Source organism: Azospirillum agricola (assembly GCF_017876095.1).
Classification (GTDB): Bacteria; Pseudomonadota; Alphaproteobacteria; order Azospirillales; family Azospirillaceae; genus Azospirillum; species Azospirillum agricola.
The window spans coordinates 1-224,759 of the sequence record NZ_JAGINM010000004.1; the positions used below are offsets into that span (position 1 = coordinate 1).

Sequence of the window (224,759 nt, forward strand, 5' to 3'; positions counted from 1 at the left end):
CGTCCAGCATGAGTGCCTCCGGCCAAGATCGTTTTCTCAGATGTACAACAGGTTTCAGTTCACTCCATCACCCAGAAACTGCCAAAGTAGTACTAGGGACGCGTGTCCTCGTTCAGCGCCATGATGCCGATGCCCATGGCGACGCTGCCGAAGGTCAGCATCAGGCTGCCATAGAGCATCACGATGGCCACGAGGCCATACTCGCTGTTGCCGATCAGCGTCGCCAGACGGGCGACGTCGAACCACAGAAGACCCGTGCCGAGCACCACGGCGCCGGCGATGCCGGACAGCAGATGCTTCAGCAGGAACAGGATGGCCGCTTTTTCAAAAGGTTTCATGGCGGGATTCTTCACGTCGAATGCCCTTGTACCCTGACGGATATGGAGCGGGGGCCGGCCCGGGCAATTGATCGGAACGGCCTAGCCTTTCGTACCAACCGTCACGTTGGGCGTCCCGCCGAGCCGCCGGACGATGCCGGCCAGTTCGTCGGCGGTCGCGGCCACCTCGGCCTCGTCGGTGCCGCGAAGGACCAGGCTCACGCCGAAGAAACCGTTGCGGAAATAGGGATAGCTGCCGATCTCCAGCTCCGGATGGCGGTCCTGCAACGCGCCGAGCTCGGCGGCGATCACCCCTTCCGCCAGCTCGCAGGCGACGGTGCGGGCGTGCAGCTCCGGCCCGCCGGCCAGACGCGGCAGCAGCCCGTCCAGCATCGCCTGCATGATGTTCGGCACCCCCGCCAGCACGAACACGTTGCCGAGCTGGAAGCCGGGCGCCTGGCTGATCGGGTTGTCGATCAGGATGCCGCCGGCCGGGATGTTGGCCATGCGCAGCCGTGCCTCGTTGAGGTGCTGGGCCGAACCGTAATGCCGCTCCAGCCGGGCGACCGCCTCCGGATTGCGCTCCAGGGCCACGCCGAACGCCTTGGCGACGCAAGCCGACGTGATGTCGTCGTGGGTCGGCCCGATGCCGCCGGTGGTGAAGACGTAGGTGTAGCGGGCGCGCAGCGCGTTGACCGCCGCGACGATCTCCTCCTCGACGTCGGCGACGACGCGGGCCTCGCGCAGCCGCACGCCGATGCCCGACAGCGCCTCGGCGATGTGGCCGAGGTTGGCGTCCTTGGTGCGGCCCGACAGGATCTCGTTGCCGATGACGAGCACGGCGGCGGTGGGGTTCATCGCGGGGAAACTCCGGGCTGGCGCGGCGGCCGGTGGCGGGGTAGCGTCGCGCCCAACATGCGCTTTCCCACCCCCCTTCTTCAAGGCCGGCTGATCCGCCGCTACAAGCGCTTCCTGGCCGACGTCGAACTCGGCGGGGAGCCCGGTGGCGAAGTCGTGACCGTCCATGTCCCCAACTCCGGCAGCATGATCGGGCTGGACGCGCCGGGCTCGCCGGTGTGGCTGTCGCGCTCCGGCAACCCGAAGCGCAAGCTCGCCCACACGCTGGAGCTGGTCGAGCCCGCCGCCGCCTGGGGCGAGGGGCTGGTCGGCGTCAACACCGGCCACCCCAACGCGCTGGTCGCCGCCGCCATCGCCGCCGGCACCATCCCCGAGCTGGCCGGCTACGCCCGGCTGCGGCGCGAGGTGAAATACGGCAGGAACTCCCGCATCGACGTGCTGCTGGAGGATGATTTCCGTCCGCCGGCCTATGTCGAGGTCAAGAACGTTCATCTGCGCCGCCCGTCGCGCGGCGACGGGCTGGCCGCCGAATTCCCCGACTGCGTCACCGCGCGCGGCGCCAAGCATCTGGAGGAGATGGCCGCGATGGTGGCCCAGGGCTGCCGCGCGGTGATGCTGTATCTTGTCCAGCGCACCGACTGCACCCATTTCCGGACGGCGGCCGATCTCGATCCGGCCTATGACTCCGGGCTGCGCCGCGCGCTCGAATCGGGCGTCGAGGCGCTCTGCTGGTCTTGCGCGATCACGCCCGAATCGATTGAATTGGATCGTCCGCTGCCTCTGCGCCTGTGAGGCGCCGCGTCCGCGTTCGTCACCGCCTGTCCCGCACCGCCTGTTCTGCTTTTGGGGGCTTACCGTCTTGGAACACAACCACGTCGAATCCAACCGTGTGCGGCTGCATGGTCCGGAGGGATTCGAAGGCATGCGCAAGGCCGGCCGCCTCGCCGCCATGACGCTCGACTTCATCGGCCCCTATGTGCAGCCGGGCGTCACCACCGGCGAGCTCGACCGCCTGCTCGAACAGTTCATCCGCGACCACGGCGCGGTGCCGGCGCCGCTCGGCTACCGGGGCTTCCCGCGCGCCAACTGCATCTCGGTCAACCACGTCGTCTGCCACGGCATCCCCGGCGACAAGCGGCTGGTCGACGGCGACATCCTGAACATCGACGTCACCCCGATCGTCGACGGCTGGTACGGCGACTCCAGCCGCATGTATCTGTGCGGCAACGTCGGCGTGAAGGCGCGCAAGCTGATCGACGTCACCTACGAGGCGCTGATGCTCGGCATCTCGGTGGTGAAGCCGGGCGCCACGCTGGGCGACATCGGCCACGCCATCCAGACCTTCGCCGAGGGCCAGCGCTATTCGGTGGTGCGCGACTTCTGCGGACACGGGCTGGGCCGGACCTTTCACGAGCCGCCGTCGGTCCTGCATTTCGGCAAGCCCGGCGAGGGCATGGTCCTGCGCGAGGGCATGATCTTCACCATCGAGCCGATGCTGAACGCCGGCCGCGCCGACGTGAAGATCCTGGGCGACGGCTGGACCGCCGTGACCAAGGACAAGTCGCTGTCCGCCCAGTTCGAGCATTCGCTCGGCGTCACCGCCGACGGGGCGGAGATCTTCACCCTCTCGCCCGAGGGGCACACCAGGCCGCCCTACCCCGAGGCGTCCGCCTGACCCTTTCCGCTCGCGCCGCGGGCAAGTCCGCTGTGCCCACGCGCGGGAAGGCGGTATAGTCGTCGCCATACGAATGGATGGCGACGCAACGATGGCTGCGGGAAAGACCGGGAAGAGCAAGGGCGGCAGGCCAGGAGCCGGCGGCGGGCTGGACGATTTCAGCACCCCGTCCGCCGACCTGCTGGCGGCGGTGGAGCCGGCCGGCGCCATATTGACGCCCACGGCGACACCCACGGCGGCGCCCGCCGCCGATGCGGCGGACGACGATCCCCACTACACCAACCACCGCGACCGGCTGCGCCGCCGCTTCCTCGACAAGGGCGGCGACGCGCTGGAGGATTACGAGCTGCTGGAGATGGTGCTGTTCGCCGTCAACCCGCGGCGCGACGTGAAGCCGCTGGCCAAGGCGCTGATCCGGGCCTTCGGGGACCTGTGGGGGGTGGTCAACGCGCCGGCCGAACGGCTGCGCGGCTTCAAGGCGGACGGCGTGTCGCTCGGCACCGACAACGCCGTCGCCAGCGTGCGGGTGGTGGGGGCGGCGGCGCTGCGGGCGATGCAGAAGCGGGTGATCGACCGGCCGGTGCTGGCCTCCTGGCAGGCACTGCTGGATTACTGCGCGGCGGCGATGGCGCACGAGCCGACCGAGCAGTTCCGGCTGCTGTTCCTCGACCGCAAGAACATCCTGATCGCCGACGAGGTGCAGCAGCGCGGCACCGTCGACCACACCCCGGTCTACCCGCGCGAGGTCGCCAAGCGCGCGCTGGAGCTGGCGGCCAGCGCGGTGATCCTGGTCCACAACCACCCCTCCGGCGACCCGACGCCGAGCCGCGCCGACATCGAGATGACCAAGGAGATCGTCCGCGCCGCCAACGCCGTGGGTCTGGCGGTGCACGACCACCTGATCATCGGCAAGGGCGGCAAGCACACCAGCTTCAAGGCGCAGCGGCTGCTGTAAGCGGAATTGCGTGGCCGGTTGCCCAATCCCGCTGAGAACCCCGTCCATCCCACCTCAGGACGGCATTGGATCCACCGCCGGGGCCGCGCCGACATGCTGCACAGCCGATCCGCCGATCTCGTCCCATTCGGCTTTCGAGCCGACGAAGTTGTGCCGCACGACGCGCGACGTGGTCGGTTCATCCAGCAGCCCTGCCGGAACCCAGACGGACTCGCCCGTCCGCGTCGGGTTCGGCACATTGCTGCCGCAGACCGAGCAGAAATCGACGCGGTAGCCTGAATCCCGGACGAAGGTCCGGACGATGTCCTCTCCCGACCTCCAGGCGAAGTCCGACGCCGGGACGACGAAGGCCGCGTTGGCCGCGGCCCCGGTGACCTTCCGGCACAGGGAACAGTGGCACTGGTAGAGATCCGGGATCTCCCCCCGGATCTCGAACGACACGCCGCCGCAAAAACAGGATCCCTTCACCTTGCCTCCTCCGGCCGGCTTCCGGCCCCGTCGCCCCGCCCCGTCAGTTCACCGTTTCCGGCATCCGCGCCTGCTGCTGCACGAAGGCGACGAACTCGTCGAAGGGCATCGGGCGACCCAGCAGATAGCCCTGGATCTGGTCGCAGCCGAGCCCGGCCAGGCAGTGGAACTGCTCCTCCGTCTCCACCCCCTCGGCCAGGGTCTGCATCCGCAAGCTGCGCGCCATGCCGATGATCGCCTCGGCGATGGCGCCGCTGTCGGGGTCGTCGAAACGCAGCTCGCTGACGAAGGAGCGGTCGATCTTCAACTTGTCCACCCGGAAGCGCTTGAGATAGCTCAGGCTGGAATAGCCGGTGCCGAAATCGTCGATCGCCAGCGGCACCCCCATGGCGCGCAGCCGGGCGAAGGTGTCGGCCACCACGTCGGAATCGTCCATCAGGACGCTCTCCGTCACCTCCAGCTCCAGCGATTCCGCCGGCACGCCGTAGGTCGACAGCCAGCCGGCCACCCGCTCCGCCAGCCCGGGGCGGCGCACCTGCACCGCCGACAGGTTGATGGCGATCAGCAGCTCCCGGTGCTTGCGCAGCTGAGCCGCCCGCCGGCAGGCCTCGCCGAGCACCCAGTCGCCGAGCGGCAGGATCAGGCCGGTGTCCTCGGCCACCGGGATGAACTGGCCGGGCATGATCAGCGAGCCGTCCGGCTGGCGCCAGCGCACCAGCGCCTCGGCCCCGACCAGACGGCGGCCGGCGGCCGCGAACTGCGGCTGGAAGAACAGCTCCAGCTCGTTGTTGGCCAGCGCCCGGCGCAGGTTGTTCTCCGTCCACATCCGGTCCGACGCCCGGCGGTTCAGCTCCGGCGTGAAGACATGGTAGGTGGCGCGCCCGGCCTCCTTGGCGGCGTACATCGCCATGTCGGCGTTCTTCATCAGCGCGTCGATGGTCGTGCCGTCGTCGGGATAGACGGCGACGCCGATGGAGGGCGTGACCAGCAGCTCGTGCCCGTCGATGTGGAAGGGCTCCGACAGCGCCCGCAGCACCTTGCGCGCCACCGTGCCGGCGTCGTCGGGCGTGTCCACGTCGTTGATGAGGATGATGAACTCGTCGCCGCCCTGGCGGCTGACGGTGTCGCTGGCCCGCACCGTGCCGAGCAGCCGGGCGCCGACCCCGCGCAGCAGCGTGTCGCCCACCGGGTGGCCCAGGCTGTCGTTGATCGTCTTGAAGCGGTCGAGGTCGATGAACAGCAGCCCGACCTTGGTGCCGTGGCGGCTGGCCGCCAGCATCGCGCGCTCCAGCCGGTCGCGCAGCAGGAAGCGGTTCGGCAGGTCGGTCAGGAAATCGTACTGCGCCAGATGGCGGATGCGCTCCTCCTGGGCGCGGGTCTCGGTGATGTCGGTGAAGGCGGCGATGTGGTTGACCACGGCGCCGGCCTCGCTGTGCACCACCTTGATGCTCAGCCATTCCGGAAAGACCTCGCCGCTCTTGCGGGTGTTCCAGACCTCGCCGGCCCAATGGCCGTTCTCGCGGAGCTGCGCCCACAGATCGTCGAAGAAGCGCGAGTCGTGGCGGTCGGACTTCAGGAATTTCGGGTCGCGGCCGATCGCCTCCTCCCGGCCGTAGCCGGTGATGCGGGTGAAGGCGTCGTTGACGGCGACGATCAGGTTGCGCTCGTTGGTGACGAACATGCCCTCGGCGGCGTTGTCGAACACCTTGGCCGACAGGCGCAGCTCCCATTCGGCCCGCTTGCGCTCGGAGATGTCGCGGGCGATGGCGGAATAGTAGGTCTCGCCCTCGTAGGCGATGCGGCTGGCGGTGACCTCCAGCTCCAGGGCGCGGCCGTCGGCGGTGTAGTAGACCGTCTCGTAATGGCCGGCGGCGCCCTCCCCCTCGGCGGCGAAGCGCTGCAACAGGTCGGCCTGCCCCTTGACCAGATCCTCCAGCCGGCCGCCGAGCGCCCGGCAGCCGAAGGGGTTGACGTAGGCGATGCGCAGCTGCGCGTCGGCCAGCACGACGATCTCCGACACATGGTCGACGAAGAAGTTGGCGAGGTAGAGCTGCCTCGCCCGCTCGCGCAGCATGCTGTCGCTGCGCCGCATGCGCAGCTGGTAGGCGCCGACGATGCGCCGGATCCAGCCGGTCACCAGCCAGGACACGCCGACCGAGGCGAGCAGCGCCAGCCCGAGGATGCCGACCGTCGTCCACACGCGCTGGTCGACGCCCCGCCGCATCTCGGCCCGCCGCTCCGCCATCGCCGCGTCGAGATCGTCGATGTAGAAGCCGGCGACCAGCACCCAGCCCCAGATCCCCGGCGCCGACACATAGGCCATCTTCGGCGTCGGCCGCCCGGTGACCGGATGCACCCAGTCGTAGCGCAGCTCGCCGCCGCCCTGCCGGCCGATCTCCAGCAGACGGCTCACCAGATCGCGCTCGGTCGCCCAGGGCAGGTCGCGCGCGTTCATGCCCTCCGACGCCGGGGCGGTGGGCGACAGCAGCACCTGCCCATCCTCGCGCAGCACGCCGACGTAGCCGGTCTCGCCGAAGCGGGAGGAGCGCAGCCGCTCCAGCGATTCCCGTTGCAGCCGCGCCTCGACCGCCCCGACGGAATCGGCGGCGCCGATCAGCCAGTCGTAGGGCTCGAAGCGGCGGACATAGGCCAGCTTCTCCACCGCCCGGTCGGGATCGTCGGGCATGCGCCAGCGGTAGCGGGCGAAGCCGCGCGCGGTCGGATCCTGGGCGGCGCGCAACAGCTCGCGCGTCACGGCGGCGACGGCCGGATCGGGATCGGCGAAGGGCGAGCGCCCCTCGCGCGCCGGCTCCGTCGGCTGCAACACCGTGCCGCCGGCGAGGTCGGTGATGAAGTAATAGCCGCGCCCGTTGGCGAAGCGGAGGGGACGCAGGGTCTCCTTGATCGATTCACGGACCGATTCGGCCGGCAGGATGTCCTTCTCCCGCTCGTAAACGGAACGGGCGATGGCGTAGGCCTCGTCCACCTGCCCGCGGATCTGCTCCTTCAGCGCCGGTTCCGTGCGCGAGCGCATGTAGGCGAGGTAGGAGCGGGCGTTCTCCACCTCCTGCTCCAGCGCCTGGCGCTGCTCGCGCAGATAGCGCGCCTCCGACTGCCGCAGGTCGTTCTCGAAATCCAGCCAGTGCTGCCAGACGAAGTAGAAGCCGAGCCCAAGGACGAGGGCGGTCACCAGCGTCAGCGAGGCGAGGAATTGCAGACGGTACAGGCGGGCCTCGTCGGACGGGCGAGACGGCTCGCGCACCAACTCGGCGACGGGATCGGACAACGGGGAACCCTCCTCAGGCGCGGATCGGGGCTTCCTCCAGCGCGCGCCGCAATTCTTGCTTAATGCTCGCAAGACTGCAACTGCCAGCGCGCAAGCACGACCGACACGCGATTTTCCGACCGAATTCCTCGCATCGTTCCGCGCCGGACCGAAAACCTCGCGGCACGATGGCGTCATCCCGGTTTCCGCTTCGCCTGTCGATAGGCGCTTATTCCCTTCGATCAGAAAGGAGCCGTTCGGGAAATTTAACCAAATTCGCGCAAAATCGTCCGAACCCCGGCATCGACCTGGCGGGGCTTTGCAACGGGGCGCTCCACGGTTATGGTCCGCGCGCGCGTGACCCTGCGTCCGTCCCCCCAAGCCTGTCGTTCCCGAACCTGTCGCGTCAGGTCCGCATCCTTCGGAGAGTGCCGATGATCCCCCGCTACACCCGCCCCGAAATGGCCCGCATCTGGGAGCCCGAGAACCGCTTCCGCATCTGGTTCGAGATCGAGGCGCACGCCTGCGACGCGCAGGCCGAGCTGGGCGTCATCCCCAAGGAGGCGGCGGCCGCCGTCTGGGAACGCGGCAAGTGGGAGATCGACCGCATCGACGAGATCGAGCGCGAGACCCGGCACGACGTCATCGCCTTCCTGACCAACCTCGCGGAGCATGTCGGGCCGGAGGCGCGCTTCGTCCACCAGGGCATGACCTCGTCGGACGTGCTGGACACCTGCCTCGCGGTGCAGATGACGCAGGCCGCCGACCTGCTGCTCGAGGACATGGACAAGCTGCTGGCCGCGCTGAAGCGCCGCGCCTTTGAACACAAGAACACCGTCACCATCGGCCGCAGCCACGGCATCCACGCCGAGCCGACGACCTTCGGCCTGAAGCTGGCCGGCCATTACGCCGCCTTCGCGCGCGGCCGCGAGCGTCTGGTCCAGGCGCGCAAGGACATCGCCACCTGCGCCATCTCGGGCGCGGTCGGCACCTTCGCCAACATCGACCCGCGCGTCGAGGAGCATGTCGCCGCCAAGCTGGGCCTGGCGGTGGAGCCGGTCTCCACCCAGGTGATCCCGCGCGACCGCCACGCCTTCTACTTCTCGGTGCTGGGCGTCATCGCGTCGAGCGTCGAGAATCTGGCGACCGAGATCCGCCACCTGCAACGCACCGAGGTGCGCGAGGCCGAGGAGTATTTCCACCCCGGCCAGAAGGGCTCGTCGGCGATGCCGCACAAGCGCAACCCGGTGCTGTCGGAGAACCTGACCGGGCTCGCCCGCATCGTCCGCGCCGCCGTCGTCCCGGCGCTGGAGAACGTCGCGCTGTGGCACGAGCGTGACATCTCGCACAGCTCGGTCGAGCGCATGATCGGCCCCGACGCGACGGTGACGCTGGACTTCGCCCTGATGCGCCTGACCGGCATGATGGAGAAGCTGGTGGTCTATCCGGAGCGCATGCAGAAGAACCTGGACGACCTGGGCGGGCTGGTCTTCTCGCAGCGCGTCCTGCTGGCCCTGACCCAGGCCGGGATGAGCCGCGAGGACAGCTACAAGGCGGTGCAGCGCAACGCCATGCAGGTGTGGGAGCATGGCGGCAACTTCCTGGAGCTGCTGTCGAACGACGCCGACGTCGCCAAGCACATCGGCCGCGAGACGCTGGCCCCGATGTTCGACATGACCTATCACACCAAGCACGTCGACACGGTGTTCAAGCGCGTCTTCGGGGAGTAAGGGGCTGACCGGCGGCTGCTCGTCGCCGTTCGATCGTCATGGCCGGGCTTGACCCGGCCATCCACGCTGTGGCGGTTTGCCAAGCTTGCGGCCGTGGATGCCCGGATCAAGTCCGGGCATGACGCTCCGTAATTCAGAGCGGATTCTTTCGAACCGGTCTCAAGCAAGTCCATCGTACAAATCCGCCCATTCCGGATTGTTTTCCAGAATCAACTGGACTTTCCAGGCACGCGGCCAGTGCTTCATGTTCTTCTCACGCTGGATCGCAGTCTGGATCTCCGGATAAGGCTCGACATGCACCAAGCGCTTGAGGCCGTGCCTCTTGGTGAAGCCATCGATGGCTCCCTCCCGGTGCCCCCAGATGCGGCGGGCGAGGTTGCCGGTGACGCCGACGTACAAGGTCCCGTTCGGACGGTTGGTCAGAATATAGACCCGGCCCCCACGCATGCCATGCCCCACCACTTCGACAACGCATCCTATGCGTGTTTTGGCATGCGGAAAATCCCTCATCGTCATGCCCGGCCTTGTGCCGGGCATCCACGGCCGCAAATTCCAACAAGAAGGCCCGGTGCGTCCTCCGCACCGGGCCTTTCACGTTCAGGCGCGTCAGACAGACGGCGGCCGCCTCACTCGGCGTTGACCTGCTGGCGGGCGAGCTCCAGCAGATGCCCCATCTCGCGCTCGACCCGGTGGTCGGAGATGTCGACGCCCCTGGCGTGCAGGTCGGCGGCCAGCCGGTCGCGGATGTCGTGCGGGCCCGGCGTGCCGATGTCCACCTCGACGATCTGCCGGGCGTAGGCCTCGGCCTCGGCCCCGCCCAGCCCCATCAGGCCGGCGGCCCACAGGCCGGCCAGCTTGTCGCGCCGCATGCGGATGCGAAAGAGCAGGTCCTCGTCGTGCTGGAACTTGTTCTCGAAAGCCTTTTCACGATCGTCGAAGGTCGTCATGGGGACCCGGGCTCCTTGGATTGGTTTTCGCTCCCGTATAAGGATTATATAGCCGGGATGGCCCCGCCGTCACCGTTCCGCCGCACCCCTGCTGCGGAGATTCCGTCGAGCGGCGCCATACCCTTGGGGAAAACGCCCTCGGGAACCATGAAGGACAAGGTGCGACATGTGCAGCGTCATCCTCCTGCGGCGGCCCGGCGCAACCTGGCCGCTGGTCGTCGGCGCCAACCGCGACGAGATGGCCGGCCGGCCCTGGAAGGCCCCGGCGCGCCACTGGCCGGACCGCCCGAATCTCGTCGCCGGGCTGGACGAGCTGGCCGGAGGCTCCTGGCTCGGGCTGAACGACGAGGGGCTGGTCGCCGGCATCCTCAACCGTCACGGCACGCTGGGGCCGGAGACCGGCAAGCGGTCGCGCGGCGAGCTGGTGCTCGACGCGCTCGACCACGCCGACGCCCTTGATGCGGCCCGCTCGCTGGCCGACCTCGACACCCGCGCCTACCGGCCCTTCAACCTCGTGCTGGCCGACAACCGCGACGCCTATCTGCTGAGCCACCGCGGCCCCTCGGCGCGCAACCGGCCGGAGGTGATCGCGATCCCGGAGGGCGTCCACATGATCACCGCCTTCGACCTCGACGACGAGGCGGAGGATTCGCGCATCGCCCTCTACCGCCCCCTGTTCGCGCACGCCGAACCGCCGACGACCGGCGCCGAGGACGCGGCGGCCTTCGGCTGGGGCGGCTGGCCGGAACTGCTGGGCAGCCGCATCTGGGAGGGCGAGCGCGGCGAGCGCGGCGCCATGGATTTCCGCCTGCCCATGGGCTTCGGCACGGTGTCGAGCGCGCTGATCGCCCTGCCCTCGGCCGAGCGGCCCGAGCTGGATCCGATCTGGCATTTCGCCGCCGGCCGGCCGCACGAGACCCCCTTCGTTCCCGTCGCGCTGGACTGACCCGTACCGGGCGGGGAACCGGTGTCGTTGTGTTCCCCCGGCCGGCTTGCTATATCACAAGGGCACATTCCTGGACCGGCAAGCTCACTTGTCCGGTCCGCTCGTATTTGGACGATGACACGATGACACGACGCCGGCGCATCTACGAAGGCAAGGCGAAGGTCCTGTTCGAGGGACCGGAACCCGGCACCTTGGTGCAGTACTTCAAGGACGACGCGAGCGCCTTCAACAACCAGAAGAAGGGCGTCATCACCGGCAAGGGGGTGCTGAACAACCGCATCTCCGAATATCTGATGAGCCGCCTGTCGGAAATCGGCGTGCCGACGCATTTCGTGCGCCGCCTGAACATGCGCGAGCAGCTCGTCCGCGAGGTCGAGATCATCCCCATCGAGCTGGTCGTGCGCAACGTCGCCGCCGGCTCGCTGTCGCAGCGCTTCGGGATCCCGGAAGGCACGCCGCTGCCGCGCTCGATCATCGAGTACTACTACAAGTCGGACGAACTCCACGATCCGATGGTCTCGGAGGAGCACATCACCGCCTTCGGCTGGGCGGCTCCCCAGGATCTCGACGACATGGTGGCGCTGTCGCTCCGCGTGAACGACTATCTCTCGGGCCTCTTCCTCGGCATCGGGCTGAAGCTGGTGGACTTCAAGCTGGAGTTCGGCCGGCTGTGGGAGAACGAGGAGATGCGCATCGTCCTGGCCGACGAGATCAGCCCGGACAATTGCCGCCTGTGGGACGTCAAGACCAACGAGAAGCTCGACAAGGACCGGTTCCGCCAGGATCTCGGCCGCGTCGAGGAAGCCTACCAGGAGGTCGCGCGGCGCCTCGGCATCCTGCCGGAAGGCGGTCCGAGCGACGTCAAGGGCCCCAAGACCCTCCAGTAGCCACTCTTCAGCAACCCTTCTTTGTTTCACCAAGCGAGCGGACAATCCGATGAAGGCGAAGGTTCACGTCACCCTCAAGCGCGGCGTTCTGGATCCCCAGGGCAAGGCCATCGCGCACGCGCTGCACACGCTGGGCTTCGACGGCGTCGAGGACGTCCGCGCCGGCAAGGTGATCGAGCTCACCCTCAGCAGCACCGACGAGGCGGCCGCCCGCAAGGAGGTCGAAGCCATGTGCGGCAAGCTGCTCGCCAACACCGTGATCGAGGATTACGCCATCGAGCTGGTGGCCTGATCCGGGCCTGCCCGCCTTGGTGATCCGTCACCACGACGACGCGAAGGCACGAAGGGGGTCGTGAGGACGGCCGACGGGCGGCATGCCCGGCGGGTCCGCCCTTCACGGTCCTCTCCGTGCCTTTCCTGTTTTCGCATGGGTCCGTTCCTTATGTCCGTCGCCCATCTCGCCGCCCTCGATCCGATCTTCGCCGAATGCCTGCGTGTCGGCGGGCCGACCGTGCGCGACTTCTCGCGCCCCGGCGGCTTTCCCGGCCTGCTGCGCATGGTGATGGAGCAGCAGCTCTCCACACGGGTCGCCGCCGTGCTGTGGGCGAAGCTGGAAACGAGACTCGGGGGTCTCGTCACCCCGGACGCCATCCTGGCGCTGGACGACGACACGCTGCGGGCTTGCGGCTTCTCGCGCCAGAAGATCGGCTACGCCCGTGGGCTGGCCGAGGCGGTCACGGGCGGGCGGCTGGATTTCGACACCGTCCACGCCCTGCCGGACGAGGAGGCGATCGCGGCGCTGGTCGCCCTGAAGGGGATCGGCCGCTGGACCGCCGAGGTCTATCTGATGGCGGCGCAGGACCGGCCGGACATCTGGCCGATCGGCGATCTGGCGATCCAGCTCGGCGTGCAGCGGCTGAAGGGCTGGCCCGACAAGCCGACGGCCAAGCAGTTGCTGGCGGTCGCCGAGCCCTGGCGCCCCCACCGGACCATCGCCGCCCGGCTGGTCTGGCACCATTACGTCGCCTTGCAGGAGCAGGCGCGGGAACAAGCGCGGAAGCCACGATGATCGACCTGACCATTTCGACCGTCCTGCTCGGCAAGGCCGTGCCCTTCGGGCCGCCCGGCCGCACCAGCGCCATCGGCAAGACGCCGGTCGACGGCCCGCGCGCCGTCGGCGTCAACGGCTTCCTCGACGACGAGCAGGCCGACCGCCGGGTCCATGGCGGGCCGGACAAGGCGATCCACCATTACCCGCTCGACCACCACGCCGCGTGGCGGGACGATCTCGGCGAGGATCTGCCGCTGCTCGGCACGCCCGGCGCCTTCGGCGAGAACCTCTCGACGCGGGGCGTCACCGAAGCCGATATCTGCCTGGGCGACCGGCTGCGCGCCGGCACCGCCCTGCTGGAGGTGGCGCAGGCCCGCCAGCCCTGCTGGAAGCTCAACCACCGCTTCGGCGTGCCCGACATGGCAAAGCGCGTGCAGACCACAGCGCGCACCGGCTGGTACTATCGCGTCATCGATGAGGGCGCCATCGGCCCCGGCGACCGGCTGACCCTGGTCGAGCGCCCTTGCCCCGGCTGGCCGCTCGCCCGGCTGCTGCGGGTGCTGTACGTCGACACGATGGACCGCGCGGCGCTGGCCGAGATGGCCGCCCTGCCGGCCCTGGCGCGGAGTTGGAAGACGCTCGCCGAACGCCGGCTGGAGCGGAGCGCGGTCGAGGATTGGGCCGGCCGGCTGAACGGCGACTGAGCGGCCTTCCCACTCCTCCCAGAACGAAAAAGCCCTTCTCCCGCAAGGGGAGAGGGGCTTCTTGGTGTCTACGCCCCCTTCCCCCGCCCACGCCTTCACCACTTGGCATTCTTCTTGCGCAAGGAACGGACAGCCCCACACGGGTTTGCCCGCGCTTTGCGCTGCCTTTCCGCAGCCTGCCCAGCCCGGAGGCAATTCCGCGCTTGCACCTATTCGCCTAATCTGTTAGCAGATTGCCTGAAATTTAGGCAAAATGCTGAAAGTTTGCGCATATGGACACGGCAAGAACCGGGGGCGACGTTCTGTTCGTCCTGATCGGCGCGGTGATGGTGTTGGCGATGCATTGCGGCTTCGCCCTGCTGGAGGTCGGCACGGTCCGCCGCAAGAATCAGGTCAACGCGCTGGTGAAGATCCTCTCCGATTTCGCCATGTCCACGCTCGCCTATTTCCTGATCGGCTACACCGTCGCCTACGGCGTGGATTTCTTCGCCGACGCCAAGACGCTGGTCGGCAAGGGCGGCGCCGGCTTCGCCGCCTACGGCTACGATCTGGTGAAGTTCTTCTTCCTGGCGACCTTCGCCGCCGCCGTGCCGGCCATCGTGTCGGGCGGCATCGCCGAGCGCGCCCGTTTCTGGCCGCAGATGGGCGCGACCGTCGCGCTGATCGCGCTGTTCTACCCGCTGCTCGAGGGTACCGTCTGGGGCAGCCGCTTCGGCCTGCAAGCCTGGATGACCGAAGCGTTCGGCCAGCCCTTCCACGATTTCGCCGGCTCGGTGGTGGTCCACGCCTTCGGCGGCTGGGTGGCGCTGGGCGCCGTGCTGCATCTCGGCAACCGGCGCGGCCGCTACCGGGCCAACGGCTCGCTGATCGCCATCCCGCCGTCGAACATCCCCTTCCTGGCGCTCGGCGCCTGGGTGCTGTGCGTCGGCTGGTTCGGCTTCAACGTGATGAGCGCCCAGGCGCTCGACGGCGTGTCGGGTCTGGTCGCGCTCAACTCGCTGATGGCGATGGTCGGCGGCATCGTCACCTCGCTGGTCATCAGCCGCACCGATCCGGGCTTCGTCCACAACGGGGCGCTCGCCGGGCTGGTCGCGGTCTGCGCCGGGTCGGACGTCATGCACCCGCTGGGCGCGCTGATCACCGGCGGGATCGCCGGGCTGCTGTTCGTCTGGGCCTTCAACAAGTGCCAGATCGACTGGAAGATCGACGACGTGCTGGGCGTCTGGCCGCTGCACGGGCTTTGCGGCCTGACCGGCGGCCTGCTGGCCGGCGTGTTCGGGCAGGAGGCGTTGGGCGGGCTCGGCGGCGTGTCGCTCGCCTCGCAGGCCGTCGGCACGCTGGGCGGCGCCGGCTTCGGCTTCGCCGCCGGCCTCGCGGTCTATGGCTTGCTGAAGGCGGTCGTCGGCATCCGCCTGGACCAGGAGCAGGAGTATCGCGGCGCCGACCTGTCGTTGCACCACATCACCGCCTACCCGGAAGAGGACGCGCCGACCCAGTGACGCGGCCGGATCAAGGCTGACCGGAGGCGTCCGGGGGACCGCCGCCCTTGCTTTGCCGGGGCGGCGGCCTTAGTGTCCGGCCCGAACATCTCCCCCCACGACGCCGGATTTTGACCGCCCCATGAAGGCCGCGATCGTCGTTTTCCCCGGCTCCAACCGCGAACGCGACGCCGTCGCCGCGCTGGAGGCCGCCAGCGGAACCAAGCCGCATCTGGTCTGGCACCGCGACACCGAACTGCCCAAGGTCGACCTGATCGTCGTGCCCGGCGGCTTCTCCTATGGCGATTACCTGCGCTCCGGCGCCATGGCGGCGCATTCGCCGATCATGCGCGAGGTGAAGGCGCGGGCCGATCAGGGCGTGCGGGTGCTCGGCGTCTGCAACGGCTTCCAGATCATCACCGAGGCCGGGCTGCTGCCGGGTGCCTTGATGCGCAACGGCGGGCTGAAGTTCGTCTGCCGCGTCCAGCATCTGCGGGTGGAGAACACCGACAGCCCCTTCACGGCGAAATACGCCAAGGGCCAGATCGTGCGCTACCCGGTCGCCCACGGCGACGGCAACTACTGGGCCGACGCCGAGACGGTCAGGCGGCTGGACGGCGAGGGCCAGGTCGCCTTCCGCTACGTCGCCGATGATTCTCGCGCCGACCCGCGCGGCAACCCGAACCATTCGGTGTCCGACATCGCCGGCATCTTCAACGCCAAGCGCACCGTGCTCGGCCTGATGCCGCACCCGGAAGACGCGGTGGAGGGCCTGCACGGCAACACCGACGGCAAGCCGATGTTCGATGGTCTGGTGGAGGCCCTGTCGTGAGCGCGGAAGCTACCCGGGCGCAGGAGCGCCCCGTCACTCTCGAACTGGCCCGCGAGTTCGGCCTGTCCGAGGCGGAATACAACAACGCGCTGGAGATCCTCGGCCGCGTCCCGACCTTCACCGAGATGGGCATCATCTCGGTCATGTGGTCGGAGCACTGCTCGTACAAATCCTCCAAGCTGTGGCTGAAGACGCTGCCGACCACCGGCCCGCAGGTGATCTGCGGCCCCGGCGAGAACGCCGGCGTGGTCGACATCGGTGACGGCGACACCGTCATCTTCAAGATGGAGAGCCACAACCACCCGTCCTACATCGAGCCCTACCAGGGTGCCGCGACCGGCGTCGGCGGCATCCTGCGCGATGTGTTCACCATGGGCGCCCGGCCCATCGCCAACATGAACGCGCTGCGCTTCGGCGATCCCTCCCACCCGAAGACCCGCCATCTGGTGGCCGGCGTCGTGTCGGGCATCGGCGGCTACGGCAACTGCGTCGGCGTCCCCACCGTCGGCGGCGAGACCAACTTCCACCCGGCCTACAACGGCAACATCCTGGTCAACGCGATGACCGTGGGCGTCGCCAAAGCCGACCGGATCTTCTATTCGGCCGCCGCCGGCATCGGCAACCCGGTCGTCTATGTCGGCTCCAAGACCGGCCGCGACGGCATCCACGGCGCCACCATGGCGTCGGCCGAGTTCACCGAGGATTCGGAGGAGAAGCGCCCGACCGTGCAGGTCGGCGACCCCTTCACCGAGAAGCTGCTGATCGAGGCCTGCCTGGAGCTGATGGAGACCGACGCCATCGTCGCCATCCAGGACATGGGCGCCGCCGGCCTGACCTCCTCCTCGGTCGAGATGGCCGGCAAGGGCGGTCTCGGCATCGAGCTGGCGCTCGACAGCCTGCCGATGCGCGAAGAGGCGATGACGCCCTACGAGATCATGCTCTCCGAAAGCCAGGAGCGCATGCTGATCATCCTGAAGCCCGGCCGCGAGGAGGTGGCGAAGGCCATCTTCGACAAGTGGGAGCTGGACTTCGCCGTCATCGGCCACCTGACCGACACCGGCAACCTCGTCATCAAGATGTACGGCGAGACCTGGTGCGACATGCCGATCGCCCCGGTCTCCAACGCCGCCCCCGAATACGACCGCCCGTGGGAGCCGACCCCGGCCGCCGCGGAAGTGCCGGACAGCGTGTTCGACGGCTACGACGCCCCGCTCGGCGACACGTTGGCGAAACTGTTCGCCTGCCCCGATCTGGCCTCCAAGCGCTGGATCTGGGAGCAGTATGACAGCCTCGTCGGCGGCGACACCCGCTTCATGTCGGGCCAGGCCGACGCGGCGGTCGTCCGCGTGCCGGGCCAGACCAAGGCGGTGGCGATCACCACCGACTGCACGCCCCGCTACTGCCTCGCCGACCCGGTCGAGGGCGGCAAGCAGGCGGTCGCCGAGGCGTGGCGCAACCTGTCGGCCGTGGGCGCGCTGCCGCTCGCCATCACCGACAACATGAACTTCGGCAACCCCGAGAAGCCGCGGATCATGGGCCAGTTCGTCGGCGCCGTTCAGGGCATCGGCGCGGCCTGCAAGGCGCTCGACTTCCCGGTCGTCTCGGGCAACGTCTCGCTCTACAACGAGACGAACGGCGAGGCGATCCTCCCCACCCCGGCCATCGGCGGCGTCGGCACCCTGCCCGACGCGATGATCGCGGTCGGCATCGCCTTCCAGAACGAGGGCGACGTCATCCTCGGCGTCGGCGCGGCGACCAACGCCCAGGGCGGCCACATCGGCCAGTCGCTGTTCCTGCGCGAAATCCTCGGCCGCGAGGAGGGTCCGCCCCCGCCGGTCGACCTCGCCGTCGAGCGCCGCAACGGCGATTTCGTGCGCGGCCTGATCCGCGAGGGTCTGGTGGTGTCGAGCCACGACGTCGCCGACGGCGGCCTGATCGTCACCATCGCCGAGATGGCGCTGGCCGGCGGCATCGGCGCCCACCTGACCGGCCTGGACGGCGCGCACCCGCGCGCCCTGTTCGGCGAGGACCAGGGCCGCTACGTGCTGGCGGTCCGCCCGGACGTCGCGGCCAAGGTCCAGGAGAAGGCCAAGGCGGCCGGCGTGCCGGTGGCGGTGCTGGGCGAGACGCGCGGCGCCTCGCTGTCGGACCGCAACGGCGACATCGTCCCGCTGACGCGCCTGAAAACCGTCAACGAGAGCTGGCTGCCCGACTACATGTCGGCCGAGCTGTAAGCCGACCGGGGGATCTAACCCCACTTTCAGGCCGCCATGCCCGCGTCGAACCGGGCATGGCGGCCTTTTGCGTAACGCAAGCCTGCCGAGCCGTGGAAAACCGACGCGGACAGGTGACAAACACGGCCCCCCACCCTACTCTCTTTGCCCAGAACGGCCCGGGCGGGGCGCATCCCGAACAGAGCGAGGACACACCATGGCGATGGAAGCCGCCACGATCGAACAGCTCATCAAGGAAGGCATCCCCGACGCGGCGGTCGAGATCGCCGACCTGCGCGGCGACGGCGACCACTACGCCGCCCTCGTCACCTCGGCGGCCTTCAAGGGCAAGAGCCGGGTGCAGCAGCACCAGATGGTCTACGCCGCCCTCCAGGGGAAGATGGGCGGCGAGCTGCACGCGCTCGCCCTGACCACCGCCGTTCCGGACAACGCGTGAGACATCACACGACAAGCGCCCACGACCTGTTGCATCGTCGTCGGCATCATTCAGAGAGGGTTTGAAGTCATGGTCGATCAGAACGTCGTCGAGCGCATCAAGCAGGATCTCGGCAGCAGCGATGTCGTGCTCTACATGAAGGGCACCCCGGTGTTCCCGCAATGCGGCTTCTCCGCCGCCGTCGTCCAGGTGCTGAGCCATGTGGGCGTGAAGTTCAAGGGCATCAACATCCTGGAGGATCCGGGCCTGCGCCAGGGCCTGAAGGAATACTCGAACTGGCCGACCTTCCCGCAGCTCTACGTCAAGGGCGAGCTGGTCGGCGGCTGCGACATCGTGCGCGAGATGTACGAGAGCGGCGAGCTGCAAAGCCTGCTGAGCGAGAAGGGCATCGCGACCGGCGTCGCCGCCTGATCGCCACCCTCCGCTCGCGAAAAACGGAAAGCCCCGCTTCGGCGGGGCTTTCTGCTGGGCGGGCATCGCGTCGAACGGCGCGCGCAGACCGGCCGCCGGTTCCCGTTCCGCGAGCGACATGCCCACCACGCAGCCCGGCCATGTTCGGCGCCGCGCTGCCGGCCTGCCCAAATTGTGTGCTACACGGACGGCATGGCCACATCCTCCAGCGCTCCCGCGACCGAAACCTCGACGGCGTCCGCCTTCGTGGCGGTGATCGTCTCCTTCCTGGTCTGGGGGCTGGCCAACCCGGTCTATTTCAAGCTGCTGGGCGGCATCGGCCCGGTGGAGATCGTCGCCCACCGCGTCGTCTGGACCGTCGTGCTGGTCGGCCTCGGCGTGCTCGCCCTCAAGGGGCCGGCGGCCATCGCCGCCGCGGTGGGGAACTGGCGGCGGCTCGGCATCTTCCTGGTCAGCACGCTGCTGGTCACCACCAACTGGACCACCTTCATCTGGGCGATCGGCCAGAACCGGCTGGTCGAGGCCAGCCTCGGCTACTACATCAACCCGCTGGTCAACGTGCTGCTCGGCGTGGTCTTCCTGGGCGAGCGGCTGAACCGGCGCCAGCTCGCCGCCGTCGCCATCGCCGGGCTGGCCGTCGCCATCCTGGTGGCCGCCCATGGCGCGGTGCCCTGGGTGGCGCTGGCCCTGGCGCTGTCCTTCGGCTTCTACGCGCTGGTCCGCAAGAAGGCGGCGATCGACCCGGTGATCGGGCTGCTGGTGGAAACCCTGCTGCTGCTGCCGGCCGCGCTGGCCTATCTGCTGTGGCTGGGCGGCGGCGGGTCCTTCGGCCACACGGCCGGCGGCAGCCTGCTGCTGGTGCTGGCCGGCCCGGTCACCGCCGTGCCGCTGGTGCTGTTCATGATCGGCGCCGCGAGGCTGAAGCTGTCCACCGTCGGGGTGCTGCAATATCTCAGCCCGACCTGCCAGCTTCTGCTGGGCGTGCTGGTCTATGGCGAGCCCTTCACCACCACCCACGCGCTGGCCTTCGGCTGCATCTGGCTGGCGCTGCTGGTCTTCTCGGCCGACGCCCTCAGCACCCACCGGGCCGCCGCCCGCGCCGCCGCCGAATAGAGCGCCCGCCCCGCCTCAATCGCGGGGCGTCAGCCCGTGCGCGATGGTGTGGGCCAGCGTGCGGACGATGGCGCAGACCCGGTCGCCGTCGCGCCCGAACACCACCTGATCGAGAAAGCCCAGCCCGAAGCTGAGCGTCGCGATGCCGGCGGCCACGTTGGCGAGGTCGGCGTCGGCGGCGATGGCGCCACGGTCGCGCAGGGTTTCGAGCCGCTTGAGCAGGCAGGGGATGCGGCTTTCCGACAGGGTGCGCGCCATCTCGTCGGCGATGGCCGGATCGACCAGCGCGCGCGCCAGCACCACCCGCGTGAAATCGCGGCACTGCCAGCTGTGCTTCAACTGCGCGTGCAGGAAGCCGGCGAGGTCGGTCTCGATGTCGTCGGCCGGCGGCGGCAGGTCGCAGCCGCCCGCCTCTTCCCGCCAGTAATGCTCGACCACCGCCAGCAGCAGGCCGCTCTTGCCGGAGAAATAGCGCTGGATGAGCTGTTCGTTGACGCCCGCCCGCCCGGCGATCTCGCGGGTCGTCGCCGCGTCGAACCCGCGCTCGGCGAACACCATCTTGGCGGCGTCGAGCAGCGCGCCCTTCGTCGCCTCGCGGTCGCGCTTGCGCGAGCCGCTCTCGCCGCAACAGGGATCGGCCGTCGAATCAGTCCCGTCCAAAACACCCATCCTCCAACCCCTTTGGGGCCGTCCTTCAAGAAGCCGGCCCGGAGGGCCAGCCGGGGGACCGGAAGCCTCCCCGCTGTCTTGATAATAAGTACGCAGGCGCATACTTGACAAGGGCGAGCGGATCAGGCATGTATGTACCCACATACATACAAGAGCGAGCACGCCGCCATGTCCCAGTCCGTGACCGACACCCCCGACCTGTTCACGCCCCTGCGCCTGGGCGCCATCGAACTGCCGAACCGGGTCATCATGGCCCCGATGACCCGCAGCCGCGCCGGCGCCGGCAACTGCCCGAACGCGCTGACCGCCGAATACTACGCGCAGCGCGCCTCGGCCGGCCTGATCATCACCGAGGCCACCCAGGTCTGCGACACCGCCCAGGGCTACCCCAACACCCCCGGCATCCACACCGACGCCCAGACCCTGGCGTGGCGCGCGGTGTCGGAGGCGGTGCACGCCGCCGGCGGCCGCATCGTGACCCAGCTCTGGCATGTCGGGCGCATCTCGCACCCGCTGTTCCAGCCGAACGGCGCCGCCCCGCTGGCGCCCTCGGCGGTCGCCGCGAAGGGCGAGCTCTACACCGGCCAGGGCATGCAGCCCTTCCCGGTGCCGCGCGCCCTGGAGACCGACGAGATCCCGGTGCTGGTCCGCCATTTCGCCGACGCCGCCAAGCGCGCGGTGTTCGACGCCGGGCTGGACGGCATCGAGATCCACGCCGCCAACGGCTATCTGATCGACCAGTTCCTGCGCGACCGCACCAACCGGCGGACCGACCGCTACGGCGGCAGCGTCGAGAACCGCGCCCGCTTCCTGCTGGAGATCCTGGAAGCCACGGCGCACGCCGTCGGCGCCGACCGCATCGGCGTGCGCCTGTCGCCGACCGGCGTCTTCAACGACATGGGCGACAGCGACCCGGCGGCGCATTTCCTCAGCGTCGCCAAGGCGCTCAACCCGTTCGGCCTCGCCTATCTGCACGTCATCGAAGGCCGGCCCGGCCACCACATGGCCCCGCCCGACGGCGCCCCGCACGTCGCGGCGGCCCTGCGCGCGGCCTACAAGGGTCCCTTCATCCTGAACGGCGGCTACAGCCGCGCCGACGCCGACGCGGCGCTGGCGGCGGGCGCCGCGGACGCCATCAGCTTCGGCGAGGCGTTCATCTCCAACCCGGACCTTCCGGTCCGCTTCCAGCGCGACGCGGCGCTGAACGAGCCGGACCGCGGCAGCTACTACGGCGGCGACGCCAAGGGCTACACGGACTATCCGGCGCTGGAGTCGGTGGCCGCGTAAGGGCTGAGGGCAGAGCGGTTGCCCCGGCGGGGAATCACGCCCCCGATTCCCCGCAACATGGCCGGACGCCTCACCCCGGGCGTCCGGCCTTTTTTACGCCCCCAGCCGGCGCTGGGCCATGCCGTTGACCAGATCGCTGCGCACGGTGAAGTGGGCCATGCTGCGGCCGTCGCCGATCTCCTCGCTGGAGATGCGCTCGACGCGGACCTCCACATCCCAGCCGGCCTTCTCCCAGGCGGAGCGGATGCGCCGCGCGATCTCCCGCGCGCCCCGTTCGGTGAAGCTGTCCAGACGGCCGCGCATGGGGCCGGGAAAGAAGCGCGGGTGGGGTTGGGCCATGTCGGTGTCTCCTTGGCTCTCGTTGTGTGCGACGCCCAAGGATTAGTCCAAAATGGACTTTTAAATCCATAACAACCCTATACCGAAACGGTGTCCGGTCAGGGCTCCTGGAGGCCGACGACCGTGTGGATGGTGTCCAGCTCGGTGTCGGCGACGGTGAATTCGCGGTCGTCCGGCTGGTATTCGCGCAGAACGATGCCGTCGGGCAGGCGGCGCACGAACTCCTTCACCAGCACCGCCTTGCTGCGCTTGACCACCACCACCCCGGACCCGGCCGCTGGCGGCTTGTGGGGGTTGACGTGCAGAAGCTGGGCCGGCCGGAAGCGCGGCATCATCGACTCGCCGACCACATACATCGCGTAGGGATCGCGCGCGTTCTTCAGATAGTCCGGCTTGGCGACCCAGTCGATCGGACCGTCCTCCAGGAACATCTCCTGGTCCACCCCGCCGCGCGCCGCCGCGCGCACCGGCATCGGCTCGGCGACGGCCGCCGGAGGCGACGGCATGGGCCGGAGCAGCGGCGGCGGGGCCGTGCGCGGACGCGCGGGTGCGGCGGCCGGCGGCGCCGGGTCGAGCCCGAGCAGCACGGTCGGCTCGACGCCCAGCGGCTGGGCGAGCTTGACCGCCCAGTCGACGGTCATCTTGCGCTGGCCGGTCTCCAGCTTGTTGATCTGCGGCTGCGAGGTTCCCGCCAGCTCGGCCAGCTTTTCCTGGCTCAGCCCGGCGGCCTGCCGCAATTCGCGCATCGTGGACATGGCTCCTTCATACCGGATCGGTTTGAAAAAGTCCAACCCGCCATGCCAATCCGCTTGCGTGCAAAAACCGGCATGGGTTAAACCGTTGCGGCATGACGCTCGACGACTGGCTCACCCGCACCGCCACCAAGGAAGAGGCCTTCGCCGCCCTGATCGGCACCAGCCAGGCGGCGGTCAACCGCTACCGCCACGGCCAGCGCGTGCCGCGCCCCCGCGTGATGGCCCGCATCGCCGAGGCGACCGGCGGGGCGGTGACGGCCAACGATTTCCACGACCTGCCCAACGGCCCGGCCGGGTAAGGGCGCAGGGCGCAGGGCGCAGGATACGCCGCCGCGCGGGCGGTTTCCCCCGTCCACCGCCCGCCCTATGATGAGGCGACCCGCCCCGCCCCCTCCCCGATGCCGGTGAACGATGACGCCTCCGCTGCTGCCCCAGGAAATCGCCCCGGTGACGGCGCGGCAGGTGGCGTTGACCGACCGCTTCCTGAGTTTCCGCACCGACCGGCTGATGCGTTACTTCCTGACCCTGCGGGCGGAGACCGACGCGGCGCTGGCCCCCCGCCTGCCGAAGGCGGCCGGCCAACCCTACCCCTACGGCCGCTGCGAGGAGATCAACAACCACTTGTTCGCGCGGCTGGCGGAGCGGGTGGCGCGGCCGGCCAACGCCATGGACCGCGCCATCCGCGATTTCGTCGCGGCCGGCGGGATGGTCCGCACCGTCTGGGGCGTGCTGCGCGGGCGCTACTTCCAGAACGCGCTCCAGTTCGGCGGCCTCTACGTCGACGTCTCCAACGACACGGTCGTCGTGACCAAGCCCAAGGTCGAGATCCTGCCGATCGCCGGGTCCGGCCTGGTCCCGGTGCGCGACCTCGCCCATTTCCGCGAGACCGCCGCGCTCTATTGGGGCGCCACGGTCTACGCCAACCATCTGGCGCCGTCGCTGGCGCCGCTGCTGCCGATGGTGTCGGCCAGTCCCGGCCGGCTGCTGCCCGCCTTCCAGTCGGCCTGTGACTACATGATCGCGCTGATGGGCCGCGACGGCTTCCAGGAGGCCGAGGCGTGGCTGCGCGACGGGCCGGCGCCGCCGGCCGAGGTGGCGGACGCCCTGCTGGCCAGCCTGCCCGACGATCTGCGCCCGCAAGCCGACGGCCGCGCCGAGGCGGTCGCCGCCTGCCGGCTGGCACGGGCGGAAGGACGGGCGATGGACAACGCGTGGCGGGACGCGCGCGTGCGGGACTATCTGCGGGCGATGCGGGCGCGCGCCGCGGCCTGACGGAACAGCCGCCCGACACGGGCCTCCGGCCCGCGTCCGGAATCACGGCCCGGAAACGACGAAGGGCTTCTGGATTTCTCCAGAAGCCCTTGTCCTTGCTGGTCGGAGTGAGAGGATTCGAACCTCCGGCCCCTGCCTCCCGAAAGCAGTGCTCTACCAGGCTGAGCTACACTCCGTTCAGGTCACCGGCGGGCTTGGTGTCGTCCGCCGGTGGCCGGGTTTATAGGCGGTCCCGCCGAGGGGCGCAACGCAAAAAAGCGTCACGCGGCGAAAAAAATACGCGTGCCTCAGAAATCCCGATCGATCACGAAATCAATGACTTCCAGCAGGGCGCGCTTGATCGGGCTGTCGGCGAACAGACCGAGGCTGTCGCGGGCGATCGATCCGTAGTGGCGCGCGCGCTCCACGGTGTCCTTCAGCGCGTTGTGGCGGGCCATCAGCTCCTGCGCGCGCTCCAGGTCGCCGTCCTTCTGGTCCAGCTCCTCCATGGTGCGGCGCCAGAAGGCCCGCTCCTCGTCGTTGCCGCGCCGGAAGGCGAGCACGACCGGCAGGGTGATCTTGCCCTCGCGGAAATCGTCGCCGACTGTCTTGCCCAGCTTGGCCTGGAGCGCCGAATAGTCCAGCACGTCGTCGACGAGCTGGAAGGCGATGCCCAGATTCATTCCGTAATCGTAGAGCGCCAGTTCCTCGGCCTGGGGACGCTCGGCGACGACGGCGCCGACACGGCAGGCGGCGGCGAACAGCTCGGCCGTCTTGCCCTTGATGACCTCCAGATAGGCCTGCTCGCTGGTCTCGGTGTCGTTGGTGGTGCGCAGTTGCAGCACCTCGCCCTCGGCGATGATGGCCGAGGCGCCCGACAGGATGCGCAGCACGTCGAGCGACTTCACCTCCACCATCATCTCGAAGGCGCGGGAGAAGAGGAAGTCGCCGACCAGCACGCTGGCCTTGTTGCCGAACACCGCGTTGGCCGAGGCCAGCCCGCGCCGCAGGTCGCTCTCGTCGACCACGTCGTCGTGCAGCAGGGTGGCGCTGTGGATGAATTCCACCACCGCCGCCAGCAGCCGGTGATGCTCGCCGCCGTAGCCGCACAGGTTGGCCGCCGCCAGCGTCAGCACGGGGCGCAGCCGCTTGCCGCCCGCCGCGATCAGGTAGCCGGCGAGCTGCGGGATCAGCTCGACCTGCGACTGCATGCGCTGGAGGATGATGTCGTTGACGGCGCTGAGGTCCTCGGCCACCAGAGCGGTCAGGTCGTCGAGCGGGGTAGACTTGCGCCGTTTCGGCTCGAAGTTGGTCACGACCGCCAAGGTCGACTCCACAGGTGATTGACGCCAGGAATTGCGGTAGGGAGCATAACGGCCTAGCCTCTTCGGTCAAGCCCGCAAGCCCCCGCTTTTTGTCACGTCGATGAGAGAAATCCTGCGCACAACCGATCCCGTGCGGCTGTCCTGGCTGACGGCGCTGCTCGCCGACGCCGGAATCGCGGCGGTGGTGCTCGACACCCACACCAGCGTGCTGGAGGGCTCGATCGGCGCCATCCCCCGCCGCCTGATGGTCGCCGAGGAGGATCTGGTCCAGGCGCTGCGCGTCCTGCGCGAGGCGGGCGAGTCGTGAGTCATGCCCTGAACGATCCGGCGAACGACCCGGCGGACGATCCGGCCGACTTCCTGCTGGGCGGGCGCGTCCGGCTGCTCCAGCCCGAGGGCGGCTACCGCGCCGCCATCGATCCGGTGTTCCTGGCCGCCGTCACCGCCGCGCGGCCCGGCGAGCGGGTGCTGGACGCCGGCACCGGCACCGGGGCCGCCGCCCTGTGCCTCGCGGCGCGCGTGCCGGAAACGGCGGTGGTCGGGCTGGAACAGCGCGCCGACGCCGCCGGCTTCGCCCGCCGCAACGCCGCGCTGAACGGGCTGGAGGGCCGCGTCGCCATCGTCGAGGGCGACCTGCTGGCCCCGCCGGAGATTTTGGGCCCCGGTTCCTTCGACCGGGTGATGATGAATCCTCCCTATCTGCGCGCCGACGCCGCCAGCCGCCCGCCCGACGCCTGGAAAGCCGCCGCCAACGTCGAGGGAAACGCCCGGCTGCCCGACTGGCTGCGCTTCGCCGACGCCATGCTGAAGCCGCGCGGCGCCGTCACGCTGGTCCACCGCGCCGACCGGCTCGACGACATCCTGGAGGCGCTGCGCCCGCGCTTCGGCGCGCTGGTCGTCGTGCCGCTGTGGCCGAAGGCCGGGCAGGAGGCCAGGCGGGTGCTGGTCGCCGCCCGCAAGGGCCTGCGGTCGCCGGCCCGGCTGACCGCGGGGGTCGTCATCCACGAGGCCGACGGGCGCTACACCGCCGCCGCCGAGCGGATTCTGCGCGACGCCGCCGCGCTGGAGCTTTGACAGAGCGGCGGCGCCACACCATCTGTCGCGGCATGAGCCTGAAACCGCTTCTCGCGAAACTCCCCTTCGGCCCCTGGCGCAACGCCGGGCCGCTGGTGTCCGTCGTCCGCCTGTCCGGCGTCATCGGCCAGGGCGGCGCCCTCCGCCCCGGCCTGACGCTGGCCGGAATCGCCCCGATCCTGGAACGGGCCTTCGCGCCCAAGGGGCAGGCGGCGGTGGCGCTGATCGTCAACTCGCCGGGCGGGTCGCCGGTGCAGTCGGCGCTGATCGCCAAGCGCATCCGCGACCTCGCCGAGGAGAAGACGCTGCCGGTGCTGGCTTTCTGCGAGGACGCGGCGGCCTCCGGCGGCTATTGGCTGGCCTGCGCCGCCGACGAGATCTGGGCGGACGAAAGCTCGGTCGTCGGCTCGATCGGCGTCGTCTCCGCCGGCTTCGGCCTGCACGAGCTGCTCGGGCGGCACGGCATCGAGCGTCGGCTCTACACCGCCGGCGACAAGAAGGCGCTGCTCGACCCCTTCTCGCCGGAGCAGGAGGATGGGGTCGCCCATCTGAAATCGATCCAGGCCGACATCCACGAGGCCTTCAAGGCGATGGTGCGCAGCCGGCGCGGCGCCCGCCTGACCGGGCCGGAGGAGGTGCTGTTCTCCGGCTCCTTCTGGGCGGGGCGTCGGGCGAAGGAATTGGGACTGATCGACGGGCTGGGCGACCTGCGCGCCGTGCTGCGCGGCCGTTTCGGGGAGAAGGTCCGGCTGCGCGTGGTGCAGGAGGAGCGCGGCTGGATGCGCAAGCTGGGCTTCCGCGCCGGCTTCGATGGGCGGGCGATGGCCGAGGCGCTGCCGGCCGCCGCCGTCGCGGCGGTGGAGGACCGGGCGCTGTGGGCGCGGCTGGGGCTGTAGCCAGGGCAATTCCGCCATGGATGGCGCTCCCGGCATTTTCCGCTAAGCTGCCGCTCCCGACGCGGTGAGGGCGGCTGTGATGACCGGTGCGTTGATCTTCCTGGCCGGCGGCGCGCTGGGCGGCCTCATGCTGGGCGCGCTCGGGGTGGGCACGGCGCTGATCGCGGTGCCGCTGCTGACGCTGGTGCTGCCCTGGCTGGGGGTGCCGGCCGATGCCGCGCCGCTGACCGCGCTGGCCACCTCGATGGCGGTGGTCGCCGTCACCTCGGTGTCGTCGGTGCTGTCGCACCACCGGCTCGGCAACGTCGACTGGAGGGTCTTCCGCACCACCATCCTCGCCAGCCTGGCCGGCGTCGCGCTGGGCAGCGTGGTCGCCACCCATCTGCCGGCGGCGGCCCTGCGGCTGGCGGTCGGCGGCTTCCTGCTCTACACGGCCTGGCGGATGATCGCCGGGGGTGCGGCGAAAGGCAGCACTCCGGCGGACGGCTCGCCGACCGGCTACCGGCTGGGCGGCGCGTTGATCGGCGTGGCGGGCAGCTTCATCGGGGCCGGCGGCGGCGTGCTGATGGTCCCCTTCCTCAGCGGACGCGGCCACGCGATGGCCCGCGCGGTCGCCACCTCGACCGCCATCGGCCTGCCGGTGACGCTGTTCGGCGCCATCCTCTACACCGGACTCGGCCTGCGCGAGGGCCTGCATCTGCCCGGGCAGTTCGGCTATCTGCACCTGCCGGCCCTGCTGGAGATCGGCGCCGCCAGCGCCCTGACCGCCCCGCTCGGCGCGCGCCTCGCCGCGCGGCTGCCGGCGCCGCTGCTGAAGCGGGCCTTCGCCATCCTGCTGGTGCCGCTGGCGCTGAAGATCGCGGCCGGATGATCCTGCCCATGGCCCGGCCCATGGCCCGGCCCTGGATTCGGCCCTGGAATCGGGATGGGGTTCCGCTGCAACCGTGGGCCGTTTTCCGAAGGGGCCAGTCTCCGGCAAAGTTGACCAAATCTTCATCGTCCTGGTAGTAGAAACACAACAGAAGATCGCCCACGGACGCCGCCCCCCGGCGCCACCCGGACAGGCGATGCGAAGAACACGCGGAAACACGCGTGCGACGTTCTGATTGCGGCCCGACACCGGCTCCATTCCGGACCGGCCGCCGGGAGGAAGAGCGTGAACGGATCGCTTTTGGAACATGCCCCCCCGCCGCCCGCCGCGCCCTTCGCACCGGCCGCCGCGGCGTTGCGCCGGCTCGCCGCCTTCCACGCCATGGATCCGACCGTGGAGTTCCTGACCGGGCTGCGCGCGGCGCCGCTGCATGGCGGCTTCGGCATCGCGTTCGACCGCGACGACGCGCTCCAGGCCATGGCGCTGATCGACGAGGTGGTCAGCGACCTGCCCGATCCGATCGACCCCGACTCCGTCGCCCCGCTGCTCGCCGATTTCACGGCGATCCACCGCACCCTCGCCTACCGGGCCAGCCCGCTCGAAAGCGATTGGGCCGCCGAGGCGGGCCAGCCCGACCCCGGCCTCGCGGCCGCGCTGCGCCGCTGGCGGCAGCAGGCCGGGCTGGTCGCCGATGCGGGATTTCCGCCCGACCACCTCGTGTCCGAGCTGACGCTGCTGGCGGCGCTGCTGGAGCGCGGGCAGGCGTCCGACGCCACCCGCTTCCTCGACCAGCACCCGCTGCGCTGGATCCCAGCCCTGTGCAGCCGGGTGGCGACGCGCTGCCGCGAACCCTTCTACGCCGGCGTCGCCATCCTGACCGCCGCCCACCTCGACCATCTGCGCGACCTGCTGGCCGGGGCCTGCGGCCTGCCCCGCCCGCCCGACGACGACAGCGCCGACATCCGCCGCCGCCGCTGGGCCGAGGGCCGGCTGCCGCGCACCTGCGGGTGCGATGGCTGACACCTGTACCTTTGCCATGGCGGCAATCCCCGGAAAGTTGGAATTGCCTCCCTCCACAGGCGTCGTTCAAGGTGGCGCGGGAATCGACGGCCTGAGGCGTCGATTCCCTTCGCTCCGCCCCGCCCCCCCGATCGATGGACGGTGATGCCTTTCCCCATGCTCGACAGCCTGGCCGGCCGCACCGGGTCGCTGCGCCTTCTCCGCCTGCTGCTCGCGGTGTCGGTGTCGCTGCCGCTGGTGCTGTTCGCCGGCATCGGCTGGCGCGAGGAGCGTGAAACCTGGGCGGAGGCCGAGCGCAACAGCCGCAAGACCGCGCTGATCCTGCACGAGCATGTGCTGAAGGTGTTCGACACCATCGAGCAGGTGCTCGACCGGGTGAACGAGCGCATCGACGGCATGGCCTGGACCGAGATCGCCGGTTCCCAGCCGCTGCACCGCTATCTGAAAATCCTGGACGACGATCTGGAGCAGGTCGGCGTCATCGCCGTCACCGACCCCGACGGCGTGATCCGCGCCGCCAGCAACCGCTTTCCCACGCGCAACGCCTACATCGGCGGCCGCGCCTATTTCCGCACCCAGAAGGAACGGGACGCCGGTCTGCTGGTCGGCGAATCGATGATCAGCCAGGCCACCGGCCGCCGCAGCTTCGGGCTCAGCCGGCGGCGCGGCGCCCTGGGCGCGACCGATGGCGCCTTCGACGGGCTGGTCCACGCCACCGTCAATCCGGATTACTTCACCCACTTCTACCATCGGGTCCTGGCCGACCGGGGCGAGACGGTCAGCCTGGTGCGCGCCGACGGCCAGGTGCTGCTGCGCTACCCGGCCTACGACGACAACCGGACGGTGATCCTGCCGCCGAACCGCGGCCTGCTGAAGGCGGTGCTGAGCCAGCCCGACGAGGGGAGCTTCGCCGGCATCAGCTATTCCAAGGGGATCGAGCGCTTCTACGCCTACAAGAAGGTCGGCGACTTCCCGGTCTACGTCGTCTACGCGATCGATTCCGCGATGGTGGGCGCCATCTGGTGGCGCAACATGGCGCTCGACGCCGCCTTCGCCGCTCCGGCGACGCTGGCGCTGGCGCTGCTCGCCTGGCTTGCCTACTCCCGCGCCCGCTCCGAGTCGCAGGCCGTGCGGCGCTGGGCCGAGGAGGTGCGCAACCGCCAGCGCCTGGAGGAGACGCTCCGCCAGTCGCAGAAGATGGAGGCGCTGGGCCAGCTGACCGGCGGCGTCGCCCACGACTTCAACAACCTGCTGACCGCCGCGCTCGCCAACCTGCATCTGCTGGCCCGCCACCTGCCGGACGAGGCGCGGCGCTTCCTGAACGGCGCCAACACCGCGCTGGAGCGGGCGGAGAAGCTGACCCGGCAACTGCTGTCCTTCTCCCGCCAGGAGGCGGTCAACCCGGCCGTGGTCGATTTCGCCGACAGCCTGCGCCAGATGGGCGATCTGCTGGAGCGCTCGATCCGCGCCGACATCGCGCTGGACTGGGACCTGACGCCCACCCCGCTGCCCATCGCCGTCGATCCGGTGCAGTTGGAGCTGGCGGTCCTCAACCTCGTCCTGAACGCGCGCGACGCCATGCCCCAGGGCGGCCGCGTCCGCCTGTCGCTGCGCCCCGGCCCGGCGCCGCTCACCGCCCGGCTGGAGATCGCCGACACCGGGGCGGGCATGACCCCGGAGGTGCAGGCCCGCGCCTTCGACCCCTTCTTCACCACCAAGGAGACGGGCAAGGGCACCGGGCTCGGCCTGTCGATGGTGTATGGTTTCGCCCGGCAGTCCGGCGGCAGCGTCGCCATCGACAGCCGGCCCGGCGAGGGCACCCGCGTCCGCATCGACCTGCCCCTGTCGCCGCCGCCCGCTCCGCCGCCGCCGCTTCCGGCGGAAACCGCCGACCGGCCCGACCGGCCGCCGCGGGTGCTGGTGGTCGAGGACAACGCCCTGGTGCTGCTGGCGACGGTCGAGGGGCTGGCTCAGGAGGGCTTCACCGTGGAGACCGCCGACCATGGCGTCGCCGCGCTGGAGATCCTGGAGACCGATCAGGCCTTCGACATCGTGGTGTCCGACGTCGTCATGCCGCACGGGGTGTCGGGAATCGATCTGGCCCGGCGCATCCGCGAGCGCTGGCCGCATCTGCGCGTGCTGCTGGCCTCGGGCTACAGCCCGGAATCGCTCGCCACCATGGGCGCCGACACCGCCGCCGTGCTCGCCAAGCCCTTCACGCCCGACCAGCTCGCCGCGCGGATCCGCGCGATCCTGGCAACCCCGGCACCCCCAGGAGCCGGGGCGGCCCCGGTCACGACAGAGCGCTGAGGAACATCGGCGTCCACAGCGCCATGCACCACAGCAGGCCCAGGCACAGCCCCTTGGTCAGGTCGTCGAAGGTCGGCGCCTGGAGCCGGTGCAGGCTCCACATGGTGTTCAGGTCGCGGGGGGTTGGCTGGTTCCTGTCGGAATCCTGCGGGTCGGACATGGCGGGCCTCTCGCTGACGATGCGGTGGAGCGATGCGGTGGACACCGGAGTCGTGCCCATCAAGCTTGTGCCTCGCCCGCCATTCCGCCAGCCTGCCTTCCGTAAATCCCGCAATACGAAAAAAGGCCGCCGTCCTATGGGGACGGCGGCCTTTTTCCGCTGTTCGGCGAAGCGCGCCCGGCGTTACTTGCCGGGACGGATCACCGGGGTGAGCTGGTCGCCCCAGTTGCCGGCCTCGTTGTGGTAACGGGCGGTGCGCATCAGCTCGACCGTGATGCCGGCCTCGACCGCCTTGACGACGGCGTCGTTCAGGCGGTGCAGGTTGTTGGCGACGATGCGGATGGCGCTTTCCTGTTCCGGAGTCAGCTCCGAACGGTCATCCGGCGGCGCGTCCTGAAATCCCGACTTGTTCGGCATACGGTGGTTCCTTCCCCTGGTTCCGACCGGCGTCTTCGACCGGTTCCCATGATTTAGCACATCGCGCGTCCGGGACAAACATCCCGACACGCCAACCGCTTGCGACCTTTGGCGCAGTCCGGATTTGATCCAGGAGCGCCGCCGCCCTACCCTGTCGGCGAAAGAATCAAACACCTCACCACCGAGACGAGCCGAAGCATCATGTCCGATTCCGCCACCGCACCGCGCAACGTCGCCTTCCTCGGCCTGGGCACCATGGGCTTCCCCATGGCCGGCCATCTCGCCAGGGCCGGCCACGCCGTCACCGTCTACAACCGCACCGCCGCCAAGGCCGAGGCCTGGGTCGCCGCCCATGGCGGCCGCAGCGCCCCCACGGTGGAGGAGGCGGTCGCCGGGGCCGACACCGTGTTCCTGTGCGTCGGCGGCGACGACGACGTTCGCGAGGTGACCGCCAAGGCGCTGGGCGCGCTGGCCCCCGGCGCCGTCATCGCCGACCACTCCACCGTCTCCGCCGCCGTGTCGCGCGAGATGGACGCGCTGGCCTCCGCCCGTCGGGTCTCCTTCCTCGACGCGCCCGTGTCGGGTGGTCAGGCCGGGGCCGAGAAGGGCATCCTGACCGTCATGGTCGGCGGCGACGCCGACGCCTTCGCCCGCGCGCAGCCGCTGATGGCCGCCTTCGGCCGCTCGGTCGTCCATATGGGGCCGTCGGGGGCGGGACAGCTCACCAAGATGGTCAACCAGATCTGCATCGCCGGGCTGGTCCAGGCGCTGGCCGAGGGGTTGAGCTTCGCGCAGCGCGCCGGGCTCGACGGGCACAAGGTCGTCGACGTGATCTCCAAGGGCGCCGCCCAGTCCTGGCAGATGGAAAATCGCGGCCACACCATGCTCGACGGCAAGTTCGACTTCGGCTTCGCGGTGGACTGGATGCGCAAGGATCTGGGCATCGTGCTGGACGAGGCGCGGCGCAACGGGGCCACACTGCCGGTGACGGCCGTGGTCGACCAGTTCTACGCCGACGTCCAGGCCATGGGCGGCAACCGGCTGGACACGTCGAGCCTGATGAAGCGGCTGACCGCCAAGGGGTAAGGAGACGGAAGGGCGTTGCGGAGGCTCACGCCTCCGCCCGGTCGAATTGCAGGGCGGCGAGGCGGGCGTAGAGCCCGCCCTGGGCCACCAGCTGCGCGTGGGTGCCGGTCTCGACGACGCGGCCCTGGTCCATGACGACGATGCGGTCGGCGTTCAGCACGGTCGCCAGACGGTGCGCCACGATCAGCGTGGTGCGCCCGGTCATCAGCCGGTCGAGCGCGTCCTGCACCATGCGCTCGCTCTCGGCGTCGAGCGCGCTGGTCGCCTCGTCGAGCAGCAGCACCGGCGGGTCGCGCAGGATCGCCCGCGCGATGGCCAGCCGCTGGCGCTGGCCGCCCGACAGCCGCACGCCCTTCTCGCCGAGGAAGGTGTCGAACCCCTCGGGCAGCGCGTCGAGGAACTCCAGCGCGTGCGCCGCCTGCGCCGCCGCGCGCACCTCGGCGTCGCTCGCGTCGGGGCGGCCGTAGCGGATGTTCTCCCAGGCGTTGGCCGAGAAGATCACCGGATCCTGCGCCACGAGGCCCAGGCGCCGCCGCACCTCCACCGGATCGGCGGCGCGGACGTCCACCCCGTCGAGCCGGACCGCCCCGGCCTGCGGGTCGTAGAAGCGCAGCAGAAGCTGGAACACCGTGGATTTGCCGGCGCCGGACGGGCCGACCAGCGCCACCCGCTCGCCCGGACGGACGTCCAGCGAGAACTCCTCCAGCGCCGCCCAGTCGGGGCGCGACGGGTAGTGGAAGCGCACCGACTCGAAGGACAGCGCGCCCCTGGCCGGGGACGGCAGGGCCAGCGGGGCGGCGGGCGGACGGATCTCCGACTCGACGGCGAGCAGGCCGAACAGCCGCTCGGTGGCCCCGGCGGCGCGCTGGAGGTCGCCGATCACCTCGCTGATGGCGCCGACCGAGCCGGCGACGACCACCGAGTAGATGACGAAGGCGGACAGTTCGCCGGGCGTCAGCCGTCCCGACACCACGTCGTGCCCGCCGATCCACAGAATGATGCCGACCGCGCCGAACACCAGCACGATGACGATCACCGTCATCAGCGCCCGCACCCGCACGCGGTGGATGGCGACGTCGAACGCCTCCTCGACCCGCCGGCCGAACAGGCCGCGGTCGATCGCCTCGTGGGTGTAGGCCTGGACGGTGCGGATCGCCGCCAGCGTCTCCTCGACGAAGGAACCGACGTCGGCGATGCGGTCCTGGCTGTCGCGCGACAGCTTGCGGACCCGGCGCCCGAACAGCACGATCGGCGCCACCACCAGCGGCACCACCAGCGCCACCAGCCCGGTCAGCTTGGGCGAGGTGATCAGCAGCATGCCGGTGCCGCCCAGGAACATCAGCAGGTTGCGCAGCGCGATCGAGGCCGAGGAGCCCACCACCACCTGCAACAGCGTGGTGTCGGTGGTCAGGCGCGACAGGATCTCGCCGGTCTTGGTCGTCTCGAAGAAGCCGGGCGACAGCGTCAGCACATGGTCGTAGACCGCGCGCCGGATGTCGGCGACCACCCGCTCGCCGATCCAGCTCACCAGATAGAAGCGGCTGTAGGTGGCCGCCGCCATCAGCGCGATGACGCCCAGCAGCACCAGCAGCGCGCGGTCGAGCAGCGTCGTGTCGCCGGCCGCGAAGCCCTGGTCGACCAGCACCCGCATGCCCTGCCCCATGCCCAGCACGGTGCCGGCGGCGACCGTCAGCGCCAGCAGCGCCCCGGCGATCCGCCATTTGTAGGGCAGCAGGAAGGGGATCAGCCGGCGCAAAGGACCGAGATCGCGCCGGCGGCCATCGGCCGGGGCGTCTTGCGTGTCGCCGTTCGCGGCGGAGGAGGATCGACGAGACACCGGATTTCCCGTAGGGCGATGGGAGGAAGCGACGCGCGGCATGGACGCGGACCGCTGGCATATAGCAAGGGGTGTATCCCCCAACAAGCCAAGGCGCGCCGAAACGCCCGGCCGCGCGCGCGAAACCGCGGCGGATCGGGGTTGCATCGGCAGGGCCGTTTTGCTATAGACCGCGCTCGTTTAGCAGGAAACCCGGCCATGAAGACTGACATTCACCCCGATTACCACGAGATCAACGTCGTCATGACCGACGGCACCTCGTTCAAGACCCGTTCGACCATGGGCAAGCCGGGCGACACGCTGCGCCTCGACATCGACCCGAAGTCGCACCCGGCCTGGACCGGCGTCCAGAAGCTGCTGGACACCGGCGGGCAGATCGCCAAGTTCAACAAGCGCTTCGCCGGTTTCGGCCTCAAGAAGTAAGCTTGTTCGACGCACACGAAAAGGGCGCCCGAATCCGTCGGGCGCCCTTTTCGTGTTCGAGCCGCCTGTCCAAGCCGGAGGCGGTTCAGCCGACCGCGGCCTCCGCCTCGGCGGCCCGCTGCACGTCGGCGCGCAGCATGCTGTCCAGGCGGTCGATCCGCATGTAGAGATTGTGGCTGCGTTCCAGCAGGCTGCGCAGCCCGGCCGGCAGCTCCTCGTTCTCCGGGCCGGACGGGTCGGAGCAGATCTCGCCGCCGGTCAGCGAGAAATCGCCGCCCGCCGCCTGCTCCCGCGTGATTTCCCCGGCGTGCACGGCCTTCTGCGCCAGCAGCCACGCCATCACCTGGGTCAGCCGGCTGGTCACCCGCATCGACTCGTAGGAAATCTGCAACCGCACCTGGGGCGACAGCTTCCGATGCTCCGACACATCGTAATAGGCGATGTAGTTCCGGGCCTCGATCAGAAGCGCCATGGTCTCGTCGTACGGACCATTGAAGAAGAAGGTGTGCGAAACCATCACAGCCGTACCCCTCCTGCGGACGCCCGGCTCACGCGCGAGCCTCGCCGCGACTGTTTAAGAATGGGTGGGCAACCGACGCCTCACAACCCCGCCCACATCCCCGGACGGACCGTTCGGCATTTTTCGCCCCCCTCTTGAACCCCAAAAGCGGGATCCTATCTCTCGCTCATCGGCGGGCGCCCATACGGGGTCCACCGTATTTCGCAACGGGACCCGACCATTTTGGTGGTTCCCACACGCTGTATCGCTCTTTCGGAGGATATGTCATGCGCAGCTACGACCTTTCGCCGCTGTTCCGTTCCACCGTCGGTTTCGACCGCCTGTCGCGTCTTCTGGAGACCGCGACCACCGGCGACGAGGCCGCCGCGTCCTACCCGCCCTACAACATCGAGAAGATGGGCGAGGATTCGTACCGGATCACGATGGCCGTCGCCGGTTTCGGCCTGGACGACCTCACCATCACCGCCCACCAGAACTCGTTGACCGTTACTGGGAAAGCTAAGAAGGAGGAGGCGGCCGGCCAATTCCTCTACCGGGGTATCGCCGGGCGCGCGTTCGAGCGCCGCTTCCAGCTCGCCGACTTCATCAAAGTGTCGAGCGCGTCGCTTCTGAACGGCCTCCTGCACATCGAGCTGGCGCGCGAGGTACCCGAAACGATGAAGCCGCGCACCATCCGCATCGACACGGCCCAGGCCGCGCCGGCCCGGATCGAGGCGAACGAGGCGGCTCCGGCGCTGACCCAGCAGGCGGCGTAACGCACGCTCACACGGTTTGCCGACACAGCAACGGCGCCCCGGATCACCGGGGCGCCGCTTTTTGCATTCGCAAGAACCAGCCGAACCGCGCTCACCCCCCGGCCAGCAGTTCCTCCAGCGTCATGATCCGCGAGGCCGGCAGACGGATGGTCGCGGTGCAGCCCTCGCCCGGACGGCTTTCGAGCGTCAGCGTGCCGCCATGCGCCTCGATCAGGCGCTGGCTCAGCGGCAACCCCAGCCCCAGCCCCTCGTAGCGCCGGGTCATCGACTGGTCGAGCTGGACGAAGGCCGCCAACGCCTTGGGAATATCGCCGGGCTCCAGCCCGATGCCATGGTCGCGCACCACCAGCTCCACCCCGCCATCCGCCGCGAGGCCGGCCGCCACCGTCACGACCCCGTCGGGATGGCTGAACTTGATGGCGTTGGACAGCAGGTTGCACAAGGCTTGGCGCAGGCGCCGCTCGTCGCCGCGGATCGGCGGCAGGTCGCCGTCGCAGCGCTGCTCCACCGCGACGGACACCCGCGCCGCCTGGAACTCCATCTGCGCCACCGTTTGGGCCACCAGGGCCGAAAGGTCGACCGGCCCCGCCGCCAGCACCAGCCCGCCGGCCTCGACCCGCGCCATGTCCAGGATGTCGTCGATGATCGCCAGCAGCTGTTCGCCCGACTGGCGGATCGAGCTGGTGTATTCGATGCAGCGGTCGAGCGAGGCCGGATCGCGCAGCCGCATCTCCATCAGCTGCGCGAAGCCGATCACCGCGTTCAGCGGGGTGCGCAGCTCGTGGCTCATCGTCGCGACGAAGACCGACTTGGCACGGTCGGCCGCCTCCGCCGTCTCCTTGGCGGCGATGATCTCGGCCTCGATCCGGCGGCGCTCGGTCACGTCGCGGATGATGCCGGTGTAGAGGCGGCGGCCGTCGATCTCGCTGGCGCTGACCGACAGCTCGACCGGGAAGGGGGTGCCGTCGGCGCGCTGGACCGTGACGCAGCGCGCCCGCGCGATCACCGCCGTGGTCTGGCCGGGCGCGAAGGCGGCGCGCTGCCCATCCTCCTCCAGCAGATGCACCGCCGGCATCAGCGCGTCGAGCGGCCGCCACAGCATGTCGGCCGCCGGCACGCCGAACATCTCCTCCGCCGCCCGGTTGAAGCTGCGGACGATGCCGTTCTCGTCCATGGTCAGGATGGCGTCGGCGGCGGCGTCGAGGATGGCCTTGGTCCGCGCCTCCGATACCAGCAGGGCGTTGGCGGTGCGGACATACTCGCTGACGTCGGTGACGGTGCCGATGAAGCCGCTGCCGTCCCCCAGCCGGACCCGCTGGCAGAGGACCGGCATGTCGACCGCCGCGCGGGGGTCGTGGAAGCGGAAATCCAGAAGAAGCGTCGCAAGCGCCCCGCCCCCTTCCCCCCCCTCGGCCCCCTGCCCGGTCAGGCCGCGCCGCCAGTCGGCCTCGACCAGCGCCCGGTCGTCGGAATGGACGGCGGACAGCCAGCCGTCGCCCAGCACGCCGTTTGGCGTCAGGCCGGTGATGGAGACGAAGCGGGCGTTGGCGAAGACGATGCCGCCGGCCGCGTCGGTCTGGAAGATGCCGACCGGGGCCGACTCCGCCAAGGTCTGGTAGCGGGCCTCGCTGGCGCGCAGCCGGTCTGCGGTCTCGAGCTGCTCGGTGACGTCGCGGACGTTGAGCACCAGACCACGGATCGCCGGCTCGTCGAGCTGGTTGTAGCCGACGGCCTCGACCCACAGCCAGCGGCCGTCGGCGTGGCGGAAACGGAAGACGGCGCTGCCGGAGCTGCCGGCCGGCCCTTCCAGCCGCGCCGTCATCCGGCGCAGCACCTCGGCCCGGTCGTCGGGATGGGCGTGATCGATCAGGGAGGTGCCGACCAGCCGGTCCGCCGGATAGCCGAGCACCCGCATCGCCGCATCGCTGGCGTAGAGCACGACCCCGGCGGGCGACACCACGGCCGCCACGTCACGGGCGTTGCGCATCAGGGCGCGAACCGATTGCTCGTTGACTTGCACGACACGCACTCCGGGTTGGCAACGTCTGGAAGCCCCGCCCTGCCCGGCGCCGCACCGCCGTCCCGATGGTCCGGAACGGCCCCGGGAGAGCCATGTCCAGACTAACCCGGCAAAGATTAACGGTTTATGTCACCGCTGACATTCCCGCTCACGGAAAAAACGGTCACCCCCGCCGCAACCCGAGGAAAGGTGTCAGCGCGTCGATCGTCGCATCGGGTGCTTCGGTCATCACCATGTGACCTACGGCCGGAATGGTGACGACTTGTGACGACTTGACGCGGGAAGCCAGTGACCGGCCGGCCTTGGCCGGCGTCATGCGGTCGAGGGCGCCCAACAGGAACAGAGACGGGCAGGACAGCCGCTCCGCCGCCTCCGAACCCTGCACGTAAGCATTGCAGGCGGCGAGATCGACGCCGAGCACGCCGGGGGTCACGCTCCCCATCAGGCGGCGGCTTCCGGGGATCAGCGCCAGACCCGGCGTCGGGTTGCCGCCGGTGTGGCCGCGCGGGCCATGGCCCCAGCCGATCACCAGCTCGACCGCCGACGGCTCCCCGGCGGAGGCCGCCGCCAGCAGGTCGGGATGGACCGGCATGCGCTCGGCGACGCCGAGCAGGGCGACCGACTCGACCCGGTCGGCGTGGCGGGCGGCGGCGTCGAGCGCCACCAGGGCGCCCATCGAATGGCCGACCAGCGCCGCCTTCGACACCCCGGCGGCGTCGAGCAGGGCCGGCAGCCAGTCGGCCAGTTCGGCGATGCCGCCCAGCGCCTCGCCGCCGGACCGGCCATGGCCCGGCAGATCGACCGCCAGCACCGAGCGCCCGTGATGGGCGAGGAAGCGGCTTTGCAGGCTCCACACCGTGTGGTCCATGCCGGCGCCGTGGATCAGCACCACCGCCGGGCGCGCCGGATCGAAGGAACGCCCGCCGGTGTGGGCGAAGACGGAATGTCCGTTGACGGTCAGCTCCATGGTCCGGCTCAGCCCTTGGTGGCGGCGCGCAGCGCCTGTTTCAGGTCGTCGATCAGGTCGTCGCAATCCTCCAGCCCGATGGACATGCGGATCATGTCCTCGCCGACGCCCGACGCCGCGAGCGCCGCCGCGTCGAGCTGGGCGTGGGTGGTGCTGGCCGGGTGGATGACCAGCGACTTGGCGTCGCCGACATTGGCGAGGTGGGAGAAGAGCGTCAGCGCCTCGATGAAGCGCCGCCCGGCCTCGCGCCCGCCCCCGGAGCCATGGCCGCGGATGCCGAAGGCGATCATCGAGCCGGCCCCCTTGGGCAGCAGCCGTGCCGCGAGCGCGTGGTCGGGGTGATCGACCAGCTCCGGGTAGGACACCCAGGCGACGGAGCCCTTCTCCGAAGCCAGCTCCGTCTCCAGGAAGCCGACCACCTTGCGGGCGTTGTGGATGTGGCCCTTCATGCGCAGCGGCAGCGTCTCGACGCCCTGGAGGATCTGGAAGGCGTTCATCGGGCTGAGGCAGGCGCCGAAATCGCGCAAGCCTTCGGCGCGGGCCCGCATGACGAAGGCGGACGGGCCGTATTCCTCGGCGAAGTCGATGCCGTGATAGCCGGCGTAGGGCTCGGTCAGGGTCGGGAACTTGCCCGACGCCTCCCAGTCGAAGGTGCCGCCGTCGACGATCACGCCGCCGATGGCGACGCCATGGCCGCCCAGCCACTTGGTGCAGGAATGCATGACCAGATCGGCGCCATGCTTCAGGGGCTGGCAGAGATAGGGGGTGGTGAAGGTCGAATCGATCAGCAGCGGCACCCCGGCATCGTGCGCGATGGCGGCGACGGCCGGGACGTCCAGCACCTCCAGCCCCGGGTTGCCCAGCACCTCGCCGAAGACCAGCCGGGTCTCCGGGCGGATCGCCGCGCGGATGCCGTCGAGATCGCGCGGACTGACGAAGGTGGTGGTGATGCCGAAGCGCGGCAGCGTGTAGGCCAGCAGGTTGCGGCTGCCGCCGTAGATCGAGGAGGAGGCGACGATGTGCCCGCCCGCGTCCATCAGCGTCATGATGGCGAGCGTGAGCGCCGCCTGGCCGCTCGCCGTGCAGACGGCGCCGACCCCGCCCTCCAGCGTCGCCAGCCGCTCCTCCAGCACCGCGACGGTGGGGTTGGAGATGCGCGAGTAGATGTGGCCGGGCCGCTCCAGGTTGAACAGGGCGGCGGCGTGATCGACGTCCTGGAAGACGTAGGAGGTGGTCAGATGGATCGGCACCGCCCGTGCCCCGGTGGCGGGATCGGGCCGTTGTCCGGCGTGCAGGCTCTGCGTGTCGAATTTCAGGAACTTGGCGTCGGCCATGCTCGCTCCCCTCCCCTTCGTCGATTGGGCCAAACAAATGAGGGCCGCTTGCGATGAGCGGCCCTCTTCTTGTTTGCCTGCCCTGTTCAACCCGCTTTGGACGGTGTTGACGGTGCGGGAGCGTATGGAGACATGACGCGCGCGTCAAGCGAAGCGAGCGGCGCGGCGGCCGGAGACGCGTCAGGAGGGCTGCCCCACCCCCGCGTCGATCCCGACCATCGTCTCCTCGACCAGCCAGTCGACGACGCTCTGCAAGGCCTCGGCCTCGGTGGCGCCGGCCTCCAGGGCGGCGCGGTAGGTGGCGATCTGCCGATGGGCGCTGGTGCCGCGCGCCAGGATGTCCCGCGCCCGCCCGACCTCGGCGACGCAGCCGAAATGCTCGGCATCCTCGCGGGTCAGGTCGATGATCTCCTCCAGCAGGTCGGGGTACGGCACGATGCGTCCCTGGCCGAAATCGACCAGCCCGCTGTCGAGCCCGTAGCGCTGCGCCCGCCAGCGGTTCTCCTCGATCAGCATGTTCTTGTAGGGCCGCCACGTCGCGTTGCGCAGCTTCAGCCGCCACAGCATGCGCAGCAGGCAGCGGTAGAGCGCCGCCACCGTCACCGCGTCGTCCAGCCGGGTGCAGATGTCGGTGATCCGCATCTCCAGCGTCGGAAAGCGCGACGAGGGCCGGATGTCCCACCACAGCTTGCTGGCGTCCTCGATGACCCCGGCGTTCACCAGCGCCGCGACGTGGCTCTGGTACTCGCCGTAGCTCTGGAAGCCGGCCGGCATGCCGGTGCGCGGCAGTTCGTGCCACACCGACAGCCGGTAGGAGCGCCGCTCCATGTCGCGCCCGCGCCAGAAGGGGGAGGAGGTCGACAGCGCCAGCAGATGCGGCAGGAAGTAGCGGACCTGGTTCATCAGGTCGACGCGCAGGTCGTCGTCCTCGATGCCGATGTGGACGTGCATGCCGCAGATCATCAGCCGCCGCGCCGGGGCGCCGAGGTCGCGCGCCAGCATGTTGTAGCGGTCGCGGTTGGTGTGCTTCTGCGGCTCCCAGGCGGCGAAGGGGTGGGTCGAGGCGGCGATCGGCGCCAGACCATGCCGGCCGGCCACCCCGGCCACCGTGGCGCGCAGCGCCGCCAGTTCGGACCGTGCCTCCGCCAGGGTGGCGCAGACCGGGGTGCCGACCTCGATCTGGCAGCGCAGGAATTCGGGATGGATGCGGCCGGGGGCCTGCTCCTGGCAGGCTTCCAGCATCTCGTCCGGCGGGCTGGGCACGATGTCGCGCGTGCGCCGGTCGACCAGCAGATACTCTTCTTCCAGCCCCAGGGTGAAGGACGGTTCCATCTGGTCAGGCCCGCGGGTAATGACGGATCGAGGCGAGGGACGGCAGCGACAGCAGCGGCTCCAGCGCGTCGCCGAGGATCCGCGCCCACAGATCGACGCCCTCCGGGGTGGCGATCAGATCCTGCCGCACCTCCAGCAGCGCGTTGGGGTAGCCGGCCGGGGTCGCGTGCGTCTCCACCGTTCCGCCCAGCGTGCCGCGGCCGGAATAGGGCTCGTTGTCGCCGACCACCCAGCGCCCGTCGGCGCGCAGGGCCTCGAGCAGCGGCAGCGGCAGGCGCGGGTCGCGGTCCCACAGCACGCCGATGTGCCAGGGCCGGGCGACGCCGCGCATCGCCGGCGTGAAGCTGTGGACCGACAGCAGCACCGGCACCTGCCCGCGCTCCCGGATCGTCGACACGGCGGCGGCCACGGCGTCGTGGTAGGGCCGGAAGATGGCGTCGATCCGCCGGGCCTGCGCCGCGGCGTCGAGCGCGCGGTTGCCGGGGATCACCACGTCGTCGCTGACCACCGGAATCGCGGTGGCGTCCTCCAGATGCCGGTTGGGATCAACGACCAGCCGCGAATAGCCCGACAGCACCGCCATCGCCGCAAAGCGCTCCGCCAGCCGCCGGGTCAGTTCCGCCGCGCCGATGTCGTAGGCGATGTGGCGGCAGAGCTGTTCCTCCGGCAGCCCGAGATCGCCGAGCGCCCGCGGAATGGCGCGCGAGGCGTGGTCGCAGACCAGCAGGAGCGGCCCGCGCGCGTCGGCGTTGAGCACGGTCGCCGGCGGCGGATCGCCGGGACCGAGCAGCGGCGGCGGCGGCGCGGCGCGCGGCGGGGTCGGCGCCGTCACCGGATGGGCGTGGGCGGCGGGGCCAGGGGTGGTGCCGGGGCTGGCGGGATCCTGCCCGGCCTCGGCCCCGTGAGGGAAGGAGGAAGCCATGCCCCAGCCTAGCGCAACCCGCAACGGGAGCGGAAGCGCGGGCAAAGGTGGTAGGCCGGACGGCGAGCTGCTACTGTCGTCCCACACCTTCGGGAGTCCTCCCTCGATGCGCCGCCTGCTGCTTCTGTGCCTTGGTCTTCTGGCGCTGCTCACCGCCTGCGGCCCCATCTACGACACCCAGTACAGCCTGATCCCGCCGACCTCGATCGAGGGGCGGAACTGCGTCAGCCAGTGCCAGCAGAACCGCAGCATCTGCCGCCAGACCTGCACCATCGGCCAGCAGTCCTGCCTGAACGAGGCCCGTTCCCGCGCCCTCTACGAATACCAAGCTTATGTGGAGCGGCAGACGGCGGAAAAGAAACCGATCAAGCGGAGCATCAGCAGCTTCGAGAACACCTACGCCTGCGGCGCCAACAGTTGCGAGCAGCGGTGCGACGCCGACTACCGCGATTGCTTCGGCAGCGTCTGCGGCGGTCAGGTGATCGCCCAAAAGGTCTGCACCGCCTTCTGCGACCAGCCGCCGGCCGCCACCGCCCCGGCGCTCGCCGCCGCGCCGCCCGCCGCCATGACCGGCGGCCCGATGTCGGTGCCGGCCGCCCCGGACGACCGGTCGCTCTGCCGCCGCGGCATGCGGGTCGAGGTGCAGTGGAAGGGAGACTGGTACCCGGCGACGGTCAAGGGCCCCCTCCGCGGCGACGGCCGATGCCCCATCCATTACGACGAGTACGGCAGCGAGGACGACGAGGCCGTGTCGCTCCAGCGCATCCGGCCGCGCTGACGCCGCGGCCGTCGAACCCGCTGGAGACCTCCCTCCGGCCGATGCCCGAACGATCCACCGGGCATGCCGACGGCCCGTACGGCGGCCCTCGGATCCCGGCGAATCGGCGACCGAGGTCTTCCGGTTCAACGGTTGACCCCGCCCCTGCGGACCGCTACGGGTACCGTCTCCGGCTTATGAAGTAGAGGGATGATTCCGTGCCCGGCACCGACGACAGCGCTCACGTCCCCTCCTCCTCGCAGCGCATTTCGGAATGGGTGGCGCAGCAGCTTCTCGACCGCATCGCGCGCGGCGAGCTGGTGCCGGGCGAGCGCCTGCCCGGCGAGCGCCAACTGGCCGAGCAGCTCCATGTCAGCCGCGTCTCGGTGCGCGCGGCACTGCAAAAGCTGAAGACGCAGGGCTTCCTGACCGCCGTCCAGGGCGGCGGCACGCGGGTGGTCTCGTCGGCCGGTGTGATGGACGGTGCGCTGACCACCATGGTGCGCAGCAAGCACGACAATCTCTGCGACCTCGTCGAGATGCGGATGGCGCTGGAAAGCTGGGCCGCGCGCCGCGCCGCCGAGCGCGCGACGCCGGAGCAGATCGCCAACATCGGCCGCATCCTGGCGGCGATGGGCGAGACCGGCGGCGACGGCGGCCGCGCCGCCGACGACATGGACTTCCACCTCGCGGTCGCCCAGGCATCGGGCAGCCCGGTCTATCTGCACCTGCTCTCCACCATCCGCGACATCCTCGGCAACATGGTCGAGCTGAACCACACCGAGCCCTACATGGAGAACCACGAGGCGCTGATGATCGACCATCACCGCGCCATCCACGACGCCATCGCCCGCCGCGACGCCGAGGCCGCGGCGGCGGCCGTCACCGCCCATCTCGGCTGGGTGCTCGCCCGCTACCACGCGATGACCGGCGGCCCGGGGGCCGACAATCTCCCGGCACCCGGCGCCGGCTGATCCGCCGGCATCCGGGCCGGCCGGCGCGGCGTTCCCGCAAACGAAAAGGCCGCAGCCCCGGCAGGGGACTGCGGCCTTTCCTATGACCAGACGGGCGATCGACCGGACCGGCCATCCGCCCCGTCAGGGGGCGAGGATCGCCTCGATCTGTCGCGTCACCTCGTCGATGTCGGCCATGCCGTCCACCGTCTTCAGCACGCCCCGCTCCTGGTAATAGGGCAGGATGGGCGCGGTCTGCTGGTGATACTGCCCGAGCCGGGTCGTCACCGTCTCGGCGTTGTCGTCGGCACGGCGCTTGAACTCGGTGCCGCCGCAGCTGTCGCAGACGCCCGCCACCTTCGGCTTCTCGAAGACGTCGTGATAGCCCTTGCCGCACTTGGCGCAGGTGTAGCGGCCGGTGACGCGCTCGACCAGGACCGCGTCGACGACGCGCATCTCGATCACATGGTCGAGCTTCAGCCCCTTCTCCGCCAGCATGGCGTCGAGCGCCTCGGCCTGGGCCACGGTGCGCGGGAAACCGTCGAGGATGAAACCGTTGGTGACGTCCGGCTTGGAAATCCGCTCGCCGATCATGCTGACCATCAGGTCGTCCGGCATCAGCTTGCCGGCCGACATGATCTCCTTGGCCTGCTGGCCGAGCGGCCCACCCTCCGCGACCATCGCGCGGAGCATGTCGCCGGTCGACAACTGGATCAGTCCGCGGCTGTCCTCCAGACGGCGCGCCTGGGTCCCCTTCCCGGCGCCCGGCGGACCGAGCAGTATCAGGTTCATTACTTTCTCCCCCGAAGCTTCGATTTCTTGATCAGACCCTCATACTGGTGCGCCAGCAGGTGGGAATGAATCTGCGCAACCGTGTCCATCGTGACCGTGACCACGATCAGCAGGCTGGTGCCGCCAAAATAGAACGGAACGGAGTGCTGGGAAATCAAGATTTCGGGCAGGAGACAAACCGCCACAAGGTAGGCCGAACCGATCACCGTCAGGCGCGTCAGCACGTAGTCGATGTGGTCGGCGGTGTTCTTGCCAGGGCGGATGCCGGGGATGAAGCCGCCATACTTGCGCAGGTTGTCGGCCGTCTCGCCTGGATTGAACACGATGGCCGTGTAGAAGAAGCAGAAAAACACGATCATCGCGGCGTAGAGCGCCATGTAGAGCGGCGTGCCATGCGCCAGATAGCGCGACACCGCCTGGAGCCATTCCGGCCCCTCGCCACCGGCGAAGCCGACCGCGGTCAGCGGCAGCAGCAGCAGCGACGACGCGAAGATCGGCGGGATGACGCCGGCCGTGTTCAGCTTCAGCGGCAGATGCGAAGCCTCGCCACCGAACACCCGGTTGCCGACCTGACGCTTGGGGTATTGCACCAGCAGACGGCGCTGGGCCCGCTCCATGAAGACGATGAAGAACACCACGCCCACCGCCATCAGCAGCATGATGATGATGAAGATCGTCGACAGCGCGCCCTGGCGGCCGAGCTCAAGCGTGTTCACCAGCGCGCGCGGCAGTTCCGCGACGATGCCGGCGAAGATGATCAGCGAGATGCCGTTGCCGATGCCGCGCGCGGTGATCTGCTCGCCCAGCCACATCAGGAACATGGTGCCGCCGACCAGCGTGATGACGGTGGCGATGCGGAAGAACAGGCCGGGATCGAGGACCGCCGCGCCGGAGGAGCCGCGCATCGCCTCGATGCCGACCGCCAGCCCGTAAGCCTGCACCGTGGCGAGCGCCACCGTGCCGAAGCGGGTGTACTGGTTCAGCTTCTTGCGCCCGGACTCACCTTCCTTCTTCATCGCCTCGAGCTGCGGCGACACGGCGGTCAGCAGCTGCACGATGATGGAGGCCGAGATGTAGGGCATGATGTTGAGCGCGAAGATGGTCATGCGGCTCAGCGCGCCACCCGCCAGCATGTCGAACATGCCGAGGATGCCGCCGCCCTGCTGCTTGAACACATCCTGCAAAACCTGCGGGTCGATGCCCGGAATCGGGATGTAGGTGCCCAGCCGGTAGACGATCAGGGCCGCCAAGGTGAACCAAATCCGCTTTTTCAGCTCGGTCGCCTTGGAGAACGCCCCGAAATTGATGTTGGCGGCAAGCTGCTCGGCCGCTGATGCCATGGTGCGATCCCTGTCCCGTGTGTGCGAGCCCATACGTGCAAAGAGGCGGCACTGCATGACGCAGGCCGCCCCTCGCGACTTCGCTTCTTTTAGTGCCGCCCGGGCCGCCGCGCAAGAGCGGTAGCCCGGCCGGGCACCTTACTCGGCGGCTTCGTCGGCGGCGGGCGCGGGCAGCGTGACGCTGCCACCCGCCTTCTCGACCGCTTCGATGGCCGACTTGGACGCGCCGGCGACGACGAAGGCAACCTTCGTGGTCAGCGCGCCCTTGCCGAGCAGACGGACACCGTCCTTCTTCACCCGGCCGGTGACACCGGCGGCCTGGAGGGCCGCGGCGTCAACGGTCTCGCCGGCGTTCAGCTTGCCGGCGTCGATGGCCTTCTGGACCAGGCCCAGATTCACCACCGAATATTCCTTGGCGAAGATGTTCCGGAAGCCGCGCTTCGGCAGGCGGCGGTGCAGAGGCATCTGCCCGCCTTCGAAGCCGTTGATCGCGACGCCGGTGCGCGAGGTCTGACCCTTCACGCCGCGGCCCGCGGTCTTGCCCTTGCCGGAGCCGATGCCGCGACCGACGCGCATGCGCGCCTTGCGGGCACCGGCGTTGTCACGCAGATCGTTGAGCTTGGTCATGGCATCAGCCCTCGTTCTCGACGCGGACCAGGTGCGCGACCTTGGCGATCATGCCCCGCACGGCCGGAGTGTCCTCCAGCTCGCGGGTCCGGTGCAGCTTGTTGAGACCCAGGCCGACCAGCGTCTCGCGCTGGTCGTGCTTGCGCCCGATCGGGCTGCCGGTCTGGGTGACGACGACGGTCTTCTTCTCGGTCATGATCAGGCCTCCTGACCGGCGCCCGCCTCGCGACGGCCGAGGATGTCGCTCACACGACGACCACGGCGCGCCGCGACGGAACGCGGGCTGGTGACCTGGGTCAGGGCGTCGAAGGTCGCCTTGATCATGTTGTGCGGGTTCGACGTGCCGATCGACTTGGTCACGACGTCCTGGACGCCGAGAGCCTCGAAGATCGCGCGCATCGGACCGCCGGCGATGATGCCGGTACCCGCCGGGGCGGCGCGCAGCACGACCTTGCCGGCACCGAAGTGGCCGTTGGAGTCGTGGTGCAGGGTGCGGCCTTCGCGCAGCGGAACGCGGATCATGCCGCGCTTCGCCTGGTCGGTCGCCTTGCGGATCGCTTCCGGCACTTCACGGGCCTTGCCCGATCCGACGCCGACGCGGCCCTTGCCGTCACCAACCACGACCAGAGCGGCGAAGCCGAAGCGACGGCCACCCTTCACCACCTTGGCGACGCGGTTGATCCCGACGAGCTTTTCGATCAGCTCGCTTTCTTCCCGCTCGCGCGGCTGACGGTCACGGTTGTCCCGACCGCCTTGTTCACGTGCCATATCCGGGGCTCCTTAGAACGACAGCCCGCCCTCGCGGGCGGCGTCGGCCAGGGCCTTGACCCGGCCATGGTAGATGTAGCCGCCGCGGTCGAAGACGACCTCGGAGACGCCCGCCGCCTTCGCGCGCTCGGCGATCAGGCCGCCGATGCGCTTGGCCGCCTCGACGTTGCCGCCGTGCTTGAGCTGCTCGCGCAGTTCCTTCTCGGCCGACGAGGCCGACGCCAGCGTGCGACCGCTGGCATCGTCGATGAGCTGGGCGTAGATGTGCAGATTCGACCGGAAGACCGAGAGGCGAACGCGCCCGCCGGCCTTCTTGGCAATCTGCGTGCGAACGCGCTGCTTGCGACGCTCGTTGAGTTGCTTTGGCTTCAGCATGGCGGTTACTTCTTCTTGCCTTCCTTGCGCAGGACGGTCTCGGTCTCGTACTTGATGCCCTTGCCCTTGTAGGGCTCGGGCTTCTTCCAACCACGGATCTCCGCGGCGACCTGACCGACCTTGTGCTTGTCGTAGCCCGACACCGAGATCGCGGTCGGCTTGTCGCACTTGATGGCGATGCCTTCCGGGATCGGGTACTTCACGTCGTGTGAGAAGCCGAGCTGCATGACCAGCTCCTTGCCCTGCACGGACGCGCGGTAACCGACGCCGTTGATCTCGAGGTTGATCGTGTAGCCCTGGCTGACACCGGTGACCATGTTGTTGATCAGGGTGCGCGAGGTGGCCCACATGGTGCGGGCCCGCTTGCTGTCGTTTGCCGGCTTCACCACGACCTTGCCGTCTTCCAGCGAGGCCGAGATGTCGTCGATCAGGGTCAGGCTGAGCGAACCCAGCTTGCCCTTGGCCGTCACCAGCTGGCCGTTGACGCTCACGTCAACGCCGGCCGGGACCGCCACAGGATGCTTGCCAATGCGCGACATCGCGAATCCCCCTTAGAACACGCGGCAGAGGACTTCGCCGCCGACGTTGGCGGCGCGGGCCTCGTTGTCCGACATCACGCCGCGCGGAGTCGACAGGATCGACAGACCGAGCCCGTTGAACACGCGGGGCAGGTCGGCGATCTTCGAATAGACGCGGCGGCCGGGCTTCGACACGCGGGCGATCTGCTTAATGACAGGCTCGCCTTCGTGATACTTCAGCTCGATCTTCAGGTTCTTCACGCCGGGGCGCAGCTCTTCCTCGGAATAACCGCGGATGAACCCCTCGCGCTTCAGCACTTCGAGAACATTGGTGCGCAGCTTGGACGCCGGGGACACCACAACGGACATGCGGGCGTGCTGACCGTTGCGGATGCGGGTCAGCATATCGCCGAGCGGATCGCTCAAAGACATTCCTCGACCCTCCTTACCAGCTAGACTTGGTCATGCCCGGGATCTGGCCGGTCGAGGCCAGTTCGCGGAGCATGACGCGGCACAGCTTGAACTTCCGGTAGAACGCGCGCGGGCGGCCGGTGAGTTCGCAGCGGTTGCGCAGACGCGTCTTCGACGAGTTGCGCGGCAGTTCGGCCAGCTTGAGGCGGGCGGCGAACTGCTCTTCCGGCGGGAGGGTCTTGTCGCTGGCGATGGCCTTCAGCTTGGCACGCTTGTTGGCGTACTGCTTGGCCAGCTGGGCGCGACGCTTGTTCTTTTCGATGGAACTGGTCTTAGCCATGGTCGTGCTCCAGCCTCAGCTCACGAACGGCATGTCGAAGGCCTTGAGGAGAGCCTTGGCCTCCTTGTCGGTCTTCGCCGAGGTGACGATGATGATGTCCATTCCGCGGATCTGATCGATCTTGTCGTAATCGATTTCCGGGAAAATGATCTGCTCCTTGACGCCCATGGCGTAGTTGCCACGGCCATCGAAGCTGTTGCCGGGAATGCCGCGGAAGTCGCGGACACGCGGCAGAGCGATCGTCACCAGACGGTCCAGGAACTCGTACATGCGGTCGCGGCGGAGCGTGACCTTGCAGCCGATCGCCATGCCCTCGCGCAGCTTGAACTGGGCGATGGACTTGCGGGACTTGGTCACCACCGGCTTCTGGCCGGCGATGGCGGTCATCTCGGCGACGGCCAGCTGGATCTTCTTGGAGTCGGCGACAGCCTCGCCGACACCCATGTTGATCACGATCTTCTCGATCCGCGGGATCTCCATGTCGTTCTTGTAGCCGAATTCCGACTTCAGAGCGGCGCGGATCTTGGAATCGTAAACTTCTTTGAGACGTGCGGTCATGCCCGGGTCCTCACAGGTCGATGACTTCGCCGGACCGCTTGGCGACACGCACCTTGCGGCCATCCTCAAGGACCTTGAAGCCGACGCGGGTCGGCTTCCCATCCTTGGGATCGGCATGGGCCAGGTTCGAGGCGTGGATCGGCGCCTCGAACTCGACGATACCGCCCTGCGAGCGGGCGCTGGGACGCTGGTGCTTCTTGACCAGGTTCACGCCCTGCACGACGACGCGGTCCTCCTTGGGGAGGACCTTGATCACTTCGCCGGTCTTGCCCTTGTCGCGGCCGGCCAGGACGACGACCTTGTCCTTGGTCTTGATCTTGGCAGCCATCACAGCACCTCCGGCGCCAGCGAGATGATCTTCATGAACTTCTTGCCGCGCAGCTCGCGAGTGACCGGCCCGAAGATACGGGTGCCGATCGGCTCGCCCTGCTTGTTGATCAGCACGGCGGCGTTCCGGTCGAAACGGATCGCCGAGCCGTCGTCACGGCGCAGTTCCTTGGCGGTGCGGACGATGACGGCGCGATGCACGTCGCCCTTCTTGACGCGGCCCTTCGGAATGGCTTCCTTGACCGAGACGACGATGACGTCGCCCACGGTCGCAACCTTCCGCTTGGACCCGCCAAGCACTTTGATGCACTGCACCCGGCGCGCCCCGCTGTTGTCGGCGACTTCCAGGTTGGTTTGCATCTGGATCATGGTTTATGACCTTTCGTTATCACGCGGCGCCGGTGTCGGCGGCCGCTTCGATCACGACCGTCCAACGCTTGCGCTTGGAGATCGGACGGCATTCGATGATCGAAACCGTATCGCCGACCTTGAACTGGTTGCCCTCGTCGTGGGCGGCGTACTTCTTCGACTGGCGAATGAACTTCTTGTACACGGGGTGCATGACGCGGCGCTCGACGAGAACCGTGACGGTCTTGTCGCCCTTGTCGCTGACCACCGTGCCCTGCATAACGCGGCGAGGCATTGAAATTACCCCCTTACTTGCCGGCGTCGGCGGCGCGGGCGCGCTCGCCGATGATGGTCTTGATGCGGGCGATGTCGCGACGCACCACGTTCACCCGTGCCGTGTTCTCCAGCTGGCCGGAAGCCTTCTGGAAACGCAGGTTGAACTGTTCCTTCTTGAGCTGGATGAGCTGATCGTTCAGCTCATCCGCGCTCTTCGTACGAATGTCTACGGCCTTCATGCCGCGCCCTCCTCGACACCGCCGAGGCGGGTCACCAGCTTGACCTTGATCGGCAGCTTCGCAGCCGCCAAAGCGAAGGCGGTTTTTGCCACATCCGCCGGCACGCCGTCCAGCTCAAACAGGATGCGGCCCGGCTTGACGCGCGCCGCCCAGTATTCCGGCGTGCCCTTACCGGAGCCCATGCGGACTTCGGCGGGCTTCGTCGACACCGGCAGGTCCGGGAACACCCGGATCCAGACGCGGCCCTGACGCTTCATCGCGCGGGTGATCGCGCGGCGGGCCGCCTCGATCTGGCGGGCGGTGATGCGCTCCGGCTCCAGGGCCTTCAGGCCGAAGGCGCCGAAGTTCAGGTCGGTGCCACCCTTGGCGTTGCCATGGATGCGGCCCTTGTGGGCCTTGCGGTATTTCGTGCGCTTGGGAGAAAGCATCGCTCGGCCCCTTTACTCGCGTTCGGAGCGCTCGGAGCGCTCGCGGCGGTCGCGACGATCATGACGATCGCGGCGCGGCTCGCCATCGGTCGACACCGGCTCGGAGCCCATGCGCTTGTCCTGCGCCATCGGGTCGTGAGCCATGATCTCGCCCTTGAACACCCACACCTTGACACCGCAGGTGCCGTAGGTGGTCTTGGCGGTGCCCACACCGTAATCGATGTCGGCGCGCAGGGTGTGCAGCGGAACGCGGCCCTCGCGGTACCACTCCATGCGGGCGATTTCCGCCCCGCCCAGACGGCCGGAGCAGTTGATCCGGATGCCCTGGGCGCCGAGGCGCATGGCGGACTGCACGGCGCGCTTCATGGCGCGACGGAAGGCCACGCGGCGCTCCAGCTGGCTGGCGATGTTCTCGGCGATGAGGCGGGCGTCGATCTCCGGCTTGCGGATCTCGACGATGTTCAGGCTCACCTCGCTGCCGGTCATCTTCGACAGCTCGAGACGGAGCTTCTCGATGTCCGCGCCCTTCTTGCCGATCACCACGCCCGGACGGGCCGAGTGGATGGTGATGCGGGCCTTCTTGGCCGGACGCTCGATGATGACGCGCGACACGCCGGCCTGCTGCAGGCGGCCCTGCAGGTAGCCGCGCAGCTTCAGGTCCTGGTGCAGCAGGTTGGAGTAGTCGCGCTTGGCGAACCACCGGCTGTCCCAGGTGCGGTTGATGCCGACGCGCAGCCCGATCGGATTGACTTTCTGACCCATTACTCGGCCCCTTCGGCAACGGCGGCGTCACGCTCGCGGACGATGATCGTCAGGTTGCTGAACAGCTTCTCGACCCGGGCGCCGCGGCCGCGGGCACGGGCGTGGAAGCGCTTCATCACCAGAGCGCGACCGACCGTCGCCGACGACACGTAGAGACGGTCGACGTCGAGCTGGTGGTTGTTCTCGGCGTTCGCGATCGCGGCCTGGAGGACCTTCTTCACCTCGCCGGCGATGCGGCGCTTGGAGAAGGTCAGCTCGGCCACGGCGCGGCTGGCGTCCATGTTCCGGATCAGCTGGGCGACGAGGTTGAGCTTCCGCGGGCTGGTGCGGATCATCGGATTGCGGGCCAGAGCCTCGTTCTCCTCGACCCGGCTGGGATTGGCAGACTTGCCCATGGGTTACTTCCTCTTCGCCTTCTTGTCCGCCGCGTGACCGTAGAAGGTCCGCGTCGGAGCGAACTCGCCGAACTTGTGACCGATCATGTGCTCGGTGACGAGAACCGGCAGGAACTTGTGGCCGTTGTAGACGCCGAACGTCAGACCCACGAACTGCGGCAGGATGGTCGAGCGACGCGACCAGATCTTGATGATCTCGTTGCGACCCGAAGCCCGGCTCTTGTCCGCCTTCTTGAGCAGATAGCCGTCGACGAACGGGCCTTTCCAAACGGAGCGTGCCATCGTTCGACCTCCTTACTTCGAATGACGGCGGCGCAGGATCAGGCCATCCGTCTTCTTGTTGTGACGCGTCTTCTTGCCCTTGGTCGGCTTGCCCCACGGGGTGACCGGATGACGGCCGCCCGAGGTGCGGCCTTCACCACCGCCGTGCGGGTGGTCGATCGGGTTCATGGCGACGCCACGGACCGACGGACGGACACCCAGCCAGCGCTTGCGGCCGGCCTTGCCGAGGTTGGTGTTCATCTGGTCGGGGTTCGACACAGCACCCAGGGTCGCCATGCACTCGCCGCGCACCACGCGAAGCTCGCCCGAGGGCAGCTTCAGCTGGGCGTAGCCGCCGTCACGGCCGACCAGCTGCAGGTACGTGCCGGCCGAACGAGCGACCTGACCGCCCTTGCCAGGCTTCAGCTCGACGTTGTGGACGATGGAGCCGACCGGGATGCTCTTGAGGGGCATCGCGTTGCCGGGCTTCACGTCGACCTTCTCGCCCGAGATGACCGTGTCGCCGACCTTCAGGCGCTGCGGCGCCAGGATGTAGGACAGCGTCCCATCCTGGTACTTGATCAGCGCGATGAAGGCGGTGCGGTTCGGGTCGTATTCCAGCCGCTCGACGGTGGCCGGAACGTCGAACTTGCGACGCTTGAAGTCCACCAGACGGTAGACGCGCTTGTGACCGCCACCCATCCGGCGCGCGGTGATGCGGCCGGTGTTGTTGCGGCCGCCGGACTTGGTCAGGCCCTCGGTGAGGGACTTGACCGGCTTGCCCTTCCACAGCTCCGAGCGGTCGACGATGACCAGCTGGCGGAGCGAGGGAGTAATCGGGCGGTATTGCTTCAGAGCCATCGGATCACACTCCCGCTCAGATGCCCGTGGTCACGTCGATCTTGTTGCCCTCGGCGAGGGTAACAATGGCCTTCTTGAAGTCCGACCGACGGCCCATGATGCCGCGGAACCGCTTGGTCTTGCCCTTGGAGATCAGGGTGTTGACCGCGGTCACCTTGACGTTGAAGAGGCCTTCAACGGCGGCCTTGATCTCCGGCTTGGTGGCCGTGAGCGGCACGCGGAAGGTGACCTGGTTGTGCTCCGACACCAGCGTCGACTTCTCGGTGATGACCGGAGCGAGGATGAGATCGTACATCCGCTCCTGGCTAACCGAAGGTTTCGACCGATTGCTCATTTCAGGCGAGCCTCCAGTTGCTCGACCGCGTTGCGGGTCAGGACCAGCGTGTCGCGGCGGAGGATGTCGTAGACGTTCGCGCCCTGCTCCGGGAGCAGGTCGATCAGCGGGATGTTGCGCGACGCCTTGGCGAAATTCTCGTCCAGGTTCGAGCCATCGATGATCAGCGCCGAGGTCAGGCCGAGGGTGGCGAGACGAACCGCCAGCTCCTTGGTCTTGTGGCTGTCGGAGGAAGCGGCGTCGAGGACGACCAGCTTGCCTTCGGCGGCCTTGGCCGACAGGGCGGTCTTCAGGGCCAGCTTGCGGACCTTCTTGGTCAGGTCATGCTCGTGCGAGCGGACGACCGGGCCGAAGATGGTGGCGCCGCCGCGGAACTGCGCGGAACGGATGGAGCCCTGACGAGCGCGGCCGGTGCCCTTCTGCCCGTAGGGCTTCTTGGTCGTGCCGGAGATCTCGCTGATGCCCTTGGTCTTGTGGTTGCCGGAGCGGCGCTTGGCCAGCTGCCAGTTCACCATGCGCGCCAGCAGGTCGGTGCGGGCCGGCAGACCGAACACGGCGTCCGACAGCTCGATCTCGCCGACGGCTTCGTTGTTCAGATTCTTGATCGTGGCCTTCATGGCGCTCACTCCTGCGACTCGGCCGGGGCTTCCGCCGCCGGAGCCGACTTGACGGCCGCCGGGAAGGGCAGGCCTTCCGGCGCCTTCTTCTTCACGGCGTCGCGGATGCGCAGCCAGCCGCCCTCGGCGCCGGGGACGGCGCCCTTCAGCAGGATCAGACCACGGGCCTCGTCGACCGACACGACCTGCAAGTTCAGGACCGTGACCTTCTCGTCGCCGAGATGGCCGGCCATCTTCTTGTTCTTGAAGACCTTGCCGGGATCCTGACGGTTGCCCGTCGAACCGTGCGAGCGGTGCGACACCGACACGCCGTGCGTGGCGCGCAGACCACCGAAGTTCCAGCGCTTCATCGCACCGGCAAAGCCCTTGCCGATGGAGGTGCCGGTGACGTCGACATACTGGCCGGCGACGAAATGGCTCACCGAGATCTCGGCGCCGACTTCGATCAGGGCATCGGCGTCGACGCGGAACTCGGCGAGCTTGCGCTTCGGTTCCACACGCGCCTTGGCGAAATGCCCACGCTCAGGCTTGTTGACGTTCTTGACCTTGATGGCACCCGCGCCGAGCTGGACGGCGGTGTAGCCATCCTTGTCCTCGGTGCGAACGGCGACGACCTGGCAGTTGTCGACTTTCAGCACAGTGACCGGAACATGCTGGCCGTCGTCCGTGAAGACGCGGGTCATGCCGACCTTCTGCGCGATCAAACCGGATCGCATTGTTCTTTATCTCCTGACCAGGGACATCCGCTTTACCGGAGAGGTCCCTCACCAAACCGGAAAAAAACTCAGAGCTTGATCTCGACATCCACGCCGGCGGCGAGGTCGAGCTTCATCAGCGCGTCCACCGTCTGCGGCGTCGGATCGACGATGTCGAGCAGACGCTTGTGGGTGCGGATCTCGAACTGCTCGCGCGACTTCTTGTCGATGTGCGGCGAGCGGTTCACGGTAAACTTCTCGATCTGCGTCGGCAGCGGGATCGGGCCCCGCACGCGCGCGCCGGTCCGCTTGGCGGTGTTGACGATCTCGCTGGTCGACTGGTCGAGCACGCGATGATCGAACGCCTTCAGGCGGATGCGGATGTTCTGGCTGTCCATGTCCAAACGTCCCTTGCACCTCGTAGCGGTGACGCGGACGCGCCACCGGAACCTCTTCACAAACTTCCGCGAACCGCAGGCGACGAGACGCCGCGCGCCGTTCCACCGAAGCGGGCGACGGGCGACTCTTCCGACCGATGCGACGGGCCGATACGAAAAAGAACATCCCCCGCGCGGCGAGGCGCGGAAGGGATGTTCCGGTCGGCTGACGCGCGCCTCGACCCATTGTCGGGGTGCGCCTTGCCGTTCGTCATCGGGCTGCGTCTAGGCCGAACCTGCCTACCACCAACCCAAAATCCAGAGGGCGTAATCTCTATGTTGTCGCAGCCCCCGTGTCAATCCTGATTCTCCCCGCTGCGGGAAGAAGAGGATCAGCACGGGGGCTGCTGGGAAGAGACGGCGCCCGATGGCTAGAACCCGGCGGTCCGGAGCGGAGCGGCGAACCGTCCCGACCCGGGCCGCGACACCAAAAACCTTACTCGACGATCTTGGCGACGACGCCGGCGCCGACGGTGCGACCACCCTCGCGGATGGCGAAACGCAGGCCCTCGTCCATGGCGATCGGGGCGATCAGCGCCACGTCCATGGCGATGTTGTCGCCCGGCATCACCATCTCGACGCCTTCCGGCAGCGAGACCATGCCCGTCACGTCGGTCGTGCGGAAATAGAACTGCGGACGGTAGTTGGTGAAGAACGGCGTGTGGCGGCCGCCCTCCTCCTTCGTCAGGATGTAGGCCTCGGCCTTGAACTTGGTGTGCGGGGTGATCGAGCCCGGCTTGGCCAGAACCTGGCCGCGCTCGACGTCCTCGCGCTTCGTGCCGCGCAGCAGCGCGCCGATGTTGTCGCCCGCCTGGCCCGACTCGAGCAGCTTGCGGAACATCTCGACGCCGGTCACGGTGGTCTTGACCGTGGCCTTCAGGCCGACGATCTCGACTTCCTCGCCGACCTTGACGATGCCGCGCTCGACACGGCCGGTCACCACGGTGCCACGGCCCGAGATCGAGAACACGTCCTCGATCGGCATCAGGAACGGACGGTCGACCGGACGCTCCGGCTGCGGGATGTACTCGTCCACCGTCTTCATCAGCGCGAGAACGGCGTCACGGCCGATCTCCGGCGAACGGTCTTCCAGCGCGCACAGGGCCGAGCCCTTGGTGATCGGAATGTCGTCGCCCGGGAACTGGTAGGACGAGAGCAGCTCGCGCACTTCCAGCTCGACCAGCTCCAGCAGCTCCGGATCGTCGACCATGTCGACCTTGTTCATGAACACCACCAGCGCCGGAACGCCGACCTGGCGGGCCAGCAGGATGTGCTCGCGGGTCTGCGGCATCGGGCCGTCGGCGGCCGACACCACCAGGATCGCGCCGTCCATCTGGGCCGCGCCGGTGATCATGTTCTTCACGTAGTCGGCGTGGCCGGGGCAGTCGACGTGCGCGTAGTGGCGGTTGGTCGTCTCGTACTCGACGTGGGCGGTCGAGATCGTGATGCCGCGCGCCTTCTCTTCCGGCGCCTTGTCGATCTGATCGTAGGCGGTGAAGGTCGCGCCGCCGGACTCCGCCAGCACCTTCGTGATCGCCGCCGTCAGCGACGTCTTGCCGTGGTCGACGTGGCCGATCGTGCCAACGTTGCAGTGCGGCTTGTTCCGCTCGAACTTTGCCTTAGCCATGGTCGGTCTCTCCGTTTCTCAATCGTTCCAGCGGTTTTCAGGCCACCTTGGCGCGGACGCCGTCCGCGATGGCCTGTGGCACCGGCTCATAATGGTCGAACTGCATGCTGTACTGCGCGCGGCCCTGGCTCATCGAGCGCAGGGAGTTCACATAACCGAACATGGACGCCAGGGGAACCAGCCCCGTGACGACCTGCGCGTTGCCGCGCCGGTCCATGCCGGTGATCTGCCCCCGGCGGCCGTTCAGGTCGCCGATCACGTCACCCATATAGTCTTCCGGCGTGATGATTTCGACCCGCATCAGCGGCTCCAGCAGCACCGGCGCAGCCTTCGCCAGCCCGTCGCGGGCGGCGGCGCGGGTCGCCAGCTCGAAAGCCAGGGTCGAGGAATCGACGTCGTGGAAGGCGCCGTCGGTCAGCGTCGCCTTGACGTCCACCGTCGGGAAGCCGGCGACGACACCGCCGTCGCGCAGCGCCTCGAGCCCCTTTTGCACCCCGACGACGAACTCCTTCGGCACCGCGGCCGCGGCGGCGCGGTTCTCGAACACGAAGCCCGATCCCGGCGCCAGCGGCTCGAAGACCAGCGCGACGCGGGCGAACTGCGCGCGGTCGCCGGTCTGCCGGCGGTGCGTGTGGTCGATCTCGGCCTTGCGGGTGATCGTCTCGCGGTAGGCGACCTTCGGCGTGCCGACCGCCGCGTCGACGCGGAACTCGCGCTTCATGCGGTCGACGACGATCTCCAGATGCAGCTCGCCCATGCCACGGATGATGGTCTGGCCGTTCTCGCGGTCGACCGACACCTGCAACGACGGGTCCTCCTGGGTCAGCTTGCCGAGCGCGGCGCTCATCCGATCGTGGTCGGCGTCGGTGCGCGGCTCGACCACCACCTCGATGACCGGCTCGGGAACGTCCAGCCGCTCCAGCACGATCGGCTTGGCCGGATCGCACAGCGTGTCGCCGGTGCCGGTGAACTCCAGCCCCGCGAAGGCGACGATGTCGCCGGTGTGGGCGCGCTCGATGTCCTCGCGGCTGTTGGCGTGCATCAGCAGCATGCGGCCGATCTTCTCGCGCTCGCCCTTCACCGGATTCACCACGGTGTCGCCGACACTCACGGTGCCGGAATAGACGCGGAAGAAGGTCAACGGCCCGACATAGGGATCGTTCATCACCTTGAAGGCGAGGCCCGAAAAGGGGGCGTCGTCGTTGGCCGCGCGCTCGTCCGTCCCGGCGTCGCCGACCGGGTGGCCCTTGACGGCGCCGATGTCGACCGGGGCCGGCAGGTAATCGACCACCGCGTCGAGCATCGGCTGGATGCCCTTGTTGCGGAAGGCGGACCCGCAGAGAACCGGAACGAAGGAGCCGGCGATGGTGCCCTTGCGGATGCAGGCGCGCAGCGTTTCCGGCGAGGGCTCCGCGCCGTTTTCCAGATAGGCGGCCGTGGCCGCCTCGTCGAGGTCGAGGACGGCGTCGAGCAGCGCCTGCCGCGCCTGGACCGCCGCGTCCTTCAGATCCTCGGGAATTTCGGTGTGGTGGAATTCGGCGCCCAGCGTCTCGGTCTTCCAGACGGTGGCGCGCATCTCCACCAGATCGACGACGCCGACGAAGGCGGCCTCGGACCCGATGGGCAGTTGGAGGACCAGCGGGACGACGCCCAGCCGCTCCTTCATCATCGCGACGCAGCCGTCGAAATCGGCGCCGACGCGGTCCATCTTGTTGATGAAGCCCATGCGCGGCACGCCGTACTTGTCGGCCTGCCGCCACACGGTTTCCGTCTGGGGCTCCACCCCCGCCACCGAATCGAAAATGGCGACGGCACCATCGAGGACGCGCAACGACCGCTCGACTTCGATGGTGAAGTCGACGTGGCCGGGCGTGTCGATGATGTTGATGCGGTGGTCGCGCCAGAAACAGGTCGTCGCCGCCGAGGTGATCGTGATCCCCCGCTCCTGCTCCTGCTCCATCCAGTCCATGACGGCGGTGCCGTCATTGACCTCGCCCATCCGATAGGATTTGCCGGTGTAGAACAGGATGCGCTCGGTCGTCGTCGTCTTCCCGGCATCGATGTGGGCCATGATGCCGATGTTGCGGTAACGGTCGAGAGCGTGCGAGCGGGGCATGAACGATCACCCGGAGCGACGGAGGCCTTACCAGCGGTAGTGCGAGAACGCCTTGTTGGCTTCCGCCATGCGGTGCGTGTCTTCGCGCTTCTTGACGGCGGTGCCGCGCTGGTTGGCGGCGTCGAGCAGCTCGCCCGACAGACGCTCGGTCATGGTGTTTTCCGAGCGGGCGCGGGCGGCGCTGATCAGCCAGCGGATGGCCAGTGCCTGGGCGCGGTCCGAGCGGACCTCGACCGGAACCTGGTAGGTCGCACCGCCGACGCGGCGGGAACGGACTTCCAGGTGCGGCTTCACGTTGGCGAGCGCGTCGTGGAAGACCTGAACGGGATCGTTCTTGGTCTTGACCTCGATGCGGCCGAGCGCGCCGTAGACGATGCCTTCGGCGGCCGACTTCTTGCCGTCCAGCATCAGGCAGTTCATGAACTTGGTCAGAACGCGGTCGCCATACTTGGCGTCCGGCAGGACTTCACGCTTCTCGGCGCGATGACGACGGGACATCGTGAGTTCTCCTTACTTCGGACGCTTCGCGCCGTACTTCGAACGGCGCTGCTTACGATCCTTGACGCCCTGGGTATCCAGCGTGCCGCGAATGATGTGGTAGCGCACACCGGGAAGGTCCTTCACACGACCGCCGCGGATCATGACCACCGAGTGCTCCTGAAGGTTGTGGCCTTCACCCGGAATGTAGCTGGTCACCTCGAAGCCGTTCGTCAGACGAACGCGGGCGACCTTACGAAGGGCCGAGTTCGGCTTCTTCGGCGTCGTGGTGTAGACACGGGTGCACACGCCGCGCTTCTGCGGGCAGGCCTCCATGGCCGGAACCTTGTTGCGCGCGGCCAACGGCTCGCGCGGCTTACGGATCAACTGGTTGATCGTCGGCATAGCTGCCCTTTATCCCTTCAAGACGATTCGTCCGGCGGAGCCGGACGATGCAAAAGCCCGCCTGCGAAGCGTTGCCGCTTCGAGCGGGCCGAATGAGCAAGCGCCGACCAAATCGCTTCGACCGGCTATGTCGATGGGTTCATCCGGATGGCCATGAGCGGATACACTCCGCCCCAGGGTCCCTTTGAAGTTCGCGGACTATAGGGAAGCGGCCAAGGGGCGTCAAGCGCGCAAATCACAGCATCCGCTGCCTGTTTTCCGTCGCCGAGCCGCGCGCTTCACGGCTCCGCCGCGTCGAGCCGGGCCACCGCCGCCCGCACCGCCGCCCGCACCGCCGCCGAACGCGCGGCGAGCATCGGGCCCATCCGTTCCATCAGCAAGGCGGTCAGATCCTCCCCCGCCCCCGCCGGCGAACCGGCATCGAACGGCGGCTTGGGATCATACTCGATGGAGAGCTGGATCAGCTTGGCGCGCTCCTCGCCGAACAGCGCCGCGACGATGGTCAGGGCGACGTCGATGCCGGCCGTCACCCCGCCCCCGGTGAAGAGGTTGCCGTCCACCACCACGCGCCGGTCGACCGGCTCGGCCCCGAACGCGGCCAGGAAATCGCGGGACGCCCAATGAGTGCCCGCCCGGCGCTCTCTCAGAAGACCGGCGGCGCCCAGCACCAGCGACCCGGTGCAGATCCCGGCGAGGAAGCGCGCGGTGCGAGCCTGCGCCCGCAGGAAGGCCAGCACCGCGTCATCCCCGAGAAGCGCGTGGATTCCGGCGCCGCCGGGAACCAGCAGGAGATCCAGGTCGGGACAATCCGCCAAGACGGTCGTCGGGAGGATGCGCAGGCCGGTGTCGGAGCGGACCGGGTCGAGATCCTTCCACAACAGATGCGTCTCAGCTCCGGGCACCCGCGCCAGCACCTCGTAGGGCCCGGTCAGGTCGAGCTGCGTGAAGTCGGGGAACAGCAGCAACCCGAAGCGGGGTGGACGATCGGTCATGGCGCACCTCGCGAGCCGGGGGAGCCCGAGCCTAACCCCGGTCCTTGAAAAGGAAAAGGGCGCGTCCCTCGCGGAACTCGCCCCCTCCCCTACCCTATGACGGAGGCTCTCAGGCCGCCGTGCTCTCCTCGCCGGGTTGCGGCAGGGCCGGAGTGTCCTCCGCGATGCCGCTTTCCAGCTCCGCCTCGCGGTCGCGCTCGGCGGCGATCTGCTTCAGGCGATTCACCACGGAGCCCGTGCCGGCCGGGATCAGGCGGCCGACGATGACGTTCTCCTTGAGGCCCTCCAGGTTGTCGACCTTGCCGCCGACGGCCGCTTCCGTGAGGACGCGGGTGGTTTCCTGGAACGACGCGGCCGAGATGAAGGAGCGCGTCTGGAGGCTGGCCTTGGTGATGCCCTGGAGCACCGGATGGCCGGCGGCGATCTGGAGCCCCTCGGCGGCGGTCTTCTCGTTCTCCTCGTCGAACTCCTGACGGTCGACCTGCTCGCCCACCAGGAAGGTGGTCTCGCCGGCGTCGGTGATCTCGACCTTTTGCAGCATCTGGCGAACGATCACCTCGATGTGCTTGTCGTTGATCTTCACGCCCTGCAACCGGTAGACGTCCTGGATTTCGTTGATGAGGTAGTTGGCCAGAGCCTCCACGCCCATCACCGCCAGGATGTCGTGCGGCACCGGGTTGCCGTCCATCAGCAGGTCGCCGCGCTCGACGTAATCGCCCTCCTGCACCGAGATGTGCTTGCCCTTCGGGATCAGATACTCCTTCTCGTCCCCCGATTCGTCGTTGCGGACAACGATGCGCCGCTTAGTCTTGTAGTCCTTCCCGAACTCGACGCGGCCGCTCATCTCCGAGATGATCGCGAAGTCCTTCGGACGGCGCGCCTCGAACAGCTCGGCCACGCGCGGCAGACCGCCCGTGATGTCGCGGGTCTTCGACGATTCGCGCGGGATGCGCGCCAGCACGTCGCCGGCCTGGACCTCGGCGCCATTCTCCACCGAGAGGATGGCGTCCACCGACATGAAGTAGCGGGCTTCCAGGCCGTTCGGCAGGGTGATGAGTTCACCCCGGTCGTCGACCAGCGCGATGCGCGGCTTCAGATCGGCGCCGCGCGGCTGCTGGCGCCAATCCACCACCACCTTCGAGCTGATGCCCGTCGCCTCGTCCATCACCTCGCGCATGGAGATGCCCTCCACGAGGTCGATGTAGCGCGCGGTGCCGGCGCGCTCGGTGATGATCGGCAGGGTGTAGGGGTCCCACTCGGCCAGCTTCTGGCCGCGCTCGACCTTGACGTCGTCGTCGGCCAGCAGCTTGGCGCCGTAGGGCACGCGGTGACGCGCCCGCTCGCGGCCCTGCTCGTCGAGCAGGACGACCTCGGTGCTGCGGCCCATGACCACCGGGATGCCGGACGAGTTGATGACGACGTTGCGGTTGTTGATCCGCACCGTGCCGTCGAACACCGCCTCGACCTGGCTCTGCTCGGCGCCGCGCTGCGCCGCGCCACCGATGTGGAAGGTGCGCATCGTCAGCTGGGTGCCGGGCTCGCCGATCGACTGCGCCGCGATGACGCCGACCGCCTCGCCGGTGTTCACCAGCGTGCCGCGGGCCAGATCGCGGCCGTAGCACTTGGCGCAGACGCCGTCCTTGGTCTCGCAGGTCAGCACCGAGCGGATGAAGACGCTGTCGATGCCCGAGCGCTCGACGCGGTCGACCGTCGGCTCGTCGATCAGGCCGCCATCCTCGATGATCAGCTCGCCGTTCAGCGGGTCGATCACGTCGCCGACCGCGGTTCGGCCGAGGATGCGGTCGCCCAGCGGCGAGATGACCTCGCCGCCGTCGATCACCGCCTTCACGGTGATGCCCTTGGTCGTGCCGCAGTCATGCTCGACGATGATGGCGTCCTGCGCCACGTCGACGAGACGGCGGGTGAGGTAACCGGAGTTCGCCGTCTTCAAGGCGGTGTCGGCCAGACCCTTGCGGGCGCCGTGGGTGGAGTTGAAGTACTCCAGCACGGTCAGGCCTTCCTTGAAGTTCGAGATGATCGGCGTCTCGATGATCTCGCCCGACGGCTTGGCCATCAGGCCGCGCATGCCGGCCAGCTGGCGGATCTGCGCGGCCGAGCCACGGGCGCCGGAGTGGGCCATCATGTAGACCGAGTTGACCGGCTTGCCGGCCTCGGTGGTCGAGATGGCCTTCATCATCTCGGAGGCGACCTTCTCGGTGCACTCCGACCAGACGTCGACGACCTTGTTGTACTTCTCGCCCTGGGTGATCAGGCCGTCGAGATACTGCTGCTCGAACTCCTTCACCCGCTCCTTCGACTCGTTGACCAGACGGGTCTTAGCCTCGGGGATGACCATGTCGTCCTTGCCGAACGAGATGCCGGCGCGGCAGGCGTGGCCGAAGCCCAGCTTCATCAGCCGGTCGGCGAAGATCACCGTCTCCTTCTGGCCGCAATGGCGGTAGACGGCGTCGATGACGTTGCCGACGTCCTTCTTGGTCAGGACGCGGTTGATCAGCGAGAAGGGCACGTTCGGGTGACGCGGCAGGATCTCCGACATCAGCATGCGGCCGGGGGTCGTCTCGACGATCGAGATCTTCTCGTTGCCCTCGTCGTCGACACCGACGTAACGCGCCTTGATCTTGGCGTGGATCGACAGGACCTTGGCGTTCAGCGCCTGCTCGATCTCCGAGACGTTGGCGAACACCATGTTCTCGCCCCTCTCACCGGGGCGGTCCATCGAGATGTAGTAGATGCCGAGCACGATGTCCTGCGACGGCACGATGATCGGCTTGCCGTTGGCGGGCGACAGGATGTTGTTGGTCGACATCATCAGGACGCGCGCTTCCAGCTGCGCTTCGAGCGACAGCGGGACGTGCACGGCCATCTGGTCGCCGTCGAAGTCGGCGTTGAAGGCGGTGCAGACCAGCGGGTGCAGCTGGATCGCCTTGCCTTCGATCAGCGTCGGCTCGAAGGCCTGGATGCCGAGACGGTGGAGAGTCGGCGCGCGGTTCAGCATCACCGGATGCTCGCGGATGACCTCCTCCAGGATGTCCCAGACCTCGGGACGCTCCTTCTCGACCATCCGCTTGGCGGCCTTGATGGTCGAGGCCAACCCGTACAGCTCGAGCTTGGCGTAGATGAAGGGCTTGAACAGCTCCAGCGCCATCTTCTTGGGCAGGCCGCACTGGTGCAGCTTCAGCTCAGGACCGACGACGATGACCGAGCGGCCCGAATAATCGACACGCTTGCCGAGCAGGTTCTGACGGAAGCGGCCCTGCTTGCCCTTCAGCATGTCGGACAGCGACTTCAGCGGACGCTTGTTGGCGCCGGTGATGACGCGGCCGCGGCGGCCGTTGTCGAACAGCGCATCAACCGCTTCCTGAAGCATGCGCTTCTCGTTGCGGACGATGATATCCGGCGCCTTCAGCTCGATCAGCCGCTTGAGGCGGTTGTTGCGGTTGATGACGCGGCGGTACAGGTCGTTCAGATCCGAGGTGGCGAAGCGGCCGCCGTCGAGCGGGACCAGCGGACGCAGCTCGGGCGGGATCACCGGAACGACTTCCAGGATCATCCACTCCGGGCGCGACTGCGAGGCCATGAAGGCGTCGATCAGCTTGAGGCGCTTGACCAGCTTCTTGCGCTTGGCCTCCGAGTTGGTGTCGCGCAGCTCCTCGCGGCAGGTCTTCTTCTCTTCCTCGAGATCCAGCGCCGACAGCATGATGCGCAGCGCCTCCGCCCCGATCGAGGCGGTGAAGGCGTCCTCGCCATACTCGTCCTGGGCGTTCATGAAGTCTTCCTCGCTGAGCAGCGAGTGCAGCTTCAGCGGAGTCAGGCCCGGCTCGATGACGACGTAGTTCTCGAAATAGAGGATGCGCTCCAGATCCTTGAGCGTCATGTCGAGCAGCAGGCCGATGCGGCTCGGCAGCGACTTCAGGAACCAGATGTGGGCGACCGGCGAGGCCAGCTCGATGTGGCCCATGCGCTCGCGCCGGACCTTCGACAGCGTGACCTCGACGCCGCACTTCTCGCAGATGATGCCGCGGTACTTCATGCGCTTGTACTTGCCGCACAAGCACTCGTAGTCCTTGATCGGGCCGAAGATCCGCGCGCAGAACAGACCGTCGCGCTCCGGCTTGAAGGTGCGGTAGTTGATGGTTTCCGGCTTCTTGATCTCGCCGAACGACCAGGAGCGGATGCGCTCGGGGCTGGCGATCTGGATGCGGATCTGGTCGAAGCTCTGGGGGCCCTGGACCTGGCCGAAAATATTCATCAACTCGTTCATGACCGTCTCCCGCTGGCAGCGCCGCGTTGTCGGTTAAGGGCAGTGCGTGGCCCCGGAGCGGCGGTCGGCCGTTCCGGGGCTTTGGTCACGTCAAACGGACTCAGTAGGACCGCTGGTTCAGTTCGACGTTCAGGCCGAGGGAGCGCAACTCCTTGACCAGCACGTTGAACGACTCCGGAATACCGGCCTCGAAGTTGTCGTCGCCGCGGACGATCGCCTCGTAGACCTTGGTGCGGCCGGACACGTCGTCCGACTTCACCGTCAGCATTTCTTGCAGCGTGTAGGCGGCGCCATAGGCTTCCAGCGCCCAGACCTCCATCTCACCGAAGCGCTGGCCGCCGAACTGGGCCTTGCCGCCCAGCGGCTGCTGCGTGACCAGCGAGTAGGGACCGATCGAGCGGGCGTGGATCTTGTCGTCCACCAGGTGGTGCAGCTTCAGCATGTAGATGTAGCCGACCGTGACCTTGCGGTCGAAGGTCTCGCCGGTGCGCCCGTCGGTCAGAGTCGACTGGCCCGATCGGTCGAAGCCGGCCCGCTCCAGATGGACGCAGATGTCCTCCTCGCGGGCGCCGTCGAAGACCGGGGTCGCGAAGGGCACGCCCTTGCGCAGGTTGCCCGACAGCTCCAGGATCTCGCCGTCGGTCATGTCGGCGATGTCCTCGGCGTAGGTCGCCTCGCCGTAGGAGGTCTTCAGCGTCGAGCGCAGGGCCTCCAGCTGCGGCGCCCCGTCCGCCTTCTGGCGGATGGCGAGCCGGTACTGATCGACCGCGCGGCCGATCTGCTTGCCGAGGCCCGACGCGGCCCAGCCCAGATGCGTCTCGAGAATCTGACCGACGTTCATGCGCGAGGGCACGCCCAGCGGGTTCAGCACGAGATCGACGGGGGTGCCGTCCTCCAGGTAGGGCATGTCCTCCTGCGGGATGATGCGCGACACGACGCCCTTGTTGCCATGACGGCCGGCCATCTTGTCGCCCGGTTGCAGCTTGCGCTTCACCGCGACGAAGACCTTGACCATCTTCATCACGCCCGGCGGCAGCTCGTCGCCGCGCTGGAGCTTGTCCACCTTGTTCTCGAAGCGGTCCTGGAGCGCCTTGATCGAGTCGTCGAACACCTTGGCGAGGTTCTCGACATTCTCCATCACCGTTTCGTCGGCGATGGAGATCTGGCGCCACAGGCCCTTCGACAGGCCGCCCAGCACCTCGTCGGTGAGGACCGTGCCGCCCTTCATGCCCTTCGGGCCGGCCTGTGCCGTCTGGCCGATCAGCACTTCCTTGAGGCGGGTGTAGAAGCTGCGCTCCAGGATGCCGCGCTCGTCGTCGCGGTCCTTGGCCAGCTTCTCGATCTCGGCGCGTTCGATGGCGAGCGCGCGCTCGTCCTTGTCGACGCCGCGGCGGCTGAAGACGCGGACCTCGACGATGGTGCCGACGACGCCCGGCGGCAGGCGCAGCGAGGTGTCGCGGACGTCGGACGCCTTCTCGCCGAAGATGGCGCGCAGCAGCTTCTCTTCCGGCGTCATCGGGCTTTCGCCCTTCGGCGTCACCTTGCCGACCAGGATGTCGCCCGGACGGACCTCGGCGCCAATGTAGACGATGCCGGCCTCGTCGAGGTTCTTGAGGGCTTCCTCGCCGACGTTGGGAATGTCGCGGGTGATTTCCTCCTGGCCCAGCTTGGTGTCGCGGGCCATGACCTCGAACTCCTCGATGTGGATCGAGGTGAAGACGTCGTCCTTGACGATGCGCTCATTGATGAGGATCGAGTCCTCGAAGTTGTAGCCGTTCCACGGCATGAACGCGACGAGCACGTTGCGGCCGAGCGCCAGCTCGCCCAGATCGGTCGACGGGCCGTCGGCGATGATGTCGCCGGCCTTCACCCGGTCGCCCACCTTCACCAGCGGACGCTGGGTGATGCAGGTGTTCTGGTTGGAGCGCTGGAACTTCAGCAGGTTGTAGATGTCGACGCCCGGCGCCGTGCTGTCCGAGCTGTCGGTGGCGCGGACGACGATGCGGGTCGCGTCGATCTGGTCGATGACGCCGGAGCGCTTGGCGACGATGGTCACGCCGCTGTCGCGGGCGACGGTCGCCTCCATGCCGGTGCCGACCAGCGGAGCGTCGGCCTTGACCAGCGGCACCGCCTGACGCTGCATGTTCGAGCCCATCAGCGCGCGGTTCGCGTCGTCGTTCTCCAGGAACGGGATCAGCGCGGCGGCGACGGAGACGAGCTGCTTGGGCGAGACGTCGATCAGGTCGATCGCCTCGGGCCGGAACATCAGGTACTCGCCACCCTGGCGGCACGACACGAGGTCGTTGGCGAAGGTGTTGTCCGCGTTCAGCTCGGCGTTCGCCTGGGCGACGACATAGCGGCCCTCCTCCATCGCCGAGAGATAGACGACGTCGTTGGTGACGCGGCCGTCCACCACCTTGCGGTAGGGGCTCTCGATGAAGCCGTACTGGTTCACGCGGGCGTAGGTCGCCAGCGAGTTGATCAGACCGATGTTCGGGCCTTCCGGCGTCTCAATCGGGCAGATGCGGCCGTAGTGGGTCGGGTGCACGTCGCGCACCTCGAAGCCGGCGCGCTCGCGGGTCAGACCGCCCGGCCCGAGAGCCGAGAGACGACGCTTGTGCGTGATCTCGGACAGCGGGTTGGTCTGGTCCATGAACTGCGAGAGCTGCGACGAGCCGAAGAACTCGCGCACGGCGGCGGCGGCCGGCTTGGCGTTGATCAGGTCGTGCGGCATGACCGTGTCGATCTCGACCGAGCTCATGCGCTCGCGGATCGCGCGCTCCATGCGCAGCAGGCCGACGCGGTACTGGTTCTCCATCAGCTCGCCGACCGAGCGGACGCGACGGTTGCCGAGATGGTCGATGTCGTCGATCTCGCCGCGGCCGTCCTTCAGGTTCACCAGAACCTTCAGGATCTCCAGGATGTCCTCCTTGCGGAGAACGCGCATCTGGTCGTCGGTCTTGAAGTTCAGGCGCGCATTCATCTTCACGCGACCGACGGCCGAGAGGTCGTAGCGCTCGCTGTCGAAGAACAGGCCGGAGAACAGCGCCTCGGCCGACTCCAGGGTCGGCGGCTCGCCCGGACGCATGACGCGGTAGATGTCGATCAGCGCGTCTTCGCGGCTGGCGTTGCGGTCCGCGTTCATCGTGTTGCGGATGTAGGCGCCGACGTTCAGGTGGTCGATCGCCAGCACCGGCAGCTCGTCGACGCCGGTCTTCTCCAGCTTGTCGAGATCGCTGGCCGACAGCTCGTCGCCCGCCTCGAACAGCACCTCGCCGGTGCGCTCGTTGATGATGTCGACGGCCAGATAGCGGCCGGTCAGCTCCTCGGTGGAGACCTGCTGCTCGGTCAGGCCGGCCTCGACCAGCTTCTTGATGACGCGCGGCGTCATCTTGGCGCCGGCCTCGGCGACGACGGCGCCGGTGGCGGCGTCGATCAGGTCGGAGACGAGCTTGACGCCCTTCATGCGGTCGACGTTGAACGGGGTCTTCCAACCGCCGGCCGAGCGCGTGTAGGTGATCGTCTCGTAGAAGTAGTTGAGGATCTCTTCCTTGGCCATGCCCTGCGCCTCGTAGGGCAGCAGGTCCTTGCGGTTGGCCTTGCGCTCGGCGCGCAGCGCCTCAGTCTCCGCGCCGTCGAGCGCGAAGAGCAGGGTCGTGGCGGGCAGCTTGCGGCGGCGGTCGATGCGGACGTAGACGAGATCCTTGGCGTCGAACTCGAAGTCCAGCCAGGAGCCGCGGTAGGGGATGACGCGGGCGGCGAACAGATACTTGCCCGACGAGTGGGTCTTGCCCTTGTCATGGTCGAAGAAGACGCCCGGCGAGCGGTGCATCTGCGAGACGATGACGCGTTCGGTGCCGTTGATGACGAAGGTGCCGTTGGCCGTCATCAGGGGCATGTCGCCCATGTAGACGTCCTGCTCCTTGATGTCGCGGATGGAGCGCAGCCCGGTGTCTTCCTCGATGTCGAAGACCGACAGGCGCAGCGTCACTTTCAGCGGGGCGGCGAAGGTCATGCCGCGCTGCTGGCACTCCTCGACGTCATACTTCGGCTGTTCGAGCTCATACTTCACGAAATCGAGCACGGCGCGGTCGGAGAAGTCCTTGATCGGGAACACCGACTTGAAGACTTCCTGAAGGCCGAGGTTCGCCCGCTTCTCCGGGGCGATGTCCATCTGCAGGAAGTGGTCGTAGGAGCTGCGCTGCACCTCGATGAGGTTAGGCATCTGGGTGACTTCCGGGATGCGCCCGAAGCTCTTCCGAACACGTTTACGACCCGTAAAGGATTTGGCCATGGATGTCCCCAAACGTCTGCTACGTGATGCGCTTCAACCGACCGACAACCGTTCCCAAGGGGGGCGGGCCCCCAATGGGTCACCCCGGCGGGCGACCGCGCGGGCCGTCCCGAAAATCGGGACGGAAAGAACCGCACCGGGACGAACCCGGTACGGCGAAAGGCAGAAAACGCCGCACAGCGGCCGGCTCCCTTGGGAGCCGACCGCCGTCCGACGTGGAACTGTATGAACCGTAACGCAACAAGGTCTTACTTAATATCGACCTTGGCGCCGGCCTCTTCAAGCTGCTTCTTGATCTTGGCGGCCTCGTCCTTCGTGGCGCCTTCCTTGACGGGCTTCGGGGCGCCTTCGACCAGGTCCTTGGCTTCCTTCAGGCCCAGGCCGGTGATGGCGCGGACTTCCTTAATCACGTTGATCTTCTTGTCGCCGGCGTCGGCGAGGATCACCGTGAACTCGGTCTGCTCTTCGACCGGAGCGGCGGCAGCGGCCGGGCCGGCGGCGGCGACGGCCACCGGAGCGGCGGCGGAGACGCCCCACTTCTCTTCGAGCAGCTTGGACAGCTCGGCGGCTTCCAGGACGGTCAGGGCCGACAGGTCGTCGACGAGCTTCTGCAGATCAGCCATGGTACTACTCCAAACGACTTGAGTTCTGGGTATGGAAAAAACGGGTGACTAAGAGACCGGCTGGAAAACCAGCTCAGGCCGCCTCGTCGTCCTTCTTCGCGTAGGCCGCCAGCACGCGGGCGACCTGGCCGCCCGGAGCCTGGAGGACACCGGCGATGCGGGTCGCCGGGGTCTGGATCATGCCCACGAGCTTGCCGCGCAGTTCGTCCAGCGACGGGAGCGAGGCGAGGGCCTTGACCCCCTCCGCGTCCAGCAGCTGGGTGCCGAGGCTGGCGCCGACGATCTTGAGCTTCTCGTTGGTCTTCGCGTAGTCGGCCACCACCTTGGCGGCCGCAACGGGATCCTTCGAGAAGGCGATCGCCGTCGGTCCCTTGAAGAGACCGTCCAGACCTTCGAACTGCGTCCCCTGAAGGGAACGACGGGCGAGCCGGTTCTTCGTCACTTTGAAGCTGGCGCCAGCAGCCCGAACCTTCGCACGCAGGTCGGTGACTTCCTTCACCGTCAGGCCCAGATGGTGGGTGACCACCACCAGGCCCGTGTCCTGGAGCTTCGATTGCAGAGCCGCGATCGTCGCTTCTTTTTGTGTACGATCCACGGATCGCCTCCTTGCACAGAGGTGTACATGGAGCCCCTCCCCCTTGGCAGGGATCGGAACTCCGGCGAACCTGTCCCAGAAGTTCAAGCCGTTCCTGTTCCGACTTTCATCGGAGTGGTGAACGGGTTCAACTCCCGTCTGCGCCGGTGAATTTTAAGCCCTTCCCGTCGAAACGATTCGGGCACCAGCGGTCTCGGACAGGGTGGGCAGTCGCCCGGAGGGTGACCACCCGATCCCCCCGGCCTCCGGAGAGGCCAGGGGGAAAACTCGGAAACTTACGCCGAGGCGCCGGCCGGGGCCGACACGGTGGCGAGGTCGACCTTCAGGCCGGGGCCCATGGTCGAGGACAGCGAGACCTTCTCGATGTACTGGCCCTTGGCACCGGTCGGCTTGGCACGGCTGATGGCGTCGACGAAGGCGCGGATGTTCTGGACCAGCGCCTCTTCCGAGAAGCTGGCCTTGCCCACGCCGGCGTGCACGATGCCGGTCTTCTCGGCGCGGAACTCGACGGCGCCGGCCTTGGCGGCCTTGACGGCGCCGGCCACGTCCGGGGTCACGGTGCCGAGCTTCGGGTTCGGCATCAGGCCGCGCGGGCCGAGAACCTTGCCCAGCTTGCCGACGACGCCCATCATGTCCGGGGACGCGATGCAGCGGTCGAAGTCGATGTTGCCGGCCAGGATCTTCTCGGCCAGATCGTCGCCGCCGACCACGTCGGCGCCGGCGGCCAGGGCCTCGTCGACCTTGGCGCCGCGGGCGAACACCGCGACGCGGACGGTCTTGCCGGTGCCGTTCGGCAGGTTCACGACGCCGCGGACCATCTGGTCGGCGTGGCGCGGATCGATGCCGAGATTCATCGCGATCTCAATGGTCTCGTCGAACTTGGTCTTCGACGTGCTCTTCAGCAGCGCGACGGCCGCCTCGAGGTTGTAGAAGCTGTCACGGTTGACGTTCTTGTAGGCGTCGGTCAGACGCTTGCCCAGCTTGGCCATGGATCAGCCCTCCACCACTTCGAGGCCCATCGAGCGGGCGGAGCCGGCGATCATGGTCGCAGCGGCGTCGACGTCGTGCGCGTTCAGATCGACCATCTTCTTCTGGGCGATCTCGCGGATCTGCGACGTGGTGACCGAGCCGACGAAACCGCCCTTGCCGGGGGTCGTCGAACCCTTGTCCTTGCCCGAGGCCTTCTTCAGGAAGTAGCTGACCGGCGGGGTCTTGGTCACGAAGGTGAAGGTGCGGTCGCCATAGGCGGTGATGACCACGGGAATCGGCATGCCGACTTCCAGGTCCGCCGTCTTGGCGTTGAACGCCTTGCAGAACTCCATGATGTTCAGGCCGCGCTGGCCGAGCGCCGGGCCGATGGGCGGCGACGGGTTCGCCTTGCCGGCCGGAACCTGCAGCTTGATGTAACCGACGATCTTCTTCGCCATGGGGGAACCTCCAGAGACGGCGCCGCGCAAGACAGGCTCGGCGCCGCGGGGTTTCGCGGTACGGCTATGGCGGGCCTACCGCAACAGAAGGAGCCACCGACGGCCAAGCCGACGGCAGCTCCGGGAAACGGAATGGAACGCGGACCTCAGACCTTCTCGACCTGGGTGTACTCCAACTCCACCGGCGTCGAGCGACCGAAGATCGACACCGCCACCTTGAGGCGGGACTTCTCCTCGTCGACTTCCTCGACGACGCCGTTGAAGGAGGTGAAGGGACCGTCGCTCACACGAACCTGCTCGCCCACCTCGAAGGTGATCGACGGCTTGGGGCGCTCGAAGCCTTCCTGCACCTGATGGATGATCCGCTCGGCCTCGCGCTGCGAGATCGGCTGCGGCTTGCCGCCGCCACCCAGGAAATCCGTGACCTTCGGCGTGTTCTTCACCAGCGACCACGTCTCGTCGATCAGGTCCATCTTGACCAGGACGTAGCCGGGGAAGAACTTGCGCTCGCTGTTGACCTTCGAGCCCCGGCGAACCTCGACCACTTCCTCGGTCGGGACCAGGATTTCCTCGAACTTGTCGGCCAGCCCCTTCTGCTCCGCCTTCTCGCGGATCGCCTGGGAGACCTTTTTCTCGAAACCCGAATAAACGTGCACGACGTACCAGCGCGCGGCCATGCTCAGCCTCCCAGCCCAAGGATCAAGCGAACGGCGAACGCCAGCACCTGATCGACGACGAGGAAGAACAGGGCGGCCAGCACGACCATGACGAAGACCATGGCGGTCGTGATGCCAGTTTCCTTGCGGGTCGGCCAGGTGACCCTGGCAACCTCGCGGCGGACCTCGCGCGCGAATTCTGCGGGATTGACTTTAGCCATCGTGCGAACCGTGCGAGCTCCGGAGCGACTTCAGGGTGCCGCTTCTACCCAATTCATTGTCTGGACGGGATGGCAGGAGCGGAGGGGCTCGAACCCGCAACCCCCGGTTTTGGAGACCGGTGCTCTACCAATTGAGCTACGCTCCTATCGCCGTCCGGCCGAGACCTCGGGAGAGGTCAAGGCGTTTTACCGGAAGCACTTACCACAAGCAACCTGCCTTTTGAACCGTCCCCGCCGGGCTTCCGTCCGGCGGGGGAGGCAGGCTTATAGCATCACTCGACGATCTTGGCAACAACGCCGGCGCCGACGGTGCGACCACCCTCGCGGATGGCGAAACGCAGGCCCTCGTCCATGGCGATCGGGGCGATCAGCGCCACGTCCATGGCGATGTTGTCGCCCGGCATCACCATCTCGACGCCTTCCGGCAGCGAGACCATGCCCGTCACGTCGGTCGTGCGGAAATAGAACTGCGGACGGTAGTTGGTGAAGAACGGCGTGTGGCGGCCGCCCTCCTCCTTCGTCAGGATGTAGGCCTCGGCCTTGAACTTGGTGTGCGGGGTGATCGAGCCCGGCTTGGCCAGAACCTGGCCGCGCTCGACGTCCTCGCGCTTCGTGCCGCGCAGCAGCGCGCCGATGTTGTCGCCCGCCTGGCCCGACTCGAGCAGCTTGCGGAACATCTCGACGCCGGTCACGGTGGTCTTGACCGTGGCCTTCAGGCCGACGATCTCGACTTCCTCGCCGACCTTGACGATGCCGCGCTCGACACGGCCGGTCACCACGGTGCCACGGCCCGAGATCGAGAACACGTCCTCGATCGGCATCAGGAACGGACGGTCGACCGGACGCTCCGGCTGCGGGATGTACTCGTCCACCGTCTTCATCAGCGCGAGAACGGCGTCACGGCCGATCTCCGGCGAACGGTCTTCCAGCGCGCACAGGGCCGAGCCCTTGGTGATCGGAATGTCGTCGCCCGGGAACTGGTAGGACGAGAGCAGCTCGCGCACTTCCAGCTCGACCAGCTCCAGCAGCTCCGGATCGTCGACCATGTCGACCTTGTTCATGAACACCACCAGCGCCGGAACGCCGACCTGGCGGGCCAGCAGGATGTGCTCGCGGGTCTGCGGCATCGGGCCGTCGGCGGCCGACACCACCAGGATCGCGCCGTCCATCTGGGCCGCGCCGGTGATCATGTTCTTCACGTAGTCGGCGTGGCCGGGGCAGTCGACGTGCGCGTAGTGGCGGTTGGTCGTCTCGTACTCGACGTGGGCGGTCGAGATCGTGATGCCGCGCGCCTTCTCTTCCGGCGCCTTGTCGATCTGATCGTAGGCGGTGAAGGTCGCGCCGCCGGACTCCGCCAGCACCTTCGTGATCGCCGCCGTCAGCGACGTCTTGCCGTGGTCGACGTGGCCGATCGTGCCAACGTTGCAGTGCGGCTTATTCCGCTCGAACTTTGCCTTCGCCATCGCTTTGATCTCTCGTTCCCGACGTTCCGGACGCACAACATGGCCCGGCCGGGATCGGTTCAGCCGGGGCGCGCGCGGGTTGGAGCGGGTGAGGGGAATCGAACCCCCGTCGTAAGCTTGGAAGGCTTCTGCTCTACCATTGAGCTACACCCGCCTCGCCATCCCGCCGGCGCGACCGTCCGGGGCAAAACCAGATCACGGACAAGCCGTGGAATGTAAGTGGTGGAAGGGACTGGATTTGAACCAGTGTACGCTTACGCGGGCAGATTTACAGTCTGCTGCCTTTAACCACTCGGCCACCCTTCCGTTCCGCTTCGGGCTGAGCCCGTCGCGGAGTTCGGCACTATCCCCATTTTTTGGGCCTTGTCAACACGGCGTCGGCGGTTCACACAAAAAAACTTCGCTACGCCGTTCCGGCGGGCTCCTCCCTCCTCTTTGCGGGTACCATGACGCGCTCCAAGCCCCCCTCCTCCGGCCATCCCGGCAACCGTTCCTCCGGCAAGCCCCAGCACACGCCCCGGGAGACGCCCCGGGAGACGTCCAAGGGCGGCGGCGGCCCCCGGGGCGCCCAGGGCGCCTGGCTCTATGGCCTGCACCCGGTGACGGCGGCCTGGACGAATCCCGAGCGGCGCGTCCACCGGCTGCTGGCGACCGAGGCGGGGCGGGCGGCGCTCGACGGCGCGCTCGCCGCTGCGCGGACCGCCGGACTGAGCCGCCCCGGCCTCACCATCGTCGACAAGACCGAACTGGACCGGCTGATGCCGCCGGGGGCGGTGCACCAGGGGGTCGCGGCCGACGTCGCCCCGCTGCCCGACGTCGGGATCGACGACCTCTGCAACGAACTGGCCGGCGAATCGCAGGCCGTCATCGTCGTGCTCGACCAGGTGACCGATCCCCACAATGTCGGGGCCATCCTGCGCTCCGCCGCCGCCTTCGGCGCCCGCGCCGTGGTGGTGACCGAGCGGCACGCCCCGGAAACCACCGGGGTGCTCGCCAAGAGCGCGTCCGGCGCGCTGGAGGCGGTTCCGCTGGTGCGGGTGACCAACCTCGCCCGCAGCCTCGCGGAGTTGCAGCAGGCGGGCTTCTGGAGCGTCGGGCTGGCCGAGTCGGGAAAAGGCACGCTGGCCCAGCTCGACCTGACCGGCAAGACGGTGCTGGTGATGGGGGCGGAGGGCAGCGGGCTGCGCCGCCTGACCATGGAGCGCTGCGACGTCATCGCCCGCCTGCCGACCGGCGGCCCGGTCGGCAGCCTGAACGTGTCCAACGCGGCGGCGGTCGCCCTGTACGAGGTCGCGCGGCTGCGTGCGTGAGGCCACGAGCGTAAGGCTTGTTCCGGAAGCGGGAGGACGCTAGTGTAGGCCCGCCTCAGCGACGGGCTTGCCGGATTAGCACAGCGGTAGTGCAGCGGTTTTGTAAACCGAAGGTCACGGGTTCAAATCCTGTATCCGGCACCACTCCCCTCCCCCGCCGCCGTCCTCACCGCCGTCCCCGCATCGGGAACCGATTCCCTCGCGGCCCGGTTGGATCGATACAGGCGCGCGACGGTCGCGCCGTCCGATCCGTTCGACGCGAGGCCGATGATGACGCTTCCCAAGCCCGACGCCGGTCACGGCGCCCCCGCTCCCCACACCGCCGAGCCGCACCGCCTGCGGGACGCCATCGACCGCGGCCTGACCGGCGACAAGGTGCCGGCGACCGATCCGGCGGCGGCGCCGCTCGGCACCGACGACGAGGCGGCCGGAACGACGGCGCCCCTCTTCGACGCGCGGGACTCGGTGGTTCCGAAGAACCAGCGCATCCCGCCGGGTCAGAAGAAGGGCGGCGACACCTTGGACACCTGAATGGACACCTGAGCTCCCCGGAAACCGTGATGGCCCCGGGGGCGGCCGATCGGACGCGGGAACGGCCGATCAGAAATAACGCTCCGGAATGCGGACCACGTCGTCCGGCATCACCGTCGTGGTGATCGGCGCCTTGCGCAGCTGCTTCTTGGGGTCGTTGCCGCGGGTGATCAGGACGAAGTCCTCCTTGGCGCGGTAGGTGTATCCGCCGGCCATCGCCACCGCCGACAGCGCCGTCATGCCGTTCTGGAACTGGTACTGGCCGGGGTTGCGCACCTCGCCCAGGATGAAGAAGGGCCGGTGGTTCATGACCTCGACGCTGACCTTGGCGTCGCGCACGTAGCCCTGCGACAGCTTGGTGGAGATTTCCTTCTCCACCTCGCCGGTGGTGCGGTTCTTGGCCGTCACGTCGCCGATCAGCGGCATCGCGACCTTGCCGGTGCCGTCGACCCGGAACTCGCCGGAGAGCTGCTCCTCGCCGAAGACGATCACGCGCAGCGCGTCGCCCGATCCCAGACGGTAGTCGGTGGACTGGACGGCCTCCGACGTCTCCATCGGCGCGTCGACACCGGCGCAGCCCACCATGGCGACGGCGAGCGCGGCCAGCCCCACGGTGCGGCCGAGCGCGCGGAACACATGACGTCGATTCATCCCTAAACCCCTTCCCTGGCTCGTGGAGGCCGGATCGGCACCCTTCCGGGCGGCGCGACCCGGCTTCCGGTGGTCACGCAATCCTGAACTCGGGTGGAGCCTAGCGTCTCGCAAGCGCTTGGGAAAAAGTGGAGAGGAATTACCGCCTTCGGGCCAAAGCAACCGAGTCCGGCGGATTAGGCCATGAATGCAGGAGGGGCGCCCGTCGCAAGACAGGCGCCCCTCGTCAACCTTGCCGTTCGGCCTGTGCCTTGGCCGGGTACTTGGCGAAACGAACTACATCTGAGCGCCGAGGCGCAGATACACGAGGTTGTCCGAATAATCGAGGCCGGACACGTTCGAATCGCGCTTCTCGTAGGTGTAGCCGCCAGTCAAATAGAGGTTGCGGCTGAACTGGTAGGTGGCGCCGGCGCCCAGCGTGGCGATGTTGTCCTTGCGGTTGTTGCCATTGAAGTCGTCGCGGCGGTACTGGGCCCGGCCGTTCAGCAGCAGCGTGCGCAGCAGCTCGTGATCGACGCCGACCGCCAGGATGGTGCGCTCGTAGCTCGACGCGGTGCCGAGGCCGAGGCTGCTGGTGGTTTCGCGGATCTGGCGGCTGAGCGAGCCGGTAACCGTGGTGAGCTGGGTGACCGACCAGTTGATCCGGCCGCCGAGCGCCAGGCCGCCGAAATCCTCCAGCCGCGAATCGTCGTAGTTGCGGGCGAGGTAGCCGGCGTAGAACTCGCCGGTGATCAGGCTGGTCAGCTCGCTGGCGATGCCGCCGACGACCTCGTAGCCGTCCGAGTCGCGCTTGACGCCGTTGAAGTCGCGGTCGCGGCGGTGGCGGGTCCAGGAATAGGTGCCCTGGACGAAGGCCTCGTAGCCCTCGATGAATTCGTAGCCGACGCGGGCGGTGGTGCCGTACTGCCAGCGGTCGCGGTCGCCCTGGGGGGCGACGCCGCCGCCACGGATGCCGACGTCGTCGTATTCGGAGTATTGCGCGGTGCCGGACAGGCGGGCGCGCAGGCGGTTGAAGCGCTGGGTGTAGCCGACCTCGCCGCCGCTCTCGGTGTATTTCACCGGCTCGGCGTAACCGGCGAGGCTGTCGATGTCGCCGCGGCCCTCGTGCCGGCGGCGGTGGTAGAGCTGGCCGTCGACGGCGCCGCTCTTGGTCACGTCGTAGCGGCCGTCGGCCTGCACCGTGTAGTCGGTGTAGTTCTCGCTGGAGTAGTCCGAGTAGCGCCCGGCGTCGGCCGAGGCCGTGAAGTTCAGCGCGTGGGCGGAGAAGTCCGAGCGGATGTCGAGGCGCGGCTGCACGGTCCAGATGTAGTCGTGCTTCCTGTCGTTCTCGGTCGCGAAGACGTTGCTGTCGTAGGTGGCGCCGGCCTCGACGCGGGGCAGGAAGCGGAAGGAGCCGGCGCGGATGCCAAGCTGCTCGACCTCCGGACGGCGGCGCTCCAGCACCGTCTCGCCGCGCTGGAGGTCGTCGTCCCGCTGCTGGGCCATGGCCGGAAGCGAGGTCAGCCCGGTGGAGGCGAACGCCAGGGCGAGAAGGGACAGGGTGCTGGTCTTCATGGGGTCACCGCGCATGGCTGGAATCGGTCGGCTCGAACATCGGTCGGCTTTTTCCGTCGAAAGCGCCCGCCGATCGGAAGACCGGCCGGAGCCCTGGAGCAGAGCGCCTCAATCTTGTGTGGAGCGCCGCACCCGTCCGGATGCGGCCCCGTCCCGCAAAGACACAACAAGGCGTGCTTATGGCGCAACAGTGAAGCCGACGCCGGCCGGTTTTTGCCGAGGCCTGTGGTGTGAGGGCAACAAGACGGCGGTCATGCGGCAAGGAAACGATTCCGCGGCCGCGAAATCCTCGGCGTTCCGGAAAAACGACCTAAGACCAAAGCTATAGAAATATGGGTCATGGCCTGGAGAAGCCGCGCGCTCCTCTTGGAACCCGGCCTTGGAGCGGACGGTTGTTCAACGGTGCGGCGCATGGCGCGCCGCAAGGGAGACCCTTCGTCATGACCCGCCCAATCGACACCCGGCCGCCAAAGCCCACCAAACGCCCGTCCGACGATCACATGCCGCCCTACACACCGGGCGGAGTTCCCCAGCCGGAAGGGCAACCTCCTGATTCCCCTGCGGAAAAGAGCGCGCCCGCGAACACTTACCCACCGAAGCAAAAACCATGAGAAGGCCGTGGCCGATCCGGAAATCGCGACGGACCCCTCCCTTTTTCCCGGAATCGCCATTGCCGGAGGGGACGGCGTTGTCTTTGAGCCGCCGCATGGCGAAGACCACGCGACTGTGGCCCTATGCCGCATCCGCGAAGGTTGCTCCGGGCCTGTTGTCTTTCTACGCTTTGGGTCAAGGAACGCACTGAACGACGCAACGCATTCGAAACAAGGAATCGGCGTCTTCGCAGCCGGGAGCCGCGCTCCGTGCCCGCTTCGCCTTCGCCCCCGGATCGAAGGTGGGCGCGTTTTATTGGCGTATGCCCATGGACGACTTCGGCCGACCGCCGCCCCGGGACGACTATCAACTGGCCGTCCAGGTGCATCACCGTCTCCGCCGCGCCCACCAGCGGGCGTCGGCGATCTTTCTCGACACCATCGGCGATTCCCAGCTGACCCCGACGCAATGGTCGGCGCTCGCCACCCTGCACAGCGAAGGGGTGCTGTCGCAGAACCAGCTCGGCCGGCTCACCTTCATGGATCCGGCGACCACCCAGGGCGTGATCCTGCGGCTGGTGGAGCGCAGTCTGGTCGAACGCCATCCCGACCCGCAGGACCGGCGGCGCACCAGCGTGCGGCTGACCCGAATCGGCGAGGCGCTGGTCGTCGACCTGATGGCCAACGCCGCCACCGCCCATGACCGGACCCTGGAGCCGCTGTCGGCGGAGGAGCGCGCCCAGTTCCTGCGCCTGCTTGCCCGGCTGATGTGACTCCCGGCCGACGGAGGGCGTCGGTCATCCAACTCTGGGTGGCCAACTCTGGGCGGCCAACTCTGGGAAGACAGCTTTGAGCGGACGGCTTTGAAACGGTGACATTTGCGTGAGGTTTGCTATGAACGCGGGGCGGCCGCCGGACGGAGCCGTCTCCGTCCGCAAACCCGCCTTGCCGCAACGCCACCTTCAACGCCGGGACGCCCGCAGGATGATGAACCGCCGTCAGACCCTTTCGCTGCTGGGCGCCGCCGCGCTGCTCGCTCCGCTGGCCGGGCACGCCCCCGCCGCCCTCGCCCAGGGCGCCTCCCAGACCGCCGCCCCGATCCGGGTCGGCGAGATCAACAGCTACACCGGCCTGCCCGCCTTCACGATCCCCTACCGCCAGGGCTGGCAGCTCGCGGTCGAGGAGGTCAACGCCCGGGGCGGCCTGCTCGGCGGGCGCAAGCTGGAGGTCGTCTCGCGCGACGACGCCGGCAAGCCCGACGACGCCGTGCGCGTCGCGCAGGAGCTGCTGAGCAACGAGAAGGTCGAGCTGCTGGCCGGCACCTACTTCTCGCATATCGGGCTGGCGGTGGCCGACTTCGCCGCGCGCAACAAGGTGCCGTTCGTCGCCGCCGAGCCGCTGACCGACGCCATCACCTGGTCCAAGGGCAACCGCTACACCTTCCGCCTGCGCCCCAGCACCTACATGCAGGCGTCGATGCTGGTGGAGGAGGCGGCCAAGCTGCCGGCCAGGCGCTGGGCCACCGTGGCGCCCAACTACGAGTACGGCCAGTCGGCGGTGACGTGGTTCAGGCAGCTCCTCAAGGAGAAGCGCCCCGACGTCGAGTTCGTCGCCGAGCAGTGGCCGGCGCAGGGCAAGCTGGAGGCCGGGCCGACCGTGCAGGCGCTGGCGGCCGCCAACCCCGAGGCGATCTTCAACGTCACCTTCGGCGCCGACCTCGCCAAGCTGGTGCGCGAGGGCGAGGGGCGCGGCCTGTTCCGGAACCGCAAGGTGGTCAGCCTGCTGACCGGCGAGCCGGAGTATCTCGACCCGATGAAGGACGAGGCGCCGGAGGGCTGGATCGTCACCGGCTACCCGCAGGAGCAGATCGACACGCCGGAGCACAAGGCCTTCCGCGACGCCTACACCGCGCGCTTCAAGGAAACGCCGCGCCAGGGCTCGGTGGTCGGCTACGCGACGCTGATGGCGATCGCCGCCGCCGTCGAGAAGGCCGGCTCGACCGATCCGGAGAAGCTGGTCGACGCGCTGAGCGGCCTGTCGATCTCCAGCCCCTTCGGCCCGGTGGTGTTCCGCGCCTCGGACCATCAGGCGACGATGGGCGCCTATGTCGGCACCACCACGGTGAAGGACGGGCGCGGCACCATGAAGGACTGGCGCTACGCCGACGGCGCCGCCTATCTGCCGGGCGACGAGGCGGTGCGCGCGCTGCGGCCGGCGAACTGACCGGCGGCGCCAGCGGCCGGCCCATCCTCCCCCGGGAGCGTCCATGTCCTTCCTGCTCGTCCAGGCCCTGAGCGGCCTCGCCACCGCCGCGACCCTGTTCCTGGTGTCGTCGGGGCTGACCATCGTCTTCGGGGTGACGCGGATCGTCAATTTCGCGCACGGCTCCTTCTACATGCTCGGCGCCTATCTCGGCTGGTCGCTGGTCGAGCGGTTCGGGACCGGCGTGGGCGGCTTCTGGGCCAGCGTCGTGGCGGCGGCGCTGGGGGCCGGCGCGCTGGGCGCCCTGATGGAGGTCGCGCTGCTGCGGCGGCTCTACCGCTCGCCGGAGCTGTTCCAGCTTCTCGGCACCTTCGGAGTCGTCCTGGTGTTGCAGGACGCCGCCTCCTGGATCTGGGGGTCGGAGGATCTGCTGGGCCGGCGGGCGCCGGGGTTGAAGGGATCGGTCGAGATCCTCGGCCAGCCCTTCCCGCTCTACGACCTGATGCTGATCGGGCTGGGGCCGCTGGTGCTGGGGCTGCTCTGGCTGCTGTTCAACCGCACCCGCTGGGGCACGCTGGTCCGCGCCGCCACCCAGGACCGCGACATGGCCTCGGCGCTGGGCGTCGACCCGGCGCGGCTGTTCACCGGCGTGCTGTTCCTCGGCTCGGCGCTGGCCGGGCTGGGCGGCGCGCTCCAGGTCCCGCGCGAGGCGGTCAACCTGCACATGGACATGGCCATCGTCGTCGAGGCCTTCGTCGTCGTCGTGGTCGGCGGCATGGGCAGCCTGACCGGCGCCTTCCTCGCCTCGCTGCTGATCGGCCAGTTGCAGGCCTTCGGCATCCTGGTCTTTCCGCAGATCACGCTGGTGCTGGTCTTCCTGTTCATGGCGGTGGTGCTGGTGCTGCGCCCGCACGGGCTGATGGGCCGGGCGGAGGAGACGCCGCCGACCGCCCCCGCCGCGCTGGCGCCGCCGCTGACCGCCGGGCGCGGCGCCGGCTGGGGCGCCGCGCTGCTGCTGGCCGCGCTGGCGCTGGTGCCGCTGGTGGCCGGCGACTACGCGCTGATCGTGCTGACCGAGATGGTCATCCTCGCCCTGCTGGCGGCGAGCCTGCATCTGCTGATCGGGCTGGGCGGGCTGGTCTCCTTCGGCCACGCCGCCTGGTTCGGGCTGGGCGCCTACGGCGCCGCGCTGCTGGTGAAGCATCTGGGCGCGCCGATGCCGCTGGCGCTGGCGGCGGCACCGCTCGTCGCCGGAATCGGGGCGCTCATCGCCGGCTGGTTCTGCGTGCGGCGGTCGGGGCTGTATTTCGCGATGCTGACGCTGGCCTTCGCCCAGATCGTCTGGTCGGTCACCTTCCAATGGTACGGCTTCACCGGCGGCGACAACGGCATCGTCGGCGTCTGGCCGCCGCCCTGGGCCGCCGGCAAGGCTGCCTATTATTGGCTGACGCTGGGGCTCTGCGCCGGGGCGCTGGCGCTGCTGCGCCGCGCCGCCTTCGCTCCCTTCGGCTACGCGCTGCGCGCCGGCCGCGACTCGGCCCTGCGCGCCGAATCGGTGGGCATCGACGTGCGGCGGCACCAGTGGCTGGCCTTCGCGCTGGCCGGCTCGGCGGCCGGGCTGGCCGGCGGGCTCTACGCCTTTTCCAAGGGCAGCGTCTTCCCCACCCTGATGGCGGTGCCGGTGTCGGTCGACGCGCTGGTGATGGTGCTGATGGGCGGCATCCAGACCGTCGCCGGCCCGCTGGCCGGGGCGGCGGTCTTCCACCTGCTGGAGGCCGAGGTGATGCGGATGACCGAGCTGTGGCGGCTGGCGCTCGGCCTTGTCATCGTCGCGCTGGTGCTGCTGTTCCCCAAGGGCATCGTCGGCTTCCTGGCGGATGTCCTGGCCGACCGGCGGAGGCGGGCGTGAGCGCGGCGAATCGCCTGGAGGTGCGCGACCTCCACCGCTCCTTCGGCGGGGTGCGGGCGGTGAGCGGCGTGTCCTTCACGCTGGAATCGGGCGACCTTCTGGCGCTGATCGGCCCGAACGGCGCCGGCAAGAGCACCTGCTTCAACCTGCTGAACGGCCAGTTGCGCCCCGACGCGGGATCGGTCCGGCTCGACGGCGCCGAGCTGGTCGGGCTGCCGCCGCGCCGCATCTGGGCGCTGGGCGTCGGGCGCACCTTCCAGATCACCGCCACCTTCGCCTCGATGACGGTGGCGGAGAATGTGCAGATGGTCCTCCTGTCGCGGGCGCGCCGGCTGTTCGGCCTGTGGCGCCCGGCCTCGGCCTGCTTCCGCGACGAGGCGCTGGCCCTGCTCGCCCGCGTCGGCATGGACGCCCAGGCCGACCGCCCCTGCGGCGTGCTGGCCTACGGCGACCTGAAGCGGGTGGAGCTGGCGATGGCGCTGGCGGGCGACCCGAAGATCCTGCTGATGGACGAGCCGACCGCCGGCATGGCGCCGTTCGAGCGGCTGGAGCTGATGGCGCTGACCGCGTCGCTGGTGCGCGAGCGCGGCCTCGCCGTGCTGTTCACCGAGCACGACATGGACGTGGTGTTCGGCCACGCCACCCGCGTGCTGGTGCTCGACCGTGGCCGGCCGATCGCCGAGGGCACCCCTGAGTCGGTGCGCGCCGACGCCCGCGTGCAGTCCGTCTATCTCGGAGACGAGGCATGACCGCGCCCCTTCTCGACGTCGCCGGGCTGGAGGCATGGTATGGCCGCGCCCACATCCTGACCGGCGTCGACCTCACCGTCGGGCGCGGCGAGGTCGTCGCCCTGATGGGCCGCAACGGCGCCGGCAAGACCACCACCCTGAAGGCGATCATGGGCTTGGTCGGGCAGCGCGCCGGCCGGGTCGCCTTCGAGGACCGCGCCATCGCCGCCCTGCCCCCGCACCGCATCGCCAGGCTCGGCGTCGGCTATGTGCCGGAGGACCGGCGCATCTTCGCCGACCTGACGGTCGAGGAGAATCTGGAGGTCGGCCGCCAGCCGCCCCGCCCCGGTGCTCCGGCCTGGACGCCCGAGCGTCTCTTCGCCCTCTTCCCCAATCTGGCGGAGATGCGCGGCCGGCGCGGCACGCGGATGAGCGGCGGCGAGCAGCAGATGCTGACGCTGGCCCGCACGCTGATGGGCAACCCGTCGCTGCTGCTGCTCGACGAGCCGTCGGAAGGGCTGGCGCCGATCATCGTCCGCCAGATGGCCGAGGCGGTGCGCCGCCTGAAGGCGGAGGGGCTGTCGGTGCTGGTGTCGGAACAGAACCTGTCCTTCGCCGCCGCCGTCGCCGACCGCGCCAGCGTCATCGAGAAGGGCCGCGTCCGCTGGACCGGCACGATGGCGGAGCTGATGGCCGACGAAGCGGCGCGGCGGGCCTATCTGGCGCTCTGACCTGGAGAGCCTGCCGTCAGGCCAGCATGTCGAGCAGCCGCCTGGTGTTTTCCTGGGTGGTTTCCAGCACCTTGGCGTTGGCGGCGAAATCGATCCGCGCCGAGGTCACGTCGACGATCACCGCCGGATCGAGGTTGCCCGCCGCCAGCTGCTCCGACGCGTCGGCGACGCGCGCCTGCGCGTCCTGCAAGCCGCCGAGCGCGGCCGCCTGCGGCTGGAGGAGCGAGGGCGCGGTGGTGGCGGAACCGATGTCCATGATGGCGGGCTTTCGCGGCGGCGTCGGTCCGAGCCTAACGCCGCCTTCGTGAATTCTTCCTGAATGCCGGTCGCGGCGGGCGGCTCACCCCTGCGCCAGCCGGTCGGCCAGCCGCCCGAGGAAGGCGGCGGCCTCCGCCGGGTCGCGCAGGCTCCAGGTCGCGGCGGTGGGCGCCGGCGGGTCCATCACGCGGATGCCCAGCCCATGGCCAGCTCCACGGCCAGCTCCACGGCCGGCCAGCGCCCGGAAGGCGTCCTCGTCGGTCTCGTCGTCGCCGAGATACACCGGCAGCGTGCCGGCCTCGCGCAGCCCCAGCGCGTCGAGCAGCGCCAGCACCGCCCGCCCCTTGTCCCAGGGCAGGTTCGGCCGCAGCTCCAGCAGCTCCTTGCCGCCGGTGACGCGCAGGCGCGGCCGTTCGGCCGCCAGCGCCCGCACCGTGTCGGCCACCCGTGGCTTGACCGCCGGATCGGCCTGACGGGTGTGGATGGCGATGGCGAAACGCTTGCGCTCGATCAGCACGCCGGCGGCGAGCGTCTCGTCCAGCCGGGAGCGCAACCCGATCTCCGCCGTGTCGAGGTCGGGCAGATACTCCAGCCCCACCTGGGTGCGCAGCTCCGGCCCACGGATGTCGAAGCCGTGGCTGCCGGCATAGACCAGCCCCTCCACCCCGACCATCGCGGCGAGATCGTCGAGATCGCGGCCGCTGACGAAGGCGACCGTGCAGAGCGCCGACAGCCGCCGCACCACCGCGCGGGCCTCCCCGTCGAACACCGCCAGTTCGGGCCGCGGCGCGATCGGCGCCAGCGTGCCGTCGTAATCGAGGAAGAGGGCCGGGCGTCGGTCGCCCAGAACCGCGAGGAACGCGTCGAACTCGGCGAGCGCGGACGGGGGGGCTGATTGCAAGGGAGCATCCTCATGCCGTTGCCGGAAGGCTCGTGCCGTTGCCGGAAGGGCCGTCAGGCCCGCGGACAGGCCGCGTCACGCGCCGGCCATGTCCGGGAAACGCCGGGAAGATCGGAAAGGTCCGGCGGAACTGCCCAAATCCGCGTCACTCACCGGACCGCAGTGGGCATCTTGTGGCGGATCGGCAACAGAAACCCCTCAAAAACTTCGGCCCCTGCGAGGGGCCGTTGCTTTGGGGTTGCGGGTCCCCGTGGTTTTGTTATTTTTGCAGTGCAGCAAGCGATTGCTGCTTCGCCCTTCTTGGGCGTTTCCTCCCTAAACTCCAAGGCCGCTGTGTTCAGCGGCCTTTTTTCTGCCAGAAAGCCCGGGGGGAACGCAACCCCTCACAAAAGTCATAAGGCCGGGGCGCCTCCCCGCGAATCGGCGCAACTTGTCAGACGGCTTGTCACCCCATCGCGTTGCCACCACCGTCCATACGGCGCCGCAACGCTTTGGATATCGAACAAACCGTTGATCTCCAGCCCTTTTCAGACCGCCACAGACGCTCTGGACAAGCGGGGTGGAAAACCGCCGGTCTGACGACCGCATAGGATCGGCGTCCATGGCGCCGCGGTCCATCGCGGAAAAAATTTCGTACACGCACCGTCCTTATCCCGCGAGGGGAGAAAAAAGGCCGCAGGCGCACGGAAGCCCTGCCCCCGCTCCGCGATCTGTCGTATAGAAACGGCCGAACCTCGCCCCCACCCCGATTCCAGGAGTTTTCCCCATGGACATCGCCATCATGGTTCTGGCCGTCGTGTTCTTCTTCTGGCAGACCATCACCGACTGACACGGTTTCCGGTTCACCGCGAACCGTGCAACGCGAAAGGGCGGCTTCGATCTCCGAAGCCGCCCTTTCGCGCATCCGGGGCCAGCGCCCGCGACATGGATTCTTGGGAGCGCCCGCTCATTCCGCCGCGGCGGCCGGCACCAGACGCGCGTGCGTCGCGGTGATCAACTGCATCGTCTCCATGATCGCCCCGATGGCCTCGTGCAGATCGGCCCGCTCGTCCGGCCTCCGCAGCCGCGCGAGAACCGTTTCCAACTCCTCCGCCGCATCCTGAAGGCTGGCGCAGGCCTGCTCAAGGCCACGCCCGGCCTCCCTTCTGTTTGCAAAATGCAAACGCCTTTCGGCGTCATCAGCCTTCGTTGCGTTCCGGTTTGCAAAATGCAAAGAGATCCGGGCCGCCACACCTCGTGTTTCCAGCTTCTTCCGCATCATGGGCTCGCTCCCGTTCCATCCGCCGGAAGCGGAAGCAAGACCCGCGCCATGCGCATGAACGCTTTCAAAACAAAGTGTTCCGCCGGAAAGCCGGCCGCGGCCGTCACGCCGGCCACAGCCAGGCGGCGCCGCGCATGCCGCTCTCCCCGCCATGGCGCGCGACCGCCAGACGGGTGCGCGGCGCGGCGGCGAGAGTCCAGCGCCCCCAGCGCTCCCGCACCATGTCGCACAGGCCCGGCAGCGCCGACAGCCCGCCACCGACGACCACCGCGTCGGGGTCGAGCAGGTTCAGCACCGGCGCCAGCGCGCGGGCCAGCGCGTCGGCGTGGACCGCCAGCGTGGCCGCCGCCGCCGGATCGCCGGCCTGCGCGCGCGCCGCGATGTCCGGCGGCGCCAACGTCGTTCCGCCGGTCCGCCACGCGTGCAGGCGGGTCAGGCCGGCGCCGCACAGCATGGTTTCGGTGCAGCCCTGCCGGCCGCAGCCGCAGGGAACCGGCGGCCCGTCGGTCTCCGTCCGCCAGGGCAGCGGGTTGTGCCCCCATTCCCCGGCCATGGCGTTGGCGCCGGGCAGGATGCGGCCGTCGACGACGATGCCGCCGCCGACCCCGGTGCCGAGGATGATCCCGAACACCACCGCCGCGCCCGACGCGGCGCCGTCGACCGCCTCGGACAGGGCGAAGCAATTGCCGTCGTTGGCGATCCGCACCGGCCGGCCGAGCGCCCGCGCCGCGTCGTCGGCGAAGGGCCGGCCGTCGAGCCAGGGCAGGTTCGCGGCGCGCACCCGCCCCGCCGCCGGATCGACGATGCCCGGCAGGCTGATGCCGATCCCCACCCCGTCCACTTGGGGTCCTAGCGCCGCCACCGTCTCGGCCAGGGCCGCGAGCGTCCCGTCATAGTCGCGCGGGGTCGGCCGGCGGTGGCGCGCCCGTTCGGCCCCGCCCGCATCCAGGGCGACGGCGGCGATCTTGGTTCCGCCGAGGTCGATTCCAATTCGCGTGGGTCCGATTCGCATGGGTCCGATCCGCATGGGGCCGCGCCGGCGGGCCACCTCTTTCTGGGCAACCCTATACCGCTCCCCCTCCGGCCGGCCAATCCCCGAACGCGCCACCCGATGGAGGGAGCCCACCCCAGAAGAGAGGGGTCCACCGCCCTTTGCTCCGTCCGGCCACGCCGCGCGCATCACTAGAGTCAAGGCAGCGTCCCTCTCATTGATCGGCGTGTGCGATGCCCATGGACCGTTCTGCCCCGAAACACACCCCGAATCCCTCATCCCCGGCGGATCGCGGCGCGTCGGAGATCCGCGACGGGCTCGTCCTCGCCTTCCTTGCCCGCAAGCGCCTGCTGGTGCTGGTGGGCGAGGCCGGGTCGGGTCGGGCCGCCGTCTACCGCCAACTGGTGGAGCATGTCGATGCGGACGGTGCCATGGCGCTGCCGGTCACCGCGACGGCGGGCGCCGACGTCGAGGCTCTGATCCTGGCCGCGGGCGAAGGCGCCCTGCCGGACACCGGCGGCGGCGAGGATGGGGAGCCCGATTTCGACACGCTGATCGGCGCGCTGGAGGAACGGCTGGATCTGGCCGGCTCCGGCCTGCTGGCGGTGGAGGACGCCAGCCTGCTCGCCCCGCCGGTGCTGGCCGATCTGGTCGAGCTGACCCGGTCGGAGACGGCGGCCGGGCGCTTCCTCCAGGTGCTGCTCTGCGGCACGCCCGACCTGGAGCGCGCGCTGACCCGCGCCGGGCTGGCCGATTCGCTGCGCGAGCTGGGCGTCATCTACCGCATGGCGCCGGGCGCCGCCCCCTCCGTCACGCCGATGGCGGTGCCGGCCGCCGACGGCGCCGCCTCCAGACCGGCCGCGGCCAAAGCCGCCAAACCGAAGGCGGTGAAGGCGGCACCGATCCTGGCCGCCCCGGAACCGGCACCGGCCGAACCGCCGCGCCGCCCCCGCCCGCCCCAGCAGCCCGCCGGCCATCAGCCCGCCAACGATTGGAACGGCGGGTTCGACTGGACCGGCCGGGGGATCGACGGGGGTGCCGCCACCGGCGCCTCGGTGATGCCCGGCCCGCCGGACGATCCCGACATCCTCCACCCGGAGGCGCATCGCCCGCCACGCCGCGCCGCGCTCTACGCCGGGGCGGCGCTGACCACCCTGGTGCTGCTCGCCGCCGCCGGAGCGGCCGTGCTGACCAGCGTGCCCGGCATCCTCCCCGATTCGGCCAGGGCGGGCCTGGAGCGCGGCTGGAGCGACGCCCGCTCCTTCGTCGAGCGGAATCTCCAGGGACTGCCGGGCCAGGGAGCGACGGGCGGCGACCAGGAAGGCGACGCCCTCGCTCTGGGCGCGCCACGCACCGCGCAGGCGGAGACGCCCGCCGCCCGGCCGCCGTCGCCGGGCACCCCGCAGCCGCCAGGCATGCCGGCCACGGCGGCGCCCACCGCGCCGACCGCCCTGCCGATCGCGGACCACACGCCACCGGCCACGCAGCCGCCGGTTTCGTCAATCCAGACCGCGGCCCTGCCGCCACCGGCCAACACCCCGGCCGCGCCGCCCTTCCTGCCGGCATCCCCGCCCGCCGTCCTAGCGCCGCCGCCGGCGACCAGCGAGGCGCCGCCCGGCACCGCGGCCCTGCCGCCGCTGGAGGAACCGTCGCACGCCGCCAGCGCTCCGGCCGTTCAGCCGCCCTTCGAGAGCGAGGCCGTCCTGACGCAGCGCACGCGCGCCCTGGTCGATCAGGCCCGCCGCCAGCTCGCCGGGAAGCGCCTGACCACGCCGCCGGGCGACAACGCCTACGAGACGGTCCAGCGCCTGCGCCTCGTGGCGCCCCACGCGCCCGAGGCGGCGGAGCTGGTCGCCACGATGGAGGACACCTACCGCCGCTGGGCGATGGCGGCGGAGCGCGAGGGCGACTGGAACGAGGCCCGCCGCTTCTACGAGCGCGCGCTGATGGTCTCGCCCGAGAATCCCGACCTGCGCGAGCGGGTCAAGGCGGCGGGCGAGCGGCGCAGCCTGGGTCCGGCAACCCCCGCCCCGGCGACCGTCACCCCCGGCCTGAACAGCCGCGAGTCGGTGCTCGCCCTGCTGCGCAACCCGACGGAACTCAGCCGCAGCCTGCAATCCGGCACGGCGCCGGACACGCGGCTCGACAACGGCAAGACCCTGCTGATGATCGCCGCCGAACAGGGGCTGACCGACGCGGTCCGCATCCTGCTGGAACGCCACGCCAACACCGGCCTGCGGACCTCCGACGGCGCCACCGCCGTCATGTACGCCGCCTGGGGCGGCTACGAGAGCGTGGTGGGGGCGCTGGCCGACGGCGGCGCCGAACTCGACGCCACCAACGACGACGGCAAGACCGCCCTGATGGCGGCGGCGGCGCGCGGGCATGCGGGCGTGGCGCAGGTCCTGCTCCAGCGCGGGGTGGCGGTGGACCGGACGACGGCGAACGGCTGGTCGGCGCTGATGTACGCCGCCAACAACGGGCACGACCGGGTGGCCAAGCTGCTGCTCGACCGTGGCGCCAACCCCTACCGCATGGACACCAACGGCAACTCGGCCCTGACGCTGGGCGCGTTGCAGGGCCATGTCCAGGTCGTCGAGGCGCTGAAGCCGCGCTGACCGGCGGAGGCGCGCCGGGACATCCCATGGGACGCCCCATGGGATGTCCCGCAGGCATCGCGCTCCCCTCCGGGGCGCCCCACGCGTCCGGCCTCACTCGTCCAGCTTCACCGGCCCGCGCCACAATCCGGCGCTCTGGCTGCCGTCGCCGTAGCGGAAGACGCCCGGCCCGTCCGGCTGGCCGTCGCGGAACCGCCCGGCGAATCGGCTGCCGTCGAGGAAGGTCATGATGCCGTAGCCCGACATCACGTCGCGCGCCCATTCCCCCTCGTAGAACTGGCCGTTGGTAAAGCGGTAGACGCCGAAGCCCTGCCGGGTCGGGCGGCCGAAGTCGCCGCCCCCTCCCTGCCGGCTCCATTCCCCCTCGTAGCGGTCGCCGTTGGGGAACTGGTGGGTCCAGTAGCCGTCGCGGCCGGCGCGCGCCCGCTCCGCCGCCGTCCGCGCGCTGCCCAGCGCCCGCATCGCCCGCTGCTCCGCCGCCATCGCCGGGCTGTCGCCCGGCCCGCCCTGCGGATCCGACGCGCCGGACGGCGGCAGCGCGGCGACCGAGGGGCCGGCCCCGGAGGACGGCTCGGGCGGCGGCTCGGCCGATGGCCCGGATTCGATGGCGCCGCGCGGCAGGGCCGCGACCGGCGGCGGCGGCTCGCCCCAGCGCTCCGACAGGGTGCCGGCGGTGACGTAGCCGGTGCGGCCGGCCGAGTCGCGGACCCGCAGCCAGCTTCCCTGCGGCACCGCGCCGATCACCGTCACCGCGTCGCCCGCCGCCAGCGGCGCCACGCCGCGCGCCCCCACCGCCGGCCGCTCGAACATCATGCCGCTGCGCACCGCCTCGTAGCGGCCGGGCGGCAGGGAGGCCGGCGCGGCGGCCGGAGGAGGGGCGGCTGGAGGAGCGGCGGGGGGAGCGGCGGGGGGAGCTGGCGGCGCGTCCGTCGCGGGCGGCTCCTTCGCCGGGGCCTTCACCGGCGGCTTGGCCGCCGCGACCACCGCCGGAACCAGCACGAGGTCGCCGCCCAGCCGGTCCTGCAACCAGGGCAACTGCCGGCCGCCGCTGCGGGTGGCGACGGAGCGGGCGACCTCGGCCAGCGCGTCGCGCAGGGGAACGCCAGGCTTGACGATCTCGCGCGCCAGCGCGGCGGTGAAGGGATCCGCCCCCTTCCGGCCCGTGGCGGCGACCGGCGGCACGCCGGGCCGGTGGGCGTAGATCACGAACAGCCCGTCGGCCTCCAGCGGGGCGCCGAGCGCGCCTCCGCCGACCCGGTCGGCCAGCGGGTTGTCCACGGCCGGATCGAGGGCCACGACGGCCTTGCGCCCGGCCGCGCGCAGATCGCCGAGAACGCCGTCGAGATCCAGCGCCTCGCGCGACAGGTCGCCCTCCATCGCGGGGGCGGCGTCGACCGGCAGCAGATACTCGCGCTCGCCGACGCCGACCGCCAGCCCGCTGTAATAGACGAATCCCAGATCGGCCCCGGCCAGCGAGTCGCGGAAGCGCTCCAGCGCCGATTCCAGCGCGGCGCGGCCGAGGTTGTCGCCCCGCGTCACCGCGAAGCCTGCCTTGCGCAGCGCGGCCTCCATCGCCGCCGCGTTGCCGCCGACCCCGGCGACCTCGCCGGCCGCCGCGTAGCGGGCGTTGCCCAGGACCAGCGCCACGCGCTTTTCCGGCGCCGCCAGCGCCGGGCCGGCGGCCAGCAGCAGCGCTCCGGCGATTCCGGCGAACAGCCTTCTCCACACGGTCTTCACCCTTCGGCACCCGTTCCCACCCAGTACAACGAGGCGGGAGCATAGCCGTTCCGGAGGGGCCGGATCCGACGTTCTTTCGAGGCCGTCCCCCGGCGGGCCGCTACCCCGCGCGAAAGGGGCAGGCGGCGAGGTTGCGCTTTTCCTTTGCCGGAAAGCCGCCTATATCACGCGCGTTCCGCTCCGATCTTTTGAGGACCCATCATGCCGCCCGCCAAGCCGACCGCCGCCGCTGCCCGGATGTCCGACACCGAAATCGCCCGCGTCCAGGCCTATCTGCGCAAGACGCTCGGCAACCCCAAGATCATGATCGAGGCCCCGGCCAAGCCCGGCCAGTCGGCCGAGGTCACGCTGGACGGCGAGTTCTTCGGCACGCTGAACCGCGACATCGACGAGGGCGAGGTGTCCTACGCCCTGCATGTCGTGATCCTCGAGGAGGATCTGCCGGAGCCGCCGGCGCTCCCGCGCCGCTGATTTCCAGCTTCTTCCGGCTCCCTAGCGGCTGTGGGCACGAAGCTCCGCCGCCAGGGCCGCCAGCAGCGTCTCCCCGCTGGACAGGGTCAGTCCGCGCACCAGCACGATGGCCGGCCGGCCGTCGCGCCGGTGCATCACCAGCCGCACGCCGCGCCCGCCCGCCGCCCGCAGCGCCTCCTTCACGGCGTCGTTGGGCGCCACGCCGCCGGTGACCAGCGCCAGCTCCGCCTTGTGCCCATGCTCGCGGCCGGGCTCGATCCAGGCGACGAACAGCGGCCGCCCGCCGACCAGCGGATAGAGGGTCAGGTCGCGGATCGTCTCGTGCGGGTAGATCCGCCCGCCGTCCACCGTCAGCCCGACCCGCGTCACGCCAAGCCGCACCGCGCGTCGCCGCACCGCCTCGGTCAGCATCACCACCCACAGCAGCAGGACCGGCGCGGCGCAGAAGACCGCGAGCCATTGCAGCATGTTGGCGATGTAGTCGGGCGCCAGCCCGGCCCCGGCGATGAAGCCGGTCGCCAGCAGTCCGGCGATCAGCAGGTAGCGCGTGCGGATGCGCGGGCTGGTCGCCGGGGTGGCCACGAAAACGGCCCCGCCGGCGGTCTCCTCGCGCGAGACCTCGACCGGCGGCGGGGGGGACTTGGACGGGTGGGCGCTGGGCATGATGGCCCGATCCTGGCGCGGGCAACCCTGCGGCGTCCAGCCTTTTCCGCCCCGCAACCTCCGGCCGCCGCCGCCCGGCCTCGCCCCGGCGGACGCGGCCTCGGGGCTCTGGCTTCGCCGCCGGGTCGATGCTAGCGTGACCGCATCCCCGCCCACACGCGATCCGCGCCGGAAGGATGCCCAGCCTTGCCCACGCCGCCGCCGCTCCCGTCCGACGGGGCGCCCGCCCCCATGCCCGCTCCCCAGCCCGCTCCGGCCCTTTCCGCGGCCCCCTCCGCGGCCCCAGCGGCCCCGGCGGCCCCGGCGGCCGGCGGCCGGCCGATCGTCGAGTTGCGGGGCGTGTCGCTGGTCTACCCGACCGCCGACAGGCCGGTGACGGCGCTGAGCGACGTCGCCCTGACGATCGCCAAGGGCGATTTCGTCTCGCTGATCGGGCCGAGCGGCTGCGGCAAGACCACCCTGCTGCGGGTCATCGCCGACCTGGAGCGCCCGACCGCCGGCCACATCGCGGTGGAGGGGATGACGCCCGAACAGGCGCGGCTGAAGCGGCTCTACGGCTACGTCTTCCAGGCCCCGGCGCTCTACCCGTGGCGCACGGTCGAACGCAACGTGATGCTGCCGCTGGAGATCATGGGACTGCCCGCCGCCGAACGGCGGACCCGCGCCCGCGAGCAGCTGGAGCGCGTCGGGCTGTCGGGCTTCGAGCGGAAATTCCCCTGGCAGCTCTCCGGCGGCATGCAGCAGCGCGTGTCGATCGCCCGCGCCCTGGCCCTCCAGCCCGACCTGCTGCTGATGGACGAGCCCTTCGGCGCGCTCGACGAGATCACCCGCGACCATCTGAACCTGCACTTGACGCAACTGTGGCGGGCCACCGGCAAGACCTGCGTCTTCGTCACCCATTCGATCGCCGAGGCGGTGTTCCTCTCCACCCGCATCGTGGTGATGAGCCCGCGCCCCGGCCGCATCCTCGACGTCATCGACTGCGACCTGCCGCGCGAGCGCACGCTGGACATCCGCGAGACCCCGGCCTTCGCCGCCATCGCCCACCGCGTGCGCCAGGGGCTGAAGGAAGGCCACAGCTATGACGATTGAGCGTCCGGCCATCCGCGTCCCCCCCGTCGCGGCGATGACCCTGCTGCTGGTCGCCGTCTGGTACGCGGGCGCCTTCTGGCTGAACACGCCGCAGGCGGAGGAGGCGCTGGTCCGCGCCGGCAAGCCCTGGGGCTGGAGCGAACTGCTGGCCCAGGCCTACGCCATGAAGCGGCCGATCCTGCCCACCCCGGACCAGGTGGCCATGGAGCTGTGGTCGTCGCTGACCGCTTACGCCCCGACCAGCCCGCGCAACCTGCTGTTCCACGCCTGGGTGACGGCGGAGGCGGCGCTGGCCGGGCTGGCGATGGGGCTGGCGCTCGGCACCCTGCTCGCCGTCGGCATCGTCCACACCCGGACGCTGGAGTTCAGCCTGCTGCCCTGGGTGATCGCCTCGCAGACCATCCCGATCCTCGCCATCGCGCCGATGATCGTCGTCATCCTCGGCAACCTCGGCCTGACCGGGCTGCTGCCCAAGGCGGTGATCTGCATGTATCTCTGCTTCTTCCCAATCACGGTGGGGATGGTGAAGGGGCTGCGCGCCGCCGACCCGCTGTGGCTCGACCTGATGCGGACCTATTCGGCGGGGGGCCCGCGGACCTTCTGGTCGCTGCGGCTGCCGGCCTCGCTGCCCTTCCTGTTCGCCAGCCTCAAGGTGTCGGTCGCCGTCAGCGTCGTCGGCGCCATCGTCGGCGAGCTGCCGACCGGCGGCCAGGCCGGGCTGGGGGCTCGGCTGCTGGCCGGCTCCTACTACGGCCAGACCACCCAGATCTGGAGCGCGCTGGTCATGGCCTCGCTGCTCTCCGTCCTGCTGATCGGCGTGGTCCGCGCCGTCGAGCGGGCCCTGCTCGGCCGTGGGGGCGCGCGATGAGCGACGCCTACGGCACCTCGCTGCGCACCGCCGCCGACTGGGGGCTGGTGCTGCTGGCCGCGATCGCGCTGGCGGCGCTCGCCCTGCCGCTGGGCGCGAGGGATGGCGCCCCCGTCGGCTGGTTCGCCGAGCCGCTGGCGCCGCTGTTCCTGGCGGGGGTGGTGCTGGCGGTCGTCGGTGGGCGCACCGCGCCGTCGCCGCGCAAAGGCGCCTGGGTCGAGCTGGCCGCCGTCGCGCTGGCGTGGCTGCTGCCGATGCATCTGATGGACCGGGGAATCGACCTGTCGGCCGGCTGGGGGCTGTGGCTGTTCCTGGTCGCGGCGACTCTGCTGCTGTGGCGGGTGCTGGGGGTGCTGGCCGCCCTTCCCGGCTGGACGCGGTCGGTGCTGGTGCCCGGCCTGTTCGGGCTGGGGCTGCTGGCCGGCTGGGAGGTGCTGGTGCGCGGCTTCGGCGTGCCGGCCATCCTGCTGCCGGCGCCGAGCCGCATCGCCGCCGCGCTCGCCGCCAACGCGCCGGTGCTGTGGGACGATTTCCGCCAGACGGTGCTGACCTCGGTCGTGCGCGGCTACCTGATGGGCTGCGGCGCCGGCTTCGCGGTGGCGATCCTCGCCGACCGGGTGCCGTTCCTGGCACGCGGCCTGCTGCCGCTCGGCAACCTCGCCAGCGCCATCCCGGTGGTCGGCGTCGCGCCGATCATGGTGATGTGGTTCGGCTTCGACTGGCCGTCCAAGGCGGCGGTCATCGTCGTCATGACCTTCTTTCCGATGCTGATCAACACGCTGGCCGGGCTGGGAAGCGCGGAGCGCATCCAGCTCGACCTGATGCGCTGCTACGCCGCCGGCTACGGCCGCACCCTGGTCAAGCTGCGGCTGCCCAACGCCCTGCCCTTCCTGTTCAACGGCCTGAAGATCAACTCGACGCTGGCGCTGATCGGCGCCATCGTCGCCGAATTCTTCGGGACGCCGGTGGTCGGCATGGGATTCCGCATCTCCACCGAGGTGGCGCGGATGAATCTCGACATCGTCTGGGCGACCATCGCGGTGGCGGCGCTGACCGGCTCCGGCTTCTACGGCGGGCTCGCCCTGCTGGAGCGGCTGACGACCGGCTGGCACCCGTCCATGCGCGGGCGGTGATGCCGGGGCGGTGATGCGGGGGCGGTGATGCGGGGGCGCCGACGCACAAAAGTTGCGGACGGCGCGTCGCAAAATGACGAGCGATTCGCAAAATGACGGTCAATCCGCCCCTGTTCCCCTGGTTGCTCTCCGGCCCCCTGCTTCATGAAGGCCGCCGGAACGTCCGGTTGTGGGATCAATTCGCAACCCTTTCAGGGCATATTCCGATATTCGACAGGGTTTCCGGGGTCTGGCACGGTCGTTGCTTTCATGAGATCCGCCGGTGGCTCGCAGTGGCTGCGCCGCCGGCATGTTTCTCTCCGGGGACTAGGGCCGGCCGCGACACGATCCCGTCGCGGGCCGGCCACTTTCCGGCCTTGAGCGGGAGTGACGGCCATGGGCCAAGTGATCGTTCTGAAGCATGTCCGGCTGACCCGGGCGTTCCAGGTCATCGAATCGGCGGCGCTGTCGCTCGACAGCGAGCTGCGGGGCCTGCGCGCCATCGCCGGCACCGGCCTCGCCGACTTCCCGGAAGAGGTCGCCATGCTGCGGACCTACGTCCGCACCCTCTCGGTTCTGCTGCAATCCATGGCACCCGACGAGATCGCCGAGGCCGGGCTCGAAGACCGCCACGCCGTGGCCGAAACGGCGGTCCGGCACTGCGCCGCCGCCCTCAAGACGATCGACGCGCCGCAGGCGCTGGCCGCCATCAGCGACATCGCCTGAGCCCCCCGTCGCGTCCGGCCCCTGTCCGGAACCCCACAGCCTCTCCGTCTCCCTTCCGGATCGCTGGCGGCTTTCCGCCAATTCCTCCGGTCGCGCCGCGCACGGCACCCCCCGGGGACGAACACTCGACAGCCGCCCCCGCGTGCGACAGAGTGCCGCCCTCCGCCCGTCGCGGCGGGCAATGGCACGTTGCGGCGTGCCGGGCGCGACACATGCGGGTGCGGCATACGCGGGGTGCGACAAGGGCGCGATGAGGCTTCTGGTTTCCAACCTGACCCACCGGTACGAGGATCTGACGGTCCTGGAGGGCATCGACCTCGACCTCGCCGAGGGCGAGATCCTGGCGGTGATCGGCCCCAGCGGCTGCGGCAAGTCCACCCTTCTCGGCATCGCCGGCGGCATCGTCGCCCCCACGGCCGGCCGGGTGACGATGGAGGGCCCCGTCCCCGACGGCTGCCTGAACCCGATCACCTTCATCTTCCAGGACTTCGCCCTGCTGCCCTGGCGCAGCGTCGAGGACAACGTCGCCCTGGTGCTGGAGCACCATCCCCTGCCCGAGACCGAGCGGCGCCAGCGCGTCGAGACCGGCCTGCGGCGCATGGGGCTGTGGGAGTTCCGCAGGGCCCTGCCCAAGCAGCTGTCCGGCGGCATGCGCCAGCGCGTCGGCATCGCCCGCGCGCTGGCCGTGCGCCCGGCGGTGCTGCTGCTGGACGAACCGCTGTCGGCGCTCGACGCCCAGACCCGCGAGCTGCTGATGGACGACTTCCTCGACCTGTGGCGGCGGGAGCGGACGACGGCGCTCTACGTCACCCACAATCTGGACGAGGCGCTGCGGCTGGCCGACCGCATCGCCGTGCTGAGCCGCCGCCCCGGCCGCATCCGCGAGATCGTCACCGTCGAGGAGCCGCGCGAGCGCCGGCAGGAGCCCTCCGCCCAGGCGCATCTCGCCGAGGTGCGCGACCGGCTGTGGCACCTGATGAAGGCCGAGGCCCAGATGGCCGACCGGGAGATCGCCCGTGCCTGACAGCCTGCCGCTCGCCGCCCCGGCCTCCCCGGCCTCCGCCCCGCAACCGGTCCGCTTCCGCGGCGGCGGCTTCACCGTGCGGCGCCACCCGCTGGCGGCGCTGGCCGCCTTCGCGATTCTCGTCGGCGTCTGGGAGGGGGCGAGCCGGCTCGGACTCGCCAGCCCGCTGTTCCTGCCGCCGCCGAGCGCGGTCGGCGCGGCGCTGGCCGGCATGGTCGCCGACGGCTCGCTGTGGCTGAACCTGAAGGCGTCGCTGATGCGCATCGGGGTGGGCTGGACGCTGGGGACGCTGGGCGGGATGCTGGTCGGCTTCGCCATGGGCATCGGCTCGCTGGCCCGCGCGGTCGGCGTGCCGCTGGTGTCGGCCTTCTTCCCGATCCCGAAGATCGCGCTGCTGCCTCTGTTCATCCTGTGGTTCGGCATCGGCGAACCGTCGAAATTCGCCACCATCGGCTTCGGCGTCTTCTTCCCCACCGTGATCGCCACCTACAGCGCCATCGACGCGGTGCCGCGCAACCTGATCCGCATGGCGCAGAGCTTCGGCCTGCCCTGGCGGTCGATCCTGCGCTCCATCGTGCTGCCGGGGGCGCTGCCGGGCATCCTGGCCGGCTTCCGCATCACCGCCTCGATCGCGCTGATCCTGGTGGTCGCCGCCGAGATGATCGGCGCCGAATACGGCATCGGCGCCTTCGTGCTGATGGCCGGCAACCTGATGCAGACCGACACGCTGCTGGCCGGCGTGCTGGTGCTGTCCCTGATGGGCCTGACCATCGGCACCGTGCTGTCGGTGCTGGAACGGCGCCTGCTGAAATGGCGCTAACCAAGAACCGTTCTTTCGGGAGGATCACCCAATCATGAGCTTCACCCGCTGGACCCGGCGCGCCCTGCTGGGCTGCCTGACCGCAACCCTGACCGCCACCGTTGCCGCCACCACCCTGCCGGCGCTGGCGCAGACGGCCGACAAGGCGTCGGTCGGCGTGCTGGCGCTGTCCTCCTCCGGCCCGATCTTCATCGCCAAGGCCAAGGGCTATTTCGCCAGGGAAGGGCTGGACGTCGACCTCAAGATGTTCACCTCGGCCCAGCAGGTTCCGGTCGCGGTGGCCTCGGGCGACGTCGATTTCGGCGTCACCGGGCTGACCGCCGGCTTCTACAACCTCGCCGCCAAGGGCGCCGTCACCATCATCGCGGCGCAGAGCCGCGACGAGCCGGGCTTCCCCCTGAGCGCCTATGTGGCGACCAACGCCGCCCATGAGGCCGGGCTGACCAGGCCGGCCGACCTGAAGGGCAAGCGCATCGCCATCACCACGGTCGGCTCGACCTTCCACTACATGATCGGCATCCTCGGCCAGAAGCATGGTTTCACGGTCAAGGACGTGACCATGGTGCCGCTTCAGGACGTGCCGAAGATGGTCGCCGCCTTCAAGGGCGGGCAGGTCGACGCCATCCTGGCGCCCTCGACCGTCGCGCGGCAGGTGGTGGCGGACGGCGCCGGCAAGATCGTCGGCTGGGCCGGCGACGAGACGCCCTGGCAGCTCGGCGCCCTGTTCACCGGGCCGAAGACCATCCAGCAGCGCCGCCCGGTGGTGGAGAAGTTCGTCCGCGCCTACAGGACGGCGCTGGCCGAATACCACGCCGCCTTCAACACCAAGGACGCCTCGGGCGCTCTGGTGAAGGGGCCGGGCTATGACGAGCTGCTGGCGATCATCGCCGAGGCGACCAAGCAGAAGCCGGAGATCGTGACCGCCGGCCTGCCCTACGCCGACCCGCAGGCCCGCCTGCTGGTGGACGACGTGGTCAACCAGGTGAGGTTCTGGCAGTCGGAAGGCCAGGTCGACAAGACGCTCGACCCGAAGTCGGTGATGGATCTGAGCTTCATCGGGCAGTGAAAAAAGTCCCTCTCCCGGAGCGGGAGAGGGAAGCCTCCATCACGGCCGCTTGGCGCCCGGCGCGTAGACCTTCGGCTGGGCGAAGTTCAGGTGGTCGAGAAGCTCCTGGCTGACGCAGCCGTCCACCGGGAGCTTGGCGGCGCGCTGGTAGGCGCGAACCGCCGACTGGGTGCGCGATCCCATCTTGCCGTCGGCGATGCCGGCCCTGAAGCCGTGCTCGTTCAGCGCCTCCTGCGTGCCGGTGACGAAGGCCTTGAACATCTCCGGCGGCATGCCGGCGGACCCGCAGGCGGCGAAGGCCGGGGACGCGGCGGTGACGAGAAGCGCGGCGCACAGGAAACGCATCATGTCGGAAACTCCGGGTCGCTGGTGTCACCGGATGAAACAGCGCCGGCTCCCGTCCCATTCCCGAAAAAGAGGGAACGGGACGGGATGACCGGACTCAGCCCGCGCCGTCCTCGTCGCTCTGCCCCTTGATCCGGGCGGCGAGCGCCGCCTCCAGGAAGGGATCGAGCGCGCCGTCCAGAACCGCCTGGCTCTGCGAGGTCTCCACGTCCGTCCGCAGGTCCTTCACCATCTGGTAGGGGTGCAGGACGTAGGAGCGGATCTGGTGGCCCCAGCCGATGTCGGTCTTGGTCGCCTCCAGCGCGGCGGCGGCGTCCTCGCGGATCTTCAGCTCCCGCTCGTACAGGCGCGCGCGCAGCATGTCCCACGCCTTGGCGCGGTTCTTGTGCTGCGACCGTTCCTGCTGGCAGCTCACCACGATGTTCGTCGGCAGGTGGGTGATGCGCACCGCCGAGTCGGTCTTGTTGATGTGCTGGCCGCCGGCGCCCGACGCCCGGTAGGTGTCGATGCGGCAATCCTTCTCGTTGATCTCGATGTCGATCTTGTCGTCGATCACCGGAGACACCGAGACGGCCGAGAAGCTGGTCTGGCGCCGCGCCTGGCTGTCGAACGGGCTGATGCGCACCAGACGGTGCACCCCGGCCTCGGTCTTCAGCCAGCCATAGGCGTTGTGGCCCTTGATCTGGATGGTGGCGGACTTGATGCCGGCCTCTTCGCCGGCGCTCTCCTCCAGCCACTCCGTCTTGAAACCGTGCTGCTCGGCCCAGCGGGTGTACATGCGGACCAGCATCAGCGCCCAGTCCTGCGCCTCGGTGCCGCCGGCCCCGGCGTTCACCTCGACGTAGCAGTCGTTGGCGTCGGCCTCGCCGGACAGCAGGCTCTCGAGCTGGAGCTTGGCGGCGCGTTCGCGCAGCGCGTAGAGCTGGGCCTCGGCGTCGGCGACCACCGTGGCGTCGCCCTCCTCCTCGCCCATCTCGATCAGTTCCAGGCTGTCGGCCAGATCCCGTTCCAGCGCGCGGTAGCCCGACACCGAGGTGTCGAGCTGCGTGCGCTCGCGCATGATGGTCTGCGCGCGGGTGGGATCGTCCCAGAGCTTGGGATCCTCCGCGAGGTTGTTCAGTTCGTCGAGACGACGCAGCGCGTTATCCCAGTCAAAGATGCCTCCTCAGCAGCGCCAGCGATTCTCTGATCTCGCCGGCGGCCGCTTCGATCTCGGCCCGCATGGCGGTGCCTCCTCGTCAGCCAGAGTTAAAAAGAATGGTCGGCTGAATATGTAGCGGCTCGCCTCCCCGCTTGCACCCTTTATCGGCCCGTTTCCCCCACCGGCTTAGGTCCCGCGGCCTAGCCGGTCCGAATCATGGCCGACCGCATTTCTGAGTACGCCGCTTATCCGCCGCCGCAACCCCATGGCGCGCCGGGCGGATCCTCCCAATTGGAATTATGTTCGGGTCCGGGTTCGCCATTCTTGCGTGCTCCCGCAACCCATTTTCGCGCGGTGCCTCATGAGCTTCACCAGCCTGAACTTCCTGCTGTTCATCACCCTGTTCAGCGCCGGCTTCATGGCGCTGGCGCGGACACGGGTGTTCACACCCTTCCTGCTGGTCGCCAGCTATCTGTTCTACGGCTACTGGGATTACCGCTTCTGCGGCCTGCTGGCCTTCAGCACGCTGGTCGACTTCTATTGCGGGCTGAAGATCGCCGACGCGACCGACCGCCACACCAAGAAGATGTTCCTGTTCGTCAGCCTGGGCATCAACCTTGGCATCCTGTTCTTCTTCAAATACTACAACTTCTTCATCGACAGCGCCGAGGTCGCCCTGGCCTCGCTGGGGGTCGAGATCGGGCAGCGGACGCTCAGCATCATCCTGCCGATCGGCATCTCCTTCTACACCTTCCAGAATCTCAGCTACGGCATCGATCTCTACAGCGGCGAGCTGAAGCAGCCGGAGCGCTCGCTGATGCGCTACGCCACCTTCGTCGCCTTCTTCCCGCAGCTCGTCGCCGGCCCGATCGTGCGGGCGCGCGACCTGCTGCCGCAGATCCAGGCCGGCCCGCGCGAGATCCCGTTCCAGGAGCGCTTCGCCGGGCTGGAAAAGGTGGTCTGGGGCTATTTCCTCAAGCTCGGGCTGGCCGACAACGCGGCCGCGGTGGTCGACGCCCGCTTCCACCAGCCGGAATTCTACAACGCCCTGCAACATGTGCTGGGGCTGGTCTGCTTCTCGCTGCAAATCTACGGCGACTTCGCCGGCTATTCGCTGATCGCCATCGGGCTGGCGCAGATCTTCGGCTACACCATGTGCCAGAACTTCGCCCGCCCCTACTTCGCCACCGGCATGCGCGATTTCTGGCGGCGCTGGCACATCTCGCTGTCCACCTGGTTCCGCGACTACGTCTATGTGCCGATGGGCGGCAACCGCACCCGCTGGCTGCGCACCCGCAACATCGTCATCACCATGCTGATCTCCGGCCTGTGGCACGGCGCCAACTGGACCTTCGTCCTGTGGGGCGTGCTGCACGGCGCGCTGATGGTGGCGGAGGACGCGCTGCGCTGGCTGGGCGCCCGCAGCCCGGTGCGGCTGAGCGGCCTGCCGCTCGCCGTGGGCAAGCTGGCGCTGGTGGTCGGAGTCTTCGCCATCGTCACGCTGACCTGGCTGCCCTTCCGCGCCGACAACCTTCAGACCGTCTGGACCATCCTGGGGATCATCGGCAACGGCGACTTCAGCCTGCCGCGCGGCATGCAGCAGGCCAGCTCCCTGATCCGCGTCGCCATCCTCGGCCTGATCGTGCTGGCGGTGGACGCGGCGATCGAGCGCGGCACCGGGAGGCGCTACGCCGGGACCAACGTCGTCGCCCGCTCGATGGCCTGCTCGCTGCTGATCGTGACGCTGCTGCTGTTCGGCAGCTTCGAGAACCATGCCTTCATCTACTTCCAGTTCTGATACGGGAGTCCGTCCGATGATCCGCCTTCTGTCCTGCATCGCGTTGATCGTCGCCATGGTGGCGACCATGGACCGGGTCCTGGCCTCGGCGCTGGGCGACCTGCTGCTGCGGTCGGACGACCGCTTCATGGCGGTCTACCGCCCGCCGGCTCCCGACGACAGGCCGGCGGACGTGGTGGTTCTCGGCAACTCGCGCGCCGACAACCATTTCCCGACGGAGGCGGTGGGGAACCTCGCCTGCGGCTCGGCGATCAACCTCGGCATGGGCGGGGCGCCGACCACCATCTCCGCCCTGCTGTGGGAGGATTACGTCGAGCGCCACGGCGCGCCGCGCCTGCTGCTGCTGGAGCCGACCGGCGTGGTCGACGACCCGCGCACGCTGGCCGACGTGCCGCTGCTGTCGCACTATTCGCCTCGGGTCGACGATTTCGTGCGGCGGACCGACCACGGCCTGTGGCTGTCGAACCAGGCGTTCCACCTCATGGCCTTCAACAGCAACCAGACGATCCGGCTGGCGGCGGGGCTGGTCCGGCCGTCCGGCGACCGCACCCTGTCGGGCGTCGTGCCGGCGCCGCTGCGCGCCCAGCTCGCCAGCGCCCCGGAGGAAAGGATGGAAGGTTTCCAGCCGAACTGGGAGGCGATGAACCGGATCATCGAGTCGGCGCGGGCCCATGGCACGCGGGTGGCGGTGGTGGTCACCCCCTACTACCCGGTCCACAGCGCCAAGCTGACCAACTTCGACGCCTTCTTCGCGGAACTGAAAGGCCGCCTGCCGGCCGACGTGACCTTCATCGACGGCCGTCGCACGGTGCAGAAGGAGGAGCTGTTCATGGACGCCCTCCACATCAACCAGGACGGCGTGCAGGCGATGTTCGCGGCCCTGGAGTCCGACCTGCGCCCGCTCGGCAACTGCCCCCCGACCGACGCCATCGCGTCGCTGTCCGGCTCGCTGGAGACCAGCCGGCACTGATCGCGCGGCAACGCACCGAAACGGCGAAGGGCGCTTCCCACCGGAAGCGCCCTTTGTCTTGGTCCTCACCGTCGATTGACCGCGAATTCTCAGTACAGCCCGCCGGTCCCCAGCGTCGCCGCCGCCGGCGGGGTCGCCATGGTCGAGGGATCGCCCGCCGCCGGATAGGCGTTCGGGTCGCCGGGCACCCCGAAGCCGCCGTTGGCCGAGCCGTCGAGCACGATCTGCGGCCGGTCCGGGTTCGGCTCGGTGCCCGGCAGGAAGGCCTCCCAGATCGCCCGGCGGTCGCCCGGCTGGGCCAGCTCGCCGGTCGCCGGGTTGACGCGGACCAGACGCAGGCCGGGCGGCACGCGGAACGGCGTCGCCGGCTTGTCCTTCAGCGCCTCGGCCATGACCTCCTTGAAGATCGGCACGGCGGCCGAGCCGCCGGTCTCCCGCGCGCCCAGCGAGCGCGGCTGGTCGAAGCCGATGTAGGTGCCGACCACCAGATCGGGCGAGAAGCCCATGAACCAGGCGTCGTTGCTGTCGTTGGTGGTGCCGGTCTTGCCGGCCAGCGGCTTGCCGAGCGACAGCAGCGTGGTCGCCGTGCCGCGCTGGACCACGCCCTCCAGGATCGAGACGATCTGGTAGGTGGTGCGCGGGTCGTTGATCTGCTCGCGGTTGTCCGGCACGCGCGGCACCGCCAGCCCGTCGCGCCATTCCGGCGCGGCGCAGCTGTCGCAGGCGCGGTCGTCGTGGCGGAAGATGGTCTTGCCGGTGCGGTCCTGGATGCGGTCGATGAAGGTCGGCACCACCTTCTTGCCGCCGTTGGCCAGCATCGCGTAGGCGGTCGCCATGCGCAGCACCGTGGTCTCGCCCGCCCCCAGCGCCATCGGCAGGTAGGGTTGCAGGTTGTCCATGATGCCGAACTTCTCGACCAGCGCCTTGACCTTGTCCATGCCGATCTGCTGGGCCAGCCGCACGGTCATGACGTTGCGCGACTTCTCGATGCCGACGCGCAGCGGGGTCGGGCCGTAGAACTCGTGGCTGAAATTCTCCGGCCGCCAGATCGGCTGCCCGCCGCCGGGATCGTAGGCGAAGGGCGCGTCCAGCACCAGCGAGGAGGGCGTGAAACCCTGGTTCAGCGCCGTCAGATAGACGAAGGGCTTGAAGGAGGAGCCCGGCTGCCGCATCGCCTGGGTGGCGCGGTTGAAGACGCTGATGTGCGGCGAGAAGCCGCCGACCATCGCCAGCACGCGGCCGGTGTGGGGGTCGAGCGCCACCATGCCGCCCTGCACCGCCGGGATCTGCCGCAGCGCGTAGCTGCCGGCCGGCAGCTCCTTGCCCTTCTCGTCCTTGCCCGTCGCCGGCTCGACCAGCAGCAGGTCGCCCAGCTTGGCGACGTCGGACGGCTTGCGGATCGCCGGACCGAGGGTCTCGCCCTCCTTCCAGGCGCGCGCCCAGCGCAGCTCCGACAGCGGAATGCGCCCGCGCGCCCCGTCGGCCAGACCGATGTCGAGCGCGTCGGCGAGGTCGTCCTTCAGCACCACCGCCAGCTTCCAGCCGTCGGCGCCGGGCGGGTGCGCGGTGGCGGCGAGCTTCTTGGGCCAGCCGTCGAAATTCTCCATCCGGCCGACCGGGCCGCGCCAGCCGTGGCGGCGGTCGTAGGCGACCAGCCCGTCGCGCAGCGCCTTGGTCGCCGCCGCCTGGATGCGCGGGTCGAGCGAGGAGCGCACCGACAGGCCGCCCTCGTAGAGCGCCTGCTCGCCGTAGAGCTTCACCAGCTCGCGGCGGATCTCCTCGGCGAAATACTCGGACGTGACCATCTCCTGCTCGTCGCGCTTGCGCACGACCAGCGGCTTGGCCTGGGCGGCGCGGGCCTCCTCCGGCGTGATGTGGCCGTCCTCGGCCATGCGGCCGATCACCCAGTTGCGCCGGGCCAGCGCCGCGTCGCGCTGGCGCTCCGGATGGTAGTTGCTGGGCGCCTTGGGCAGGGCCGCGAGGTAGGCGACCTCCTCGATGTCCAGCTCGTCGAGCGCCTTGTTGAAGTAGTTCAGCGACGCCGCCGCCACCCCGTAGGAACGGAAGCCGAGGAAGATCTCGTTGAGGTACAGCTCCATGATGCGGTCCTTGGAGAAGGCCCGCTCGATGCGCACCGCCAGGATCGCTTCCTTGATCTTGCGGGCGAAGGACACCTCGTTGGTCAGCAGCATGTTCTTGGCGACCTGCTGCGTGATCGTGCTGGCGCCGACCGGCCGGCGGTCGCGGCCGAAATTCTCGATGTTCACCAGGATGGCGCGGGCGATGCCGATGGGATCGACGCCTTTGTGCTCGTAGAAATTCTTGTCCTCGGCCGCCATGAAGGCGTTGATGACGCGCTTGGGCATGGCGTCGATCGGCACGAACACCCGGCGTTCCGAGGCGAATTCGGCGAGCAGCCGCCCGTCGCCGGCATGGACGCGGGTCGTCACCGGCGGCTGGTAGTTGGCCAGCTTGGTGTAGTCGGGCAGATCCTGGTTGTAGTGGTCGAGCATGTAGACCAGACCGCCGGCGCCGGCCAGCGCCACCATCACCAGGGCCATCAGAAGAGACAGAATAAGGCGCATGACCGATCCCGAAAACAGACGACGCCGGGCGCGCCGCCAAAGCGGCCCCCGTCGGATGGAGCGCATCCTACACCGCGAGGGCGGGGCGCGCCGACTGATTAGGACGCATGTCAGAAAATTGTGACGCGCCGAGGGCGTTGCCGCGGGGGCGTTGCCGCGCCGGCGTCAGTCGCGCGCCATGCCGCCCAGCCACTTGAAATAGGCGTCGATGGTCCGCGCCAGCGAGCGGCCGAGCTTCTCGCGGTGGGTGGCGGTGGTCAGCAGGTTGGCGTCCTGCTTGCTCGACAGATAGCCCATCTCGATCAGCGCCGACGGCACGTCGGGCGCCGTCAGCACGGCGAAGCCGGCCTGCCGGTGCGGCTTGCTGGGGATCAGCTTCACGTCGCGCCCGAGATGGTCCAGCGCGATCTTCGCGAAGCGCTTGGAATGGTTCATGGTGTCGCGCTGCGCCAGATCGATCAGGATGCTGGCGACCAGCGAGTTCTCGCCGGACAGATCCATGCCGGCGATGGCGTCGGCGCGGTTCTCCTTGGCGGCGAGCATCTCGGCCTCGCGGTCCGACGCCTTGTCCGACAGGGTGTAGATCGACAGCCCGCGCATGTCGCCGCTGCCGATGCTGTCGGCGTGCAGCGAGATGAACAGGTCGGCGTTCGCCTCGCGGGCGATGGCGACGCGGTCGCGCAGCCGGATGAACACGTCGCTGTCGCGGGTCAGCCGCACGCGGTAGCGGCCGGTCGCCTCCAGCTGGCGCTTGGCCTCCCTGGCGGCGGCCAGCGTGATGTCCTTCTCGTGCAGTCCGCCGACGCCGACCGCGCCGGGGTCGGCGCCGCCATGGCCGGGATCGAGCACGACCAGCGGCTTCTCCACCACCGACGGCGCCTTGGGCGCGGCGGGCGGCGGCGAGACGACCGGGGGAGCGGCCGGAACGGCGGCCGGCACGACCTGGGCCGGCGGCACCGTTGGCAGCGGGGCGAAGGGCGCCGCGGTCTTGACCACGCCCTTGGCCCCGCGCTTGGCCTCGGCCGGGGGCGAAGCGGCGGCGAGGCGCTGGAACTCGGCCGGCGTCACCCGCTCGATGTCGAGGACGAGGCGCGGCTGGCGGCCGTCGCGCGCCGGAATCGTGTAGGCTTCCCGCAGCTTGGCCGGGCCGACCGTCTCGAAGGTGAGGCGCAGCGTTCCCGGCGCCGTTACCCCGTAGCGGTAGCGGGCGACCAGCCCCTTGCCCTCCATCGCCACGCCGCCGCCGGGCCACACCAGCTCCGGCAGATCGACCATGATCCGGTAGGGGTTGGCGGCCAGCGTCACCGTGAAGGGCACGGCGTCGCTCACCTCCAGCACGAAGCGCGTCTTGTCCGGGTGCAGACCGAGCCGGGCGTCGACCACCGCCGGCTTGGGCGGCGGGGCCGGCAGCGCCGCCGTGGTCTGCGCCGCGGCGCCACCGATGGTCTCCAGCGCCGCCGCGACCAGCAGCGCCGCGACGAACGCGCGCGAACCGGCTCCGCGCCGGGCGGGCATGAACCGTCGGAGAAGGGGCGGTCGCCGCATGGAAGCCACTCGGCAGCGTGAAGGACCAGTCACGCCCAACCTATAGCCCGGCCAAATCAGGCGGTTCAACGCGAAGGTCGGGATGGCGGCCGGAATCCGCGCGGTGGTGCCGTTCCTGCAACACCGCGGGCGACGCCGGGCGGCGTGACGCCGCGGCGCGACTCGGCTCATTTCCGCGTTGTGCAAGCGAAAGCGCTTGTCTATGGTATGGTTGCGACAGACCGCAATTCGCCAGTGTCCCGCCGGACCGCCCCCGACTCCCCGTCGAGGCCCCGGACGTGGGGGCTGCGGCGTCGCCCACGTCACGCCTGTCCGGCCATCCGCGCCGGCAAGGATGCCGCCGGGTGGCGCGTTCGGGTTGCCGGTGAGAGGACGAAACCTCGAAGCTGGCTGCGACCGCAAGGCCGCATCCCGGCGCTTGTCGACCGACCCGTCCTGGCTGCTTTGATCAGCGCCGTTCGACGATGCCGGTCCCCGCGCCGCACGCTTCGCCCACAACAGACGATGCGTCCGGGCGACCCTGTCGGTCGCGCGGGTCCGCCCGGATTGCGTCGTTGAGGAACGTGTATGGCCAAGCGCATGCTGGTGGACGCCACGCACCCGGAGGAAACCCGGGTCGCCGTGGTCAATGGCAACCGGCTGGAAGAGCTCGATTTCGAGATCGCCAGCCGCAAGCAACTGAAGGGCAACATCTACCTCGCGAAAGTCACGCGGGTCGAGCCCTCGCTTCAGGCGGCCTTCGTGGAGTATGGCGGGAACCGCCACGGCTTCCTCGCCTTCTCCGAAATCCATCCCGACTACTACCGCATCCCGGTCGCCGACCGCGAGGCGCTTCTGGCCGAAGAGCGCCGCCTGGACGAACAGGCCGAGGCGCGCGCCGAAGCCGCCGCCGACGGCGCCGTGATGGCCGAGCCGGTCCGTCCGGAGCAGGTCGTCGAGGAATGGTCGCCGATGCCCTCCCCCATCGTTCCGGAGGCCGGCGAGAGCGAGGCGCCGGGCGCCGAGGGCAACGGCGAGAGCGACCAGGCGCCGGCCGAGCCGGCCGCCGAGGACGTCCCCGCGCCGGAGAACCCCGACGTCCTGGGCGGCGACGAGGAGGAAGAGGCCGAGGAGGTGCAGCGCCGCCGCACCCGCCCGCTGCGCAGCTACAAGATCCAGGAGGTCGTGAAGCGCCGGCAGGTCATGCTGGTGCAGGTGACCAAGGAGGAGCGCGGCAACAAGGGCGCGGCCCTGACCACCTACCTGTCGCTGCCCGGCCGCTACTGCGTGCTGATGCCCAACACCGGGCGCGGCGGCGGGATCTCCCGCAAGATCACCAACCCGGCCGACCGCAAGCGCCTGAAGGAGATCCTGTCGGATCTCGACATTCCCGACGGCATGGCGGTCATCCTGCGCACCGCCGGGCTGGAGCGTTCCAAGCCCGAGATCAAGCGCGACCTGGAATATCTCCTGCGCCTGTGGGACGACATCCGCGAGCAGACGCTGAAGTCGTCGGCGCCCTGCCTGATCTATGAAGAGGCCAACCTCATCAAGCGGTCGATCCGCGACCTCTACTCGTCGGACATCGACGAGATCTGGGTCGAGGGCGAGGCCGGCCTGCGCACCGCGCGCGAGTTCATGGGCATGCTGATGCCCGGCCACACCAAGCGCGTCCAGCAGTACCGCGACGACACCATCCCGCTGTTCCACCGCTACCAGGTGGAAACGCAGATCGACGCGATCCACAGCCCGGTGGTGCAGCTGCGCTCCGGCGGCTACATCGTCATCAACCCGACCGAGGCGCTGGTCTCCATCGACGTCAACTCCGGGAAGTCCACCCGCGAGCGCAACATCGAGGAAACCGCCTACAAGACCAACCTGGAGGCCGCCGACGAGGTGGCGCGCCAGCTGCGTCTGCGCGATCTCGCCGGCCTGATCGTCATCGACTTCATCGACATGGAGGAACCGCGCAACAACGCGTCGGTCGAGCGTCGCATGAAGGAGGCGATGAAGAACGACCGGGCGCGCATCCAGCTCGGCCGCATCTCCGCCTTCGGCCTCTTGGAGCTGTCGCGCCAGCGCCTGCGCCCGTCGCTGCTGGAGACCAACTTCGAGCGCTGCCCGCACTGCTCGGGCACCGGCGTCATCCGCTCGGTCGAGTCGGCGTCGCTGCACATCCTGCGCGCCATCGAGGAGGAGGGCATCCGCAAGCGCTCGGCCGAGATCACCATCTACGTGCCGACGCAGATCGCCCTCTACATCCTCAACCAGAAGCGCGGCGAGCTGGCCAAGATCGAGGAGCGTCACGGCTTCCACGTCATGGTCCAGGCCGACGATTCGCTGATCGCCCCGGACCACCGCCTGGAGCGCAACCGCGCCCGCCTGCCCGACGAGGAAGGCCCGCTGGTCAGCGCCGACCGCGTGATGGCCGAGACCGACCGCGCGCTGGCCGCCGAGCCGGTCGAGGACACGGTCGAGGAGATCGAGTCCGAGGAGACCGCCGAGGGCGAGGAGGACGCCGCCGAGACCGAGCGCGCCGAGACCAACGGCGAGGCCGGTGGCGAGGATCGCCGTCGCCGTCGCCGTCGCCGTCGCGGCCGTGGCCGTGGCGAGCGCGAGGACGGCCGTGGTGAGGGCGCCGAAGGCGAGGGCGAGGCCGAGGGCCAGGACGAAGGCCAGGATGGGGAGACGGTCGAAACCGCCCTGCCCGTCGCGGCGCTCGACACCGGCGCCACCGCGACCGTCAGCGAGCCGACCGGCGAGGCCGAGGCCGACGACGGCGAGGAGGACGAGGAGGACGGCGGCGAGGAGACCGGCGAGCGCGGTGCCGACGGGCGCAAGAAGCGCCGCCGCGGCAAGCGTGGCGGTCGCCGGCGCACCCGCCGCGATGGCGTCGAAGGCTCCGATGAGGCTGTCGCGGCCGAGTCGGACGCCGAAGCCGCTCCCGTCGCGGAGACGCCGGCCCCGACTCCGGCCGCGCCCGCCGAGGCGATCGACCTCGACTGGATCCTGACGGGCGAAACCCCGGCGGCGGTCGAGGAGACGGCTGCCCAGGAGACGGTCGTGACGGAAGCTCCGGCCGCCGCTCCGGTCGCCGAGGAGGCCAAGCCGGCCCCGAGGAGCCGCCGCAAGGCCGCCGCCAAGACCGCAGCCGCCGTCGAGGCGCCCCCGGCTCCGGTGGTGACCGAGGAGGCCAAGCCGGCTCCCAAGGGCCGCCGCAAGGCCGCCGCCAAGACCGCAGCCGCCGTCGAGGCGCCGCCGGCTCCGGTGGTGACCGAGGAGGCCAAGCCGGCTCCCAAGGGCCGCCGCAAGGCCGCCGCCAAGACCGCCGCCGCCGTCGAGGCGCCGCCGGCCCCGGTGGTGACCGAGGAGGCCGCTCCGGCCAAGAAGCCGGCGCGCAAGCGCAAGACCGCGGCCGAAGCGCCGGTCGAGGCGCCGCCCGCCCCGGCTCCGGTCGTGGTCGAGGAAACCGCCGCTCCGGCCGCGGAGACTCCGGCCCCCGAGGCCGCCCCGGACGCGTCCACCGAAAAGCCCCGCCGGGGCTGGTGGCGCCGCTAAGCGCACCGGGTGAGTTCGAGACAGGGAAAGGCGCCGAAAGGCGCCTTTTTCTGTTTCGGAGCGCCACCACACGCGCAGCGTCCCGCTCGTCGGCAACGGGCAGACCCTTGGCAATCGAAGAATTAATAAAAATTTAACATCATCAACCCGAGGCTGTATCCAAAAGTGGAGCTCACTCGGAGGAACGACACCATGGGGATTTCGGCTTCGGCGGGCTACACGCCGCAACTGAACAGCGCCGCGCTGGCCTCGGCTCAGAAACCGGCATCCGCCGCCCCGGCGAAGGCCGCTCCCTCCCCCCAGGCCGCGTCCTCCGTGGAGGTGTCCGTCGTCGTCAGCCTGTCCGTCCAGGCCCAGGCGATGATGAGCAGCCGGGAGCCGGCCGCAGCCTCCTCGTCCCCCTACGCCCGCTATTTCCCCACGCGCGACGGCAAGCCCGCCACCGCGCTCGCCCGCGCCGTGTCCGATCCGGGCGCCGAATCCCTTTCCGCCGGCAAGAGCCTCGCCGATGTCGCCAAGAGCGCGCGGGCCAGCATGGACGCCCAGTACAAGGCGATGGAAAAGGAAGGCAAGCCGTTCGACTTCAACAGTTTCGAGGGCAGGGACTGGTATTCCCTGATGGGGGATCTCGACCGCCGCGCGCTCCACGCGGTCAGCAGCAACGCCGACGGCCTGTTCAGCAAACAGGAGCAGGACATGGCCCAATCCATCATGTCCCAGCAGCAGGGTTTGGCGATGGGGCTCTACAACGGCCCGATCAGCCAGGAGGGAAGTTTCGTCGACCCCCACGGGGGCGACAACGCCGCGCGCATGAAGGCCGGCGTCGCCTTCCTCGACAAGGTCAGCGCCGACGAGAAGACATCGGTCCCCTGGGCGGTGAATCGCGCGTCGGCCCAGACCTCCTACGAATGGATCATGTCGGACCGGGACGAGCCCACGGAGAATCTGGACAGCGACGTCCCCCTGGCCAAGCTTCTGAAGAGCGCCATGGCCACGATGAAGGGCGATTCCGAGCGCGGCATCTCCTCGGGCCGCATCGAAACCATCGAGGACATAAAGCAGCAGGCCTGGTTCAAGGGCTTCGAGGATCGGCTCGGACCGGCCATCCAGGCGACGCGGAAGCAACTGCTGCCCGACGCCGCCTGATCGGGCCTTGCCGGGCCAGGCCGGTTGCGAATCGGCGTGGAACCGGTAAAAGTCGATCCGTGCAAACCGGATGGGGCGCCTCCTGGCGCCCTTTTCCTTTTGGGCGCGTTGTTCCTGCGACCCCGCCCGATCCCACAGGTTCCATGATGAGCAAAGCCTTCACCCGCGAGAACGACTCGCCCGACGACGACGAACTCGACGATCCCGAGCCCTTGCCGAGAGGGCTGAAGAACTACATGACCCCGCCGGGCTTCCAGAAGATGCAGGAGGAGCTGCGCCACCTCCTGCGCGTCGAGCGCCCGAAGGTGGTCGAGGTGGTGTCCTGGGCCGCCGGCAACGGCGACCGCTCGGAGAACGGCGATTACCTCTACGGCAAGAAACGCCTGCGCGAGATCGACCGCCGCATCCGCTTCCTGAACAAGCGGCTGGAATCGGCGACGGTGGTCAACCCGCAGGACCAGAAGAACCGCGAGCAGGTCTTCTTCGGCGCGACCGTCACCTACGAACGCGGCGACGGCACCGAGAACACCATCACCATCGTCGGCGTCGACGAGGTCGATTCGGACCGCGGGCATGTCAGCTGGATTTCACCCATCGCCCGCGCCCTGCTGAAGGCGCGCGAGGGCGATCTGGTGGAGGTGCGCACCCCCGCCGGGCTGGAGCGCATCGAGGTGGTGGAGATCCGCTACGCCGGCTGACGGCGCTGGCCGTCCCGACAGCCGTCCCGCCGGCGGGCTGCGGTCACTCGGCCGCCCGCTGGAGGGGGCCGAGACCGGCGTGGAGGGCGGCGTGCCCGGCGATGCGGCGGACCAGTTCGCCGATCTCGCCCTTCAGACGGTCGAAGCCCTCGTGACGCTCCAGCGTCTCCTCGTTCATGTAGAGGCGCCGGTTGATCTCGAGCTGGACCGAATGGCGCCCGCGCGCCGGATCGCCGTAGCGGCCGATCAGCTCGACTCCCTTGTAGGGATCGTTGATCGCCACCCGGTGGCCGAAGCCGCGCAGGCTCTCGGCCAGCATCCGCACGAACCCCGGCTCGCTGGTGGTGCCGTCGCGGTCGCCGATGACGAAATCCGCCGCCAGCGGATCACTCGCGTTCGGCCCCAGGGTCGAGGGCATGGAATGGCAGTTGACGTGCCAGACCGCCCCGAACCGTTCGGCCAACCCGTCCAGCACGCTGCGCATCTGGTGATGGTAGGGGCGGTAGTAGCGGTCGATCCGCTCCGCCACCACGGACGCCGGCAGCTTGCCGTCGTAGAGCGGCTGGCCGGGCCGCAGCATGCTGCGGATCAGCCCCATGCCCATGGCGCTGCGGCCGGTCGGGCGCAGCGGCGTCGGCCAGACGCCGTCGATCTGGCCCGGGTCGATGTCGTCCGCCGCCCGGTTCACGTCGATGCAGGTGCGCGGGAACAGCGCGCAGAGCAGCGTCGCCCCATGCTCGGGAGCGGCGGCGAACAGCTCCTCGACATGGGTGTCCTCGGCCTGGCGCAGGACCGGCAGCGGGCAGACGAAGCGGAAATCCCGTGGGTAGACGCTGCCGCTGTGCGGCGAATCGAACAGGACCGGCAAGCGCGGCCCGACCGGATCGTTGCGGACGAGCACGTCCTCGATCACGAAACTCATCGGCGGCTCCCGTCCGGCCTGTGGCATCGTGCCGCAACGCGGCCCGCCGATCCTATAACCGATGCGTCAAGCGGCCGTCGACCGGAAAAGCGTCACGGGACCGCAACGCAACCTCCACATCCCGGCTCCGCAAAGGGGTTTTGGAAAGGGGCTCCGCAAGGGCGCCCCCGAAGGACGGGCTTCGACACTGGCGCGGCGGCGATTGGTTCGCCATACTGACGGGGAACGGCCCACCGCTGTTGAGCCCGCCGCTTGACCGACCCCCTCTTCGCCCCCGTCGAACTCACCCCGCCGGACATCGCGCCCTACCGGCGCGGCAACACCGGCATCGACCACGTCACCAGCCTGACGGCGGACGAGCCGGGGCCGCACGTCGTGCTGAACGCGCTGGTCCACGGCAACGAGATCTCCGGAGCCATCGCGCTCGACGCGCTGTTCCGCATGGGGGTGCGGCCGCGCCGGGGGCGGCTCAGCCTGGTCTTCGCCAACACCGCCGCCTACCGGCTGTTCGACCGGCAGAATCCCTACGCCTCGCGCTTCATCGACGAGGATTTCAACCGCATCTGGTCGCCGGAGCTCCTCGACGGCCGGCGCGACAGCGTCGAGCTGCGCCGCGCCCGGCAGTTGCGGCCGGTCTACGAATCGGCCGACCTGCTGCTCGACCTGCATTCGATGACCGCCGACACCGCGCCGCTGACCCTGTGCGGGCAGACCGGCCGGGGCCGCGATCTGGCGCTCGGCCTGCGCTACCCGGCCTGGATCGTCGCCGACGGCGGCCATGCCGGGGGGCGCCGGCTGATCGATTACGGCGCCTTCGCCGAGATGGAGGGCTGCCGCACCGCCATCCTGGTCGAATGCGGCCAGCATTGGCGGACGGAGACGGCGGTGGTGGCGCTGGAAAGCTGCCTGCGCCTGCTGCTCGGGCTGGAGATGCTGGATCCGGACCTCGCCGGGCCGCGTCTGAAGACACGCGCCGATCCCCAGCGCATCGTCGCCGTGACCGACGCGGTCACCGCCGACAGCGAGCATTTCCGCTTCACCGCCCCCTTCGTCGGCATGGAGGTGATCGGGCGCGCCGGCACCACCATCGGCTGGGACGGCGACCGTTCGATCCGCACCCCCTACGACGACTGCGTGCTGATCATGCCGGCCCGCCGGGTGAAGGCCGGCCAGACCGCCGTCCGGCTCGGCCGCATCGTCGGCTGAGTCCGGAACGGCCCGGGGAACGGCCCGGTCCGGCGGCTATTTCGCCGCCGGCTTGCCCTTGGCCCACTGGGCGTTGGCGCTGAACAGCGGCACGGTCGAGATCGACATCTTGGCCGAGGCGTCCTTCACCTGACGGCTGTACACGATGTAGACCAGCGTGTCGTTCAAACGGTCGTAGATGCGCCGGATGGCGATCGACTTGAAGATCAGGCTCTTCCGTTCGGAGAAGACCTCCTCCCCCTTCGCCGACAGCTCGATGTCGCCGACGGAGACCGGCCCGGTCTGGCGGCAGGCGATCGAGGCGTTCGACGGGTCCTCGAACCAGTTTCCCTTGGTCAGACGGTCGATCATGCTGCGGTCGAAATCGACCAGATGGCAGGTCACGCCCTTGACCTTCGGATCCTCGACGGCCTGGACCTCCAGCCCGTTGCCGGTCCAGTCGTTGGAAAAGCGGCCGACCACGGCGTCGGCGGCGGCCGGGCGGGCGGCGACCAGCGCCGGCATCAGCGCAAGGGCGAGAACCAAAAGGCCGCGACGAACGTTCATCGGGGGAAACGGGCTGCGCATCGCGACGGGGTCTCCGGCAAGGACGGGCCGGGACCGCAGGGCGCCGTCCCGGAAAGCACTCCCCTAGATCGGAGGACCGCGCCCCGCCGTCAAGCGCCGTCCCCCGGAGTCCCGGCCCCGCGATGAACGACCGCCCCCCCGCCACCCCCCGCCTGTCCACCATCCCCGGCGGCGCACCCGCAGGCTCCCCCGGCGCGTCCGACAACCTGCCCCCGGCACCCGGCACGCCGGAGCCGGCGGCCGATCCGGTGCCGCCGCCGAGGACCCCGCGCGACCCGGCCACCATCGCGCTGGTCGGGCTGTTCGTGATCGCCCTGCTCTTCACGCTGTATTTCGGGCGCGACGTGCTGCTGCCGATCATGCTGGCGCTGATCCTCAGCTTCCTGCTGCGACCGCTGGTCCGCGCGCTCTACCGCATCGGCATCCCCGAGGGGCTGGGGGCGGCGGTGATGGTGCTGCTGGTCTTCGGCGGCGGGGCGCTGGCGGTCTACACCCTGTCGGGCCCGGCGGCGGACTGGATCAACCGCATGCCGCGCGTCCTGCACGAGCTGGAGTTCAAGCTGGGCGACGTCCGCGCCGGCATCGAGCGCGCCCGCGAGGCCTCCCGCCAGATCGAGCAGATCACCAGCAGCTCCGCCGATCCCAACGGCCCCGTCCGCGAGGTGGTGGTGCGCGGCCCGACCCTGATGGAACAGGCGGCCAACCAGGTGGAGGGCTTCATCGCCAACGTCGTCATCCTGCTGGTGCTGCTGTATTTCTTCCTGGCGCGCGGACGCAACAGCCTGGAGGCGCTGATCGGGACCATGCGCAGCGTCGACGACCGCGTCCATTACGCGATGGTGGCGGCGACGCTGCAACAGAACATCGCCGTCTATCTGCTGACCATCACCGTCATCAACACCATGCTGGGGGTGGCGACCGGCGTCGTGATGTGGATGTGGGGCCTGCCCAACCCGGCCTTGTGGGGGGTCATGGTGGCGGTGGCAAACTACATCCCCTTCATCGGGCCGGCGGTGATGACCGGGGTGCTGTTCCTGGTGTCGGTGCTGACCTTCGACGGGCTCGGCACCATCATCCTGCCGCCGCTGTCCTTCGTGGCGATCACGACGATCGAGGGGAATTTCCTGACGCCGATGATCGTCGGCCGCCGGCTGTCGCTGAACCCCATCGCGGTGTTCGTGTCGATCCTGTTCTGGGGCTGGCTGTGGGGGATCCCCGGCGCGCTGCTGGCGGTGCCGATCCTCGCCATCCTGAAGATCCTGTTCGACGCGCACGAGCCGATGAAGCCCATCGGCGCCCTGCTGGGGGACTGAGCCCGGAGCGCCGCGCAAGCGCCGCCCCCCGCCGGCCACCTATCCGGCGACGGGGGCGGCTTCCTTCGCAAGAACCCTGTCGAGGAAGCCGTCGATGTCCGCCCACACCCGGTCGCGGATGGCGTCGCGTTCCATCAGCAGCTCGTGCCGGGCCTCCGGATGCTCGACCAGCGTCGCGTTGCCGAGGCGGTTCGCCACCTCCCGCTGGGCGTCGGCACGGACGATGCGGTCGCCGGGCGCGCAGAGCAGCAGCACCGGCGTGCGCACGCGCTCCAGCGGCAGCGTCCGTCGCACCGCCGCCGACGCGCGCAGCGCCGCCGCCACCCAGCCGAAACTGACGCCGCCGACCCGCAGTTCCGGCCGCGCCGCGTAGGGGCCGTGGAAGGCCGCGTAGCGCGCCGGATCGGAGGTGATGGGGTTGTCCGGCCGGAACACCCCTTCGGCCGGGTCGTAGTCGTGCTGCCCGAAGGCGTAGCGCTCCCCCCAGCCCAGCGCGAGGCCGAGCGCCGCCAGCCCGGCGACCAGCGGGCGCGGCAGCCATCCGGTGTTGATGGCGTGCATCGGCGCCGACAGGATGGCGGCGGCGTAGCGTTGCGGATCGCCTTCCCTTTCCCCGCCTTCCATCCCCCCGGCCGCGTGCCGGGCCAGCGCCAGCGTCGCCACCAGCCCGCCCATCGAATGGGCCATCAGCAGCACCGGACCGCTGCCGGCCAGCGGCCGCACCACCGCCTCGTGCACGGCGTCGAGGTCGTCGGCCAGCGTGGCGAAATCGTGAAGATGGTGGATTTGCCGGTTGGCGAGCGGCCGGTCCGACAGTCCCTGGTTGCGCCAGTCGAAGGTCACGACCTGGAAGCCCCGCGCCACCAGCGCCTCGGCGGTTTCCGTGTATTTCTCAATGAATTCCGCGCGCCCGGAAAGCAAAAGCACGGTTCCCCGCAAGGTCCCAAACGAAGACCAGCGCGCGATCCGCAAACGTACCCCGTCCCGCAAATTCAACCATTCATAAGTCGGGTCAGACACTGCACGCTCCACCCTCGATTCCCTGCCAGGGGATTGAAACAGGCGGTTTCCGTTTCGTCCACCACGAAGATTTTCGGGAACTCTTTTCCCGTTTCCTCGTTGGGAGCGACCGTTGGAGGTGAAAGAATGATCGCATCACGCACAGCCGCCCTGGCTCTCGGAACCGCCCTGCTCCTGGGAACCGGCCTGTCCGCGCCCGCGCTGGCCAAGGACAAGGTCCCGCCGGTCAGCGTCGAACGCACCGACGAGGGGGAACCCGTCCTGGTCCATGAGGGGGAGGCGTCCTTCTACGGCGGCAAGTTCCATGGCCGCAAGACCGCCAGCGGCGAGACCATGAACCAGAACAAGCCGACCGCCGCCTCGCGCGCCCTGCCGCTCGGCACCAAGGCGACGGTGACCAACCAGGACAACGGCAAGAGCGTCGACGTCATCGTCAACGACCGTGGTCCCTACATCGACGGCCGCGTCATCGACCTGTCGAAGAGCGCCGCCCGCAAGCTCGACATGATCGAGGACGGCACCGCCCCCGTCCGGGTCGAGGTCAAGCCGTCCGAACAGCCGACCGACACCGCCAAGGAGAAGGTCGAGGCGCGGGCCGAGCAGGCCGAGAAGGCGGAGGCCGGAACGTCGGGCAAGGACGCCGCCAAGCCGACGCAGGCGGGCGGAAGCGGCAGCGACACGCTGTCGCAATCCGGCTCCGGCAAGTAATCGCCGGCTTGTCCGAAAGTTATCACCCGAGTCGCGGGAAATCGCGGCGGCGCAGCGACGATTATGATGCGCCGCCGAACAAACGGTCACAACGCCGACCATTTGTTGCAAGAAACCGTTCATTGGCGACCCCGACACCATGGAAAACGGATTGTCGGCGCCCACCACGGCGCCTCCGCCGCCGCCCGCCGCAGATTCCACGCTAAGCCACTGGACAATATGATGTTCTTCGGACAACTCCGGAATCCGAAGTAACGCGCCCGGCCCGACTGCCCCTCCATTGCGCCCGCGCCTTCCGCGCGCTTTTGCCGCAGGCTGAAGACCCCCCTCGATTCTCCGACGACGGCGTTAGAGTTTTTTTTGCTTTTTGGGGGGACTCATGGTGGCATTTCCCGCGTTGCGACGCACATGATGCGTTGCACCATGGCTGTTCCACGCCGCTTGCCGGCGCCGAGAGAAAAAAGGAAGTGCGTGATGGACGATGTGCGTCAGGTCCAGAAGGACACCGAGGGTTACTGCATCGAGGACCTTGCCGTCGGCATGACGGCGTCGTTCGCCAAGACCGTGACGGAAGCGGACATCGTCCTGTTCGCCGGCATTTCGGGCGACACCAACCCGGTCCACCTCAACCAGGAATACGCCGCCGGCACCATGTTCCAGGGCCGCATCGCCCACGGCATGCTGACGGTCGGCTTCATCTCCGCCGTGCTCGGCACCAAGCTGCCGGGGCCGGGGGCGATCTACATGTCGCAGAACCTGAAGTTCAAGGCGCCGGTGCGCGCCGGCGACACGGTGACCGCCCGCGCCACCATCACCGAGCTGATCCCGGAAAAGCGCCGCGTCGCCATGCGCACCGTCTGCACCGTCGGCGAGACGGTGGTGGTCGAGGGCGAGGCGCTGCTGATGGTCCCGTCGCGCGGCTGACCGCCGACCGCCGACGGCCCGCCGTTGGCCTGCCGCTGACGGAGCCTTGCGGTTCCGATCCGACGCCGGCGCGTTTACCCCGCGCCGGCGTCGTTCTATATAGACGCCCTAGGCGGCGGGACCGGTTCCCGGTTCCCACCCACAGCCATCGGGGCGCGCATGCGACTGTACAGACACACCACCGACCTGCCCGCCGGGGAGCGCGGCGCCGTCGTGGCGCTCGGCAACTTCGACGGCGTGCACCGGGGGCATCAGACGGTCATCGGCACCGCCCAGCGGCTGGCCGCCGAACTGGGCGCGCCGTCCGCCGTGCTGACCTTCGAACCGCACCCGCGCTCGGTCTTCCGCCCCGACGACCCGCCCTTCCGCCTGACCCCCTTCCGCGTCAAGGCCCGCCACATCGAGGCGCTGGGAGTCGACCAGCTCATCGTCTGCCATTTCGACGACGGGCTGCTGCACAAGACCGCCGAGGCCTTCGTCGAGGAGGTGCTGGTGGCCGGGCTCGGCGTGCGGCACGTCGTCTGCGGCTACGACTTCCTGTTCGGGCACAGGCGCGGCGGCACCCCCGCCTTCCTGCTGGAAGCCGGACGCGCCCGCGGCTTCGGCACGACGGAGGTCGGGCCGGTGTCCGATCCGGAGGGCGGCGTCTACTCCTCGACCCGCGTGCGCGACGCGCTGGTCGCCGGCCGCGTGGCCGAGGCGACCCATGTGCTGGGCAGCCCGTGGGAGATCGAGGGCCGCGTCGCCCATGGCGACAAGCGCGGCCGCACCATCGGCTTCCCCACCGCTAACATCGAGCTGGACGAGTATCTGCGCCCGGCCTTCGGCGTCTACGCCGTGCGGGCCGGGATCGACCAGGGTCCCGCCACCGTCTGGCACCAGGGGGTCGCCAACCTCGGCGCCCGCCCGACCGTCGGCGGCACGGTGGAACGGCTGGAAGCCCATCTGTTCGACATGGACGCGGATCTCTACGGCCAGCATCTGCGCGTGCAGCTGATCGATTTCCTGCGTCCGGAACGGAAATTCGCCAGCTTCGACGCGCTGAAGGAGCAGATCCGATGCGACGCCGCCGCCGCGCGCGCGCTGCTGGCGGAGGGGTGAGGCGGCTTGCCCGGGCGTTGATTCACGCCCCTCTCCCCGAAGGAGAAGGGGCAAAGCAACCCGGCCGCCCTCAGGCCGGGGCCTTGCCGCCGGCCGCCGGGACGCCCTCCCCGGCCAGCCAGCGCTCGAAGGCGTCGGGCGCCATCGGCCGGCCGAAGCGGTAGCCCTGGCCGATGCCGCAGCCCTCCGCCTCCAGCATGCGGTGCTGGGCCTCGCGCTCCACCCCCTCGGCGACGACGGCCAGCCCCAGCGCCTCGCCGATCTGGATCATCGCCCGCACCAGCGGCCGGTTGGCGGCGTCGATGTCCAGTTCCTTGACGAAGCTGCGGTCGATCTTCAGCTCCCGCACCGGGAAACGCTTCAGGTAGCTGAGGCTGGAATAGCCGGTGCCGAAATCGTCGATCGACAGCGTCACGCCGAGCGCATGCAGCGCGTCGAGCGCGTCGTGAACGGCGGTTTCCTCGCTCATCACCAGCCGCTCGGTGATCTCCAGCGTCAGCTGGTCGGGCGGCACGGCGTGGGCCGCCAGCACGGCGCGCACATGGTCCGGCAACCCGGTATCGGCGAAACGGACGGAGGACATGTTGACCGCCATGCCCGGCACCTCCAGCCCGGCCGCCCGCCAGCGCGCCAGCTGGGCCACGGCGCTGTCCAGCACCCAGGTGTCGATGGCGTGGATCAGCCCGCACTCTTCGGCCAGCGGGATGAACTCCATCGGCGAGACGACGCCCCAGCGCGGGTGGGTCCAGCGGATCAGCGCCTCCACCCGGTGGAGCTGGCTCTGCCCCGGCGCGCGGCCCAGCCGCATCTGCGGCTGGTAATGCAGCGTGAACTCGCCCCCCGCCAGAGCCTCGCGCAGGGACGCTTCCATCTCCAGCCGGCGGACGGCCTGGTCGTTCATGTCGCGACGGTAGAAGTGGCAGCGGTTGCGCCCGGCCTCCTTGGCCCGGTACATCGCCGAATCGGCCTGCCGCAGCAACGTGTCGAAATCGGTCCCGTCGTCGGGATGGATGGCGATGCCGAGGCTGGCCGTCGGTGTCAGGGTCAGGTCGGCGACGCTCATCGGGACCGACAGGGCGGCCAGCACCCGCTCGGCGGTCAGCGCAGCGCGCGCCGCGTCGCAGCCGGGCAGCAGCGCCACGAACTCGTCGCCGCCCAGCCGGGCCAGCGTGTCGCCGTCGGGAAACAGGCGCTTCAGCCGGTCCGCCACCTCGACCAGCAGCCGGTCGCCGACCGCGTGGCCGAGCGAGTCGTTGACGGTCTTGAAGCGGTCGACGTCGAGGAACATCAGCGTCACCGGCTGCCGCGTGCGCGCCGCCAGGGTCAGCGCCGCGGTGGCGCGGTCCTTCAGGAGCTGGCGGTTCGGCAGACCGGTCAGCGTGTCGTGGAAGACCAGCCGGTTGACCTCCGCCCGCACCCGGTCATGCTCGATGGCGAAGGCGCAGAGATGGACGCAGGCCGCCACCAGCCGCCGATGGAAGGGCGCCGCCTCGCGCCGCTCCCGGTAATAGAGCGCGAAGGTGCCGAGCACGCGGGCGTCGCGCCCCTTGATCGGACTCGACCAGCAGGCGGCCAACCCGTGCGGCAGGGCGGCGTCGCGGTAGCCGGCCCACAGCGGATCGCCGGCGATGTCGGTGACCTCGACCGTCTCGCCGCACCAGGCCGACGTCCCGCAGGAGCCGGCGGCCGGGCCGATCTCCTTCCCGTCGATGGCGGCGATGTAGGCGGCGGGCAGCGACGGGCCGGCGACGAAGCGCAGGAACCGTTCCCCCTCCAGCAGCAGGACCGAACAGAGGAGTTCCGGCGCGCAGGTCTCGACCTGCCGGCACAGGAAGTCGAGCACGAGCTTCAGCGACCGCCCGGCGGCGACCAGCTCCAGCACATCCTGCTGGAGCCGGGCGACGGCGTCGGCGCGCTCGCGCTCGTCGAAGGTCTGCGCCTGGCAGAGCACCAGCGGCCCGGCCGGCCCGGCCAGGCTCTGCCAGCGCAGATCGACCGCGACCGGCTCGGCACGCGGCGGCGCGATGGAACCGGAGCCGGGCGGCGTGCCGGAGGCGAGTCCGTCCCGCACCGCCGACCAGTCGCGCCCGCCGAGGTCGAGCAGGGACAGCAGCGGGCGCCCGACCAGGGTGTCGGCCCAGCGGCCGGCCCAGCGGACGAAGCTGGGGTTGGCGCCGACGATCATGCCGCCCGCGTCGGTCCAGCACAACCCCAGGTCCCATTGGTCGACGGTCGCCCGCAACAGGCCATCGGAGGGGGCGGGGGCGTCCGCCGCCAGAGCATCCGTCGCCAGACCCGCAGAATCCATGCCCCACGTCTCCCAGGGTGCCGGTTCGGCCCCATCCCCTGCGTCCTGCGGCCCCACAGGCGGATCGCGCCCGTCACCACGTCACGCTTGGGGAAAGGCTATCACGGATACAGCCTTGCCGGTCAAGCTTCGGCACAACGTGTACAAAACGTTCACGAGGCCATAAGAAAGGGGAGGGAGCGGCATGCCGCTCCCTCCCCTTTTTCAGTCATAGTCCGATACGCAGAGGCTCAGCTGCAACCCGTCGTGGAACCGCAGCTGTCGCACTTCAGGCAGGTGCCGTTGCGGACCAGGGTCATGTTGCCGCACTCGCCGCAGGGGTCGCCCTCGTAGCCGCGGGCGCGGGCCTCGCGGATGCGGTCGAAGCGCTGGTCGCTGGTGCTGCCGCCATAGGCCGTGCCGGTCGCCGCCGAGGCCGCGACATGGCCATGGGCGGTGGCCGCCGCGACCGCCGGGCTGGCGGCCATGGCCGTCTGCGCGGCCGTCTGGGTGGCCTGCGCGGTGGCCTGGACCGTGGCGGTGGCAGTGGCGGCGCGCCCGCCGTCGGTGCCGGTCGCCGCCAGGGCCGCCGCGGCGCTGGCCCGCTGGTTCTGCCCGCCATGCAGGACGCGCAGGTTGTTGCGGACATAGCCGGTCGAGGCGACGCGGCGGACGAAGTCCGACGGCTGCGGGTTGCTCTCCGGCAGGTCGCCCTGCTTGTCGCCGCTGCCCACCGTGAAGGGCACCAGATCCTCCGGCGTGGCGTGGGCCAGGTCGGTGCGGCCCAGATAGGAGATCGCCACCTCGCGGAAGATGTAGTCGATGACCGAGGTCGCCATCTTGATGGTGTCGTTGCCGGTCACCATGCCCGACGGCTCGAAGCGGGTGAAGGTGAAGGCCTCGACGAACTCCTCGAGCGGCACGCCGTATTGCAGGCCGATCGACACCGCGATGGCGAAGTTGTTCATCAGCGACCGGAAGGCGGCGCCTTCCTTGTGCATGTCGATGAAGATCTCGCCGATGCGGCCGTCCTCATACTCGCCGGTGCGCAGGTAGATCTTGTGGCCGCCGACGTTGGCCTTCTGGGTGTAGCCCTTGCGGCGGTGCGGCAGGCGCTCGCGGGCGGAGATCTTCCGCTCGACGATCTTCTCGACCACCTTCTCGACGATGCGCTCGGTGACCATCTGGGTGCGGGCGGCGTTGGGGGCGTCGATGATCGCCTCGACCGCCTCGCCGTCCTCCTCGTCCTCCAGCACGGCCGCCTGGAGCGGCTGGCTCAGCTTCGAGCCGTCGCGGTACAGCGCGTTGGCCTTCAGCCCCAGGCGCCAGGACAGCAGGTAGGCGTCCTTGCACTCCTCAACCGTCGCCGTGTTCGGCATGTTGATGGTCTTGGAGATGGCGCCGGAGATGAAGGGCTGCGAGGCCGCCATCATGGTGATGTGGGCGTCCCAGCCGAGGAAGCGCTTGCCGATGCGACCGCAGGGGTTGGCGCAGTCGAAGACCGGCAGATGCTCGTCCTTCAGGAAGGGCGCGCCCTCCAGCGTCATGGCGCCGCAGCAGTAGGTGTTCGCCGCCTCGATGTCGGCCTTGCTGAAGCCCAGATGGGTCAGCAGGTCGAAGCCCTGGGCGTCGAGCACCTCGAAGGGCACGCCGAGAGTCTCGACGCAGAACTCGGCGCCGACGGTCCAGCGGTTGAAGACGAACTTGATGTCGAAGGCGGTGGCGAGGTTGCCCTCCAGCTTCTCCAGCAGCGCGTCGGTGAAGCCCTTGGCCTTCAGCGACTCGTGGTTCACGCCCGGCGCCGTCTTCAGCGTGCCGTGGCCGACCGCGTAGCGCTCCATCTCGGCGATCTGGTCGGGGCTGTAGCCGAGCGTCCTCAGCGCCTCCGGCACCAGCCGGTTGACGATCTTGAAGTAGCCGCCGCCGGCCAGCTTCTTGAACTTCACCAGGGCGAAGTCAGGCTCGATGCCGGTGGTGTCGCAATCCATCACCAGGCCGATGGTGCCGGTCGGGGCGACCACCGTGGCCTGGGCGTTGCGGAAGCCGTGGAGCTCGCCCAGCTCCAGCGCCTCGTCCCACACCCGCACGGCGGCCAGCGCCAGTTCCTGGTCGGGGCAGAGGTCGGCGACGAAGGGAACCGGCGTGACCGCCAGCCCCTCATAGCCGTCCATCGCGCCGTTGGCGGCGCGGCGGTGGTTGCGGATGACCCGCAGCATGTGGTCGCGGTTGGCATCGAAGCCGGGGAAGGCGCCCAATTCCTGCGCCATCTCGGCCGAGGTGGCGTAGGCGACGCCGGTCATCACGGCGGAGATGCCGGCGCAATAGGCGCGGCCCTCGTCCGAGTCGTAGGACAGGCCCGACGCCATCAGCAGGCCGCCGAGGTTGGCGAAGCCGAGGCCGAGCGTGCGGAACTCGTAGGAGAGCTGGGCGATCTCCTTGGAGGGGAACTGCGCCATCAGCACCGAGATTTCCAGCACGATGGTCCACAGGCGGCAGGCGTGCTCGAAGGCGTCGGTGTCGAAGCTGCCGTCCTTCAGGCGGAAGGACATCAGGTTCAGCGACGCCAGGTTGCAGGCCGTGTCGTCGAGGAACATGTACTCCGAGCACGGGTTGGACGCGTTGATGCGCCCCGACGCCGGGCAGGTGTGCCACTCGTTGATGGTGCTGTCGAACTGCACGCCGGGGTCGGCGCAGGCCCAGGCGGCGTAGCCGACCTTGTCCCACAGGTCGCGGGCGCGCAGCGTCTTGACGATTTTGCCGTTGGTGCGGCCGATCAGGTTCCAGTCGCTGTCGTCCAGCACCGCCTGGACGAACTCGTTGGAGATGCGCACCGAGTTGTTGGAGTTCTGGCCGGCCACCGTCAGGTAGGCTTCCGAATCCCAGTCGGTGTTGTAGGTCTTGAACTCGATCGTCGTGAAGCCCTGGCCGGCGAACTGGATCACGCGCTGGATGTAGTTCTCCGAGACCTGATCCTTGCGGGCGGCGAGGATGGCCTTCTTGAGATCCTTGTTCTCCTTGGGATCCAGGCCGGTCTGCGCGGCGGCCATGACGGCGGTCAGGTGCTTCTGGCAGATCTTGGAGCCGGTGACCAGCGCGGCGACCTTCTGCTCCTCGTTGACCTTCCAGTCGATGTAGCCCTCGATGTCCGGGTGGTCCATGTCCACCGTGACCATCTTGGCCGCGCGGCGCGTCGTGCCGCCCGACTTGATGGCGCCCGCCGCGCGGTCGCCGATCTTCAGGAAGCTCATCAGGCCCGACGACTTGCCGCCGCCGGCCAGACGCTCGCCCTCGCCGCGCAGCTTGGAGAAGTTGGAGCCGGTGCCCGAGCCGTACTTGAACAGGCGCGCCTCGCGCACCCACAGATCCATGATGCCGCCCTCGTTGACGAGGTCGTCGGCGACCGACTGGATGAAGCAGGCGTGCGGCTGCGGGTGCTCATAGGCCGAGGCGGACGAGGTCAGCAGGCCGGTCTTGAAATCGACGTAGAAATGGCCCTGGCTCGGGCCGTCGATGCCGTAGGCCCAGTGCAGGCCGGTGTTGAACCATTGCGGGCTGTTGGGCGCCGCCATCTGGGCGGCCAGCATGAAGCGCATCTCGTCGAAGAAGGCGCGCGCGTCGGCCTCCTGGTCGAAATAGCCGCCCTTCCAGCCCCAATAGGTCCAGGTGCCGGCCAGACGGTCGAAGACCTGGCGGGCCGAGGTCTCGCCGACGAAGCGCTTCTCCTTGGGAAGCGACGCCAGCTTCTCGGTGTCGGCCTCCTTGCGCCACAGCCAGGAGGGAACGGTGTTCTCCTCGACGGGGCGGAGCGCGGCGGGGACGCCGGCCTTGCGGAAATACTTCTGGGCCAGGATGTCGCTGGCGACCTGGGAGAAATTCTCCGGCACCTCGATGCCGGACTGCGAGAAGACGACCGAGCCGTCGGGGTTGCGGATCTCGCTGGTGGCCTGGCGGAAGCCGAGGCTGGCGTAGGCGTCCAGACCTTCGCTGGTGAAACGACGCTCGATCCGCATGATGACACAGTCCCCCTTGATCTCGAAAAGCCGACACCCGCCGATCCCGTCCGCGCTTACGCGCGCCGCGGATCACCGGTCCCGGAAAGTTGGGCGCATCCTAGCCAGCACCGGCGGGACCGGCAAGGGAAGGAAAGTTCTAATCCACCAGATATAGTGTTTGACACCGGAAGAGCCTCGCATATCTAGCGTTTCGCCCTGTCAACAATGCCGATGCCGCGATGTTCCGGGCTCTCCGGGGAATTTTTGCGGCCCATCCCGGAGGGGACGGCATTAAAGCGCAGGACGGGGCCGGCCGCCAAGCCTTTCCAGCCGGCGCAAATCAAGATTTTGTGGTGCGCGACTCGGAGCACCCACCACCGATTCTCTTGACGCCGGATTCCCGCCACCCCGAGTCCCGCGCCCCCGAGTCGCGGCGGGCGACTCGGGACAGCACCCGCAACCTTTTGCCCTGATGGCGGTTGGAGGGATCCACGGTGGTGTAAGGAGCCTCAGCCATGCACAAGATGTTGATCGTCTCGCTGTCGGCGCTCGCGCTGATGGGCGGTGCCGCGACCACCCAGGCCGTTGCCCAGGCCTTTGCCCAGGCCGTTGCCCAGACCGGCATGCCCACCAGCGACGCCGCCTCCCCCGACCGCACCGGGGCCCATGGGGCCAGCCGCGCGCCGGGCATGGCCGCGCCCAGCGTCGACAGTCTGATGAACCGCCCGGTCATCGGTTCCGACGGCGAAAGGATCGGCAAGGTGACCGACGTGATCCTCGGCCCGGACGGTCAGGCCCAGTTGATCGTGATCCGCAGCGGCGGCTTCCTGGGCATCGGCGGCAAGGACATCGCCGCCGACCTGAAGCTGGCCGAGTTCGAGCCCGGCGCCAACGCGATCAGACTGCGCGAGGTGACCACCGCCAGCGTCCGCGACATGCCGGAATTCCGGTACGACGACAGCATGACCTCGCTGAACCGCAGCCCGCAGGGGGGGCGCTGAATCCGGCCAGCCGGCCGGTCTCCCCGGCGGACCGGCCGGCGCGGCTCAATGCGAACGCGGCCGGTCCACCGGGGAGACCGGCGGGCTCTCGCGGCCGATGTCGTCCAGGATGGCGCCGGCGCATTCGTCGAGTCGCTGCGCCAGCCGGTCGAGGTCGCCATTGCCGGTGGCGCGGGCGTGACGCGCCGCCGCGGCGCTGAGGCTGGCGAACTGCCGGGCGATGGCCCGGTAGTCCGGGGTCGGGGTGCCCACGACGCCGTAGGGCTCGGCCGCGGGGCGATCGGGCCGGCGTGCCCGATCCCGCGGCGCCCAATCCTGTAATGCGGAGCATCGTGGCGCGGAGCCCCGCTGCGTCCGATCGTCATGCGAATCCAAAGGCGAGCCCCCGCCGCTGTTGGCATCGGATGCCCGTGATCCTGACACAGCGGGGGAGCCACCTGAAGCAGGCTTAGGGCGGAAGCGCCGCTACCTTTGGACGCAATCCCCCAGGCTGACCCTCAACGAAACGTCTAGGCCGAACGGCCTTTCCACCCTGTCATTCGATCAGCAGGTCGAGGGTCGAACGGACGACCTGGACGATCTCCCCGCCATGTCGGGACAACGGCATGTCGCGGGCGCCGACGATGATGCCCAGCTCGTGCTCGGTGGTCGGGGCGAAGCGGGCGATCTCCTGCACCAGCTCGTCGGCCAGGACCGCGTCGCGCGTCAGCCCCGCCTGGGCGGCGGCCTTGTCGCGCCAGCTGTTCAGCGCGGCGGCGATGGCGGCTTCGATCTGCTGCGACTCCTCCTTGCGCTTGAGGTCGGTGAACAGCACCAGGATGCGCCAGCCGTCGCCGGCGTAGGCGGTGTCGATGCGCTGGACCTCGACCGTCCGCAGGAAGGCGGACAGATGCGCCTGCGCCTCCTCGGCGGCGGCGTCGGGAATCGTGAAGGTGCGGATTTCGGTGCTCATCGCCCGTCCTTGCTGGGTTCCTCCCCGGAGTGTGGAAGCCTACACGACAAGCGGGGCGGTCGGCAAATCGGGAGGATCACGGAAGCCGGCACGCCGGCGGGACCGGCGCTCCGCGCAGGCGCCTTGGGGATACTCCCGATTCCCGCATGGCGGAACGCCGCCGTCCGGCGTTGTCGGAGAAACCGGATTCCCACCGCCCGATCCGAGAGCGCCGCCATGCCCGATCACGCCCAGGACTCCCCCGCCGCCGCCCCCTCCGGCACCCTGGCGGACGGACGGAACGCGGGCCGGGCGTGGCGGCGCCGTCTCAAGCGCCGGATCTTCCCCGCCCTGCTGGCCGTCGGGGTCCTGACGCTGATGGGAACGGGGCTGTGGACCGCCCGCCAGTTCCACGAACAGCCCTTCGTCCGCTACAACCTGAACCGGCTCGACGCGGTGGCCGACCGGGCATCCCGCCAGCTCGCCCCGGTGACGGTGGTGGCGCTGGGCGGCACCGCCCTGCGCGACTCCACCCTCGACGAGAGCGGGATGGCGGCGCTGGCCGCCAAGCGCGGAATCGGCCAGCTGCATTTCCTGCGCATCGTCCACAACCGCGCGGAATTCGCCGATTTCGAACCGCTGCTCGACCGCATCCTGGCGATCCGCCCGACGCTGGTGCTGATCGACCGCGACCTGATGCTGGTGGAGCGCGGCGTGGGCGAGGATCTGGCCCGCACCCTGCGCGCGCTGGCCGGGCTGCCGGAGGGGCGCGCCTTCCTGCGCGACCAGACCGCCCTGCAATACCGCCGGACCTGCGGGGAGCCGGCCGAAGCGGAACCGCCGATGACCGCCTCGGCGGACGCGGCGGAGCGGGTGCGCGCCTTCATGTCCCGCGCCTGGGCCGCCGGCATCCAGGTCGCGCTGGTCCAGACGCACGGCCGGCCGGCTCCGGAGTCGGGACCGGCCGCCGGCCTGCCGTTGTGGCACAGCGCCGCGGCCGCCGCCGATCCGGCGCACTATTGCCCCGGCGGTCCGGTGGGACCGGACGGGCGGACCGCCTTCTCGGCCTGGCTGGCCGGCGGAGTCGCCAACCTCCTCGCCGCTCCGCCGCAGGCTGGCCGCCCCCGGACCGAGGAAGCCTCCTTGCCGTAAATGTCCGGCGAGTCGCGGCCGGCATCCGCAATATTTCCTAAAATCCAATATATATCAAGTTGCGACCAAGGATACTTGCCCATCGCCACAGCAGCGTGTGATAAGGCGGCAAATGTCAGCGCGTGCAAACGGGGCTGTCATCAAAGTGAAATCTCTTTCGTCGTAAGATGAGGCACCACGCCATGCCGATGAAATCAACGATCCGGTCACCGGGTGTTGCGCGCGGGACCAGGGAACAACCGCGGAGTGCCGCCATGGACTTCACCGTCCGCGATGCTGGGGACAGCACGGAAATCCGGTTGCACGGCCGGATGACCTTCTCCGACCACGACACGTTCCGCTCGGTGATCGCCGCGTTCGAGCGGCCGGCCGGCCACCGCATCGTCTTCGACCTGTCCGGCCTGGACTTCGTCGATTCCTCGGGGCTCGGCATGTTCATCATCGCCCGCGACACCGCGCAGAAGAAGAGCCTGGACTTCGCCATGCGCGGCGCCCGCGACGAGGTGCAGCGCCTGATCACGGTGGCCAAGCTGCACAAGATGTTCACCATCGACGCCTGACGGTCCGCCCACCAAGACCCGGCGGCGGCGCGAGGAACCAAGCGAGGCATGATGGAGTTTCAGCACGAAACGCCGGCCTCGCTCTATGGGCTCGACCTCGGCATCCCCTTGGGCGACCGCCGGGTGCTGATCGCCGACGACAGCCGCTTCAACCAGCGCACGCTGACCCGCTTCCTGCACTGGGCCGGCATCACCCAGGTCGCCTTCGCCGCCGACGGCACCGAGCTGCTGGAACGGATGGAGAGTGTCCGCCCCGACCTGCTGCTGATCGACGCCGACCTGCCGCCGATCGACGGGGTCGCGCTGTGCCGCGTCCTGCGCGCCGACCCGCGCTGGCGCGACCTGCCGATCCTGATGCAGAGCGCGCGCAACACCGACCAGCTCCGCACCCTCTGCTTCCAGGCCGGCGCCACCGACCTGCTGGCCAAGCCGGTCAATCCCGGCGAGTGCATCGCCCGCGTCCGCTACCATCTCGAACGCCGCTCCATGGTGCAGGAGTTGCGGGCCTTCCGCGAGCGGGTGGAGCGCGACCTGCGGCAGGCGCGCGGCATGCAGCTCGCCCTGGTGCCCGACGACGCCTCGCTGGCGGCGCTGGCGGCGCGCAACGGGCTGAGCATCGAGCCGGTGTTCCAGGCCTCCGACGAGATCGGCGGCGACTTCTGGACCAGCTTCGAGATCGATCCCGCCGAGGGAGACGGCGAGAGCCGGGTCGGCATCTTCGTCGCCGACCTGTCGGGCCACGGCATCGCCTCGGCGATCAACGCCTTCCGCCTGCACACGCTGCTGACCCGCACCCTGCCCGACGACCGGCGCGACCCCGCCCGGCTGCTCGGCCTGCTCAACCAGCGCCTGTCCGACATCCTGCCGGTCGGCCAGTTCGCCACCGCCTTCTACGGCGTGATCGACCGCGCCGCCGACACGCTGCTCTACGCCGCCGCCGGGGCGCCGAACCCGCTGCTGGGCAGCCAGGGCGGCTTCCGCGTGCTCGACGCCTCCGGCCTGCCGCTCGGCGCCTTCGGCGGCGCCCAGTACGAGAACCGCCGCACCCCCTTCCGGCCCGGCGACACGCTGTTCCTCTGCTCCGACGGGCTGACCGAGGCGCGCGACGGCAACGACGCCATGCTGGGGGAGGAGGGGCTGGCCGATCTGGTGGAGCAGGCCGCGACGGCGGCGCCCGACCGTCCCTTCCCCTGGCTGATGGCGCGCTTCGCCGAACGCTTCGGCACCAGCCTGCGCGACGACCTGACCGCCCTGTGGATCCGGCGCGACGCCGGACGCGGCGGCGGCGCCTGCGACAAGGGCGCGTTCATTCCGCCTTCCGATTAATCCACTTTTTGTTTATGGTTTTCCGGTCGGGCGCACACCAACTGGAGACGGATGCATGGCTTCCATCATGATCAAGAAGGCTGGCGAGGGGTTGATCTCGCAGGCCCACCGCAACGCCGACGTCGGCCCGACCAGCGGCAGCTCGGTCGTCTACGAGATTCTGAACGTGCCGGCCGGGGTCACCGCCGACGACGTCATCGCGGCGTTCAAGACCTACAAGCCGGCGGACAAGGTGTACGAGATCGAATGGTCGGCCCTGTCGGCCGCCTGAGGACCAGGAACCGGACCGGATCGGGGGCCCGTCCCCCCGATCCGGTGCGCCCGCTGCGGCGCCCCCTTCAGTCAGCCATCCCTCAAGCGGTCTGCGGGTAGCGCTTGGCCCAGACCTCGAGCTGGGCGACATGCTCGGCTTCCTCGGCGGCGAACTCCTCCGCCATCATGCGGACCTCCGAATCGGTGGTGGTGCGCGCCACCTCGGCGTAGAAGGCCTGCCCGCGCCGCTCGCTGTCGAGCGCAAGCTCCAGCGCGTATTCCACCGTCATCAGGTAATGCGACCCCTCCATCGAGGCGGCCTCCGGGCTTTCCCCGTCCGGCCACTGGAATTCCTCCGCCTTCAGGTCGGGCAGCTTGCGGAAACCCGACCGCTGGCGCGCCTCGGCCAGATGCATGCGCGAGAAGGTCGCCATCTGGCCGAAGAAGGCCGCAACCTCCTGGTTGCCATAGGTCTTCATCGCTTCCGACAGATCGGAAAAGCGGTTGGCGGCGTCCTCCTCCAGCACGCAGGCGTGGGCGAGGAACAGGTCGGCGTCGTGGATGCTGGTCATGGATTCCTGCGAGTGGCGAAGTGGCCCGACGACCCTAAAACCATAGCAATTTTATGGTGATGGATCCCGCGCCGCGGACGCGCCGCCCCAACGGTGCGACATTTTGTCCAGACCGCCGCCGGACCGGGCGATCATCGCGCCGGAAAGCATTTGCCTTTCCGCCGGTTTCCCGGCAGCAGAGTCGGCCCATGACGACCCGGCCTTCCCTCCCCTCCCTCCCCGCCCTTCCCATCGAGCCGGTTCTGCCCGCCCTGCTCGACGCGCTGCGCGGGCGCGGGGTCGCGGTGCTCCAGGCGCCGCCCGGCGCCGGCAAGACGACGCGCGTGCCGCTCGCCCTGCTGGAGCAGCCCTGGCTGTCCGGCCCACGGATCATCGTGGTGGAGCCCCGCCGGCTGGCCGCCCGCGCCGCCGCGCACCGGATGGCCGCCATGCTGGGCGAGGAGGTCGGCGGAACGGTCGGCTACCGCGTGCGCCAGGACACCCGCGTCGGCCCGCGGACGCGGATCGAGGTGGTGACCGACGGCCTGTTCCTGCGCCAGATCCAGGATTCGCCCGAGCTGGACGGCGTCGGCGCCGTGCTGTTCGACGAGTTCCACGAGCGCGGCATCGACAGCGACCTCGCCCTGGCCCTGGCGCGCGAGTCGCGCGAGGCGCTGCGTGGCGACCTGCGGCTGATGGCGATGTCGGCGACGCTGGACGGCGGCCCGGTCGCCGCCCTGCTCGGCGGCGCCGACGGTCCCGCCCCCATCGTCACCAGCGAGGGCCGCGCCTTCCCGGTGGAGACCCGCCATCTCGACGCCCCGCCCCCCGGCGGCCGGATCGAGGACGCGGTCGCCGCCACCGTGCGCCGCGCGCTCCGCGAGGAACCCGGCAACGCCCTGGTCTTCCTGCCCGGCACCGGCGAGATCCGCCGGGTGCAGGCGCTGCTGGAACAGGCCGATCTCGGCGCGAACGTGCTGTTGGCGCCGCTGTTCGGCGACATGAGCGCGGAGGCGCAGGACGCCGCCATCGCCCCCACCCCGCCCGGCACCCGCAAGGTGGTGCTGGCGACGGCCATCGCCGAGACCAGCCTGACCATCGAGGGCATCCGCATCGTCGTCGACAGCGGGCTGATGCGGGTGCCGCGCTTCGACCCGCGCGGCGGCATGACCCGGCTGACGACGGTGAAGGTCAGCCAGGCCTCGGCCGACCAGCGGCGCGGCCGCGCCGGCCGCCTGGAGCCGGGCGTCTGCTACCGCCTGTGGCCGGAGGCGGCGCACCGGGCGCTGGCCCCGCACACCACGCCGGAGATCCTCGACGCCGATCTGGCGCCGCTGGCGCTGGAGCTGGCCGCCTGGGGCGTGCGCGACCCGGCCGACATGCCCTGGCTCGACGCGCCCCCCGCCGCCGCGATGGCCCAGGCGAGGGAACTGCTGGAGGAGCTGGGGGCGCTCGACCCCACCGGCGCCATCACCGCGCGGGGCAGGCGGATGACCCGGCTCGGCGTGCATCCCCGGCTCGCCCGCATGATGCTGGCCGGGACGGAGATGCGGCTCGGGCCGCTGGCCTGCACGGTGGCGGCGCTGCTCGGCGAGCGCGACATCGTCCGGAGCCAGCCGGGCTTCCGCGACAGCGACCTGCGGCTGCGCGTCGACCTGGTGACCGGCGAGGAGCGCGGCGGCCAGGGCGCCGCGCGCGGCCTCGCCGTGGACCGCCACCGGGCACGGCAGGCGGTGCGGCAGGCGCAGACCTGGCGGCGGCAGCTCGGCCTTCCCGGCACTGGCGGCGGGGGCAAAGGCGCCGCCGTCGGCGACAGCGGCGCCACCGGGCGGCTGCTGGCGCTGGCCTACCCCGACCGCATCGGCCAGCGCCGTCCCGGCGGCAGCCCCGGCGGAGTCGCGGCCCAGTACCGGCTGTCCGGCGGGCGCGGCGCCTATTTCCAGGAGGCCGAGCCGCTGTCGGCCGAGGATTGGCTGGTCGTCGCCGACCTCGACGGGGCGGCGCGCGAGTCGCGGATCTTCCTGGCCGCCCCGGTGACGCTGGCCGAACTGGAGGAGATGTTCGCCGACCGCATCCGCAGCGAGGACATCGTCGTCTGGGACGGGCGCGAGCAGGCGGTGCTGGCCCGCCGCCGCCGCCGGCTGTTCGCCCTGGTCCTGAAGGACGAGCGGCTGCCCAAGCCGGCGCCCGACGCCATGACCGCCGCGATGGTCGAGGGCATCCGCGCCATGGGTCTGGCCTGCCTGCCCTGGTCCGACGAGCTGCGCAAATGGCGCACCCGCCTCGCCTTCCTGCGCAGGCGCGAGGGAGAGGAATGGCCGGACCTGTCCGACCAGGCGCTGCTCGACGGCTTGGAGGACTGGCTCGCCCCCTTCCTCGACGGGGTGTCGCGCCGCGCCCATCTCGACCGCGTCGACCTGTCGAGCGCGCTGCGCGCCCTGCTGCCCTGGGAGTTGAAGGCCCGGATGGACGCCGAGGCGCCGACCCATGTCGAGGTGCCGAGCGGCTCCCGCGTGCCGATCGACTATGACGGCGAGGAGCCGGTGCTGGCGGTCCGCCTCCAGGAGATGTTCGGGCTGGCCGAGACGCCGCGCATCGCCGGAGGCAAGGTGCCGCTGCTGCTGCACCTGCTGTCGCCGGCCCGCCGCCCGGTGCAGGTCACCCGCGACCTCGCCAGCTTCTGGGCCAACGCCTACAAGGCGGTGAAGGCCGACCTGAAGGGCCAGTACCCCAAGCATTACTGGCCCGACAACCCGCTGGAGGCCGAACCGACCGCCAGGGCCAAACCACGCGGAAAGTGAGGTGGGGCGACCAACTGTCGCTGTCCCGAAGGCCGGCGGCGGCCGTACACTGGAGGGTGTCAGACGACGGGAGGCCACGCCATGCCCGTGATGGACGCCGAACAACGCCGCAAGATCGAGGACGCCCTCCTGCGCAAGGCGGAGGAGCTGGTCCGCCGCATGCGCCGCGAGGCGGAAACCGCCGCCCCCGACCAGATCGACGCGCTCGCCGCCGTCCTGGCCGAACTGCTGAAGGCGAAGGAATTCCCCAGCCTGCGCGCCGCCGAGTTCCGCGAGGCCGCCCGCGTGATCCAGCGCGGCGCCTGCCAGCGCAGCGTCGATACGCTGCTGGTCCAGGCCGAGCGGCTCGGCCATGCCGGCGACGAGAAGGGGCGCAACGCGCTGCTGACACAGGCCAAGGACCAGTTCGGCAAGGCGCTGCGACTCGGCGCCGACGACGAGTTCCGCCACGGGGTGGAGCGCCGCGTCCAGGCCACCTTGCTGACCAGCAAGGACGGCGTCGACGACCGCACCAAGGAGGCGGCCAGGCGCAGGCTGGAGCAGCACGACAGCGGCCCCAAGCCGCCGGGCGGGGTCGAGCGCCGCCGCGCCCTCCGCTATTTCGACCCGGCGCTGGCGGTGGAGGTGGAGGGGCAGCGCCTCACGACGCTGAACTGGTCCACGCGCGGGCTGCTGCTCGACCGCTCGCCGGAGGAGTTCGCGCACGCCGTCGGCGCCAGGCTGCGGCTGGATCTACGCTGCGCCGAGGCGCCGGGCGTGGGCGGGCGGCAGGTCGCCCATGTCGTGCGGCTCGACCCCGACCGCCGCGCGGTGGCGCTCTCCTTCCCCGACATCAGCACCGTGGTGCTGGAGTTGATGCACGCCCTGAAGGACCTCGGGATCAAGCCGGAGCCCGAACGCTAAGACGACCGTCTAATCCCTCGACGTGGCGGTGTACGCCCAAAGCGCCTTTTTGGAATTGCTCCAAACCTGCATACACTTGGCCATCCCATCGATTGCTCCACCCAACCTCCACCGGCTTCCGGCAAGGGATGACCATGTCATGAACGTCGCGAACATCGCCCGGCGCCTTGTCGCCGGTGAGCTTCACTATGCTCTCGGCCGCTTCGAAACCGTTCGCCGCGGCTACAGCGCGTTGCGCCGTCTCAGCCCCCGTTCCACGTCACGCCCGCCCGCGGGACCGCCGATCCCCTTGCCGCAACTGCCGACCTCGCTGTTCACCGGGGTCACGCCGGAGCGGGCGCTGGCCGACCTGCGGCGGGATTCCATCGCGCTCGGCTTCAACCTGCCGCCGGCGTTGGTGGCGGAACTCGTCGAGTTCGCCACGAGTTCGCCGCTGAGGATGCGCGGCGCCGACCGCCTCTTCCTCCGGCACGAGGTGGTCGGCGGCACGCTCGACGGCACCACGCCGGTGGTCATCGGCACCGTCCCCGATCCTCTCGACTGCACCGCCGTGCGCCGGGTCTGCCGCGACCCGGTGCTGATGCAGAGCGCCGGCGCCTTCCTCGGCTTCCGCCCGACCAAGATCATCCCGCGCCTGTTCTGGAGCTTCGTCACCGACGTCTCCGACGAGGAGCGGCGGCGCCTGGGCCAGACCATCGACTGGCATTTCGACGTCCACGACTTCCATTTCTGCTCGGCGCAGTTCTACCTGACCGACGTCGATTCGGGGGCCGGCGAGCACGCGCTGATCCGCGGATCGCACCGGGGCAAGTCGCTGCGCATGCTGCTGGGCTCGGCCAACGCGCAGGAGAAGGCGGTCTTCGCCCGCTTCGCCCGCGACCGGCTGATGGTGGTGGAGGGACCGGCCGGCACCGGCTTCCTGGAGGACACCTCCTGCTACCACCGCGCGCTGCCGCCGACCCGGCGGGAGCGTCTGATGCTCCAGCTCTGGATCAGCTGAAGCGTTCCCTTTGGAATCGTCATGCCCGGCCTTGAGCCGGGCATCCACGCGCAACCTTGAAGCGCGCACCGTGGATGCCCATGCCAAGCACGGGCATGACGGAAACCTTCAAGGAAAACGCTTCGGCGCCCGCTCAGGCCAGCGCCAGGATTTCCTCGGCCAGCGCCTGCATCTCGACGGACGCCTGCGACTTGCGGGCGGCCTCGGTGACGGACAGGCCGCTCATCAGGGTGCCGGCGTAGGCGGTGCGGTTGCCGACCTGCGCCACCGCCAGCCCGACGGCGGGCGGGGCGACCAGCTCGTGCACCTTGGCGACCAGCTCGTCGGCGATGCGGGCGCGCGGCGGCACGCGGTTCAGCACCAGCAGCAGGCGCCGCTTCTCCTGCGCGGCCAGCTCGATGGTCGGGTGGACCGCCCACAGATCCATCGGGCTCGGCTGCACCGGCGCCACCACCAGCGTGGCGGCGCGCACGGCGATGCGCGCCTCGGTCTGGGCGTGCGGCGGGCTGTCGACCACCACGATGTCGTGGGAGCGGGCGAGCTTCTCGACCTCCGCCTGGGTGCGCCAGCCGTTGATCTGCACATGGGTGAAGCCGGGCTTGCCGCCGGTCGCCTCGGTGCGCACGGCGTGCCAGCGGGTCAGGCTGCCCTGCGGGTCGATGTCCACCGTGGCGACGGAATGGCCGAGCTGCGCCCAGGCGATGGCGAGGTGGGCGGCCAGCGTGGTCTTGCCGGCGCCGCCCTTCTGCTGCGCCACGGTGAAGACCTTGCCCGCCATGCCCGCACCCATCATGTTGTCGTTGGAAAAGCCCGTCCCCCTCATAGCGTTGCGCCGGGACGGGCGCAACCGCGCGAATTGACACCGCGCGGCCAGCCGCTAGAAAGACGCCGTGACCCAAGACCCCGTGACCGACCAAGCCCCCTCCCCCGCCGAGAAGCGCCCGGCGCTGATCCCCGCCACCCCGCCCGGCATCGCCCGCGCGGCCGAGCTGCTGCGCGCCGGCAGGCTGGTCGCCTTCCCGACCGAGACGGTCTATGGCCTGGGCGGCGACGCCACCGACGACCGCGCCGTCGCGGCGATCTTCGCCGCCAAGGGCCGGCCGCAGTTCAACCCGCTGATCGCCCATGTCCCCGATCTGGCGGCGGCGCAGAGCTGGGCGATGTTCGACGAGCGCGCGCTGGAGCTGGCGCAGCAGTTCTGGCCCGGCCCGCTGACCATGGTGCTGCCGCGCCCGGCCAACTCCGCCCTGTCGCTGCTGGTCAGCGCCGGGCTCGACAGCGTGGCGATCCGCGTGCCCGGTCATCCGCTGGCGCAGGCGTTGCTGAAGGCCGCCGGCCGGCCGATCGCCGCCCCCAGCGCCAACCGCTCCGGCGCCGTCAGCCCGACCACGCCGCATCACGTGCTGGAAAGCCTGGGCGAGCGGGTGGACGGCGTCGTCACCGGCGGCAAGTGCCAGGTCGGTCTGGAATCGACGGTCATCGACCTGACCGGCCCCGAGCCGGTGATCCTGCGCCCCGGCGCCGTGCTGCCCGAGGAGATGGAGCGGCTGATCGGCCCGGTCCGCGTCTCGGCCGGCGACCCGTCCGCGCCGAAGTCGCCCGGCCAGTTGGAGAGCCACTACGCGCCGAACGCGTCCGTCCGGCTGAACGCCGGGTCGGCGGACGCCGACGAGGCGTTCCTGACCTTCGGCCCCGACCGCTTCCTGTTCGGCGGCGCCATCCGCCTGAACCTGAGCCTCCAGGGTGACCTGAACGAGGCGGCGGCGAACCTGTTCAGCCACTTGCGTCAACTCGACCAGAGCGGCGCCGCCCGCATCGCCGTGATGCCGATCCCCGACGAAGGGCTGGGCGTGGCGATCAACGACCGCCTGCGCCGCGCGGCGGCGCCCCGGCCCTAGCGGATGGAATTGGCGGGCGGGAGATTGTAGAAGGAGGCAAGACGCCATCCTCACTGCCGGACCCCGCGCCATGACCTCCGCCGCGCCCCTCGCCGCCGCCACCCAGGCCGCCCTCGACCAGATCCGCGCCATCGTCGGCCCGTCCGGCATCCTGACCGACGCCGCCGACATGGCGCCCTACCTTTCCGAGTGGCGCGGGCGCTTCAAGGGCAACAGCCCGGCCGTCGTCCGCCCGGCGAACACCGCAGAGGTCGCCGCCGTCGTCAAAATCTGCGCCGAGGCCGGCATCCCGGTCGTGCCGCAGGGCGGCAACACCAGCCTCGTCGGCGGCTCGATCCCCTACGAGGAGGGGCGCGAGATCGTGCTCAGCCTGTCGCGCATGAACCGCATCCGCGAAACCGACGCGCTGAACTACACGATGACGGTCGAGGCCGGCGTCGTGCTGACCACCGTGCAGGCCGCCGCCGCCGAGGCCGACCGGCTGTTCCCGCTCAGCCTGGGGGCGGAGGGCACGGCGCAGATCGGCGGGCTGATCTCGACCAACGCCGGCGGCATCAACGTGCTGCGCTACGGCAACACCCGCGACCTCGTGCTCGGGCTGGAGGTCGTGCTGGCCGACGGGCGCGTGTGGGACGGGATGCGCCGTCTGCGCAAGAACAACACCGGCTACGATCTGAAGAACCTGTTCATCGGCGCCGAGGGCACGCTGGGCATCGTCACCGCCGCCGTGCTGAAGCTGTTCCCGCGCCCGCGCCAGTCGATCACCGCCTTCGTCGCCGTGCCGAGCCCGGCGGCGGCCGTCGAGCTGCTGGCCCGCCTGCGCGCCGCGTCGGGCGACGCCGTGTCGGCCTTCGAGCTGATGTCGCGCCGCTGCCTGGACTTCGCGCTCAAGCACGTCGCCGGCACCATCGACCCGCTGTCGGAGCCGTCGCCCTGGTACGTCATCACCGAGCTGACCGCCGGCACCAAGACCGACAGCTTCCAGGACACGGTCGAGGCCGCCTTCGCCGAGGCGTTCGAGGCGGAACTCGCCACCGACGCGACGCTGGCCCAGTCGGAGAGCCAGGCCAAGCAGCTGTGGTTCATCCGCGAGGCGATCGTCGAGGCGCAGAAGTTCGAGGGCGGCTCGATCAAGAACGACGTCTCCGTCCCCGTCTCGCGCGTCGCCGAGTTCATCGAGCGGGCCGAGGCGGCGGTCGAGCGCGCCTGCCCCGGCATCCGCCCGACCCCCTTCGGCCATGTCGGCGACGGCAACATCCACTTCAACCTCAGCCAGCCGGACGGCGCCGACACCAAGGCCTATCTCGACCGCTGGGACGAGATCTGCCACGTCGTCAACGAGGTGATCTTCGCGCTCGACGGCTCGATCTCCGCCGAGCACGGCGTCGGCCGCTTCAAGAAGGACGAGATGCCGGTCATCAAGAGCCCGGTGGAGTTCGACCTGCTGCGCGCCGTCAAGGCCACGCTGGACCCCCATGGCCTGCTGAACCCCGGCAAGATGCTGCCGTAAGCAGAACTCCCAAGCCGCGTTCAAGGTCACAAAATTGCGGGGGACAGGCTTGCGGCGAAAGACGCTTTGCCAAGCTTGTCCCCACAGCGACACAACGCTATTGTGCGGCCTCCGTTTTGTTCCGCGCCGAGCGTACCCGCGAGAGAGATTTTTCCGATGTCCAAGCCGCGCACTCTGTTCGACAAGATCTGGGACAGCCACGTCGTGCACCGCCAGGATGACGGCACCTGCATCCTCTACATCGACCGCCATCTGGTCCACGAGGTGACCAGCCCGCAGGCGTTCGAGGGGCTGCGCGTCGCCGGCCGTCAAGTCCGCCGTCCGGAAGCCACGCTCGCGGTCCCCGATCACAACGTTCCCACCACCGACCGCTCCAAGGGCATCGTCGAGGAGGAGAGCCGGATCCAGGTGGAGACGCTGGACAAGAACGCCCGCGACTTCGGCGTCCGCTACTTCCCAATGGACGACATCCGCCAGGGCATCGTCCACATCGTCGGTCCGGAACAGGGCTTCACCCTGCCCGGCGCCACCATCGTCTGCGGCGACAGCCACACGGCGACGCACGGCGCCTTCGGCGCGCTGGCCTTCGGCATCGGCACCTCGGAGGTCGAGCATGTGCTCGCCACCCAGACGCTGCTGCAAAAGCCGGCCAAGAACATGCTGGTGCGGGTCGACGGCAAGCTCAATCCGGGCGTGACCGCCAAGGACATCGTTCTGGCGATCATCGGCAAGATCGGCACCGCCGGCGGCACCGGCTACGTCATCGAGTTCGCCGGCGAGGCCATCCGCGACCTGTCGATGGAAGGCCGCATGACCGTCTGCAACATGGCGATCGAGGGCGGCGCCCGCGCCGGCCTGATCGCCCCGGACGAAAAGACCTACGAGTACGTCAAGGGCCGCGCGCTGGCGCCGAAGGCCGGCGCCTACGAGCAGGCCGTCGCCTATTGGAAGACGCTGCCGTCGGACGAGGGCGCGGTGTACGACGCCACCGTCGTGCTGAACGCCGACGAGATCGCCCCGCAGGTCACCTGGGGCACCAGCCCCGAGGACGTGCTGCCGATCACCGCAACGGTGCCGAACCCGGCCGACATCGCCGACGCCGGCAAGCGCGCGGCCGTCGAGCGCTCGCTGGCCTACATGGGCCTGACGCCCGGCCAGCCGCTGACCGAGGTCAAGGTCGACACGGTGTTCATCGGCTCCTGCACCAACGGCCGCATCGAGGATCTGCGCGCCGCCGCCGACCTCGCCAAGGGCCGCAAGGTCGCCGAGGGCGTGCGCGCCCTGGTGGTTCCGGGCTCGGGCCTGGTCAAGGAGCAGGCCGAGGAAGAGGGCCTGGACAAGGTGTTCGTCGAGGCCGGCTTCGAGTGGCGCGAGCCGGGCTGCTCGATGTGCCTGGCGATGAACGCCGACCGTCTGGCGCCGGGCGAGCGCAGCGCGTCCACCTCGAACCGCAACTTCGAGGGCCGCCAGGGCCGCGGCGGCCGCACCCACCTCGTCAGCCCGGCGATGGCCGTGGCGGCGGCGGTGACCGGCCATCTCGCCGATGTCCGCACGCTGAGCTGAGGGCTTCCGGCCCAGGCCGAATGACGAGAAAGCCCCGGAGGACCGAGCGTCCTCCGGGGCTTTTCGTTGTGGCCGACTTCACTGTGGCCGACCCGCCTCACGCCTTCTTCACGAACTCCGACTTCAGGTTCATCGCGCCGATCCCGTCGATCTTACAGGCGATGTTGTGACCGTCGGCACCGTCGACCAGACGGATGTTCTTCACCTTGGTCCCGCCCTTGACGACCAGCGACGAGCCCTTGACCTTCAGGTCCTTGATCACGGTCACGCTGTCGCCATCGCTGAGCGGGTTGCCGTTGGCGTCCCGCACGCCCTCCGACGCCTCCGCCCCGGCATCCCCGGCCGCCGCCTCCGGGTTCCATTCATGGGCGCACTCCGGGCAGATCCACAGGCTGCCGTCCTGGTAGACATGCTCGGAACCGCATTGCGGGCACTTCAGATCGTCGGACATCGCTTTTCCTCGTCGCTTGGGGCCGGCACCCTAATGCACGGAGCCATCGAATAGGAACCCCAAGCCGCCGCTCCCGCAAGATTGCGACGGTATGGCTCAGTCGCCCCGCCCCCGCGCCTGCCCCAGCAGGCCCTGCGGGCGGTAGATCAGGAACAGGGTCAGCAGCCCGAAGGCGACGATGTCCTTGTAGGCGATGACGAAGTACGCCGACCAGAAGGTCTCCACCAACCCGAGCAGCGCGCCGCCCAGCATCGCCCCCGGCACCGAGCCGATGCCGCCGACCACCGCCGCCGCCAGCGCCTTGAAGCCGATCAGGTAGCCGGTGAAGAAGTTCACCCCGCCGTAATAGAGCGCGATCACCGCCCCCGCCGCCGCCGCCAGCCCGCCGCCGATGGCGAAGGTGACGGCCACCGTCCGGTTGACGTCCACCCCCATCAGCTCCGCCGCCGCCACGTCGTCGGTGCAGGCGCGGTGGGCCCGGCCGAAGGGCGTCCGCTGCATGATTCCCCACAACAGCGCGTAGAGCCCGCCGGTCAGCGCCAGGATCGCCAGTTGCGAGGACAGCGCCGTCACCGTGAAGGCCCCGTCGCCGATCAGGTCGTGGCGGTCGGCGAGGACCGGCGTCGGCCACCAGTCGCGGGCGCCGTGCAGCAGCCGCACCCCCTCCTGCCAGGCGACCGACAGCCCGACCGCGACGATCAGCGGCGTGTGCGAGCGGACCCGGCGCAGCCGGCGGAACACCAGCCGGTCCATCGTCCAGCCCTGCACGGCGGTGAAGCCCATGACCAGCACCAGCATTCCCAGCAGCGCCGGCGGCCAGCTCGCCCAGCCGGCCATGCCGAGCCCGGCGGCGGCCATCGCGGTCAGCATGGCGCCGACCATGGTCAGTTCGCCCATCGCGAGGTTGATCTGGCCGAGGATGGCGTAGACCAGCGTGTAGCCGAGCGCCAGCAGCCCGTAGACGCAGGCCACCGTCGCCGCGTTGACGATCTGCTGCAACAGGAACAGCCACGGCGTCCAGGCCGTCGGCGGCGAGCGGACGATCTCGGCGGCCGGGGCGGCGTCGTGGCGCGGCGGCTTGATGCGGACCCACTGCTCCAGCATGGCGAAGCGGATCGGGCTCAGCCAGCCGGTGCGGTCGGTGGCGACCGCCTCCAGGCTGGTGCGCCCGGCCTCCGTCGCGGTGCCGGCGAAGCGGCAGGCGATCCAATGGACCACCCCGCCGGTCTGGTAATCGACGCGGACGATGCGCCGGTCCTCAGGATCCATCCGCGTCCGGGCGTCGGTGATGGGATCGGATTCGAAGGCCGGGATCAGCTTGCGGCACAGCAGATCCTGGTCGGCATCGATGCCGCACCCGGACAGCAGCAGAAGCGAGGCGGCCAGCAGAAGGAGGATGCGGAGCACGGAGCGGCCCGGACGTGGCAGGATCTCCAGCGTAGCGGCAATCCGTGCGGCTGGGAAGTTGCCGCCAGCTCTACGACTGGACGCGATCAAAAGGTTTTATTCTTTGACACAGATGAACACAGATAGACACAGATGAACAAAATACAAATATATGATTTTCTCTTCAATCACTGCCGCAATGCCCCTTAAAACCAATCCACAGAAACGCCTCATGGGGCAAGGCAAACGCTCATCTCAGTTCATCTGTGTCTATCTGTGTTCATCTGTGTCTAAAACTCAAAGACGCCCGCTCAATAGCGCGCGGAGACGAAATACAGCCCGTCCGGCGGCGCCGTCGGCCCGGCCTTGGCGCGGTCGCGGGCGTCGAGCGCGCGGCGAAGGTCGGCGTCCGTCCATTTGCCCGCCCCCACCAGCTCCAGCGTGCCGACCATGTTGCGCACCTGGTGGTGCAGGAAGGAGCGCGCGGCGGCGTGGACACGGATCTCGTCGCCCGACCGCTCGACGTCGAGCCGGTCGAGCGTCTTCAGCGGCGACTTGGCTTGGCAGAGCGAGGCGCGGAAGCTGGTGAAGTCGTGCGCGCCGACCAGAACCTGCGCCGCCTCGTGCATCGCCTCGGCGTTCAGCGGCCGCGTGACGTGCCACGCCCGCCCGGATTCGAGCGCCAGCGGCGCCCGCCGGTTGACGATGCGGTAGACGTAGGACCGCCCGACGGAGGTCAGCCGCGCGTGGAAATCCTCGGGCGCCGGCTCGACCTCGACCACCGCGATCGGTTCCGGCTTCAGGTGGAAGTTCAGCGCATCGCGCAGCTTCAGCCCGGTGAAGCTCTTCTCCAGGTCGAAATGGCAGACCTGCCCCAGCGCGTGCACCCCGGCGTCGGTGCGGCCGGAGCCGTGGACGCGCACGGTCTCGCCGGACAGGCGCCGCACCGCCTCCTCCAGATGCTGCTGCACCGAGGGGCCGTTGTCCTGCCGCTGCCAGCCGACGAAGGGCCGGCCGTCATACTCGACCGTCAGTTTCCAGCGTTGCATGAGCCGACATGTCCGCCCACGGGGCCACCCACGGAAAGCGCGAAGCCGCGCAGGAAGGCGGCGCCGTCCACCGGCGCCTTGCCCGGCCGCTGCACGCGGGTCAGCCGCACGGCGCCCTCCGCGCAGGCCACCGTCAGCCGGTCGTCCAGCAGGGTCCCCGGCGCACCGGAGGCATCGGCCACCAGTTCGGCGGCGAGCACCTTGATGCGCTCGGTCCCGCGTTCGCCCTCGACGTCGAACCAGCAGCCCGGCCAGGGGGTCAGCGCCCGCACCTGCCGTTCCACGCAGGCGGCGTCACGGGTCCAGTCGAGCCGCCCGTCCTCGCGCGTCAGCTTGGCGGCGTAGGTCACGCCCTCCTCGGGCTGCGGCTCGGCGGCCAGCGTTCCGGCGGCGAGCCCGGCCAGCGCCGGAGCGATCATGCGCGCGCCGAGCGCGGCCAGTTCGTCGTGCAGGCTGCTGGCGGTGGTCGCCGGCGTGATCGCCACGGCCTCCTTCGACAGCATGGCGCCGGTGTCGAGCCCGATGTCCATCTGCATGATGGTGATGCCGGTCTCGGCGTCGCCCGCCAGGATCGAGCGCTGGATCGGCGCCGCGCCCCGCCAGCGCGGCAGCAGCGAGCCGTGCACGTTGACGCAACCCAGGCGCGGGGCGTCGAGGACCGGCTGCGGCAGGATCAGCCCATAGGCGGCGACCACCGCCGCGTCGGCGTCGAGCGCCGCGAACTCGGCCTGTGCCTCGGCGTTGCGCAGGCTCTTGGGCGTGCGCACCGGGATGCCGTGCTCCTCGGCGAAGCGGTGGACGGGGGATGCCTGCACCTGCTGCCCGCGCCCGGCCGGGCGCGGCGGCTGGCTGTAGACGCAGACCACGGCGTGGCCCGCCCCGATCAGCGCGGCGAGGCTGGGCACGGCGAAGTCCGGCGTGCCCATGAAGACGAGACGGAGCGGGGCGGTCATGGCGGGATCAGGCGCTCGCCTTCTGCTGCTTCTGCACCTTGCGCAGGATCATGTTGCGCTTGAGCAGCGACAGGTAATCGACGAACAGCACGCCGTTCAGATGGTCGATCTCGTGCTGGAGGCAGGTCGCCAGCATGCCGTCGGCCTCGATCTCGCGCGGCTCGTTCTTCTCGTCGAGGTAGCGCACGCGCACCGACAGCGGCCGGGTGACCTCGGCGTACTGTTCGGGCACCGACAGGCAGCCTTCCTCGCAGATCCCCTTCTCCTCCGACGACCAGACGATCTCCGGGTTGGCGAGGCGGATCGGGTTGGGCGTCTCGCCCTTCTCGTGCACGTCGACGACGATGACCCGCTCCGACCGGCCGATCTGCGGTGCGGCGAGCCCGATGCCCTTGGCGGCGTACATGGTCTCGACCATGTCGTCCATCAGCTTGGCGACGCGCGCATCGACGGCCGCGACCGGCTTCGCCTTCTGCTTGAGGACCGGGTGCGGGGCGACGAGGATCGGAAGGACGGCCATGGGTGCTCGACAGCGATGGTAAAGGGGGATCAAAGGGTCAAAGTAGGCGGCCCCTGCCACCGGGTCAAGGAATCCGCCCGATGGAAACGCCCGCGCGGTCGGGCGGCCGCCCGGCGAGGGCCGCGTCAGGCGGCGGCCTTCGTCTCGGTGGTGCCGGCCACGGCGTCCGGCGCGGCGGTGGTCGGCGCGGCGGCGGCGGCCGAAGTGACGGTGTTGGCCGCCGTGGTCGCCGATTCCGACCCGACGATCCGGCCCAGCCCGAGGCCCAGCCCGAAGCCGACGCCGGAGTCGCCGGCCTGGTCGGTGCGCACCGGCTCCTCGCGCATCTTGCGGTTCTCCTTGTCGCGCGGACGGGTCTCGCGGCCGTTGATGCTGTCGACCTCGTCCGGCGTCTCCAGCGCGTTCAGCGCCAGCACCTGATAGATCGACAGCGGCGTGCCGTTCAGCGACTTGGCCGGCGGCATCGGCACCTGGGTGGTGAAGCCGTCGGGCATGTCCTGCTTGCGCACCGCGTCGGCCGCCACCTGCCCCGGAGCGAAGCTCGCCAGCGGGTTCTCCGAGAATTTGGTGGCGAACTTGTCGTAGATCTCCTTCAGCGACTTCGCCTTGCCGGTGGCCTTGTCGAAGAAGACGTTCTTGTTGGCCGCCGCCGCCTCGGGGAAGACGTCGCGGGCGGTGCGGCTGGGGTTGTCCTGCATGGCGTTCAGGAACTTCGACGCACCGCCGGCCCCCAGGAAATGCGCCATGTAGAGTTCGGTGGAGCCGATGGTCCCCTTCACCGTGTCCTCCAGATACTCCTTGTTGTCGCGGGTGTATTCCGCCGCCATCAGCGCCGAGACGGAGGGATCCTTGCGCAGGTCCAGGATCTCCTTCTTCATGTCGGCGTCGGCGACGTAGGGACGGCCGTCGCCGCGGGTCTGGATGGCGTTGGCGTAGCGGCCCAGCCCATGGTCGGCGCCATGCTCCTTCATCGTCTGCAACCAGGTGCTGTCGATGAACTGGTACAGCCCCGTCGCCGAGGAGGAGGAGGACTTTACGTCCGTGCGGTAGCCGCTCTCCACGGCAGCTTTTTCCATGAGGTAGGAAAAATCGACCCCCGTCCGGGCGCTGGCGTTGCGCACGGCGGCCTCGACGTTGGCCGCCGCTCCGCCACGGGCGGACTTGGCCTGCTGGGCAGTCTGCTGGGCGGTGTCGCTGGAAAGGCCAAGGGCGGACGCGAAGCTCATGGGGGCGGTCCTCGTGCTGAGACACCAGCAACCATGCATCAGCCATGCCAATTCGGCGGAGCCCCATGCCCGCAGGGCGTCTTGCAGCGGAGCGTCCCCCGGCATAGCCTTCGACGAAACAGCCGGCAAGACGAGGACGCACGCCAGCGCGTTCTCTCGCCATGCACCATTCGATGGTGTATGGTGACGTATAGGTCAATCAACAGCAACAGGCCCCGCCAAAGGCCACCGGGAGGTCCGTTCCGCCATGAGTTCCTACACCGCTCCGGTCGACGATCTGCGCTTCGTCCTCAACGAGGTGGTCGGCCTCGACGCCGTCGCCGCATTGCCCCATTGCGAATCGGCGGCCCCCGATCTGGTCGACGCCATCCTGGAGGAGGCCGGGAAGTTCGCCTCCGGCGTGCTCGCCCCGCTCAACCCGGTCGGGGACAAGCAGGGCTCGAAGCTGGAGAACGGCGTCGTCCGCACGCCGACCGGCTGGAAGGAGGCCTACGGCCAGTTCACCGAGGCCGGCTGGAACAGCCTGCCCTTCGAGCCGGATTACGGCGGGCAGGGCCTGCCCTGGACGGTGGCCTTCGCGGTGAACGAGATGTGGCAGGCGGCCAACCTGTCCTTCGGCCTGTGCCCGCTGCTGACCCAGGGCGCCGTGGACCTGCTGACCGAGCACGCCAGCGACGAGCAGAAGGCGGTCTACCTGTCGAAGATGATCTCGGGCGAATGGACCGGGACGATGAACCTGACCGAGCCGCAGGCCGGTTCCGACCTCGCCGCCGTGCGCACCCGCGCGGTGCGGGCCGACGACGGGACCTACCGCATCACCGGCCAGAAGATCTTCATCACCTACGGCGAGCATGACCTGACGGAGAACATCGTCCATCTGGTGCTCGCCCGCCTGCCCGACGCGCCGGCCGGCATCAAGGGCATCAGCCTGTTCATCGTGCCGAAGTTCCTGCCCGACGCCGACGGCACCCCCGGCGCCCGCAACGACCTGCGCTGCGCCAGCCTGGAGCACAAGCTCGGCATCATGGCCAGCCCGACCGCCGTCATGGCCTATGGCGACGACGGCGGGGCCATCGGCTTCCTGGTCGGCCAGGAGAACCGTGGCATCGAGTACATGTTCACGATGATGAACAACGCCCGGCTCGGCGTCGGCATCCAGGGCGTCGCGGTGGCGGAGCGCGCCTACCAGCAGGCCCGCGACTACGCCAAGGCCCGCGTGCAGAGCAAGGACGTCGCCGACGCCAAGGGCGCGGCGGTCGCCATCATCAAGCATCCGGACGTGCGCCGCATGCTGCTGGACATGCGCGCCAAGACCGAGGCCGCCCGCGCGCTGGCGCTCTACGCCGGCACGCAGCTCGACACCGCCCGCCATCACGAGGACGCCGATGTCCGCGCGGCGGCGGCGGCGCGGGTCGACGTGCTGACCCCGATCGTCAAGGCCTGGTCGACCGACATCGGCTGCGACGTCGCCTCCACCGGCGTGCAGATCCATGGCGGCATGGGCTTCATCGAGGAGACGGGCGCCGCCCAGCATTACCGCGACGCCCGCATCACCCCGATCTACGAGGGCACCAACGGCATCCACGCCAACGACCTCGCCTTCCGCAAGACCGGGCGCGACAAGGGGGCGGCGGCCAAGGCCTTCATCGCCGAGATGCGGGCGACGGCGGCGGAGCTGGCGAACGCTCCCGGCGACGACCTCGCGGTGATCCGCGCCGAGCTGACGGCCGGTCTCGACGCGCTCGACAAGGCGGTGGACTGGATCGTCGGCGCCCAGGCCGAGGGCGACGCCCGTGGTGCCGCGGCCGGCGCCGTGGCCTATCTGAAGCTGTGGGGCACGGTGGCCGGCGGCTGGATGCTGGCGCGCTCGGCCGCCAAGGCGGTGGAGGGGCTGAAGCGCCCCGGCGCCAACGCGTCCTTCCTGGAGACCAAGCTGGTCGTCGCGCGCTTCTACGCCGAGCAGATCCTGGCGACCGCCCCGGCCCTGCTGCCGACCATCGCCAGCGCCCGCAACACCGTGCTGGCGCTGAGCGACGAGCAGTTCTGACGAAGGAGCCCTCTCCCACCCTGGGAGAGGGCCTCCCCCTCACCAGTAGCGCATCGCCGCCGCGTAGAGCCCGCGCAGGTCGTCCTCCGACACCGGGCGCGGAGCGATGGTCAGCAGGCGCTGCTGCGCCGCCGCTCCCCGCACCAGCCCCGGAATGTCGGCCTTGCCGTAGCCCAGCGCCGACAGGCCGTTCGGCAGGCCGGTCGCCCGCATCATCGCGATCAGCCGGGTCGCCAGCAGCTCGCCGCCATCCTGTGGTCCGGCACCGCGCACATCCGCCCCCAACGCCTCCGCCGCGCGCAGATGCGCCTCGGGTGCGGCCGGGCCGGTGAAGCGGAAGGCGGCCGGCGCGTTCAGCACCACCGAGACGCCGTGCGGCACCATCGGATCGACCGCCTCGTAGCCGGTCGCGGTGAAGCTGTGGTTCATCCCGGCCACCGAATAGGACATGGCGTGCGGGATGTGGACCCCGGCGTTGCCGAAGGCCAAGCCCGCCAGCGTCGCCGCGAACATCAGCGCGTCGCGCGCCTCCGCATCGTCCGGGTCGTTGACCGCCCGCTCCAGCCACGTGCCGCCGAGCCGGATCGCCTGGAGGCTACCGATGTCCGACCACGGGTTCGCCCCCTGGTAGGGCGGCCGCGCGGCGGAATTCTCCGGCCGGGGACGCGAGCGGTAGGGCCGCGCGGTGTGGCTCTCGATGGCGTGGGTCAGCACGTCGAAGCCGGTGGCGGCGATGGCGCCCGGCGGCAGGCTGTCGATGGTGCGCGGATCGACCACCGCCAGCGTCGGCCGCAGGAAGCGCGAGGAGATGCCGGTCTTCACTTGGCGTTCGACATGGTCGAAGATCGCCACGCCGGTGGTCTCGCTGCCGGTGCCGCAGGTGGTCGGGCAGGCGATGTGCGGCTTGACCGGGCCGGGCACCGGCCGCCCCTCGCCCAGCGGCTTGTTGACGTAGGCGAGGAAATCCGCCGGGTGGCTGGCGTAGAGATTCGCCGCCTTCGCCGTGTCGATCACCGAGCCGCCGCCGATGGAGACGTAACCGTCGAAATTGCCCTCCCGCGCGAAGTCGGCGGCGTCGAGGAAGGAGGCGCTGGTCGGCTCCACCCGGCAACGGTCGAAGACCACCACGTCGAGCCCGGCGCGCTTCAGCGAGTCGAGCGCGCTGCCGAAGGGCGCCGTCGCCGCCACGCGCGGGTCGGTGAACAGGGCGACGCGCCGCATGCCGAGCTGCTCGGCGTCGCCGCCCAGCTCGGCCAGCATGCCGGGGCCGAACTTCATGCGCGCGGCCTCGACGGTGAAGCCGGCCTCGCCGTCGGGGTCGATGGGGTAGGCGTCGCGGATCGGCGTCATCGCGGGTGCTCCTCTCTCCGGGTCGGGTTCTCGTGCCCGGCCCGGATGGGAGCGCGGGAGACGGCGGCCTGTCAATGCGTCCGTTCGCTACACGGACGGTCCGTTTTCCGACGCGCGCGCCGACGGCAGCAGCACCCGCTGGTAGAGATAGCCGATGCCGATCAGGCTGACGCCGAGGCCGAGGAAGGAGGCGACGCGGTATAGCCCCTCCAGATCCTCCATGTCGCTGAGGAACACCTTGGCGACCACCGCCAGCACCAGCGCCAGACCGGCGTGCCGCATCCAGCCCCAGCCGAAGCGCAGCGCCACCACCAGCAGAACCACGGCGAAGACCAGGAATCCCGCCGAATAGCTGTACCACTCCGCGTCCGACATCCCGTAGCCGGACAGAACCGGCCCCTGGAAGGCGCGGCGGATCTCCAGCGCCAGATTCAGCGCGAGCAGGGCGAAGGGCAGCAGCGGCGCCAACTGCCGCAGGCGCGGCCAGGGCGGCGGGTCGAGCCACAGGAACACCAGCCCCAGCAGCCCCGGCGCGCCGTAGGCCAGCAGCAGCCGGTTGACCACCGGCCAGTTGCCGACCGGCTCGTCGGTCCACAGCGGGTTGAGGTCGAGCACCTGCACCCCCACCACCTGCGCCGCCGCCAGCACCACCAGCAGGCGACGGCCCCAGACGGCGACCGGCCGCGCGCTCCAGCGCCGGTCGGCGGCGAGCAGCAGCGCCAGCCCGAGCCAGGACAGCGTGTGCAGCGCCGTCTCCGCCAGGGTCGAGGGCGCCTCGTCGAGGCTGGGCGCCATCCAGCGGTGGATGGCGAGCGAGACCATCAGGGTGGTGAAGATCAGCCCGCCGGCCTCCAGCACCATCACCACCAGATCGTCGCCCCGCCCGTCCGGCGCCGCGCGCATCCAACGCGCGGCGATCAGGAAGCCCAGCGCCGGCAGCCCGTAGCCGTAGAAAATCCAGGCCATCCCCTCGTAATCGAGCACGTAGGGGTTCACCGCCAGCCGCGCCAGCACGGCGGCCGCCACCAGCAGGGCGACGCCGCGCAGCTCGCGGACGGCCAGCTGGCGCTCCAGCCAGGCCAGCACCGGCACCTGAAGGGCGAGCGCCACCGTCAGCCACGCCTCGCGCAACGTCATGGTGGCGCCGAGCGACAGGGCGCCGACCGCCCCCGCCGCGAAGGCGGCCAGCCCGAGCGTCGCGCCCGGCCGGTGGCGGTGGCGGGCCAGCGGGGTCGTCGCCCCGACCAGCAGCGCCGCCAGCGCCAGGGCCGCCGCCGGCCATGCCACCGAGGTGGTGGGCGGCTCGACCAGCGCGTAGGCCAGCGCCAGCAGCGCCAGCGGCATCAGCGCCGACAGCGAGGCCCACAACGCCGTCCGCCGCGCCTCCCACAGGGCGATGAAGCCGCCGAGGCCGAACAGCGCGGCGAAGCCGCCGGACACCCAGAGGAAGCGCTCGACGATGACCGGCACGAGGTCCGGCACGGCGATGACGACCGGTTGCCCCTCGGCGTTCAGCTCGGGCGGCGGGGCCGGCAGATAGGGCAGCGCCCAGGGCGCCAGCGCCAGCAGCACGACCAGCGCGGCGGTCCAGGCGACGCCGGCCAGCCGCTCGACCCGCCGCCCGGCGACCAGCGCCAGCAGGGCGAACAGCCCGAGCGCCGCCAGCGACAGCGGCCCGTGGTCGTCCAGCCAGAACAGCCCGGCGATCAGCAGGCCGAGCAGCCGCATCGCCGTCATCGCCAGCCGGTCGGCGGGATGACGGCGGCGGCGGCGCAGCCAGGACGGCAGGGCGGCGCGCCAGCCGGTGAGGGGAACGGAATCGGGAGCGGCTTCCTCCGGCTCCACATCGCTCCAGCGACCGAGCACCGCCGGCATCAGGAACAGCGCGGCGGTCAGCAGCAGATACAGCCCGACCGGCAGGGCATCGCCCCGCGTCCAGGGGTCGGCGAACCACAGCAGCGGCCACAACGCCGCCCCCACCAGCATGCCCCAGCCGAGCCAGCGCCAGCCCCGGTACAGCACCACCGCCATGCCGGCGCCGTTGAGCGCCAGCAGATAGGCGAACAGCCCCCAGGCCATCGGGTTGTCCGAGGACACCAGCAGCGGCGTGACGAAGCCGGCGAGCAGCCCGAGCGCCGCGATGAACGGCCCCTGGAGCAGCGACAGCCCGATGCCGACCAGCGACAGCGCCGCCAGCAGCGCGAAGGCGACCAGCGGGGCGAACAGGTCGAACAGCGCGAAGCCGCCATAGACGCTGGCGAAGGCGGCGAACAGCCCGGCCGCCGTCAGGGCGGGCGGCACATAGTCCGGCCCGGCCGCCGCGACCAACCGTTGCTCCGGCCGCCGCCGCAGCCACTCGCCGCCGACCATCAGCCCGGCTCCCGCCAGCAGCCCGAGCGCCACACGCACCGACGGCCCGAGCCAGCCATGCTCGACCGACAGCTTGATGAAGAAGGCGGCGGCCAGCGCCATGGTGGCGCCACCCAGCCAGATCAGCCAGCGCGAGGCCAGCGATTCCTCCAGCTCGCGCCAGCGCGAGCGGCCCGGCGCGGGATCCGGAGCGTAGGTGGCGTCCGGTTCGTCCGGACGGTCCGGCGGGGCTTCGTCGGCGAAGACCGGGACGGGCTCCGGCGGCATGTCCTCGCTGGCGATGACGGCGGGATCGGCCGCCGGAGAGTCGGGCAGCGGCCCGCCGCCCAGCCGCGCCACCGCCCGCCGCAATTCGTCGATTTCCCGCGCCTGCGCCTTCAGCCGGCGGTCGATGCGGTGGAAGACGACGCCGACCACCAGCACCAGCAACACAAACTCCATCGCGCCGCCGCCCCATTCTTCACTCGTTCGAACGGGGAAGGATAGCGCCGCAACCCACCGCTGTCCCGGTCACGCTCGGAGGAGGCCGAACGGCGTAAGTGGGGTCGTGGAGTTCGGCCGCCGCCCCACCCCGACCCTCCCCCGCCGGGCATGGGAGGGTCAGGGTGGGGGCACGGGCGCCGGCGCGTCCCCGATCCTGCCCAGCAGCGCCAGCGCGTCGTCCACCGCGTGGAAATCGGCGGTGTTGTCGAAGACGCACCAGACCGGCCGCTCCAGCGATTCCGCCAGCAGCCGGTCCGCCAGCCCGTCGAGCGCCGCCGGCTCGTAGGCCGAGCGGTACATCACCGGCGAGCCGTGCATCCGCCAGTAGCGCAGGCCATCCCAGCCGCCCGGCTCCGCGGCACCCTCGACCGGCGCCGGGTCGGCGGCGACCCGCGCGACGCGGTGGGTGACCAGCAGCCCCTCGGCCTCCGCGGAAAACCAGCCGGCATGACGCGGCTCGCACACCACGTCGCCGTCGAAGCGGACGCGCAAGCCCGCGAGGAAGCCGTCGGCCACCGCCGGGTCGAAACCGAGGCTGGGCGGAAGCTGGACCAGCAGCGGTCCCAGCCGGTCGCCCAGCCGCCCGGCCTCGCCGAGAAAGCGGTCGAGCGCGTCCCCGGCGCCGGCCAGCCGCGCCTCGTGGGTGATCGCCTTGGGGATCTTCACCGCGAAACGGAAGTCCGGCGGGGTCGAGGCCGCCCAGCGCGCCCAGGTCTCCGGCTTGTGCGGGCGGTAGAAGCTGCTGTTCACCTCGGTCATCGGCAGCACGCGGGCGGTGCGCTCCAGATGCGAGCCGTCCACGGGGAAGGCGTGGGCCGACAGCTTGGGAATGCCCCAGCCGGCGACGCCGACCCGGATCGGGTGCCGGGTCCGATCGGCGCTCATCCCGGCCGGGCCTCCGGATTCGGCATCTCCGGATTTGGCCGGGCCGCCTCGCGGTCGCGGCGGGCGCGCAGCGATTCGGCCTCGACGAAGATGCGGCGGACCTGCGGGAAGCGGTGGCGGATGCGCGTCTCCATCGCGCAGACCGCGTCCTCGACCTCGCGGGCGTTCAGGCTGTCCTGGAACTCGACCGACAGGTTCAGCAGCACGTCGTCGGGGCCCATGTGCATGGTCAGCACGTCGAGCGGGCGCTTCACCCGCGCCTCCTCGCCGACGATGGCGCGGATGCCCTCGACGACGCGGCGGTCGGCCGATTCGCCGATCAGCAGCCCCTTCGATTCGTAGGCCAGCATCGCCGCCACAACCGCCAGCACGAAGCCGATCGCCATCGACGCCCAGGCGTCCCAGGCCGGGTCGCCGGTGATCTCGCCCAGCGCCAGCCCGATCCCGGCCAGCAGCAGCCCGATCAGCGCCGCCGTGTCCTCGAACAGCACGACGAAGACCGACGGGTTCTTGGAGCGGTGGACGGCCGACAGGATGCCCTGGTTGCCCTGGGTGCGGCGGAACTCGCGCAGCGCCACCCACCAGGACGCCGCCTCGAAGACCGTGGCGATGCCGAGCACCAGGAAGTTGATCCAGGGCGTCTCGACCGGCCTCGGGTTGGTCAGCGCGTGCCAGCCGTCGTACAGCGACAGCCCTGCGCCGATGCCGAACAGCAGCACGGCGACCACGAAGGACCAGAAATAGACCTCGCGGCCATGGCCGAAGGGGTGCTGCGGGGTCGGCGGCCGGCGCGCCCGGCGGATGCCGTAGAGCAGCAGCACTTGGTTGCCGCTGTCGACCACCGAATGGATGGCCTCGCTGAACATGGCGGCGCTGCCGGTGAAGGCGCTGGCGATGAATTTGGTGAACGCGATCGCCATGTTGCCGCCCAGCGCGGCGAGCACGACCTTGGTGGAGCCTTCGGCCACGCGGTGGATTCCTTCGGGTGAACGGAGCCGGGTTCACTTCGGGTGAACGGAGCCGGGTTCAGCGAACCCGCCCGTCCCCAACGATCCATCCCCGCCCGAGGTTCCCGACGGTCAACCCCCGCTCAGGGGCCGCGCGCCGTGCGCCAGGCGCAGACCGCCGCGTAATAGGCCGAGGCCGCCAGCCACAGCCCGAACAGCCAGCCCGGCCGGTCCGGCGACAGCACCACCAGCGCGCCGCAGCACAGCAGCCACACCGAGGTGACGGCGATGTTCAACCCCATCAGCGCCTTGACCCGGAAGGGGTGCAGGAACTTCACCGTGGTGAAGGTCAGCAGGCCCAGCGCCACGACGATCGCCGCGTTGATCCACGGGTTGAGGTCGAGCAGCCAGAGATAGAGCGCCACCACGTTCCAGATCGCCGGGAAGCCGACGAAGTAGTTGTCGCCGCTCTTCATCTGCACGTTGGCGAAGCAGTAGAGCGAGGTCAGCAGCACCCAGGCGGCCAGCGCGATGCTGACCAGCCCTTCCGGCAGCAGGCCGAAGCGGTGCATGAACACCGCCGGCACGACCACATAGGTCAGGTAATCGATGACGAGGTCGAGCACCGACCCGTCGATTCCCGGCAGCACCTGCTTGACCGAGGCGCGGCGCGCCAGCGTGCCGTCGACCCCGTCCACCACCAGCGCCACGCCCAGCCAGGCGAGGCAGAGCTTCGCGTCGCCCGCCGCCGTGGCGAGCAGGGCCAGCAGCCCCAGCACCGCCCCGCTGGCCGTGAAGACATGGACACCCCAGGCCGACAGGCGGTGCGTGATTCCGTAGGCGGCGCTCATTCAGGGGTTCCGTTCGGGCGGGCGGTCATGGGGGAGAGAAGGTGCGGAGAGGGGCGATTTTCTGACACAGATGAGCACAGATAAACACAGATTTGTGGCGACGCGGAATCCCCCTCCATGCCTTGTCACGCCACCGCTTAGCCCGCCGCCGATTCGGCCGTCCCCTCGAAAGCCGCCCGGCCCGCCAGCGCCTCCGGCCGGGGACCGCCGGTTGCCCAGTCCAGCAGTTCCACCGTGTGGACCACCGGCAGGCCGGTGCCGCCCCCGGCACCACCCCCAGCGCCGCCCCTTGCGCCGCCCCTTGCCCCGGCGGCGATCTGCGTGATGCAGCCGAGGTTTCCGGCGGCGACCGCGTCGGGCCGCGTGCTCTCGATGGCGGCGACCTTGCGGGCGCGCAGCTCGCCGGCCAGTTCGGGCTGGAGCAGATTGTAGGTGCCGGCCGACCCGCAGCACAGATGCGCGTCGGGGATCTCCCTCACCACGAATCCGGCGGCGCGCAGCAGGGCGCGCGGCGGCTCCTTGATCCTCTGGCCGTGCTGCATCGAGCAGGCGGAGTGGTAGGCGATGGCCTGCCCGGTCGCCACCACCGGGGCCGCCAGCCCGATCTCGTCCATCAGCTCGGTGACGTCGCGCGCCAGCCCGGCCACCCGCGCCGCCTTGGCGGCGTAGGCCGGGTCCTCGCGGAACAGGAAGCCGTAATCCTTCACGCTGGTGCCGCAGCCCGACGCGTTGACGACGATGGCGTCCAGCCCCTCCCCCTCGATCTCGCGGGTCCAGGAATCGATGGTCGCCTTCGCCGAGGCGTGGGCGAGATCCTCCTTGCCCATGTGGTGCGTCAAGGCGCCGCAGCAGTCGGCGCCCTTCGACACCACCACCTCGACCCCGTGCCGGGTCAGCAGGCGGATGGTCGCCTCGTTGATCTGCGGGGCCAGCACCCGCTGGGCGCAGCCGATCAGCAGCGCCACCCGCTTGCGCCGCGGCCCCTCGGCCGGATGCACGCCGGGCCGGTCGCTGGGGCTGGGCGGCGGCACGCTGGCGGGAGCCAGCGCCAGCATGGCCGACAGGCGCTTCGGCAGCAGGCCGCGCAACGGCCTGCCCAGCGCGGCGCCCAGCAGAGCCAGACGGAACAGGCGCGGGTTCGGCAGCAGGCGGGCCACCAGATCGCGCGCGGCGCGGTCGGCGGGGGGGCGGCTGTGGGTCGCCTCGATGTGGGCGCGGGCGTGATCGACCAGATGCATGTAGTGCACGCCCGAGGGGCAGGTCGTCATGCAGGACAGGCAGGACAGGCAGCGGTCGATGTGCTTGACCGTCGACTCGGGCGGCGGGCCGCCCTTCTCCAGCATGTCCTTGATCTGGTAGATGCGGCCGCGCGGACTGTCCAGCTCGTCGCCGAGGATGGTGTAGGTCGGGCAGGTCGCGGTGCAGAAGCCGCAATGCACGCATTTGCGCAGGATCGCTTCCGATTCGCGGGTCGCGGCGTCGGCCAGCTGGGCGAGCGAGAAATTCGTCTGCATGGGTCCGGATCCGCTCCTCAGACGCCCGCGTGCATGCGGCCGGGGTTGAGAACGCCCTTGGGGTCGAAGCTGGCCTTGACGCGGCGGGTCAGCGCCATCAGCGGCTCGGGCAACGGCTGAAACACCTCGGTGACGGCGCGGACCGACTCGGGCGCCCGCATCAGCGTCGCGTGGCCCTGGGCGCCGACGGCGGCGCGGATGGTCGCGGCGGCATCGGGCAGGTTGGGATCGGCTGGCACCGTCAGCCAGATCAGCCCACCGCCCCAATCGTAGAAGGCCTCGACGTCGAGGCTGCGGCGGATCGCGGCTAGGGTCGCCGGACCGGAAGCGGGAGGCACGGATAGTTTCCAGAGATGGGGGAGGCTGTCCCCTCCGCCAAGCCCGCCGAACCACGCCGCGTCCCGCACCTCGCGCCACAGCGCCAGCGACTCGTCGCGCCCGAGCACCGCATCGGCCCGCAATTCCTCGCGCAGCAGCGCCACCCGCGCGGCGACCGACGGGCCGAAGCCCTCGATTCGCACCAGCGTCGCCGCCCCGCCGGCCCGCGCCACCGCCGCGACGCCCGAGCGCGCGGCGATCCCCGCCGGCAGATGCGCCGCCCCCGACACGTCGTAGGGGCTGCGCAGGGCGCGGTCGAGCGCCGCCACCGCGCCGGCATCCTCCAGCCCGGCGAGCAGCAGGGTCGCCGTGTCCTCCGGCGCCGGCAGCACCTTCACGGTGATCTCGGTCAGCGCGGTCAGCGTGCCGAAGCTGCCCGCCATCAGCTTGGGCAGGTCATAGCCGGTGACGTTCTTCACCACCTTGCCACCGCCCTTGTAATGCTCGCCACGCCCGCTGACCCCGGCAATGCCGAGCGCGTGGTCGCGCGCCGACCCGGCGGAGATGCGGCGCGGCCCGGCCAGCCCGCTGGCCATCAGCCCGCCCAGCGTGCCCCCGTCCGGCGGCTCGAAGGCGAGGTGCTGCGCGCGCTCCGCCAGCATCGGCAGGATGGTCGCCATCGGCGTGCCGGCCAGCGCGGTCAGCACCAGCTCCTCCGGCTCGTAGGCGACGATGCCCGACAGGCCGGACAGATCCAGCGCGTGCCCGGCCTGGACCGGACGGCCCAGTCCGCGCCGGGTTCCGCTGCCCAGGATCTCCAGCGGTTCACCGGCCGATAACGCCCAGCGCACCGCCTCGGCGGCCTGGGCGGCGGTCTCCGGCTTCAGCGTGGTGATGGTCATGCCGGGCGGCCCCTCAGAAGCGCGGGATGTCGGGGAAGCGCAGCTCCCCCTTGTGGACGTGCAGCCGGCCGAGTTCGGCGCAGCGGTGGAGCGTCGGGAAGACCTTGCCGGGATTCAGCAGCCCGTCGGGGTCGAAGGCGCATTTCAGCCGCTGCTGCTGCTCCAGGTCGACCGCCTCGAACTGGTCGGTCATCAGGTCGCGCTTCTCGACGCCGACTCCGTGCTCGCCGGTCAGCACGCCGCCGACCTCGACGCACAGGCGCAGGATGTCGTTGCCGAACTCCTCGGCCTTTTCCAGCTCGCCCGGCTTGTTGGCGTCGTAGAGGATCAGCGGGTGCAGGTTGCCGTCGCCGGCGTGGAAGACGTTGGCGACGCGCAGGCCGTGGCGCGCCGACATCTCCTGCATCCGTTGCAGCACCAGCGGCAGCGCCTTGCGCGGGATGGTGCCGTCCATGCAGTAATAGTCGGGGCTGATGCGCCCCACCGCCGGGAAGGCCGCCTTGCGCCCGGCCCAGAAGGCCAGCCGCTCCTCCTCGGTCGTCGAGACGCGGGCGTAGACGCAGCCGCGACTCCGCGCGATGGCCTCGACCCGCTCGATCAGGTGGTCGACCTCGGCCGCCGGGCCGTCCAGCTCGACGATCAGCAGCGCCTCGACGTCCAGCGGGTAGCCGGCGTGGACGAAGGCCTCCGCCGCGTGGATGGCCGGGCGGTCCATCATCTCCATGCCGCCGGGGATGATGCCGGCGGCGATGATCGCCGCCACGCAGTCGCCGCCCTGCTCGCTCGACGGGAAGCCGATCAGCACGGCGCGCGCGGTCGCCGGCTTGCGCAGGATGCGCACCGTCACCTCGGTGACGACGCCGAGCAGCCCCTCCGACCCGGTGACGATCCCCATCAGGTCGTAGCCGCCCGAATCGAGGTGCTTGCCGCCCAGCCGCAGGATGGTGCCGTCCATCAGCACCATCTCCAGCCCCAGCACGTTGTTGGTGGTCAGGCCGTATTTCAGGCAATGCACGCCGCCGGAATTCTCGGCGATGTTGCCGCCGATGGTGCAGGCGATCTGGCTCGACGGGTCGGGGGCGTAATAGAAGCCCTCGTGCGCCACCGCGTTGGAGATGCCGAGGTTTGTCACCCCCGGCTGGACGACGGCGCAGCGGTTGGCGAAGTCGAGGTCGAGGATGCGCTTGAACTTGCCCATCCCCAGCAGCACCCCGTCGGCCAGCGGCAGCGCCCCGCCCGACAGCGAGGTGCCGGCCCCGCGCGGCACGACCTTGACGCCCATCTCCTTGCAGGTCTTCAGGATCCGGCTGACCTGCTCGACCGTGCTCGGCAGCACGGCGACCATCGGCAGTTGCCGGTAGGCGGTGAGCCCGTCGCATTCGTAGGCGCGCAGCTCGTTCTCGTCGACGATCACCCCTTCGCCGGGAACGATGGCGCGCAGCGCCTCGACGATGGCGCGGCGGCGCGCGATGATGCCGCTGTCCGGGGTTGGCATCTTCATGGCCTGGACGTTCCTCGCTTCCCGCTGGGTCCGAATCCGTCCGCTAGACCTACCATCCGCCGGCGCGACGGCACAAGATGCCCCGCGACGCCGATTCTCCGGAACGCTCCCCTTGGGAAAAGGAAGCCCAAAACGCAAGAGCCGCACCCGAAGGCGCGGCTCTTGCGAGACACCCGAAAGTCCGAAGACCGAGGAAACCCCCGGCCCTCCGACCGGATCAGCCCTGGCGGGCCTTGAAACGCGGGTTCTGCTTGTTGATGACGTAGACACGGCCCTTGCGGCGGATCACGCGGCAGGCCTTGTGGCGCGTCTTCATCGACTTGAGAGAGTTGACGATTTTCATGATGATGTTCCTGAACGCTCGGCGGCTCGATCGAAGGCGCGCACCATAGTGCGGTGCCCCCGCCCTGTCAACGCCGCCGTCGATCGGGGCGATTGCGCCGGAAAACCGCCTCGCGGACGGCCGAATGACGGGTTTTCCCGCCCGGTTCCACGTTCGGCGCCACACCCGCGACGGGGCCGCCGCCCCTTTCTTTAGAAAACGCTGAAACACCGACCGGCGGCATTCGACGATTCGACAGATCCGTCGCCGATCCACCGGGCATTCGACCCGCCCGTGCATTCCAGCCCTAAGGCTCCACCCGTTCCGGGATCGGAATCACCAATGAACAACCACCGTTTGACGGTAAAATCCACGTAAGGCATAGTCGGAAATACTTGTCGGTCGCCGGTGATGCACGCGATTCACGAGCGACGCCTCCCGAGCCCACCGCCGGAGCCTCGCCCAGCGGGATCCGCGCAACCGCCTCCGGCCGCCCGGCCGTTCCGAATCAACCGCTCCGGATCACGGGAACGGTGTGACTGCTGCGAAAGGTTCTCCGCGTATGACCGTCCTTCACGACTTCCCCCGCCCGGATCCGGCTCTGGTCGAGGCCTTCCGGACGCAATCGCCCGCCACGCTGCACGAGGCGCTGGGCAGGAAGGGGGCCATGGCCCACCCGATCAAGCCGCTCTATCCGGGCATGCGGCTGTGCGGGCCGGCGCTGACCGTGTCCTGCGGGCCGACCGACAATCTGATGATCCACATCGCCGTCGCCCTGGCCAAGCCGGGAGACGTGCTGGTGGTGGACTTCAAGGGCATGACCGAGGCCGGCCCGTGGGGCGACGTGCTGACCGCGGCGGCGAAGGCGCGGGGGATCGCCGGTCTGGTGATCGACGGCTGCGTGCGCGACGCCACCACGATCCGCGGCATGGATTTCCCGGTCTTCTGCCGGGGAACCAGCATGAAGGGCACCAACAAGACCGACGCCGGCGGCACCGTGAACACCGGCATCGCCTGCGGCGGCGTGCTGGTGTCGGCCGGCGACCTCGTGGTGGCCGACGACGACGGGGTGGTGGTGGTCCCGCAGGCGCAGGCCGCCGACACGCTCGCCAAGGCCGCCGCGCGCGAGGCGGCGGAGGAGGGCTACCGCGAGAAGCTGGGCGAGGGCGAGACCACGCTGACGATCCTGAAGCTGCACCCCTATCTGGACGCCGCCGGCATCACCGTCTGAGCGCCGGCATCCCGCAAGGCTCCACCCGCAAGGCGCGGCTCCCCGCGAGCCGGGCCTTCGGGTGCCCGGAGCCCGTTGCCCAAAGCCCGTTGCCCAAATCCCTTGCCCGGGCCCGCTCTCCGGAACCAACCGCCGCGCCCGGCCGTTGCCGAGTCTCTCTCGCGTGACGGAGGGCACCATGCTGCGCCGGGCCATTCCCCTCATCCTCCTCGCCCTGCTCGCCGGATGCGCCGCCGGAGGGGATCGTTCCGAAATCCCCCAGGCGTCGGTCGGCTCCGGCGGCGGCGGCGACTGGTCGCGTGGCGGCGACTGACGGCGCGATCGTCTTGCCCCTCCCTCGCCCGTCGCAGGCTGTCGCGATGGCGGAAGCAGTTTCAAAATGATCGAAACAATCCTGGCGCCCCGATGACGTTAGGATGGCGACAACCTATACGGTTCAAAAGAGTTCCTCATCGGCGTCATCCACAAGATGATCGGATGAACAATCACCAGCTTTTTCGATGCCGCGATGATATGTTTTTCCAGAACCCCGTAAATCTGGGGATTCCAGCAGAACAATCCGTACTGCATCACGAACAAACCATCACATCCCACAATAAAAATGCACGAACGAACCCGCCTGACCGGCGGGTATTTTTTTGTCCTAATGTTCAATTCAAAATTTTTTCTCACGACATCGCAATACCTTACCAATCTGCTTTGCAAATTTTTTATGCACACGATTCTGAAATCCATCACGCCTCGCAATCATTTCCACATTTCATCGAAACCCTGGGAAACCCGAGCGCTTCTTCATGAGGGACGCCGCTTCATAAAGAGTGATTTCCTGAAGATCGCCGTCTTCCCGCATAAAATACAGGCACATCCCATAGGGTTATGCCGACAGGCTGGGCGACGTTATCCCGAAAGGCATGAATCCTTGGCGGCCCCGGTGCCATCGGCCAAATCAACATACTGAAACAAAAGGAGTTTCATCTCCTGGCACGCCTCATGCTTTTGGGCTGCCGTACACAGATGCGGAAGGGCGGACGGCCCTTTCCCACCACCGGAGATGATGATCATGTCGAAGAAGGTCGTGCTTTCCCTGGCAGCGCTCGGTCTGGCCGCCAGCGTTTCATCCGCCAACGCGCTGGATTGGAGCGACACGTCGGTCAGCTACCGGCTGGGCACGAACTTCCGTGAACCGGGCGTCACCCGCTCCAACGGCGAGGCGCGGCAGATCACCAAGAACATCGTCGCCTTCACCCATGTGAACGGTTATTCGCTGGGCGGCAACTTCCTGAACATCGACATCCTGAAGTCGAACCGCGCCGACCCGGCGTCGGGCGGCGACACCGGCGCCGTCGAGGCCTACGCCGTCTACCGCCACGACCTCAGCCTGAACAAGGTCACCGGCAGCAAGGCCTTCGCCTTCGGCCCGATCAGGGACATCGCCATCGAGGCCGGCATCGACCTGAACACCAAGAACACCACCTTCGCCTCGCGCAAGGTGCTGCCGGTGTTCGGCCCCTCCTTCTCCTTCGACGTGCCCGGCTTCCTGACCGTCGCCGTCCTGGCCAGCAAGGAATGGAACCACAACGGCATCACGAAGAAGGAGGTCGAGTTCGACGCGGCGCCGATCCTGGCGACCGCCTGGAACATCCCGCTCGGCACCGTCGGCGTCCCGGTCAACTTCGAGGGCTTCGGCAACATCGTCGGCCCGAAGGGCAAGGACGGCTTCAACCGCGAGACCAAGACCGAGATCCTGGTCCGCCCGAAGCTGATGTGGGACGTCGGCTCGGCGTTCGGCCAGCCCAAGACCTTCAAGGCCGGCTTCGGCTGGCAGTACTGGTACAACAAGTTCGGCAACGACCACACCAAGGTCCAGGGCTCGATCGAAAGCGCGCCGATCTTCGAAGCGCAGATCCACTTCTAAGCCGTCCGTGGCACCATCGGGGCTTCCGGCGGCGAACAGCGCCGGGAGCGTCCCCCCTCCCGAGACCTCCGAAGACCGAGAGAGTGAGACCATGATGCTCAAGACGATCCGCACGCTGCTGTCCGGCGCCGGCCTCGCCGCCGTGATGGCCTTGGCCGCCGGCGGCGCCGACGCCGCCACCTCCCTCAAATTCACCCTGGACTGGAAGTTCGAGGGTCCCGCCGCCGCCTTCCTGGTCGCCGCCGACAAGGGCTATTTCGCGGCCGAGGGGCTGGACGTCACCATCGACACCGGCAACGGGTCGGCCGGTGCCGTGACCCGCGTCGCCAGCGGCGCCTACGACATCGGCATGGCCGACTTCAACTCGATGATGGAGTTCAACGACAAGAACCCCGACAAGGCGATGAAGGCCGCCTTCATCGTCTACGACATCCCGCCCTTCTCGGTCTTCGCCCTGAAGAAGAGCGGCATCGCCAAGCCCGCCGACCTCGCCGGCAAGACGCTGGGCGCCCCGGTCTTCGACGCTCCGCGCAAGCTGTTCCCCGCCTACGCCAAGGCGGTCGGCGTTCCGGCCGACGGCGTGACCTGGAAGAGCATGGACCCGCCGCTGCGTGAGCCGATGCTGATGCGCGGCGAGGTGCAGGCGATCTCCGGCTTCTACTTCACCAGCCTGCTGAACCTGCGGGCGCTGGGCGTGACGGAGAAGGACCTGACCATCTTCAACTTCGCCGACGCCGGGGTCAGCCTGTACGGCAACGCGCTGATCCCCTCGCCCAAGCTGATGAAGGAGAATCCCGAGGCGGTGAAGGGCTTCCTGCGCGCGGTGGTGAAGGGCTGGCGCGACGTCGTCGCCGACCCGGCCGGCGGCATCCAGGCGATCAGGAAGCGCGACCCGCTGATCGACGACAAGCTGGAGCTCGACCGCCTGAAGATGGCGCTGGAGATGTGCGTGCTGACCCCGGACGTGAAGGCCGACGGCATGGGCGGCGTGCGGCCCGAGCGTCTGGCCGCGGCGATCGACCAGGTGGCGCTGGCCTTCGGCTTCGCCAGGAAGCCGGCGCCGGCCGAGGTGTTCGACGCCTCCTTCCTGCCCGCCGCCGCCGACCGCAAGCTGACGCCGTAAGGCGGTTGAAAGTCCCTCTCCCGCGAGGGGAGAGGGGCTCGTTTCCGGAAAACAGAGAGGACCGACGGAGATGACCGCCGCCTTTGTGGATCTGGACCGGGTGACGCTGCGCTACGGCGCCGGCGACACGCTGGCCCTGTCCGAAACCACGATGAAGATCGCCAAGGGCGAGTTCATCGCCGTCGTCGGCCCCAGCGGCTGCGGCAAATCCTCGCTGCTGAAGCTGGTGTCGGGGCTGATGCGCCCCTCGACCGGCACGGTGATCGTCAACGGGCAGGAGGTGACCGGCCCGCTGAAGATCGTCGGCATGGCCTTCCAGAACCCGACGCTGCTGCCCTGGCGCACCACGCTGGACAACGTGATGCTGCCGCTGGAAATCGTTGAGCCGCACCGCCGCCGCCTGCGCGGCGCCCGCGCCGAGTACGAGGAGCGCGCCCGCGCCATGCTGGCCAGCGTCGGGCTGGCCGGCTTCGAGGGCAAGTTCCCCTGGCAGCTCTCCGGCGGCATGCAGCAGCGCGCCTCGCTGTGCCGCGCGCTGATCCACGAGCCCGACCTCCTGATGCTCGACGAGCCGTTCGGCGCGCTCGACGCCTTCACCCGCGAGGAGCTGTGGGCGATCCTCCAGGATCTGTGGACCAGGCGGCCCTTCACGGTGATCCTGGTCACCCACGACCTGCGCGAGGCCGCCTATCTGGCCGACACCATCTATGTGATGAGCAAGCGGCCCGGCCGCATCGTGCATGTCCGGCGCAACGAGCTGCCGCGCCCGCGCACGCTGGAGACCACCTTCACCCGCGACTTCACCGATCTGGTCCACGAGCTGCGCAACCACATCAGCGCGGTGCGCGCCGCGCAGGACACCATTCCGGAGGATGCCCGATGACGCCGCGCGCCAAGGCCGTGGTCGACAAGTCGATGCCGCTGCTGTCGGCCGTCGGCCTGTTCGTGGTGTGGGAGCTGGCCTGCCGCCTGTTCGCCGTCCCCGAATATCTGCTGCCCACCCCCTCCGCCAGCTTCCTGGCGGCCTGGACCTACCGCGACGCCATCTGGATGCACGCCTTGCAGACGCTGCTGACGACGCTCGGCGGCTTCGCGCTGGCGGTGGCGTTCGGGGTGCTGCTCGGCGCGCTGGTCGGCTCGTCGCGCGCCGTCTACCGCGCCGCCAACCCGCTGCTGATCGGCTTCAACAGCGTGCCCAAGGTGGCGGTGGTGCCGATCCTGGTGATGTGGTTCGGCATCGGCACCGTGCCGGCGGTGCTGACCGCCTTCCTCATCAGCTTCTTCCCCATCGTCGTCAACGTCGCCACCGGGCTCGCCACGCTGGAGCCGGAACTGCGCGACGTGCTGCGCTCGCTGGGGGCGACGCGCACCGACATCCTGCTGAAGGTCGGCTTCCCGCGGGCCCTGCCCTTCTTCTTCGCCTCGCTGAAGGTGGCGGTGACGCTGGCCTTCGTCGGCTCGGTGATGTCGGAGACGGTCGCCTCCAACCTCGGCGTCGGCTACCTGATGATGTCGGCCAGCTCGCGCTTCAACATGCCGCTGGTCTTCGCCGGCCTGCTGGTGATCGCGGCGATGGGCATCGCCATGTACGGCGCCTTCTCGGTGATCGAGCACCGCTCGACCCGCTGGGCCCACCGCGGCGGCGAGAGCCTCTAGATTCGGATCGCACAAAACCGGAATCGATTTGGAGCGTGGCTCGGATCGCCGGACATGGAGCCAAGGCCTCGTGCGTTTCATGTGAAACGCGCGAGGCCTTGGCCGGTCAGGAGGCCTCCGGCAGCCGCCGGTAGCCGGGGGCCGGAGCCCGCGCCGACCGGCGTTGCCGCCGGCGGCGCTCCAGCGCGGTGGCGAGCAGCAGCATCGCCGCCACCCCGCCGAGATTGACGGCGAGCGCCGCCGCCATTCCCGGCGCCTTCATCAGCACGACCGTTCCGCAAAAGGACAGGAACAGGCCGGCGCAGAACACCGGCAGGGCGTGCCGGCCGCACACCGACAGCAGCCGCGCCGGCGCCGAGCCGAGCCAGCCGGCCCCGCGCGGCACCAGCAGCGCCGCCGCACAGGCCAGCGCGATGAAATGCAGCAGCCGCATCGGCCCCAGGCTCTCCTTGTCGGCGAGCGGGATGCCGTCCGCCGGCAGCCAGGCCGCCAGCGCCTCGGGCAGCCGCGCCTGCACCGGGTCGGCCGCCACGCCCTTCCACAGCGTCATCGCCAGCAGCACGCCCAGCGACAGCCACAGCAGCGGCGTGCGCCAGCGGTCGAAACCGCCGCCGGCGCCATCGCCGTTGCGGACAAGCCCCATGGTCGTGCCGAGGAAGAACACGACCTGCCACGCCAGCGGGTTGAAGTTCCACTGGCCGCCCCACAGGTTGGGCGGCACGAAGCCGGGCGCCGCCTGCGCCACCCCGTAGAGCAGAAGCGGCAGCAGGAAGGCGGCGATCCCGGCCCGGCGGTACAGCCACAGATACAGCGGCGCCGCCGCCATCAGCAGGATGTAGAGCGCCAGGATGTCGAAGGCGTAGGGCAGATAGAGCAGCAGGGCGCTCCAGCTCAGCGCCGTCAGCGGCTCCTCGAACAGCAGGGAGAAGCTGGCCAGCCGGTGCGAGTCGGCCATCGACAGCCCCCCGCCGAACACCGCGGCGGCGACGACGGCGGCGCAGGCCAGCATGGTGACGCCGTTCGCGATCCAGAGCTGCCGGCAGCGCGCCAGCGCCTTGCCCTGGCAGGCCCGCCAGCCGCGCTCGGCCAGCACCGGTCCGTAGGCCAGGGCGACGGCGAAGCCGGAGATGAAGACGAACACCTCGGCCGCGTCGGACGGCCCCAGGCGGCTCGGCGTGACCTTCGCCAGCGGGTTGCCGCCGACATGGTTGATGAAGATCACCAGAAGGGCGAGGCCCCTGAAAAGATCGAGGCGGACATCCCGCCCTTGCCGCTCCGGCATCCCCCACGCCCCCATCGGTCCAACGCTTTCGGTCCAGCCTCGTGGTTGCGATCGAAAACCCGTCACACGCGGCGCCCACGCCGAGCCGGGTCCCGCAATCACGCCCGCACTCATCCTGGGCCGGCGGCGGTCATCGTCAAGAAACGCCATCCGTTGCTATCCGAAATCCGCCCGGAATGGCCCAGTCCACACGAATTTGCACAGCCATTTTGTCTATAATATTTGATTACTTAGAAACCTAATCATTTGAGGAGCGGTGGACAGGCGCTTCTGTTCTGTCGGCCGCCAGCGGCGTTCCGGGGTCTTCTTTCACGCCGGCCCCTGCAACCGGGACGATCCGGCGGCACACTCGGGAGCCCCCTACCCCCGCTTCAATCCAAACTTCACCGCTCCGGCAAATAAGAAGGAAGGAAAACGTGCTTCGGAACTGAATTGTTCGCCCATCCGGCGAATGTGGTTACTTGAAGCGAAAACATGTTTCAGATCGTTGCAATCAAAAGGGTTGGATTGCCTCCATGCGCATGGCCTAATCCACGCGCGTGCGTGACGACGGCACCTCCATGCCTTGACCGGGCATCGCGCGGAAAGAAACGGCACCCAGCATGACCTTGTGGCTCGATTCCCTGTTCCGCCCCGCCGCTCCCGGCCCCCTGGACGCGGTGCTGGTCGGTTCCTACGATCCCTGGCTGGTCGGCCTGTCCTTCCTGATCGCGGCCTTCGCCTCGCTGGCCGCCCTGATGATCGCCCAGCGGCTGGGCTCCTCGCGCCGGCTGGCCCGCGCGGTGTGGCTGGGGGCCGGCTCGGCCAGCATGGGCGGCGGCATCTGGGCGATGCATTTCATCGGCATGCTGGCCTTCACCCTGCCCTGTGGCATCAACTACAGCACCGGCCTGACGCTGCTGTCGCTGCTGCCGGGGATGATGGCCAGCGGCGTCGCCCTGACCGTGATCGGGCGGACGGAAGAGGTCGGGCCGAAGCGGCTGGCGCTCAGCGCCACCCTGATGGGCGCCGGGATCGGCGCCATGCACTACACCGGCATGGCGGCGATGGACCTCGACGCCGTGCTGCGCTACGACGCGCGCATGGTGGCGCTGTCGGTGGTGGTCGCCGTGGTGCTGGCCTTCGTGTCGCTGAGCATCCGCGGCCTGACCCGCCGGGCCGAGACGCCCCGCGCCCGCCTGCTGGCGATGGTGGCGGCGGCGGCGGTGATGGGCGGCGCCGTCACCGGCATGCACTACACCGCCATGAACGCCGCGGTCTTCTTCCCCACCCAGACGCCGGACGAGCTGGTCGTCACCCTGCCGCCGACGACGCTGGCCCTGCTGGTCGTCGTCTTCGCGGTGTCGCTCGCCACCGCCACCATCGCCGCCGCCGTCGCCGGCCGGCAGGTCGAGACCGCCCACGCGCTGCGCGAGGAGATCGCCCGCCGCGCCCAGCTGGAGCGCGACGCCAAGGCCGGCGAGGCGCGACTCCAGGCCATCTTCGACACGGTGGTCGACGGCATCATCACCATCGACGAGCGCGGCGTCATCCTGCGCTGGAGCCCGGCCGCCACCCGCATGTTCGGCTACAGCGCCGAGGAGACGGTCGGCAGCAACGTCTCCATGCTGATGCCGGAACCGCACCATTCGGCGCATGACGGCTACCTGCGGCATTTCCGCGAGACCGGCGAGGCCAAGATCATCGGCATCGGCCGCGAGACGGTCGGCCGCCGCAAGAACGGCGAGGTCTTCCCGCTGGAGCTGTCGATCAGCCAGGTCCAGCTCGGCGACGAGCGGCTGTTCACCGGCATCGTCCGCGACGTCACCGAGCGCAAGCGCGTCCAGCAGGAGCTGGAGGAGGCGGTGCGCGGCGCCGATGCCGCCAACCGCGCCAAGTCGGCCTTCATCGCCAACGTCAGCCACGAGGTGCGGACGCCGCTGAACGCCATCATCGGCATGGCCCACATCCTGATGCGCGCCGGCATGGAGCGCGCCCAGCACGAGCAGGCGACCAAGATCCTCAACGCCGGCCGCTCGCTGCTGTCGATCATCAACGACATCCTCGACTTCTCGAAGGTCGAGGCCGGCCAGCTCACCATCGAGGCGATCGAGCTGGAGCTGGAGCGGGTGCTCCAGGACGTCGCCGACATGGTGGTGGAGAAGGCGGCGGCCAAGGGGCTGGAGCTGGTCCTCGACATCGGCGCCGACGTGCCGCTGCGGCTGGTCGGCGACCCGCTGCGGCTCGGCCAGATCCTGCTGAACTACGTCAGCAACGCCATCAAGTTCACCGAGTCGGGCGAGATCAAGGTGACGGTGCGGCGCGACGTCGGCGGAACCGCACCGGCGGACGGCCGGGTGCGGCTGCGCTTCGCCGTCAGCGACACCGGCATCGGCCTGTCGGAGGAGGCGCGGGGCCGCCTGTTCCAGCCCTTCCAGCAGGCCGACGTCTCGACGACCCGCCGCTTCGGCGGCACCGGGCTTGGGCTGGTCATCAGCAAGCGGCTGGCCGAGATGATGGGGGGCTCCGTCGGCGTCGAGAGCCGGCCCGGCGAGGGCAGCCTGTTCTGGTTCACCGCCAGCCTCGGCGTCGCCGCCGGGGCGTCGGACCGGCAGGCCGCCGCCCCGGCGGGCTTGCGCGGCCGGCGCGCCCTGGTGATCGAGGACAACGACAGCACCCGCACCGTGATCTGCGACATGCTGCGCTCGATGACCTTCGAGGTGGAGGGGGCCGAGGGCGGCAGCGAGGCGGTCGAGGCGACCCGCGCGGCGCTGGCCGCCGGCAAGCCCTTCGACATCGTCTTCGCCGACTGGCGCATGCCCGGCATGGACGGCATCGACGCGGTTCGCGCGATCCGCGCCCTGCACGCCCAGGATCCGGCGTCGGCCGTCGATCCGGCCTTCGTGCTGGTCACCGCCTATGGCGGGGCGGAGATCATGCACCGCGCCGCGCGCGCCAGCGTCGACGAGATCCTGGTCAAGCCGGTGAACCCCAGCGTCCTGCTCGACGCGGCGTCCCGCGCGCTCGGCATCGTCGGCGCCGATGTCGTGCCGTCCGACGCGCCCGACGCCGCGACCGGCGAGCGGCTGGCCGGACTGCGCATCCTGGTCGCCGAGGACAATCTGCTGAACCAGGACGTCGCGCGCGAGTTGCTGACCAGCGCCGGCGCCCTGCCGGACATCGTCGACAACGGCGCCATCGCGCTGGAGCGGCTGGCGGCGCAGCGCTACGACATCGTCCTGATGGACATGCAGATGCCGGTGATGGACGGGTTGACCGCCGTCCGCCGCATCCGGGAAAAGCCGGAGTTCAAGGAGCTGCCGGTGGTGGCGATGACCGCCAACGCCATGGCCAGCGACCGCCGGGACTGCCTGGAGGCCGGCATGGACGACCATCTCTCCAAGCCGATCGACCCGGAGGAGCTGTACGCCATGGTCGCCCGCTGGGCCGGCCGGCCGGTGGCGGACGGCGCGGGCGGGGTGGCGGACGGTTCGTCCGACGCCGCCGCGCCGGACGCCCGCGGCGCGGCGGCCCCCGTGCCGGCGCCCTTCGCCGCCGTCGGGCCGGAGATCGACGCGCGGGCCGGCCTTCACCGCGTGCTGAACCGGCCGCACCTCTACCGCTCCCTGCTCGACCGCTTCCGCGCCGAGCAGGGCGGGTCGGCGGAACGGATCACGGCCGCCCTCGCGGCGGGTCAGTCCAACCTCGCGGAGATCGCCGCCCACACCGCCAAGGGCCTGTCGGCGCAGATCGGCGCCGGCGCCCTCGCCGACGCGGCGGCGGCCCTGGAGACCGCCCTGCGCGACGGCCGGGCCGGGGGGGAGACGGAAGGCCTCATCGCCCGCTACGGCGAGGCGCTGCGCCGGACGCTGGCCGCCATCGACCGCGCGATCCCGCCCTTGACGGCGGCGCCCGCCGAAGCGCACACCGAATCGCCCGCGACAGCGGCCGCCGCCGAGGCGCCGGCCGCGCCGCCCCCGCCGACCCCCGCGCAGGAGGCGCTGCTGCGCCGGCTCGCCGCCCTGCTGGCCGACGACGACGCCGACGCCCACGAGCTGGTCCAGGAGGAGGAGCAGAGCCTGCGCGCGGCGCTGGGGACCGGCGCCTACGACGCGCTGGCCAAGGCGGTCGGCCGCTTCGATTTCGACGCGGGTCTGACCATCGCGCGCAGCCGCTTGACCGATCCCGTCGCCTGACCACTCTCAACACCGCATCCGCCGACCACACGCCTTGCCGACCGAAAGACCGCCCGCGATGACCGACGCCGAACCCCGCCGCCCCCTTGTCCTCGTGGTGGACGACACCCCGGACAATCTGGTGCTGATGGCCGGCCTGCTGAAGGAAAACTACCGGGTCAAGGTGGCCAGCGGCGGCGAGAAGGCCTTGCGGATCGCGCAGGCCGCGCCGGCCCCCGACCTGATCCTGCTCGACATCATGATGCCGGACATGGACGGCTACGCGGTGTGCCGCCGGCTGAAGGCCGACCCGGCGACCCGCGACATCCCGGTGGTCTTCCTGACCGCCCTGTCGGAGCAGGCCGACGAGCAGGCCGGGCTGGAGCTTGGGGCGGTGGACTACATCACCAAGCCGATCAGCGCGCCGATCCTGCTGGCCCGCGTGCGCAACCACATCCGCCTCAAGGAGGCGGCCGACTACATCCGCGACAAGAACCTGTTCCTGGAGGCCGAGGTGGCGCGGCGCACCGCCGACATGCGGGCCATCCAGGACGTCACCATCCTGGCGCTGGCCTCGCTGGCGGAGACGCGCGACAACGAGACCGGCAGCCACATCCTGCGGACCCAGCATTACGTCCGCGCTCTCGCCGAAGAGCTGCGCGCGCACCCGCGCTTCGCCGCCGTCCTGACCGACACCGCCATCGACCTGCTCTACAAGTCGGCGCCGCTGCACGACATCGGCAAGGTCGGCATCCCCGACGCCATCCTGCTGAAGCCCGGCAAGCTGACCCCGGACGAGTGGGAGATCATGAAGACCCACGCCACGCTGGGCAGCGCCTCGCTGGCGCGGGCCGAGGCGCGGCTGGAGGGCGACACCCCGTCCTTCCTGCGCTTCGCCCGCGAGATCGCCGAATCGCACCACGAGAAATGGGACGGCTCCGGCTACCCGCACGGCCTGAAGGGCGACGCCATCCCCGTCTCGGCCCGGCTGATGGCGCTGGCCGACGTCTACGACGCCCTGATCTCCAAGCGCGTCTACAAGGACCCCATGAGCCACGAGCAGGCCGTGGGGATCATCCTGGAGGGGCGCGGCCGCCATTTCGACCCGGACGTCACCGACGCCTTCCTGCGCCTCGCCGGCCGCTTCCAGGAGATCGCCGCGCGCTACGTCGAATAGCGGGCGGACAGGGACGGGAACGCGGTGCGCCGCCGGGGGCACCGCTCCCGGCGGCACGCCTTTTCCGGTCGTCTTCCCATCGCCGGCCCCGGACATGCCCCCGGACACGAAAAAGCCCGCTCGGCCTGTCGGCCAGCGGGCTTTTTTCGATGTCTCTCAAACTCTTGAGAGTGGTGCGGTCGAGAAGACTCGAACTTCCACGGGTTGCCCCACAGCGACCTCAACGCTGCGCGTCTACCAATTCCGCCACGACCGCACTGGTCTCTCAGTTCCGACGCTCGCTTGCGCGCCTCATCGGGTGGAGCGGGTAGATATCAGCTTCCCGATGGGTGATCAAGCGTTACAATGAGCCTTCGCGAAGAAAATCGACAAAAGGCTGCTTTTTCCGTCATGAGCCCCGTCCCCCCCGCCGACGCCCCCTCTTCCATCGCCCGTTCCGCGGTCGAGTGGCGCATCTCCGACGAGCCGGTCCCCTACCCCGAGGCGATCGCCGCGATGGAGGCCCGCGTCGAGGCGATCCGCGCCGGCACCGCGCCGGAACTGGTCTGGCTGCTGGAGCATCCGCCGCTCTACACCGCCGGCACCAGCGCGCGGGACGAGGACCTGCTCGACGCCGGCCGCTTCCCGGTCCACCGCAGCGGGCGCGGCGGCCAGTTCACCTATCACGGGCCGGGCCAGCGGGTGGCCTACGTCATGCTCGACCTGAAGGCGCGCGGCGCCGACATCCGCGCCTATGTCCGCGACCTGGAGGAGTGGATCATCCGGACGCTGGCCTCCTTCAACATCAAGGGGGAGCGGCGGGACGGCCGCGTCGGCATCTGGGTGGACAAGGCGCCCTACGGCGGCGTCAGGGGCCAGGAGGACAAGATCGCCGCCATCGGCGTGCGGGTGCGCCGCTGGGTCAGCTTCCACGGCATCGCCATCAACGTCGAGCCGGACCTGAGCCATTTCGGCGGCATCGTCCCCTGCGGCATCAACGAGCACGGCGTGACGTCGATGGTGGCGCTGGGCCATCCGGTGACGCTGGAGGACGTCGATTCGGCGCTCATCGCCACCTGGCCGGCCGTGTTCGGCGGGCCGCTGCGCGGCGAGGAGGAGTAGGCAGGACCGCGCGGGCTCGGCGGCGGTTTTTCCCCCGCCAAGCGGGGAGAAAGGCAGGGCAACCTGCACTTGCCTCAACTTTGACGCAAAGTGTCAACAGCATGACCGATACCACCATCGATGTCGGTATCGGGAGCCGTCGCGCCGCCCATCGAATTAGAATTCCCTAATTCCATGGATCGCCGGCCTCCAAAGAAAAAGGGCCGTCCACAGGGGACGGCCCGAGTCTAGGGAGGAAACGCCCAAGAAGTGCGTTACGCCAACGGCCCCGTCAGGGACGCGACCGTTGCCGCACTGCACAATATGATCCGGGATCGGATCATCTTCAAGCCCTAAAATATATTTCATTTGTTTCAGCGTGTTAACAACATTGGTTGTAAGGCGGGCCGCATAGGCCCTAAGAAGAATTGCTGCATCGCAGCATTATCTTCGGTGCAGGGAGCTCTACCGGACGGTGAAGGGTGGCGGCGCTTTTGGCAGTGCGGTCGGTCTTCGGAACCAACCCCGCCGGCCATCGTTTCGTTCCCAGCCCCGTCGCGTACGCCGGTGCCGGGATGCGAGGGGAAGCGGCCGGCGGCTGAGAAACGGAGAATGGGAACGTGAGCAGACTCGTCGTCGTGTCCAACCGGGTCGCACCGGTGGACGAGGGCAAGCAGGCAGCCGGGGGGCTGGCCGTCGCGGTTCTCGCGGCACTCAAGAAGACCGGGGGCATCTGGTTCGGCTGGAGCGGCAACGTCGTCGACGGCGACTCGCAGGCCGAGCCGACCAGGGTCGAGGCGGGCAAGCTGACCTACGCCACGCTCGACCTCGGCCGCCGCGACCATGACGAATACTACAACGGCTTCGCCAACCAGACCCTGTGGCCGCTGTTCCATTACCGGCTGGGGCTGATCTCGGTGAACCGGCGCACACGGGAGGGTTACGAGCGGGTCAACGCCTATTTCGCCGACCGGCTGGAGCCGCTGCTGAAGCCCGACGACATGGTGTGGGTCCACGACTACCACCTGATTCCCTTCGCCGACGAGCTGCGGCGCAAGGGCTGCTCGCAGCGCATGGGCTTCTTCCTCCACACGCCCTTCCCGCCGCCGGAGCTGCTGACCGCCCTTCCCAACCACCGCGACCTGATCCGCGAGCTGTGCGCCTACGACCTGGTCGGCTTCCACACCCAGACCGACCTGCGCAGCTTCGTCGATTACATCCGGCTGGAGACCGACGGCACGGTCGAGCAGCGCGGCGCCTACGGCAGCGCCATGGTGCGCGCCTTCGGGCGGACGCTGCGGGCCCAGGTCTTCCCCATCAGCATCGACACCGCCGCCTTGGAGAGCCTCGCCCGCACCGCCGGCCGCTCGCGCCAGACGGAGCGGCTGCGCGAAAGCCTGGTCGGGCGCCGGCTGATCGTCGGGGTCGACCGGCTCGACTATTCCAAGGGGCTGCCGCAGCGCTTCGCCGCCTTCGAGCAGCTTCTCTCCGAATACCCCGAGCACCGCAACCGCGTCAGCTTCCTGCAAATCGCCCCGCCGTCGCGCGAGGACGTGCCGGAGTACATCGCCATCCGCCGCGAGCTGTCGGAGATGGCCGGCCGCATCAACGGCCAGTTCGCCGAGTTCGACTGGCAGCCGATCCGCTACCTGAACCGCAGCTTCGGCCAGCGCGTGCTCGCCGGCTTCTACCGGCTGGCCAACGTCGGGCTGGTGACGCCGCTGCGCGACGGCATGAACCTCGTCGCCAAGGAGTATGTCGCCTGCCAGGATTCCGACAATCCGGGCGTGCTGGTGCTGTCGCAGTTCGCGGGTGCTGCGCAGGAGATGGGCGAGGCGCTGATCGTCAACCCCTTCGACGTCGAGGGGGTGGGCGACGCGCTGCAACGCGCCCTGACCATGCCGCTGGGCGAGCGCAAGGAACGCCACGCGGCGCTGATGCGGACGCTGCGCTCCCATGATATCGGTTGGTGGCGGGAGAGCTACGTGGACGCGCTGACCCGCGCGCCCTACTCCTGACCGAAAGCGCCGTCTTCAACCGAGCCAGAGCCGATCATGCCCCGTGACGCCGCCTCTCCGATCCTGGTCGCCGACATCGGCGGCACCAACGCCCGCTTCGGCCTGATCGACGGGCGGGCCATCCGCGAGGTGCGCATCCTGCGCGTCGCCGACTATGCCTCGCTGGAGGACGCCGCCTCGGCCTATCTGTCGGCGGTCGGGCTGGCGGAGGCCGGCGCCCCCGGCCGTCCCCGGCGCGGCGCCTTCGCGGTGGCCGGCCCGGTGACGGGCGACCGGGTCGCCATGACCAACCTCGTCTGGCAGTTCTCCATCGCCCGGGTGCGCGACGCGCTGGGGCTGGTGGAGGGGCTGGCGGTCATCAACGACTTCACCGCCGTCGCGCTGTCGGTGCCGCGGCTGGACTCCTCCGACCGCCGGCAGGTCGGCGAGGGCGAGCCGCAGCCGGGCGGCGTGATCGCCGTGCTCGGGCCGGGCAGCGGGCTCGGCGTGTCGGGGCTGGTGCCGGGGGCCGGCGGACGCTGGTCGGCGCTGTCCGGCGAGGGCGGCCACGTCACCATGGCGCCGATCAGCGACCGCGAGAGCGCCGTGCTCGGCCAGCTCCGCAAGAGCTTCGACCATGTCTCGGCCGAGCGGGTGCTGTCGGGTCCCGGCCTGGTCAACCTGCACGCCGCCCTGTCGATCCTCGACGGGCGGGAACCGCCCGCGCTGACGCCGGCGCAGATCACCGAATCGGCGATCGCCGGCGGCAACCCGCACTGCGTCGAGGCGGTGGAGATGTTCTGCGCCATGCTCGGCACGGTGGCCGGCAACCTCGCCCTGACGCTGGGGGCGCGCGGCGGCGTCTACATCGCCGGCGGGGTGGTGCCGAAGCTGGGGCCGCTCTTCACCCATTCCCGCTTCCGCAAGCGCTTCCTGGAGAAGGGCCGGATGCGCGACTTCCTGACCCCGGTCCCGACCTACGTCGTCACCCACGAGTTGCCGGCCTTCCTCGGGCTGGCCGAGGCGGCGGGCGCGCTGGAGTCCTGACGGCGGCCCGCATCCCAAGTCCGGGCATGACGACGCCTTGAAAAAGCGGTCAATTTCCGTTGAACAGGCGTTCAATCCCCAAGGCGTTTTCAGATGAAACGGCATTAAGTCAGCGGGTATGCGGTTTCGCCGGAGCAATGGCAAAGGTTGCAATCCGTTATATTCGCAAGGGTGGCCGCCCATAATCGGCATGATAGTCGGTCTTAGACCACGCGACTGTCTTGTGTCCCTCCGCACGGGACGATAGAAGGTCGCACCAGCGGCCTGTCGGTCAATGTTGTTGACCACGCGTGACCGACGCCGGACGACCATGGGCGAGCAAGGATGTCTGCGATGTCGAGCCAGGGCGAGAGCAAGTGGGTCTACAGCTTCGGGGCCGGCGCCACCGAGGGGCGGGCCGATATGAAGAACCTGCTGGGCGGCAAGGGTGCCAATCTGGCCGAGATGGCCAATCTGGGCCTCCCGGTTCCTCCCGGCTTCACCATCACCACCGAACTCTGCACCTATTTCTACGCCAACGGCCGCAACTATCCGCCGGAGCTGACGACCCAGGTCGCCGCCGCCATCGCGCGGCTGGAGACGGCGATGGACGCCAAGTTCGGCGATCCGGCCAATCCGCTGCTGGTCTCGGTGCGTTCGGGCGCTCGGGCCTCGATGCCCGGCATGATGGACACCGTCCTCAACCTCGGCCTCAACGACATCACGGCGCGCGGCCTCGCCCAGCGCTCGGGTGACGCGCGCTTCGCCTACGACAGCTACCGCCGCTTCATCCAGATGTACTCCAACGTCGTGCTCGACGTGGACCACCATCACTTCGAGGACATCCTCGACGGCCACAAGCGCGACCGCAACCACAGCCTCGACACCGACCTCACCGCCGCCGACTGGCAGGCCGTGATCGAGGAATACAAGAAGGCCGTCGAGCGCGAGCTGGGCAAGCCCTTCCCGCAGGACGTCCAGGAGCAGCTGTGGGGCGCCATCGGCGCCGTCTTCGGCTCGTGGATGAACGCCCGCGCCATCACCTACCGCCGCCTGCACGACATCCCGGCGAGCTGGGGCACGGCCGTCAACGTGCAGTGCATGGTGTTCGGCAACATGGGCGACGACTGCGCCACCGGCGTGGCCTTCACCCGCAACCCGTCGACCGGCGAGAACGCCTTCTACGGCGAATACCTCGTCAACGCCCAGGGCGAGGACGTGGTCGCCGGCATCCGCACGCCGCAGCACCTGACCGTCGCCGGCAAGATCGCCAACAAGTCCGACCTCCCCGCCATGGAGGAGGTCATGCCGGAGGTGTTCAACCAGCTCAACGAGGTCCGCCTCACGCTGGAGAAGCACTACCGCGACATGCAGGACATCGAGTTCACGGTCCAGCAGAACAAGCTGTTCATGCTGCAAACCCGCAACGGCAAGCGCACCGCGCCTGCGGCCCTGAAGATCGCCGTCGATCTGGCGAACGAGGGCGTCATCGACCGCAACGAGGCGATCAAGCGCATCGACCCGGCCTCGCTCGACCAGCTGCTGCACCCGACGCTCGACCCCAAGGCCGACCGCAAGGTGATCGCCAAGGGCCTGCCGGCCTCGCCGGGCGCCGCCTCGGGCAAGGTGGTCTTCACCGCCGACGAAGCCGAGCAGATGGCCGCCGTCGGCGACGCCGTCATCCTCTGCCGCATCGAGACCTCGCCGGAGGACATCCACGGCATGCACGCGGCGCGCGGCATCCTGACCAGCCGCGGCGGCATGACCAGCCACGCCGCCGTCGTGGCGCGCGGCATGGGCCGCGCCTGCGTCTCGGGCGCCGGCGACCTGCGCATCGACGTCAAGGCCAAGCAGATGGCGGTGCGCGGCGTCACCGTGAAGGAAGGCGACGTCATCACCATCGACGGCTCGACCGGCGAGGTGATGCTGGGCGAGGTGCCGACCATCCAGCCGGAGCTGTCGGGCGACTTCGCCACGCTGATGGGCTGGGCCGACGGCATCCGCCGCATGAAGATCCGCACCAACGCCGAGACGCCGCTCGACGCCCGCACCGCGCGCAAGTTCGGCGCCGAGGGCATCGGCCTGTCGCGCACCGAGCACATGTTCTTCGACCCGGCCCGCATTCTCGCCGTCCGCGAGATGATCCTGGCCGAGAGCGAGGAGGGCCGCCGCGCCGCGCTGGCCAAGCTGGAGCCCTTCCAGAAGCAGGACTTCGTCGATCTGTTCACGATCATGGCCGGCCTGCCGGTGACGATCCGCCTGCTCGACCCGCCGCTGCACGAGTTCCTGCCCAACACCGAGCAGGACATGGACGAGGTCGCCAAGGCCACCGGCACCGACCCGCTGCGGGTGCGCCACCGGACGGTCCAGCTCCACGAGGCCAACCCGATGCTCGGCCATCGCGGCTGCCGCCTCGGCATCACCTACCCGGAAATCTACGAGATGCAGGCCCGCGCGATCTTCGCGGCGGCGGCCGAGGTCTCGAAGACCAGCGGCTCGACGGTGACGCCGGAGGTCATGATCCCGCTGATCATGACCCAGAAGGAGTTCGACATCCTGAAGGCGGTGATCGACAAGGCCGCCGCCGAGGTCAAGGCCGCCACCGGCCAGGAGATCGAATACCTCGTCGGCACCATGATCGAGCTGCCGCGCGCCGCCCTGCGGGCCGGCGACATCGCCCAGTCGGCGGAGTTCTTCTCCTTCGGCACCAACGACCTGACGCAGACCACCTTCGGCCTGTCGCGCGACGACGCCGGCGCCTTCCTGCCGGAGTACCAGCGCCAGGGCATCCTGGAGCATGACCCGTTCCAGACGCTGGACGCCACCGGCGTCGGCGAGCTGATCGACATCGCCGCCCAGCGCGGCCGTGCCGTCCGCTCCAACATCAAGCTCGGCATCTGCGGCGAGCATGGCGGCGACCCGGCCTCCATCTCCTTCTGCGAGAAGATCGGGCTGGATTACGTGTCCTGCTCGCCCTACCGCGTGCCGATCGCCCGCCTCGCCGCCGCCCAGGCCGCGCTGGACAGCGACACCGTCAAGCGCGACTGACGCGCGTCCGACGCAGGGCTCGCCGAAACGGAAGCCCCCTCTTCCTCCGCGGAAGAGGGGGCTTTTTCGTGCCGTCCACGCCCGTGACGGCGGTGTTTCCGTGATCTGAATACCGCAAGGGTCCGCCAGCTTACCCAAACGTTAACAGAGTCATCCAGGGCGATCCCATCAGGAGTCCCCCGGATGTTACAGAATCGAAACCAAGCCGGCCACCCCGTCGTATCAAGGGCATTAGCGGTGCATTTGATGAACGGGAGACTGCGTGCGATGGGTGAGGTTCTGGACGATGCGGCCGGCATGGCGGAGCTGGTGGAGTCCTTGAAGGGTCTGCTGAACGAGGAGGCCGACCGCGGCAACGGGCAGGGGGCGCGCATCGCAACCCTGTCGATCCTCAGCGGCGACCGGAGCTGGAACGTCAGCCTGGCGCGGTCCGGCTTCGTCCGCCTGAAGCCCGCCACCGACCGCCGCGCCCTGCTCTACAGCCTGACCAAGACGATCCTTGCCGCCGCCGTCCTGCGGCTGGCCGCGCGCGGCGTGGTCGATCTGGACGGACCGGCCGAGCGCTGGCTTCCCGAACTGGCCGGACGCCCGGCGTCGGTGACGGTCGCCGACATCCTGTCCCACCGCGCCGGCCTGCCCAACTACGGCGGCCGGAAGGAATACCGCGCGGCCATCGCCGCCGGCGACGAGCCATGGAGCGGCGACGAATTTCTTGCCCGCTGCGGCGTCGAGGGCCCGCCGGTCGGCGTCTTCGCCTATTCCAGCATCGGTTATCTCCTGATCCGCCGGCTGCTGGAGCGGGCCGGCGGCGCGACGCTCGCCACCGTGCTGGCCACGGAGGTCTTCCGTCCGCTCGGGCTGACCTCGGCGACCCTGCCGGAACGGCGGTCGGAGCTGGCGGCCCTGCTGTTCGGGCCGAGCCCGGCCTTCCCCGGCGAGCTGGTGGTCGACCGCTACCACCCCGGCTGGGTGGCGCACGGCGTGGCCGCCATGACGGCGGGCGACACCGCCCGCTTCATCCATGGCCTGTCGACGCCGGGCTACCTGCCCGACGCGCTGTTCCGCCGCATGCGCGACGGGCTGCCGGTCAAGGCCCCGCTGGGCGGGCGGCCCTGGGTCGAACCGTCCTACGGGATGGGGCTGATGGTGGAGCTGGACCCCAGCGCCGGCCCCTATTGGGGCTACATCGGCTGCGGGCCCGGCGTCGCCGTCGCCGCCTACCATGTGCCCGGCCCGCGCCCGGTTTCCGTCGCGGTGCTCACCGACGGCGAGTCGGTCGGGCTGCCGGAATGGATGGCGGTGGAGGTCGCGCACCGGCTGCGCTGACAGCCCGTGGAGCCGCGCCGCGTGGAGTTGTGCCGAGGCTTGTTCGCCGGGGTGGCGTGCCCATCTTTCAAGCAGGGGACAATCCTTCCCCATGGGGTATAGGATTGCCGCATGCGTCGCCAAAGAGCGGCGCGCAGCGAACAAGAAACCTTGGGAGGAAACACGCATGGGTGAAGCGGCCCGCAAGCTTTCCGATTTTCCCTGGCTCGCGTCCTACCCGCCGGGCGTCGATTGGGGGATGCCGATCCCGGCCCTGCCCCTGCCGGTCCTGCTGGACGAGGCGGTGGCCCGCCATGGCGACAAGACCTGCCTGAACTTCCTCGGCAAGACCACCAGCTACCGCGAGGTGGGACGCATGGTGGAACGCGCCGCGCGCGGCTTCCAGGCCGCCGGCGTGGGCAAGGGCACGCGGGTCGGGCTGTTCCTGCCCAACACGCCCTATTACATCGTCTGCTTCTTCGGCATCCTGAAGGCCGGCGGCACGGTGGTGAACTTCAACCCGCTCTACGCCGAGCGCGAACTGGTCCACCAGATCAACGACAGCGGCATCGACATGATGGTGACGCTGGACCTCAAGCTGCTCTACGGCAAGATGGCGCGGATGCTGGAGGAAACCCCGCTGAAGCGGCTGGTGATCTGCCGGATGGCCGAGATCCTGCCCTTCCCGAAGAACTGGCTGTTCCCCATCGCCAAGCGGGCCGACATCGCGTCGATCCCGTCGGACGACCGCCATCTCTCCTTCAAGACGCTGGTCGCCAACGATGGCCGCCTGAACCCGGTCTCCATCAACCCGCGCGAGGACGTCGCCGTCCTGCAATACACCGGCGGCACCACCGGCGTGCCCAAGGGCGCCATGCTGACCCACGCCAACCTCTACGCCAACACGGTGCAGTGCGCGGCGTGGTACGAGGCGAAGGAGCGCGCCCCCGGCCAGGACCACTCCGGCCAGGAAAAGCTGCTCGGCGTGCTGCCGCTGTTCCACGTCTTCGCGATGACGGCGGTGATGAACTTCGGCCTGCGCATGGGGGCGGAGATCGTCCTGCTGCCGCGCTTCGAACTGGACCAGGTGATGGAGACGCTGGCCAAGGAGCGCATCACCCTGTTCCCCGCCGTGCCGACCATCTACACCGCGATCAACCACCACAAGCGGCTGAAGGAGCACGACCTGTCCTCGATCCGCTTCTGCATGTCGGGCGGCGCGCCTCTGCCGCTGGAGGTCAAGGAGGCGTTCGAGCGCACCACCGGCTGCACGCTGGTCGAGGGCTATGGTCTCTCGGAATCCTCGCCGGTCGCCACCTGCAACCCGGCGGTCCTGCACCCGTCGAAGAAGGGCTCGATCGGCCTGCCGCTGCCCGGCACGGTGATCGAGATCGTCAGCCTGGAGGAGCCGCGCCGCGTCCTGCCCCCCGGCGAGAAGGGCGAGGTCTGCATCCGCGGCCCGCAGGTGATGAAGGGCTACTGGAACAAGCCGGCGGAGACGGCGCAGACGCTGGTGGACGGCCGTCTGCACACCGGCGACGTCGGCATCATGGACGAGGACGGCTACACCACCATCGTCGACCGCATCAAGGACATGATCCTGTGCAGCGGCTTCAACGTCTACCCGCGCAACGTCGAGGAGGCGATCTACCTGCACCCCGCCGTCGCCGAATGCGTGGTCGCCGGCATCCCCGACGAGTACCGCGGCCAGACGGTGAAGGCCTATGTGCGGGTCGACGACGGCCAGAGCCTGACGTCGGACGAGCTGATCGCCTTCCTGAAGGACAAGCTGTCCCCCATCGAGATGCCCAAGCACATCGAGTTCCGCGGCGAGCTGCCCAAGACGATGATCGGCAAGCTGTCCCGCAAGGCGCTGCTCGACGAGGAGGAGCGCAAGCGCGCCGGGGGGACGGCGTGACTGCCCCAACCCCGGGCAAAGCCCCGCGCAAGGCCGTGCGCGCCTGGATGTCCGGGCGCGTCCAGGGCGTGTGGTACCGTGGCTGGACCGTCGAGACGGCCGGAGCGCTGGGCCTGTCGGGCTGGGTGCGCAACCGCTCCGACGGCACGGTCGAGGCGCTGTTCGCCGGCCCGCCCGACGCCGTCGACCGCATGCTGGAGGCCTGCCGTCGCGGCCCCCCGGCGGCGCTGGTCCGCGACGTGGCGACGGAGCCCGCCGACGACCCCGGCGACGGCCCCTTCGAGCAGCGCGCCACCGCCTGACCCGCTTTCGCTCCATGCCCGGTTCCATCCATTAGGATTCCGCTAACCATGCCGGCCGCAGGATGGGCGGCGTGGTCCCGTGGAACGGAGGGGAGGCGGTCGTGAGCGGGTCGGGCATCGGCTCTCTGAAATCCAGGCTCGCCAGCGCCTTCACCAAGGCGGCGGAGGCCAAGGAGAAGGCGGCCGGCAAGACGCCGGACGGCAGGGCGAAGACGGCCGCCACGCCGGCCCGTACCCCGTCCGGCCCGGCCGTCCTGCTCAGCGCCACCCTGGACGGCCTTGCCAAGCCCTTGCCCGGTCCCGCCGACGGGGCCGACGACGACGCGCTCGCCTCCCCGCAAAGGGCGCCGGAGTACGGCGACGCCTTCGCCGAGCGCCTCGGCGAGGTGATGGAGGCCATGGGACGCGACCTCGGCCGCATGCTGGCGGCGTTCGGGCTGGAGGACGACGCCGTCGGGGAGGCGGTGAAGGGCTTCACCGGCCGCTTCGGCGAGGACGACCGCAAGGCCGCCTTCGGGCGCATCGACGGTCCGCCCGGCGAGGCCCGCCCGCTCGCCCCGTCCGGCGCCGGACATCATGACGCCACCGCCGTCTCGGTCGAGGTCGCCAATGTGGAACTGGCCTTGCGGCAGGACGGCACGCCGCCGGGCCTCAACCTCGACCGCTCCAGCCTGTCGATGGCGCGGGTGTCGGAAAGCGCCCGGCCGCAGGGGCTGACCATCCGGGCCGACGGCTTCGGCGCGGACGAGCTGGACGGCATCATGCGGGCCTTGCAGGGGGGCATGACGGGCCGGCCCGAGGGGCTGGAGGGGGCGGCGACCCTGATTCCGAAGGGGGCTCCGGCCACCGACGGGAGCCTGAGCCTGTCGCTCGACCTGAAGGGCCTGCTGCCCACCGCCCTCGGCGGAAAGGGCGCCGAAGCGGCGGAGGCGATGGGCAAGGCGATTCGCAAGGAAGGCTTCGATGTCCGAATCTGACCGCCGGCCCATTCCCACTCCCTGGCTTTCCCCCTCTTTCCCCCGGGAAGGGGGATGGCGGGCGGGGAGTCTCGCCGTTCTCCTGCTGGGTCTCCTGGCCCCTTCCGCCCTCGCCGGACCACTCGACCGCACCGAGCCCGACCATATGGCGCCGGTTCCGCCCGGCCGCGACCTGCCGATCGCGCCGCCGCTCACCAAGTTTCCGCTGCCGCCGCAATGGATGACGATCCGCTCCACCCAGGACTGGCGCAAGGCCGGCCGGTTCGAGAAGGATCTCAGCAAGGACTGCGCCGCCCGCCGCTTCCGCGAACTGATGCCGATGCGCTTCCGCGCCTTCTTCAAGGGCGAGGTGCTGGGCGTCGCCTTCGGCCACGGCCTGAACCTGCACGACCCGCAGAAGAAGGCCGACCGCAAGCTGATCTACCTGTTCCGCAACGGAAACTCGACCGCCTGCACGGTCCAGTCGATGACGAACGAGGACGCCCGCGTCCTCAACGACGCCCAGCCCGACCCGAAGACGGGCGCCTACAAGAAGGGTTGAGCGAGTCGCCCATGGCCCTGGCTGGCCCTGGTTGGGATGGCTCCCGACCGCGCTCAGCCCCCGATCAGCCCGAGCTGCGGGCTGGACGGCTCGGCGAAGGCGCGCATCGGCATGCGCCCGGCCGTGAAGGCGCCGCGCCCGGCGGCCACCGCGTCGCGCATCGCCGCCGCCATCCGCACCGGGTCGCGCGCCTTCGACACCGCCGTGTTGAGCAGCACGGCGGAGCAGCCCAGCTCCATCGCCCTTGCCGCGTCCGACGCGGTGCCGATGCCGGCGTCGAGCACCACCGGAACCGGGCTGCGGGCGCAGATCGTCTCGATGGCGTGCGGGTTGCGGATGCCCAGGCCCGAGCCGATGAAGGCGCCGAGCGGCATCACCGCCGCCGCCCCCAGGTCGGCCAGCTTGCGGCAGGTGACGGGATCGTCGTTGCAGTAGGGCAGCACGACGAAGCCGTCGTTCACCAGCTCCTCGGTGGCGCGCAGCAGTTCCTCGACGTCGGGGTAGAGCAGCTCGCGGTCGCCGATGACCTCCAGCTTGATCCAGGGCGTGTCGAGCGCCTCGCGGGCGAGCTGCGCGGTCAGCACCGCCTCCTTGGCGGTCAGGCAGCCGGCGGTGTTGGGCAGCAGCCCCACCCGGCCGCCCAGCGCGCCGTTCAGCACGTCGACGAGGCTCTCCGCGTAGCCGTCCAGGCTGATGCGGCGGATCGCCATGGTGGCGAGTTCGGTGCCGCTCGCCGCCAGCGCGTCGAGCATGACCTGCTGGTTGGGGTAGCCGGCGGTGCCGAGAAACAGGCGCGAGCCGAAGTCGCGCCCGGCGATGGCCAGGGTGTCGTTGCCAATGGTATCGGTCATGATCGGTTGTCCTCAGCCGCCCTGGATCGGACGGACGATTTCCAGGGAATCGCCGGGGGTCAGCGCGGTGCCGGTCCAGCGGCGGCGCGGCAGCACGGCGCCGTTCAGCGCCACGGCGACGCCGCGCGCATCCTCGGCGATGCCGCGCCCGGCCAGCAGCTCGGCGACGGATCCGGCGGCCAGCGGTTCCTCGCGGCCGTTGACGCGGATGGAGGCGGCGGCGGTCATGCGGCGGCTCCCTTCGGCGCGAATCGGCTGGCGGCGAAGGGGCGCATCACCGGGTCGGTCTCGCCGGTCAGGATCAGCCGGGCGATGCCGTCGGCGGTGATGGGGGTCAGCAGCACGCCGTTGCGGTGGTGGCCGGTGGCGTGGATCAGCCCCTCCACCGGGGTCTCGCCGAGGATCGGCGCGTCGTCGCGGCTGCCGGGGCGGAAGCCGGCCCAGCTCTCCTCGATCGGCAGTTCGGCGACGCCCGGCAGGGCGCGCCACGCCCCCTCCAGCAGCGCGAACTGGCCGCCGGCCGTCAGCCGGTCGTCGAAGCCGCGCTCCTCCGTGGTGGCGCCGATCAGCAGGCGGCCGTCCAGGCGCGGGATCAGGTAGGTGCCCGGCGTCCACACGACGTGCCGCAGCAGGGGCAGCCGGGCGTCCATCCGCAGGCAGACCATCTGCCCCTTCACCGGCCGCACCGGCGGTTTCGCCACGGGCGGCAGCCCGTCGACCAGCCCCGACCAGGCGCCGGCCGCCAGCACCACCCGGTCGGCCGAGACGGTGACGTCGCCGACCCGCACCCCGGCGGCGCGCCCGCCGGAGACCAGCAGGGCGGGAGCGTCGCAGCGCTCGTGGATCCGCGCGCCCGCCGCCCGCGCGGCGCGCAGCAGGGCGGCGGCGAGCTTGCGGTTGTCGACCTGATGGTCCTCGCGGCAGAACAGGGCGCCGGCCACGCCGGGCTGGAGGTACGGCTCGCGTCGGCGGACCTCCGCCCCGGTCAGCCATTCCACCGGCAGGCCGAGCCCGCGCTGGAACCCGTGCAGGAAACGGACCTTGGCGGCGTCGTCGGCGGTCAGCGCGATGACCATGGTGCCGTCGGTCCGCAGATCGACGGACAGGCCGCTCGCCTCCTCCAACTCGCGCGCGAAGCCCGGCCACAGGGCCTGCGAGGCGCGGGTCAGCGGCAGCAGGCCTTCCTCGCCGGGCTCCGTCTCGACGCAGGCCGCCAGCATGCCGCCGGCGGCGTGGGTGGCGCCGCGCCCGGCCCCGCCGGGATCGAAGACGTCGACGGAACAGCCGGACGCCGCCAGTCTCCAGGCGATGGACAGGCCGATGCAGCCGGCCCCCAGGATGGCGACGGACGGACGCGCCCCGGCGGACGGGTGCGCGTGGAAACGCGGATTCGGTGCATGGACCATGCAACGGCTCCCTTCGCTGGCATTACCCAGACAGGTTCGATGGGTGTGATCTCAGCCGCGCGACCACCGCGCGGCACCCCAAGCCAATGCAACCACTATTTCCGGCCGGCGCCGGCTTTTGCAAGAGGAAATCGTTCAGGCGGCGGATCGTTTCCGCATCACAGAAGGATCGCCGCCGCCAGCCCCAGGAAGGCGAAGAAGCCGACCACGTCGGTCACGGTGGTGAGGAACACCGCGCTCGCCACCGCCGGATCGACGCCGATCCGCTCCAGCCCCAGCGGGATCAGCGCCCCGCACAGGCCGGCGATCACCAGATTGATGATCATCGCGCAGGCGATCACCACCCCGATCATCGGGCCGAACCAGACCAGCGCGATCACCCCCACCATCACCGCGAAGATGGCGCCGTTGATCAGCCCGACCAGCACCTCCTTGCCGACCACCCGCAGCGCGTTGGCCGAGGACAGCTCGTGCGTCGCCAGCGCGCGGACGACGACGGTCAGCGTCTGGGTGCCGGCGTTGCCGCCCATCGAGGCGACGATCGGCATCAGCACCGCCAGCGCGACGATCTGCTCGATGGTTCCCTCGAACAGCGAGATGACGGCCGAGGCGAGGAAGGCGGTGCCCAGGTTGACGGTCAGCCAGCCGACCCGCGACCGGGCGATGGCGCCGATGCCGCTGAACACGCCGGTGTCGCCCGACCCGCTCAGCTTGCGCAGGTCGTCCTCGGCCTCCTCGTCGATGACGTGGACGACGTCGTCGACGGTGATGACGCCGATCAGCCGCCCGGCCGTGTCCACCACCGGGGCGGAGACCAGCGCGTATTGCCGGAAGAGGTTCGCCACCTCCTCCTGGTCCATGGTGGCGGGGATGGCGTCGACCTCGCCGGTCACCAGATCGGCGATGCGCACGGTGCGGCGCTGGCGCAGCAGGCGCGACAGCGGCACCGCGCCGACCACCCGGTGCATGGGATCGACGATGAAGATGTCGTAGAAATCCTCCGGCAGATCGTCGGTGGCGGCGCGGATATGGTCGATGGTCTTGCCCACCGTCCAGAATTCCGGCACCGCGACCAGATCGCGCTGCATCATGCGGCCGGCGCTGCCCTCGTCGTAGGTCAGGTTCTCCTGGACGAGCGCGCGGTCCTCGGCCGGCAGATTCTCCAGGATGCGGGCGCGCGTCTCCTCGTCGAGATCCTCGATGACGTCGACGGCGTCGTCGGTGTCCAGTTCGGCGACGGCGGCGGCCAGTTCCCGCGGCTCGAACCGCCCGACCACCGCCTCGCGCAGGTCGGGGTTCAGGTAGGACAGCACCTCGCCGTCGAAGCCGGGGCGCAGGATCTCGATCAGCCCGTCGCGCTCGGCCGGATCGATCTGCTCGATCAGATCCGCGATGTCGGCGGCGTGGAGCCCGTCGAGCAGGGCCCGCACGGCGTCGCGCTCGCGGGCGCGCAGCAGCGTGACGATCTCGTCCACGAACTCCGGCTCGACGCCGTAGCGGCGTTCGTCCTCCCCCTCGTCGCGCGGCGACGGGGCGGAGGGCCGGGGGTTCGGCGTCTGGGGATCGGCGTGCATCGCGGCACCCTCCCTTTGGAACGAGGCAACGCCGGGGCGGCGGCGAAGGTCCGGGGCGGACGGTCGGCCGGCGTCGTCGGGGCTTGCTGGTTGGCGGAACCGGGTTTGCGAGCCCCGCTGACGGAACGTCTGGGCCGTCCGGCCGGGGGCGCCCACCAGATATAGGCGCATGCCCGCTTTGTCCAGTCCGGGCGGCCGGCAATCGGACCGGCGCCGTCGGCACACGTTACAAATCGCTCATTTCACGCTCTTGCACTGCGGAAAACTTCGTGGTCCCATGAAGAAAGTTTGCATTTTATCTTTTCGGGACGCACGCATGGAGTACGCCTTCACCCCCGTGGACGGACAGGACGGCATCCTGCTGTCGGGCCGCTGCACCTACGAGGACGGGCCGAAGTTCCACGCCATGCTGGGACAATGGGATTTCGGCAACCGGCCGGTGGTCCCGCTCGACCTGCGCTTCGTCACCTTCATCGATTCCGCCGCGGTCGGGATGCTGTTCATCCTGGCCAACCGCTGCCGCGAGGCCAACGGGCGCATCATCGCCACCGGGGCGGCGCCGCACATCCTGAAATCGCTGCGCCGCGCCGCGCTGGACAGCTACATCACCTTCCGCTGAAGCGGCGGCGGGGCGGCCGCCTCATCGCGGCCGGCATCCCGAAACGAAAAAACCGCCCGAAACGAAAAAACCGCCGTGCCGGTGAGCAGGGCGGTTCGTCGTTCCGGTCCAAGACCAGGGATCGTCAGCTTCTCGAAGACCCGGAGCGGAGGCCCTTGCCTCGACGCTCCGGAAAAATTCTGGCGGAGGAGGAGAGATTCGAACTCTCGATACCCTCACAGGTATGCCGCATTTCGAGTGCGGTGCAATCGACCACTCTGCCACCCCTCCGCGCCCCCGTTTCCGGGGTGGCGGGAACCTAACCAAACGCTTGCCCCCGCGCAAGCCCTTTTTGCGGAAAAATGCGAACAATCGCATCACCAACCCTGTTGACTCGCGGCGGCAGCTGCGTATAGATCCCCGCTCCCATGAACGGGCTTGCGCATCGAACGGTGGGCGAGCAGCCCGCCGTTTGTTTTGACATAGGCAGTGACGACGATGTTTGCAGTGATCCGCACCGGCGGCAAGCAGTACAAGGTCGCCAATGGCGACGTGATCCGTGTTGAAAAGATCGAAGCTGAAGCTGGCGCTTCCATCACGCTCGACGACGTGCTGATGGTCGGCGACGCCGGCAACACGACGATCGGCACCCCGACGGTGGCCGGCGCCGCCGTGGTGGCCGAGGTGGTCGCCCAGGATCGCGGCCCGAAGATCATCGTCTTCAAGAAGAAGCGCCGCCAGAACTACCGCCGTAAGAACGGCCACCGCCAGGACCTCACCGTCCTGCGCATCACCGGGATCAACGGCGCAGCCTGATCGGCCGGCGTCTTTTAAGGACAGGAGCAACACCCCATGGCACACAAAAAGGCAGGCGGCTCGTCCCGCAACGGCCGCGATTCCGCTGGTCGCCGTCTCGGCGTGAAGCGTTTCGGCGGCGAGAACGTCATCTCCGGCAACATCATCGTCCGCCAGCGCGGCACGAAGTTCCACCCGGGCGAGAATGTCGGTCTCGGCCGCGACCACACCATCTTCGCGATGGCCGACGGTCAGGTCTTCTTCAAGCACAGCTCGAACGGCCGCACCTACGTGAACGTGGTTGCCGCCAACGACCAGGTCCCGGCGGTCGCCGCGGAGTAACCGGGTCGTCGCGCTGCCGGTTTACCAGGCGCGCACGGTTGTGGGATAAAGTCGGGGGACCGGGCGACCGGCCCCCGATTTTTGTTTTGGTTTTCTGTGATCCGCTGACGGGCAAGGTCCCACGATGAAGTTCCTCGATCAGGCCAAGGTGTTCTTGAAGAGCGGCGACGGCGGCCCCGGCGCCGTGGCGTTCCGCCGCGAGAAGTTCATCGAGTTCGGCGGACCGGACGGCGGCGACGGCGGCCGCGGCGGCGATGTGGTGATCGAGGTCGCGGAAGGCCTGAACACGCTGATCGACTACCGCTACAAGCAGCATTTCAAGGCCCAGCGCGGCAACCACGGCATGGGCGCCAACCGCAACGGCGCGCGTGGCAACGACGTGGTGCTGCGCGTGCCGGTCGGGACCCAGATCCTCGACGAGAATCAGGAAACCGTCCTGCTCGACCTGACCGAGCCTGGGCAGCGCCGCGTCTTCCTGCGCGGCGGCGACGGCGGGCACGGCAACGCGCATTTCAAGACGCCGACCAACCGCGCCCCCCGCAAGTTCCACCCCGGCTGGCCGGGGCAGGAGCAGTGGGTGTGGCTGCGCCTCAAGCTGATCGCCGACGCCGGCCTGCTGGGGCTGCCCAACGCCGGCAAGTCGACCTTCCTCGCGGCGACCACGGCGGCCAAGCCGAAGATCGCCGACTACCCCTTCACCACGCTGGCCCCCAACCTGGGCGTCGTCCGCGCCGGCGACGAGGAGTTCGTCATCGCCGACATCCCCGGCCTGATCGAGGGCGCGCACGAGGGGCATGGGCTGGGCGACCGCTTCCTCGGCCATGTCGAGCGCACCCGCATCCTGCTGCACCTGATCGACGGCACCGCCGAGGACGTCGTCGCCTCCTACCGCACCATCCGCAACGAGCTGAAGGCCTATGGCGGCAACCTCGCCGACAAGCTGGAGGTGATCGGGCTGAACAAGTCCGACGCCCTGCTCGACGAGGAGGTCGAGGAGAAGAAGGCGGCGCTGGAGGCCGAATCGGGCGCCGAGGTCATGGTGCTGTCCGGCGCCACCGGCCAGGGCGTGCAGAAGGTGCTGTACCGGCTGCTCACCGCCATCAAGGAGTCGAAGGAGGAGGAGCCCGACGTCATCCACGCGCCGGTCACCCGCTCCATCCCGCGCCCGCCGGTCGGCCAGAAGCTGCCGGACGACGACGAGATGCAATGGGACGAGGAACTCGGCGAGTGGGTCGGCGGCGAGGACGACGACGCGGCGTTGGAAGACGAGGAGTTGGAGGGCGGGGAGTTGGAGGGCGGGGAGTTGGACGGCGAAGAGCTTGAAGACGCCCTGGACGAAGGCGACGACCTCGATGCCGAGGACGGCTCCGAAGAGGACGGCTCCGAAGAGGGCGGCTCCGAAGAGGGCGGCAACAGCGACAAGGACGGGACCGGCCGCCATGGCGCTTGAGACCCTCTCCCCGCTCGCCTCGCCCACCCTGCTGGACTCGCGCCGGCTGGTCGTGAAGATCGGCTCGGCCCTGCTGGTCGATGGCGAGACCCGCCGGATCCGCCGCGAATGGCTCGACGCGCTGGCCGACGACGTCGCCGCCTGCCGCAAGCGCGGGCAGGAGGTGGTGATCGTCACCTCCGGCGCCGTCGCCTGCGGGCGCGAGCATCTCGGCCTCGTCGGCCGCGCGCTGAAGCTGGAGGAGAAGCAGGCGGCGGCGGCCACCGGCCAGATCCGGCTCGCCCACGCCTACCAGGAGACGCTGGCCCGCCACGACGTCACCGTCGCCCAGGTGCTGGTGACGCGCGAGGACACCGAGGAGCGGCGGCGCCACCTGAACGCCCGCAGCACCATCGACACGCTGCTGAAGCTGGGCGCCGTCCCGGTCATCAACGAGAACGACACGGTCGCCACCGCCGAGATCCGCTTCGGCGACAACGACCGGCTGGCCGCCCGCGTCGCCCAGATGATCAGCGCCGACACGCTGATCCTGCTGTCGGACATCGACGGGCTCTACACCGCCGACCCGCGCAAGGACCCGGCCGCCACCCACATCCCGCTGGTGCGCGAGCTGACCCCGGCGATCGTCGACATGGCCGGCGAGCCGCCCCCCGGCTACAGCAGCGGCGGCATGGTGACGAAGATCGCGGCGGCGCGGGTGGCGCTCGCCGCCGGCTGCCGGATGATCATCGCCAAGGGCCAGCGCCTGAACCCGCTGGCCGCGCTGGAGAAGCGCCCCGAGGACGGCGGCGCGCCCTGCACCTGGTTCCTGCCCTCGGCCGAGCCGTCGAGCGCCCGCAAGGCATGGATCGCCGGCCATGTGAACACCGCCGGGGTGCTGACGGTGGACGAGGGCGCCCTGCGCGCGCTCGGCAACGGCGCCAGCCTGCTGCCGGCCGGCGTCACCGCCGTCTATGGCGAGTTCGACCGCGGCGACGTGGTGGTGGTGCGGGCGCCGGACGGGCGCGAGGTGGCGCGCGGCCTGACCGCCTACGCCGCCGAGGACGTCCGCCGCATCGCCGGCCGCAAGAGCCACGAGATCGAGGACATCCTGGGCTATCGCGGCCGCGACGAGATCGTCCACCGCGACGATCTGGTGGTGCGGTGAGCGCCAGCATCGTGCGTCCGCCGATCCGCGCCATCCTGTGGGACATCGACGGCACGCTGATGGACAGCGAGCCCTGGCACCACCGCGCCATGATCGAGGTCTGCCGCGGCTACGGCCACGAGGTGAGCGAGGAGGAGTGCGCGGCCTCGGTCGGCGTCGCCTTCCGCGACTATTACGACCGGCTGCACGCCATCCGGCCGCTGCCGGTCACGGTCGCCCGCTGGGCCGACGAGATCAACGCGCTCTACGTCGCCCGCGTCGCCGGGGTGAAGCCGCGCGAGGGCGCCTTCGCGCTGGTCGAGGGCTTCGCGGCGCGCGGCCTGGATCAGGCCTGCGTGTCGAACAGCGGGCGGGCGGTGGTCGACGCCAACCTCGCCGCGATGGGCCTGCCGCATTTCCGCTTCAGCATCAGCCGCGACGACGTCGCCAACGGCAAGCCGCACCCGGAGCCCTATCTGCGGGCGGCCGAGACGCTGGGCCTCGCGCCGGAATCCTGCGCGGTGATCGAGGACAGCCCGACCGGCGCCCGCAGCGCGCGGGCCGCCGGCATGCTGACCATCGCCTGGCCGCAGACCCCCGCCATCGTCTTCGACGCGGTGGATTACCGGGTCGAGGATCCGGCGGCGCTCGACTGGGACGCGCTGTGCGGCCCCGGTCTGCGGTAGCTCAGCCCCCGATTCAGCCCTTCGTGACGAAGAAATAGACCGTCATCGCCGCGCCGACGAGGATGACGAACCGGCGCAGGACCGGCGGCGGGATGCGGCGGGCGACCGCCGCCCCGGCGTAGCCGCCGGCCATCGCGGCGACCAGCATGATCAGCGCCTCGGTCCAGTAGACCGCGCCGCCGGCCACGAAGGCGATCACCGCCACCGCGTTCAGGCAGCCCGACACCAGCGTCTTCAGCCCGTTCATCGCGTGCAGGTCGGTCAGCCCGAAGACGCCGAGCGTCGCCAGGATCAGGATTCCGATCCCGCCGCCGAAATAGCCGCCGTAGATGGCGATGAAGAACTGCGTCACCAGCACCGCGCCGTGACCGACCGTGACGTTGCGGCGGATCCAGGCCGACGCCTTCGGCCCGAAGGCGAACAGCACCGTGGCGAACAGCAGCAGCCAGGGGACGATGACCTCGAAGGTCCGCTGCGGCGTCCACAGCAGCAACAGCGCCCCCAGCAGCCCGCCGACCAGGCTGACCCCCAGGAAGGAGGGCAGATGGATCTCGCGGATCTTGCCCAGCTCGCGCCGGTAGCCGTAGGCGCTGGCCAGCGCGCCGGGCGCCACCGCGACCGTGCTGGTGGCGTTGGCGTTCAGCGGCGGCACCCCGGCGAGGATCAGGGCTGGAAAGGTCAGGAAGCTGCCGCCACCGGCCACCGCGTTCAGCACGCCGGCGAAGAAGGCGGAGACGATCAGCAGCAGCGTCAGCATCGATAACCCTACCCGTCGAGGGAGAAATCCGCGGCGACTATGCCCGCCCCCCGCCGCCCGGCCCACTGCGTTTTCGTCGGGTCGGCCGTGCTGATCGTCGCAGCCGCTTTCGCGGTCGCGCACTATTCGTTAAGGTCGTCGTCCCTTTCACGGAGAGAGCGCCATGTCCGCCCTGCTCGACACCACCGACGCCCTGCACGATCAGATGCTGTCCCTCGGCAGCAAGGCCCGCGCCGCCGCGGCCGCGCTGGCGACCGTGCCAGGACCGGACAAGGATCGGGCGTTGAGAGCGGCGGCCTCGGCCATCCGCGCCCGGGCATCCGAGATCAAGGCCGCCAACGCCGAGGATCTGGCCAACGCGCGCGACCTGTCCGGCCCCATGCTGGAGCGCCTGACGCTCGACGACAAGCGCATCGAGGCGATGGCCAAGGGGCTGGAGGACATCGCCGACTTCCCCGACCCCATCGGCGGCGTGCTGGCCGACTGGACGCGGCCCAACGGCCTGAACATCCAGCGCGTCCGCGTGCCGCTGGGCGTCGTCGGCATCATCTACGAGAGCCGGCCCAACGTGACCGCCGACGCCGGCGGCATCTGCCTGAAGTCGGGCAACGCCGCCATCCTGCGCGGCGGCTCGGAAAGCGTGCGCTCGTCGCGCGCCATCGCGTCCTGCCTGGCGCAGGGGCTGCGCGAGGCCGGGCTGCCGGAGGCGGCGATCCAGCTCGTCCCCACCACCGACCGCGCGGCGGTCGGCCACATGCTGCGGATGCGCGAGTTCATCGACGTCATCATCCCGCGCGGCGGCAAGTCGCTGATCCAGCGCATCGCCGACGAGAGCCGGGTGCCGGTCATCAAGCATCTCGACGGCAACTGCCACGTCTATGTCGACGCCGCCGCCGACCTGGAGAAGGCGCGCAAGGTGGTGCTGAACGCCAAGATGCGCCGCACCTCGATCTGTGGCGCGGCGGAGACCCTGCTGGTCGACCGCGCCATCGCGGACCGGGCGCTGCCGCTGCTGGTCAAGGATCTGCTGGACGCCGGCTGCGCCGTGCGCGGCGATGCGGCGGCCCAGGCGGCGGACCCGCGCGTGACTCCGGTCGAGGCCGCCGACTGGGACACGGAATACCTCGACGCCATCATCGCCTGCGGCGTGGTGGACGGGGTGGACGGCGCCATCGACCACATCAACCGCCACAGCTCGCACCACACCGAATCGATCCTCACCGAGGATTCGGCGGCGGCCGAGCGCTTCCTGGGCCGGATCGACAGCGGCATCGTGCTGTGGAACGCCTCGACCCAGTTCGCCGACGGCGGCGAGTTCGGCATGGGGGCGGAGATCGGCATCTCCACCGACAAGTTCCACGCCCGCGGGCCCGTGGGGGCGGAGCAGCTGACCAGCTACAAGTATGTCGTGCGCGGCGATGGCCAGACCCGGCCCTAACCCCTCGTCCCCCTCCTCCACCCGTGATGAAGCCCTCTCTCCCCGGGGGGGAGAGGGTAAAGTCCCGAAAGGGGGACGGTCAGGCCCCCGCCTCCGTTCCGGCCCGCTCTACGCCGGGCTGACGGTCGGACTGCTCGGCGGCTCGTTCAACCCGGCGCACGCCGGGCACCGGCACATCTCGCTCTACGCCCTCAAGGCGCTCGGGCTCGACCGGGTGTGGTGGCTGGTCAGCCCGCAGAACCCGCTGAAATCCACGTGCGGCATGGCCTCCCTGCCCGAGCGGCTGGCCGAGGCGCGCCGCGTCGCGGCCCATCCGCGCATCGAGGTCACGGGGATCGAGACCGATCTCGGCACCCGCTACACCGTCGACACGCTGGCGGCGCTGACCCGGCACTTTCCGAAAACCCGCTTCGTCTGGCTGATGGGGGCGGACAATTTGCGGCAAATCCCCCGCTGGAGGCACTGGACGCGAATCTTCGAGTCGGTGCCGGTTGCGGTTTTCGCCCGCCCGACCTATTCTTTGAATGCGTTGGGCGGCCAGGCCGCCCGGCGTTACATCCGTCGGCGGGTGTCCATGCATGGGGCCAAGGGGCTGGCGCGCCACGAGCGGCCGGCCTGGATGTTCTTCCGGAACCCCCTGCACACGGCCTCGGCGACGGCGATCCGGCAGGCACGCGCCGCCGGACCGTGACACCGTTGCAAGAGGTTGGAACCATCACCACGCACACCGAAACGGCCGCGACCGCTCCGCGGCCCGCCGCCGTTCTCCAGATCCTCGAACCGCAGGACCTGAAGGCGCTCATCGAGACGTCCCTGGACGACGACCAGGCGGACAACGTCACCGTCATCGACCTTGCCGGCAAGACCACCTTCGCGGACTACATGATCGTCGCGTCCGGCCGCAACACGCGGCACATCGGCGCCATGGCCATGAAGCTGTCGGAGAAGCTCAAGCAGGCCGGCCTCGGCCGGGTCGAGATGGAGGGGCTCGAACAGGCCGACTGGGTCCTGGTCGACGCCGGCGACGTCATCGTCCACCTGTTCAAGCCCGAGGTCCGGACCTTCTACAACATCGAGAAGATGTGGGGTCTGGAGCTGCCGGCGGATCAGGCGGCGTCCGACGCGGCCCGGCTGACGGCCTGACGCGAAACCGGGCGGAGGGCCGCGTTCCATGCGTGTGTGGCTCGCCGCCGTCGGGCGGTCGCGGGGTGGACCGACGCGCGACCTGTTCGACGAGTATGTCGGGCGGCTGACATGGCCGTTCACCCTGAAGGAGGTCGAGGTGAAGAAGCGCCTCTCCTCCGACGAATTGAAGCGGCAGGAGGCCGAGCTTCTGCTCGCCGCCATCCCCGCCGGGGCCATCGTCGTGGCGCTCGACGAGCGCGGCAAGGCCCTGCCCAGCGAAGCCTTCGCCGCCAAGGTCGGCGACTGGCGCGACCGTGGCGCCGGCGACATCGCCTTCCTGATCGGCGGGGCCGACGGGCATGGCGACGCGGTGCGGGCGCGCGCCGATTTCCTGATGGCCTTCGGCCCGATGACCTGGCCGCACATGCTGGTGCGCGGAATGCTGGCCGAACAGCTCTATCGGGCGCAGCAAATCCTGGCCGGACACCCATATCACAGAGCCTGACCCCGAAAACGGCGCCGCCAACGACGCGCCGGACCCGAACCACCGTCCGTGAGAGGTAGACCCGCGATGACCGAGACCAGCCGCCCCTCGACCCCGCCCAAGCCCGTCGTCCTCTGCATCCTGGACGGCTGGGGCTACCGCGAGGAACGGGACGACAACGCCATCGCGCAGGGCCAGACCCCCAACTGGGACCGGCTGTGGACCGGCGAGCCGACCGCCTTCCTCGACGCCAGCGAGGAGGAGGTCGGGCTGCCCAAGGGCCAGATGGGCAACTCCGAGGTCGGCCACATGAACATCGGCGCCGGCCGCGTCGTCATGCAGGATCTGGTGATGATCGACCACGCCATCCTGAACGGCGACCTGGAGCGCAACCAGGCGCTCTACGATCTGGTCAAGACCTTGCAGAAGACCGGCGGGCGCTGCCACCTGATGGGGCTGCTGTCGCCGGGCGGCGTGCACTCGCACCAGGAGCACATGGCGGCGCTGGCCGCCATCCTGGCGCGCGAGGGCGTGCCGGTCGCCATCCACGCCTTCACCGACGGCCGCGACGTGCCGCCGCAGAGCGCCAAGGAGCAGGTCGCCGAATTCCTCGCCGACGTGTTCGAGCTGCCCGGCGTCGAGGTGGCGACGGTGATCGGCCGCTACTACGCGATGGACCGCGACAAGCGCTGGGACCGCGTCGGCAAGGCCTACGCCGCGATGACCCACGGGCAGGGCGAGCGCGCCGACGACGCCATCCAGGCGATCGAACAGAGCTACGCCGCCGAGATGTACGACGAGTTCATCCTGCCGACGGTGGTCGGCGGCTATGACGGCATGAAGGACGGCGACGCCATCCTGATGGCGAACTTCCGCGCCGACCGCGCGCGCGAGATCCTCGCCGCCTACGTCGAGCCGGGCTTCGACGGCTTCGAGCGCGGCGCGCTGCCGACGCTGTCGGCCGTGACCGGCATGGTCGAGTATTCGTCGTCGCTCGCCAAGCTGATGACCACCATCTTCCCGCCGAAATCCCTGACCAAGGTTCTGGGCGAGGTGGTCAGCGAGGCCGGCATGACCCAGCTGCGCATCGCCGAGACCGAGAAGTACCCGCACGTCACCTTCTTCTTCAACGGCGGCGAGGAGCGGGTCTATCCCGGCGAGGACCGCATCCTGGTGCAGTCGCCGAAGGTCGCGACCTACGACCTCCAGCCGGAGATGTCGGCGGCCGAGGTGACGGACAAGCTGGTCGCGGCGGTCGATTCGGGCAAGTACGACCTGATCGTGGTCAACTACGCCAACCCCGACATGGTCGGCCATTCCGGCATACTGGCGGCGGCGATCAAGGCGGTGGAGGCGGTCGACGCCAGCCTCGGCCGGCTGGAGGCGGCGGTGCGCCGCGCCGGCGGCACCATGCTGGTGACGGCCGACCACGGCAACTGCGAGCTGATGAAGGACCCGGAGAACGGCGGCCCGCACACCGCCCACACGCTGGACAAGGTGCCGCTGGTGCTGGTCAACGGCCCGGCCGGCGCCCGCATCGGCAGCGGCCGTCTGGCCGACATCGCCCCGACCCTGCTCGACCTGCTGGGCCTGCCCCAGCCGGCGGAGATGACCGGCCGCAACCTGCTGACCCGCGACGCCGCCCGCGCGGCGGCGGAGTAGGGGATGGCCTTGCCCCCTCACCACCCGCCCGTGTCTCCCTCTCCCCCCCGGGGAGAGGGCCGGGGTGAGGGGGCTCCGTCTGCCGGACGCGTGTCGCCGCATTTCCCCCTCACCCCACCCCTCTCCCCGCCTTTCGGCGCAGCTTCGCTTCGCCTGTCGGCGGCGCAAGCTGCGCTTGCGCCGGGGGGGAGAGGGGGCTGGACCGGGGGGGCGTGGATTCTTGCCGGAGCGCTCCTCCTCGCCCACCCCGCCCACGCCCAGACCGAATCGCCGAACCAGGCCCTCAAGCGCGTCGAGCAGGAACTTCAGGCCGACAAGCAGCGCCAGCAGCAGCTCGAACGCAAATCGCAGGCCCAGCAGAAGGAGCTGGACGAGCTGCGCGCCCAGCTGATCGGCCTCGCCGACCAGTCGCGCGCCCAGGAGCGCGACCTCGACGCGCTCGAGGAGTCGCTCACCGCCCTGGAGGCCGAGGAGCACGACCGCGCCGGCCGGCTCGACACCGAGCGCCAGCAGATCGCCTCGCTGCTCGGCGCCCTGCAACGGCTGGCCCGCGTGCCGCCGGAGGCGGTGCTCGCCCGCCCGGACGGGCCGGTGGACACGCTGCGCTCCGCCCTGCTGCTGCGCGACACCGTGCCGGCCCTGCGCGCCCGCGCCGACGCGCTGGCCGCCGCGCTGACCGCCCTGTCCGACACCCGCGAAAAGCTGGTCGCCCAGCGCGCCAAGGCGCTGTCCACCCGCGTGGCGCTGGCGGCGAAGCAGGGCGAGATGGCCCGGCTCGTCGCCCGCCGCGAGGAGCTGTCGCGCCAGACCGAGGAGGAACGCGTCCAGGTCGCCCAGCGCATGGGCGCGCTCGCCGGTCAGGCCACCGACTTGCGTCAACTGATGGAGCGGCTGGAGGCCGAGCGCCGCGCCGCCGCCGAGGCCGCCGCCAAGCGCGAGGCGGAACGCCGCGAGGCCGAGCGCCGGGAAGCCGAACGCCGCCTCGCCGAACAGCGCGAGGCCGAGCGCAAGCTCGCCGCCCGCAAGGAGGCGGAGCGCAAGGAAGCCGAGCGCAAGCTGGCCGAGATCCGCGCCGCCGAGCAGAAGGCCGCCGCCCTCCAGGCGGCGGAGGACCAGCGCGCCAGGGAGGCGGCGGCGAAGGAGGCCGCCCGCGAGGCCGCCGAGAAGGCGCTGGCCGCCCGCCGCTCGGCACCCGCTCCGGATGCCGCCGGCCGCGCCGACGGCCTGCCCGCCGTCGCCGGCCTGACGCTGCCGGCCGGCGGGCGGCTGACCACGCGCTACGGCGAGACCGACCGTTTCGGCGCCACCAGCCGCGGCCTGACGGTGCAGACCCGCGCCGGAGCGACCGTCGTCGCGCCACAAAGCGGATCGATCATGTTCGCCGGCCCGTTCAAAGGCTATGGCCTTATCTTGATCGTGGAACACGGCAATGGATATCATAGTTTGATTGCGGGTTTGGGCCGGATCGACACGGCCGTCGGCAAGCGGGTGGCGTCCGGGGAACCGGTCGCCGTCATGCCGGCGGACGGCAGTCCGGATCTCTATTTCGAGCTGCGACGAAACGGTCAGCCGATCAATCCGCAGCGCGGGTTCGGCGCCCCGGAGGGGAAAGGACAAGGGTAGATGAGAATGATCAAGCGTGCCGCCACGGCGGCAGCCCTGGTGTTTCTGGGTGCCGGCGTCGCCACCGTCACCGCGCAGTCCAGCAACTCGTCGGAGACCTACCGGCAGCTGAACCTGTTCGGCGACGTCTTCGAGCGCGTCCGCGCCGAGTATGTCGAGCAGGTCACCGACGAGCAGCTGATCGAATCGGCGATCAACGGCATGCTGACCTCGCTGGACCCGCATTCCAGCTACCTGAACAAGAAGAGCTTCCAGGACATGCAGGTGCAGACCCGCGGCGAGTTCGGCGGGCTCGGCATCGAGGTCACGATGGAGAACGGCCTCGTCAAGGTCGTCTCGCCGATCGACGACACGCCGGCCTTCCGCGCCGGGCTGCAACCGGGCGACTTCATCGTCCAGCTCAACGGCGAGGCGGTCATGGGCCTCAGCCTGAACGACGCCGTCGAGAAGATGCGCGGGCCCGTCGGCAGCGAGCTGAAGGTGACGATCCGCCGCGGCGACGCCGGCGAGCCGTTCGAGGTCTCGCTGACCCGCGCCGTCATCAAGGTGCAGTCGGTCCGCTACCGCACCGAGGGCGACATCGGCTACATCCGCATCACCAGCTTCAACGAGCAGACCCAGAGCGGGCTGGAGAAGGCGATCGCCTCGCTCCAGCAGCAGGTCGGCGACAAGCTGAAGGGCTACGTGCTCGACCTGCGCAACAACCCGGGCGGCCTGCTCGACCAGGCGGTGTCGGTGTCCGACACCTTCCTCGACAAGGGCGAGATCGTCTCGACGCGCGGCCGCAAGTCGGAGGAGGGCACCCGCTTCAACGCCAAGCCGGGCGACCTCGCCAAGGGGCTGCCGGTGGTGATCCTGATCAACGGCGGTTCGGCCTCGGCGTCGGAGATCGTCGCGGGCGCGCTCCAGGACCACAAGCGCGCCATCGTCATGGGCACCCAGTCCTTCGGCAAGGGGTCGGTGCAGACCATCATCCCGCTGCCCGGCCACGGCGCCATGCGGCTGACCACGGCGCGCTACTACACGCCGTCGGGCCGCTCGATCCAGCAGCTCGGCATCACCCCGGACATCGAGGTGCACGTCGCCAAGCTGGAGGATCTGGAGGCCAACGCCGCCGCCCGCCGCCGCGAATCCGACCTGAAGGGGGCCCTGCGCAACACCGACCCGGCCAACCAGAACCGCGCGCCCAGCCCGGCGACCACCAAGCCGCCGGCCGGCGCCCCCGGCGCCAGCAACACGACGCCCCCGGCGGCGCCGGGTGCCACGCCCGCCGCCCCGCCGGCGGCGGCGCCGGCCGATCCCGACGCCCCGGTTCCGGCGGCGGCGAACGGCCAGCCGCCCTTCGACTTCCAGCTCGCCCGCGCGCTGGATCTGCTGCGCGGCGTCGCGTTGTTCCAGTCGCGCGCCGCGGCGCGCTGACCGGATCGGGAGTATCCTGCCGTGAAGGCCCCTGCGCTGCTCGGTCGTCTGAAGTTCGACTTGCGGGGCCGTCCCGGCTGGCTCGCCCGGCTCAAGCGGCGGCGCAACCCGCACGCCGACCTGGGCGACGACAGCCCAAGGAAGCCCTCGGGGAAGCCGCTGTCCAGGGCCCTGCTCGGGGCCGTGGCGGCGGTCGCCGCCGGACTCGGCGCGGTTGCCGGCTGGCTGGCGCTGAACGGCGCCGAGACCACCGCCGCCTGGGAGGCCGCCATCCCCAAGGCGACGGTGGCGGTGGTGACTCCCAAGCCCCCGGCCGCTCCCCAGCCGCCGGCCGCCCAGGCTCCCGCCGCCCAGACTCTCCCTGCCCAGACTCTCCCTGCCCAGACTGCCGCGCCACCGGCGGCCCCGGCTCCCCCCGCCGCCAGCCCGCCGCCCGCCGCCCCGCCCTCCACCGCCCCGGCGCCGCTCGCCCTGCCCGGTGCGGCCGCCCCCGCCGCCACTCTGGTGCCGGCCCCGGTGCCGGGCCTGGTCGAGGACAGCCGCAACGGCCCACTGCCGAGGATCGCCGAGGACGGGCGCAAGCCCTGGCAGGTCTACGCCCGCCCCTTCCCGGCCGGCGACAAGCGCCCGCGCATCGCCATCGTCATGGCCGACATGGGCATCAGCGGCGTCACCACCGGCAACGCCCTGGCGAAGCTGCCGCCCGGCGTGACGCTGGCCTTCGTGCCCTACGCCGAGCGGCTCGACAACTGGGTCGAGCGGGCGCGGACCAAGGGGCACGAGGTCATGCTCGCGGTCCCGATGGAGCCGCAGAACTACCCGCGCGACGACCCCGGCCCCAACGCGCTGCTCAGCATGCTGGCCCCCGAGCGCAACATCGAGCGGCTGGAATGGTCGCTCGGCAAGGCGGTCGGCTATGTCGGCATCACCAGCACGACGGGCAGCAAGTTCACCGCCAACCAGGCCGCCGTCCAGCCGGTGATCGACGCGCTGAAGGCGCGCGGCCTGCTGTTCCTCGACGCCCGCGCCAACCCGCGCAGCATCGCCGGCCCGCTCGCCACCTTGTCCGGGGTGCCGCGCGCGCTGGCCGACCGCACCATCGACCGCGACCTGTCGCGCGGCGCCATCGACGACCAGCTCCGCGAGCTGGAGGGGATCGCCAAGGCCAACGGAGCGGCGGTCGGCATGGCCTCCCCCTACCCGACGACCATCGAGCGGATCGCGCTGTGGATGACGGCGCTGGCCGACCGCGGCTTCGTCCTGGCGCCGGTCTCGGCGGTGGTCGACATCCAGAAGCAATAAGAAGACGATGGCCCCATGAAGACCCCCGCCGACAAAACGCCGATCGACCGCGCCGCCCTGCCCTACCGTCCCTGCGTCGGGATCATGCTGCTGAACGACCGGGGCGAGGTGTTCGTCGCCCGCCGCAGCGGGTCGGAGGCCGACTGGCAGATGCCCCAGGGCGGCATCGACAAGGGCGAGGACGCCCGCACCGCCGCCTTCCGCGAGCTGGAGGAGGAGATCGGCACCGCCAAGGCCGAGTTCCTCGCCATGACCGTGGCGCCGCACCGCTACGACCTGCCCGACGATCTGCTGGGCAAGGTGTGGAAGGGTCGCTGGCGCGGGCAGGAACAGATGTGGATGCTCGCCCGCTTCACCGGCTCGGACAAGGACATCCGGCTCGACACCGCCCACCCGGAGTTCGACGCCTGGAAATGGATCGACGCCGAGGAACTGCCCGGCCTGATCGTCGCCTTCAAGCGGCCGGTCTACGAATCCGTGCTGGCCGAATTCCGTCCCCTGATCGGCGCTCGAACACGCAGCCCCTGACCGGCCGCCAAGCGGGCCGCCGCCTTGTCGCAAAAATGATTGCGGTCAACCCGGAGTTCCAAGACCCTTCTCCGTGTGGCAGGTTCCGGACTTAACGAATCCTTGAGGCTGCTCTGGCACCGTCCGGTCTGGTGCGGAGCGGGACCGGGTGTCCGGACGAGCGGAGAAGTGGTGTGACCCTGATCAAGTGGAGCGAGGAGGGCGGACGGGTTCGCCTGGGGCTGCCCAGCGACCTCGACCTGCCGATGGCGCAGCCGCTGCTGGACAGCCTGCGCGCCGGCTTCGCGGCATCGGCCGACGTCACCGTCCAGGCCGACGCGGTGGAGCGGGTCAGCGCCGCCTGCATCCAGGCCCTGGTCGTCGCCTCGCGCGACGCGGCGGAGCGCGGCACCGCCTTCGCGGTCGCCGGCCCGTCGGAGGTCCTGACCGACGCCTGCGAGGATCTGGGCCTTGCGGCGTGGCTGAAGCAATGGAGCGCAGCGTGAAGAAGAAGGTTTTGACCGTCGATGACTCCCGCACCATGCGCGACATGGTGACCTTCACGCTGAAGGGCGCCGGTTACGACGTGGTGGAGGCGGCGGACGGCCAGCAGGCCATGACCGCGATGGCGGCCGGCAAGGTCGATCTGGTCATCACCGACCTGAACATGCCGGTGATGGACGGGCTGACCCTGATCCGCAAGCTGCGCGCCATCCCGGCCCACCGCACGCTGCCGATCCTGATGCTGACCACCGAGGCCGACGAGAAGAAGAAGGCGGAGGGCCGCGCCGCCGGGGCGACCGGCTGGATCGTCAAGCCCTTCAACCCCGACAAGCTGGTGTCGGTGGTGCAGAAGGTGTGCGGCTGACAAGACGGCTCCATTGGGGCCTGCCGGGGTATAGAGGGACACGTCCATGGACGATCTGAGCCGCTTCAAGCAGACCTATTTCGACGAGAGCGCCGAACTGCTGGCCGTCGCCGAGGCCGGGCTGTTGCGCCTCGCCCCCGGCGACGTCGACATGGACGAGGTCAACGCGATCTTCCGCGCCGTCCATTCGATCAAGGGCGGCGGCGGCGCCTTCGGCTTCAACGAGCTGGTCGCCTTCGCCCACGAGTTCGAGACGGTGATGGACGGGGTGCGCAACGCCACCATCCCGGTCACCACCGCGCTGGTCGACACGCTGATCCGCGCCAACGACGTGCTGGCCCAGATGCTGGCCTACGCCGGCGAGGGCACCGACGCCCCGCCCGGCACCACCGACGGCACCGTCGCGGCGCTGCGCCGCCATCTGGACGCCGCCGCGCACGCGCCGGAGGAGGCCGTCCACACACCGGCCCCCGCCCCCGCGTCCGCCATCCCCCCCGCCTTCCCGGACGACGAGGACGACGAGGCCGGCATCTTCGGCGACGCGCTGGCCGCCATCGCCGCCGCCCGCGACGAGGGGGCGCCGGCGGCCGGGCCGGTCCCGCCGGGCAAGATCCGCTGGACCGTCGTCTTCCGCCCGAAGGCCGAGCTTCTGCTGTCGGGCAACGAGCCGACCTTCATGCTGCGCGCCCTGCGCCGGCTGGGCGAGGCGGAGATCGCCTGCCACCTCGACCGGCTGCCCGCGCTGCGCGACCTCGACGCCGAGCTGCTGCACCTGCACTGGACGGTGACGCTGATCGCCGACCCGGAGGTCGGGCGCGAGCGCATCGACGACGTCTTCGAGTTCGTCGCCGACGACTGCGACATCCGGATCACCGCCGAGGCGCCGCTGCCGGCGGTGATCGAGACCGCCGCCCCGCCTGCGGCCGAAACCGCCCCGGCGCTTCCCGCCCTCACCCAACCGGCCCCGGCCGCGGCTCCCGCCGAAGCGGCCGCCCAGCCGCCCGCCGCCAAGCCCGCCGAACCGGCCAAGCCGCGCGCCGCCGGAAACGGCAGCGGCGGCGAGCACGCCGGCCTGACCAGCCACACCATCCGCGTCGATCTCGACAAGATCGACCGGCTGGTCAACATGGTCGGCGAAATGGTCATCACCCAGGCGATGGTCGCCGAGCATGTCCGCGACCTGCCGCCCGGCCAGTTCCAGGAGCTGCTGGAGGGGCTGGAGCAGCTCGCCCAGCACACCCGCGAGCTGCGCGAGAACGTCATGTCGATCCGCGCCCAGCCGGTGTCGAGCGTCTTCTCGCGCATGCCGCGCCTGGTCCGCGAATGCGCCGGCCTGACCGGCAAGGAGGTGGCGCTCGTCACCTCCGGCGAGAACACCGAGGTCGACAAGACGGTCGTCGAGAATCTCGTCGATCCGCTGACCCACATGATCCGCAACTCGATCGACCATGGGCTGGAGAGCCCGGACGAGCGCGAGCGCGTCGGCAAGCCGCGCACCGGCACCGTGCACCTGTCGGCGCAGCACCGCTCCGGCCGCATCGTCATCGAGATCACCGACGACGGGCGCGGCATCAACCGCGCCAAGGTGCTGTCCAAGGCGATCGAGAAGGGTCTGGTCGCCCCCGGCGCCGCCCTGTCCGACGAGGAGGTCGACAACCTGATCTTCCTGCCCGGCTTCTCCACCGCCGACCAGGTGTCGAACCTGTCGGGGCGCGGCGTCGGCATGGACGTGGTGCGGCGGAACATCAGCTCGCTCGGCGGGCGCATCGGCGTCTACTCGACGCCGGGCGAGGGCTCGCGCTTCACCCTGTCGCTGCCGCTGACGCTGGCGGTGCTCGACGGCATGGTCATCTCGGTCGGCGAGGAGCGCTTCGTCCTGCCGCTGACCAACATCGTCGAGAGCCTGCGGCCCAAGCCGGAGGATCTGCACGGGCTGGTCAACAAGTGCGACGTCATGATGGCGCGCGGCGAGTATGTCCGGCTGGTCCACCTGCACCGGCTGTTCGGCATCCCCAAGGCCATCGACGACGCCACCAAGGGGCTGGTCGTGCTGGTGGAGACGGAGGACGGCTCCCGCCTCGGCCTCGTCGTCGACGAGATCCTCGGCCAGCAGCAGGTCGTCATCAAGAGCCTGGAGTCGAACTTCCGCCGTCTGGAGGGGGTCGCCGCCGCGACCATCCTCGGCGACGGGCGGGTCGCCCTGATCCTCGACGTCGCCGGGCTGCGCGAGATGAGCCGCCACGGCGGCGACAACCCCGGCGGCCCGCGTCCGGCCTCCTTCCCCGCAACCCCGTCCCTTCCGGCATCCGCCGGTCACGACACGCGTCAACGCCAAACGGCCTGAGGTCCAGCGATGAGCAGTTCCATGGCACTCGCCACCGTCGGAGGCACCCGCACCGACGCCCTGTCGCTCAACGGGACGGAGGAGCAGTACGTCACCTTCACCGTCGGCAACGAGGAGTACGGCGTCAACATCCTGGCCGTCCGCGAGATCCGCGGCTGGACGCCGGAAAGCCGCCTGCCCAACCTGCCGGACTATGTGCGCGGCGTCATCAACCTGCGCGGCATCATCATCCCGATCTTCGACCTGCGCGCCCGCTTCGGCGGCGGCGGCACCGAGGTGACCAAGCGCCACGTCGTCGTCGTCATGCAGGTCGGCGAGCGCACGCGCGGCATCCTGGTCGACGCCATCTCCGACATCCTGGCGATCGGCCAGGACGCCATCAAGCCGCCCCCCGACGTCGACAGCGGGCTGATCGACGCCGAGTATCTCAGCGGCCTCTACACCGCCGACAACCGCATGGTGACGCTGCTGAACGTCGACAAGCTGTTCGCCAACGAGCATGGCGACCACGAGCCGGCGAACCGCACGGCCGCCGCCATCGACAAGGCGTCCTGACCGCCGGGCCGGCGACGCCCGCCCGGACGGACGCAGAGGACACGGACGTGGAAGACACGGACGCGGAAGACGTTTAGGGGAGGCATCGCCTTGGCCACGAACAGCTCCACGAGCACTTCGACGGGTTCCTTACTGCGCAACCTCGGCATCGCCAAGCGGCTGTGGCTGGTCTTCGGCCTGCTGCTGGTGCTGATCGCCGCCCAGCTCGGCATCGCCATGCTGGGGCTGAACGGCCTGACCCGCCGCATCGACACCGTGCTGTCGGCCGGCGAGCTGGCGGTGTTCGCCAAGGATCTGGAGGTGCGGCTGGCCAACCAGCGCATCCAGGGCCGCGACTACATGACGACCGGCGACGCCGCCTCGCTGAACCGCCAGCGGACGCTGCGCGCCGCCTTCGACAAGGCGATGGCCGACCAGCAGGCGCAGCTCGCCGCCTCCCGCCACGCCGCCGCCTTCGCCGACCTCGCCCGGCTGCACGCCGACTACCACAACGGCTTCGAAGGGGTGCGCGAGCAGCGCGAGCGCTTCGACGCCATCCTGCACAACCGCATGGATCCCCTGGGCGCCCGCGTCACCGCGATGCTGGGCGAGGCCGTCGCCACCGCCAGCGCCAGCGGCGACAAGGACGCCGCGATCAAGGCCGGCGCGATCGAGACGCACTGGATCACCACCCGCTTCGCCGCCAACCGCACGCTGGGGCTGAAGGACAGCGCCGGCGCGGCGCTGGTCGAGAGCCAGGGCGCGGCGATGGCCGACCGCCTCGCCGAACTCCAGGCCGTCTTCCGCGGCAACGCCACCCTGTCCGCCGCGCTGGCCGAGATCGGGGCGCGGGCCGCCGACTACCGGGCCGCCTTCCGCGAGGCGATGACCGCCAACGAGGCGATGGCGCAGCGCCAGGGCGAGGTCGCCAAGGTGGCCACCGCCATCAACACCGCCATCGGGTCCATCGTCGCCGCGATCCGCGACGACCAGAGCGCCATCGAGACGGCGGCCGGGCAGGACGCCGGCTTCGCCATCCGCCTGTCGCTCGGGCTCGGGCTGCTGTCGCTGCTGATCGGGGTGGTCGCCGCCAACCGCATCGCCGTCTCGATCATCGGCCCGGTGTCCGGCATCCGCGCCGTGATGGCCGAGCTGACCGCCGGCAAGCTGGCCGTCACCGTCCCCCACACCGACGCCCGCGACGAGCTGGGCGACATGGCCCGCGCCGTCGACGCCTTCAAGGACGAGGCGGTCGCGGCGGTGCGCTCGCGCATCGCGCTCGACAGCGTGTCGGCCAACATCATGATGGCCGACACCGACGGCCGCATCCTCTACACCAACGGCTCGATCCAGGCGATGTTCGCCAACGCCGAGGCCGACCTGCGCCGGGATCTGCCCGGCTTCGACAGCACGGCGCTGATCGGCCGCAATTTCGACGACTTCCATCGCGACCCCACCCAGCAGCGCCACCTGCTGGCCGGCCTGACCCAGACCCACCGCAGCATCGCCAAGACCGGCGGCCGCACCTTCGAGATCGTCGCCAACCCGGTGGTCAGCCGCCAGGGCGAGCGGCTCGGCACCGTCGTCGAGTGGCGCGACCTGACCGATGAGCTGGCGATCGAGGGCGAGATCGGCGCCATGGTCGAGCAGGCGGTGCGCGGCGACTTCAGCCGGCGCCTCGACCTCGCCGGCAAGACCGGCTTCTTCCGGCTGGTCAGCGAGGGCATCAACCGCCTGTCCGCCAACATCTCCGAGGTGACGGAGGAGCTGGCCTCCACCCTGGCGTCGCTGTCGCGCGGCGACCTGACCCGCCGCATCGACAAGCAGTACGAGGGCGTCTTCCAGCGCCTGAAGGACGACTTCAACAACACGGTGGTCCAGCTTTCCGGGATCGTGACGCGGATCGACGACGCCGCCGCCTCCATCGCCACCGCCAGCCGCGAGGTCGCCACCGGCAGTCTCGACCTGTCGGAACGCACCGAGCAGCAGGCCTCCTCGCTGGAGGAGACCGCCGCCAGCATGGAGCAGCTCTCCGCCACCGTCCGCTCCAACGCCGACAACGCCCAGCGGGTCAACAGCTTCGCCACCGAGGCGCGCGCCGCGGCCTCGCGCGGCGGCGCGGTCGCCGACAGCGCGGTGGAGGCGATGCGGCGGATCGAACAATCCTCGCAGAAGATCGCCGACATCATCGGGGTGATCGACGAGATCGCCTTCCAGACCAACCTCTTGGCGCTGAACGCGGCGGTCGAGGCGGCGCGGGCCGGCGACGCCGGGCGCGGTTTCGCCGTGGTCGCCCAGGAGGTCCGCCAGCTCGCCCAGCGCTCCGCCCAGGCGTCCAAGGAGATCAAGGCGCTGATCCTCGACAGCGGCACCCAGGTGAAGGACGGCGTCGATCTGGTGCGCTCGGCCGGCAAGGCGCTGACCGAGATCGTCACCGGCATCAGCAGCGTCGCCGATCTGGTCGGCGAGATCGCGCGGGCGACCCGCGAGCAGGCGTCCGGCCTGGACGAGGTCAACATCGCCGTCGCCCAGATGGACGAGATGACCCAGAAGAACGCCGCCCTGGTCGAGGAAAGCACCGCCGCCGCCCGCTCCCTGGAGGAGCAGGCCGGCCAGCTCCGCGAACAGATGACCTATTTCACCCTCGACCACGCCACCACCCCGGCCGCCGCCGCCGGCCGCCGCATCCGGGCGTGAGGAACCGCGACACCCGATGGCCGCCCGCACATGACCGCCCGCAACACCGTTTCCCCTTCGCCCGCCAATCCGGCCGTCGCCCCCGACGCCGCGGCGGGGTCCGCTCCGGCCCCGGCCGGCGCCCGCGAATTCCGGTTCGAACGGCATCATTTCGATCGGATCGCCCAGCTCCTGCACCAGCTTGCCGGCATCGCGCTGGCCTCGCACAAGATCGAGATGGTCTACGCCCGGCTGGCGCGGCGTCTGCGCGACCTGCGGCTGCCCGACTTCGACGCCTACTGCGCCCTGCTCGACAGCGAGGAGGGCGCCAGCGAGATCGGCTTCCTGGTCAACGCGCTGACCACCAACCTGACCAGCTTCTACCGCGAAGCCCATCATTTCCAGTTCCTGGAGCAGGTCGTCCTGCCGGAAATCCGCGCCCACAACACCGGCGTGCCGAAGCCGCGCCTGCGGATCTGGTCGGCCGGCTGCTCGTCGGGGCCGGAGCCCTACAGCATCGCCATGGTTCTGGCCTCCACCCTGGGGGCCGACCTGCGGCGCTGGGACGCGCGCATCCTGGCGACCGACATCGACACCCACATGGTCGAGACGGCCAAGCGCGGCGTCTACGCGCTCGACGGCGTGTCCGGCATCCCGCCCGCCATCCGCGCCCGCTACACCGAGCCGGCCACGCTGAACGGCGAGCCGGCCGTCGCCATGAGCGGGGAACTGAAGCGCCTCATCACCGTCAAGCCGCTGAACCTGCTGGAACGCTGGCCGATGTCCGGGCCGTTCGACGCGATCTTTTGCCGCAACGTCCTGATCTACTTCGACCGCCAGGGCCGCACGCAGGTGATAGAAAGCTTCTCCCGCATGCTCGGCAGCGGCGGCTACCTGTTTCTCGGGCATTCGGAGAGTCTGTATGGCGTGTCGAGCAGCTTCCATCAGGCCGGCCCGACCATCTACCAGAAGGCGTGAGCGATGACCGCCAGCCCGCTGCGCCGCCGCTCCGCCCCCCAATCCGCGTTCCAACCCGCGCCGTCCGTCGAGGCGGCGGCCCCCACGCCGCGCCGGATCGGCAGCGGGCGCTACTACAACGCCGCCTTCAAGGTGGAGACGGTCAAGATCTTCCTCGGCCGCCACGCGGTCAGCGACCGCGACGACCTGATGATGGCGACGACGCTGGGATCCTGCGTCGCCGCCTGCATCCACGACCCGGTGCGCGGGGTCGGCGGTATGAACCATTTCCTGCTGCCCGACCTGCCCGAGACCGAGCTGCGCGGCGACGGCGCCGCCGCCCGCTACGGCTCGGTCGCCATGGAACGGCTGATCAACGGGCTGCTCGACCAGGGGGCGGAGCGGCGGCGGTTGCAGGTCAAGCTGTTCGGCGGCGCCCGCGTCATCGAATCGAGCTGGGACATCGGCCGGATGAACAGCCGCTTCGCGCTCGAGTATGTGCGGACGGAGGGGCTGATCCTGGCCAGCCACGACCTGGGCGGGACCTCGGCCCGGCGGATCCATTATTTCCCGCACTCTGGCCGTGCGCTGCGGCGTATGCTGCACCCGGAAGCCGTGTCCGACACGGTGGAGGAGGAGCGCAGCTTCATGTCCAGCCTGCGGCGGGAGCCGGTCGACGGCGGCGTCGAACTGTTCGAGTCCGGTCATCCGGAAGGAGCGGAGGCATGAGCAGACCGATCCGCGTCGTCATCGTCGACGACAGCGCGCTGATGCGCGAGATGCTGCGCGACCTGCTGAACCAGGAACCGGGGATCGAGGTGGTCGGCGTCGCCCGCGACCCCTTCGAGGCACGCGAGGTCATCAAGGCCAGCAACCCCGACGTCCTCACCCTCGACGTCGAGATGCCGCGGATGGACGGCCTGTCCTTCCTCGAGAAGATCATGACCCTGCGGCCGATGCCGGTCATCATGATCTCCTCGCTGACCCGTGAGGGCTCCGACGCCGCCATCCGCGCCATGGAGCTGGGAGCGGTCGACTGCCTCGCCAAGCCCGGCGGCTCCGACGGCCAGGGCTTCGAGCGGACCGTCCAGGAGCTGGTCGGCAAGATCCGCGTCGCCGCCACCGCGCGGCTGTCGATGCGCCGGCCGCACGCCACCGCCACGCTGGCGACGCCGCGCCGCGCCGGGGCGGTCGGGCGGCTGATCGCCATCGGCGCCTCGACCGGCGGGGTCGAGCGCATCCGCGACGTGCTGGCGGTGATGCCGGCCGACTGCCCGCCCATCGTCATCACCCAGCACATGGGGCCGAGCTACGTGCCCAGCTTCGCCGCCCGGCTCGACCGCAATTCGGCGCCGAGCGTCCAGCTGGCCGAGCACGGCATGCGGCCGGCGCAGGGGCTGGTGCTGATCGCCCCCGGCGACCGCCACCTCGCCATCGCCCGCGATCCCGGCGGCCTCGTCTGCCACCTCCAGGACAGCCCGTTGGTCAGCGGCCACCGACCGTCGGTCGACGTGCTGTTCGGATCGGTCGCCAAGGCCGCCGGCCCCAACGCGGTCGGCGTCATCCTGTCCGGCATGGGGCGCGACGGCGCCATCGGCATGAAGGCGATGCGCGACGCCGGCGCCCACACCATCGGGGAGCAGGAATCGAGCTGCGTCGTCTACGGCATGCCGCGCGCCGCCTTCGAGACCGGCGGCGTCGCCGTGGAGCTTCCCCTTCACCAGATTCCCGCCGAGATGCTGCGCGCCTTCGACGCCATCGGCGAGCGGCCCCGCACGAGCTGATGGCCGATGCGGAAGATTTGAGGAGCATGACCATGGCTTTCGACGGTGCCGCGCCCGCAACGCCCGTTTCGACGGGCACCGAGGACGGCGCGAACGGCAAGATCGCCGTCACCACCGATCTGCTGTCGACCTGGCTGGGCTTCGCCGACGTCCAGCGCCGCACGCTGGACGTGGTTCAGACCGAGCTGACGCGCACCTCACGGCACGTCGAGGACGCCACCGTCGACCTGTCCGACCGTTTCCGCCTGCTGGCGGCCAAGGCGCTGGAGCAGTCGGAGCGGGTGGAGCAGATCGTCGCGCTGGCCGGGTCGGTGTCGATCGACGGCGAGCGGGTGCCGATGGACCAGCTCGTCGTCGGCATGCAGGACATGATCACCGACATGGTGACCAACATCGTCACCCTGTCGCGCCACGCCATGAGCATGGTCTACCTGCTGGACGACGTGCAGAAGGACGTCGCCGAGCTGGAGAAGTCGATCGGCGACATCGACACCATCAACCGCCAGACCAACTTCCTGGCGCTGAACGCCGCCATCGAGGCGCAGCGGGCCGGCGACGCCGGGCGCACCTTCGCCGTGGTGGCGCAGGAGGTCCGCAACCTCTCGCGCTCCACCGCCGCTCTGGCCGACCGCATGCGCGGCAAGGTGACGGCGGTGGTCAAGGGCGTGCGCAACGGCCACGACATCCTGCGCCAGATCGCCAACACCGACATGTCGCCGCAGATGCTCGCCAAGGAGCGGGTCGACAAGACGATGGACAGCCTGGTCGAGCAGACCGCCCATTTCCAGTCGGTGCTGGAGACGGCGGCCGACGTGTCGTCGGACATGTCCTCCACCATCGCCCACGTCATCACCGGCATGCAGTTCCAGGATCTGACCAAGCAGCGCATCGAGGCGATCAACGACAGCCTCGCCATCATGAGCGCCGGCCTGAACGAGCTGGAGACCCGCATCCGCGCCCAGGTGCCGGCCGGCGTCGGCACCAGCGAGCCGCAGGAATGGCTGAACCAGCTGCTCGACCGCTTCACGCTGAGCGAGATGCGCGAGCGCTTCGTCCGCAAGCTGCTGCTGGAGGGCACGGCGCTCGACGAGAACGGCGTGCTTGACGTGGACGCGGGGGCTGGGGACAGTTCCGGGGGCGACATCGAGCTGTTCTGAGACATCCGCCCGCATCGACCGAAAAAGTGCCTTCAAGGAACAACTAGAACCATGGACTATGGAATTGAACAGCGCGACCTGGAAGCCGTCGTCCGCCTGCGCGGCCGCCTGACCTTCAACGATCACGCCCGTCTTCGCGGCCTGATCGGCGAAATGGTGCAGAACCGGGCGCCCCGGCAGGTGCTCGACCTGTCGTCGCTGGAATTCGTCGATTCGGCCGGCATCGGTATGCTGTTGATCGCCCGAGAGGAAATGACCAACAATGGCAAGGAGCTGGTCCTGCGCGCCGCCACCGGGCAGGTGAAGCGCGTGCTGACCGTCGCCCAGATCGGCAAGATCGTCACCATCGAGGATTGAGTCCCTTGCCCACCCGGACCGCCACCGCCCATGAACCCGCCCGCACCCGCTTCGCGGCGCTGCACGGGCTGGCCATGGCCGCCGACCGGCTGGCCCGGCTGTCGGAGTCGCTGGCGCTGCCGCTGCGCGAGGAGCCGGCGGGCGGCGGCGGCCCGGTTCTGGCGGTCATGGACGGCCCGGCGGCGGCCGGCGACGACGCCTTCTGGGAGCGGCCTTTCGCCGCATGGATCGAGCCGGAGGAGCCCGGCGCGGCAGCTCCCGTCACGACGCTGGCGGCCCCGCTGCCCACCCTGGTGGCGCGGGCCGGCGCGTCCGACCTCTACATCAACCTGACCACGGCGACGGCCAACGACCTGCATCTGGCCGGGCGGGTGCTGACCGCGCTCACCGCGCGCCGCGCGCTGCCCGACGGGCTGCGCGACGATCTGGAACTGGCGCTGCACGAGGCGATCAGCAACGCGCTGGTCCACGGCAACCTCCAGGTCAGCGGCATGAAGGAACTGAGCACGGCCGAGCTGGAGCGTTTCTCCCGCGATCTGGTCGAGCGGCTGGCCGACCCGGCCCTGGCCCATCGCCGGGTCGAGGTCGCGGTGCTGGTGGAGGGCGACGCCATCGTCGTCGAGGTGGCCGACGAGGGGCCCGGCTTCGTTCCCGCCCCGCAGGCCGGACAGGGCGCGTCGGGGCGCGGGCTCGACCTGATCGCCACCATCGCCGAGACGATGGAGCTGAAGGACGGCGGCCGCCGCATCCGCATGCGGTTCCCGCTGTGACGGACGGCGGGGCGGCAGGCGGGGCGGGGCCGGAGGCGGACACCGGAACCGAGGCCGAGGCGCTCGCCGCCATCCGCGACTGCGCCATCCTCGTGGTCGACGACACCCCCTTCAACCGCACCCTGATCGGCGCCCTGCTGGAGGAAGGCGGCTTCCGCAACGTCTCCTACGCCGAAAGCGGACAGCAGGCGCTCGACCGCATCGCCGCCGCCCCGCCCGACCTGCTGATCCTCGACATCATGATGCCCGGCATGGACGGCTTCGAGGTCTGCCGCCGCCTGCGCGCCAACCCCGACCACGCCGACCTGCCGATCCTGGTGCAGACCGCCCTGTCCTCCAGCGACGACCGCAACAAGGCCTTCGCCGCCGGCACCACCGATCTGGTGTCGAAGCCGCTCGACCGCACCGAGCTGCTGGCGCGCGTCGCCATCCAGCTGGAAAGCCGCGTGCTGATCCGCCGCCTCCAGAGCTACCGGGCGCGGGTCGAGGGCGAGCTGGCCATCGCCCGGTCGATGCGCGAGCATCTGCTGCCCTCCCCGGCGCTGTGCGGGTCCCTGGGAAGGGCGGCCGGGGTCGTGCTGCACGCCCACACGGCGGCCTCCGACGCGCTGGGCGGCGACCTGTGGGGCGTGCTGCGGCTGGACGGGCCGCGCTTCGGCGTCTTCCTGCTCGACATGGGCGGCTGCGGCGTGTCGGCGGCGATGGACGCCTTCCGCATGCACACGCTGCTGCACGAGCTGGCGCCCGAGCATGGCTGCGACCCCGCCGGGCTGCTCGCCGCGCTGAACGGACGCGCGCTCGGCCTGCTGGAGCCGGGGCAGCGGGCGAGCGTGATCTACGGCGTGGTGGACGGCGCCGCCGGTTCCTTCGTCTACGCCGGGGCCGCCGCGCCGCCGCCGCTGCTGTTCGCCCCGGATGGCGGCGCGCCGCAACATGAGGCGCCGTCATTCGGCGGGACGGCCGGCAGCGCCATCGGAACCGCGCCCGACCTCCGGTACGAGGCGCGGAGCCTGCCGCTGGCGCCGGGAGCCGTCCTGGCGCTCGGCTCCGCCTCGCTGCTGCAAACGGCCGACGGCGGGGGCGGCGCGGTCGGGCTCGCCGCTCTGGTCGCGCGGGCCGCCGGGCCGGAGGGGCACACGCTGCTGCGGATCGAACGGAGCGCCGCCGCATGACCCAGCCCGCCGCCATCCAGTGCACCCCGGCAAACCTCCCCGCCGGCGTCGAGCGGGCCCGCGTGCTGGTGGTCGACGACAACCGCATCAACCGCCACCTGCTGCTCGCCCTGCTGGAGCGCGGCGGGATCCGGCAGGTCGAACAGGCGGCCGACGGCAACGAGGGGATGAAGCGGCTGGAAAGCTTCAAGCCCGACCTCGTGCTGCTCGACCTGATGATGCCGCATCTCGACGGGTTCGAGATGTGCCGGCGGATGCGCGCCGACCCGCGCTGGAAGCGGCTGCCGGTGCTGATCCAGTCGAGCCTGAACCGGGCGGAGGACCGCGCCCGCGCCTTCGCCGCCGGGGCGACGGATTACGTCACCAAGCCGATCAACGCGGTGGAGCTGCTGGCCCGCGTCCACATCCACATCCAGAAGCGCTGCCTGCTGCACGATCTGGAGCAGTATCACGCGCGGTCGCAGCGCGAACTGGCGCTCGCCCGCAGCATGCAGGAACGCCTGATGCCGAGCCCGGCGCGTCTGGCCACGCTGCGCGCCGCCTGCGGTCTGGCCGTCGACGCCCATTTCGCGCCGTCGTCGGAGCTGGGCGGCGACTTCTGGGGCATCAAGCGGCTGCCCGACGGGCGGACCGGGGTCTATCTGGTCGATTTCTCCGGCCATGGCGTCGGGGCGGCGCTGAACACCTTCCGCCTGCACGCCATCTGCCAGCAGCTGGCGCCGGTCTGCGCCGATCCGGTGGAGTTCCTGGCGGCGGTCAACACGCGGCTGTGCGCCCTGCTGCCGAGCGGCCAGTTCGCCACCATGCTGACGGGGTGCGTCGATCCGGCGGCCGGCGTCTTCCACTACGCCTCGGCCGGGGCCACCGCGCCGATGGTGTGGGCGCCGGGCGACGCGGAGCCGCTGATGGGCGACGGCACCGGCCTGCCGCTGGGGCTTCTCGCCGGAACCCGCCACGAGGCGCGCAGCCTGCCGCTGCCGCCCGGCGGCCGGCTGTTCCTCTACTCCGACGCGGCCATCGAGATTCCCCAGGGCGACGGGGTTCTCGACGAGGCCGGCCTGCTGGCGATGGTCCGCCGCCGCACGGGCGAGACGGACGGCGCCCGCCTGCTCGACGGCCTGCTCGACGAGCTGCGGGCCACCGGCCCGATCGACGACGACCTGACCGCCCTGCTGATCACCCGCGAGCGCTGAAAAGCGACCCCGCCGGCCTCAGCGCCGGGCGGGATCGCGGCTCAGGCCCTTGGCCTCCAGCTCGGCCAGATATTCGGCCCACAGCCGGTCCTGGTCGGCGCCGATCTCGTACAGATACGTCCACGAGAAGATGCCGCTGTCGTGCAGATCGTCGAACAGGATGCGGACGGCGTAGTTGCCGACCGGCTCGACGCCCATGACGCCGACATGGCGGCGCCCGGCCACCGTCTGCTTCTGGCTGGCGTTGTGGCCCTGCACCTCGGCCGACGGGCTGACGACCCGCAGGAACTCCGCCGGGTAGGAGAAGGAGCGCCCGTCGTCGAAATCGACCTCCAGCCGCTTCTCCTCCTTCTTGAGGCGGATCTCCCGCGGCCAGTGGACGGTGCCGAACGCGTTCGAGGCGAAGCGCTCCCCGGAGGTCATCAGGCGGCTCCCTTGTCGAGGCTGCGCGCCTCGTCGATCAGCATGATCGGAATGCCGTCGCGGATCGGGTAGGCGAGGTTGGCGCGCTCGCTGACCAGCTCGCCCCGCTCGGCGTCGTAGCGCAGCGGCCCCTTGGTCAGCGGGCAGACCAGGATTTCCAGCAACTTGGGATCGACGCGGGCGCCGCCCTTGGAATCGCTGCTCTTGTCGTCGGGCGTGGGCATGTCGGTGTCTCGCGTCGGAAGGGGGAAAGGGATGGGCGTCAGTGGCAGGGGGCGGGGCCGTCCCCGTCATGGCCGTCGAGAATGGCCATCTCGATCAGCCCGATCAAGAGCTTCCCGCGCTCGGCCAGATCGGGGGCCTCCAGCAGGGCCTGCTTCTCGCTGGGGCTGAAGGGACAGATCATCGCCAGGGAGTTGACCAGCCGCTCGTCCAGCGTGCTGGTGATCGCCTGCCAGTCGACCGACAGGCCCTGGACGCGGAAATAGGTCTTCAGCCCGGCCAGCATGCGGGCGCGGTCGACCTCGCCGCAGGCCTCCGGCTCCAGGTCGGCGGCGAAGCGGTCCCAGCGCGGGGTGACGCGGCGGTAGCCGTTGTGTCCGTCGATCTCGCGGCGGACGGCGAACCGCGACACGCCGGTGAGGGTGATCAGGAAGCGCCCGCCCTCGGCCTCGGAAAAGCTGGTGATCCGCCCGGCGCAGCCGGTGCCGTAGACGGCCGGATCGCGTTCGCGGCAGGCGGGGTCGGTCGGCTGGATCATGCCGATCATGCGGTCGCCGCCGAGCGCGTCCTCGACCATCGCCAGATAGCGCGGCTCGAAGATGTTCAGCGGCAGCCGCGCCCGCGGCAGCAGCAGCACCCCGGCCAGCGGGAAGATCGGCAGCGTCTGCGGCAGGCGATCGAAGGTGGGGTCGAAGGGGTTCCGGGTCATGACCAATCAGATAGAACCCCTTCGCCTCGGGAACAGGCGTCCCGGCCCTCAGCTGAACAGGATCGTCGACAGCTTGCGGCGCGTCTGCACCGTCAGCGGGTCGGTCGGACCGAACGCCTCGAAGAACTTGACGAGCTGCTTGCGGGCGCCGTCGTCGTTCCAGCTCCGGTCGCGGCGCACGATCTGCAACAGCTCGTCGACCGCCGCCTCGCGCTTGCCGGCGGCGAACAGCGCCATGGCGAGGTCGAAGCGCGACTGGTGGTCGTTGGGATCAACGGCGATCTTCTCCATCAGCTCCGGGATCGGGCCGGCGTTGGCCGCCTGCTCGCGCAGCTCCAGCTCGCTGCGGACGACCGCCAACTCCTTGTCCTTGGCGATGGAGTCCGGCGCGCGGGCCAGCATGGTCTTGGCCTTCTCCAGATCCTCGGCGGCGATGAAGCAGCGGACGATGCCGGCGTAGGCGCGGGCGTTCTCCGGCTCCTCGTGGAGGATCTGGCTGTACAGCTCGACGGCGCCCTGGAGATCGCCCTCCTCCAGCATCTCCTTGGCCTGGAGCAGCGCCTCCTCCAGCGGGTCGTCGGCGCCGACGCCGGCCGACTTGGCCAGCTTCACCAGCTTGTCGACGAAGGCCTTCAGCTCCGACTCGGGCTTGGCGCCCATGAAGCCGTCGACCGGGCGGCCCTGGAAGAAGGCGTAGACCGCCGGGATCGACTGGATGCGGAGCTGCGAGGCGACCATCGGGTTCTGGTCGGTGTCGATCTTGACCAGCCGGACGGCGCCCTTGGCGGCGCGCACCACCTTCTCGATGACGGGCCCGAGCTGCTTGCAGGGGCCGCACCAGGGCGCCCAGAAATCGACGATGACCGGAACGCTCTGCGAGGCCTCGATCACGTCGGCCATGAAGGCGCGGTCGCTGCTGTCCTTGACGACGTCGCCCGCGCCGGCGGCGGGAGCGGCGGACTTGGGGGCGGACGATGGCGGAATGGAGAACATGATGGGGTCGGTCCCGTTCGTGACGTCTGGTCGGTCTGCCGTCATAGATGAGCGCGCGCGGCGCCTCAAGCAAGCGTCTCGTGCCCGCCCCAGGTCCTATTCGGCCT

The 224,759-nt window shown here is 69.9% G+C and carries 216 protein-coding genes, 7 tRNA genes, 1 pseudogene and 1 riboswitch (1 of these 225 running past the window's edge); of the genes and pseudogenes, 115 read left to right on the plus strand and 109 right to left on the minus strand.

The window, feature by feature from the left end; genetic code table 11:
• Window positions 1–92 precede the first annotated feature (92 nt).
• Window positions 93–338, minus strand: coding sequence for a hypothetical protein (locus J2847_RS06365; RefSeq protein WP_209778054.1), 246 nt, complete (start codon window positions 336–338; stop codon window positions 93–95).
• A gap of 81 nt (window positions 339–419) precedes the next feature.
• The gene (locus tag J2847_RS06370) at window positions 420–1,175 is read right to left on the minus strand and encodes a competence/damage-inducible protein A (RefSeq protein ID WP_209778056.1); all 756 of its coding nucleotides are present in this window, start codon (window positions 1,173–1,175) and stop codon (window positions 420–422) included.
• Between the two features lie 57 nt (window positions 1,176–1,232).
• Here J2847_RS06370 and sfsA point away from each other — a divergent pair, with 57 nt between their 5' ends.
• The 3 genes from sfsA to radC all read left to right on the plus strand — a co-directional run bounded on the left by sfsA (window position 1,233) and on the right by radC (window position 3,805).
• A complete protein-coding gene (gene sfsA, locus J2847_RS06375; protein WP_209778057.1) occupies window positions 1,233–1,967 on the plus strand; it encodes a DNA/RNA nuclease SfsA in 735 nt (244 codons plus the stop codon).
• Between the two features lie 67 nt (window positions 1,968–2,034).
• A complete protein-coding gene (map, locus tag J2847_RS06380; protein WP_209778059.1) occupies window positions 2,035–2,850 on the plus strand; it encodes a type I methionyl aminopeptidase in 816 nt (271 codons plus the stop codon).
• A 91-nt stretch (window positions 2,851–2,941) separates the two neighbouring features.
• Window positions 2,942–3,805, plus strand: coding sequence for a RadC family protein (radC, locus tag J2847_RS06385; RefSeq protein ID WP_209778060.1), 864 nt, complete (start codon window positions 2,942–2,944; stop codon window positions 3,803–3,805).
• A gap of 54 nt (window positions 3,806–3,859) precedes the next feature.
• Here radC and J2847_RS06390 read toward each other — a convergent pair whose 3' ends face one another.
• Both J2847_RS06390 and J2847_RS06395 read right to left on the minus strand, forming a co-directional pair.
• On the minus strand, window positions 3,860–4,273 hold the full coding sequence (locus J2847_RS06390; RefSeq protein WP_209778062.1) for a GFA family protein: 414 nt from the start codon (window positions 4,271–4,273) through the stop codon (window positions 3,860–3,862).
• Window positions 4,274–4,316: 43 nt separating this feature from the next.
• Window positions 4,317–7,559: a bifunctional diguanylate cyclase/phosphodiesterase gene (locus tag J2847_RS06395; RefSeq protein ID WP_209778064.1), complete on the minus strand. Its 3,243-nt coding sequence runs from the start codon at window positions 7,557–7,559 to the stop codon at window positions 4,317–4,319.
• A 413-nt stretch (window positions 7,560–7,972) separates the two neighbouring features.
• On the opposite strand from J2847_RS06395, the gene purB reads away from it, so the two are divergent.
• On the plus strand, window positions 7,973–9,268 hold the full coding sequence (gene purB, locus J2847_RS06400) for an adenylosuccinate lyase (protein ID WP_209778065.1): 1,296 nt from the start codon (window positions 7,973–7,975) through the stop codon (window positions 9,266–9,268).
• Window positions 9,269–9,427: 159 nt separating this feature from the next.
• Here the strand turns inward: purB and J2847_RS06405 are convergent, their stop codons facing one another.
• Window positions 9,428–9,784, minus strand: a complete 357-nt coding sequence (locus tag J2847_RS06405) for a GIY-YIG nuclease family protein (RefSeq protein ID WP_233474332.1) — start codon at window positions 9,782–9,784, stop codon at window positions 9,428–9,430.
• A 110-nt stretch (window positions 9,785–9,894) separates the two neighbouring features.
• Window positions 9,895–10,215 (minus strand): DUF1476 domain-containing protein, encoded by a 321-nt coding sequence (locus J2847_RS06410; protein WP_209778067.1) that lies wholly within the window; start codon window positions 10,213–10,215, stop codon window positions 9,895–9,897.
• A gap of 166 nt (window positions 10,216–10,381) precedes the next feature.
• Here J2847_RS06410 and J2847_RS06415 point away from each other — a divergent pair, with 166 nt between their 5' ends.
• From J2847_RS06415 to rarD, 11 genes are all read left to right on the plus strand, one after another.
• The gene (locus J2847_RS06415) at window positions 10,382–11,161 is read left to right on the plus strand and encodes an NRDE family protein (protein WP_209778069.1); all 780 of its coding nucleotides are present in this window, start codon (window positions 10,382–10,384) and stop codon (window positions 11,159–11,161) included.
• A 122-nt stretch (window positions 11,162–11,283) separates the two neighbouring features.
• Window positions 11,284–12,048, plus strand: coding sequence for a phosphoribosylaminoimidazolesuccinocarboxamide synthase (gene purC, locus J2847_RS06420; protein WP_085555081.1), 765 nt, complete (start codon window positions 11,284–11,286; stop codon window positions 12,046–12,048).
• Window positions 12,049–12,097: 49 nt separating this feature from the next.
• Window positions 12,098–12,340 carry a phosphoribosylformylglycinamidine synthase subunit PurS gene (gene purS, locus J2847_RS06425; protein WP_209778071.1) on the plus strand — a complete coding sequence of 81 codons (243 nt, stop codon included), beginning with the start codon at window positions 12,098–12,100 and terminating at the stop codon, window positions 12,338–12,340.
• A 150-nt stretch (window positions 12,341–12,490) separates the two neighbouring features.
• On the plus strand, window positions 12,491–13,117 hold the full coding sequence (locus J2847_RS06430) for a DNA-3-methyladenine glycosylase family protein (protein ID WP_209778072.1): 627 nt from the start codon (window positions 12,491–12,493) through the stop codon (window positions 13,115–13,117).
• A complete protein-coding gene (locus J2847_RS06435; protein ID WP_209778074.1) occupies window positions 13,114–13,803 on the plus strand; it encodes an MOSC domain-containing protein in 690 nt (229 codons plus the stop codon). The genes J2847_RS06430 and J2847_RS06435 overlap by 4 nt, the downstream gene beginning before the upstream one ends.
• A gap of 272 nt (window positions 13,804–14,075) precedes the next feature.
• On the plus strand, window positions 14,076–15,302 hold the full coding sequence (locus J2847_RS06440; RefSeq protein ID WP_209778076.1) for an ammonium transporter: 1,227 nt from the start codon (window positions 14,076–14,078) through the stop codon (window positions 15,300–15,302).
• A 121-nt stretch (window positions 15,303–15,423) separates the two neighbouring features.
• Complete coding sequence (gene purQ, locus J2847_RS06445) at window positions 15,424–16,113, plus strand: phosphoribosylformylglycinamidine synthase subunit PurQ (protein WP_209778077.1); 690 nt, start codon at window positions 15,424–15,426, stop codon at window positions 16,111–16,113.
• The gene (gene purL, locus J2847_RS06450) at window positions 16,110–18,347 is read left to right on the plus strand and encodes a phosphoribosylformylglycinamidine synthase subunit PurL (RefSeq protein WP_209778079.1); all 2,238 of its coding nucleotides are present in this window, start codon (window positions 16,110–16,112) and stop codon (window positions 18,345–18,347) included. Before purQ ends, purL begins: the two co-directional genes overlap by 4 nt.
• A gap of 196 nt (window positions 18,348–18,543) precedes the next feature.
• Window positions 18,544–18,783, plus strand: a complete 240-nt coding sequence (locus J2847_RS06455; protein ID WP_085555088.1) for a BolA family protein — start codon at window positions 18,544–18,546, stop codon at window positions 18,781–18,783.
• A 69-nt stretch (window positions 18,784–18,852) separates the two neighbouring features.
• Window positions 18,853–19,194, plus strand: coding sequence for a Grx4 family monothiol glutaredoxin (grxD, locus tag J2847_RS06460; RefSeq protein WP_209778080.1), 342 nt, complete (start codon window positions 18,853–18,855; stop codon window positions 19,192–19,194).
• A 192-nt stretch (window positions 19,195–19,386) separates the two neighbouring features.
• Window positions 19,387–20,307 (plus strand): EamA family transporter RarD, encoded by a 921-nt coding sequence (gene rarD, locus J2847_RS06465; RefSeq protein ID WP_209778082.1) that lies wholly within the window; start codon window positions 19,387–19,389, stop codon window positions 20,305–20,307.
• Window positions 20,308–20,322: 15 nt separating this feature from the next.
• On the opposite strand, the gene J2847_RS06470 is transcribed toward rarD, so the two are convergent.
• Window positions 20,323–20,967, minus strand: coding sequence for a TetR/AcrR family transcriptional regulator (locus J2847_RS06470; RefSeq protein WP_233474333.1), 645 nt, complete (start codon window positions 20,965–20,967; stop codon window positions 20,323–20,325).
• 177 nt (window positions 20,968–21,144) lie between these two features.
• On the opposite strand from J2847_RS06470, the gene J2847_RS06475 reads away from it, so the two are divergent.
• Complete coding sequence (locus J2847_RS06475) at window positions 21,145–22,263, plus strand: alkene reductase (RefSeq protein ID WP_209778085.1); 1,119 nt, start codon at window positions 21,145–21,147, stop codon at window positions 22,261–22,263.
• A gap of 93 nt (window positions 22,264–22,356) precedes the next feature.
• On the opposite strand, the gene J2847_RS06480 is transcribed toward J2847_RS06475, so the two are convergent.
• A complete protein-coding gene (locus J2847_RS06480; RefSeq protein WP_209778087.1) occupies window positions 22,357–22,602 on the minus strand; it encodes a hypothetical protein in 246 nt (81 codons plus the stop codon).
• A gap of 98 nt (window positions 22,603–22,700) precedes the next feature.
• Window positions 22,701–23,357, minus strand: coding sequence for an XRE family transcriptional regulator (locus J2847_RS06485; RefSeq protein ID WP_209778089.1), 657 nt, complete (start codon window positions 23,355–23,357; stop codon window positions 22,701–22,703).
• Window positions 23,358–23,449: 92 nt separating this feature from the next.
• Between J2847_RS06485 and J2847_RS06490 the strand changes: the two genes are divergently transcribed.
• Window positions 23,450–23,656, plus strand: coding sequence for a helix-turn-helix domain-containing protein (locus J2847_RS06490; protein WP_209778091.1), 207 nt, complete (start codon window positions 23,450–23,452; stop codon window positions 23,654–23,656).
• A 112-nt stretch (window positions 23,657–23,768) separates the two neighbouring features.
• The gene (locus J2847_RS06495) at window positions 23,769–24,629 is read left to right on the plus strand and encodes a hypothetical protein (RefSeq protein WP_209778092.1); all 861 of its coding nucleotides are present in this window, start codon (window positions 23,769–23,771) and stop codon (window positions 24,627–24,629) included.
• 99 nt (window positions 24,630–24,728) lie between these two features.
• Here J2847_RS06495 and J2847_RS06500 read toward each other — a convergent pair.
• Window positions 24,729–24,805: transfer RNA gene (locus tag J2847_RS06500), tRNA-Pro, on the minus strand.
• A gap of 111 nt (window positions 24,806–24,916) precedes the next feature.
• The gene (locus tag J2847_RS06505; protein WP_085557209.1) at window positions 24,917–25,933 is read right to left on the minus strand and encodes a polyprenyl synthetase family protein; all 1,017 of its coding nucleotides are present in this window, start codon (window positions 25,931–25,933) and stop codon (window positions 24,917–24,919) included.
• Between the two features lie 100 nt (window positions 25,934–26,033).
• On the opposite strand from J2847_RS06505, the gene J2847_RS06510 reads away from it, so the two are divergent.
• The 6 genes from J2847_RS06510 to J2847_RS06535 all read left to right on the plus strand — a co-directional run bounded on the left by J2847_RS06510 (window position 26,034) and on the right by J2847_RS06535 (window position 32,104).
• Window positions 26,034–26,240 carry a putative signal transducing protein gene (locus tag J2847_RS06510; RefSeq protein WP_209778094.1) on the plus strand — a complete coding sequence of 69 codons (207 nt, stop codon included), beginning with the start codon at window positions 26,034–26,036 and terminating at the stop codon, window positions 26,238–26,240.
• Complete coding sequence (locus tag J2847_RS06515; RefSeq protein WP_325169337.1) at window positions 26,237–27,007, plus strand: tRNA1(Val) (adenine(37)-N6)-methyltransferase; 771 nt, start codon at window positions 26,237–26,239, stop codon at window positions 27,005–27,007. Before J2847_RS06510 ends, J2847_RS06515 begins: the two co-directional genes overlap by 4 nt.
• Before the next feature lie 32 nt (window positions 27,008–27,039).
• A complete protein-coding gene (locus tag J2847_RS06520) occupies window positions 27,040–27,903 on the plus strand; it encodes a S49 family peptidase (RefSeq protein WP_209778095.1) in 864 nt (287 codons plus the stop codon).
• Between the two features lie 79 nt (window positions 27,904–27,982).
• Complete coding sequence (locus J2847_RS06525; protein ID WP_209778097.1) at window positions 27,983–28,774, plus strand: sulfite exporter TauE/SafE family protein; 792 nt, start codon at window positions 27,983–27,985, stop codon at window positions 28,772–28,774.
• A 285-nt stretch (window positions 28,775–29,059) separates the two neighbouring features.
• Window positions 29,060–29,794, plus strand: coding sequence for a TorD/DmsD family molecular chaperone (locus J2847_RS06530; RefSeq protein ID WP_209778099.1), 735 nt, complete (start codon window positions 29,060–29,062; stop codon window positions 29,792–29,794).
• 144 nt (window positions 29,795–29,938) lie between these two features.
• Window positions 29,939–32,104 carry a hybrid sensor histidine kinase/response regulator gene (locus J2847_RS06535; protein ID WP_209778101.1) on the plus strand — a complete coding sequence of 722 codons (2,166 nt, stop codon included), beginning with the start codon at window positions 29,939–29,941 and terminating at the stop codon, window positions 32,102–32,104.
• On the opposite strand, the gene J2847_RS06540 is transcribed toward J2847_RS06535, so the two are convergent.
• Window positions 32,088–32,324 carry a hypothetical protein gene (locus J2847_RS06540; RefSeq protein WP_209778102.1) on the minus strand — a complete coding sequence of 79 codons (237 nt, stop codon included), beginning with the start codon at window positions 32,322–32,324 and terminating at the stop codon, window positions 32,088–32,090. The genes J2847_RS06535 and J2847_RS06540 overlap by 17 nt on opposite strands.
• 123 nt (window positions 32,325–32,447) lie before the next feature.
• Entirely contained in the window at window positions 32,448–32,681 is a 234-nt protein-coding gene (locus tag J2847_RS06545; RefSeq protein ID WP_085555102.1) for an SMc00767 family acetate metabolism repressor, read from the minus strand.
• A 201-nt stretch (window positions 32,682–32,882) separates the two neighbouring features.
• Between J2847_RS06545 and J2847_RS06550 the strand changes: the two genes are divergently transcribed.
• Window positions 32,883–33,767, plus strand: coding sequence for an NAD(P)-dependent oxidoreductase (locus J2847_RS06550; RefSeq protein ID WP_209778104.1), 885 nt, complete (start codon window positions 32,883–32,885; stop codon window positions 33,765–33,767).
• Window positions 33,768–33,792: 25 nt separating this feature from the next.
• Here the strand turns inward: J2847_RS06550 and J2847_RS06555 are convergent, their stop codons facing one another.
• Entirely contained in the window at window positions 33,793–35,604 is a 1,812-nt protein-coding gene (locus J2847_RS06555) for an ABC transporter transmembrane domain-containing protein (protein WP_325169338.1), read from the minus strand.
• 198 nt (window positions 35,605–35,802) lie between these two features.
• Between J2847_RS06555 and rpmE the strand changes: the two genes are divergently transcribed.
• On the plus strand, window positions 35,803–36,027 hold the full coding sequence (rpmE, locus tag J2847_RS06560; RefSeq protein ID WP_085555105.1) for a 50S ribosomal protein L31: 225 nt from the start codon (window positions 35,803–35,805) through the stop codon (window positions 36,025–36,027).
• 85 nt (window positions 36,028–36,112) lie between these two features.
• Here the strand turns inward: rpmE and J2847_RS06565 are convergent, their stop codons facing one another.
• On the minus strand, window positions 36,113–36,544 hold the full coding sequence (locus J2847_RS06565; RefSeq protein WP_209778556.1) for a DUF1465 family protein: 432 nt from the start codon (window positions 36,542–36,544) through the stop codon (window positions 36,113–36,115).
• Between the two features lie 269 nt (window positions 36,545–36,813).
• On the opposite strand from J2847_RS06565, the gene J2847_RS06570 reads away from it, so the two are divergent.
• Window positions 36,814–37,302, plus strand: coding sequence for an Hsp20 family protein (locus J2847_RS06570; protein WP_209778106.1), 489 nt, complete (start codon window positions 36,814–36,816; stop codon window positions 37,300–37,302).
• Between the two features lie 91 nt (window positions 37,303–37,393).
• On the opposite strand, the gene J2847_RS06575 is transcribed toward J2847_RS06570, so the two are convergent.
• From J2847_RS06575 to J2847_RS06595, 5 genes are all read right to left on the minus strand, one after another.
• On the minus strand, window positions 37,394–39,322 hold the full coding sequence (locus J2847_RS06575) for a sensor histidine kinase (protein ID WP_325169339.1): 1,929 nt from the start codon (window positions 39,320–39,322) through the stop codon (window positions 37,394–37,396).
• 163 nt (window positions 39,323–39,485) lie between these two features.
• A complete protein-coding gene (locus J2847_RS06580) occupies window positions 39,486–40,289 on the minus strand; it encodes an alpha/beta fold hydrolase (protein ID WP_209778108.1) in 804 nt (267 codons plus the stop codon).
• Between the two features lie 8 nt (window positions 40,290–40,297).
• Window positions 40,298–41,623, minus strand: a complete 1,326-nt coding sequence (locus J2847_RS06585) for an O-acetylhomoserine aminocarboxypropyltransferase (RefSeq protein WP_209778110.1) — start codon at window positions 41,621–41,623, stop codon at window positions 40,298–40,300.
• 180 nt (window positions 41,624–41,803) lie between these two features.
• On the minus strand, window positions 41,804–42,955 hold the full coding sequence (locus J2847_RS06590) for a carboxylate-amine ligase (protein ID WP_209778111.1): 1,152 nt from the start codon (window positions 42,953–42,955) through the stop codon (window positions 41,804–41,806).
• A 4-nt stretch (window positions 42,956–42,959) separates the two neighbouring features.
• Entirely contained in the window at window positions 42,960–43,877 is a 918-nt protein-coding gene (locus tag J2847_RS06595) for an N-formylglutamate amidohydrolase (protein WP_209778113.1), read from the minus strand.
• A gap of 106 nt (window positions 43,878–43,983) precedes the next feature.
• On the opposite strand from J2847_RS06595, the gene J2847_RS06600 reads away from it, so the two are divergent.
• Together J2847_RS06600 and J2847_RS34785 are read left to right on the plus strand one after the other, a co-directional pair.
• A complete protein-coding gene (locus J2847_RS06600) occupies window positions 43,984–44,655 on the plus strand; it encodes an MBT domain-containing protein (RefSeq protein WP_209778114.1) in 672 nt (223 codons plus the stop codon).
• Between the two features lie 197 nt (window positions 44,656–44,852).
• Complete coding sequence (locus J2847_RS34785) at window positions 44,853–45,608, plus strand: FadR/GntR family transcriptional regulator (RefSeq protein ID WP_209778116.1); 756 nt, start codon at window positions 44,853–44,855, stop codon at window positions 45,606–45,608.
• Between the two features lie 123 nt (window positions 45,609–45,731).
• On the opposite strand, the gene J2847_RS06610 is transcribed toward J2847_RS34785, so the two are convergent.
• The 40 genes from J2847_RS06610 to J2847_RS06805 form a co-directional block, all read right to left on the minus strand.
• Window positions 45,732–46,379 carry an adenylate kinase gene (locus J2847_RS06610; protein ID WP_085555115.1) on the minus strand — a complete coding sequence of 216 codons (648 nt, stop codon included), beginning with the start codon at window positions 46,377–46,379 and terminating at the stop codon, window positions 45,732–45,734.
• Complete coding sequence (gene secY / locus J2847_RS06615; RefSeq protein ID WP_209778117.1) at window positions 46,379–47,719, minus strand: preprotein translocase subunit SecY; 1,341 nt, start codon at window positions 47,717–47,719, stop codon at window positions 46,379–46,381. Before secY ends, J2847_RS06610 begins: the two co-directional genes overlap by 1 nt.
• A 138-nt stretch (window positions 47,720–47,857) precedes the next feature.
• Window positions 47,858–48,346, minus strand: coding sequence for a 50S ribosomal protein L15 (gene rplO / locus J2847_RS06620; protein WP_085555117.1), 489 nt, complete (start codon window positions 48,344–48,346; stop codon window positions 47,858–47,860).
• 4 nt (window positions 48,347–48,350) lie between these two features.
• Window positions 48,351–48,542, minus strand: coding sequence for a 50S ribosomal protein L30 (gene rpmD, locus J2847_RS06625; protein WP_209778119.1), 192 nt, complete (start codon window positions 48,540–48,542; stop codon window positions 48,351–48,353).
• A gap of 2 nt (window positions 48,543–48,544) precedes the next feature.
• Window positions 48,545–49,114 carry a 30S ribosomal protein S5 gene (gene rpsE / locus J2847_RS06630; RefSeq protein ID WP_085555119.1) on the minus strand — a complete coding sequence of 190 codons (570 nt, stop codon included), beginning with the start codon at window positions 49,112–49,114 and terminating at the stop codon, window positions 48,545–48,547.
• Between the two features lie 12 nt (window positions 49,115–49,126).
• The gene (gene rplR, locus J2847_RS06635) at window positions 49,127–49,489 is read right to left on the minus strand and encodes a 50S ribosomal protein L18 (RefSeq protein ID WP_209778120.1); all 363 of its coding nucleotides are present in this window, start codon (window positions 49,487–49,489) and stop codon (window positions 49,127–49,129) included.
• A 5-nt stretch (window positions 49,490–49,494) separates the two neighbouring features.
• A complete protein-coding gene (rplF, locus tag J2847_RS06640; protein ID WP_085555121.1) occupies window positions 49,495–50,028 on the minus strand; it encodes a 50S ribosomal protein L6 in 534 nt (177 codons plus the stop codon).
• 12 nt (window positions 50,029–50,040) lie between these two features.
• Complete coding sequence (gene rpsH / locus J2847_RS06645; protein WP_085555122.1) at window positions 50,041–50,439, minus strand: 30S ribosomal protein S8; 399 nt, start codon at window positions 50,437–50,439, stop codon at window positions 50,041–50,043.
• A 13-nt stretch (window positions 50,440–50,452) separates the two neighbouring features.
• A complete protein-coding gene (gene rpsN / locus J2847_RS06650) occupies window positions 50,453–50,758 on the minus strand; it encodes a 30S ribosomal protein S14 (RefSeq protein WP_085555123.1) in 306 nt (101 codons plus the stop codon).
• 15 nt (window positions 50,759–50,773) lie between these two features.
• Window positions 50,774–51,316: a 50S ribosomal protein L5 gene (rplE, locus tag J2847_RS06655; RefSeq protein WP_085555124.1), complete on the minus strand. Its 543-nt coding sequence runs from the start codon at window positions 51,314–51,316 to the stop codon at window positions 50,774–50,776.
• A gap of 10 nt (window positions 51,317–51,326) precedes the next feature.
• Window positions 51,327–51,644, minus strand: a complete 318-nt coding sequence (gene rplX / locus J2847_RS06660; RefSeq protein WP_085555125.1) for a 50S ribosomal protein L24 — start codon at window positions 51,642–51,644, stop codon at window positions 51,327–51,329.
• Window positions 51,644–52,012, minus strand: coding sequence for a 50S ribosomal protein L14 (gene rplN, locus J2847_RS06665; RefSeq protein WP_085555126.1), 369 nt, complete (start codon window positions 52,010–52,012; stop codon window positions 51,644–51,646). Before rplN ends, rplX begins: the two co-directional genes overlap by 1 nt.
• A gap of 19 nt (window positions 52,013–52,031) precedes the next feature.
• Window positions 52,032–52,286: a 30S ribosomal protein S17 gene (rpsQ, locus tag J2847_RS06670; protein WP_085555127.1), complete on the minus strand. Its 255-nt coding sequence runs from the start codon at window positions 52,284–52,286 to the stop codon at window positions 52,032–52,034.
• Window positions 52,287–52,299: 13 nt separating this feature from the next.
• Window positions 52,300–52,506, minus strand: coding sequence for a 50S ribosomal protein L29 (gene rpmC, locus J2847_RS06675; protein WP_085555128.1), 207 nt, complete (start codon window positions 52,504–52,506; stop codon window positions 52,300–52,302).
• Window positions 52,503–52,934 carry a 50S ribosomal protein L16 gene (rplP, locus tag J2847_RS06680; RefSeq protein WP_085555129.1) on the minus strand — a complete coding sequence of 144 codons (432 nt, stop codon included), beginning with the start codon at window positions 52,932–52,934 and terminating at the stop codon, window positions 52,503–52,505. Before rplP ends, rpmC begins: the two co-directional genes overlap by 4 nt.
• A 12-nt stretch (window positions 52,935–52,946) precedes the next feature.
• Window positions 52,947–53,696: a 30S ribosomal protein S3 gene (gene rpsC / locus J2847_RS06685; protein WP_085555130.1), complete on the minus strand. Its 750-nt coding sequence runs from the start codon at window positions 53,694–53,696 to the stop codon at window positions 52,947–52,949.
• Window positions 53,696–54,091, minus strand: a complete 396-nt coding sequence (gene rplV, locus J2847_RS06690; RefSeq protein WP_085555131.1) for a 50S ribosomal protein L22 — start codon at window positions 54,089–54,091, stop codon at window positions 53,696–53,698. The genes rpsC and rplV overlap by 1 nt, the downstream gene beginning before the upstream one ends.
• A 3-nt stretch (window positions 54,092–54,094) precedes the next feature.
• Window positions 54,095–54,373: a 30S ribosomal protein S19 gene (rpsS, locus tag J2847_RS06695; protein ID WP_012973209.1), complete on the minus strand. Its 279-nt coding sequence runs from the start codon at window positions 54,371–54,373 to the stop codon at window positions 54,095–54,097.
• A 12-nt stretch (window positions 54,374–54,385) separates the two neighbouring features.
• Window positions 54,386–55,213: a 50S ribosomal protein L2 gene (gene rplB / locus J2847_RS06700; protein WP_085555132.1), complete on the minus strand. Its 828-nt coding sequence runs from the start codon at window positions 55,211–55,213 to the stop codon at window positions 54,386–54,388.
• Between the two features lie 16 nt (window positions 55,214–55,229).
• Entirely contained in the window at window positions 55,230–55,547 is a 318-nt protein-coding gene (locus J2847_RS06705; RefSeq protein WP_085555133.1) for a 50S ribosomal protein L23, read from the minus strand.
• The gene (gene rplD, locus J2847_RS06710) at window positions 55,544–56,164 is read right to left on the minus strand and encodes a 50S ribosomal protein L4 (protein ID WP_085555134.1); all 621 of its coding nucleotides are present in this window, start codon (window positions 56,162–56,164) and stop codon (window positions 55,544–55,546) included. The genes J2847_RS06705 and rplD overlap by 4 nt, the downstream gene beginning before the upstream one ends.
• 5 nt (window positions 56,165–56,169) lie before the next feature.
• Window positions 56,170–56,880 carry a 50S ribosomal protein L3 gene (gene rplC / locus J2847_RS06715; protein ID WP_085555135.1) on the minus strand — a complete coding sequence of 237 codons (711 nt, stop codon included), beginning with the start codon at window positions 56,878–56,880 and terminating at the stop codon, window positions 56,170–56,172.
• Window positions 56,881–56,948: 68 nt separating this feature from the next.
• Window positions 56,949–57,257, minus strand: coding sequence for a 30S ribosomal protein S10 (rpsJ, locus tag J2847_RS06720; protein WP_085555136.1), 309 nt, complete (start codon window positions 57,255–57,257; stop codon window positions 56,949–56,951).
• A gap of 475 nt (window positions 57,258–57,732) precedes the next feature.
• Entirely contained in the window at window positions 57,733–58,923 is a 1,191-nt protein-coding gene (tuf, locus tag J2847_RS06725) for an elongation factor Tu (protein WP_085555137.1), read from the minus strand.
• Between the two features lie 37 nt (window positions 58,924–58,960).
• Window positions 58,961–61,039 (minus strand): elongation factor G, encoded by a 2,079-nt coding sequence (gene fusA, locus J2847_RS06730; protein ID WP_209778124.1) that lies wholly within the window; start codon window positions 61,037–61,039, stop codon window positions 58,961–58,963.
• 27 nt (window positions 61,040–61,066) lie between these two features.
• Window positions 61,067–61,537 (minus strand): 30S ribosomal protein S7, encoded by a 471-nt coding sequence (gene rpsG / locus J2847_RS06735; protein WP_085555139.1) that lies wholly within the window; start codon window positions 61,535–61,537, stop codon window positions 61,067–61,069.
• 12 nt (window positions 61,538–61,549) lie between these two features.
• Entirely contained in the window at window positions 61,550–61,921 is a 372-nt protein-coding gene (rpsL, locus tag J2847_RS06740) for a 30S ribosomal protein S12 (RefSeq protein ID WP_012973201.1), read from the minus strand.
• 278 nt (window positions 61,922–62,199) lie between these two features.
• On the minus strand, window positions 62,200–62,913 hold the full coding sequence (locus J2847_RS06745; RefSeq protein WP_209778126.1) for a DJ-1/PfpI family protein: 714 nt from the start codon (window positions 62,911–62,913) through the stop codon (window positions 62,200–62,202).
• Between the two features lie 109 nt (window positions 62,914–63,022).
• Window positions 63,023–67,195, minus strand: a complete 4,173-nt coding sequence (rpoC, locus tag J2847_RS06750; protein WP_085555140.1) for a DNA-directed RNA polymerase subunit beta' — start codon at window positions 67,193–67,195, stop codon at window positions 63,023–63,025.
• A gap of 100 nt (window positions 67,196–67,295) precedes the next feature.
• Entirely contained in the window at window positions 67,296–71,489 is a 4,194-nt protein-coding gene (gene rpoB, locus J2847_RS06755; RefSeq protein ID WP_085555141.1) for a DNA-directed RNA polymerase subunit beta, read from the minus strand.
• A 248-nt stretch (window positions 71,490–71,737) separates the two neighbouring features.
• Complete coding sequence (gene rplL, locus J2847_RS06760) at window positions 71,738–72,112, minus strand: 50S ribosomal protein L7/L12 (RefSeq protein WP_085555142.1); 375 nt, start codon at window positions 72,110–72,112, stop codon at window positions 71,738–71,740.
• 73 nt (window positions 72,113–72,185) lie between these two features.
• Window positions 72,186–72,707, minus strand: coding sequence for a 50S ribosomal protein L10 (gene rplJ / locus J2847_RS06765; RefSeq protein WP_085555143.1), 522 nt, complete (start codon window positions 72,705–72,707; stop codon window positions 72,186–72,188).
• Between the two features lie 275 nt (window positions 72,708–72,982).
• Window positions 72,983–73,696: a 50S ribosomal protein L1 gene (gene rplA / locus J2847_RS06770; protein WP_209778128.1), complete on the minus strand. Its 714-nt coding sequence runs from the start codon at window positions 73,694–73,696 to the stop codon at window positions 72,983–72,985.
• Between the two features lie 3 nt (window positions 73,697–73,699).
• The gene (gene rplK, locus J2847_RS06775) at window positions 73,700–74,134 is read right to left on the minus strand and encodes a 50S ribosomal protein L11 (protein ID WP_085555145.1); all 435 of its coding nucleotides are present in this window, start codon (window positions 74,132–74,134) and stop codon (window positions 73,700–73,702) included.
• Between the two features lie 146 nt (window positions 74,135–74,280).
• Window positions 74,281–74,811, minus strand: a complete 531-nt coding sequence (nusG, locus tag J2847_RS06780; protein ID WP_085555146.1) for a transcription termination/antitermination protein NusG — start codon at window positions 74,809–74,811, stop codon at window positions 74,281–74,283.
• 2 nt (window positions 74,812–74,813) lie between these two features.
• A complete protein-coding gene (gene secE / locus J2847_RS06785) occupies window positions 74,814–75,011 on the minus strand; it encodes a preprotein translocase subunit SecE (RefSeq protein WP_085555147.1) in 198 nt (65 codons plus the stop codon).
• Between the two features lie 70 nt (window positions 75,012–75,081).
• Window positions 75,082–75,157, minus strand: a tRNA-Trp gene (locus J2847_RS06790).
• Between the two features lie 126 nt (window positions 75,158–75,283).
• Window positions 75,284–76,474, minus strand: coding sequence for an elongation factor Tu (tuf, locus tag J2847_RS06795; RefSeq protein WP_085555137.1), 1,191 nt, complete (start codon window positions 76,472–76,474; stop codon window positions 75,284–75,286).
• An 80-nt stretch (window positions 76,475–76,554) separates the two neighbouring features.
• Window positions 76,555–76,628, minus strand: a tRNA-Gly gene (locus J2847_RS06800).
• A 66-nt stretch (window positions 76,629–76,694) separates the two neighbouring features.
• Window positions 76,695–76,780, minus strand: a tRNA-Tyr gene (locus J2847_RS06805).
• A gap of 140 nt (window positions 76,781–76,920) precedes the next feature.
• Between J2847_RS06805 and rlmB the strand changes: the two genes are divergently transcribed.
• The 3 genes from rlmB to J2847_RS06820 all read left to right on the plus strand — a co-directional run bounded on the left by rlmB (window position 76,921) and on the right by J2847_RS06820 (window position 78,315).
• Window positions 76,921–77,784, plus strand: coding sequence for a 23S rRNA (guanosine(2251)-2'-O)-methyltransferase RlmB (gene rlmB, locus J2847_RS06810; protein WP_209778129.1), 864 nt, complete (start codon window positions 76,921–76,923; stop codon window positions 77,782–77,784).
• Between the two features lie 69 nt (window positions 77,785–77,853).
• Window positions 77,854–77,928, plus strand: a tRNA-Thr gene (locus J2847_RS06815).
• A gap of 123 nt (window positions 77,929–78,051) precedes the next feature.
• Window positions 78,052–78,315 (plus strand): hypothetical protein, encoded by a 264-nt coding sequence (locus J2847_RS06820; protein ID WP_223677769.1) that lies wholly within the window; start codon window positions 78,052–78,054, stop codon window positions 78,313–78,315.
• 69 nt (window positions 78,316–78,384) lie between these two features.
• On the opposite strand, the gene J2847_RS06825 is transcribed toward J2847_RS06820, so the two are convergent.
• Together J2847_RS06825 and J2847_RS06830 are read right to left on the minus strand one after the other, a co-directional pair.
• Entirely contained in the window at window positions 78,385–78,966 is a 582-nt protein-coding gene (locus J2847_RS06825) for a polysaccharide biosynthesis/export family protein (protein WP_209778131.1), read from the minus strand.
• Between the two features lie 276 nt (window positions 78,967–79,242).
• Complete coding sequence (locus J2847_RS06830; protein WP_209778132.1) at window positions 79,243–80,520, minus strand: outer membrane beta-barrel protein; 1,278 nt, start codon at window positions 80,518–80,520, stop codon at window positions 79,243–79,245.
• Between the two features lie 919 nt (window positions 80,521–81,439).
• On the opposite strand from J2847_RS06830, the gene J2847_RS06835 reads away from it, so the two are divergent.
• The 5 genes from J2847_RS06835 (at window position 81,440) to J2847_RS06855 (ending at window position 86,680) form a co-directional block, all read left to right on the plus strand.
• On the plus strand, window positions 81,440–81,883 hold the full coding sequence (locus tag J2847_RS06835) for a MarR family winged helix-turn-helix transcriptional regulator (protein ID WP_209778134.1): 444 nt from the start codon (window positions 81,440–81,442) through the stop codon (window positions 81,881–81,883).
• 211 nt (window positions 81,884–82,094) lie between these two features.
• The gene (locus tag J2847_RS06840) at window positions 82,095–83,333 is read left to right on the plus strand and encodes an ABC transporter substrate-binding protein (RefSeq protein WP_411800564.1); all 1,239 of its coding nucleotides are present in this window, start codon (window positions 82,095–82,097) and stop codon (window positions 83,331–83,333) included.
• A gap of 43 nt (window positions 83,334–83,376) precedes the next feature.
• Window positions 83,377–85,221 carry an ABC transporter permease gene (locus J2847_RS06845; protein ID WP_209778135.1) on the plus strand — a complete coding sequence of 615 codons (1,845 nt, stop codon included), beginning with the start codon at window positions 83,377–83,379 and terminating at the stop codon, window positions 85,219–85,221.
• Entirely contained in the window at window positions 85,218–85,970 is a 753-nt protein-coding gene (locus J2847_RS06850) for an ABC transporter ATP-binding protein (RefSeq protein WP_209778137.1), read from the plus strand. Before J2847_RS06845 ends, J2847_RS06850 begins: the two co-directional genes overlap by 4 nt.
• Entirely contained in the window at window positions 85,967–86,680 is a 714-nt protein-coding gene (locus J2847_RS06855) for an ABC transporter ATP-binding protein (protein ID WP_209778139.1), read from the plus strand. Before J2847_RS06850 ends, J2847_RS06855 begins: the two co-directional genes overlap by 4 nt.
• A gap of 16 nt (window positions 86,681–86,696) precedes the next feature.
• On the opposite strand, the gene J2847_RS06860 is transcribed toward J2847_RS06855, so the two are convergent.
• From J2847_RS06860 to J2847_RS06875, 4 genes are all read right to left on the minus strand, one after another.
• On the minus strand, window positions 86,697–86,936 hold the full coding sequence (locus J2847_RS06860; protein ID WP_209778140.1) for a hypothetical protein: 240 nt from the start codon (window positions 86,934–86,936) through the stop codon (window positions 86,697–86,699).
• An 84-nt stretch (window positions 86,937–87,020) separates the two neighbouring features.
• Window positions 87,021–87,839 carry a trehalose-phosphatase gene (gene otsB, locus J2847_RS06865; protein ID WP_209778142.1) on the minus strand — a complete coding sequence of 273 codons (819 nt, stop codon included), beginning with the start codon at window positions 87,837–87,839 and terminating at the stop codon, window positions 87,021–87,023.
• A 946-nt stretch (window positions 87,840–88,785) separates the two neighbouring features.
• Window positions 88,786–89,100 carry a hypothetical protein gene (locus J2847_RS06870; protein ID WP_209778144.1) on the minus strand — a complete coding sequence of 105 codons (315 nt, stop codon included), beginning with the start codon at window positions 89,098–89,100 and terminating at the stop codon, window positions 88,786–88,788.
• 103 nt (window positions 89,101–89,203) lie between these two features.
• Window positions 89,204–90,112: an ROK family protein gene (locus tag J2847_RS06875; protein WP_209778146.1), complete on the minus strand. Its 909-nt coding sequence runs from the start codon at window positions 90,110–90,112 to the stop codon at window positions 89,204–89,206.
• A gap of 218 nt (window positions 90,113–90,330) precedes the next feature.
• Between J2847_RS06875 and J2847_RS06880 the strand changes: the two genes are divergently transcribed.
• Entirely contained in the window at window positions 90,331–92,709 is a 2,379-nt protein-coding gene (locus J2847_RS06880) for an ankyrin repeat domain-containing protein (protein ID WP_233474334.1), read from the plus strand.
• Window positions 92,710–92,802: 93 nt separating this feature from the next.
• Here the strand turns inward: J2847_RS06880 and J2847_RS06885 are convergent, their stop codons facing one another.
• Window positions 92,803–94,437: a caspase family protein gene (locus J2847_RS06885; RefSeq protein ID WP_325169340.1), complete on the minus strand. Its 1,635-nt coding sequence runs from the start codon at window positions 94,435–94,437 to the stop codon at window positions 92,803–92,805.
• 210 nt (window positions 94,438–94,647) lie between these two features.
• Here J2847_RS06885 and J2847_RS06890 point away from each other — a divergent pair, with 210 nt between their 5' ends.
• A complete protein-coding gene (locus J2847_RS06890) occupies window positions 94,648–94,917 on the plus strand; it encodes a DUF3126 family protein (protein WP_085555160.1) in 270 nt (89 codons plus the stop codon).
• 21 nt (window positions 94,918–94,938) lie between these two features.
• Here J2847_RS06890 and J2847_RS06895 read toward each other — a convergent pair whose 3' ends face one another.
• Entirely contained in the window at window positions 94,939–95,580 is a 642-nt protein-coding gene (locus J2847_RS06895; RefSeq protein WP_085555161.1) for a hypothetical protein, read from the minus strand.
• 231 nt (window positions 95,581–95,811) lie between these two features.
• Between J2847_RS06895 and J2847_RS06900 the strand changes: the two genes are divergently transcribed.
• The 7 genes from J2847_RS06900 (at window position 95,812) to J2847_RS06930 (ending at window position 102,288) form a co-directional block, all read left to right on the plus strand.
• Window positions 95,812–96,672, plus strand: a complete 861-nt coding sequence (locus tag J2847_RS06900; RefSeq protein WP_233474335.1) for an ABC transporter ATP-binding protein — start codon at window positions 95,812–95,814, stop codon at window positions 96,670–96,672.
• Complete coding sequence (locus J2847_RS06905) at window positions 96,662–97,540, plus strand: ABC transporter permease (RefSeq protein WP_233474336.1); 879 nt, start codon at window positions 96,662–96,664, stop codon at window positions 97,538–97,540. Before J2847_RS06900 ends, J2847_RS06905 begins: the two co-directional genes overlap by 11 nt.
• Window positions 97,537–98,673, plus strand: coding sequence for an ABC transporter permease (locus J2847_RS06910; protein ID WP_209778149.1), 1,137 nt, complete (start codon window positions 97,537–97,539; stop codon window positions 98,671–98,673). The genes J2847_RS06905 and J2847_RS06910 overlap by 4 nt, the downstream gene beginning before the upstream one ends.
• A gap of 375 nt (window positions 98,674–99,048) precedes the next feature.
• A complete protein-coding gene (locus J2847_RS06915; RefSeq protein ID WP_209778151.1) occupies window positions 99,049–99,378 on the plus strand; it encodes a hypothetical protein in 330 nt (109 codons plus the stop codon).
• A gap of 250 nt (window positions 99,379–99,628) precedes the next feature.
• The gene (locus J2847_RS06920) at window positions 99,629–100,402 is read left to right on the plus strand and encodes an ABC transporter ATP-binding protein (protein WP_209778152.1); all 774 of its coding nucleotides are present in this window, start codon (window positions 99,629–99,631) and stop codon (window positions 100,400–100,402) included.
• Entirely contained in the window at window positions 100,395–101,222 is an 828-nt protein-coding gene (locus J2847_RS06925) for an ABC transporter permease (protein ID WP_209778154.1), read from the plus strand. Before J2847_RS06920 ends, J2847_RS06925 begins: the two co-directional genes overlap by 8 nt.
• A gap of 34 nt (window positions 101,223–101,256) precedes the next feature.
• Window positions 101,257–102,288 carry an ABC transporter substrate-binding protein gene (locus J2847_RS06930; RefSeq protein ID WP_209778156.1) on the plus strand — a complete coding sequence of 344 codons (1,032 nt, stop codon included), beginning with the start codon at window positions 101,257–101,259 and terminating at the stop codon, window positions 102,286–102,288.
• A 39-nt stretch (window positions 102,289–102,327) separates the two neighbouring features.
• On the opposite strand, the gene J2847_RS06935 is transcribed toward J2847_RS06930, so the two are convergent.
• Complete coding sequence (locus J2847_RS06935; protein WP_209778157.1) at window positions 102,328–102,636, minus strand: peptidoglycan-binding domain-containing protein; 309 nt, start codon at window positions 102,634–102,636, stop codon at window positions 102,328–102,330.
• Window positions 102,637–102,730: 94 nt separating this feature from the next.
• A protein-coding gene (gene prfB, locus J2847_RS06940; protein WP_209778159.1) for a peptide chain release factor 2 occupies window positions 102,731–103,856 on the minus strand; the annotation gives its coding sequence in 2 pieces (ribosomal slippage) (window positions 102,731–103,786 and window positions 103,788–103,856; 1,125 coding nt in all).
• A gap of 279 nt (window positions 103,857–104,135) precedes the next feature.
• Here prfB and J2847_RS06945 point away from each other — a divergent pair.
• Complete coding sequence (locus tag J2847_RS06945) at window positions 104,136–105,572, plus strand: MBOAT family O-acyltransferase (RefSeq protein WP_209778161.1); 1,437 nt, start codon at window positions 104,136–104,138, stop codon at window positions 105,570–105,572.
• Window positions 105,573–105,588: 16 nt separating this feature from the next.
• Window positions 105,589–106,542, plus strand: a complete 954-nt coding sequence (locus J2847_RS06950) for a hypothetical protein (protein WP_209778162.1) — start codon at window positions 105,589–105,591, stop codon at window positions 106,540–106,542.
• An 89-nt stretch (window positions 106,543–106,631) separates the two neighbouring features.
• Here the strand turns inward: J2847_RS06950 and J2847_RS06955 are convergent, their stop codons facing one another.
• On the minus strand, window positions 106,632–109,127 hold the full coding sequence (locus J2847_RS06955; RefSeq protein ID WP_209778164.1) for a penicillin-binding protein 1A: 2,496 nt from the start codon (window positions 109,125–109,127) through the stop codon (window positions 106,632–106,634).
• Between the two features lie 165 nt (window positions 109,128–109,292).
• Window positions 109,293–110,642: an N-acetylmuramoyl-L-alanine amidase gene (locus J2847_RS06960; protein WP_233474337.1), complete on the minus strand. Its 1,350-nt coding sequence runs from the start codon at window positions 110,640–110,642 to the stop codon at window positions 109,293–109,295.
• Between the two features lie 597 nt (window positions 110,643–111,239).
• Between J2847_RS06960 and J2847_RS06965 the strand changes: the two genes are divergently transcribed.
• From J2847_RS06965 to greB, 3 genes are all read left to right on the plus strand, one after another.
• Complete coding sequence (locus tag J2847_RS06965; RefSeq protein WP_209778168.1) at window positions 111,240–114,209, plus strand: Rne/Rng family ribonuclease; 2,970 nt, start codon at window positions 111,240–111,242, stop codon at window positions 114,207–114,209.
• A gap of 192 nt (window positions 114,210–114,401) precedes the next feature.
• Complete coding sequence (locus tag J2847_RS06970; protein ID WP_209778169.1) at window positions 114,402–115,355, plus strand: hypothetical protein; 954 nt, start codon at window positions 114,402–114,404, stop codon at window positions 115,353–115,355.
• A gap of 146 nt (window positions 115,356–115,501) precedes the next feature.
• Window positions 115,502–116,053, plus strand: a complete 552-nt coding sequence (gene greB / locus J2847_RS06975; RefSeq protein WP_085557214.1) for a transcription elongation factor GreB — start codon at window positions 115,502–115,504, stop codon at window positions 116,051–116,053.
• A gap of 43 nt (window positions 116,054–116,096) precedes the next feature.
• Here greB and J2847_RS06980 read toward each other — a convergent pair whose 3' ends face one another.
• On the minus strand, window positions 116,097–116,975 hold the full coding sequence (locus J2847_RS06980) for an N-formylglutamate amidohydrolase (RefSeq protein WP_209778171.1): 879 nt from the start codon (window positions 116,973–116,975) through the stop codon (window positions 116,097–116,099).
• 252 nt (window positions 116,976–117,227) lie between these two features.
• On the opposite strand from J2847_RS06980, the gene J2847_RS06985 reads away from it, so the two are divergent.
• Window positions 117,228–118,181 carry a M14 family metallopeptidase gene (locus J2847_RS06985; protein WP_209778173.1) on the plus strand — a complete coding sequence of 318 codons (954 nt, stop codon included), beginning with the start codon at window positions 117,228–117,230 and terminating at the stop codon, window positions 118,179–118,181.
• A gap of 36 nt (window positions 118,182–118,217) precedes the next feature.
• Here J2847_RS06985 and J2847_RS06990 read toward each other — a convergent pair whose 3' ends face one another.
• Complete coding sequence (locus J2847_RS06990) at window positions 118,218–118,727, minus strand: CreA family protein (protein ID WP_233474338.1); 510 nt, start codon at window positions 118,725–118,727, stop codon at window positions 118,218–118,220.
• Window positions 118,728–118,870: 143 nt separating this feature from the next.
• Between J2847_RS06990 and J2847_RS06995 the strand changes: the two genes are divergently transcribed.
• Window positions 118,871–120,061 carry an AI-2E family transporter gene (locus J2847_RS06995; protein ID WP_209778176.1) on the plus strand — a complete coding sequence of 397 codons (1,191 nt, stop codon included), beginning with the start codon at window positions 118,871–118,873 and terminating at the stop codon, window positions 120,059–120,061.
• A 39-nt stretch (window positions 120,062–120,100) separates the two neighbouring features.
• Here J2847_RS06995 and J2847_RS07000 read toward each other — a convergent pair whose 3' ends face one another.
• Window positions 120,101–120,988: an alpha/beta hydrolase gene (locus J2847_RS07000; RefSeq protein ID WP_325169341.1), complete on the minus strand. Its 888-nt coding sequence runs from the start codon at window positions 120,986–120,988 to the stop codon at window positions 120,101–120,103.
• A gap of 219 nt (window positions 120,989–121,207) precedes the next feature.
• Here J2847_RS07000 and J2847_RS07005 point away from each other — a divergent pair, with 219 nt between their 5' ends.
• The 3 genes from J2847_RS07005 to J2847_RS07015 all read left to right on the plus strand — a co-directional run bounded on the left by J2847_RS07005 (window position 121,208) and on the right by J2847_RS07015 (window position 123,814).
• Window positions 121,208–121,789: a septal ring lytic transglycosylase RlpA family protein gene (locus J2847_RS07005; protein WP_209778179.1), complete on the plus strand. Its 582-nt coding sequence runs from the start codon at window positions 121,208–121,210 to the stop codon at window positions 121,787–121,789.
• 474 nt (window positions 121,790–122,263) lie between these two features.
• A complete protein-coding gene (locus tag J2847_RS07010; RefSeq protein ID WP_209778181.1) occupies window positions 122,264–122,713 on the plus strand; it encodes a MaoC family dehydratase in 450 nt (149 codons plus the stop codon).
• Between the two features lie 159 nt (window positions 122,714–122,872).
• On the plus strand, window positions 122,873–123,814 hold the full coding sequence (locus tag J2847_RS07015) for a bifunctional riboflavin kinase/FAD synthetase (RefSeq protein WP_209778182.1): 942 nt from the start codon (window positions 122,873–122,875) through the stop codon (window positions 123,812–123,814).
• Window positions 123,815–123,884: 70 nt separating this feature from the next.
• Here the strand turns inward: J2847_RS07015 and J2847_RS07020 are convergent, their stop codons facing one another.
• Both J2847_RS07020 and J2847_RS07025 read right to left on the minus strand, forming a co-directional pair.
• On the minus strand, window positions 123,885–126,122 hold the full coding sequence (locus J2847_RS07020) for a putative bifunctional diguanylate cyclase/phosphodiesterase (RefSeq protein WP_209778184.1): 2,238 nt from the start codon (window positions 126,120–126,122) through the stop codon (window positions 123,885–123,887).
• 230 nt (window positions 126,123–126,352) lie between these two features.
• Window positions 126,353–130,111, minus strand: coding sequence for a vitamin B12-dependent ribonucleotide reductase (locus tag J2847_RS07025; protein ID WP_209778186.1), 3,759 nt, complete (start codon window positions 130,109–130,111; stop codon window positions 126,353–126,355).
• Window positions 130,112–130,608: 497 nt separating this feature from the next.
• Between J2847_RS07025 and J2847_RS07030 the strand changes: the two genes are divergently transcribed.
• Window positions 130,609–131,094 carry a PRC-barrel domain-containing protein gene (locus tag J2847_RS07030; RefSeq protein ID WP_209778188.1) on the plus strand — a complete coding sequence of 162 codons (486 nt, stop codon included), beginning with the start codon at window positions 130,609–130,611 and terminating at the stop codon, window positions 131,092–131,094.
• Window positions 131,095–131,139: 45 nt separating this feature from the next.
• Here the strand turns inward: J2847_RS07030 and J2847_RS07035 are convergent, their stop codons facing one another.
• Both J2847_RS07035 and J2847_RS07040 read right to left on the minus strand, forming a co-directional pair.
• Window positions 131,140–131,346, minus strand: a complete 207-nt coding sequence (locus tag J2847_RS07035) for a hypothetical protein (RefSeq protein ID WP_209778189.1) — start codon at window positions 131,344–131,346, stop codon at window positions 131,140–131,142.
• A gap of 283 nt (window positions 131,347–131,629) precedes the next feature.
• Complete coding sequence (locus tag J2847_RS07040) at window positions 131,630–132,046, minus strand: HRDC domain-containing protein (protein WP_085555189.1); 417 nt, start codon at window positions 132,044–132,046, stop codon at window positions 131,630–131,632.
• A gap of 216 nt (window positions 132,047–132,262) precedes the next feature.
• Between J2847_RS07040 and J2847_RS07045 the strand changes: the two genes are divergently transcribed.
• From J2847_RS07045 to J2847_RS07060, 4 genes are all read left to right on the plus strand, one after another.
• Window positions 132,263–133,177 (plus strand): hypothetical protein, encoded by a 915-nt coding sequence (locus tag J2847_RS07045; RefSeq protein WP_209778191.1) that lies wholly within the window; start codon window positions 132,263–132,265, stop codon window positions 133,175–133,177.
• Window positions 133,178–133,431: 254 nt separating this feature from the next.
• Window positions 133,432–133,737, plus strand: a complete 306-nt coding sequence (locus J2847_RS07050) for an STAS domain-containing protein (RefSeq protein ID WP_085555191.1) — start codon at window positions 133,432–133,434, stop codon at window positions 133,735–133,737.
• A 48-nt stretch (window positions 133,738–133,785) separates the two neighbouring features.
• Window positions 133,786–135,063: a PP2C family protein-serine/threonine phosphatase gene (locus J2847_RS07055; protein WP_209778193.1), complete on the plus strand. Its 1,278-nt coding sequence runs from the start codon at window positions 133,786–133,788 to the stop codon at window positions 135,061–135,063.
• Window positions 135,064–135,118: 55 nt separating this feature from the next.
• Entirely contained in the window at window positions 135,119–135,334 is a 216-nt protein-coding gene (locus J2847_RS07060; RefSeq protein WP_209778194.1) for a hypothetical protein, read from the plus strand.
• A gap of 82 nt (window positions 135,335–135,416) precedes the next feature.
• On the opposite strand, the gene J2847_RS07065 is transcribed toward J2847_RS07060, so the two are convergent.
• Window positions 135,417–135,887, minus strand: a complete 471-nt coding sequence (locus J2847_RS07065) for a ferritin-like domain-containing protein (protein WP_209778196.1) — start codon at window positions 135,885–135,887, stop codon at window positions 135,417–135,419.
• A gap of 188 nt (window positions 135,888–136,075) precedes the next feature.
• Between J2847_RS07065 and hrpB the strand changes: the two genes are divergently transcribed.
• The 3 genes from hrpB (at window position 136,076) to J2847_RS07080 (ending at window position 140,570) form a co-directional block, all read left to right on the plus strand.
• Window positions 136,076–138,667 (plus strand): ATP-dependent helicase HrpB, encoded by a 2,592-nt coding sequence (gene hrpB / locus J2847_RS07070; protein WP_209778198.1) that lies wholly within the window; start codon window positions 136,076–136,078, stop codon window positions 138,665–138,667.
• 81 nt (window positions 138,668–138,748) lie between these two features.
• Complete coding sequence (locus J2847_RS07075; protein WP_209778200.1) at window positions 138,749–139,570, plus strand: hypothetical protein; 822 nt, start codon at window positions 138,749–138,751, stop codon at window positions 139,568–139,570.
• A 139-nt stretch (window positions 139,571–139,709) separates the two neighbouring features.
• Window positions 139,710–140,570, plus strand: coding sequence for a hypothetical protein (locus J2847_RS07080; protein ID WP_209778201.1), 861 nt, complete (start codon window positions 139,710–139,712; stop codon window positions 140,568–140,570).
• A gap of 133 nt (window positions 140,571–140,703) precedes the next feature.
• Here J2847_RS07080 and parA read toward each other — a convergent pair whose 3' ends face one another.
• Window positions 140,704–141,348, minus strand: coding sequence for a ParA family partition ATPase (gene parA / locus J2847_RS07085; RefSeq protein ID WP_209778203.1), 645 nt, complete (start codon window positions 141,346–141,348; stop codon window positions 140,704–140,706).
• A 112-nt stretch (window positions 141,349–141,460) separates the two neighbouring features.
• Between parA and J2847_RS07090 the strand changes: the two genes are divergently transcribed.
• From J2847_RS07090 to leuC, 3 genes are all read left to right on the plus strand, one after another.
• The gene (locus tag J2847_RS07090; RefSeq protein ID WP_325169342.1) at window positions 141,461–142,468 is read left to right on the plus strand and encodes an L-threonylcarbamoyladenylate synthase; all 1,008 of its coding nucleotides are present in this window, start codon (window positions 141,461–141,463) and stop codon (window positions 142,466–142,468) included.
• Between the two features lie 70 nt (window positions 142,469–142,538).
• Complete coding sequence (locus tag J2847_RS07095; RefSeq protein ID WP_209778204.1) at window positions 142,539–143,978, plus strand: FAD-binding oxidoreductase; 1,440 nt, start codon at window positions 142,539–142,541, stop codon at window positions 143,976–143,978.
• Between the two features lie 156 nt (window positions 143,979–144,134).
• The gene (gene leuC, locus J2847_RS07100; RefSeq protein ID WP_085555199.1) at window positions 144,135–145,541 is read left to right on the plus strand and encodes a 3-isopropylmalate dehydratase large subunit; all 1,407 of its coding nucleotides are present in this window, start codon (window positions 144,135–144,137) and stop codon (window positions 145,539–145,541) included.
• Between the two features lie 97 nt (window positions 145,542–145,638).
• Here leuC and J2847_RS07105 read toward each other — a convergent pair whose 3' ends face one another.
• The 6 genes from J2847_RS07105 to J2847_RS07130 form a co-directional block, all read right to left on the minus strand.
• On the minus strand, window positions 145,639–145,992 hold the full coding sequence (locus J2847_RS07105) for a zinc ribbon domain-containing protein YjdM (protein ID WP_209778206.1): 354 nt from the start codon (window positions 145,990–145,992) through the stop codon (window positions 145,639–145,641).
• 96 nt (window positions 145,993–146,088) lie between these two features.
• Window positions 146,089–147,399 (minus strand): branched-chain amino acid ABC transporter permease, encoded by a 1,311-nt coding sequence (locus J2847_RS07110; RefSeq protein ID WP_209778208.1) that lies wholly within the window; start codon window positions 147,397–147,399, stop codon window positions 146,089–146,091.
• A 290-nt stretch (window positions 147,400–147,689) separates the two neighbouring features.
• A complete protein-coding gene (gene truA / locus J2847_RS07115) occupies window positions 147,690–148,427 on the minus strand; it encodes a tRNA pseudouridine(38-40) synthase TruA (protein ID WP_209778209.1) in 738 nt (245 codons plus the stop codon).
• Window positions 148,409–149,380 carry a methionyl-tRNA formyltransferase gene (gene fmt, locus J2847_RS07120; RefSeq protein ID WP_209778211.1) on the minus strand — a complete coding sequence of 324 codons (972 nt, stop codon included), beginning with the start codon at window positions 149,378–149,380 and terminating at the stop codon, window positions 148,409–148,411. The genes truA and fmt overlap by 19 nt, the downstream gene beginning before the upstream one ends.
• A 7-nt stretch (window positions 149,381–149,387) precedes the next feature.
• Window positions 149,388–149,900: a peptide deformylase gene (gene def, locus J2847_RS07125; RefSeq protein WP_209778213.1), complete on the minus strand. Its 513-nt coding sequence runs from the start codon at window positions 149,898–149,900 to the stop codon at window positions 149,388–149,390.
• 125 nt (window positions 149,901–150,025) lie between these two features.
• Window positions 150,026–151,126 carry a lysozyme family protein gene (locus J2847_RS07130; RefSeq protein WP_209778214.1) on the minus strand — a complete coding sequence of 367 codons (1,101 nt, stop codon included), beginning with the start codon at window positions 151,124–151,126 and terminating at the stop codon, window positions 150,026–150,028.
• Window positions 151,127–151,373: 247 nt separating this feature from the next.
• Between J2847_RS07130 and J2847_RS07135 the strand changes: the two genes are divergently transcribed.
• Window positions 151,374–153,173 (plus strand): acyl-CoA dehydrogenase, encoded by a 1,800-nt coding sequence (locus J2847_RS07135; protein WP_209778216.1) that lies wholly within the window; start codon window positions 151,374–151,376, stop codon window positions 153,171–153,173.
• 39 nt (window positions 153,174–153,212) lie between these two features.
• Here J2847_RS07135 and J2847_RS07140 read toward each other — a convergent pair whose 3' ends face one another.
• The 9 genes from J2847_RS07140 to ykgO form a co-directional block, all read right to left on the minus strand.
• Complete coding sequence (locus J2847_RS07140) at window positions 153,213–154,523, minus strand: hydroxyacid-oxoacid transhydrogenase (protein WP_209778218.1); 1,311 nt, start codon at window positions 154,521–154,523, stop codon at window positions 153,213–153,215.
• 87 nt (window positions 154,524–154,610) lie between these two features.
• Window positions 154,611–157,334, minus strand: a complete 2,724-nt coding sequence (locus J2847_RS07145) for a DUF2339 domain-containing protein (RefSeq protein ID WP_209778219.1) — start codon at window positions 157,332–157,334, stop codon at window positions 154,611–154,613.
• Between the two features lie 159 nt (window positions 157,335–157,493).
• On the minus strand, window positions 157,494–158,261 hold the full coding sequence (locus J2847_RS07150) for a DUF72 domain-containing protein (RefSeq protein WP_209778221.1): 768 nt from the start codon (window positions 158,259–158,261) through the stop codon (window positions 157,494–157,496).
• Complete coding sequence (locus J2847_RS07155) at window positions 158,258–159,229, minus strand: cation diffusion facilitator family transporter (RefSeq protein ID WP_209778222.1); 972 nt, start codon at window positions 159,227–159,229, stop codon at window positions 158,258–158,260. The genes J2847_RS07150 and J2847_RS07155 overlap by 4 nt, the downstream gene beginning before the upstream one ends.
• A 122-nt stretch (window positions 159,230–159,351) precedes the next feature.
• The gene (gene pcsA / locus J2847_RS07160; protein WP_085555212.1) at window positions 159,352–160,059 is read right to left on the minus strand and encodes a phosphatidylcholine synthase; all 708 of its coding nucleotides are present in this window, start codon (window positions 160,057–160,059) and stop codon (window positions 159,352–159,354) included.
• 137 nt (window positions 160,060–160,196) lie between these two features.
• The gene (gene glcF, locus J2847_RS07165) at window positions 160,197–161,573 is read right to left on the minus strand and encodes a glycolate oxidase subunit GlcF (protein ID WP_209778224.1); all 1,377 of its coding nucleotides are present in this window, start codon (window positions 161,571–161,573) and stop codon (window positions 160,197–160,199) included.
• 17 nt (window positions 161,574–161,590) lie between these two features.
• A complete protein-coding gene (gene glcE, locus J2847_RS07170) occupies window positions 161,591–162,793 on the minus strand; it encodes a glycolate oxidase subunit GlcE (protein ID WP_209778225.1) in 1,203 nt (400 codons plus the stop codon).
• Between the two features lie 13 nt (window positions 162,794–162,806).
• On the minus strand, window positions 162,807–164,294 hold the full coding sequence (locus J2847_RS07175; RefSeq protein WP_209778227.1) for an FAD-linked oxidase C-terminal domain-containing protein: 1,488 nt from the start codon (window positions 164,292–164,294) through the stop codon (window positions 162,807–162,809).
• Window positions 164,295–164,511: 217 nt separating this feature from the next.
• Window positions 164,512–164,637 (minus strand): type B 50S ribosomal protein L36, encoded by a 126-nt coding sequence (gene ykgO / locus J2847_RS07180; RefSeq protein ID WP_012973122.1) that lies wholly within the window; start codon window positions 164,635–164,637, stop codon window positions 164,512–164,514.
• 541 nt (window positions 164,638–165,178) lie between these two features.
• On the opposite strand from ykgO, the gene J2847_RS07185 reads away from it, so the two are divergent.
• The 7 genes from J2847_RS07185 to J2847_RS07215 all read left to right on the plus strand — a co-directional run bounded on the left by J2847_RS07185 (window position 165,179) and on the right by J2847_RS07215 (window position 170,541).
• The gene (locus J2847_RS07185) at window positions 165,179–165,847 is read left to right on the plus strand and encodes a 4-carboxy-4-hydroxy-2-oxoadipate aldolase/oxaloacetate decarboxylase (protein ID WP_209778229.1); all 669 of its coding nucleotides are present in this window, start codon (window positions 165,179–165,181) and stop codon (window positions 165,845–165,847) included.
• A 163-nt stretch (window positions 165,848–166,010) separates the two neighbouring features.
• Window positions 166,011–166,160, plus strand: coding sequence for a hypothetical protein (locus J2847_RS07190; protein WP_209778231.1), 150 nt, complete (start codon window positions 166,011–166,013; stop codon window positions 166,158–166,160).
• Between the two features lie 164 nt (window positions 166,161–166,324).
• The gene (locus J2847_RS07195) at window positions 166,325–166,645 is read left to right on the plus strand and encodes a hypothetical protein (RefSeq protein WP_209778233.1); all 321 of its coding nucleotides are present in this window, start codon (window positions 166,325–166,327) and stop codon (window positions 166,643–166,645) included.
• A gap of 262 nt (window positions 166,646–166,907) precedes the next feature.
• Window positions 166,908–167,762 (plus strand): hypothetical protein, encoded by an 855-nt coding sequence (locus J2847_RS07200; RefSeq protein ID WP_209778235.1) that lies wholly within the window; start codon window positions 166,908–166,910, stop codon window positions 167,760–167,762.
• 91 nt (window positions 167,763–167,853) lie between these two features.
• On the plus strand, window positions 167,854–168,885 hold the full coding sequence (locus tag J2847_RS07205; protein ID WP_233474339.1) for an ABC transporter substrate-binding protein: 1,032 nt from the start codon (window positions 167,854–167,856) through the stop codon (window positions 168,883–168,885).
• Between the two features lie 70 nt (window positions 168,886–168,955).
• Entirely contained in the window at window positions 168,956–169,768 is an 813-nt protein-coding gene (locus J2847_RS07210; protein ID WP_209778236.1) for an ABC transporter ATP-binding protein, read from the plus strand.
• Window positions 169,765–170,541: an ABC transporter permease gene (locus J2847_RS07215; protein ID WP_209778238.1), complete on the plus strand. Its 777-nt coding sequence runs from the start codon at window positions 169,765–169,767 to the stop codon at window positions 170,539–170,541. The genes J2847_RS07210 and J2847_RS07215 overlap by 4 nt, the downstream gene beginning before the upstream one ends.
• A 106-nt stretch (window positions 170,542–170,647) precedes the next feature.
• Here the strand turns inward: J2847_RS07215 and J2847_RS07220 are convergent, their stop codons facing one another.
• Window positions 170,648–171,823 (minus strand): OpgC family protein, encoded by a 1,176-nt coding sequence (locus J2847_RS07220; protein ID WP_209778240.1) that lies wholly within the window; start codon window positions 171,821–171,823, stop codon window positions 170,648–170,650.
• A gap of 602 nt (window positions 171,824–172,425) precedes the next feature.
• On the opposite strand from J2847_RS07220, the gene J2847_RS07225 reads away from it, so the two are divergent.
• Window positions 172,426–175,998, plus strand: coding sequence for a response regulator (locus J2847_RS07225; RefSeq protein ID WP_209778242.1), 3,573 nt, complete (start codon window positions 172,426–172,428; stop codon window positions 175,996–175,998).
• A gap of 58 nt (window positions 175,999–176,056) precedes the next feature.
• Window positions 176,057–177,154, plus strand: coding sequence for a response regulator (locus J2847_RS07230; RefSeq protein ID WP_209778243.1), 1,098 nt, complete (start codon window positions 176,057–176,059; stop codon window positions 177,152–177,154).
• Window positions 177,155–177,325: 171 nt separating this feature from the next.
• On the opposite strand, the gene J2847_RS07235 is transcribed toward J2847_RS07230, so the two are convergent.
• A tRNA-Leu gene (locus J2847_RS07235) sits at window positions 177,326–177,410 on the minus strand.
• A gap of 134 nt (window positions 177,411–177,544) precedes the next feature.
• Between J2847_RS07235 and lipB the strand changes: the two genes are divergently transcribed.
• The 9 genes from lipB to J2847_RS07280 all read left to right on the plus strand — a co-directional run bounded on the left by lipB (window position 177,545) and on the right by J2847_RS07280 (window position 189,348).
• Window positions 177,545–178,255, plus strand: coding sequence for a lipoyl(octanoyl) transferase LipB (gene lipB, locus J2847_RS07240; protein WP_209778245.1), 711 nt, complete (start codon window positions 177,545–177,547; stop codon window positions 178,253–178,255).
• Window positions 178,256–178,854: 599 nt separating this feature from the next.
• On the plus strand, window positions 178,855–180,252 hold the full coding sequence (gene otsA, locus J2847_RS07245) for an alpha,alpha-trehalose-phosphate synthase (UDP-forming) (protein ID WP_085555224.1): 1,398 nt from the start codon (window positions 178,855–178,857) through the stop codon (window positions 180,250–180,252).
• A gap of 36 nt (window positions 180,253–180,288) precedes the next feature.
• On the plus strand, window positions 180,289–181,278 hold the full coding sequence (locus J2847_RS07250) for a glucokinase (protein WP_209778247.1): 990 nt from the start codon (window positions 180,289–180,291) through the stop codon (window positions 181,276–181,278).
• Window positions 181,279–181,611: 333 nt separating this feature from the next.
• Window positions 181,612–184,305 carry a pyruvate, phosphate dikinase gene (gene ppdK, locus J2847_RS07255; RefSeq protein ID WP_209778248.1) on the plus strand — a complete coding sequence of 898 codons (2,694 nt, stop codon included), beginning with the start codon at window positions 181,612–181,614 and terminating at the stop codon, window positions 184,303–184,305.
• Window positions 184,306–184,572: 267 nt separating this feature from the next.
• Complete coding sequence (locus J2847_RS07260) at window positions 184,573–185,631, plus strand: serine hydrolase domain-containing protein (protein ID WP_233474340.1); 1,059 nt, start codon at window positions 184,573–184,575, stop codon at window positions 185,629–185,631.
• 166 nt (window positions 185,632–185,797) lie between these two features.
• Window positions 185,798–187,528 (plus strand): long-chain-fatty-acid--CoA ligase, encoded by a 1,731-nt coding sequence (locus J2847_RS07265; RefSeq protein WP_209778250.1) that lies wholly within the window; start codon window positions 185,798–185,800, stop codon window positions 187,526–187,528.
• Window positions 187,529–187,575: 47 nt separating this feature from the next.
• Window positions 187,576–187,830 carry an acylphosphatase gene (locus J2847_RS07270; RefSeq protein ID WP_209778565.1) on the plus strand — a complete coding sequence of 85 codons (255 nt, stop codon included), beginning with the start codon at window positions 187,576–187,578 and terminating at the stop codon, window positions 187,828–187,830.
• Between the two features lie 101 nt (window positions 187,831–187,931).
• Window positions 187,932–188,807, plus strand: coding sequence for a hypothetical protein (locus J2847_RS07275; RefSeq protein ID WP_209778251.1), 876 nt, complete (start codon window positions 187,932–187,934; stop codon window positions 188,805–188,807).
• Between the two features lie 145 nt (window positions 188,808–188,952).
• Window positions 188,953–189,348, plus strand: a complete 396-nt coding sequence (locus J2847_RS07280) for a hypothetical protein (protein ID WP_209778253.1) — start codon at window positions 188,953–188,955, stop codon at window positions 189,346–189,348.
• A gap of 53 nt (window positions 189,349–189,401) precedes the next feature.
• Here the strand turns inward: J2847_RS07280 and thiG are convergent, their stop codons facing one another.
• From thiG to mgtE, 4 genes are all read right to left on the minus strand, one after another.
• Window positions 189,402–190,199 (minus strand): thiazole synthase, encoded by a 798-nt coding sequence (gene thiG, locus J2847_RS07285; protein WP_233474341.1) that lies wholly within the window; start codon window positions 190,197–190,199, stop codon window positions 189,402–189,404.
• A 12-nt stretch (window positions 190,200–190,211) separates the two neighbouring features.
• On the minus strand, window positions 190,212–190,427 hold the full coding sequence (gene thiS, locus J2847_RS34055) for a sulfur carrier protein ThiS (protein ID WP_233474342.1): 216 nt from the start codon (window positions 190,425–190,427) through the stop codon (window positions 190,212–190,214).
• Entirely contained in the window at window positions 190,424–191,605 is a 1,182-nt protein-coding gene (gene thiO / locus J2847_RS07290) for a glycine oxidase ThiO (protein ID WP_209778254.1), read from the minus strand. Before thiO ends, thiS begins: the two co-directional genes overlap by 4 nt.
• A riboswitch (TPP riboswitch) is annotated at window positions 191,598–191,696 on the minus strand. It overlaps the preceding gene by 8 nt.
• Before the next feature lie 67 nt (window positions 191,697–191,763).
• On the minus strand, window positions 191,764–193,179 hold the full coding sequence (mgtE, locus tag J2847_RS07295; protein WP_209778256.1) for a magnesium transporter: 1,416 nt from the start codon (window positions 193,177–193,179) through the stop codon (window positions 191,764–191,766).
• Between the two features lie 316 nt (window positions 193,180–193,495).
• Here mgtE and J2847_RS07300 point away from each other — a divergent pair, with 316 nt between their 5' ends.
• Window positions 193,496–193,798, plus strand: a complete 303-nt coding sequence (locus tag J2847_RS07300) for an STAS domain-containing protein (protein ID WP_085555235.1) — start codon at window positions 193,496–193,498, stop codon at window positions 193,796–193,798.
• Window positions 193,799–193,978: 180 nt separating this feature from the next.
• On the opposite strand, the gene J2847_RS07305 is transcribed toward J2847_RS07300, so the two are convergent.
• A tRNA-Ser gene (locus tag J2847_RS07305) sits at window positions 193,979–194,068 on the minus strand.
• A 207-nt stretch (window positions 194,069–194,275) separates the two neighbouring features.
• On the opposite strand from J2847_RS07305, the gene rplU reads away from it, so the two are divergent.
• The 5 genes from rplU (at window position 194,276) to J2847_RS07330 (ending at window position 198,176) form a co-directional block, all read left to right on the plus strand.
• Window positions 194,276–194,593: a 50S ribosomal protein L21 gene (gene rplU, locus J2847_RS07310; RefSeq protein WP_085555236.1), complete on the plus strand. Its 318-nt coding sequence runs from the start codon at window positions 194,276–194,278 to the stop codon at window positions 194,591–194,593.
• 36 nt (window positions 194,594–194,629) lie between these two features.
• Window positions 194,630–194,914 (plus strand): 50S ribosomal protein L27, encoded by a 285-nt coding sequence (gene rpmA, locus J2847_RS07315; RefSeq protein WP_085555237.1) that lies wholly within the window; start codon window positions 194,630–194,632, stop codon window positions 194,912–194,914.
• A gap of 124 nt (window positions 194,915–195,038) precedes the next feature.
• Window positions 195,039–196,364, plus strand: a complete 1,326-nt coding sequence (gene obgE / locus J2847_RS07320) for a GTPase ObgE (RefSeq protein ID WP_209778258.1) — start codon at window positions 195,039–195,041, stop codon at window positions 196,362–196,364.
• Window positions 196,354–197,511 (plus strand): glutamate 5-kinase, encoded by a 1,158-nt coding sequence (gene proB, locus J2847_RS07325; RefSeq protein ID WP_209778259.1) that lies wholly within the window; start codon window positions 196,354–196,356, stop codon window positions 197,509–197,511. The genes obgE and proB overlap by 11 nt, the downstream gene beginning before the upstream one ends.
• Window positions 197,508–198,176: an HAD family hydrolase gene (locus tag J2847_RS07330; protein WP_209778261.1), complete on the plus strand. Its 669-nt coding sequence runs from the start codon at window positions 197,508–197,510 to the stop codon at window positions 198,174–198,176. Before proB ends, J2847_RS07330 begins: the two co-directional genes overlap by 4 nt.
• A 13-nt stretch (window positions 198,177–198,189) precedes the next feature.
• Here the strand turns inward: J2847_RS07330 and J2847_RS07335 are convergent, their stop codons facing one another.
• On the minus strand, window positions 198,190–198,933 hold the full coding sequence (locus J2847_RS07335) for a sulfite exporter TauE/SafE family protein (protein WP_209778263.1): 744 nt from the start codon (window positions 198,931–198,933) through the stop codon (window positions 198,190–198,192).
• A gap of 163 nt (window positions 198,934–199,096) precedes the next feature.
• Here J2847_RS07335 and J2847_RS07340 point away from each other — a divergent pair, with 163 nt between their 5' ends.
• The 23 genes and pseudogenes from J2847_RS07340 to J2847_RS07445 all read left to right on the plus strand — a co-directional run bounded on the left by J2847_RS07340 (window position 199,097) and on the right by J2847_RS07445 (window position 222,305).
• A complete protein-coding gene (locus J2847_RS07340) occupies window positions 199,097–200,371 on the plus strand; it encodes a glutamate-5-semialdehyde dehydrogenase (protein WP_209778265.1) in 1,275 nt (424 codons plus the stop codon).
• Window positions 200,352–201,062 (plus strand): nicotinate-nucleotide adenylyltransferase, encoded by a 711-nt coding sequence (locus J2847_RS07345; RefSeq protein ID WP_209778266.1) that lies wholly within the window; start codon window positions 200,352–200,354, stop codon window positions 201,060–201,062. Before J2847_RS07340 ends, J2847_RS07345 begins: the two co-directional genes overlap by 20 nt.
• Window positions 201,059–201,514 carry a ribosome silencing factor gene (gene rsfS, locus J2847_RS07350; protein WP_209778268.1) on the plus strand — a complete coding sequence of 152 codons (456 nt, stop codon included), beginning with the start codon at window positions 201,059–201,061 and terminating at the stop codon, window positions 201,512–201,514. Before J2847_RS07345 ends, rsfS begins: the two co-directional genes overlap by 4 nt.
• A gap of 28 nt (window positions 201,515–201,542) precedes the next feature.
• Entirely contained in the window at window positions 201,543–202,001 is a 459-nt protein-coding gene (rlmH, locus tag J2847_RS07355; RefSeq protein WP_209778269.1) for a 23S rRNA (pseudouridine(1915)-N(3))-methyltransferase RlmH, read from the plus strand.
• A 66-nt stretch (window positions 202,002–202,067) separates the two neighbouring features.
• Window positions 202,068–203,642, plus strand: a complete 1,575-nt coding sequence (gpmI, locus tag J2847_RS07360) for a 2,3-bisphosphoglycerate-independent phosphoglycerate mutase (protein WP_209778271.1) — start codon at window positions 202,068–202,070, stop codon at window positions 203,640–203,642.
• Between the two features lie 90 nt (window positions 203,643–203,732).
• Window positions 203,733–205,265, plus strand: a complete 1,533-nt coding sequence (locus J2847_RS07365) for a murein hydrolase activator EnvC family protein (protein WP_325169343.1) — start codon at window positions 203,733–203,735, stop codon at window positions 205,263–205,265.
• Window positions 205,266–206,684 carry a S41 family peptidase gene (locus tag J2847_RS07370; protein WP_209778273.1) on the plus strand — a complete coding sequence of 473 codons (1,419 nt, stop codon included), beginning with the start codon at window positions 205,266–205,268 and terminating at the stop codon, window positions 206,682–206,684.
• 21 nt (window positions 206,685–206,705) lie between these two features.
• Window positions 206,706–207,986: a divergent polysaccharide deacetylase family protein gene (locus J2847_RS07375; protein WP_209778275.1), complete on the plus strand. Its 1,281-nt coding sequence runs from the start codon at window positions 206,706–206,708 to the stop codon at window positions 207,984–207,986.
• Between the two features lie 15 nt (window positions 207,987–208,001).
• A complete protein-coding gene (locus J2847_RS07380; protein WP_209778277.1) occupies window positions 208,002–208,514 on the plus strand; it encodes an RNA pyrophosphohydrolase in 513 nt (170 codons plus the stop codon).
• Window positions 208,515–208,687: 173 nt separating this feature from the next.
• The gene (locus J2847_RS07385; RefSeq protein ID WP_209778279.1) at window positions 208,688–208,999 is read left to right on the plus strand and encodes an STAS domain-containing protein; all 312 of its coding nucleotides are present in this window, start codon (window positions 208,688–208,690) and stop codon (window positions 208,997–208,999) included.
• Window positions 208,984–209,361, plus strand: a complete 378-nt coding sequence (locus tag J2847_RS07390) for a response regulator (protein WP_085555252.1) — start codon at window positions 208,984–208,986, stop codon at window positions 209,359–209,361. The genes J2847_RS07385 and J2847_RS07390 overlap by 16 nt, the downstream gene beginning before the upstream one ends.
• 46 nt (window positions 209,362–209,407) lie before the next feature.
• Entirely contained in the window at window positions 209,408–211,705 is a 2,298-nt protein-coding gene (locus J2847_RS07395; protein ID WP_209778281.1) for a chemotaxis protein CheA, read from the plus strand.
• Between the two features lie 21 nt (window positions 211,706–211,726).
• On the plus strand, window positions 211,727–212,260 hold the full coding sequence (locus J2847_RS07400) for a chemotaxis protein CheW (RefSeq protein WP_233474343.1): 534 nt from the start codon (window positions 211,727–211,729) through the stop codon (window positions 212,258–212,260).
• Window positions 212,261–212,350: 90 nt separating this feature from the next.
• A complete protein-coding gene (locus J2847_RS34790; protein ID WP_325169344.1) occupies window positions 212,351–214,936 on the plus strand; it encodes a methyl-accepting chemotaxis protein in 2,586 nt (861 codons plus the stop codon).
• Window positions 214,937–214,966: 30 nt separating this feature from the next.
• On the plus strand, window positions 214,967–215,893 hold the full coding sequence (locus tag J2847_RS07410) for a CheR family methyltransferase (protein WP_209778284.1): 927 nt from the start codon (window positions 214,967–214,969) through the stop codon (window positions 215,891–215,893).
• A 3-nt stretch (window positions 215,894–215,896) separates the two neighbouring features.
• Complete coding sequence (locus J2847_RS07415; protein ID WP_209778285.1) at window positions 215,897–216,601, plus strand: chemotaxis protein; 705 nt, start codon at window positions 215,897–215,899, stop codon at window positions 216,599–216,601.
• Window positions 216,598–217,656: a protein-glutamate methylesterase/protein-glutamine glutaminase gene (locus tag J2847_RS07420; protein WP_209778287.1), complete on the plus strand. Its 1,059-nt coding sequence runs from the start codon at window positions 216,598–216,600 to the stop codon at window positions 217,654–217,656. The genes J2847_RS07415 and J2847_RS07420 overlap by 4 nt, the downstream gene beginning before the upstream one ends.
• Before the next feature lie 32 nt (window positions 217,657–217,688).
• Window positions 217,689–218,813, plus strand: coding sequence for a methyl-accepting chemotaxis protein (locus tag J2847_RS07425; RefSeq protein WP_233474344.1), 1,125 nt, complete (start codon window positions 217,689–217,691; stop codon window positions 218,811–218,813).
• 51 nt (window positions 218,814–218,864) lie between these two features.
• Complete coding sequence (locus tag J2847_RS07430; RefSeq protein WP_085555260.1) at window positions 218,865–219,170, plus strand: STAS domain-containing protein; 306 nt, start codon at window positions 218,865–218,867, stop codon at window positions 219,168–219,170.
• A gap of 5 nt (window positions 219,171–219,175) precedes the next feature.
• Window positions 219,176–219,940, plus strand: coding sequence for an ATP-binding protein (locus J2847_RS07435; RefSeq protein ID WP_233474345.1), 765 nt, complete (start codon window positions 219,176–219,178; stop codon window positions 219,938–219,940).
• 92 nt (window positions 219,941–220,032) lie between these two features.
• Window positions 220,033–220,353: pseudogene (locus J2847_RS34900) on the plus strand (response regulator); the annotation flags it as partial.
• A 21-nt stretch (window positions 220,354–220,374) separates the two neighbouring features.
• Complete coding sequence (locus tag J2847_RS34905; protein ID WP_411800566.1) at window positions 220,375–221,112, plus strand: PP2C family protein-serine/threonine phosphatase; 738 nt, start codon at window positions 220,375–220,377, stop codon at window positions 221,110–221,112.
• Entirely contained in the window at window positions 221,109–222,305 is a 1,197-nt protein-coding gene (locus tag J2847_RS07445; RefSeq protein WP_209778292.1) for a PP2C family protein-serine/threonine phosphatase, read from the plus strand. The genes J2847_RS34905 and J2847_RS07445 overlap by 4 nt, the downstream gene beginning before the upstream one ends.
• 18 nt (window positions 222,306–222,323) lie before the next feature.
• Here the strand turns inward: J2847_RS07445 and J2847_RS07450 are convergent, their stop codons facing one another.
• From J2847_RS07450 to J2847_RS07470, 5 genes are all read right to left on the minus strand, one after another.
• Complete coding sequence (locus tag J2847_RS07450; RefSeq protein WP_085555263.1) at window positions 222,324–222,728, minus strand: gamma-butyrobetaine hydroxylase family protein; 405 nt, start codon at window positions 222,726–222,728, stop codon at window positions 222,324–222,326.
• Window positions 222,728–222,952: a Trm112 family protein gene (locus J2847_RS07455; protein ID WP_085555264.1), complete on the minus strand. Its 225-nt coding sequence runs from the start codon at window positions 222,950–222,952 to the stop codon at window positions 222,728–222,730. The genes J2847_RS07450 and J2847_RS07455 overlap by 1 nt, the downstream gene beginning before the upstream one ends.
• 38 nt (window positions 222,953–222,990) lie before the next feature.
• On the minus strand, window positions 222,991–223,659 hold the full coding sequence (locus tag J2847_RS07460; protein WP_085555265.1) for an LON peptidase substrate-binding domain-containing protein: 669 nt from the start codon (window positions 223,657–223,659) through the stop codon (window positions 222,991–222,993).
• Window positions 223,660–223,707: 48 nt separating this feature from the next.
• Window positions 223,708–224,652, minus strand: a complete 945-nt coding sequence (locus tag J2847_RS07465; protein ID WP_209778293.1) for a thioredoxin family protein — start codon at window positions 224,650–224,652, stop codon at window positions 223,708–223,710.
• A 96-nt stretch (window positions 224,653–224,748) separates the two neighbouring features.
• Window positions 224,749–224,759, minus strand: the end of a protein-coding gene (locus J2847_RS07470) for a prolyl-tRNA synthetase associated domain-containing protein (protein WP_209778295.1). It continues 556 nt past the right edge of the window; the window shows 11 of its 567 coding nt (coding positions 557–567); its start codon lies off the right edge, out of view — the gene reads right to left on this strand; it ends in the stop codon at window positions 224,749–224,751.

Bases quoted from the DNA above. Each gene is read 5' to 3' on its own strand.
- J2847_RS06365 (WP_209778054.1), bottom strand. From the start codon at position 338: ATGAAACCTTTTGAAAAAGCGGCCATCCTGTTCCTGCTGAAGCATCTG.
- J2847_RS06370 (WP_209778056.1), bottom strand. From the start codon at position 1,175: ATGAACCCCACCGCCGCCGTGCTCGTCATCGGCAACGAGATCCTGTCG.
- sfsA (WP_209778057.1), top strand. From the start codon at position 1,233: ATGCGCTTTCCCACCCCCCTTCTTCAAGGCCGGCTGATCCGCCGCTAC.
- radC (WP_209778060.1), top strand. From the start codon at position 2,942: ATGGCTGCGGGAAAGACCGGGAAGAGCAAGGGCGGCAGGCCAGGAGCC.
- purB (WP_209778065.1), top strand. From the start codon at position 7,973: ATGATCCCCCGCTACACCCGCCCCGAAATGGCCCGCATCTGGGAGCCC.
- J2847_RS06405 (WP_233474332.1), bottom strand. From the start codon at position 9,784: ATGACGATGAGGGATTTTCCGCATGCCAAAACACGCATAGGATGCGTT.
- J2847_RS06410 (WP_209778067.1), bottom strand. From the start codon at position 10,215: ATGACGACCTTCGACGATCGTGAAAAGGCTTTCGAGAACAAGTTCCAG.
- J2847_RS06415 (WP_209778069.1), top strand. From the start codon at position 10,382: ATGTGCAGCGTCATCCTCCTGCGGCGGCCCGGCGCAACCTGGCCGCTG.
- purC (WP_085555081.1), top strand. From the start codon at position 11,284: ATGACACGACGCCGGCGCATCTACGAAGGCAAGGCGAAGGTCCTGTTC.
- purS (WP_209778071.1), top strand. From the start codon at position 12,098: ATGAAGGCGAAGGTTCACGTCACCCTCAAGCGCGGCGTTCTGGATCCC.
- J2847_RS06430 (WP_209778072.1), top strand. From the start codon at position 12,491: ATGTCCGTCGCCCATCTCGCCGCCCTCGATCCGATCTTCGCCGAATGC.
- J2847_RS06435 (WP_209778074.1), top strand. From the start codon at position 13,114: ATGATCGACCTGACCATTTCGACCGTCCTGCTCGGCAAGGCCGTGCCC.
- J2847_RS06440 (WP_209778076.1), top strand. From the start codon at position 14,076: ATGGACACGGCAAGAACCGGGGGCGACGTTCTGTTCGTCCTGATCGGC.
- purQ (WP_209778077.1), top strand. From the start codon at position 15,424: ATGAAGGCCGCGATCGTCGTTTTCCCCGGCTCCAACCGCGAACGCGAC.
- J2847_RS06455 (WP_085555088.1), top strand. From the start codon at position 18,544: ATGGCGATGGAAGCCGCCACGATCGAACAGCTCATCAAGGAAGGCATC.
- grxD (WP_209778080.1), top strand. From the start codon at position 18,853: ATGGTCGATCAGAACGTCGTCGAGCGCATCAAGCAGGATCTCGGCAGC.
- rarD (WP_209778082.1), top strand. From the start codon at position 19,387: ATGGCCACATCCTCCAGCGCTCCCGCGACCGAAACCTCGACGGCGTCC.
- J2847_RS06475 (WP_209778085.1), top strand. From the start codon at position 21,145: ATGTCCCAGTCCGTGACCGACACCCCCGACCTGTTCACGCCCCTGCGC.
- J2847_RS06480 (WP_209778087.1), bottom strand. From the start codon at position 22,602: ATGGCCCAACCCCACCCGCGCTTCTTTCCCGGCCCCATGCGCGGCCGT.
- J2847_RS06485 (WP_209778089.1), bottom strand. From the start codon at position 23,357: ATGTCCACGATGCGCGAATTGCGGCAGGCCGCCGGGCTGAGCCAGGAA.
- J2847_RS06490 (WP_209778091.1), top strand. From the start codon at position 23,450: ATGACGCTCGACGACTGGCTCACCCGCACCGCCACCAAGGAAGAGGCC.
- J2847_RS06495 (WP_209778092.1), top strand. From the start codon at position 23,769: ATGACGCCTCCGCTGCTGCCCCAGGAAATCGCCCCGGTGACGGCGCGG.
- J2847_RS06510 (WP_209778094.1), top strand. From the start codon at position 26,034: ATGAGAGAAATCCTGCGCACAACCGATCCCGTGCGGCTGTCCTGGCTG.
- J2847_RS06520 (WP_209778095.1), top strand. From the start codon at position 27,040: ATGAGCCTGAAACCGCTTCTCGCGAAACTCCCCTTCGGCCCCTGGCGC.
- J2847_RS06525 (WP_209778097.1), top strand. From the start codon at position 27,983: ATGACCGGTGCGTTGATCTTCCTGGCCGGCGGCGCGCTGGGCGGCCTC.
- J2847_RS06535 (WP_209778101.1), top strand. From the start codon at position 29,939: ATGCCTTTCCCCATGCTCGACAGCCTGGCCGGCCGCACCGGGTCGCTG.
- J2847_RS06540 (WP_209778102.1), bottom strand. From the start codon at position 32,324: ATGGGCACGACTCCGGTGTCCACCGCATCGCTCCACCGCATCGTCAGC.
- J2847_RS06545 (WP_085555102.1), bottom strand. From the start codon at position 32,681: ATGCCGAACAAGTCGGGATTTCAGGACGCGCCGCCGGATGACCGTTCG.
- J2847_RS06550 (WP_209778104.1), top strand. From the start codon at position 32,883: ATGTCCGATTCCGCCACCGCACCGCGCAACGTCGCCTTCCTCGGCCTG.
- rpmE (WP_085555105.1), top strand. From the start codon at position 35,803: ATGAAGACTGACATTCACCCCGATTACCACGAGATCAACGTCGTCATG.
- J2847_RS06565 (WP_209778556.1), bottom strand. From the start codon at position 36,544: ATGGTTTCGCACACCTTCTTCTTCAATGGTCCGTACGACGAGACCATG.
- J2847_RS06570 (WP_209778106.1), top strand. From the start codon at position 36,814: ATGCGCAGCTACGACCTTTCGCCGCTGTTCCGTTCCACCGTCGGTTTC.
- J2847_RS06580 (WP_209778108.1), bottom strand. From the start codon at position 40,289: ATGGAGCTGACCGTCAACGGACATTCCGTCTTCGCCCACACCGGCGGG.
- J2847_RS06585 (WP_209778110.1), bottom strand. From the start codon at position 41,623: ATGGCCGACGCCAAGTTCCTGAAATTCGACACGCAGAGCCTGCACGCC.
- J2847_RS06590 (WP_209778111.1), bottom strand. From the start codon at position 42,955: ATGGAACCGTCCTTCACCCTGGGGCTGGAAGAAGAGTATCTGCTGGTC.
- J2847_RS06595 (WP_209778113.1), bottom strand. From the start codon at position 43,877: ATGGCTTCCTCCTTCCCTCACGGGGCCGAGGCCGGGCAGGATCCCGCC.
- J2847_RS06600 (WP_209778114.1), top strand. From the start codon at position 43,984: ATGCGCCGCCTGCTGCTTCTGTGCCTTGGTCTTCTGGCGCTGCTCACC.
- J2847_RS06610 (WP_085555115.1), bottom strand. From the start codon at position 46,379: ATGAACCTGATACTGCTCGGTCCGCCGGGCGCCGGGAAGGGGACCCAG.
- secY (WP_209778117.1), bottom strand. From the start codon at position 47,719: ATGGCATCAGCGGCCGAGCAGCTTGCCGCCAACATCAATTTCGGGGCG.
- rplO (WP_085555117.1), bottom strand. From the start codon at position 48,346: ATGACCAAGCTCAACGATCTGCGTGACAACGCCGGTGCCCGCAAGGCG.
- rpmD (WP_209778119.1), bottom strand. From the start codon at position 48,542: ATGACCGAGAAGAAGACCGTCGTCGTCACCCAGACCGGCAGCCCGATC.
- rpsE (WP_085555119.1), bottom strand. From the start codon at position 49,114: ATGGCACGTGAACAAGGCGGTCGGGACAACCGTGACCGTCAGCCGCGC.
- rplR (WP_209778120.1), bottom strand. From the start codon at position 49,489: ATGCTGAAGCCAAAGCAACTCAACGAGCGTCGCAAGCAGCGCGTTCGC.
- rplF (WP_085555121.1), bottom strand. From the start codon at position 50,028: ATGTCGCGCATTGGCAAGCATCCTGTGGCGGTCCCGGCCGGCGTTGAC.
- rpsH (WP_085555122.1), bottom strand. From the start codon at position 50,439: ATGTCTTTGAGCGATCCGCTCGGCGATATGCTGACCCGCATCCGCAAC.
- rpsN (WP_085555123.1), bottom strand. From the start codon at position 50,758: ATGGCTAAGACCAGTTCCATCGAAAAGAACAAGCGTCGCGCCCAGCTG.
- rplE (WP_085555124.1), bottom strand. From the start codon at position 51,316: ATGACCGCACGTCTCAAAGAAGTTTACGATTCCAAGATCCGCGCCGCT.
- rplX (WP_085555125.1), bottom strand. From the start codon at position 51,644: ATGGCTGCCAAGATCAAGACCAAGGACAAGGTCGTCGTCCTGGCCGGC.
- rplN (WP_085555126.1), bottom strand. From the start codon at position 52,012: ATGATCCAGATGCAAACCAACCTGGAAGTCGCCGACAACAGCGGGGCG.
- rpsQ (WP_085555127.1), bottom strand. From the start codon at position 52,286: ATGCCTCGCCGCGTTATGCAGGGCACGGTGGTCAGCGACAAGGGCGAC.
- rpmC (WP_085555128.1), bottom strand. From the start codon at position 52,506: ATGAAGGCCGTAGACATTCGTACGAAGAGCGCGGATGAGCTGAACGAT.
- rplP (WP_085555129.1), bottom strand. From the start codon at position 52,934: ATGCTTTCTCCCAAGCGCACGAAATACCGCAAGGCCCACAAGGGCCGC.
- rpsC (WP_085555130.1), bottom strand. From the start codon at position 53,696: ATGGGTCAGAAAGTCAATCCGATCGGGCTGCGCGTCGGCATCAACCGC.
- rplV (WP_085555131.1), bottom strand. From the start codon at position 54,091: ATGGGCAAGTCTGCCAATCCCAGCCGGGTCGAGGAGAACGAGGCTCTG.
- rpsS (WP_012973209.1), bottom strand. From the start codon at position 54,373: ATGGCACGCTCCGTTTGGAAAGGCCCGTTCGTCGACGGCTATCTGCTC.
- rplB (WP_085555132.1), bottom strand. From the start codon at position 55,213: ATGGCTCTGAAGCAATACCGCCCGATTACTCCCTCGCTCCGCCAGCTG.
- J2847_RS06705 (WP_085555133.1), bottom strand. From the start codon at position 55,547: ATGAGCAATCGGTCGAAACCTTCGGTTAGCCAGGAGCGGATGTACGAT.
- rplD (WP_085555134.1), bottom strand. From the start codon at position 56,164: ATGAAGGCCACGATCAAGAATCTGAACAACGAAGCCGTCGGCGAGATC.
- rplC (WP_085555135.1), bottom strand. From the start codon at position 56,880: ATGCGATCCGGTTTGATCGCGCAGAAGGTCGGCATGACCCGCGTCTTC.
- rpsJ (WP_085555136.1), bottom strand. From the start codon at position 57,257: ATGGACAGCCAGAACATCCGCATCCGCCTGAAGGCGTTCGATCATCGC.
- tuf (WP_085555137.1), bottom strand. From the start codon at position 58,923: ATGGCTAAGGCAAAGTTCGAGCGGAACAAGCCGCACTGCAACGTTGGC.
- fusA (WP_209778124.1), bottom strand. From the start codon at position 61,039: ATGCCCCGCTCGCACGCTCTCGACCGTTACCGCAACATCGGCATCATG.
- rpsG (WP_085555139.1), bottom strand. From the start codon at position 61,537: ATGTCCCGTCGTCATCGCGCCGAGAAGCGTGAAGTCCTGCCGGACGCC.
- rpsL (WP_012973201.1), bottom strand. From the start codon at position 61,921: ATGCCGACGATCAACCAGTTGATCCGTAAGCCGCGCGAGCCGTTGGCC.
- J2847_RS06745 (WP_209778126.1), bottom strand. From the start codon at position 62,913: ATGACCGATCGTCCACCCCGCTTCGGGTTGCTGCTGTTCCCCGACTTC.
- rpoC (WP_085555140.1), bottom strand. From the start codon at position 67,195: ATGAACGAGTTGATGAATATTTTCGGCCAGGTCCAGGGCCCCCAGAGC.
- rpoB (WP_085555141.1), bottom strand. From the start codon at position 71,489: ATGGCCAAATCCTTTACGGGTCGTAAACGTGTTCGGAAGAGCTTCGGG.
- rplL (WP_085555142.1), bottom strand. From the start codon at position 72,112: ATGGCTGATCTGCAGAAGCTCGTCGACGACCTGTCGGCCCTGACCGTC.
- rplA (WP_209778128.1), bottom strand. From the start codon at position 73,696: ATGGCCAAGCTGGGCAAGCGTCTGACCGACGCCTACAAGAACGTCAAC.
- rplK (WP_085555145.1), bottom strand. From the start codon at position 74,134: ATGGCGAAGAAGATCGTCGGTTACATCAAGCTGCAGGTTCCGGCCGGC.
- nusG (WP_085555146.1), bottom strand. From the start codon at position 74,811: ATGGCCGCGCGCTGGTACGTCGTGCACGTTTATTCGGGTTTCGAGAAA.
- secE (WP_085555147.1), bottom strand. From the start codon at position 75,011: ATGGCTAAAGTCAATCCCGCAGAATTCGCGCGCGAGGTCCGCCGCGAG.
- tuf (WP_085555137.1), bottom strand. From the start codon at position 76,474: ATGGCGAAGGCAAAGTTCGAGCGGAATAAGCCGCACTGCAACGTTGGC.
- rlmB (WP_209778129.1), top strand. From the start codon at position 76,921: ATGACGCGCTCCAAGCCCCCCTCCTCCGGCCATCCCGGCAACCGTTCC.
- J2847_RS06820 (WP_223677769.1), top strand. From the start codon at position 78,052: ATGATGACGCTTCCCAAGCCCGACGCCGGTCACGGCGCCCCCGCTCCC.
- J2847_RS06825 (WP_209778131.1), bottom strand. From the start codon at position 78,966: ATGAATCGACGTCATGTGTTCCGCGCGCTCGGCCGCACCGTGGGGCTG.
- J2847_RS06830 (WP_209778132.1), bottom strand. From the start codon at position 80,520: ATGAAGACCAGCACCCTGTCCCTTCTCGCCCTGGCGTTCGCCTCCACC.
- J2847_RS06835 (WP_209778134.1), top strand. From the start codon at position 81,440: ATGGACGACTTCGGCCGACCGCCGCCCCGGGACGACTATCAACTGGCC.
- J2847_RS06840 (WP_411800564.1), top strand. From the start codon at position 82,095: ATGATGAACCGCCGTCAGACCCTTTCGCTGCTGGGCGCCGCCGCGCTG.
- J2847_RS06845 (WP_209778135.1), top strand. From the start codon at position 83,377: ATGTCCTTCCTGCTCGTCCAGGCCCTGAGCGGCCTCGCCACCGCCGCG.
- J2847_RS06855 (WP_209778139.1), top strand. From the start codon at position 85,967: ATGACCGCGCCCCTTCTCGACGTCGCCGGGCTGGAGGCATGGTATGGC.
- J2847_RS06860 (WP_209778140.1), bottom strand. From the start codon at position 86,936: ATGGACATCGGTTCCGCCACCACCGCGCCCTCGCTCCTCCAGCCGCAG.
- J2847_RS06870 (WP_209778144.1), bottom strand. From the start codon at position 89,100: ATGATGCGGAAGAAGCTGGAAACACGAGGTGTGGCGGCCCGGATCTCT.
- J2847_RS06875 (WP_209778146.1), bottom strand. From the start codon at position 90,112: ATGCGAATCGGACCCACGCGAATTGGAATCGACCTCGGCGGAACCAAG.
- J2847_RS06880 (WP_233474334.1), top strand. From the start codon at position 90,331: ATGGACCGTTCTGCCCCGAAACACACCCCGAATCCCTCATCCCCGGCG.
- J2847_RS06890 (WP_085555160.1), top strand. From the start codon at position 94,648: ATGCCGCCCGCCAAGCCGACCGCCGCCGCTGCCCGGATGTCCGACACC.
- J2847_RS06895 (WP_085555161.1), bottom strand. From the start codon at position 95,580: ATGCCCAGCGCCCACCCGTCCAAGTCCCCCCCGCCGCCGGTCGAGGTC.
- J2847_RS06900 (WP_233474335.1), top strand. From the start codon at position 95,812: ATGCCCGCTCCCCAGCCCGCTCCGGCCCTTTCCGCGGCCCCCTCCGCG.
- J2847_RS06905 (WP_233474336.1), top strand. From the start codon at position 96,662: ATGACGATTGAGCGTCCGGCCATCCGCGTCCCCCCCGTCGCGGCGATG.
- J2847_RS06910 (WP_209778149.1), top strand. From the start codon at position 97,537: ATGAGCGACGCCTACGGCACCTCGCTGCGCACCGCCGCCGACTGGGGG.
- J2847_RS06915 (WP_209778151.1), top strand. From the start codon at position 99,049: ATGGGCCAAGTGATCGTTCTGAAGCATGTCCGGCTGACCCGGGCGTTC.
- J2847_RS06920 (WP_209778152.1), top strand. From the start codon at position 99,629: ATGAGGCTTCTGGTTTCCAACCTGACCCACCGGTACGAGGATCTGACG.
- J2847_RS06930 (WP_209778156.1), top strand. From the start codon at position 101,257: ATGAGCTTCACCCGCTGGACCCGGCGCGCCCTGCTGGGCTGCCTGACC.
- J2847_RS06935 (WP_209778157.1), bottom strand. From the start codon at position 102,636: ATGATGCGTTTCCTGTGCGCCGCGCTTCTCGTCACCGCCGCGTCCCCG.
- J2847_RS06945 (WP_209778161.1), top strand. From the start codon at position 104,136: ATGAGCTTCACCAGCCTGAACTTCCTGCTGTTCATCACCCTGTTCAGC.
- J2847_RS06950 (WP_209778162.1), top strand. From the start codon at position 105,589: ATGATCCGCCTTCTGTCCTGCATCGCGTTGATCGTCGCCATGGTGGCG.
- J2847_RS06955 (WP_209778164.1), bottom strand. From the start codon at position 109,127: ATGCGCCTTATTCTGTCTCTTCTGATGGCCCTGGTGATGGTGGCGCTG.
- J2847_RS06960 (WP_233474337.1), bottom strand. From the start codon at position 110,642: ATGCCCGCCCGGCGCGGAGCCGGTTCGCGCGCGTTCGTCGCGGCGCTG.
- J2847_RS06965 (WP_209778168.1), top strand. From the start codon at position 111,240: ATGGCCAAGCGCATGCTGGTGGACGCCACGCACCCGGAGGAAACCCGG.
- J2847_RS06970 (WP_209778169.1), top strand. From the start codon at position 114,402: ATGGGGATTTCGGCTTCGGCGGGCTACACGCCGCAACTGAACAGCGCC.
- greB (WP_085557214.1), top strand. From the start codon at position 115,502: ATGAGCAAAGCCTTCACCCGCGAGAACGACTCGCCCGACGACGACGAA.
- J2847_RS06980 (WP_209778171.1), bottom strand. From the start codon at position 116,975: ATGAGTTTCGTGATCGAGGACGTGCTCGTCCGCAACGATCCGGTCGGG.
- J2847_RS06990 (WP_233474338.1), bottom strand. From the start codon at position 118,727: ATGAACGTTCGTCGCGGCCTTTTGGTTCTCGCCCTTGCGCTGATGCCG.
- J2847_RS06995 (WP_209778176.1), top strand. From the start codon at position 118,871: ATGAACGACCGCCCCCCCGCCACCCCCCGCCTGTCCACCATCCCCGGC.
- J2847_RS07005 (WP_209778179.1), top strand. From the start codon at position 121,208: ATGATCGCATCACGCACAGCCGCCCTGGCTCTCGGAACCGCCCTGCTC.
- J2847_RS07010 (WP_209778181.1), top strand. From the start codon at position 122,264: ATGGACGATGTGCGTCAGGTCCAGAAGGACACCGAGGGTTACTGCATC.
- J2847_RS07015 (WP_209778182.1), top strand. From the start codon at position 122,873: ATGCGACTGTACAGACACACCACCGACCTGCCCGCCGGGGAGCGCGGC.
- J2847_RS07020 (WP_209778184.1), bottom strand. From the start codon at position 126,122: ATGGATTCTGCGGGTCTGGCGACGGATGCTCTGGCGGCGGACGCCCCC.
- J2847_RS07025 (WP_209778186.1), bottom strand. From the start codon at position 130,111: ATGCGGATCGAGCGTCGTTTCACCAGCGAAGGTCTGGACGCCTACGCC.
- J2847_RS07030 (WP_209778188.1), top strand. From the start codon at position 130,609: ATGCACAAGATGTTGATCGTCTCGCTGTCGGCGCTCGCGCTGATGGGC.
- J2847_RS07040 (WP_085555189.1), bottom strand. From the start codon at position 132,046: ATGAGCACCGAAATCCGCACCTTCACGATTCCCGACGCCGCCGCCGAG.
- J2847_RS07045 (WP_209778191.1), top strand. From the start codon at position 132,263: ATGCCCGATCACGCCCAGGACTCCCCCGCCGCCGCCCCCTCCGGCACC.
- J2847_RS07050 (WP_085555191.1), top strand. From the start codon at position 133,432: ATGGACTTCACCGTCCGCGATGCTGGGGACAGCACGGAAATCCGGTTG.
- J2847_RS07055 (WP_209778193.1), top strand. From the start codon at position 133,786: ATGATGGAGTTTCAGCACGAAACGCCGGCCTCGCTCTATGGGCTCGAC.
- J2847_RS07060 (WP_209778194.1), top strand. From the start codon at position 135,119: ATGGCTTCCATCATGATCAAGAAGGCTGGCGAGGGGTTGATCTCGCAG.
- J2847_RS07065 (WP_209778196.1), bottom strand. From the start codon at position 135,887: ATGACCAGCATCCACGACGCCGACCTGTTCCTCGCCCACGCCTGCGTG.
- hrpB (WP_209778198.1), top strand. From the start codon at position 136,076: ATGACGACCCGGCCTTCCCTCCCCTCCCTCCCCGCCCTTCCCATCGAG.
- J2847_RS07075 (WP_209778200.1), top strand. From the start codon at position 138,749: ATGCCCGTGATGGACGCCGAACAACGCCGCAAGATCGAGGACGCCCTC.
- J2847_RS07080 (WP_209778201.1), top strand. From the start codon at position 139,710: ATGAACGTCGCGAACATCGCCCGGCGCCTTGTCGCCGGTGAGCTTCAC.
- parA (WP_209778203.1), bottom strand. From the start codon at position 141,348: ATGGCGGGCAAGGTCTTCACCGTGGCGCAGCAGAAGGGCGGCGCCGGC.
- J2847_RS07095 (WP_209778204.1), top strand. From the start codon at position 142,539: ATGACCTCCGCCGCGCCCCTCGCCGCCGCCACCCAGGCCGCCCTCGAC.
- leuC (WP_085555199.1), top strand. From the start codon at position 144,135: ATGTCCAAGCCGCGCACTCTGTTCGACAAGATCTGGGACAGCCACGTC.
- J2847_RS07105 (WP_209778206.1), bottom strand. From the start codon at position 145,992: ATGTCCGACGATCTGAAGTGCCCGCAATGCGGTTCCGAGCATGTCTAC.
- truA (WP_209778209.1), bottom strand. From the start codon at position 148,427: ATGCAACGCTGGAAACTGACGGTCGAGTATGACGGCCGGCCCTTCGTC.
- fmt (WP_209778211.1), bottom strand. From the start codon at position 149,380: ATGACCGCCCCGCTCCGTCTCGTCTTCATGGGCACGCCGGACTTCGCC.
- def (WP_209778213.1), bottom strand. From the start codon at position 149,900: ATGGCCGTCCTTCCGATCCTCGTCGCCCCGCACCCGGTCCTCAAGCAG.
- J2847_RS07130 (WP_209778214.1), bottom strand. From the start codon at position 151,126: ATGAGCTTCGCGTCCGCCCTTGGCCTTTCCAGCGACACCGCCCAGCAG.
- J2847_RS07135 (WP_209778216.1), top strand. From the start codon at position 151,374: ATGAGTTCCTACACCGCTCCGGTCGACGATCTGCGCTTCGTCCTCAAC.
- J2847_RS07140 (WP_209778218.1), bottom strand. From the start codon at position 154,523: ATGACGCCGATCCGCGACGCCTACCCCATCGACCCCGACGGCGAGGCC.
- J2847_RS07145 (WP_209778219.1), bottom strand. From the start codon at position 157,334: ATGGAGTTTGTGTTGCTGGTGCTGGTGGTCGGCGTCGTCTTCCACCGC.
- J2847_RS07150 (WP_209778221.1), bottom strand. From the start codon at position 158,261: ATGAGCGCCGATCGGACCCGGCACCCGATCCGGGTCGGCGTCGCCGGC.
- pcsA (WP_085555212.1), bottom strand. From the start codon at position 160,059: ATGAGCGCCGCCTACGGAATCACGCACCGCCTGTCGGCCTGGGGTGTC.
- glcF (WP_209778224.1), bottom strand. From the start codon at position 161,573: ATGCAGACGAATTTCTCGCTCGCCCAGCTGGCCGACGCCGCGACCCGC.
- glcE (WP_209778225.1), bottom strand. From the start codon at position 162,793: ATGACCATCACCACGCTGAAGCCGGAGACCGCCGCCCAGGCCGCCGAG.
- J2847_RS07175 (WP_209778227.1), bottom strand. From the start codon at position 164,294: ATGAAGATGCCAACCCCGGACAGCGGCATCATCGCGCGCCGCCGCGCC.
- ykgO (WP_012973122.1), bottom strand. From the start codon at position 164,637: ATGAAAATCGTCAACTCTCTCAAGTCGATGAAGACGCGCCACAAGGCC.
- J2847_RS07185 (WP_209778229.1), top strand. From the start codon at position 165,179: ATGACCGTCCTTCACGACTTCCCCCGCCCGGATCCGGCTCTGGTCGAG.
- J2847_RS07195 (WP_209778233.1), top strand. From the start codon at position 166,325: ATGAACAATCACCAGCTTTTTCGATGCCGCGATGATATGTTTTTCCAG.
- J2847_RS07200 (WP_209778235.1), top strand. From the start codon at position 166,908: ATGTCGAAGAAGGTCGTGCTTTCCCTGGCAGCGCTCGGTCTGGCCGCC.
- J2847_RS07205 (WP_233474339.1), top strand. From the start codon at position 167,854: ATGATGCTCAAGACGATCCGCACGCTGCTGTCCGGCGCCGGCCTCGCC.
- J2847_RS07210 (WP_209778236.1), top strand. From the start codon at position 168,956: ATGACCGCCGCCTTTGTGGATCTGGACCGGGTGACGCTGCGCTACGGC.
- J2847_RS07215 (WP_209778238.1), top strand. From the start codon at position 169,765: ATGACGCCGCGCGCCAAGGCCGTGGTCGACAAGTCGATGCCGCTGCTG.
- J2847_RS07220 (WP_209778240.1), bottom strand. From the start codon at position 171,823: ATGCCGGAGCGGCAAGGGCGGGATGTCCGCCTCGATCTTTTCAGGGGC.
- J2847_RS07225 (WP_209778242.1), top strand. From the start codon at position 172,426: ATGACCTTGTGGCTCGATTCCCTGTTCCGCCCCGCCGCTCCCGGCCCC.
- J2847_RS07230 (WP_209778243.1), top strand. From the start codon at position 176,057: ATGACCGACGCCGAACCCCGCCGCCCCCTTGTCCTCGTGGTGGACGAC.
- lipB (WP_209778245.1), top strand. From the start codon at position 177,545: ATGAGCCCCGTCCCCCCCGCCGACGCCCCCTCTTCCATCGCCCGTTCC.
- J2847_RS07250 (WP_209778247.1), top strand. From the start codon at position 180,289: ATGCCCCGTGACGCCGCCTCTCCGATCCTGGTCGCCGACATCGGCGGC.
- ppdK (WP_209778248.1), top strand. From the start codon at position 181,612: ATGTCGAGCCAGGGCGAGAGCAAGTGGGTCTACAGCTTCGGGGCCGGC.
- J2847_RS07260 (WP_233474340.1), top strand. From the start codon at position 184,573: ATGGGTGAGGTTCTGGACGATGCGGCCGGCATGGCGGAGCTGGTGGAG.
- J2847_RS07265 (WP_209778250.1), top strand. From the start codon at position 185,798: ATGGGTGAAGCGGCCCGCAAGCTTTCCGATTTTCCCTGGCTCGCGTCC.
- J2847_RS07270 (WP_209778565.1), top strand. From the start codon at position 187,576: ATGTCCGGGCGCGTCCAGGGCGTGTGGTACCGTGGCTGGACCGTCGAG.
- J2847_RS07280 (WP_209778253.1), top strand. From the start codon at position 188,953: ATGGCGCCGGTTCCGCCCGGCCGCGACCTGCCGATCGCGCCGCCGCTC.
- thiG (WP_233474341.1), bottom strand. From the start codon at position 190,199: ATGACCGATACCATTGGCAACGACACCCTGGCCATCGCCGGGCGCGAC.
- thiS (WP_233474342.1), bottom strand. From the start codon at position 190,427: ATGACCGCCGCCGCCTCCATCCGCGTCAACGGCCGCGAGGAACCGCTG.
- thiO (WP_209778254.1), bottom strand. From the start codon at position 191,605: ATGGTCCATGCACCGAATCCGCGTTTCCACGCGCACCCGTCCGCCGGG.
- mgtE (WP_209778256.1), bottom strand. From the start codon at position 193,179: ATGCACGCCGATCCCCAGACGCCGAACCCCCGGCCCTCCGCCCCGTCG.
- J2847_RS07300 (WP_085555235.1), top strand. From the start codon at position 193,496: ATGGAGTACGCCTTCACCCCCGTGGACGGACAGGACGGCATCCTGCTG.
- rplU (WP_085555236.1), top strand. From the start codon at position 194,276: ATGTTTGCAGTGATCCGCACCGGCGGCAAGCAGTACAAGGTCGCCAAT.
- rpmA (WP_085555237.1), top strand. From the start codon at position 194,630: ATGGCACACAAAAAGGCAGGCGGCTCGTCCCGCAACGGCCGCGATTCC.
- obgE (WP_209778258.1), top strand. From the start codon at position 195,039: ATGAAGTTCCTCGATCAGGCCAAGGTGTTCTTGAAGAGCGGCGACGGC.
- proB (WP_209778259.1), top strand. From the start codon at position 196,354: ATGGCGCTTGAGACCCTCTCCCCGCTCGCCTCGCCCACCCTGCTGGAC.
- J2847_RS07335 (WP_209778263.1), bottom strand. From the start codon at position 198,933: ATGCTGACGCTGCTGCTGATCGTCTCCGCCTTCTTCGCCGGCGTGCTG.
- J2847_RS07340 (WP_209778265.1), top strand. From the start codon at position 199,097: ATGTCCGCCCTGCTCGACACCACCGACGCCCTGCACGATCAGATGCTG.
- J2847_RS07345 (WP_209778266.1), top strand. From the start codon at position 200,352: ATGGCCAGACCCGGCCCTAACCCCTCGTCCCCCTCCTCCACCCGTGAT.
- rlmH (WP_209778269.1), top strand. From the start codon at position 201,543: ATGCGTGTGTGGCTCGCCGCCGTCGGGCGGTCGCGGGGTGGACCGACG.
- gpmI (WP_209778271.1), top strand. From the start codon at position 202,068: ATGACCGAGACCAGCCGCCCCTCGACCCCGCCCAAGCCCGTCGTCCTC.
- J2847_RS07370 (WP_209778273.1), top strand. From the start codon at position 205,266: ATGAGAATGATCAAGCGTGCCGCCACGGCGGCAGCCCTGGTGTTTCTG.
- J2847_RS07380 (WP_209778277.1), top strand. From the start codon at position 208,002: ATGAAGACCCCCGCCGACAAAACGCCGATCGACCGCGCCGCCCTGCCC.
- J2847_RS07390 (WP_085555252.1), top strand. From the start codon at position 208,984: ATGGAGCGCAGCGTGAAGAAGAAGGTTTTGACCGTCGATGACTCCCGC.
- J2847_RS07395 (WP_209778281.1), top strand. From the start codon at position 209,408: ATGGACGATCTGAGCCGCTTCAAGCAGACCTATTTCGACGAGAGCGCC.
- J2847_RS07400 (WP_233474343.1), top strand. From the start codon at position 211,727: ATGGCACTCGCCACCGTCGGAGGCACCCGCACCGACGCCCTGTCGCTC.
- J2847_RS07410 (WP_209778284.1), top strand. From the start codon at position 214,967: ATGACCGCCCGCAACACCGTTTCCCCTTCGCCCGCCAATCCGGCCGTC.
- J2847_RS07415 (WP_209778285.1), top strand. From the start codon at position 215,897: ATGACCGCCAGCCCGCTGCGCCGCCGCTCCGCCCCCCAATCCGCGTTC.
- J2847_RS07420 (WP_209778287.1), top strand. From the start codon at position 216,598: ATGAGCAGACCGATCCGCGTCGTCATCGTCGACGACAGCGCGCTGATG.
- J2847_RS07425 (WP_233474344.1), top strand. From the start codon at position 217,689: ATGGCTTTCGACGGTGCCGCGCCCGCAACGCCCGTTTCGACGGGCACC.
- J2847_RS07430 (WP_085555260.1), top strand. From the start codon at position 218,865: ATGGACTATGGAATTGAACAGCGCGACCTGGAAGCCGTCGTCCGCCTG.
- J2847_RS07445 (WP_209778292.1), top strand. From the start codon at position 221,109: ATGACCCAGCCCGCCGCCATCCAGTGCACCCCGGCAAACCTCCCCGCC.
- J2847_RS07450 (WP_085555263.1), bottom strand. From the start codon at position 222,728: ATGACCTCCGGGGAGCGCTTCGCCTCGAACGCGTTCGGCACCGTCCAC.
- J2847_RS07455 (WP_085555264.1), bottom strand. From the start codon at position 222,952: ATGCCCACGCCCGACGACAAGAGCAGCGATTCCAAGGGCGGCGCCCGC.
- J2847_RS07460 (WP_085555265.1), bottom strand. From the start codon at position 223,659: ATGACCCGGAACCCCTTCGACCCCACCTTCGATCGCCTGCCGCAGACG.
- J2847_RS07465 (WP_209778293.1), bottom strand. From the start codon at position 224,652: ATGTTCTCCATTCCGCCATCGTCCGCCCCCAAGTCCGCCGCTCCCGCC.